At 69.0% G+C, this 226774-nt stretch carries 239 protein-coding genes and 6 tRNA genes (1 of these 245 cut by a window edge); 51 read left to right on the top strand and 194 right to left on the bottom strand.

What is annotated here, in order from left to right:
- Positions 1–229, bottom strand: the beginning of a protein-coding gene (gene ispD / locus D9V41_RS05815) for a 2-C-methyl-D-erythritol 4-phosphate cytidylyltransferase (protein ID WP_121793593.1). 470 nt of this gene lie to the left of the window's left edge; 229 of the gene's 699 nt are visible here — the first part of the coding sequence; the start codon lies at positions 227–229; its stop codon lies beyond the left edge, outside the window.
- Entirely contained in the window at positions 226–1050 is an 825-nt protein-coding gene (locus tag D9V41_RS05810) for a siderophore-interacting protein (RefSeq protein WP_121793592.1), read from the bottom strand. Before D9V41_RS05810 ends, ispD begins: the two co-directional genes overlap by 4 nt.
- A gap of 120 nt (positions 1051–1170) precedes the next feature.
- Between D9V41_RS05810 and D9V41_RS05805 the strand changes: the two genes are divergently transcribed.
- The gene (locus D9V41_RS05805; RefSeq protein WP_121793591.1) at positions 1171–3120 is read left to right on the top strand and encodes a M13 family metallopeptidase; all 1950 of its coding nucleotides are present in this window, start codon (positions 1171–1173) and stop codon (positions 3118–3120) included.
- 464 nt (positions 3121–3584) lie between these two features.
- Here D9V41_RS05805 and D9V41_RS05800 read toward each other — a convergent pair whose 3' ends face one another.
- The 12 genes from D9V41_RS05800 to D9V41_RS05745 all read right to left on the bottom strand — a co-directional run bounded on the left by D9V41_RS05800 (position 3585) and on the right by D9V41_RS05745 (position 15355).
- A complete protein-coding gene (locus D9V41_RS05800) occupies positions 3585–4073 on the bottom strand; it encodes a DUF501 domain-containing protein (protein ID WP_243697163.1) in 489 nt (162 codons plus the stop codon).
- Entirely contained in the window at positions 4070–4462 is a 393-nt protein-coding gene (locus tag D9V41_RS05795; RefSeq protein WP_424922789.1) for an FtsB family cell division protein, read from the bottom strand. The genes D9V41_RS05800 and D9V41_RS05795 overlap by 4 nt, the downstream gene beginning before the upstream one ends.
- Before the next feature lie 159 nt (positions 4463–4621).
- Positions 4622–5899, bottom strand: coding sequence for a phosphopyruvate hydratase (gene eno, locus D9V41_RS05790; RefSeq protein ID WP_121793589.1), 1278 nt, complete (start codon positions 5897–5899; stop codon positions 4622–4624).
- 86 nt (positions 5900–5985) lie between these two features.
- On the bottom strand, positions 5986–6561 hold the full coding sequence (locus D9V41_RS05785; RefSeq protein ID WP_121793588.1) for a nucleoside triphosphate pyrophosphohydrolase: 576 nt from the start codon (positions 6559–6561) through the stop codon (positions 5986–5988).
- Entirely contained in the window at positions 6558–7190 is a 633-nt protein-coding gene (locus tag D9V41_RS05780; RefSeq protein ID WP_121793587.1) for a SurA N-terminal domain-containing protein, read from the bottom strand. Before D9V41_RS05780 ends, D9V41_RS05785 begins: the two co-directional genes overlap by 4 nt.
- A gap of 57 nt (positions 7191–7247) precedes the next feature.
- On the bottom strand, positions 7248–10745 hold the full coding sequence (mfd, locus tag D9V41_RS05775) for a transcription-repair coupling factor (RefSeq protein WP_121793586.1): 3498 nt from the start codon (positions 10743–10745) through the stop codon (positions 7248–7250).
- Between the two features lie 141 nt (positions 10746–10886).
- The gene (gene pth / locus D9V41_RS05770; protein ID WP_121793585.1) at positions 10887–11453 is read right to left on the bottom strand and encodes an aminoacyl-tRNA hydrolase; all 567 of its coding nucleotides are present in this window, start codon (positions 11451–11453) and stop codon (positions 10887–10889) included.
- Entirely contained in the window at positions 11453–12097 is a 645-nt protein-coding gene (locus D9V41_RS05765) for a 50S ribosomal protein L25/general stress protein Ctc (protein WP_121793584.1), read from the bottom strand. Before D9V41_RS05765 ends, pth begins: the two co-directional genes overlap by 1 nt.
- A gap of 181 nt (positions 12098–12278) precedes the next feature.
- On the bottom strand, positions 12279–12662 hold the full coding sequence (locus tag D9V41_RS05760) for a hypothetical protein (RefSeq protein ID WP_121793583.1): 384 nt from the start codon (positions 12660–12662) through the stop codon (positions 12279–12281).
- Positions 12663–12666: 4 nt separating this feature from the next.
- Positions 12667–13650 (bottom strand): ribose-phosphate diphosphokinase, encoded by a 984-nt coding sequence (locus tag D9V41_RS05755; protein WP_121793582.1) that lies wholly within the window; start codon positions 13648–13650, stop codon positions 12667–12669.
- Complete coding sequence (gene glmU / locus D9V41_RS05750; RefSeq protein WP_121793581.1) at positions 13637–15088, bottom strand: bifunctional UDP-N-acetylglucosamine diphosphorylase/glucosamine-1-phosphate N-acetyltransferase GlmU; 1452 nt, start codon at positions 15086–15088, stop codon at positions 13637–13639. The genes D9V41_RS05755 and glmU overlap by 14 nt, the downstream gene beginning before the upstream one ends.
- A 185-nt stretch (positions 15089–15273) precedes the next feature.
- Positions 15274–15355 (bottom strand) — tRNA-Gln (locus D9V41_RS05745).
- A gap of 104 nt (positions 15356–15459) precedes the next feature.
- On the opposite strand from D9V41_RS05745, the gene D9V41_RS05740 reads away from it, so the two are divergent.
- The gene (locus D9V41_RS05740; protein ID WP_121793580.1) at positions 15460–15945 is read left to right on the top strand and encodes a MarR family winged helix-turn-helix transcriptional regulator; all 486 of its coding nucleotides are present in this window, start codon (positions 15460–15462) and stop codon (positions 15943–15945) included.
- A gap of 185 nt (positions 15946–16130) precedes the next feature.
- On the opposite strand, the gene D9V41_RS05735 is transcribed toward D9V41_RS05740, so the two are convergent.
- The 6 genes from D9V41_RS05735 to metG form a co-directional block, all read right to left on the bottom strand.
- Positions 16131–17927, bottom strand: coding sequence for an ABC-F family ATP-binding cassette domain-containing protein (locus D9V41_RS05735; protein ID WP_121793579.1), 1797 nt, complete (start codon positions 17925–17927; stop codon positions 16131–16133).
- Positions 17927–18844 (bottom strand): 4-(cytidine 5'-diphospho)-2-C-methyl-D-erythritol kinase, encoded by a 918-nt coding sequence (locus D9V41_RS05730; RefSeq protein ID WP_121793578.1) that lies wholly within the window; start codon positions 18842–18844, stop codon positions 17927–17929. The genes D9V41_RS05735 and D9V41_RS05730 overlap by 1 nt, the downstream gene beginning before the upstream one ends.
- Before the next feature lie 23 nt (positions 18845–18867).
- A complete protein-coding gene (gene rsmA, locus D9V41_RS05725) occupies positions 18868–19752 on the bottom strand; it encodes a 16S rRNA (adenine(1518)-N(6)/adenine(1519)-N(6))-dimethyltransferase RsmA (RefSeq protein ID WP_121793577.1) in 885 nt (294 codons plus the stop codon).
- Positions 19716–20840: a resuscitation-promoting factor gene (locus tag D9V41_RS18585; RefSeq protein ID WP_121793576.1), complete on the bottom strand. Its 1125-nt coding sequence runs from the start codon at positions 20838–20840 to the stop codon at positions 19716–19718. The genes rsmA and D9V41_RS18585 overlap by 37 nt, the downstream gene beginning before the upstream one ends.
- A 75-nt stretch (positions 20841–20915) precedes the next feature.
- Positions 20916–21770 carry a TatD family hydrolase gene (locus D9V41_RS05715; RefSeq protein WP_121793575.1) on the bottom strand — a complete coding sequence of 285 codons (855 nt, stop codon included), beginning with the start codon at positions 21768–21770 and terminating at the stop codon, positions 20916–20918.
- Positions 21770–23356 (bottom strand): methionine--tRNA ligase, encoded by a 1587-nt coding sequence (gene metG / locus D9V41_RS05710; protein WP_121793574.1) that lies wholly within the window; start codon positions 23354–23356, stop codon positions 21770–21772. Before metG ends, D9V41_RS05715 begins: the two co-directional genes overlap by 1 nt.
- A gap of 128 nt (positions 23357–23484) precedes the next feature.
- On the opposite strand from metG, the gene D9V41_RS05705 reads away from it, so the two are divergent.
- Both D9V41_RS05705 and D9V41_RS05700 read left to right on the top strand, forming a co-directional pair.
- The gene (locus D9V41_RS05705) at positions 23485–24117 is read left to right on the top strand and encodes a P-loop NTPase family protein (protein ID WP_121793573.1); all 633 of its coding nucleotides are present in this window, start codon (positions 23485–23487) and stop codon (positions 24115–24117) included.
- Complete coding sequence (locus D9V41_RS05700) at positions 24114–26051, top strand: YhgE/Pip family protein (protein ID WP_121793572.1); 1938 nt, start codon at positions 24114–24116, stop codon at positions 26049–26051. The genes D9V41_RS05705 and D9V41_RS05700 overlap by 4 nt, the downstream gene beginning before the upstream one ends.
- A 6-nt stretch (positions 26052–26057) precedes the next feature.
- Here the strand turns inward: D9V41_RS05700 and rsmI are convergent, their stop codons facing one another.
- The gene (rsmI, locus tag D9V41_RS05695) at positions 26058–26894 is read right to left on the bottom strand and encodes a 16S rRNA (cytidine(1402)-2'-O)-methyltransferase (protein ID WP_121793733.1); all 837 of its coding nucleotides are present in this window, start codon (positions 26892–26894) and stop codon (positions 26058–26060) included.
- A gap of 53 nt (positions 26895–26947) precedes the next feature.
- Between rsmI and D9V41_RS05690 the strand changes: the two genes are divergently transcribed.
- Positions 26948–28486 carry a dolichyl-phosphate-mannose--protein mannosyltransferase gene (locus tag D9V41_RS05690; protein ID WP_166375930.1) on the top strand — a complete coding sequence of 513 codons (1539 nt, stop codon included), beginning with the start codon at positions 26948–26950 and terminating at the stop codon, positions 28484–28486.
- A gap of 61 nt (positions 28487–28547) precedes the next feature.
- On the opposite strand, the gene D9V41_RS17550 is transcribed toward D9V41_RS05690, so the two are convergent.
- The 6 genes from D9V41_RS17550 to D9V41_RS05665 form a co-directional block, all read right to left on the bottom strand.
- Positions 28548–29219 (bottom strand): hypothetical protein, encoded by a 672-nt coding sequence (locus D9V41_RS17550; protein WP_133434120.1) that lies wholly within the window; start codon positions 29217–29219, stop codon positions 28548–28550.
- Between the two features lie 281 nt (positions 29220–29500).
- Positions 29501–29573, bottom strand: a tRNA-Ala gene (locus D9V41_RS05685).
- A 24-nt stretch (positions 29574–29597) separates the two neighbouring features.
- A complete protein-coding gene (gene sepX / locus D9V41_RS05680; protein ID WP_121793570.1) occupies positions 29598–30494 on the bottom strand; it encodes a divisome protein SepX/GlpR in 897 nt (298 codons plus the stop codon).
- A gap of 84 nt (positions 30495–30578) precedes the next feature.
- A complete protein-coding gene (locus tag D9V41_RS05675; protein WP_121793569.1) occupies positions 30579–31175 on the bottom strand; it encodes a GNAT family N-acetyltransferase in 597 nt (198 codons plus the stop codon).
- Positions 31175–32491 (bottom strand): molybdotransferase-like divisome protein Glp, encoded by a 1317-nt coding sequence (gene glp / locus D9V41_RS05670; RefSeq protein WP_121793568.1) that lies wholly within the window; start codon positions 32489–32491, stop codon positions 31175–31177. The genes D9V41_RS05675 and glp overlap by 1 nt, the downstream gene beginning before the upstream one ends.
- Before the next feature lie 10 nt (positions 32492–32501).
- Positions 32502–33848 carry a UTP--glucose-1-phosphate uridylyltransferase gene (locus D9V41_RS05665; RefSeq protein WP_121793567.1) on the bottom strand — a complete coding sequence of 449 codons (1347 nt, stop codon included), beginning with the start codon at positions 33846–33848 and terminating at the stop codon, positions 32502–32504.
- Positions 33849–33896: 48 nt separating this feature from the next.
- Between D9V41_RS05665 and D9V41_RS05660 the strand changes: the two genes are divergently transcribed.
- On the top strand, positions 33897–34478 hold the full coding sequence (locus tag D9V41_RS05660) for a 5-formyltetrahydrofolate cyclo-ligase (protein ID WP_121793566.1): 582 nt from the start codon (positions 33897–33899) through the stop codon (positions 34476–34478).
- A 3-nt stretch (positions 34479–34481) separates the two neighbouring features.
- On the opposite strand, the gene D9V41_RS05655 is transcribed toward D9V41_RS05660, so the two are convergent.
- The 10 genes from D9V41_RS05655 to D9V41_RS05610 all read right to left on the bottom strand — a co-directional run bounded on the left by D9V41_RS05655 (position 34482) and on the right by D9V41_RS05610 (position 47619).
- Positions 34482–35717 carry a C40 family peptidase gene (locus tag D9V41_RS05655; protein ID WP_121793565.1) on the bottom strand — a complete coding sequence of 412 codons (1236 nt, stop codon included), beginning with the start codon at positions 35715–35717 and terminating at the stop codon, positions 34482–34484.
- A gap of 135 nt (positions 35718–35852) precedes the next feature.
- Positions 35853–37547 carry a GMC oxidoreductase gene (locus D9V41_RS05650; protein WP_121793564.1) on the bottom strand — a complete coding sequence of 565 codons (1695 nt, stop codon included), beginning with the start codon at positions 37545–37547 and terminating at the stop codon, positions 35853–35855.
- Entirely contained in the window at positions 37544–39106 is a 1563-nt protein-coding gene (locus tag D9V41_RS05645; RefSeq protein ID WP_121793563.1) for a succinic semialdehyde dehydrogenase, read from the bottom strand. The genes D9V41_RS05650 and D9V41_RS05645 overlap by 4 nt, the downstream gene beginning before the upstream one ends.
- 127 nt (positions 39107–39233) lie before the next feature.
- On the bottom strand, positions 39234–39659 hold the full coding sequence (locus tag D9V41_RS05640; protein WP_121793562.1) for a GNAT family N-acetyltransferase: 426 nt from the start codon (positions 39657–39659) through the stop codon (positions 39234–39236).
- A gap of 210 nt (positions 39660–39869) precedes the next feature.
- Complete coding sequence (locus D9V41_RS05635) at positions 39870–40973, bottom strand: GuaB3 family IMP dehydrogenase-related protein (protein WP_121793561.1); 1104 nt, start codon at positions 40971–40973, stop codon at positions 39870–39872.
- 112 nt (positions 40974–41085) lie between these two features.
- On the bottom strand, positions 41086–42597 hold the full coding sequence (gene guaB / locus D9V41_RS05630; RefSeq protein ID WP_121793560.1) for an IMP dehydrogenase: 1512 nt from the start codon (positions 42595–42597) through the stop codon (positions 41086–41088).
- The gene (locus D9V41_RS05625; protein WP_133434119.1) at positions 42594–43784 is read right to left on the bottom strand and encodes an MFS transporter; all 1191 of its coding nucleotides are present in this window, start codon (positions 43782–43784) and stop codon (positions 42594–42596) included. Before D9V41_RS05625 ends, guaB begins: the two co-directional genes overlap by 4 nt.
- A 246-nt stretch (positions 43785–44030) precedes the next feature.
- Positions 44031–45659, bottom strand: coding sequence for a 4Fe-4S binding protein (locus D9V41_RS05620; RefSeq protein ID WP_121793558.1), 1629 nt, complete (start codon positions 45657–45659; stop codon positions 44031–44033).
- A gap of 9 nt (positions 45660–45668) precedes the next feature.
- Positions 45669–46577, bottom strand: a complete 909-nt coding sequence (locus tag D9V41_RS05615; RefSeq protein ID WP_121793557.1) for an AurF N-oxygenase family protein — start codon at positions 46575–46577, stop codon at positions 45669–45671.
- A gap of 76 nt (positions 46578–46653) precedes the next feature.
- Entirely contained in the window at positions 46654–47619 is a 966-nt protein-coding gene (locus tag D9V41_RS05610; protein WP_121793556.1) for an ArsR/SmtB family transcription factor, read from the bottom strand.
- Between the two features lie 55 nt (positions 47620–47674).
- Between D9V41_RS05610 and D9V41_RS05605 the strand changes: the two genes are divergently transcribed.
- Positions 47675–48880 carry an MFS transporter gene (locus D9V41_RS05605; RefSeq protein ID WP_166375929.1) on the top strand — a complete coding sequence of 402 codons (1206 nt, stop codon included), beginning with the start codon at positions 47675–47677 and terminating at the stop codon, positions 48878–48880.
- A gap of 80 nt (positions 48881–48960) precedes the next feature.
- Here the strand turns inward: D9V41_RS05605 and D9V41_RS18295 are convergent, their stop codons facing one another.
- The 3 genes from D9V41_RS18295 to groES form a co-directional block, all read right to left on the bottom strand.
- Positions 48961–49218, bottom strand: a complete 258-nt coding sequence (locus D9V41_RS18295) for a M23 family metallopeptidase (protein ID WP_208006756.1) — start codon at positions 49216–49218, stop codon at positions 48961–48963.
- Positions 49219–49740: 522 nt separating this feature from the next.
- Positions 49741–51342 carry a chaperonin GroEL gene (gene groL, locus D9V41_RS05595; protein WP_121793554.1) on the bottom strand — a complete coding sequence of 534 codons (1602 nt, stop codon included), beginning with the start codon at positions 51340–51342 and terminating at the stop codon, positions 49741–49743.
- Between the two features lie 81 nt (positions 51343–51423).
- Positions 51424–51720, bottom strand: a complete 297-nt coding sequence (groES, locus tag D9V41_RS05590; RefSeq protein WP_121793553.1) for a co-chaperone GroES — start codon at positions 51718–51720, stop codon at positions 51424–51426.
- A 220-nt stretch (positions 51721–51940) separates the two neighbouring features.
- Here groES and D9V41_RS05585 point away from each other — a divergent pair, with 220 nt between their 5' ends.
- Together D9V41_RS05585 and D9V41_RS05580 are read left to right on the top strand one after the other, a co-directional pair.
- A complete protein-coding gene (locus D9V41_RS05585) occupies positions 51941–53113 on the top strand; it encodes a class I SAM-dependent methyltransferase (protein ID WP_121793552.1) in 1173 nt (390 codons plus the stop codon).
- A gap of 64 nt (positions 53114–53177) precedes the next feature.
- Positions 53178–53915, top strand: coding sequence for a hypothetical protein (locus D9V41_RS05580; protein WP_133434118.1), 738 nt, complete (start codon positions 53178–53180; stop codon positions 53913–53915).
- Here D9V41_RS05580 and tsaD read toward each other — a convergent pair.
- The 12 genes from tsaD to glmS all read right to left on the bottom strand — a co-directional run bounded on the left by tsaD (position 53868) and on the right by glmS (position 64639).
- Positions 53868–54914 (bottom strand): tRNA (adenosine(37)-N6)-threonylcarbamoyltransferase complex transferase subunit TsaD, encoded by a 1047-nt coding sequence (tsaD, locus tag D9V41_RS05575; protein ID WP_121793550.1) that lies wholly within the window; start codon positions 54912–54914, stop codon positions 53868–53870. The two genes, D9V41_RS05580 and tsaD, sit on opposite strands and share 48 nt — an antisense overlap.
- A 24-nt stretch (positions 54915–54938) precedes the next feature.
- Positions 54939–55697 carry a lysophospholipid acyltransferase family protein gene (locus D9V41_RS05570; protein ID WP_121793549.1) on the bottom strand — a complete coding sequence of 253 codons (759 nt, stop codon included), beginning with the start codon at positions 55695–55697 and terminating at the stop codon, positions 54939–54941.
- Positions 55698–55701: 4 nt separating this feature from the next.
- Positions 55702–56328: an HAD family hydrolase gene (locus tag D9V41_RS05565; protein ID WP_121793548.1), complete on the bottom strand. Its 627-nt coding sequence runs from the start codon at positions 56326–56328 to the stop codon at positions 55702–55704.
- Positions 56315–56734: a DUF5709 domain-containing protein gene (locus D9V41_RS05560; RefSeq protein ID WP_121793547.1), complete on the bottom strand. Its 420-nt coding sequence runs from the start codon at positions 56732–56734 to the stop codon at positions 56315–56317. The genes D9V41_RS05565 and D9V41_RS05560 overlap by 14 nt, the downstream gene beginning before the upstream one ends.
- 30 nt (positions 56735–56764) lie before the next feature.
- Positions 56765–57232: a DedA family protein gene (locus D9V41_RS05555; protein WP_121793546.1), complete on the bottom strand. Its 468-nt coding sequence runs from the start codon at positions 57230–57232 to the stop codon at positions 56765–56767.
- Positions 57229–57657, bottom strand: a complete 429-nt coding sequence (gene rimI / locus D9V41_RS05550) for a ribosomal protein S18-alanine N-acetyltransferase (RefSeq protein ID WP_121793545.1) — start codon at positions 57655–57657, stop codon at positions 57229–57231. Before rimI ends, D9V41_RS05555 begins: the two co-directional genes overlap by 4 nt.
- Positions 57654–58274 (bottom strand): tRNA (adenosine(37)-N6)-threonylcarbamoyltransferase complex dimerization subunit type 1 TsaB, encoded by a 621-nt coding sequence (gene tsaB, locus D9V41_RS05545; protein WP_121793544.1) that lies wholly within the window; start codon positions 58272–58274, stop codon positions 57654–57656. The genes rimI and tsaB overlap by 4 nt, the downstream gene beginning before the upstream one ends.
- 64 nt (positions 58275–58338) lie before the next feature.
- Positions 58339–59298 carry a tRNA (adenosine(37)-N6)-threonylcarbamoyltransferase complex ATPase subunit type 1 TsaE gene (tsaE, locus tag D9V41_RS05540; protein WP_121793543.1) on the bottom strand — a complete coding sequence of 320 codons (960 nt, stop codon included), beginning with the start codon at positions 59296–59298 and terminating at the stop codon, positions 58339–58341.
- A complete protein-coding gene (locus D9V41_RS05535; RefSeq protein WP_121793542.1) occupies positions 59295–60269 on the bottom strand; it encodes an alpha/beta fold hydrolase in 975 nt (324 codons plus the stop codon). Before D9V41_RS05535 ends, tsaE begins: the two co-directional genes overlap by 4 nt.
- Entirely contained in the window at positions 60266–61381 is a 1116-nt protein-coding gene (alr, locus tag D9V41_RS05530; protein ID WP_121793541.1) for an alanine racemase, read from the bottom strand. Before alr ends, D9V41_RS05535 begins: the two co-directional genes overlap by 4 nt.
- A complete protein-coding gene (locus tag D9V41_RS05525) occupies positions 61378–62790 on the bottom strand; it encodes a bifunctional ADP-dependent NAD(P)H-hydrate dehydratase/NAD(P)H-hydrate epimerase (protein WP_121793540.1) in 1413 nt (470 codons plus the stop codon). The genes alr and D9V41_RS05525 overlap by 4 nt, the downstream gene beginning before the upstream one ends.
- Positions 62791–62794: 4 nt before the next feature.
- Positions 62795–64639 carry a glutamine--fructose-6-phosphate transaminase (isomerizing) gene (glmS, locus tag D9V41_RS05520; RefSeq protein WP_121793539.1) on the bottom strand — a complete coding sequence of 615 codons (1845 nt, stop codon included), beginning with the start codon at positions 64637–64639 and terminating at the stop codon, positions 62795–62797.
- Positions 64640–64685: 46 nt separating this feature from the next.
- Here glmS and coaA point away from each other — a divergent pair, with 46 nt between their 5' ends.
- Positions 64686–65636: a type I pantothenate kinase gene (coaA, locus tag D9V41_RS05515; protein WP_121793538.1), complete on the top strand. Its 951-nt coding sequence runs from the start codon at positions 64686–64688 to the stop codon at positions 65634–65636.
- Positions 65637–65837: 201 nt separating this feature from the next.
- The gene (locus D9V41_RS05510) at positions 65838–67814 is read left to right on the top strand and encodes an MFS transporter (RefSeq protein WP_208006755.1); all 1977 of its coding nucleotides are present in this window, start codon (positions 65838–65840) and stop codon (positions 67812–67814) included.
- Positions 67815–67829: 15 nt separating this feature from the next.
- Here the strand turns inward: D9V41_RS05510 and D9V41_RS05505 are convergent, their stop codons facing one another.
- The 4 genes from D9V41_RS05505 to rplM are packed head-to-tail and all read right to left on the bottom strand — an operon-like array spanning position 67830 to position 71155.
- Positions 67830–68804, bottom strand: coding sequence for a GNAT family N-acetyltransferase (locus D9V41_RS05505; RefSeq protein WP_121793537.1), 975 nt, complete (start codon positions 68802–68804; stop codon positions 67830–67832).
- A 35-nt stretch (positions 68805–68839) separates the two neighbouring features.
- Positions 68840–70186 carry a phosphoglucosamine mutase gene (gene glmM / locus D9V41_RS05500; RefSeq protein WP_121793536.1) on the bottom strand — a complete coding sequence of 449 codons (1347 nt, stop codon included), beginning with the start codon at positions 70184–70186 and terminating at the stop codon, positions 68840–68842.
- A gap of 7 nt (positions 70187–70193) precedes the next feature.
- Complete coding sequence (rpsI, locus tag D9V41_RS05495; protein ID WP_121793535.1) at positions 70194–70691, bottom strand: 30S ribosomal protein S9; 498 nt, start codon at positions 70689–70691, stop codon at positions 70194–70196.
- A 20-nt stretch (positions 70692–70711) separates the two neighbouring features.
- Positions 70712–71155 (bottom strand): 50S ribosomal protein L13, encoded by a 444-nt coding sequence (rplM, locus tag D9V41_RS05490; RefSeq protein ID WP_121793534.1) that lies wholly within the window; start codon positions 71153–71155, stop codon positions 70712–70714.
- Between the two features lie 222 nt (positions 71156–71377).
- On the opposite strand from rplM, the gene D9V41_RS05485 reads away from it, so the two are divergent.
- The 5 genes from D9V41_RS05485 (at position 71378) to D9V41_RS05465 (ending at position 76209) form a co-directional block, all read left to right on the top strand.
- Positions 71378–72673 (top strand): citrate synthase, encoded by a 1296-nt coding sequence (locus D9V41_RS05485; protein ID WP_121793533.1) that lies wholly within the window; start codon positions 71378–71380, stop codon positions 72671–72673.
- A 155-nt stretch (positions 72674–72828) separates the two neighbouring features.
- Complete coding sequence (locus tag D9V41_RS05480; RefSeq protein ID WP_121793532.1) at positions 72829–73260, top strand: TadE/TadG family type IV pilus assembly protein; 432 nt, start codon at positions 72829–72831, stop codon at positions 73258–73260.
- Positions 73260–74924 (top strand): Tad domain-containing protein, encoded by a 1665-nt coding sequence (locus D9V41_RS05475; protein ID WP_121793531.1) that lies wholly within the window; start codon positions 73260–73262, stop codon positions 74922–74924. The genes D9V41_RS05480 and D9V41_RS05475 overlap by 1 nt, the downstream gene beginning before the upstream one ends.
- A gap of 47 nt (positions 74925–74971) precedes the next feature.
- Positions 74972–75757, top strand: coding sequence for a tRNA pseudouridine(38-40) synthase TruA (truA, locus tag D9V41_RS05470; RefSeq protein ID WP_121793731.1), 786 nt, complete (start codon positions 74972–74974; stop codon positions 75755–75757).
- Complete coding sequence (locus D9V41_RS05465; protein WP_121793530.1) at positions 75754–76209, top strand: NUDIX hydrolase; 456 nt, start codon at positions 75754–75756, stop codon at positions 76207–76209. Before truA ends, D9V41_RS05465 begins: the two co-directional genes overlap by 4 nt.
- Positions 76210–76390: 181 nt before the next feature.
- On the opposite strand, the gene D9V41_RS05460 is transcribed toward D9V41_RS05465, so the two are convergent.
- Positions 76391–77293, bottom strand: coding sequence for a hypothetical protein (locus D9V41_RS05460; RefSeq protein ID WP_133434117.1), 903 nt, complete (start codon positions 77291–77293; stop codon positions 76391–76393).
- Positions 77294–77443: 150 nt separating this feature from the next.
- On the opposite strand from D9V41_RS05460, the gene D9V41_RS05455 reads away from it, so the two are divergent.
- Both D9V41_RS05455 and D9V41_RS05450 read left to right on the top strand, forming a co-directional pair.
- On the top strand, positions 77444–78031 hold the full coding sequence (locus tag D9V41_RS05455; protein WP_121793528.1) for a class I SAM-dependent methyltransferase: 588 nt from the start codon (positions 77444–77446) through the stop codon (positions 78029–78031).
- Positions 78032–78063: 32 nt separating this feature from the next.
- Positions 78064–78633, top strand: coding sequence for a GNAT family N-acetyltransferase (locus tag D9V41_RS05450; protein ID WP_121793527.1), 570 nt, complete (start codon positions 78064–78066; stop codon positions 78631–78633).
- A gap of 65 nt (positions 78634–78698) precedes the next feature.
- Here D9V41_RS05450 and rplQ read toward each other — a convergent pair whose 3' ends face one another.
- The 10 genes from rplQ to map all read right to left on the bottom strand — a co-directional run bounded on the left by rplQ (position 78699) and on the right by map (position 86192).
- A complete protein-coding gene (gene rplQ / locus D9V41_RS05445; protein WP_121793526.1) occupies positions 78699–79256 on the bottom strand; it encodes a 50S ribosomal protein L17 in 558 nt (185 codons plus the stop codon).
- A gap of 56 nt (positions 79257–79312) precedes the next feature.
- A complete protein-coding gene (locus tag D9V41_RS05440) occupies positions 79313–80323 on the bottom strand; it encodes a DNA-directed RNA polymerase subunit alpha (protein ID WP_121793525.1) in 1011 nt (336 codons plus the stop codon).
- 67 nt (positions 80324–80390) lie between these two features.
- Positions 80391–80999 (bottom strand): 30S ribosomal protein S4, encoded by a 609-nt coding sequence (rpsD, locus tag D9V41_RS05435; RefSeq protein ID WP_121793524.1) that lies wholly within the window; start codon positions 80997–80999, stop codon positions 80391–80393.
- A gap of 35 nt (positions 81000–81034) precedes the next feature.
- Positions 81035–81433 (bottom strand): 30S ribosomal protein S11, encoded by a 399-nt coding sequence (gene rpsK / locus D9V41_RS05430; RefSeq protein WP_121793523.1) that lies wholly within the window; start codon positions 81431–81433, stop codon positions 81035–81037.
- Positions 81434–81441: 8 nt separating this feature from the next.
- On the bottom strand, positions 81442–81810 hold the full coding sequence (gene rpsM / locus D9V41_RS05425) for a 30S ribosomal protein S13 (RefSeq protein ID WP_121793522.1): 369 nt from the start codon (positions 81808–81810) through the stop codon (positions 81442–81444).
- A gap of 175 nt (positions 81811–81985) precedes the next feature.
- The gene (rpmJ, locus tag D9V41_RS05420) at positions 81986–82099 is read right to left on the bottom strand and encodes a 50S ribosomal protein L36 (protein WP_038503151.1); all 114 of its coding nucleotides are present in this window, start codon (positions 82097–82099) and stop codon (positions 81986–81988) included.
- A gap of 34 nt (positions 82100–82133) precedes the next feature.
- A complete protein-coding gene (gene infA, locus D9V41_RS05415) occupies positions 82134–82355 on the bottom strand; it encodes a translation initiation factor IF-1 (RefSeq protein WP_121793521.1) in 222 nt (73 codons plus the stop codon).
- 166 nt (positions 82356–82521) lie between these two features.
- Positions 82522–83832, bottom strand: coding sequence for a M20/M25/M40 family metallo-hydrolase (locus D9V41_RS05410; protein ID WP_121793520.1), 1311 nt, complete (start codon positions 83830–83832; stop codon positions 82522–82524).
- Complete coding sequence (locus D9V41_RS05405; RefSeq protein ID WP_121793519.1) at positions 83829–85268, bottom strand: MFS transporter; 1440 nt, start codon at positions 85266–85268, stop codon at positions 83829–83831. The genes D9V41_RS05410 and D9V41_RS05405 overlap by 4 nt, the downstream gene beginning before the upstream one ends.
- A 108-nt stretch (positions 85269–85376) precedes the next feature.
- A complete protein-coding gene (gene map / locus D9V41_RS05400) occupies positions 85377–86192 on the bottom strand; it encodes a type I methionyl aminopeptidase (protein ID WP_121793518.1) in 816 nt (271 codons plus the stop codon).
- A 93-nt stretch (positions 86193–86285) separates the two neighbouring features.
- On the opposite strand from map, the gene D9V41_RS05395 reads away from it, so the two are divergent.
- Positions 86286–87491 (top strand): zinc-dependent alcohol dehydrogenase, encoded by a 1206-nt coding sequence (locus D9V41_RS05395; RefSeq protein ID WP_121793517.1) that lies wholly within the window; start codon positions 86286–86288, stop codon positions 87489–87491.
- A gap of 164 nt (positions 87492–87655) precedes the next feature.
- On the opposite strand, the gene D9V41_RS05390 is transcribed toward D9V41_RS05395, so the two are convergent.
- The 25 genes from D9V41_RS05390 to D9V41_RS05270 all read right to left on the bottom strand — a co-directional run bounded on the left by D9V41_RS05390 (position 87656) and on the right by D9V41_RS05270 (position 101769).
- Entirely contained in the window at positions 87656–88222 is a 567-nt protein-coding gene (locus D9V41_RS05390; RefSeq protein ID WP_121793516.1) for an adenylate kinase, read from the bottom strand.
- Entirely contained in the window at positions 88222–89526 is a 1305-nt protein-coding gene (gene secY / locus D9V41_RS05385; protein ID WP_121793515.1) for a preprotein translocase subunit SecY, read from the bottom strand. The genes D9V41_RS05390 and secY overlap by 1 nt, the downstream gene beginning before the upstream one ends.
- A gap of 150 nt (positions 89527–89676) precedes the next feature.
- Entirely contained in the window at positions 89677–90120 is a 444-nt protein-coding gene (gene rplO, locus D9V41_RS05380) for a 50S ribosomal protein L15 (protein ID WP_121793514.1), read from the bottom strand.
- Between the two features lies 1 nt (position 90121).
- A complete protein-coding gene (gene rpmD / locus D9V41_RS05375; RefSeq protein ID WP_121793513.1) occupies positions 90122–90304 on the bottom strand; it encodes a 50S ribosomal protein L30 in 183 nt (60 codons plus the stop codon).
- A complete protein-coding gene (gene rpsE / locus D9V41_RS05370) occupies positions 90304–90903 on the bottom strand; it encodes a 30S ribosomal protein S5 (RefSeq protein ID WP_121793512.1) in 600 nt (199 codons plus the stop codon). Before rpsE ends, rpmD begins: the two co-directional genes overlap by 1 nt.
- Before the next feature lie 31 nt (positions 90904–90934).
- A complete protein-coding gene (gene rplR, locus D9V41_RS05365) occupies positions 90935–91318 on the bottom strand; it encodes a 50S ribosomal protein L18 (RefSeq protein ID WP_121793511.1) in 384 nt (127 codons plus the stop codon).
- Between the two features lie 3 nt (positions 91319–91321).
- A complete protein-coding gene (rplF, locus tag D9V41_RS05360; RefSeq protein WP_121793510.1) occupies positions 91322–91864 on the bottom strand; it encodes a 50S ribosomal protein L6 in 543 nt (180 codons plus the stop codon).
- A 19-nt stretch (positions 91865–91883) separates the two neighbouring features.
- On the bottom strand, positions 91884–92291 hold the full coding sequence (rpsH, locus tag D9V41_RS05355) for a 30S ribosomal protein S8 (RefSeq protein WP_121793509.1): 408 nt from the start codon (positions 92289–92291) through the stop codon (positions 91884–91886).
- An 84-nt stretch (positions 92292–92375) separates the two neighbouring features.
- Entirely contained in the window at positions 92376–92561 is a 186-nt protein-coding gene (locus tag D9V41_RS05350) for a type Z 30S ribosomal protein S14 (RefSeq protein WP_121793508.1), read from the bottom strand.
- A gap of 1 nt (position 92562) precedes the next feature.
- A complete protein-coding gene (rplE, locus tag D9V41_RS05345; RefSeq protein ID WP_121793507.1) occupies positions 92563–93120 on the bottom strand; it encodes a 50S ribosomal protein L5 in 558 nt (185 codons plus the stop codon).
- A 5-nt stretch (positions 93121–93125) separates the two neighbouring features.
- Positions 93126–93479 carry a 50S ribosomal protein L24 gene (rplX, locus tag D9V41_RS05340; protein ID WP_121793506.1) on the bottom strand — a complete coding sequence of 118 codons (354 nt, stop codon included), beginning with the start codon at positions 93477–93479 and terminating at the stop codon, positions 93126–93128.
- Between the two features lies 1 nt (position 93480).
- Positions 93481–93849 (bottom strand): 50S ribosomal protein L14, encoded by a 369-nt coding sequence (gene rplN, locus D9V41_RS05335; RefSeq protein ID WP_121793505.1) that lies wholly within the window; start codon positions 93847–93849, stop codon positions 93481–93483.
- 10 nt (positions 93850–93859) lie between these two features.
- On the bottom strand, positions 93860–94141 hold the full coding sequence (gene rpsQ, locus D9V41_RS05330) for a 30S ribosomal protein S17 (protein WP_121793504.1): 282 nt from the start codon (positions 94139–94141) through the stop codon (positions 93860–93862).
- Positions 94138–94365, bottom strand: coding sequence for a 50S ribosomal protein L29 (gene rpmC / locus D9V41_RS05325; RefSeq protein ID WP_208006754.1), 228 nt, complete (start codon positions 94363–94365; stop codon positions 94138–94140). Before rpmC ends, rpsQ begins: the two co-directional genes overlap by 4 nt.
- Positions 94365–94784 carry a 50S ribosomal protein L16 gene (gene rplP, locus D9V41_RS05320; RefSeq protein ID WP_121793502.1) on the bottom strand — a complete coding sequence of 140 codons (420 nt, stop codon included), beginning with the start codon at positions 94782–94784 and terminating at the stop codon, positions 94365–94367. The genes rpmC and rplP overlap by 1 nt, the downstream gene beginning before the upstream one ends.
- The gene (gene rpsC / locus D9V41_RS05315) at positions 94784–95590 is read right to left on the bottom strand and encodes a 30S ribosomal protein S3 (RefSeq protein ID WP_121793501.1); all 807 of its coding nucleotides are present in this window, start codon (positions 95588–95590) and stop codon (positions 94784–94786) included. Before rpsC ends, rplP begins: the two co-directional genes overlap by 1 nt.
- Entirely contained in the window at positions 95590–96015 is a 426-nt protein-coding gene (gene rplV, locus D9V41_RS05310; RefSeq protein WP_121793500.1) for a 50S ribosomal protein L22, read from the bottom strand. Before rplV ends, rpsC begins: the two co-directional genes overlap by 1 nt.
- The gene (gene rpsS, locus D9V41_RS05305) at positions 96012–96293 is read right to left on the bottom strand and encodes a 30S ribosomal protein S19 (RefSeq protein WP_121793499.1); all 282 of its coding nucleotides are present in this window, start codon (positions 96291–96293) and stop codon (positions 96012–96014) included. The genes rplV and rpsS overlap by 4 nt, the downstream gene beginning before the upstream one ends.
- Before the next feature lie 15 nt (positions 96294–96308).
- Complete coding sequence (gene rplB / locus D9V41_RS05300; protein WP_121793498.1) at positions 96309–97139, bottom strand: 50S ribosomal protein L2; 831 nt, start codon at positions 97137–97139, stop codon at positions 96309–96311.
- A gap of 17 nt (positions 97140–97156) precedes the next feature.
- A complete protein-coding gene (rplW, locus tag D9V41_RS05295; protein WP_121793497.1) occupies positions 97157–97459 on the bottom strand; it encodes a 50S ribosomal protein L23 in 303 nt (100 codons plus the stop codon).
- The gene (gene rplD, locus D9V41_RS05290; RefSeq protein ID WP_424922788.1) at positions 97459–98406 is read right to left on the bottom strand and encodes a 50S ribosomal protein L4, sunset domain variant; all 948 of its coding nucleotides are present in this window, start codon (positions 98404–98406) and stop codon (positions 97459–97461) included. The genes rplW and rplD overlap by 1 nt, the downstream gene beginning before the upstream one ends.
- Entirely contained in the window at positions 98403–99053 is a 651-nt protein-coding gene (gene rplC, locus D9V41_RS05285) for a 50S ribosomal protein L3 (protein WP_121793495.1), read from the bottom strand. The genes rplD and rplC overlap by 4 nt, the downstream gene beginning before the upstream one ends.
- Positions 99054–99072: 19 nt before the next feature.
- On the bottom strand, positions 99073–99381 hold the full coding sequence (gene rpsJ, locus D9V41_RS05280; RefSeq protein ID WP_087624403.1) for a 30S ribosomal protein S10: 309 nt from the start codon (positions 99379–99381) through the stop codon (positions 99073–99075).
- A 493-nt stretch (positions 99382–99874) separates the two neighbouring features.
- Entirely contained in the window at positions 99875–100528 is a 654-nt protein-coding gene (locus tag D9V41_RS05275) for a helix-turn-helix domain-containing protein (RefSeq protein WP_121793494.1), read from the bottom strand.
- A complete protein-coding gene (locus D9V41_RS05270; RefSeq protein ID WP_208006753.1) occupies positions 100525–101769 on the bottom strand; it encodes an ATP-binding protein in 1245 nt (414 codons plus the stop codon). Before D9V41_RS05270 ends, D9V41_RS05275 begins: the two co-directional genes overlap by 4 nt.
- Positions 101770–101924: 155 nt before the next feature.
- Between D9V41_RS05270 and D9V41_RS05265 the strand changes: the two genes are divergently transcribed.
- Positions 101925–102518: a DUF4352 domain-containing protein gene (locus tag D9V41_RS05265; RefSeq protein ID WP_121793492.1), complete on the top strand. Its 594-nt coding sequence runs from the start codon at positions 101925–101927 to the stop codon at positions 102516–102518.
- A 77-nt stretch (positions 102519–102595) separates the two neighbouring features.
- On the opposite strand, the gene D9V41_RS05260 is transcribed toward D9V41_RS05265, so the two are convergent.
- The 31 genes from D9V41_RS05260 to D9V41_RS05110 form a co-directional block, all read right to left on the bottom strand.
- Positions 102596–103510, bottom strand: coding sequence for a cation diffusion facilitator family transporter (locus D9V41_RS05260; protein WP_121793491.1), 915 nt, complete (start codon positions 103508–103510; stop codon positions 102596–102598).
- 298 nt (positions 103511–103808) lie between these two features.
- Positions 103809–105857: a flagellar biosynthesis protein FlhA gene (gene flhA / locus D9V41_RS05255; protein ID WP_208006752.1), complete on the bottom strand. Its 2049-nt coding sequence runs from the start codon at positions 105855–105857 to the stop codon at positions 103809–103811.
- Between the two features lie 87 nt (positions 105858–105944).
- Entirely contained in the window at positions 105945–107075 is a 1131-nt protein-coding gene (locus D9V41_RS05250) for an EscU/YscU/HrcU family type III secretion system export apparatus switch protein (protein ID WP_121793490.1), read from the bottom strand.
- The gene (locus D9V41_RS05245) at positions 107072–107848 is read right to left on the bottom strand and encodes a flagellar biosynthetic protein FliR (RefSeq protein ID WP_243697160.1); all 777 of its coding nucleotides are present in this window, start codon (positions 107846–107848) and stop codon (positions 107072–107074) included. Before D9V41_RS05245 ends, D9V41_RS05250 begins: the two co-directional genes overlap by 4 nt.
- Positions 107845–108123, bottom strand: a complete 279-nt coding sequence (locus tag D9V41_RS05240) for a flagellar biosynthetic protein FliQ (RefSeq protein ID WP_121793489.1) — start codon at positions 108121–108123, stop codon at positions 107845–107847. The genes D9V41_RS05245 and D9V41_RS05240 overlap by 4 nt, the downstream gene beginning before the upstream one ends.
- 4 nt (positions 108124–108127) lie before the next feature.
- Positions 108128–108862, bottom strand: coding sequence for a flagellar type III secretion system pore protein FliP (fliP, locus tag D9V41_RS05235; RefSeq protein ID WP_243697159.1), 735 nt, complete (start codon positions 108860–108862; stop codon positions 108128–108130).
- Positions 108859–109260: a FliO/MopB family protein gene (locus tag D9V41_RS05230; protein ID WP_121793488.1), complete on the bottom strand. Its 402-nt coding sequence runs from the start codon at positions 109258–109260 to the stop codon at positions 108859–108861. The genes fliP and D9V41_RS05230 overlap by 4 nt, the downstream gene beginning before the upstream one ends.
- Entirely contained in the window at positions 109260–109970 is a 711-nt protein-coding gene (gene fliN / locus D9V41_RS05225; protein ID WP_121793487.1) for a flagellar motor switch protein FliN, read from the bottom strand. Before fliN ends, D9V41_RS05230 begins: the two co-directional genes overlap by 1 nt.
- Positions 109967–110917: a flagellar motor switch protein FliM gene (locus tag D9V41_RS05220; protein WP_121793486.1), complete on the bottom strand. Its 951-nt coding sequence runs from the start codon at positions 110915–110917 to the stop codon at positions 109967–109969. The genes fliN and D9V41_RS05220 overlap by 4 nt, the downstream gene beginning before the upstream one ends.
- Before the next feature lie 57 nt (positions 110918–110974).
- Positions 110975–111406 (bottom strand): flagellar basal body-associated FliL family protein, encoded by a 432-nt coding sequence (locus D9V41_RS05215; RefSeq protein ID WP_121793485.1) that lies wholly within the window; start codon positions 111404–111406, stop codon positions 110975–110977.
- Positions 111403–112296, bottom strand: coding sequence for a flagellar motor protein MotB (locus D9V41_RS05210; protein WP_121793484.1), 894 nt, complete (start codon positions 112294–112296; stop codon positions 111403–111405). The genes D9V41_RS05215 and D9V41_RS05210 overlap by 4 nt, the downstream gene beginning before the upstream one ends.
- 1 nt (position 112297) lies before the next feature.
- Positions 112298–113056: a motility protein A gene (locus D9V41_RS05205; RefSeq protein WP_121793483.1), complete on the bottom strand. Its 759-nt coding sequence runs from the start codon at positions 113054–113056 to the stop codon at positions 112298–112300.
- Position 113057: 1 nt separating this feature from the next.
- Positions 113058–113342: a flagellar FlbD family protein gene (locus D9V41_RS05200; RefSeq protein WP_121793482.1), complete on the bottom strand. Its 285-nt coding sequence runs from the start codon at positions 113340–113342 to the stop codon at positions 113058–113060.
- A gap of 419 nt (positions 113343–113761) precedes the next feature.
- On the bottom strand, positions 113762–114496 hold the full coding sequence (locus D9V41_RS05195) for a hypothetical protein (RefSeq protein WP_121793481.1): 735 nt from the start codon (positions 114494–114496) through the stop codon (positions 113762–113764).
- Between the two features lie 1265 nt (positions 114497–115761).
- The gene (locus D9V41_RS05190) at positions 115762–116616 is read right to left on the bottom strand and encodes a flagellar hook-basal body complex protein (protein WP_121793480.1); all 855 of its coding nucleotides are present in this window, start codon (positions 116614–116616) and stop codon (positions 115762–115764) included.
- 24 nt (positions 116617–116640) lie between these two features.
- The gene (locus tag D9V41_RS05185; protein WP_121793479.1) at positions 116641–117078 is read right to left on the bottom strand and encodes a flagellar hook assembly protein FlgD; all 438 of its coding nucleotides are present in this window, start codon (positions 117076–117078) and stop codon (positions 116641–116643) included.
- A 9-nt stretch (positions 117079–117087) separates the two neighbouring features.
- A complete protein-coding gene (locus D9V41_RS05180) occupies positions 117088–118260 on the bottom strand; it encodes a flagellar hook-length control protein FliK (protein ID WP_121793478.1) in 1173 nt (390 codons plus the stop codon).
- Positions 118257–119180, bottom strand: a complete 924-nt coding sequence (locus tag D9V41_RS05175) for a transglycosylase SLT domain-containing protein (RefSeq protein WP_121793477.1) — start codon at positions 119178–119180, stop codon at positions 118257–118259. Before D9V41_RS05175 ends, D9V41_RS05180 begins: the two co-directional genes overlap by 4 nt.
- Positions 119177–119605: a flagellar FliJ family protein gene (locus D9V41_RS05170; protein ID WP_166375928.1), complete on the bottom strand. Its 429-nt coding sequence runs from the start codon at positions 119603–119605 to the stop codon at positions 119177–119179. The genes D9V41_RS05175 and D9V41_RS05170 overlap by 4 nt, the downstream gene beginning before the upstream one ends.
- Positions 119602–120918, bottom strand: coding sequence for a FliI/YscN family ATPase (locus tag D9V41_RS05165; protein ID WP_121793476.1), 1317 nt, complete (start codon positions 120916–120918; stop codon positions 119602–119604). The genes D9V41_RS05170 and D9V41_RS05165 overlap by 4 nt, the downstream gene beginning before the upstream one ends.
- Positions 120915–121595: a FliH/SctL family protein gene (locus D9V41_RS05160; RefSeq protein WP_121793475.1), complete on the bottom strand. Its 681-nt coding sequence runs from the start codon at positions 121593–121595 to the stop codon at positions 120915–120917. Before D9V41_RS05160 ends, D9V41_RS05165 begins: the two co-directional genes overlap by 4 nt.
- A complete protein-coding gene (gene fliG, locus D9V41_RS05155; RefSeq protein ID WP_166375927.1) occupies positions 121579–122589 on the bottom strand; it encodes a flagellar motor switch protein FliG in 1011 nt (336 codons plus the stop codon). The genes D9V41_RS05160 and fliG overlap by 17 nt, the downstream gene beginning before the upstream one ends.
- Entirely contained in the window at positions 122586–124172 is a 1587-nt protein-coding gene (gene fliF, locus D9V41_RS05150; RefSeq protein ID WP_121793473.1) for a flagellar basal-body MS-ring/collar protein FliF, read from the bottom strand. Before fliF ends, fliG begins: the two co-directional genes overlap by 4 nt.
- A complete protein-coding gene (fliE, locus tag D9V41_RS05145; RefSeq protein ID WP_121793472.1) occupies positions 124169–124459 on the bottom strand; it encodes a flagellar hook-basal body complex protein FliE in 291 nt (96 codons plus the stop codon). The genes fliF and fliE overlap by 4 nt, the downstream gene beginning before the upstream one ends.
- Positions 124456–124851, bottom strand: coding sequence for a flagellar basal body rod protein FlgC (locus tag D9V41_RS05140; RefSeq protein WP_121793471.1), 396 nt, complete (start codon positions 124849–124851; stop codon positions 124456–124458). The genes fliE and D9V41_RS05140 overlap by 4 nt, the downstream gene beginning before the upstream one ends.
- Before the next feature lies 1 nt (position 124852).
- Complete coding sequence (gene flgB / locus D9V41_RS05135) at positions 124853–125212, bottom strand: flagellar basal body rod protein FlgB (protein ID WP_121793470.1); 360 nt, start codon at positions 125210–125212, stop codon at positions 124853–124855.
- A 120-nt stretch (positions 125213–125332) separates the two neighbouring features.
- Positions 125333–125653 carry a hypothetical protein gene (locus tag D9V41_RS05130; protein ID WP_121793469.1) on the bottom strand — a complete coding sequence of 107 codons (321 nt, stop codon included), beginning with the start codon at positions 125651–125653 and terminating at the stop codon, positions 125333–125335.
- Complete coding sequence (fliS, locus tag D9V41_RS05125) at positions 125650–126036, bottom strand: flagellar export chaperone FliS (protein WP_121793468.1); 387 nt, start codon at positions 126034–126036, stop codon at positions 125650–125652. The genes D9V41_RS05130 and fliS overlap by 4 nt, the downstream gene beginning before the upstream one ends.
- A 7-nt stretch (positions 126037–126043) precedes the next feature.
- Entirely contained in the window at positions 126044–127363 is a 1320-nt protein-coding gene (gene fliD / locus D9V41_RS05120; protein WP_121793467.1) for a flagellar filament capping protein FliD, read from the bottom strand.
- A 94-nt stretch (positions 127364–127457) separates the two neighbouring features.
- The gene (locus D9V41_RS05115; RefSeq protein ID WP_121793466.1) at positions 127458–128288 is read right to left on the bottom strand and encodes a flagellin N-terminal helical domain-containing protein; all 831 of its coding nucleotides are present in this window, start codon (positions 128286–128288) and stop codon (positions 127458–127460) included.
- Positions 128289–128478: 190 nt separating this feature from the next.
- Positions 128479–129312 carry a sigma-70 family RNA polymerase sigma factor gene (locus D9V41_RS05110; protein ID WP_166375926.1) on the bottom strand — a complete coding sequence of 278 codons (834 nt, stop codon included), beginning with the start codon at positions 129310–129312 and terminating at the stop codon, positions 128479–128481.
- A 317-nt stretch (positions 129313–129629) separates the two neighbouring features.
- Here D9V41_RS05110 and flgN point away from each other — a divergent pair, with 317 nt between their 5' ends.
- Genes flgN through csrA form a run of 5 tightly spaced genes read left to right on the top strand, consistent with a single transcriptional unit; the run spans position 129630 to position 133031 of the window.
- Positions 129630–130121: a flagellar export chaperone FlgN gene (gene flgN, locus D9V41_RS05105; protein WP_121793464.1), complete on the top strand. Its 492-nt coding sequence runs from the start codon at positions 129630–129632 to the stop codon at positions 130119–130121.
- Entirely contained in the window at positions 130121–131491 is a 1371-nt protein-coding gene (flgK, locus tag D9V41_RS05100; protein ID WP_121793463.1) for a flagellar hook-associated protein FlgK, read from the top strand. The genes flgN and flgK overlap by 1 nt, the downstream gene beginning before the upstream one ends.
- Entirely contained in the window at positions 131491–132381 is an 891-nt protein-coding gene (flgL, locus tag D9V41_RS05095; protein WP_121793462.1) for a flagellar hook-associated protein FlgL, read from the top strand. The genes flgK and flgL overlap by 1 nt, the downstream gene beginning before the upstream one ends.
- Positions 132378–132788, top strand: a complete 411-nt coding sequence (gene fliW, locus D9V41_RS05090) for a flagellar assembly protein FliW (RefSeq protein WP_121793461.1) — start codon at positions 132378–132380, stop codon at positions 132786–132788. The genes flgL and fliW overlap by 4 nt, the downstream gene beginning before the upstream one ends.
- Before the next feature lie 9 nt (positions 132789–132797).
- A complete protein-coding gene (csrA, locus tag D9V41_RS05085) occupies positions 132798–133031 on the top strand; it encodes a carbon storage regulator CsrA (RefSeq protein WP_121793460.1) in 234 nt (77 codons plus the stop codon).
- Positions 133032–133235: 204 nt separating this feature from the next.
- On the opposite strand, the gene tuf is transcribed toward csrA, so the two are convergent.
- The 7 genes from tuf to D9V41_RS05050 all read right to left on the bottom strand — a co-directional run bounded on the left by tuf (position 133236) and on the right by D9V41_RS05050 (position 142606).
- Positions 133236–134429, bottom strand: coding sequence for an elongation factor Tu (tuf, locus tag D9V41_RS05080; protein ID WP_121793459.1), 1194 nt, complete (start codon positions 134427–134429; stop codon positions 133236–133238).
- Between the two features lie 92 nt (positions 134430–134521).
- Complete coding sequence (gene fusA / locus D9V41_RS05075; RefSeq protein WP_121793458.1) at positions 134522–136633, bottom strand: elongation factor G; 2112 nt, start codon at positions 136631–136633, stop codon at positions 134522–134524.
- Between the two features lie 77 nt (positions 136634–136710).
- Positions 136711–137181, bottom strand: coding sequence for a 30S ribosomal protein S7 (rpsG, locus tag D9V41_RS05070; RefSeq protein ID WP_121793457.1), 471 nt, complete (start codon positions 137179–137181; stop codon positions 136711–136713).
- Entirely contained in the window at positions 137181–137555 is a 375-nt protein-coding gene (gene rpsL, locus D9V41_RS05065) for a 30S ribosomal protein S12 (RefSeq protein ID WP_121793456.1), read from the bottom strand. The genes rpsG and rpsL overlap by 1 nt, the downstream gene beginning before the upstream one ends.
- 203 nt (positions 137556–137758) lie before the next feature.
- On the bottom strand, positions 137759–138487 hold the full coding sequence (locus D9V41_RS05060) for a maleylpyruvate isomerase family mycothiol-dependent enzyme (protein WP_133434116.1): 729 nt from the start codon (positions 138485–138487) through the stop codon (positions 137759–137761).
- Positions 138488–138491: 4 nt separating this feature from the next.
- Entirely contained in the window at positions 138492–141323 is a 2832-nt protein-coding gene (locus tag D9V41_RS05055) for an FAD-binding and (Fe-S)-binding domain-containing protein (RefSeq protein ID WP_121793454.1), read from the bottom strand.
- Positions 141317–142606: a hydroxyacid-oxoacid transhydrogenase gene (locus D9V41_RS05050; RefSeq protein WP_121793453.1), complete on the bottom strand. Its 1290-nt coding sequence runs from the start codon at positions 142604–142606 to the stop codon at positions 141317–141319. Before D9V41_RS05050 ends, D9V41_RS05055 begins: the two co-directional genes overlap by 7 nt.
- 115 nt (positions 142607–142721) lie before the next feature.
- Between D9V41_RS05050 and D9V41_RS05045 the strand changes: the two genes are divergently transcribed.
- Entirely contained in the window at positions 142722–143879 is a 1158-nt protein-coding gene (locus D9V41_RS05045) for a hypothetical protein (protein ID WP_121793452.1), read from the top strand.
- A gap of 337 nt (positions 143880–144216) precedes the next feature.
- Here the strand turns inward: D9V41_RS05045 and D9V41_RS05040 are convergent, their stop codons facing one another.
- On the bottom strand, positions 144217–144702 hold the full coding sequence (locus tag D9V41_RS05040; RefSeq protein ID WP_166375925.1) for an NUDIX hydrolase: 486 nt from the start codon (positions 144700–144702) through the stop codon (positions 144217–144219).
- A 19-nt stretch (positions 144703–144721) separates the two neighbouring features.
- On the opposite strand from D9V41_RS05040, the gene D9V41_RS05035 reads away from it, so the two are divergent.
- Complete coding sequence (locus D9V41_RS05035) at positions 144722–145873, top strand: acyltransferase family protein (protein WP_121793450.1); 1152 nt, start codon at positions 144722–144724, stop codon at positions 145871–145873.
- A gap of 370 nt (positions 145874–146243) precedes the next feature.
- On the opposite strand, the gene D9V41_RS05030 is transcribed toward D9V41_RS05035, so the two are convergent.
- The 23 genes from D9V41_RS05030 to D9V41_RS04920 form a co-directional block, all read right to left on the bottom strand.
- Positions 146244–150065 (bottom strand): DNA-directed RNA polymerase subunit beta', encoded by a 3822-nt coding sequence (locus D9V41_RS05030; protein ID WP_121793449.1) that lies wholly within the window; start codon positions 150063–150065, stop codon positions 146244–146246.
- A gap of 56 nt (positions 150066–150121) precedes the next feature.
- On the bottom strand, positions 150122–153598 hold the full coding sequence (rpoB, locus tag D9V41_RS05025; protein WP_121793448.1) for a DNA-directed RNA polymerase subunit beta: 3477 nt from the start codon (positions 153596–153598) through the stop codon (positions 150122–150124).
- 214 nt (positions 153599–153812) lie between these two features.
- On the bottom strand, positions 153813–154355 hold the full coding sequence (locus D9V41_RS05020) for a carboxymuconolactone decarboxylase family protein (RefSeq protein ID WP_121793447.1): 543 nt from the start codon (positions 154353–154355) through the stop codon (positions 153813–153815).
- The gene (locus D9V41_RS05015; RefSeq protein ID WP_121793726.1) at positions 154352–155215 is read right to left on the bottom strand and encodes an SDR family NAD(P)-dependent oxidoreductase; all 864 of its coding nucleotides are present in this window, start codon (positions 155213–155215) and stop codon (positions 154352–154354) included. Before D9V41_RS05015 ends, D9V41_RS05020 begins: the two co-directional genes overlap by 4 nt.
- Positions 155216–155302: 87 nt before the next feature.
- Positions 155303–156040 carry a hypothetical protein gene (locus D9V41_RS05010; protein ID WP_121793446.1) on the bottom strand — a complete coding sequence of 246 codons (738 nt, stop codon included), beginning with the start codon at positions 156038–156040 and terminating at the stop codon, positions 155303–155305.
- Entirely contained in the window at positions 156037–156630 is a 594-nt protein-coding gene (locus D9V41_RS05005) for a hypothetical protein (RefSeq protein ID WP_133434115.1), read from the bottom strand. Before D9V41_RS05005 ends, D9V41_RS05010 begins: the two co-directional genes overlap by 4 nt.
- The gene (locus tag D9V41_RS05000; protein WP_166375924.1) at positions 156600–157802 is read right to left on the bottom strand and encodes an MCE family protein; all 1203 of its coding nucleotides are present in this window, start codon (positions 157800–157802) and stop codon (positions 156600–156602) included. Before D9V41_RS05000 ends, D9V41_RS05005 begins: the two co-directional genes overlap by 31 nt.
- On the bottom strand, positions 157799–159211 hold the full coding sequence (locus D9V41_RS04995) for an MCE family protein (protein WP_166375923.1): 1413 nt from the start codon (positions 159209–159211) through the stop codon (positions 157799–157801). Before D9V41_RS04995 ends, D9V41_RS05000 begins: the two co-directional genes overlap by 4 nt.
- Entirely contained in the window at positions 159208–160392 is a 1185-nt protein-coding gene (locus D9V41_RS04990) for an MCE family protein (protein ID WP_121793443.1), read from the bottom strand. Before D9V41_RS04990 ends, D9V41_RS04995 begins: the two co-directional genes overlap by 4 nt.
- Positions 160392–161387 (bottom strand): MCE family protein, encoded by a 996-nt coding sequence (locus tag D9V41_RS04985; RefSeq protein WP_121793442.1) that lies wholly within the window; start codon positions 161385–161387, stop codon positions 160392–160394. The genes D9V41_RS04990 and D9V41_RS04985 overlap by 1 nt, the downstream gene beginning before the upstream one ends.
- Complete coding sequence (locus D9V41_RS04980) at positions 161384–162457, bottom strand: MCE family protein (RefSeq protein WP_243697158.1); 1074 nt, start codon at positions 162455–162457, stop codon at positions 161384–161386. The genes D9V41_RS04985 and D9V41_RS04980 overlap by 4 nt, the downstream gene beginning before the upstream one ends.
- Positions 162444–163832, bottom strand: coding sequence for an MCE family protein (locus tag D9V41_RS04975; RefSeq protein WP_121793441.1), 1389 nt, complete (start codon positions 163830–163832; stop codon positions 162444–162446). Before D9V41_RS04975 ends, D9V41_RS04980 begins: the two co-directional genes overlap by 14 nt.
- 1 nt (position 163833) lies before the next feature.
- Positions 163834–164628 carry an MlaE family ABC transporter permease gene (locus D9V41_RS04970; protein WP_341770306.1) on the bottom strand — a complete coding sequence of 265 codons (795 nt, stop codon included), beginning with the start codon at positions 164626–164628 and terminating at the stop codon, positions 163834–163836.
- A gap of 38 nt (positions 164629–164666) precedes the next feature.
- Positions 164667–165443 (bottom strand): MlaE family ABC transporter permease, encoded by a 777-nt coding sequence (locus D9V41_RS04965; RefSeq protein WP_121793440.1) that lies wholly within the window; start codon positions 165441–165443, stop codon positions 164667–164669.
- Entirely contained in the window at positions 165440–166396 is a 957-nt protein-coding gene (locus tag D9V41_RS04960; RefSeq protein WP_121793439.1) for an ABC transporter ATP-binding protein, read from the bottom strand. Before D9V41_RS04960 ends, D9V41_RS04965 begins: the two co-directional genes overlap by 4 nt.
- 366 nt (positions 166397–166762) lie before the next feature.
- Positions 166763–167158, bottom strand: coding sequence for a 50S ribosomal protein L7/L12 (rplL, locus tag D9V41_RS04955; RefSeq protein ID WP_121793438.1), 396 nt, complete (start codon positions 167156–167158; stop codon positions 166763–166765).
- Between the two features lie 56 nt (positions 167159–167214).
- Positions 167215–167745, bottom strand: a complete 531-nt coding sequence (rplJ, locus tag D9V41_RS04950; RefSeq protein WP_121793437.1) for a 50S ribosomal protein L10 — start codon at positions 167743–167745, stop codon at positions 167215–167217.
- Positions 167746–168334: 589 nt separating this feature from the next.
- Positions 168335–169144 carry an SCO4651 family lipoprotein gene (locus D9V41_RS04945; protein ID WP_121793436.1) on the bottom strand — a complete coding sequence of 270 codons (810 nt, stop codon included), beginning with the start codon at positions 169142–169144 and terminating at the stop codon, positions 168335–168337.
- A gap of 83 nt (positions 169145–169227) precedes the next feature.
- Entirely contained in the window at positions 169228–169944 is a 717-nt protein-coding gene (gene rplA, locus D9V41_RS04940; RefSeq protein WP_121793435.1) for a 50S ribosomal protein L1, read from the bottom strand.
- 120 nt (positions 169945–170064) lie between these two features.
- Positions 170065–170493, bottom strand: coding sequence for a 50S ribosomal protein L11 (rplK, locus tag D9V41_RS04935; protein ID WP_121793434.1), 429 nt, complete (start codon positions 170491–170493; stop codon positions 170065–170067).
- An 89-nt stretch (positions 170494–170582) separates the two neighbouring features.
- Positions 170583–171335, bottom strand: a complete 753-nt coding sequence (gene nusG / locus D9V41_RS04930) for a transcription termination/antitermination protein NusG (protein WP_424922785.1) — start codon at positions 171333–171335, stop codon at positions 170583–170585.
- Positions 171336–171348: 13 nt separating this feature from the next.
- The gene (secE, locus tag D9V41_RS04925; protein WP_243697157.1) at positions 171349–171570 is read right to left on the bottom strand and encodes a preprotein translocase subunit SecE; all 222 of its coding nucleotides are present in this window, start codon (positions 171568–171570) and stop codon (positions 171349–171351) included.
- Between the two features lie 34 nt (positions 171571–171604).
- Positions 171605–171677: transfer RNA gene (locus D9V41_RS04920), tRNA-Trp, on the bottom strand.
- A 161-nt stretch (positions 171678–171838) separates the two neighbouring features.
- On the opposite strand from D9V41_RS04920, the gene D9V41_RS04915 reads away from it, so the two are divergent.
- From D9V41_RS04915 to D9V41_RS04905, 3 genes are read left to right on the top strand one after another with little or no spacing between them, the layout of a single operon-like run.
- Complete coding sequence (locus tag D9V41_RS04915; protein ID WP_121793722.1) at positions 171839–172885, top strand: adenosine deaminase; 1047 nt, start codon at positions 171839–171841, stop codon at positions 172883–172885.
- Complete coding sequence (locus D9V41_RS04910) at positions 172882–173478, top strand: DUF4190 domain-containing protein (protein WP_121793431.1); 597 nt, start codon at positions 172882–172884, stop codon at positions 173476–173478. The genes D9V41_RS04915 and D9V41_RS04910 overlap by 4 nt, the downstream gene beginning before the upstream one ends.
- A 33-nt stretch (positions 173479–173511) precedes the next feature.
- Positions 173512–173832: a DUF4190 domain-containing protein gene (locus tag D9V41_RS04905; protein ID WP_121793430.1), complete on the top strand. Its 321-nt coding sequence runs from the start codon at positions 173512–173514 to the stop codon at positions 173830–173832.
- Between the two features lie 15 nt (positions 173833–173847).
- Here the strand turns inward: D9V41_RS04905 and D9V41_RS04900 are convergent, their stop codons facing one another.
- The 6 genes from D9V41_RS04900 to D9V41_RS04875 form a co-directional block, all read right to left on the bottom strand.
- Positions 173848–174867, bottom strand: a complete 1020-nt coding sequence (locus tag D9V41_RS04900) for a UDP-N-acetylmuramate dehydrogenase (protein ID WP_121793429.1) — start codon at positions 174865–174867, stop codon at positions 173848–173850.
- A gap of 176 nt (positions 174868–175043) precedes the next feature.
- Positions 175044–175214, bottom strand: a complete 171-nt coding sequence (gene rpmG / locus D9V41_RS04895) for a 50S ribosomal protein L33 (protein ID WP_121793428.1) — start codon at positions 175212–175214, stop codon at positions 175044–175046.
- A gap of 50 nt (positions 175215–175264) precedes the next feature.
- Positions 175265–175341, bottom strand: a tRNA-Met gene (locus D9V41_RS04890).
- A gap of 50 nt (positions 175342–175391) precedes the next feature.
- Positions 175392–175464 (bottom strand) — tRNA-Thr (locus D9V41_RS04885).
- 207 nt (positions 175465–175671) lie between these two features.
- On the bottom strand, positions 175672–176697 hold the full coding sequence (locus D9V41_RS04880) for a quinone-dependent dihydroorotate dehydrogenase (RefSeq protein ID WP_121793427.1): 1026 nt from the start codon (positions 176695–176697) through the stop codon (positions 175672–175674).
- 103 nt (positions 176698–176800) lie between these two features.
- Positions 176801–177499 (bottom strand): sigma-70 family RNA polymerase sigma factor, encoded by a 699-nt coding sequence (locus tag D9V41_RS04875; protein ID WP_121793426.1) that lies wholly within the window; start codon positions 177497–177499, stop codon positions 176801–176803.
- Positions 177500–177669: 170 nt separating this feature from the next.
- Here D9V41_RS04875 and D9V41_RS18290 point away from each other — a divergent pair, with 170 nt between their 5' ends.
- Positions 177670–177993, top strand: coding sequence for a hypothetical protein (locus tag D9V41_RS18290; RefSeq protein WP_208006751.1), 324 nt, complete (start codon positions 177670–177672; stop codon positions 177991–177993).
- Here the strand turns inward: D9V41_RS18290 and D9V41_RS04865 are convergent.
- Positions 177936–178145 carry a hypothetical protein gene (locus tag D9V41_RS04865; protein WP_133434114.1) on the bottom strand — a complete coding sequence of 70 codons (210 nt, stop codon included), beginning with the start codon at positions 178143–178145 and terminating at the stop codon, positions 177936–177938. The two genes, D9V41_RS18290 and D9V41_RS04865, sit on opposite strands and share 58 nt — an antisense overlap.
- 150 nt (positions 178146–178295) lie before the next feature.
- Between D9V41_RS04865 and D9V41_RS04860 the strand changes: the two genes are divergently transcribed.
- Genes D9V41_RS04860 through D9V41_RS04840 form a run of 6 tightly spaced genes read left to right on the top strand, consistent with a single transcriptional unit; the run spans position 178296 to position 181804 of the window.
- Positions 178296–178748, top strand: coding sequence for a DUF4383 domain-containing protein (locus D9V41_RS04860; protein WP_121793424.1), 453 nt, complete (start codon positions 178296–178298; stop codon positions 178746–178748).
- A complete protein-coding gene (locus D9V41_RS04855; RefSeq protein ID WP_121793423.1) occupies positions 178745–179227 on the top strand; it encodes a hypothetical protein in 483 nt (160 codons plus the stop codon). Before D9V41_RS04860 ends, D9V41_RS04855 begins: the two co-directional genes overlap by 4 nt.
- Complete coding sequence (locus tag D9V41_RS04850) at positions 179224–180456, top strand: NRAMP family divalent metal transporter (RefSeq protein WP_121793721.1); 1233 nt, start codon at positions 179224–179226, stop codon at positions 180454–180456. Before D9V41_RS04855 ends, D9V41_RS04850 begins: the two co-directional genes overlap by 4 nt.
- The gene (locus tag D9V41_RS04845; RefSeq protein ID WP_121793422.1) at positions 180456–180827 is read left to right on the top strand and encodes a hypothetical protein; all 372 of its coding nucleotides are present in this window, start codon (positions 180456–180458) and stop codon (positions 180825–180827) included. The genes D9V41_RS04850 and D9V41_RS04845 overlap by 1 nt, the downstream gene beginning before the upstream one ends.
- Positions 180817–181164, top strand: coding sequence for a PRC-barrel domain containing protein (locus D9V41_RS17740; protein ID WP_166375922.1), 348 nt, complete (start codon positions 180817–180819; stop codon positions 181162–181164). Before D9V41_RS04845 ends, D9V41_RS17740 begins: the two co-directional genes overlap by 11 nt.
- On the top strand, positions 181151–181804 hold the full coding sequence (locus D9V41_RS04840; protein WP_166375921.1) for an HAD family hydrolase: 654 nt from the start codon (positions 181151–181153) through the stop codon (positions 181802–181804). The genes D9V41_RS17740 and D9V41_RS04840 overlap by 14 nt, the downstream gene beginning before the upstream one ends.
- A gap of 3 nt (positions 181805–181807) precedes the next feature.
- Here D9V41_RS04840 and D9V41_RS17735 read toward each other — a convergent pair whose 3' ends face one another.
- Positions 181808–181963 (bottom strand): hypothetical protein, encoded by a 156-nt coding sequence (locus D9V41_RS17735; RefSeq protein WP_166375920.1) that lies wholly within the window; start codon positions 181961–181963, stop codon positions 181808–181810.
- Between the two features lie 47 nt (positions 181964–182010).
- Positions 182011–183000, bottom strand: a complete 990-nt coding sequence (locus D9V41_RS04835) for an LLM class flavin-dependent oxidoreductase (RefSeq protein ID WP_121793420.1) — start codon at positions 182998–183000, stop codon at positions 182011–182013.
- A 98-nt stretch (positions 183001–183098) separates the two neighbouring features.
- Between D9V41_RS04835 and D9V41_RS04830 the strand changes: the two genes are divergently transcribed.
- A complete protein-coding gene (locus D9V41_RS04830; RefSeq protein WP_121793419.1) occupies positions 183099–184586 on the top strand; it encodes an FAD-dependent oxidoreductase in 1488 nt (495 codons plus the stop codon).
- Here D9V41_RS04830 and D9V41_RS04825 read toward each other — a convergent pair.
- Genes D9V41_RS04825 through D9V41_RS04815 form a run of 3 tightly spaced genes read right to left on the bottom strand, consistent with a single transcriptional unit; the run spans position 184565 to position 186253 of the window.
- A complete protein-coding gene (locus tag D9V41_RS04825) occupies positions 184565–185101 on the bottom strand; it encodes a DUF488 domain-containing protein (RefSeq protein WP_121793418.1) in 537 nt (178 codons plus the stop codon). The two genes, D9V41_RS04830 and D9V41_RS04825, sit on opposite strands and share 22 nt — an antisense overlap.
- A 10-nt stretch (positions 185102–185111) precedes the next feature.
- Positions 185112–185312: a CDGSH iron-sulfur domain-containing protein gene (locus D9V41_RS04820; RefSeq protein WP_121793720.1), complete on the bottom strand. Its 201-nt coding sequence runs from the start codon at positions 185310–185312 to the stop codon at positions 185112–185114.
- On the bottom strand, positions 185309–186253 hold the full coding sequence (locus D9V41_RS04815; protein WP_243697156.1) for an iron-containing redox enzyme family protein: 945 nt from the start codon (positions 186251–186253) through the stop codon (positions 185309–185311). The genes D9V41_RS04820 and D9V41_RS04815 overlap by 4 nt, the downstream gene beginning before the upstream one ends.
- Before the next feature lie 197 nt (positions 186254–186450).
- Between D9V41_RS04815 and D9V41_RS04810 the strand changes: the two genes are divergently transcribed.
- A complete protein-coding gene (locus D9V41_RS04810; RefSeq protein WP_133434113.1) occupies positions 186451–187383 on the top strand; it encodes an FKBP-type peptidyl-prolyl cis-trans isomerase in 933 nt (310 codons plus the stop codon).
- Positions 187384–187445: 62 nt separating this feature from the next.
- On the opposite strand, the gene D9V41_RS04805 is transcribed toward D9V41_RS04810, so the two are convergent.
- Positions 187446–187527: transfer RNA gene (locus D9V41_RS04805), tRNA-Tyr, on the bottom strand.
- A gap of 93 nt (positions 187528–187620) precedes the next feature.
- On the opposite strand from D9V41_RS04805, the gene D9V41_RS04800 reads away from it, so the two are divergent.
- A complete protein-coding gene (locus tag D9V41_RS04800; RefSeq protein ID WP_121793416.1) occupies positions 187621–188112 on the top strand; it encodes a YajQ family cyclic di-GMP-binding protein in 492 nt (163 codons plus the stop codon).
- On the opposite strand, the gene D9V41_RS04795 is transcribed toward D9V41_RS04800, so the two are convergent.
- Positions 188096–188698 (bottom strand): class I SAM-dependent methyltransferase, encoded by a 603-nt coding sequence (locus D9V41_RS04795; RefSeq protein WP_121793415.1) that lies wholly within the window; start codon positions 188696–188698, stop codon positions 188096–188098. The two genes, D9V41_RS04800 and D9V41_RS04795, sit on opposite strands and share 17 nt — an antisense overlap.
- Before the next feature lie 50 nt (positions 188699–188748).
- Between D9V41_RS04795 and rarD the strand changes: the two genes are divergently transcribed.
- On the top strand, positions 188749–189663 hold the full coding sequence (gene rarD / locus D9V41_RS04790; protein ID WP_243697155.1) for an EamA family transporter RarD: 915 nt from the start codon (positions 188749–188751) through the stop codon (positions 189661–189663).
- Positions 189664–189825: 162 nt separating this feature from the next.
- Here rarD and D9V41_RS04785 read toward each other — a convergent pair whose 3' ends face one another.
- The 17 genes from D9V41_RS04785 to D9V41_RS04710 form a co-directional block, all read right to left on the bottom strand.
- The gene (locus tag D9V41_RS04785) at positions 189826–190812 is read right to left on the bottom strand and encodes a polyprenyl synthetase family protein (RefSeq protein ID WP_121793413.1); all 987 of its coding nucleotides are present in this window, start codon (positions 190810–190812) and stop codon (positions 189826–189828) included.
- 24 nt (positions 190813–190836) lie between these two features.
- Entirely contained in the window at positions 190837–192450 is a 1614-nt protein-coding gene (nuoN, locus tag D9V41_RS04780) for an NADH-quinone oxidoreductase subunit NuoN (RefSeq protein WP_121793412.1), read from the bottom strand.
- Positions 192447–193976 carry an NADH-quinone oxidoreductase subunit M gene (locus tag D9V41_RS04775; protein ID WP_341770305.1) on the bottom strand — a complete coding sequence of 510 codons (1530 nt, stop codon included), beginning with the start codon at positions 193974–193976 and terminating at the stop codon, positions 192447–192449. Before D9V41_RS04775 ends, nuoN begins: the two co-directional genes overlap by 4 nt.
- Positions 193976–195850, bottom strand: a complete 1875-nt coding sequence (gene nuoL, locus D9V41_RS04770) for an NADH-quinone oxidoreductase subunit L (RefSeq protein WP_121793410.1) — start codon at positions 195848–195850, stop codon at positions 193976–193978. Before nuoL ends, D9V41_RS04775 begins: the two co-directional genes overlap by 1 nt.
- Before the next feature lie 13 nt (positions 195851–195863).
- A complete protein-coding gene (nuoK, locus tag D9V41_RS04765) occupies positions 195864–196157 on the bottom strand; it encodes an NADH-quinone oxidoreductase subunit NuoK (RefSeq protein WP_121793718.1) in 294 nt (97 codons plus the stop codon).
- Between the two features lie 166 nt (positions 196158–196323).
- Positions 196324–197091 (bottom strand): NADH-quinone oxidoreductase subunit J, encoded by a 768-nt coding sequence (locus D9V41_RS04760; RefSeq protein ID WP_121793409.1) that lies wholly within the window; start codon positions 197089–197091, stop codon positions 196324–196326.
- Positions 197088–197624: an NADH-quinone oxidoreductase subunit NuoI gene (nuoI, locus tag D9V41_RS04755; protein ID WP_121793408.1), complete on the bottom strand. Its 537-nt coding sequence runs from the start codon at positions 197622–197624 to the stop codon at positions 197088–197090. Before nuoI ends, D9V41_RS04760 begins: the two co-directional genes overlap by 4 nt.
- Entirely contained in the window at positions 197621–198883 is a 1263-nt protein-coding gene (nuoH, locus tag D9V41_RS04750) for an NADH-quinone oxidoreductase subunit NuoH (protein ID WP_121793407.1), read from the bottom strand. Before nuoH ends, nuoI begins: the two co-directional genes overlap by 4 nt.
- Positions 198880–201291 carry an NADH-quinone oxidoreductase subunit G gene (locus D9V41_RS04745; RefSeq protein ID WP_121793406.1) on the bottom strand — a complete coding sequence of 804 codons (2412 nt, stop codon included), beginning with the start codon at positions 201289–201291 and terminating at the stop codon, positions 198880–198882. The genes nuoH and D9V41_RS04745 overlap by 4 nt, the downstream gene beginning before the upstream one ends.
- Positions 201288–202616 carry an NADH-quinone oxidoreductase subunit NuoF gene (nuoF, locus tag D9V41_RS04740; protein ID WP_121793717.1) on the bottom strand — a complete coding sequence of 443 codons (1329 nt, stop codon included), beginning with the start codon at positions 202614–202616 and terminating at the stop codon, positions 201288–201290. The genes D9V41_RS04745 and nuoF overlap by 4 nt, the downstream gene beginning before the upstream one ends.
- Before the next feature lie 146 nt (positions 202617–202762).
- A complete protein-coding gene (gene nuoE, locus D9V41_RS04735) occupies positions 202763–203572 on the bottom strand; it encodes an NADH-quinone oxidoreductase subunit NuoE (protein WP_121793716.1) in 810 nt (269 codons plus the stop codon).
- A gap of 47 nt (positions 203573–203619) precedes the next feature.
- The gene (locus D9V41_RS04730) at positions 203620–204954 is read right to left on the bottom strand and encodes an NADH-quinone oxidoreductase subunit D (protein WP_121793405.1); all 1335 of its coding nucleotides are present in this window, start codon (positions 204952–204954) and stop codon (positions 203620–203622) included.
- Positions 204951–205082, bottom strand: coding sequence for a hypothetical protein (locus tag D9V41_RS18580; protein WP_279432331.1), 132 nt, complete (start codon positions 205080–205082; stop codon positions 204951–204953). Before D9V41_RS18580 ends, D9V41_RS04730 begins: the two co-directional genes overlap by 4 nt.
- Before the next feature lie 110 nt (positions 205083–205192).
- Positions 205193–205951 carry an NADH-quinone oxidoreductase subunit C gene (locus D9V41_RS04725; protein WP_121793404.1) on the bottom strand — a complete coding sequence of 253 codons (759 nt, stop codon included), beginning with the start codon at positions 205949–205951 and terminating at the stop codon, positions 205193–205195.
- Entirely contained in the window at positions 205948–206502 is a 555-nt protein-coding gene (locus D9V41_RS04720; protein WP_121793403.1) for a NuoB/complex I 20 kDa subunit family protein, read from the bottom strand. The genes D9V41_RS04725 and D9V41_RS04720 overlap by 4 nt, the downstream gene beginning before the upstream one ends.
- Positions 206502–206861 carry an NADH-quinone oxidoreductase subunit A gene (locus D9V41_RS04715; RefSeq protein WP_121793402.1) on the bottom strand — a complete coding sequence of 120 codons (360 nt, stop codon included), beginning with the start codon at positions 206859–206861 and terminating at the stop codon, positions 206502–206504. Before D9V41_RS04715 ends, D9V41_RS04720 begins: the two co-directional genes overlap by 1 nt.
- A 226-nt stretch (positions 206862–207087) precedes the next feature.
- Positions 207088–207783: a demethylmenaquinone methyltransferase gene (locus D9V41_RS04710; RefSeq protein WP_121793715.1), complete on the bottom strand. Its 696-nt coding sequence runs from the start codon at positions 207781–207783 to the stop codon at positions 207088–207090.
- Between the two features lie 33 nt (positions 207784–207816).
- Here D9V41_RS04710 and D9V41_RS04705 point away from each other — a divergent pair, with 33 nt between their 5' ends.
- From D9V41_RS04705 to D9V41_RS04680, 6 genes are all read left to right on the top strand, one after another.
- On the top strand, positions 207817–209085 hold the full coding sequence (locus tag D9V41_RS04705; RefSeq protein WP_121793401.1) for an isochorismate synthase: 1269 nt from the start codon (positions 207817–207819) through the stop codon (positions 209083–209085).
- Positions 209086–209115: 30 nt separating this feature from the next.
- Positions 209116–210297, top strand: coding sequence for a winged helix DNA-binding domain-containing protein (locus D9V41_RS04700; RefSeq protein WP_208006750.1), 1182 nt, complete (start codon positions 209116–209118; stop codon positions 210295–210297).
- A gap of 48 nt (positions 210298–210345) precedes the next feature.
- Complete coding sequence (locus tag D9V41_RS04695) at positions 210346–210810, top strand: Fur family transcriptional regulator (protein ID WP_121793400.1); 465 nt, start codon at positions 210346–210348, stop codon at positions 210808–210810.
- A gap of 14 nt (positions 210811–210824) precedes the next feature.
- Positions 210825–212420: a catalase gene (locus tag D9V41_RS04690; protein ID WP_121793399.1), complete on the top strand. Its 1596-nt coding sequence runs from the start codon at positions 210825–210827 to the stop codon at positions 212418–212420.
- A gap of 92 nt (positions 212421–212512) precedes the next feature.
- Positions 212513–213097 carry a dihydrofolate reductase family protein gene (locus tag D9V41_RS04685; RefSeq protein ID WP_121793398.1) on the top strand — a complete coding sequence of 195 codons (585 nt, stop codon included), beginning with the start codon at positions 212513–212515 and terminating at the stop codon, positions 213095–213097.
- A gap of 55 nt (positions 213098–213152) precedes the next feature.
- Positions 213153–214142: a malate dehydrogenase gene (locus D9V41_RS04680; protein WP_121793713.1), complete on the top strand. Its 990-nt coding sequence runs from the start codon at positions 213153–213155 to the stop codon at positions 214140–214142.
- Between the two features lie 18 nt (positions 214143–214160).
- Here D9V41_RS04680 and D9V41_RS04675 read toward each other — a convergent pair whose 3' ends face one another.
- Both D9V41_RS04675 and D9V41_RS04670 read right to left on the bottom strand, forming a co-directional pair.
- Positions 214161–214439, bottom strand: coding sequence for a DUF3017 domain-containing protein (locus tag D9V41_RS04675; RefSeq protein WP_166375918.1), 279 nt, complete (start codon positions 214437–214439; stop codon positions 214161–214163).
- Positions 214436–215299 carry a bifunctional methylenetetrahydrofolate dehydrogenase/methenyltetrahydrofolate cyclohydrolase gene (locus tag D9V41_RS04670; RefSeq protein ID WP_121793397.1) on the bottom strand — a complete coding sequence of 288 codons (864 nt, stop codon included), beginning with the start codon at positions 215297–215299 and terminating at the stop codon, positions 214436–214438. The genes D9V41_RS04675 and D9V41_RS04670 overlap by 4 nt, the downstream gene beginning before the upstream one ends.
- Before the next feature lie 105 nt (positions 215300–215404).
- Here D9V41_RS04670 and D9V41_RS04665 point away from each other — a divergent pair, with 105 nt between their 5' ends.
- Positions 215405–216049 carry a TetR/AcrR family transcriptional regulator gene (locus D9V41_RS04665; protein ID WP_208006749.1) on the top strand — a complete coding sequence of 215 codons (645 nt, stop codon included), beginning with the start codon at positions 215405–215407 and terminating at the stop codon, positions 216047–216049.
- On the opposite strand, the gene purH is transcribed toward D9V41_RS04665, so the two are convergent.
- Genes purH through D9V41_RS04650 form a run of 3 tightly spaced genes read right to left on the bottom strand, consistent with a single transcriptional unit; the run spans position 216021 to position 219347 of the window.
- On the bottom strand, positions 216021–217580 hold the full coding sequence (purH, locus tag D9V41_RS04660) for a bifunctional phosphoribosylaminoimidazolecarboxamide formyltransferase/IMP cyclohydrolase (RefSeq protein WP_121793395.1): 1560 nt from the start codon (positions 217578–217580) through the stop codon (positions 216021–216023). The two genes, D9V41_RS04665 and purH, sit on opposite strands and share 29 nt — an antisense overlap.
- The gene (gene purN, locus D9V41_RS04655; RefSeq protein WP_208006748.1) at positions 217577–218230 is read right to left on the bottom strand and encodes a phosphoribosylglycinamide formyltransferase; all 654 of its coding nucleotides are present in this window, start codon (positions 218228–218230) and stop codon (positions 217577–217579) included. The genes purH and purN overlap by 4 nt, the downstream gene beginning before the upstream one ends.
- Positions 218214–219347: a cell division protein PerM gene (locus D9V41_RS04650; protein ID WP_166375917.1), complete on the bottom strand. Its 1134-nt coding sequence runs from the start codon at positions 219345–219347 to the stop codon at positions 218214–218216. The genes purN and D9V41_RS04650 overlap by 17 nt, the downstream gene beginning before the upstream one ends.
- 70 nt (positions 219348–219417) lie before the next feature.
- On the opposite strand from D9V41_RS04650, the gene D9V41_RS04640 reads away from it, so the two are divergent.
- Positions 219418–221238: a SigE family RNA polymerase sigma factor gene (locus tag D9V41_RS04640; protein WP_121793391.1), complete on the top strand. Its 1821-nt coding sequence runs from the start codon at positions 219418–219420 to the stop codon at positions 221236–221238.
- Positions 221239–221432: 194 nt separating this feature from the next.
- On the opposite strand, the gene sucD is transcribed toward D9V41_RS04640, so the two are convergent.
- The 3 genes from sucD to D9V41_RS04625 all read right to left on the bottom strand — a co-directional run bounded on the left by sucD (position 221433) and on the right by D9V41_RS04625 (position 223903).
- Positions 221433–222329, bottom strand: a complete 897-nt coding sequence (gene sucD, locus D9V41_RS04635; protein WP_121793390.1) for a succinate--CoA ligase subunit alpha — start codon at positions 222327–222329, stop codon at positions 221433–221435.
- 15 nt (positions 222330–222344) lie between these two features.
- Entirely contained in the window at positions 222345–223508 is a 1164-nt protein-coding gene (gene sucC, locus D9V41_RS04630) for an ADP-forming succinate--CoA ligase subunit beta (protein ID WP_121793389.1), read from the bottom strand.
- A gap of 134 nt (positions 223509–223642) precedes the next feature.
- Entirely contained in the window at positions 223643–223903 is a 261-nt protein-coding gene (locus D9V41_RS04625) for an SDR family oxidoreductase (protein ID WP_121793388.1), read from the bottom strand.
- Positions 223904–224136: 233 nt separating this feature from the next.
- Between D9V41_RS04625 and D9V41_RS04620 the strand changes: the two genes are divergently transcribed.
- A complete protein-coding gene (locus D9V41_RS04620) occupies positions 224137–224823 on the top strand; it encodes a M23 family metallopeptidase (RefSeq protein ID WP_208006747.1) in 687 nt (228 codons plus the stop codon).
- 221 nt (positions 224824–225044) lie between these two features.
- On the opposite strand, the gene D9V41_RS04615 is transcribed toward D9V41_RS04620, so the two are convergent.
- Entirely contained in the window at positions 225045–225803 is a 759-nt protein-coding gene (locus D9V41_RS04615; RefSeq protein WP_121793387.1) for an SGNH/GDSL hydrolase family protein, read from the bottom strand.
- 526 nt (positions 225804–226329) lie between these two features.
- Here D9V41_RS04615 and D9V41_RS04610 point away from each other — a divergent pair.
- On the top strand, positions 226330–226774 hold a 445-nt coding region (locus tag D9V41_RS04610), incomplete at its 3' end, for a DUF222 domain-containing protein (RefSeq protein WP_121793386.1).

The raw sequence follows: 226774 nt of genomic DNA, 5'->3' as shown, positions 1-226774 counted from the left end.
TCACTTTCCCGAAGCCGTACTCGGCGACGAGCGCCTGGACCTCGGCAAGATGGGTCGGCGTCATCATCACGACGATCTCGTCGACTGCTCCGCTCCGTTGGAAGGCCTCGAGAGCGTGCGCGATGACCGGCCGGCCGGCGACCTCGAGGAGTTGCTTCGGCAGTTCATGCCCGACCCGGGTTCCGGTACCGCCGGCGAGCAGCACGGCGACGACGCGTGATGCGCTCATGCGCTGGGACGCATCACGGCATCGTCCTGCGTGGACTTCCAGACGCGGAAGCCCTCCTCGCTCTCCCCTACACGCCAGTAAGCCGAGACCGAAAGGTCCTGCCGGTCGACCCGGCCGTCGAGCAGGTAGGGGCGCACGCTCTTGAGCAGCGCGGACTCGCCGTGAACGAACGCTTGGACGCGACCCTTCGGCCACGTCCACGCGCGCACGGCATCGTCGAGCAGTGTGGTGGAACCCGCGTGAGCACCGCCGCGGTGCAGCCACCTCACCTCGAGCTGTCCGTCGGTGGGCAGCTCGATCTCATCCGCGGGCCCGTCGACCTCGAGGAAGGCCGTGGCCGGGGCCCCGGCGGGCAACGCGGCCACCGAAGCGGCGATCGCCGGCAGGGCGGACTCGTCGCCGACGAACAGGTGATGATCCGCCTCCGATGTGGGCGCGTAGGCGCCACCGGGGCCCCTCACGTGGATGACGTCGCCCGGCTGCGCCGCGGCGGCCCACGGTCCGGCGATGCCCTCGTCACCGTGGACGACGAAGTCGATCGCCAATTCCTCGGCGGCCTCGTCCACCCAACGGATCGTGTAGGTACGCAGGATCGGTTGGGCTTCGGCCGGCAAGGACGAGCGGACGACAGTGAGGTCGAGCGGCTCGGGATACTCGACGCCCTGGGCGAGGAACACGAGCTTCACGTACTTGTCGGTCGCCTCGATGTCACGATCGCGATAGGCGGCGAAGCCCGGACCGCCGAACACGAGGCGGCGCAGCTTCGGCGCGATCTGCTCGGTCCGGACGACTTCCAGGGCAACCGCGACGTTCTTCGACACGCCGCGAGCCTACCCCTCACGCGAGTGGCGGGTCACCGGCGTTGCGTCATACGTTCGGTGGCTCCCCACCCACACTTCGTATGACGCAAGGCGGCTCGACCCCGCTGTTAGCCTGGCGGCGTGACGCATGGACTCGACACCACCGCCTTCGATCCTCAGATCCGCGTGCAGGACGACCTCTTCCGCCATGTGAACGGGCCGTGGCTGCGGGAGACGCCCATTCCGGCCGACCGAGCCACCGCTGGCGCCTTCGTCCGGCTTCTCGACGAGGCCGAGAAGATCGTGCGCGGCATCGTCGAGCGGTGCGCCGAGGACCCCGCCTCTTCCGAAGAGCGCACGATCGGTGCGCTGTACCGCAGCTTCATGGACGTCGAGCGTGTCGAGGAGCTGGGGGCGGCTCCCCTTGCCGCTGACCTGGAGAGCATCGCGGCGATCGGTTCGATCCCCGATGTGGTTCGCACCCTCGGCTCGCTCGAGCGATCGGGGGTCGCGAGCATCATCGGGCTGTACATCGCCCCCGACCGCGGCAACCCGGACCGCTACATCAGTCACATCGTGCAGAGCGGCCTCGGCCTTCCCGACGAGTCGTACTACCGGGAGGATTCCTTCGCCCCGATTCGCGAGGCATACGCCGCACACATCGCGACGATGCTCGAGCTCGCCGGACTCGACGCTCCCCGCGAACGGGCCGAACGCGTGCTGGAACTCGAACGTCGCATCGCCGCTCAGCACTGGGATCGGGTCGCCACCCGCGACGCTCAGAAGACCTACAACCTGCGCACCGGCGACGAACTGGCCGCGCTGCTGCCGGCGTTCGACTGGACAGCGTGGGGCGAGGCCGCGGGCATCGCACCCGAGGTCCTCGCCGAGGTCGTCGTCTCCCAACCCTCGTACCTGGAAGGCCTCGCCGAACTGCTGACCGACGATTTCGTGCCGGCCTGGTCGGACTGGTTGCGCTGGCACGTCGTGCACGCGGCCGCCCCGTACCTGTCTGAAGCGTTCGTCGCCGAGAACTTCGCGTTCTACGGCCGCACGCTGCAGGGCACCGACGAGCTTCGTCCACGGTGGAAGCGCGGCGTCGGCTTCGTCGAGGGCTCGATGGGCGAGGCCGTCGGCAAGATCTACGTCCGCAGCGAGTTCCCGCCCGCCGCCAAGGAGCGGATGACTGAGCTGATCGGCAACCTCATCGAGGCGTACCGCCGCAGCATCAGCGAGCTGTCGTGGATGAGCGACGAGACCAAGAAGCGCGCACACGAGAAACTCGACGCCTTCACGCCCAAGATCGGTCACCCCGAGAACTTCCGCGACTACTCCGCGCTCATCGCCGACCCGCACGATCTGCTCGGCAACGCCCGGCGCGCGCTGTCATTCGGCATGGACGTCGAGCTCGCCAAGATCGGACAACCGATCGACCGCGACGAGTGGTACATGACCCCGCAGACGGTTAACGCCTACTACAACCCGACGATGAACGAGATCGTCTTCCCCGCCGCGATCCTCCAACCGCCGTTCTTCCACGCGGACGCCGACGACGCGGTCAACTACGGCGCAATCGGTGCGGTCATCGGCCACGAGATCGGACACGGCTTCGACGACCAGGGCTCGCAGTACGACGGCACGGGTGCGCTGCGCAACTGGTGGACCGACGAGGACCGTACGGCGTTCGAGAAGCTCACCGCCGCGCTCATCGCGCAGTACGACGGTCTGTCGCCAGAGGGGGCAGACGGCCAGACGGTGAACGGCGCCCTGACCATCGGCGAGAACATCGGCGACCTCGGGGGCCTCGGCATCGCCTACAAGGCATTGCGCCTCGCCATCGGAGCCGACGAGCCCGAGCCGGTCGACGGGCTCACCGCCGACCAGCGGTTCTTCCTCTCATGGGCTCAGGCGTGGCAGGGCAAGACGCGTCCGGCCGAGACGGTCCGCCGACTCACCGTCGACCCGCACTCGCCACCGGAGTTCCGCTGCAACCAGGTCGTGCGCAACATCGACGCCTTCTACACGGCCTTCGACGTCACGCCAGGCGACGCTCTCTGGCTCGACCCCGAGGAGCGCGTCACCATCTGGTGATGCCCGCGTTCTGGTCTACCCGATCATGTAGACCAGACCGTGCCCACGTCGCGACGTGTCGACGGCGAATCGCTGCGCAGCACGCAGGAAGTGCATGACGTACTCCTCCTCACCCTGACGATCCGTGGGTCGTGCTCGGCGTGCTCGACGAACTCCGGTGCCAGCGGATAGGCGTAGTAACGGATTCCCATCCTCCAGCCTGAAGCGGAGCAGGGACGTGACCGGTGCTGACGAGGCCCGCCTGTGGACGAGATGGCCATGTGAGCGGTGGGCGGGAGGTCACTCGACAGTTCTCTGATCGTCGGGGCCCTCGTGATGTGGTCTCGATACGGCCCTCGTTCCTCGGGCCTACTCGACCACCAACATGCCCGAGCGGGCCTACTCGACCACCAACATGCCCGAGCGGGCCTACTCGACCACCAACACGCCCGACCGGGCCTACTCGACCATCGTGCGCGCGCTGGTCACTCCGCGGCGCAGGAGGTGCCGGTCCACCAATCGCCGAGAAGACGGAGTGTCTCGTCGCCGAGCGGGTTGACGCCAGGTCCCTTGGCCAGGGCGTGGCCGGCGAGCACGTGCAGGCACTTGACCCGCGTGGGCATGCCGCCGGCGCTGATGCCGTCGATCTCCTCGACGTGGCCGAGCGCCTCACGCTCGGCAAGGTAGCTCTCGTGCGCGCGGCGGTACGCGGCCGCGAGCTCGTCGTCCTCGGCCAACCGCGCGGTCCACTCGGCCATCAGGCCGGACGCCTCCAGCGTGCCGATGGCTCCGGCGAGACGCGGGCAGGTCAGGTAGTACAGCGTCGGGAAGGGAGTGCCGTCGGGCAGCCGCGGTTCGGTCTTGACGACGTTGGGATGCCCCGACGGGCAACGCGACGACACCTCGACCATCGCCCGTGGCGGCCGGCCCAGCTGTTCGGTGATGGTCGCGACGTCATCGTCGGTCAAGGTCACGGGTTCTCCAACACCTCGTCGGGATTCTGCTCCTCTGGACTCGTGGGCGGCTCACCGGCCTGCTCCACGCTCCCCCATAGTTTGCCGTACCAGGCCCGGTCCGCCTGTGACGGAGGGTCGTCGAGGCGTCCGACCTCGCCCTGCAGCTGCCCGTCGACGCCGATGACGCGGTAGCCGACCTCGCCGGGCATCACCCAGCCGAAGCGATCGCGCGCCTGCTGCTTGATGAACGCCGGGTCATCCCAGCGATCGATCTCGTCATGCAGCTCGTCGATGTCCTGCTCGGCCTGCCGGTTGGCCTGCTCCAGCGCGCTGATCTCGCTGCGCTGCTGCCACCAGGCGTGCAGCGTCGCGGTGTACGAGGCGACGAGCAACACGACGACCGCCAGGAGGATGAGCGCGCGTGCCGTGAACCGCGTCCCCGTCGGCCGACCGACCGGAGCGCGGGTCGACGTGGGCCGCCGCGGCGCCTGCGACGAGGCACCACGGCTCCCACGCGACGGAGCCGAGCCGCGAGCTGGCGGTCGACGGGACGCGGCCATCGGCCGTCAGCGCGACAGGCGCGGGAAGGCGCTGGCGCCGGCGTAGACCGCTGCCGGGCCGAGCAGTTCCTCGATGCGCAGCAGTTGGTTGTACTTGGCCACGCGATCCGAACGAGCCGGCGCACCGGTCTTGATCTGACCGCAGTTCGTGGCGACGGCGAGGTCGGCGATCGTGGTGTCCTCGGTCTCGCCCGAGCGGTGGCTCATCATGCAGGCGAACCCGGCGCGGTGCGCGAGGTCGACCGAGTCGAGGGTCTCGCTGAGCGAGCCGATTTGGTTGACCTTGACCAGCAGCGCGTTGCCCGCGCCCTGCTCGATGCCGCGCGTGAGGCGCTCGACGTTGGTGACGAAGAGGTCATCGCCGACGAGCTGCACGCGATCGCCGAGCTCCTCGGTGATGGTGACCCAGCCGTCCCAGTCCTCCTCGTTGAGCGGGTCCTCGATGGAGACGATCGGGTAGGAGTCGACGAGCTCGGCGTAGTAGGCCGTCATCTGCTCCGCCGTCCGCGACTCGCCCTCGAACGTGTAGACGCCGCCGGACTCGAACTCGCTCGCCGCGACGTCGAGCGCGAAAGCGATATCGGTGCCGACGCGGTAGCCGGCCTTCTCGACGGCCTTGGCGATGAGGTCGAGGGCAGCGCGGTTGGACGGCAGGTTCGGCGCGAAGCCGCCCTCGTCCCCCAGACCCGTCGACAGGCCCTCGTCCTTGAGGACGGCCTTGAGAGCGTGATAGACCTCGGTGCCCTGGCGCAACGCCTCGGCGAAGCTCTCGGCGCCGATCGGCGCGATCATGAACTCCTGGATGTCCACGTTGGAGTCGGCGTGCGCGCCGCCGTTGAGGATGTTCATCATCGGCACCGGCAGGACGTGCGCGTTGGGCCCGCCCACGTAGCGGAACAACGGCAGCCCGGCGGACTCAGCGGCCGCCTTGGCCACGGCCAGCGAGACGCCGAGAATGGCGTTGGCACCGAAACCACCCTTGTTGGGCGTGCCGTCCAGATCCATCATGACCGCGTCGATGGCTCGCTGGTCGTCGGCATCGAGATCGGCGAGTGCGTCGGCGATCGGACCGTTGACGGACTCGACCGCCTTGAGGACGCCCTTGCCGCCGTAGCGGGAACCGCCGTCGCGCAACTCCACAGCCTCGAACTGACCCGTGGACGCGCCGGACGGAACGGCTGCGCGGCCGATCGTTCCGTCATCGAGAGCGACCTCGACCTCGACGGTCGGGTTGCCTCGGGAATCCAGAATTTCGCGTGCGCCGACGGCGTCGATGATGGCCAAGGCCTGCTCCTGTGGTCGTGGGGAGTGGGAACAACCTCAGCCTAGCGCCTCGGATCGGCGCGCCCTGGACAGCCGCGCGGTGCGGGTCAGCCGCGGTCCGCGTGGCGGCGCGCGGCACTCTTCAACGCCGCTTCGGCGTCGACCCCCTGCGCCCTCGCCTCGGCGACGATGGCCAGGAGGCGGTCGCCGATCTCGTCCGACGCAACGGGTTCTGCCGCGACTCGCCCGAGCACCTTGTCGGCGTACATGAGGGCGGGAAGCTGCTCGGGAATCCCCTCCGCCGGATGCGACCGCCGCTTCTTCTCGGCCTTGAGCCGCTGCCAGTTGGCGTCGACCTCGGCCGCCGAGTTCACGGTGACGTCGCCGAACACGTGCGGATTGCGGTGAACGAGCTTGTCGCGGATCCCGGCGGCGACCTCGTCGATGCCCCAGCCCTCGCCGTCGGTGGCGGCGATCTCGGCGTGGAAGACCACCTGCATCAGCAGGTCGCCGAGCTCCTCGCGCAGATGCTCCGAATCGGCCGCGTCCAGCGCCTCGAGGGTCTCGTACGCCTCCTCGATGAGGTAGCGCCGCAGGGTCTCGTGCGTCTGCTCACGCGTCCACGGGCATTCGGCCCGCAACCGCGCCATGACGTCGACGAGTTCGCGCAGCGGGTCGCTCATGCCCGGCAGGTCAACGCCGCGGGAAGTTCTTGGCCCTCGATCACCGGACCCGGCACCGAGAGCGAACCCGTCGGGGCCACGACCTCGCCGAGTCCGCTCATGCCGAAGCGCGGGTCGATCTCGATGTCGAGGTCGCCGGCCTGCTCCATGAGCAGCTGCTGGCCGGCCCGCGCGAGCTCCTGCTGGCTCATCTGCTCGGCGCGCGCGCCGAGTTCCCGCTCGGCGAGCTTGGTCGCGACCGCCAAGGCTCGCTCGTTGCGGGCGATCGTGGACACCACGAGGTCCGTCTGTTCACCGAACAGCTGCCGTGCCTGCTGGGTCTCCTCGTCGCTGAGCCCGGGCGACGGCACGTCGATGCCCTCGTCCTCGGCGACCTGCGTGGCGACCGACTCGATGATCAACAGGGAGAGCGCTTGGCGGCGGACATCGCCACCCGGGATCGACGAGGTGCCCTGAGCCGTGGCGGTCGCGAGCGAGAGCGCGCAGTACCCCTCGCTGACCTCGTCGGCCTCGGCCATGGAGATGCGGGTGTCCCCCACCACGGCGGCACTGCCCGGTTGCACCGGTCCGCAGGCGGTCAGCGCCGTCGCGGCGACAGCAAGGACGACGAGACGAGAGCGGGCGCTCATGGAACCTCCTCAGGGGCCGGGCGAGACCAGACTACCCATGACCCAGATCACGTCCGCTCAGCCGGCCAGGGTGTCGAGCACGCCCGAGACCCACTCGATGAGTTCGCGGTCGCGCAACGGCTTGCCGCCGACCGGCGCCGTCTTCGGGTGCGGGACCAGCGCGACCTCCGCGGCCTGCTTGTACAGGCTCTTGGGGTACACGCGGGCGAGGCGCAGCTGCGCCGACTCGGGAAGCTTGACCGGCGCGAAGCGAACGTTCGAACCGGCCGCCGTGACCTCGCTCAGACCGCTCTCGCGCACCTTGACCCGCAGTCGCGCCACGTCGAGCAGCACCTCGACGGGCGTCGGCGGCGTGCCGTAGCGGTCGTCGAGCTCGGCCCGCAACTCGTCGACGTCGGACAGCGCCCGCACGTCGGCGAGCCGCTTGTACATCTCCAGGCGAAGACGTTCGCTGGGTACGTAGTCGTGCGGCAGGTGCGCCTCGATCGGGAGCTCGATCTTGACCTCGCGCTCGGGCTCACCTTCGCCGCGGAACTCCGCGACGGCCTCCCCCACCAGGCGCACGTACAAGTCGAAACCGACGTCGGCGATGTGACCGGACTGCTCCCCGCCCAGCAGGTTGCCGGCGCCGCGGATCTCGAGGTCCTTCATGGCGACCGCCATGCCGCCGCCGAGTTCGGAGAACTGGGCGATCGTGGCGAGCCGGTCGTGCGCCGTCTCGGTGAGCGGCTTGTCGGGCGGGTACAGGAAGTAGGCGTACGCCCGCTCCCGGCTCCGGCCGACGCGGCCGCGCAGCTGGTGCAGTTGCGACAGGCCGAACATGTCCGCCCGCTCGATGATCATCGTGTTGGCGTTCGACACGTCGATGCCCGACTCGACGATCGTGGTGCAGACGAGCACGTCGAAGCGCTTCTCCCAGAAGTCGACCATGACGCTCTCGAGCTGCTGCTCGCTCATCTGCCCGTGCGCCGTGGCGATCCGCGCCTCGGGCACCAGATCCCGCAGGTGCTGAGCGACCTTGTCGATGCTCTTGACCCGGTTGTGAATGTAGAAGACCTGGCCCTCGCGCAGGAGCTCGCGGCGGATCGCCGCGACCACCTGCCGGTCCTCGTAGGGCCCGACGAAGCTCAACACCGGGTGCCGTTCCTCCGGCGGCGTCGCGATGGTGCTCATCTCGCGGATGCCGGTGATCGCCATCTCCAGCGTGCGCGGAATCGGCGTGGCGGACATGCTCAACACGTCGACGGAGGCGCGCAGGTGCTTGAGCGCCTCCTTGTGCTCGACGCCGAAGCGCTGCTCCTCGTCGACGATGATGAGCCCGAGATCCTTGATCCGGATACCCGGCTGCAGCAGCCGGTGGGTGCCGATGACGAGGTCGACCGAGCCGTCGGCCAGCCCCTCGAGGGTCGCCTGGGACTCCTTCTCGGACTGGAAACGTGAGAGCGCCCGGATGGTGACCGGGAACTGACCGAAACGCTCCGCGAAGGTCGCATAATGCTGGCGCACGAGCAGCGTCGTGGGCACGAGCAACACGACCTGCTTGCCGTCCTGGATGGCCTTGAACGCGGCGCGCACGGCGATCTCGGTCTTGCCGTACCCGACGTCACCGCACACCAGACGGTCCATCGGCACGATGCGCTCCATGTCGCGCTTGACGTCCTCGATCGTGGAGAGCTGATCGGGCGTCTCGACGAACGCGAAGGCGTCCTCCAGCTCGCGCTGCCACGGGCTGTCGGGCCCGAACGCGTGTCCCTTGGTGGACTGGCGGGCGGCATAGAGCTTGATGAGTTCGCCGGCGATCTGCCGGACGGCCTTGCGCGCCTTGTTCTTGCGCTGCGTCCAATCGCTGCCGCCGAGCCGGTCGAGGGTCGGAGCTTCGCCACCGACGTAGCGGCTGACCTGGTCGAGCTGGTCCATCGGCACGAACAGCCGATCCGCCGGTTGACCGCGCTTGCTCGGGGCGTACTCGAGGACCAGGTACTCGCGCTCGGCGCCGTGGACCACACGGTTGACGAGTTCGATGTAGCGGCCCACGCCGTGCTGCTCGTGGACGACCGGGTCGCCGGCCTTCAGCTCGAGCGGATCGATCTGCTTGCGGCGCCGCGCCGGCATGCGGCGCTCCGCCCGGTCTGCGGCCTTCTGGCCGACGAGGTCGTCATACGTGAGCACGACGAAGCCGAGATCGGCCGCGACGAAGCCCTCGTCGAGATCGGCCACAGCAACCTGGACGACCCGTGCGGAGGTTCCCGTCGCCGGTTCGAGCACCTCGACGGCGCGGGCGGCGACGTCGTGCTCGGCCAGCCACTCCACCGTGCGCTGCGCCTGGCCGGGGCCGGGGACGGTCAACAGCACCGCATGGCCGGCCTGCTGCCAGGTGCGCAGGTCCGCCAGCGCGGCCTCGGTGTCGCCGCGGTAGCGCGGGGCCGGTTCGACCGCGGCGACGAGGCTCTCGTCACCCATGGCGAACGGGCCGACGTCCGCCCACGTGTGGCGGGCCTCGGCGACCCGCTCGCGCACCTCGGCCAGGTCCTTGAACGCCGCCGATCCGAGGTCGATGGGCGACTCCGCGCCCGTGGCTGCGGCGGCCCACGACGCGGCGAGGAACTCCTCGCTCGTCGTGACGAGGTCCTGAGCACGCCCGCGGACCCGTTCGGGGTCGCAGACCAGGACGGTGGAGGACTGCGGGAGGAGGTCGACCAGCAGTTCCATCTCCCCGACGAGCACCGGAGCCAGCGATTCCATCCCCTCGACCGCGTGCCCCTCGGCGAGCTTGCCGAAGAGTTCGTGGAGCGACGGGTGTTCCTGCGCCAGTACGGCCGCCCGCTGGCGGACCTCGTCGGTCAGCAACAGCTCACGGCACGGTGGCGCCCAGAGCCGCTCGACCGGCTCGACCGTGCGCTGGTCGGCGATCGAGAAGTGCCGAAGTTCGTCGACGGTGTCGCCCCAGAACTCGACTCGGACGGGATGTTCCTCGGTGGGCGGGAAGACGTCGACGATGCCACCGCGCACCGCGAACTCGCCCCGGCGTTCGACCAGGTCGACGCGGGTGTACGCAGCGCCCGCCAGCCGGCGCACGACCTCGTCGAGTTCGATGTCCTGCCCGGCGGTCAGTCGGACCGGCTCGATGTCGGCGAGTCCCTTGACCTGCGGCTGGAGCACGGACCGCACGGGGGCGACCACCACACGTGGCCGCTGCTCGCCCCCGTGGACGAGTTGGCGCAGCACGGCGAGCCGGCGCCCCACCGTGTCCGACCGCGGCGACAGCCGCTCGTGCGGCAGCGTCTCCCACGCGGGGTAGTACGCCACGTGATCCGGGTCGTCGACGAGCGTCGTGATGTGATCGACGAGGTTCTCGGCGTCGCGGGCGGTGGCGGTGACGACGAGGACGCAGGAGTCGTCGCGCACGAGCGCTGCGGCCAGGAAGGGGTTGAGGGCCGCCGGCGCCGTGAGCCGGACGTCGAGGGCGCCGCCATTGCGGTCGGCGAGGGCCTTGGCGACGGCGGGCTCGCGCGACAACGCCTCGACGAGGGCGCGCTGGGAGGAGGGGGAGGTCATCGTATCCAGATTACGCTGTGGTTCCACACCTCACCCCGAGGGCCTCCGGCCCGAGATGTGGTCACTTTCGGGTCACTGAACGGCGGCCGGGTGACCGAGAAGCGACCGCATCTCGGGCCGGAGGGCGGCCGGGACCTCGGTTCAGCGATTGAACGAACTTTGCGTCTTCACGAGCCCGTCGACGAGGAGGCTCTCGACGGCGTCAGCCGCCTCCTCGACGTTCACGCCGAGCTCGCGGCGCTCGGCGGACGAGAAGGGCTTGAGCACGAAGTCGTGGACCGGCTGGCGTCCGGGAGGTCGCCCGATGCCGACGCGGATGCGGTAGTAGTCACCGGTACCGAGCGACTGGCGGATGGACTTGAGGCCGTTGTGACCGTTGTCGCCGCCACCGAACTTGATCCGCAGCGCCCCGAAGTCGATGTCGAGCTCGTCGTGGATGACGACGAGATGGTCGGTCGGGACGTCGTAGTACTTCGCGAGACCGGCGACCGGTCCCCCGCTCTCGTTCATGTAGGAGCGAGCTCGCCCCAGCACGACGCGCTCACCGGAGAGCCGTCCCTCGACGACCTCGGCGCGGCGGCACGTATGCAACGTGAAACGGCCGCCGACGCGCTCGGCGAGCACGTCGGCGACCAGGTACCCGACATTGTGGCGGGTCGCAGCGTACGTCGGGCCCGGGTTGCCGAGCCCGACGATGAGCCACGTCATCAGCTTTCGGAGCTCTCCCCGGAGACGCCGATCTCACCCTCAGCGGCGGCGTGCTCGATGCCGGCGTCGGCCTCCGCCTCCACCAGCTCCGCCTCGACCTCGGCGGCCGTCGGAGCGTGGGTGACGTTGATGATGAGCAGATCGGACTCGACCGCGAGCGCGGCACCCTGCGGCAGCTGCAGGTCGGCGGCGGTCACCTGGGCGCCCGCCTCCAGCCCCTCGACCGACACCTCGATCTCGGACGGGATGTGGGTGGCCTCGGCCTCGATCGTGACGGAGGCGTTCTCGGTCACGAGCAGCGCGTCCGGACCCGGCTCGCCGACGACCGTGATCGGGACGTCGACCTCAACCTTCTCACCGCGCTTGACGATGAGGAGATCGGCGTGCTCGATGAAGCCCTTGAGCGGGTCGCGCTGAACCTGCTTGGGAATCGTGAGGTGGTTCTCCGAGCCCAGCTCGATGTTCAGCAGGGCGTTCGAATTCTTCAGGGCCAGCATGAGGTCGTGGCCCGGCAGCGTCACGTGCACCGGATCGGTGCCGTGACCGTAGAGGACTGCGGGCACCTTGTCGGCGCGTCGGATACGGCGCGCAGCGCCCTTGCCGAACTCGGTACGGGTTTCAGCGGCGATCTTGATCTCGGCCACGGGGGTGAAGCTCCTCGAATACGTCGTCATTCAGGTGGTCTCGGCGCCTTGGACAAGGCTCGACTCAGCACTCGCACTCGAGCGCCGCGTCGATCACGGCCGGAAAGGGCCCTCGCCGAGGCAACCCCGAGAGTCTACCCCACCGCCGGTCGGCCACAAAAACCGCTCTCCGCGGCCGCGCTCAGAGGAGCAGGCGCGGCAGCCCACGACGCAACACGACGTGGGTCGCGAGGGTCAGAACGGCCACGGCCAGCACCGCGGGAAAGGCGCCGAGCGAACGGAGCGCGAGGAAGCCGAACACCGCGATGAAGCCGCTCCCCGCCAGCGTGGCCACCGTGATGGCGACGTCGTCGTCAGGATCCCGGTCCCGTGTCGCCCGGAGGGTCAGCACCGCGACCCCGGTCGTGAGCCAACCGCCGAGGAGCCCGATGCCGGCGACGACCGCGCTCGCAGCGCCGAGGGCAGAACTCCCCGAGCCGATCACCACGGCACCCGTCACCGCGATCAGCGCGTACAGCACTCCCACGAGCATCGCGAGACCGAACGCGCGGCCGCGGTGGAGCACGACATCACTCCGTGAACAGGCTGGTGACCGATCCGTCTTCGAAGACCGCGGACACCGCTTGCGCGAGCAGCGGCGCGATGGACAGCACCGTGAGCTTGTCGAAGTGCTTGTCATCCGACATCGGCAGCGTGTTGGTCACGATGACCTCACGAGCGCTGCAGTTCTTGAGCCGATCGACGGCCGGGCCGGAGAACACGGCGTGCGTCGCGGCGATGACGACCTCGGCCGCGCCCTCGGCCATCAACGCCTCGGCGGCCTGGACGATCGTGCCGCCGGTGTCGATGAGGTCGTCGACGAGGATGCAGGTACGACCCTTGACGTCGCCGACGACGCGGTTGGCCTTGCTCTCGTTGGGGCGGGAGATGTCGCGCGACTTGTGAATGAACGCCAGCGGCGCGCCACCCAGCGAATTGGCCCAGGACTCGGCGACCTTGATCCGGCCGGCATCGGGCGAGACGACGGCGAACGGCTTGTCGGCGTACTTCTTCTTGACGTGCCGCGTGAGGATGGGCATCGCGAGCAGGTGGTCCACCGGACCGTCGAAGAAGCCCTGGATCTGGGCCGTGTGCAGATCCACGGTCATCAGGCGGTCCGCGCCGGCGGCCAGGAAGAGGTCGGCGATCAGCCGGGCTGAGATGGGCTCACGGCCGAGGTGCTTCTTGTCCTGACGGGCGTAACCGTAGAACGGGAGAACCACCGTGATGCGCTTGGCGGAGGCGCGCTTGAGCGCGTCGATCATGATGAGCTGCTCCATGATCGCCTCGTTGATCGGCGCCGCGTGGCTCTGGATGACGAAGGCGTCGCAGCCGCGCACCGACTGGTCGAAGCGGACGTAGATCTCGCCGTTGGCGAAGTCGTACGCGGTCGTCGGCACGAGATCGACCTGCAACAGCTCGGCGACCTCCTGGGCCAGGGTGGGATGCACCCGGCCCGAGAAGAGCATGAGGTTGCGGGTCGGCGTGCGCTCACTGAGACTACTGCTGGTCACCGGTGTTCTCTTCCTGCTGTGCTGCGGAGGCGGCCTCGTGCGACGCCGAGCCGGGCCGCCGGCTCGCGACCCACCCTTCCATGATCCTCTGTGACCCAGCGCTCACGCCCAGCGCCCCCGGCGGGATGTCGTCACGGACGATCGTTCCCGCTCCGGTGAAGGCCCCGTCGCCGATCTCGACAGGAGCGACGAACACGTTGTCGCAGCCGGTCTTGACGTGCCGCCCGATGGTCGTGCGGTGCTTGTGCTGGCCGTCGTAGTTCGCGGTGATCGCGCCGGCCCCGAGGTTGCTGCCCTCGCCCACGGTGGCGTCGCCGATGTACGACAGGTGCGGCACTTTGGCACCGTCCCCGAGCGTGGAGTTCTTCGTCTCGACGAACGTGCCGACCTTGCTGGCGGTGCCGAGCTCGGTGCCCGGACGCAGGTACGCGAAAGGGCCCACCGTGGCATCCGGACCGACGACGGCGTCGCTGCCGTGGGTGCGCACGACGGTCGCGCCGCGTCCGACCTCGACGTTGCGCAGCGTGGTGTCCGGGCCGATCGTCGCGCCCTCGGCGACCGTGGTCGCGCCGAGCAGTTGCGTGCCCGGGAGCACGGTGACGTCCGGCGCGAGCGTGACGTCGGAGTCGATCCAGGTGGTGGCGGGGTCGACGATCGTGACGCCTTCGCGCATCCAGTGGTCCGTGATGCGCCGGTTGAGTTCGCGCGCCAGCCGGGCGAGCTGGACGCGGTCGTTGACGCCCTCGGTCTGCCACACGTCCTCGAGTACGTGCGCCCCGACCGGCAGACCGTCCTCGACGGCGAAGCCGACGATGTCGGTCAGGTAGAGCTCGCCTTGCGCGTTCTGCGGTGTCAGACGGTTCAGCGCGGGGACGAGAAACGCGCCGTCGACCACGAGGATCCCGCTGTTGATCTCTCGCACGGAGCGCTCGTCGTCGCTGGCGTCCTTGTGCTCGCGAATGGCCACGACGTCTCCTCCGGCATCGCGAAGGATGCGGCCGTAGCCGGCCGGGTCGTCGACGTGGGCGGACAGGATGGTGACGGCGCGACGGCCCTCGCGGTGCGCGGCGACGACCTCGGCGAGGGTCTGGGCCTGCAACAGCGGCACGTCCCCATACGTGATGAGGACCGTGCCGAGCGCAGCCGGATCGAGGTCGATGGCGTTGAGCGCGGCGCTGACCGCGTCGCCGGTGCCCTTGCGCTCGTGTTGGACCGCGACAGTCGCTTGGGCGTCGAACGAAGCCAGAGCCTCCTCGACCTGCTCGCGCTGGTGGCCGACGACCACGACGCGGCGCCGTGCTCCGAACTCCTGCACGGCGGCCAGGGCGTGAGCGAGCATCGGACGACCCGCGAGTTCGTGCAGGACCTTGGCTCGCTCGGACTTCATGCGGGTGCCGGCACCGGCAGCCAGGACGATCGCGGTGACGTTCGCGTCCACGCGCGGCTCCTTCGTGGTCGAGAGCGGGGAATGGGCGACCGACCCGCAGTGGACGGCCGGGGAGCCGTTTGCGGCCCACCCCTCAGCGTACCGGGCGATGCCGTCACCGCCCCGGCCCGCGACATGCCAGGTGTCGCGCATCACCGAGCGCTTTCTGCTGCGCGAGACATGCATGCTGGGACGACTGGCTCCCCGGGTAGGAGTCGAACCTACGTCGCTAGTCCTGATTCAAAGTCAGGCGGGCCCTGCCGACAGACCAACCGGGGAAAGCGGGTCCAGCGTACCGAACCGGTCGAGTAGGAGCCCAGCTGCCGGTGCGATCACCAGGCAAGATTCTCGACCTCAAGATTCTTGATGGGTAGACTCTCGCCATGGACGAGGTCGACCGGATCGTCGCCGCATGGCGCCGCGAGCGCCCCGAGACCGACGTGTCCCCCATGGAGGTGCTCAGCCGCGTGACGCGCCTCGCCAAGCACCTCGATCGCCTTCGCAAGCAGGCCTTCGCCGCGCAGGGACTCGAACCCTGGGAGTTCGATGTCTTGGCGGCCTTGCGACGCGCAGGCGATCCCTATGAACTGTCGGCCGGTCAACTCGTGACCGCCACCATGGTGACGAGCGGAACGATGACCAATCGGGTCGACCGGCTGCAAGGCAAGGGACTCGTCGAACGTCGCCCTGCCCCGTCGGATCGCCGCGGTGTCCTGGTGCGACTCACCACCGCCGGACGCGAGCGCGTCGACGCGGCGCTCGACGAGCTCATGCACCACGAATCGCGCCTGCTGGCCGACCTCCCGGCCGCCGACCGCGAGTCCATCGCCTCGTCACTGCGCGTGCTGACCCAGCCGTTCTCGGAATAAGCAACCCGATCCGAACGGTCGCCCCGCGCGAGGAGCCAGCGGTGGGCGGTGCACCATCAACGCATCGCCGACTGCCCGCCCGGGCAGCGGTGCACCATCAACCCATCACCGACGCTGACAGGTTGACCAGGCACCGCCCCGGCACCCGACAGGTTGACCACGCACCGCCCCAGCGCGCGAGGGGGTCAGAGGGCGTCGAGTTCACCTGCAGCGTCGAGCCAGACCGCTTCGGCCGCGTCGAGTTCGGCGGCAAGCTTGCGGCGCTCGGTATCCAGCGCGGTCAGTCGCTCGGGGTCGGTGGCCGCCTGCGCCATCTGCGTGTCGAGCTCCTCGACCTGCGCCGTCAACTTCTCGACCTGTCGTTCGGCACGCGCCAGATCCTTCTTCAGCTCACGCTCTCGCTGCGCCGACGGTCGCGACGACAAGGGTTCCGCGGGCGGTGCCGTGGCGATCTCCGCCGCATCGCGCGCTTCCACGGCCCGCTGCAGCCTCAGGTACTCGTCGACGCCCCCAGGCAGGTGCCGCAGATGACCGCCGAGCACTGCGTACTGGTGATCGGTGACCCGCTCCATCAGGTACCGGTCGTGCGAGACGACGAGCAGCGTGCCCGGCCAGGTGTCGAGCAGATCCTCGATCGCCGTCAGCATGTCGGTGTCCATGTCGTTCGTCGGCTCGTCGAGGATCAGCACGTTCGGCTCCTGCAGGATGATCAGCAGGAGCTGAAGCCGCCGACGCTGACCGCCGGAGAGGTCGCGGATGGGCGTCGCGAGTTGCTGGGTCCGAAAGCCGAGCCGTTCGAGCAGCTGACCGGGGGTCAACTCCTTGTCACCGGCGACGTAAGTGGCGCGCTGTCGCCCGATGACGTCGCTCACCCGCTCGTCGGCGATCGCGTCGAGTTCATGGAGCGATTGACTGAGCGTCGCGATGCGGACGGTCTTGCCGCGCTTGACCCGACCGGCTGACGGCTGGACGTCACCGGTCACGACGCCGAGCAACGTGCTCTTGCCCGCGCCGTTGACGCCGAGGATGCCCGCCCGCTCCCCCGGCGCGATGCGCCACTCGACGTCGCGGAGGATCGTGCGGCCGTCCGGGGTCTGCACGCTCACGTCGAGCAGATCGACGACGTCCTTGCCCAGCCGGGCCGTGGCCAGCTGCGTCAGCTCGACGGCGTCACGCACGGGCGGCTCACGTTCGACGAGCTCGTTCGCCGCGTCGATCCGGAACTTCGGCTTTGAGGTGCGAGCGGGGGCACCGCGCCGCAGCCACGCCAACTCCTTGCGCATGAGGTTCTGGCGACGGGCCTCGCTCGCGGCCGCCTGCCGGTCGCGCTCGACGCGCTGCAGGACGTATGCCGCGTACCCGCCCTCGAAGGCATCGACCGTGCGGTCGTGCACCTCCCACGTCATCGAGCACACCTCGTCGAGGAACCACCGGTCGTGGGTCACGACGGCGAATCCGCCGGTGCCCGGGGGCCAACGCTTCTTGAGGTGCTCCGCGAGCCACACCACAGCATCGATGTCGAGATGGTTGGTCGGCTCGTCGAGGATCAGCACGTCCCAGGATTCGATCAACGCGGCGGCAAGGGCGATCCGCCGACGCTGCCCGCCCGAGAGCTTCCCGATGGTGACGTCCCACGCGACGTCGCGTGGAATGAGCCCGTCGATGACCTCCCGGACCCGGGCGTCACCGGCCCACTCGTGCTCGGCCCGCTCCCCGACGACGGCGGCGCCGACGGTGAGCGCGGGGTCCATGGCGTCAGACTGATCGACGTAGCCGACCCGAAGGTCGCGCCGCCACGTCACTCGGCCACCGTCGGGATCGAGCCGCTTGGCGAGGATGCGCAACAAGGTCGACTTGCCGTCGCCGTTGCGGCCGACCACGCCGATCCGATCACCTTCGGCGATACCGAGCGTGACGTCGGACAGCACCTCCTTGGTGGGGAACGACATCGCCAGCCGCTCGCCCACGATCAGTGGTGCCATCAGCCGACCACCCGCGCACCGGCGGCGGGGCCCTCGGCGACGACCACGCCGTCGAAGATGCCCTGATCGCGCAGGTCGACCGAGAAGACCTCTGCGCTCTCGGAGTCGGGCATGAGGAACACGGTCGTCGGTCCCGAGCCGGAGAGGAGGCCCGTCAACGGCGGCCTGGCAGAGCCCACGTCGAGACCGCGCGCCAGCTCCGGGCGCAACGAGAGGGCCGCGTCGGTGAGGTCGTTGCGCATGGCCCCGGCGAGGGCTTCCGGGTCACCGCTGCCGAGCGCGGCGAGGACCCCGTGGGGCTCGTCGGGCGTGTTCTTGCCCCGCCCCTCGGACAGGCGGTCGAACTCCGCGTAGACCGCGGGTGTGGACATCCCCTCGGCGTACACCCCGAGGACCCAGTGGAAGGTCGAACGCGACAAGACCGGGGTGACCTGCTCACCCCGTCCCGTGCCGAGCGCATTGCCGCCGTGCAGCAGGAACGGCACGTCACTGCCGAGAACGGCAGCGAGGGTGTCGAGCTCGCGCCGGGTGAGGCCGCCTCGCCAAACGTCATTGCAGGCCAGGAGCGCACCGGCGGCATCGGCCGAACCGCCCGCCATTCCTCCGGCCACGGGAATCGCCTTGCGGATGCGCAGATGGACGCCGAGATCGGGTTCGGCCAAGCGGTCACGCAGCAGGAGCGCCGCTTGCGCCGCGAGGTTCGTGCGGTCGCTCGGGACGTGGGGCATGGGCTTCCCCAGGATGTCGACCACCTCGACGTTGACGGCACCGTCGTGACTCGCCGTCGCCGTGATCTCGTCGTGGATGTCGATCGCGTGAAAGACCGTGGCCAACTGGTGGTAGCCGTCGGCCCGGGCCGCTCCGACATGGAGCGCCAGGTTGATTTTCGCCGGGACGCGCACCTTCACACTTCGCACCGGACCAACGCTAGGGCATGCGCCTAGCGGCGCTCGCCGGCGAGCCGCGCGAAGTCCTCGACCGCCAGTTGCTCGCCACGCGTCCGCGGATCGATGCCGGCGGCGCGCAACGCTTGTTCGGCCGCCTCGCCGGTTCCGAAGTGCGGCGTCAGGGCCGCGCGAAGCGTCTTACGCCGCTGGGCGAACGCGGCGTCGATGAGTCGGAACGTCGCTTCCCGGTCAGCGGACGGCGGAGGGCGCCGGGACAGCCGTACCAGCGCGGAGTCGACGTTCGGCACCGGCCAGAAGACGGTCCGGCCGACGGCGCCGGCGAGTCGTACGTCGGCGTACCACGAAGCCTTCACGCTCGGTACTCCGTAGGTGCGTGAGCCGGGACCCGCCGCGAGCCGGTGCGCGACCTCGGCCTGCACCATGACCAACACCGACGCGATCGAGTCGAACGTCTGGAGCATGTGCAACAGCACCGGGACCGAGACGTTGTACGGGAGATTGGCGACGAGCGCGGTGGGGGCGGGACCGGGGAGCGAGTCGACCCGCAGCGCGTCGGCGTGGACGACCGTCAGGCGGTCTGCCAACGGGCCCGCGAACTCGGCTGCGGTGGCCGGGAGTCGCGCGGCGAGCACGTCGTCGATCTCGATGGCCGTCACGTGGGCGGCCTCCGCCATCAGCGCCAGGGTGAGAGAGCCGAGACCGGGGCCGATCTCGACGACCACGTCGTCGGGACCGACCCCGGCCTCGCGCACGATGCGCCGCACCGTGTTGCCGTCGGTGACGAAGTTCTGTCCGCGCTGCTTGGTCGGTCGCAAGCCGACCTCGTGGGCGATGCGGCGGATGTCCGCCGCCCCCAGCAACCGCGGTGCTTCGGACGTCGTCAGCGCAGGCCCAGCTTCGACGAGCAGGCCGGCCACTGACCCCAGCCGGCACGCTGCTGCAGGATCGACGCGCGGTGGATCTGCTCCTCCCGGCTGTGCTCGTGCGGCAAGCCCGTGCCACCGACCGAGCGCCACGTCTGCGCGCTGAACTGCACGCCGCCGTAGTACCCGTTGCCGGTGTTCGCCGCCCAGTTGCCACCGGACTCGCACTGCGCCAGCCGGTCCCACACGCTGCCGTCGGCGACGGCAGGGGCGGTGTCGGGCTGCTTCGTGCCGCGCTTCTCGACCTGAGCGACGGGCTCACGGACCGTGCTGCGTGACACGACGGTACGCTCACGAACCTCGCCGTCGGCCAGCACGAGCTGGACTTCCTCGGTCGCCTCGCCGGGCTCACCCGCGGTGACGACTTCCTTCTCGCCCTTGGGCAAGGAGGCGTCCTCCTGGACCTGAACCTCGAAGTCGACCGGAACGGTCTCGGTGCGGGTGACCTTCTCGATGCGCACCACGCGCAGAGCGCTGGTGTCCTTGGCGACGTAGCTCTCGAGGCCGGGTTCGACCTCGTCGTCCTCGTCGACCTTGACCCCGGCCTCGTCCAGCACGTCCTGCACCGTGGGCTTGTTGGTCTCGACCTGCTGGTCCTTGCCGTCGGCGGTGACGGTGATGGTCTTCGGAGTGCTCACGACGATTTCTTCGCCGAAGCGGTTGAGCTTGTCATCGAGCTTCGCCGAGACGTACGCGCCCTCGGCCGGGTCGACGTCCAGATCGTCGAGGAGCTCCTCGACGGAGATGGCGTGCGTGACCTCGTCCGTGGTCTCGCCGTCGACGACGACCGTGACGGGCTTGGCGTAGCGCACCGAGATCGTCTCGTCGTCCGGGAGCGGAGCGTCGAGATCGTGAGAGACCTTGTCCTCCGGACGTGGCTCGACGCCCTGGCTGGTCAACAGCTCGTCGACCGTCTCGGCCGAGGTCCGTGTCGTGGTGATCTCACCGTCGACATCGAGCGTGACCTTCTGATCGAACTCAGCCGCCGCCACGAGACCGGCCGTCGCGATCACCACCGCGGCGACCGCGGCGACGAGCTTCAGCACGCTCTTCGGATGGAGTTCGGGAACCGAAAACTGCACGAATCAAACCTCAACAAACGTCGTTGACAACCTGTCCACCTTGACCGAGGCTGCCACGGGCAGTCAAGCTTTCCCTCACCTTCTGGACGGCCAGGACCCTCCGAACGCCCGATCGGTGTTCGCGCTGATCTGCTCGCACAAGGTGGCCAGTTCGACGTCCAGCTCGTCGGCGATGAGCCGCACCGTGTGGGGCACCAGGAACGACGCGTTGGGCCGGCCGCGATGAGGTTCGGGGGTCAGGAACGGCGCGTCCGTCTCGACCAGGATCCGGTCGAGCGGAGTGACCTGGAGGGCGTCGCGCAGATACGCGGCGTTCTTGAAGGTGACCGTGCCGGCGAAGGACAGAAAAGCGCCGCGTTCCAGGCAATCTCGGGCGAACTCCGGCCCGCCGGAGAAGCAGTGCATGACGACCCGATCGGGGACGCCTTCGTCGTCGAGGATCGCCAGGACGTCCTCGTGAGCATCGCGGTCGTGGATGACCAGCGTGCGGTCGTGACGCTTGGCGATCCGGATGTGTTCGCGAAAGGAACGATGCTGCCGCGGGCGCAGTTCGGGGCCGGTGCGGAAGTAGTCCAGACCGGTCTCTCCTACCGCCCGCACCACCGGATCACCGGCCATCTCATCGATCTGAGAGAGTGCGCCATCTAACACGGAGTCGTCGAGTCGAGCGGCGTCATTGGGGTGCATCGCGACGGCCGCCACGACCGACGCGAACTGTCGCGCGGCGTCCACCGCCCAACGGCTGCTGGGCACGTCGCACCCCACCTGCACCACCCGCGTGACGCCCACCTCGGCGGCCCGGTCGAGCGCTTCGTCGGTCGGGATGAGGAGTCCACCGCGAATCCGATGGTCGAGGTGGCAGTGGTTGTCCACCACCGGCGACGGCAGCGGCTCCGGCGCGTCCGGCCACCCTTCGGTGCGGTCCGCCATCAGCCCTCCTGCTCGGGCAGCTCGATACGCGGGAACAGCGAGGGCACCTTCGTGATGGGGGTGCCGGTCGGGAGTTGACCCCACCGAGCGACCTCGTCGAGACGCTGCTCGGCGAGGGCGCCGAGTACGGGTTCGGCGCCGAGAGACTCCCACAGCGCGGCGCATGCCTTGGGCGTGACCGGATGGAGGACGACGGCCAGCACCCGCAGCCCCTCGGCCGCGGTAGCCAGGATCGTGGCGAGCCGGCCGCTCTGGGTGTCGTCCTTCGCGAGCTTCCACGGCGCCTGCTCGGTGAGGTAGCCGTTGAGCGCGTCGACGATCCGCCACACCTCGACCATCGCCTCCTGCGGGGCGATCCGCTCGATGGCGGAGTCGGCGGCGGCGACCGAGGCGCCGATCGTGTCGATGAGCGCCTTCTCCGCCGGCCCGTGCTCGCCGGCAGCAGGCAGAGCACCATCGTGGTACTTACCGATCATCGCCGCGACGCGCGACGCGAGATTGCCGAACCCGTTGGCCAACTCCGCGTGATACCGGGCGTGGATGTCCTCCCAGGAGATCGAGCCGTCGCTGCCGAACGTGAGCGCGCGACTGAAGTAGTAGCGGTACGCGTCCGAACCGAAGGTCGAGACGATCTCGTCGGGGTGGATGCCGTTGGCCTTGCTCTTGGACATCTTCTGCCCGCCGACGAGCAGCCAGCCGTGGGCGAAGACGCGATGCGGCACCGGCTGACCGGCGGCCATCAGCATGGCCGGCCAGATCACCGCGTGGAAGCGGGCGATGTCCTTGCCGACGATGTGGACGTTCGCCGGCCACAGGTCCTCGAACCGCTCCGGATCGACGCCGTATCCCGCGGCGGTGACGTAATTGAGCAGCGCCTCGATCCACACGTACATGACGTGCTCGTCGTCCCAGGGCACGGGGATGCCCCAGTCGAAGGTCGAGCGGGAGATCGAGAGATCCTTCAGGCCGCGCTTGACGAAGGAGATGATCTCGTTGCGGCTCGACTCGGGCTGGATGAACTCCGGGTGCTCCTCGTACAACGCGAGCAACCGGTCCGTGTACTCGCTGAGCCGGAAGAAGTAGTTCTCCTCCGTCATGTACTCCACGCGGCTGCCGTCGAGTGCCGAGACCTTGAAGCCCTCGTCCTCCCCCTCGCCGTCGATGACGTCGTCGTCGCCGACGAACTCCTCGCTGCTCACGCTGTACCAGCCGGAGAAGGAGCCTTTGTAGACCGCGCCGCGGTCGTAGAGGTCCTGCCAGAACGCCTGCGCGCCCTTCTCGTGCCGTTCTTCGGTGGTGCGGATGAAGTCGTCGTTGGCCACGTCGGTCGTCTTCAACATGGGCTTCCACTCGTCCTCGACGAGCCGGTCGACCCACTCTTGCGGGGAGACGCCGTTGGCGTCCGCCTTGCGCAGCACCTTCTGGCCGTGCTCGTCGACGCCGGTGAGGTACCAGACCCGCTCGCCGCGCTGGCGGTGCCACCGCGTGAGGATGTCGCCCATGACCGTCGTGTAGCCGTGGCCGATGTGCGGCGCGTCGTTGACGTAGTAGATGGGCGTGGTGACGTAGAAGGTCCGTTCGGCCATGGGCTCCAGTCTAGTGAGACGCGCCCCTCACCCCTCCGGCCTGTCTCGTCGTCGCCGATGCATGGAGGACGATGGTGCGGTCGAACCCCATCGCCACCGCGGCGGGGGTCTGTGAAGGAGCGGACAGTATGCAACTCGAGGCCATCGCGATCTCGGTCGACGGACCGCACGCCACGGTCCTGCGCCCCACGAGCGCGCAGGCGCGCAGTGGCGACGTCTGTGTCGTCGAGGGACCACCCGGCGCGGGACACACGGCCTTGTCGCTCGTCCTCGGGGGCCGCCTGCGGCCGGACCGCGGGCACGTGCTCGTGGACGGTGAGCGAGCGGCGCAGACTCTCCGCGAGTCGGTCGCCCTCGTGGACGTCCCGGACGTCTCCGAACCCGACGAGGTGCTGAAGCTCTCGACCATCGTCGCCGAGGAGCTGGCGATGGCCGGCCGGCCTGCCGGAGCGCGCGCGGTGCGCACGTGGCTGGATCACCACGACGCGGACGCGTGGCACGGTACCCGCGTGGAGGAGGTTCCCGGCGCCGTGCGGCTGATGGTGTTGGCCGAACTCGCCGCCTTGCGGCCCGGAACGGAAGCGCTGGTCATCTGCTGCCCCGATCGGTACGGCACCAGCGCCGACGACGCCTACGCCGTCGCCGAGCGACTCGCCCAGCGGCATCTCGTCGTCGTTCTGCAGCTCATGGCCACGACGGCGCGCGTGCTCGGAACCGAGCGGTTCGCGCTCGGCAACGCGGGTGAGGACGTGGTCGCATGACGTCGCTGCGGATGGCGATCAGCGAGTTCCAGCGGCTGACCGCGGGAAGATTGCCGGCGCTCGCGGTCCTCGCCGTCGCGCTCATCCCCACGCTGTACGCCTCGCTCTACCTGTGGGCCAACCACGACCCCTACGGCAAGCTCGGTTCGGTCCAGGCAGCCCTCGTCGTGGACGACGTCCCCGCGACGTCCACCCAGGCCGGCGAGGTGCACGCCGGCCGCGACATCGCTCACGACCTCGAGGAGGACGGCTCGTTCGACTGGCAGGAGGTCAGCGACGCTGAGGCGGCTCGCGGCGTCGAGGACGGCACGTACCTGTTCGCCTTGACCATCCCCCGCGACTTCTCCAGTGCGCTGGCTGCGACGTCGGACTTCGAACCGCGGCAGGCCCAGCTCATCCTCACGACCAACGAGGCCAACAACTACCTCTCCGCGACGATCGCCGACCAGGTGCTCACCCGCGTGAGCTCCTCGATCGCGGCCAACGTCAGCGAGAAGGCGGCGAGCGCCTTCCTTCTTGGCTTCTCGACGCTCCATGAGCAGCTCAGCGAGGCCGGCGAAGGCGCGCAACGCCTTGCCGGCGGGCTCGGCGACGCGCGGAACGGCGCGAGCCAGCTGCAGTCGGGCGCCGACCAGCTGGGCACCGGGCAGCAGCAGCTCCTCGCCGGTCAGCAGGAGCTCGGCACAGGCCTCGGTGAGGCAGCCGACGGCGCGCATCAGCTCCGCCACGGCAGCGCACAACTGGCGCCGGGCGCCCGGCAGGTGGCCGACGGCAATGCCGAGATCGCGCGCGTCGCGGACGCTGCAGCGGGTGTCGCACGCACGACGAACGCGAACCTCGCACGCATCCGGGCGGACATCGAGCAGAGCTTGATCGACGCCGGTGTCCCGGCGGACGAACGTGCCGCGATCCTGCAGCGGCTCGACCACCTCGCGCAGCCGCTCGCCGACCTCGACGCTCGCGTCCAGACCACCGCTGGGGAACTCGACCGGCTCGCGGAGGGATCGCGCCAGGTCGCCGACGGCGCCGATCGTCTGGCCGCCGGCAGCGTCCAACTCGCCGGCGGGCTGGACGCCGCCACCGCGGGCAACGCCCGACTCGTCGCCGGTCAGCGGGAAGCCCTCGCCGGCTCCCAGCAGCTCGCGTCCGGCGCGGGTGAACTCGCCGCCGGACTCGAGACCGCCGACACCGGGGCGCAGCGCCTCGCGGACGGGCTCCGCGACGGCATCAACTCCATTCCCGATCTGGATGATCAGCGTCGCGAGGACACCGCGTCGACGATCGCCTCGCCGATCACGACGAAGGACGTCGCGCAGGCCTCCGCCGACACCTACGGCGCCGGCCTGGCGCCGTTCTTCCTGTCGATCGGCGCATGGGTCGGTGCGTACGTCATGTTCCTGCTGGTGCGGCCGCTGTCGAACCGGGCGATCGCGGCGCGGCAGTCGCCGCTGAGCACCGCGCTCGGCGGGTGGCTCACGCCAGCAGCCATCGCCGTGGTCCAGTCCGGCGTGATGCTCCTCGTGGTGCGATTCGCGGTCGACATCGACTGGGTGCGCGCCGGCTACGTCGCCGCGCTTCTGGCATTGGTGGGCGTCACGTTCGTGGCGATCGTCCACACACTCAACGCGTGGCTGGGGCCGGTCGGGCAACTGCTCGGACTGGTGCTCCTGGTGCTGCAGCTCGCGAGTGCCGGCGGGACGTTCCCCTGGCAGACGCTCCCGCCGGTGCTCCAAGCCGTCCACCACGTCCTGCCGATGACGTACGCCGTCGACGGGCTGCGCCATCTGATGTACGGGGCCTCGCTGGAGGGACTGCCTCGCACGGTCGCGGTGCTGGCGGCCTACCTCGTCGGCTGCCTGGCGCTCACCTGCGCCGCGGCGTACCGGCGCCGGCTCTGGCGGGTCTCGCAGATCAAGCCGGAGATCGCGCTCTAGCTCCGCTCAGTCGGGCCGATGGGCGGCGGCATAGACGATCTTCTTCCGCACCCCGGTGCGGGCGACGACCTCGGCGATCGCGTCCTTGCGGCTGAGTCCGGTCGCCTCGGCCTCGGCCACGAGCGCCGCGAGCGACTCGTCGTCGTACTCGGCGACCGGAGCGTCACCGGCGCCGCTGATCACCAGGGTCACCTCGCCGCGGACGCCGTGTTCCTGCTCCTCGGTCCAAGCGGCGAGTTCGGCGAGCGGAAGCCGCACGACTTCCTCGTACGTCTTGGTCAGCTCGCGGCACAAGGCGGCCGGCCGGTCGGCGCCGAACGCCTCGGACATCGCGCGGAGCGTGACCGCCGTCCGGTGCGGCGACTCGAAGAAGACCATCGTCCGGCGGTCCCTGGCAAGCTCAGCGAAGAAACGGGCCCGCTCCCCCTGCTTACGCGGAGGGAAGCCCTCGAAGCTGAACCGATCGACCGGCAGGCCCGACACCGCGAGCGCCGTGAGCACTGCCGAGGGGCCGGGAATGGCCGAGACCGCGATGTCCTCCTCGACGGCCGCCGCCACGAGCCGGTAGCCGGGGTCGGAGACGCTCGGCATCCCGGCGTCCGTCACCAGGACGACGGTTCGCCCGGCGCGCAGCTCTTCCATCAACTCACCCGTGCGACGTTCCTCGTTGCCCTCGAAGTACGACACGACGCGGCCGGGCACCTCCACCCCGAGATCGGCAGCGAGTCGGCGCAGGCGCCGTGTGTCTTCGGCTGCAACGATGTCGGCCGCCGAGAGCGCCGGCCCGAGGCGCCCTGACGCGTCGGCGGCCTGCCCGATGGGAGTACCGGCGAGGATCAACACGTCTTCATCCTCGCAGGCGGGCCCGACGCCGCGCACACCCTAGGCTGGGGGCCGTGCTGTCGCGAGTGTCCTGGCGTGCCTGGTCGTGGATCGTTCCCGCCACCGTGGCACTGCTCGCGTTGGCGGTGCGCGCCGTCCGGCTCTCCGCCCCCTCGCGGCTCGCCTTCGACGAGACGTACTACGCCAAGGACGCGTGGTCGCTGCTCGAGCACGGCTACGTCCTCGACTACGTCGACGGCGCCGACGATCGCATCGCCGACGGCGAACTGTCCGGCTTGTTCGCCGCCGAGCCCTCGTGGATCGTGCACCCCGACGGCGGCAAATGGCTCATCGCGATTGGTGAGAGTCTGTTCGGCCTGACCCCGTTCGGTTGGCGGATCAGCGCGGCGGTCGTCGGAGCGCTCACCGTCCTCGTGCTCGCGCGACTGCTGATCCGCCTGACCGGCGCGATCTGGGTGGGCGCGCTCGGCGGGTTGCTTCTCGCCCTCGACGGCGTCCATTTCGTGATGTCGCGCCTCGCGCTGCTGGACGTCTTCCTGGCGTTCTGGCTCGTCTGTGCGATCGCGTGCCTCGTGGCCGACCGCGACTGGCTCGAGCGACGGCTCGCCGACGACGACCGGTGGCGGGTATGGCGGCCCTGGCAGTTCGTCGCCGGACTCGCGTTCGGCATGGCGACCGCGACGAAGTGGAGCGGCCTGTACGTCCTCGCCGCGTTCGGGCTCACGATCGTCCTGTGGGAGGTGGCGGCACGCCGGCGCTGCGCTCGTACGCGAGGGAGCGCTCCGCCGTCGTGGTGGCGCGGACTGCTGCGGGTGGGTGTCCCATCCTTCGGGTGGCTCGTCCTGGTCGCGTGCGCCGTCTACCTGGCCAGCTGGACCGGCTGGTTCGTGCACCACGAGGAGTACGAGCGGCGGTTCGGCAACGGGTACGGCGACTACGCCGCATGGGGGCACCTGGCCGAGCCGACGGGCGGGCCGATCGGCGGGGCCGTCGACGCCCTGCGTTCCTGGTGGCACTTCCACGTCATGACCTGGGACTTCCACACCGGCGACTACCTCGCCGACAAGACGCACCCGTACGCGTCGCATCCGATCGGATGGTTGCTGCCGTGGCGTCCGGTAGCGGTGGATACGAGTACCGACGTCCCCGCTCAGCAGTGCGGCGCGCCTGAGGACTCCAGCTGCATCAGCGAGGTGCTGATCCTCGGCAATCCTGCCGTCTGGTGGATCGGAACCCTGGCACTCCTCGCGGTGCTCGTGATGATGTTCCGCAAGCCCAGCTGGCGTCTCAGCGTCCCGCTCGTGGGTCTGGCGGCGACGTGGCTCCCGTGGTTCGCCACCGCCGACCGCCCGATCTTCTCGTTCTACTCGGTGGCGATGGCTCCGTTCCTGGTCATCGCGATCGGGCTCGCGGCGAACGGTGTCCACCGGCGTTGCGCCCAACGTGGCCGCGGCAGGTGGTCCGCCGCCGCGCTGTGTGCGTACGCGGTGGTCGTGGCCGCGCTGTTCGTGTACTTCTACCCGATTTGGACCGACGTCCTGCTCCCCTACGACTCCTGGCGTCAGCGCATGTGGCTCGGCACCTGGATCTGAGGCTTCGCGACGCCGCGGCGAAATATGAGAGCTGTCGGTGGAGACTGTCAACCAGCGTCCGCTAATTGGAACTCGGGAACACACGTTTCACGTCGCGTTGCCATTCCTCTGATTTCGGCCAGCCCACGTACAGCGCGTCGGAGGCCCAACCTTGCACATAGTCGACGATTGAGACGATCTTCTCGAGCTGTCCCGACGCCCAGTGAAGCACGAGGTCGTGACAGATTGAACTGAGTAATCCTATGTCAACCCGTATCTGATGAAGCGCAGCGAAGTCCACAGGCGTACCCTCTGTTGATTTCTCCCGATGAAGAAGCAAGGGAATCTTCGCTGGGCCTTCGCTCCCACCGGTTCTCAGCGCTTCCAGATCTGGCCCCCAGAGAGCATGTGCCAGGGAGTTCCGGTCCCCAGTGACCCGCTTCAAAGCTCTGGTGAACCTAGCCGAATCGTGCCACCAATCTGGATAAACCGTTTCGAGCATACGAATCTTGTCGATCACGAACCGACCCCTTGCAAGCGCGAGATTCGGCTTTTCAGGATTCAGCAGCACACCGATGAGGCGAGTAAGCGCAGCATCCAACTCAGATGCTGCCAGAAGAACTTCGCCAATGTGTAGAGCCAATGCTCGCTGGGGAGGCCAATCGCTAGTGTCGAACCGTTCTGGCCGAATCAAATAGGTCCCTCCGGGCGGCAGTGAAATGCCATTGGGCAGGATGATCGGCTCATCGCTCATTGTCTCAGAATACCCGCTGTTCAACGGCCGCTGCCCGCTGCTAGCGGCTCACAAATATCAACTCTCGTGGTAGCGGACCACTAGGCGGCCACATTGCGAGAGCGTGTTTCTGAGAGGAAGTGGGTGCGAGAAGATCGCCGACATCGAAGCACGTAACCAACCGTCGTGGCGAGTCGTAGCCGCAGCCGGCGCTAACCATCGCCACTGTCCAGTTGAGAGCTGAACCCCGCCCGGCCGGCGCGAACGACGAAGGGCCCGCCGGCGGCGGGCCCTTCGGGATGTGGAGCATAGGAGATTCGAACTCCTGACCTCTTCGATGCGAACGAAGCGCGCTACCAACTGCGCCAATGCCCCATCGCCGATGAGTTTACCACTGGGTCAGTGGCCGACTGCACGGCGGTTGGTGTCGGGGTTCTCGTCGACGTTCGGCGCCGGGAAGTCGACGTCCTCGCCCTCGACGTGCCCCGACGTCCAGGCCCCGGCCTGGGTGAAATCGATCGTGCGGACGGTGCGTCCGGCGCGGGGCTTGGTGACGTAGGTGGGCAGCGTGACCGGGAGCGGATCCCACAGCATCTCGCCGTTCGTGCCGACGCTCGGCACCGCGATCTCCAGCTGCTCGTCGAGTGCGTCGGACGTCAGCGGGACGTCTTCCATCACGTGCTTGCGGTCCGGATCGATGTCGTCGACCTGGACGATGATGGTCTCCTCGTCCTCCGTCCGGCGCTGCTCGGTCGAGGAGGAGCTCAGTGAGCCGGCGGCCTTCTTCACCTTCGCCCAACGCCCGCCACCGCGCTCGCCGGATGTCGCGTTCGAGCGGTCCTTGACTGCGCGCGGCGCCTTGGGCGCGCGTTCGCGAGGAGCCGCGAGACCGAGCTCCTGGCGCACCATGAGCCGGCAGGCGACGAGCCAGGCGACGATCAGTCCGGCCGGGACGGCGATCGACCACAGCGGGAGGTACCCGAATCCGGCCACTCCACTGACGATGGCGAGCACGGCGATGAGCGTCAACAGGGTGCGACGGCGGCGGCGTGCGGCGATCCGGGCGGTCTCGCGCGTCACGGTGGGCTGCGGCTTCGGCCGCGGCGCACGCTCGGCACGCGGCGGTGCGGGCTCGGCTTGGTCGGGACGAGGGGGTGTCACCACGCGTCGCATCGGGCCCTCCGTGTCGAGTGCGGAGTTCTTGTTGGCTTCGTCGTACCGCCGCAGGACGAGCGGCACGAAGTACGCCGCCCACAAGGCGACGACGAACGCGACGATCAATCCGCTGGAGGCCACGTCAAAACCGTAGGCCGTCGACGCGAGTTTCTGTGGGAGCAGCGGGCGTGTGTCGCTGGCGAGTTCACATGCGTCACATCCGCCTCAGCCGTGACGCGTCGTCCAGCGGTTCACCAGACCGTCCGGTACGTCCTCGGCCGTGACCTGGAAGAGGCGGTGGTCGCGCCAGTCGCCGGCGATGTGCAGATACCGCGGAGCGAGCCCGATCTCGAAGAAGCCGAGCTTCTCGACCACGCGCAAGCTCGCGGTGTTCTCCGGCCGGATCGCGATCTCCACTCGATGCAGCCCGACGGTCGTCAGCAGATGATCGGTCACGAGTGCGACGGCCGTCGGCACGATGTCACGGCCAGCGTGCGAGCGCGACACCCAATAGCCGATGCTCGCCGTCTGCGCCGATCCGCCCGTGATGCCGTTGACCGAGAGCTGACCGACCATCGCGCCCTGCCAGGTGATCGCGAACGGCATCGCCGTACCCTCCCGGGCCCGCCGGCGCAGCGCCCCGATCATCGACACGTACGACTGCGGCGGACGTCCGGCGCCCGGCGGCAACGTGGCCTCCCACGGCGTCAGCCATTCCAGGTTCTCCGCCCGGAGCCGTGACCAGGTGGCCGCGTCGCGGCGACTCAACGGCCGCACCCCCACCTCGCCGTGACGCAGCGTGACCGGCCAGCCGAGCGCCATCAGAACGAGCGGTCGAGAACGATCGTGCGCACGGTGTCACCGAGGTTGAGCGCGGTCTCGTCCTCTCCGACCACGATAAGCGCATTGGCCTGGGCGAGCCGCCCGACCAGGTGGGCACCGCGGCCCTCCACCGGAGAGACCTTGGCACCGCGATGCGTGACCTCGAACACCGCGCGCACGTACTCGCGGTGACCGGGCTGGGAGACGATGTCCTGGGCGAGCACGGCGTGGACCTGTGGCCGCCGATAGGGGACGCGCCCCATGAGCCGACGCAGCGCCGGGAGCACGAACACCTCGAACGACACGAAGGCGGCGACCGGGTCGCCGGGCAGCGTGATGATCGGCGTCTGCTCGTCGTACACCCGTCCGAATCCCTGGTCGGAGCCGGGCTCGAGGGCGACGTCGTGGAACTGCACCGTTCCGAGGCCGCCGAGAACCTGCCGCACGACGTCGCGGCGCGAGTGCCCCAAGCCGCCCGTGGTGATGACGAGGTCGGCGCGCACCAGCTGGTCGGACAGCACGCGCTGGAACTGGCGGGGATCGTCGCCGACGGCGCCGACCCGGAACGCGATGGCACCGGCGGATCGCACGGCGGCGGCGATCATCGAGGAGTTGCCGTCGTACACCGAATCGTGGCCGAGGTGCTCGCCGGGCTCGCGCAGCTCGCGGCCCGTCGACAAGATCACCACCCGGGGACGCGGACGGGCCTTGACCCGCGAACGGCCGACCGCGGCGAGCAGGCCGATCTCCCGCGGCCCGAGCACCGCGCCCTCGGGCAGCACGACGGACCCGGCCGTCACATCCTCACCCTGGCGCCGCACGCGCTGCCCGGGCGAGACGGGGCGTCGGAAATGGATGCGGGCGTGGTCGCCCTCGACCTCGCCCATCGGGACCACGGCGTCGGCACCGTGCGGCAGCGGCGCGCCGGTCATGATCGAGACGCACGTCCCGGAACTGATCGCGAACGGCTTGCCCGAACCGGCGACGATCTCGCCGACGACCGGGAGTTCGACCGGATCGCTCGTCGTGGCGCGCGCGAGGTCGGCGGAGCTGACGGCGTAGCCGTCGGTGTCGGCGCTGTCGTGACGGGGCAGGTCGATATCGCTGACGACTTCCTCGTGCAACGAGAGCCCGAGCGACTCGACGATGGGTTGATCGTAGGCACCGAGCGGGCCGATCCCCCGCAGGATCGCCTCCAGGTGATCTTCGACGGTCAGTCGTCCAGGGGCGATGCTGTGGGGGCGGGGTCGCTGAGGCAATCCGGAGGTGCCGGACTGCGTAGCGGACGTGCCGCTGGTCGAGTCTCCCGCTGACATGACAGTCAGCCTAACCCGCGCGCAGGACCGTACCCGACGCGACGGTCCGCGATTCGCCCTGGGATGCCGTCAGGGTCACCTCGCCGATGACCGCGACGCCCTCGCCGAAGGTCCAGTCCCCCTCCACCGTCAGGCGGCTGGCCCGCACGAGCGAGAGCGGCGACCGAAGGCGCTGCTCGAAGTCGCGAATCCGCTTGAAGTACGCAGGATCCAGCGAGACGAACGGCGCCTCGGCACGCGCTCGCAGCCGCCCATTGCTGCCCAGTTCGTAGACGTCGGAACGCAGAACGGTGAGGTCGTTCGTGGTCTTGACCGGCAGGAAGCGCGATCGGCCGACCTCGATGGCGGTGGCACCGTCGAACACCTCGACGGCGGCGCCCATGGCCGATTCGATCTGGATCACCGCCGGCGAGTCCGGGTCGGTCGGGTCGACCGTCTTCTCGTTGCGGATGAGCGGCAGGCCCAGCACTCCGCGGCGTTCGGTGAGGATGTCGCGCAGCGCATGGAGATCGAACCACAGGTTGTTGGTGTGGAAGTACCGGTGGACGGTCGGGTCGCTCGCGGCCTCTGCGTCCTCCGTGGCGGTCTGCGCGGTCTCCCGCAGAACGATGCGTCCGTCGGACTTGCGCACGACGAGGTGCCCGCCCTTGACGTCGGCTTCGGTCCGGCGACACACCTCGGCGGCGTACGGAGCGCCGGACTGCGCGAACCACGCCATCATCTGCGGGTCGGGCGCGGCGCCGAGGTTGTCGGAGTTGGAGACCGTGACGTACTGGTATCCCTCGTCGATGAGTCGGTCCAGGACACCCGACGTGAGCAGCGCGGTGTAGAGGTCGCCGTGGCCCGGCGGGCACCACTCCATGGACGGATCGTCCGGCCAGTCGACCGGCTCGAGCGAGTCGGCGAGCAGCTTCGGTTCCTTGTGCTGCAGGAAGTCGATCGGAAGATCGCCCACCCGCAGATCCGGGTAGCGGGCGAGCACCGCCTGCGTGTCCTCGCGGGTGCGGAAGCTGTTCATGAACAGCAAGGGCAGTTGCACGCCCAGTTGCTCGCGGACGTACCGGACCTGCCGCACGATGATGTCGAGGAACGTCAGCTCGTCGCGGACCTCGAGCAGCGACTTGGCCCGGTCCATCCCCATCGAGGTGCCCAAGCCGCCGTTGAGCTTGATGACCGCCGTGACCTTGGCAGCAGCGCGCTGCTCGTCCTCGCTGAACGCGAGGTCCGACACGGCATCGATTCCGGTCAGCGGTTCCACGTCGGCCTCGCGGATCGTTCCGCTGGCTCCGCGGACGAGCTGCTCGTAGAAGGAGGAGAAGACATCGATCGCGGCCGTGGGGATCCCGGCGGCTCTCATGCGATCCTGCGCTGCAGTCAGACCTGTCACCCGCCCTAGGCTAACGGCATGTCCGCTTCCGTTCTCGCGGAGAAGGCCGCGCTCCGACGTGATCTTCTCGACCGCCGCGCCCGGCGGACCGTCGAGGAGCGTCGCGCCGCGGGCGAGGCCCTCGCGCTTCACGCCCTGGCCATCGCGGCGCTGACTCAGGGGCCGCGCGTCGCGTGTTATCTCTCGTTCGAGAACGAGCCCGACACGGCCGCACTCATCGCCGGCCTCCGCGAACGGGGGCTCGACGTGATCGTGCCGCTGAGCCGGCCGGTCGAACGGGCCCTGGACTGGGCCCTCGTCGACGACGGCGGCACCGTCGCCGGCACCTACGGCATTCCCGAGCCCGTCGGAGAGCGGCTCGGGCCCGGCGCGCTGGGAACGTGTCAGGTGGCCTTCGTCCCGGCACTGGCGGTCGACCACCGCGGGCGGCGGCTCGGCCGGGGCGCCGGCTACTACGACCGTGCCCTCGCAAATTTCTCCGGGCTCGTCTGCGCGGTGGTCTTCGCCGACGAACTGCTCGAGACGCTTCCCGCCGAGCCCCACGACGTCCCCGTCGACCTCGCGCTCACCCCCACGGGAGTGTTCCGCCCCGAGCGCTGACGGCTAGAAGGGGCGCGCGGCGTAGGTGGGCTCGCCCATCCAGCTGACGGCGACGGTCTCCACCGGTCGCGAGGAGTTAGGGGCGTGGATCATGCGACCGCCGCCGAGGTAGATCGCCACGTGGTAGATGCCCGAACCGTTCGCGTAGAAGAGGAGATCCCCGCGTTGCCGCTGTGCGGGCGAGATCTTGCGCAGCGCGTTGTACTGCGCTCCCGCAGTCCGCGGCACCTGCTTACCGGCCGCTTCCAGCGCTCGCATCGTGAGCCCGGAGCAGTCGAACGCGTTCGGCCCCGCCGCTCCCCACTGGTACGGCTTACCGAGTTGCCTCTCAGCAAACGCGATCATCGTCTCCACCTGGCTCGGATTCGGCGCCGGGGGGTTCGGGGCGGGCGGAGATGGCTGCGAAGGCTGCGGCGCGGGGGGCTGTGGCGGCGGCGTACTCGGCCGCGGGCTCGAGGGCTGCGGGGTCGAGGGCTGTGGGGTCGAGGGCTGCGGCCGAGCCGGGGCGTGGCCCGAGGACGTGTCGCTCGGAGGCGCTACGCCGCTTGCGTCCAGGCGCTCGTCGATCCGGTCCTGGCGCTGCGTGACCTCTTCGACAGTGCTGTTCTGGAGCCGGGCCAGCTCGGCGAGGAGGTCACCACGTTCAGCGATCAGCGCTTCTTGGCGTTGCTCCGCCGTCTTGATGAGGTTCTCGATACGGGTTCGCGCCGCCACCTGCTGCTCGACAGCCTGCTCGCGACGCTCCGCAGCCGCCGCGGCCTGCGCACGCACGCTGCGGACGACGGCCTGCTTGGCTTCGAGCTGGGCGATCTGCCCGGCCATCGCATCCTGCGTGCTGGCATAGGCCGAGGACCGCTCCAGCAACTGCAGCGGATCCTCAGCAGTGAGGAGCGACTGGAACATCGCCACCGGCCGTTGGTCCGTGAGCTGGTCGATGGTGAGCTCCTCGACCACAGCCCGCTCGCCCTCCAGCTCGCGTTCGGCCTGGGCGATCCGCCCGTCGAGTTCGGCCAGCTCGCGTTCGGCGGCCTCGGCGGCCACGACGGCTCCGTTGAACTGCTCAGCAAGGGCGGCGGCCTCGGCGTACAGCGAATTCACGCTTTGCCGCGACTGCACGAGCTCGACCTGAATCGCGGCGACGCGGTCCTCGTCGGGCGCGGCGACGGACGGCGCGGCGGCCGTCCCGAGCAGGACGAGAGCAGCAACCAGGGGAAGAGCGAGCACACGGCGAGCGGCCATAGCCCCTCACGCTAGCCCTCTTCTGCCCCAGAGGAAACTCCTTTCACACAAGTTTCTCCAGTCACAGGCGTGTCGGTGCTGGACTACGGCCAGTTTCTGTTCGATAGTTCGCACCCCGTGTCCATCATGCGGACGTCAGCTGACCTCGACGATGGGCAGCCGCAGTGCCGCCGGGGCGGCCTCGGGTACCACCGGGTTCTTCGGACTGACCGGGGCGACCCGCCGGTATCGCCCGCCGAGCGGTGGTCGCGGATCGGCCTCGCCCTTATTCGGCCACAGGGCCATCGCGCGCTCGGCCTGGGCGGTGATCGTCAACGAGGGGTTGACGCCGAGATTGGCGCTGACCGCCGACCCGTCCACCACGTGCAGGCCTGGGTGCCCGAACAGCCGGTGGTACGGATCGATCACGCCGTCGGCCGCCGACTCGCCAATCGCGCACCCGCCCATGAAGTGCGCGGTCATGGGGATGCCGAACGGCTCGCCCACCGTGCCGCCGGCGATACCGCCCATGATGTCCGCCATCTCCTCGACCGCGCGGTGGCCCTCGGGGATATAGGTCGGATTGGGCAACCCGTGTCCCTGCTTGGTGGTCAGCCGCCGCTTGCCGAGAAATCCCCGCTTGGTGAAGGTCGTGATCGAGTTGTCGTGCGCTTGCATGACGAGGGCGATGACGGTGCGCTCGGACCAGTGCCGCCAGTCGTAGACCTTGAGGATCGACGGGATGAGCTTGAGCATGTTCTTCGCCCACACCCGCAGCCGGTGCTGACCGGTGCCCTCGGGAGCGAGAGCCGACTGCACGAGCATCATCGCGTTCGAGCCCTTGCCGTAGCGCACCGGTTCGATGTGGGTGTACTCGTCGGGATGGATCGAGGACGTGATGGCGACACCCTGTGAGTAGTCGATGTCGCGCTTGCTCGCGACCGCCCCCAGCAGTGCCTCCGAGTTCGTCCGCGTGAGCATGCCGAGCCGGCGAGACACCCGCGGAAGGTCCCCGGAGTCGCGCATCGCGTGCAGGAGCCGTTGTGTGCCCAGCGTGCTGGCCGCGAAGACGACCTGCTCGGCCGTCGTCGTGCGGCGGCCGCCGAATCGCTTGTTGGTGGGCTTGGTGGTGACCTCGTAACCGCCGCGTCGCAAGGGCCGCACCCGGGTGACGGTAGTGAGCGCCCGGACCTCCGCTCCGGCCTGTTCGGCCAGATACAGGTAGTTCTTCACCAGTGTGTTCTTGGCGTTGTGCCGGCACCCCGTCATGCACTCACCGCAGTGCGTGCACGCGCGACGACTCGGCCCGGCGCCTCCGAAATACGGGTCGCCCACGTCGGCGCCCGGCTGCTCGCCGAAGGTCACGCCGACGGGCGCGTAGTGGAAGGTGCCCTCCACGCCCATGCGCTCGGCGGCCTCGCGCATCACACGGTCGGCGGGAGTCTCGCGGTCGTACGTGACGGCGCCGAGCATGCGCTTGGCCTGGTCGTAGTACGGCTTGAGCTCGTCCTTCCAGTCGGTGATGTACCCCCACGCCGGATCCTTGAAGAACGGGTCGAGGGGTTCATACAGGGTGTTGGCGTAGACCAGCGAGCCTCCGCCGACACCGGCGCCGGACAAGATGAGCGAGTCCTTGAGCAGGTTGACCCGCTGGATGCCGTAGCAGCCCAGGGCCGGGGCCCACAGGTAGTCGCGCAGGTGCCAGGACGTCTTGGCGAACTCCTCGTCGCGGAAACGGCGGCCCGCTTCGAGCACCGCGACGCGATACCCCTTCTCCACCAGGCGCAGCGCCGCGACGCTGCCTCCGAAACCGGAACCTATGACGATCACGTCGTGGTCGAAGTCGCTCATGCGCGTCCCACCTTCTTCAGCAGCCGCAGGCCGAACGTCAGGAGCCGCATGAACCGCCTGGCGTCGACGAAGCCCGGACCGCCGACCGGCAGCAGGCTTTGGGCGCCGATGGACTGGCTCTCGGTGAAGCGCAACAGCCCTTCGGCGCCCTGGCGGCGGCCCATGCCCGACTCGCGCATGCCACCCATCGGAGCGTCGATGCTGCCGAACGTCGCAGCGAAGCCCTCATTGACGTTGACCGTGCCGGCCTTGAGCCGCGTGGCGACCCGACGAGCCGTACGCGACGGTCCCCAGACACTCGCGTTGAGCCCGTAGACGCCCGAGTTGGCTGCCGCGACCGCCTCGTCGACGGTGTCGTAGGGGTAGAGCGAGACGAGCGGGCCGAAAGTCTCCTCGGCGTAGCACTCGGCTTGCGGCGGCACGTTCTCCAACACGGTGGGCTCGTAGAACCACGGGCCGATGTCCGGGCGTGCCCGGCCGCCGGTGAGGACGGTCGCCCCGTGGGCGCGGGCATCCTCCACGTGCTTCTCCACGGTCGCCAGCTGAGCCGGCGACACGAGGGTGCCCATGTCGGCCTCCCAGTCCAACGCCGTACCGAAGCTCATCGCCTGAACGCGTCGCACGAGCGCGTCGCGGAAGGCTTCGAACTGGCGCCGGGGGACGTAGATGCGCTCGATCGAGACGCACAGCTGGCCCGCCGAGGAGAAGCATGCGGAGACGGCGCCCGCGGCAGCCTTCTCGACGTTGGCACCCGGGAGGACGATCATCGGGTTCTTACCGCCCAGCTCGAGCGAACAGCCGATGAGGCGCTCGGCGCACTGAGCCGCGACGCGCTTACCGGTCGTGGTCGAGCCGGTGAAGCAGATGTAGTCGGCGCGCTCGATGATCGCGTGGCCGACCACCGAGCCCTGACCGCTCACGACCTGCCACAGCTCGGGCGGGAAGCCGGCCCGCCGCAGGAGTTCGACCCCCGCCAGAGCCGTGAGCGGACTTTGACTGTCGGGCTTGTGCACCACGGCGTTGCCCGCAGCGATCGCGGCGAGGCCGTCGGAGATGGCCATGGTCAACGGGTAGTTCCATGGACTGATGACGCCGACCACGCCCTTGGGCTGCTGGACCTGCTGCACCCGTGTGAGGCCCGGATAGACGCCCGAGCGTCGATGCGGCCCGACGATCTTGGCCAACCGGCGCCCGTAGTAGCGGGCGGTCAACGCCAGATGGGCGATCTCGTCGAAGGCATGCGCGCGGGACTTGCCCGACTCGAGCTGGATGAGGTCGAGCAACTCCTCCTGGTGATCGAGCACGAGATCGTGGAGGCGCAACAGCATCTGCTGACGTGACATCAGAGACGTGCGCGCCCAGTCCTGCTGTGCGCGGCGCGCAGCGGCGAAGGCGTCGGCCACGTCGTCGACGCTCGACACGGGGATGGTGGCGACCTCACCGCCGGTCAACGGCGAGACCGTGCGACGCGTCTCCGCGATGGAGGTGCGCACGAGTCGCGTGAGCTCGGCGACCCGTCGTTCGGGCAGCACCGGAGTCATCTGGCTGGCTTCGAGCATGTCGGTCAGGATACCGCGAGTATCTGGAATATGACATAGCTGATGTCATATTCACTCGCGCCTTCTGGGCGGTGGCGCGCTGGCGGTAGCGGTGAGCCACCACGCACGAAATGCCGCAAGGTGCGTGCTAGCTCACCGCCCGACGCGGGCGTGCGTGGTGGCGGTGAGTTACCACGCACGAAGGGCCGCGATGTGCGTGCTCACTCACCGCCCGACGCGGGCGTGCGTGGTGGCGGTGAGCTCCGAATGCCTTCGCGCGCGCTTCCAGCTCCCTGAGCAGCTCGCTCGCTAGCCCTCGCCCCCTCGCTGCGGGTACGACGTACATTCGCTTGAGTTCGATGTCGGCGCCGAGCCGGCGCAGTGATGCGGCGGCTACCGGCCGGCCCGCGTCTTCACCGACGATGGTGACGAGAACGCTTTCCGGATCGATTCCGGCGTCCGGCTCGGGGGCGTCGCCCGGCCTTCCGTAGAGCTCGTTCATCTCAGCCGACAGCTGCGAGCGCAGCGCGACCGCGGCACCGTCATCGAACTCGACTTCTCGCCACACCGTCATGAACTCACCTCGATGACCTTTCACGCCACCACTTCTCCGCCCGGCGGCCATCAACCGATCACCCCGCGTGGCAGTGCGTCATCAACGCTTCACGGTCGGTTTCAGGTTGGCCACGCGCCGCTCGGCGTCACGGACGAGTGGGATGTTCACGCTATGCCGGCGCCACGGCCGAGAGAGGTTGACCCTGCACCGCGACGTCGCGCCACGCGATCAGCCGAGGACGACCTCGACCCGCTGGAACTCCTTGAGATCGGTGTAACCCGTGGTCGCCATCGCGCGCCGCAGTGCACCGATGAGGTTCATCGTGCCGTCGGGAACCGAGGACGGGCCGAACAGCACCTGCTCGAGCGTGCCCACCGTGCCGATGTCGACGCGCTCGCCGCGGGGAAGGTCGGGGTGCCAGGCTTCGGCGCCCCAGTGGTAACCGCGGCCCGGCGCCTCGGCGGCGCGGGCGAACGGCGAACCGATCATCACGGCGTCGGCGCCGCAGGCGATCGCCTTGGCGATGTCGCCACTGCGGCCGATCGAGCCGTCGGCGATGATGTGCACGTACCGGCCGCCGGACTCGTCGAGATAATCGCGGCGCGCGGCCGCGACATCGGCCATCGCCGACGCCATCGGGACCGCGACACCGAGCACGGAGCGGGTCGTGTGCGCCGCTCCCCCGCCGAAGCCGACGAGGACTCCGGCCGCACCGGTGCGCATGAGATGCAGCGCCGCCTGGTGCGTCGCACAACCGCCCACGATGACCGGGACGTCGAGTTCGTAGATGAACTCCTTGAGGTTGAGCGGCTCGGTCTGGCCCGAGACGTGCTCCGCGGAGACGGTGGTGCCGCGGATGACGAACAGGTCGACACCGGCCTCGACGACCGTGTCCGCGAACTGCTTGGTGCGCTGCGGCGAGAGCGCGCCCGCCACCGTCACGCCGGCCTCGCGCATCTGCTGCAGGCGCGCCGTGATGAGCTCGGGTTTGATCGGCTCGCTGTAGATCTCCTGGAGTCGACGCGTGGCACTGGTGCCGTCGATCGTGGCGATCTCCTCGAGCAGCTTCTCGGGGTTCTCATACCGCGTCCACAGGCCCTCGAGGTCAAGCACGCCGAGCCCGCCGAAGCGGCCGAGCGCGATGGCGGTCTCCGGGCTCATGACCGAGTCCATCGGTGCGGCCATGACCGGTAGATCGAAGCGGTACGCGTCGATCTGCCAGTGCGTCGAGACCTCTTCGGGGTCGCGCGTGCGGCGGCTGGGCACGATCGCGATGTCGTCGAAGTGGTACGCCTGCCGCCCTCGCTTGGCCATGCCGATGTCGATGCTCATGCCGTCTCCTGCCCCAGAAACCCGCGATACGCAGGCGACCGCATGATGCCCGGTTGTTGATTCACTCGCTCACGCTCGCTCATGCCCTCAGCCTAGTCGTGCCGACTGTTGCTCAGAGCACGGTGTAGTTGGGTGCTTCGACCGTCATCTGGATGTCGTGCGGATGCGATTCCTTGAGACCCGCCGCCGTGATGCGTACGAAACGACCACGCTCCTGCAGTTCGGCGATGCTGGGGGCACCGACGTAGAACATCGATTGGTGGAGGCCACCGACCAGCTGGTGGGCCACGCTGGCGAGCGGTCCGCGGTAGGCCACACGGCCTTCGATGCCCTCGGGCACGATCTTGTCATCGCTCGTGACGTCCGCCTGGAAGTAGCGGTCCTTGGAGTAGGACTTCTTGCCCCGCGAGGCCATCGCGCCGACCGAGCCCATCCCCCGGTAGGACTTGTACTGCTTGCCGTTGACGAAGATCAGCTCGCCGGGGCTCTCCTCGCACCCGGCGAGGAGCGAGCCGACCATCACGGTGTCGGCCCCGGCGACGAGGGCCTTGGCGATGTCGCCGGAGTACTGCAGGCCGCCGTCGGCGATGAGCGGAACGCCGGCCGGTTTGGTGGCCAGCGACGCCTCGTACACGGCCGAGACCTGCGGCACGCCGACGCCGGCCACGACACGCGTGGTGCAGATCGAGCCCGGCCCGACCCCGACCTTGACGGCATCCACGCCCGCATCGACGAGCGCTTGGGCACCCGCGCGGGTGGCCACATTGCCACCGACGATCTGCACGCGGTCGAACGCCGGATCGGCCTTGAGCTTGCGCACCATCTCCAGCAACGCCTTGGCGTGGCCATGCGCGGTATCGACGACGAGGACGTCCGCCCCCGCTTCCATCAGACGACCGGCGCGCTCGTACGCATCACCGAAGAAGCCGACGGCGGCCCCGACGAGCAGCCGGCCCTCCGCGTCCTTGCTGGCGAGCGGGAACTGCTCGGACTTGACGAAGTCCTTGACCGTGATGAGCCCGGCCAGCCGGCCGTCCTCGTCGACGATCGGAAGTCGCTCGCGCTTGTGGGCGCGCAGCAGCTCCGCGGCGTCCTCGCGGCTGATGCCGACCGGACCGGTGATCAGCGGCATCGGCGTCATGACCTCGCCGACGGTCTTGCGTGACCACTCCGCGACCGGCACGAAACGCAGGTCGCGGTTGGTGATGATGCCCAGGAGCGTGTTGTCGGCGTCGACGACGGGAAGACCCGAGACGCGGTACTCGCCGCAGATCTCGTCGAGTTCCTCGAGCGTCGCTTTGGGAGTGATGGTGACCGGGTTCGGGATCATGCCGGTCTGCGTGCGCTTGACGAGGTCGACCTGGTAGGCCTGATCCTCGATCGACAGGTTGCGGTGCAGGATGCCGATGCCACCCTCGCGCGCCATCGCGATCGCCATGCGCGACTCGGTGACGGTGTCCATGGCACTGGACAGCAACGGGATGCGCAGGCTGATCTCCCGGGTCAGCCGCGCCGAGGTGTCGACCTCGCTGGGGATGACGTCGGTCTCGCCCGGCAGGAGCAGCACGTCGTCGTAGGTGAGCCCGAGGCTCGCGAACTTGTCCGGGATACCGACCTCACTCATGGATCGATTCTACGAGCCGCCACCACAGCGACACACCCCCCGGCCAGCGCTGTGAGCACCAGCACAGTCGTGGCGGTCGCCGGCCAGCCGCCCTGCATCCACGCGATGCCCACCGCGGCGCCGAGGATGCTCGATCCCGCGTAGTACGCCGACACGTAGACACCGCTTGCGAGCGGGCCGAGACCGCGGCCGATCAGCGGCATCCATCCGCTGGCCACGGCGTGGGCGCCGAAGAAGCCGGCCGTCAGCACGACGAGCCCGGCGACCACGAGCCACAGCGTGTCCGGCAGCGTCGCGACGATGCCGAGCGCCATGAGGGCCAGGCACACGGTGATCGCACTGAGCCGGCCGAGGCGATCGGCAGCACGGCCCGCCAGCGCCGAGGTGACGCTGCCGGCCAGGTAGGCGAGGAACACGAGGCCGACGACCGCCGGGGACAGCGAGAACGGCGGGGCCACCAGCCGGTACGTCAGGTAGTTGTACAACGCCACGAAACCGCCCATCAGCAGGAACGGCACGAGCGCGAGTGCCCAGACCTCGGGTCGGAGCCACGCTCGCCGGTCCGGCCGCAGCGGAGGGGGTAGCTGCCGGTGCGTCACCTGGTCGCTGGGCGGGAGCAGCAGGACGAACGCGATCGCGGCCACGCCCGCACACAGGCCGAGCGCGGCGTCCGCCACGCGCCACGAGGCGAACTCCGACACTCCGGAGGTCACCAGACGCCCGAAGACCCCGCCGATGCTATTGCCCGCCACGTACAGGCCCATCGCCTGCCCGAGGCCGGCGGGATGCACTTCGGCGCCGACGTGCCCCATGGCCACGCCGACCAGGCCGGCGAGCGCGAGGCCCAGGATCCCGCGAGCGACGATCAGCAGTTCGAAGGTCGGCATCGCCGTACTGATCAGCTGCGCGACGACGGCGACGACCAGTCCGACCCGCATGACGCGGGCGCGCCCCACTCGTTCTCCGATCCAGGTCGCGACGACGACGGTGACCGCGAGCCCGCCGGTGCCGGCCGAAACGGTGAGCGCGGCAGCAGTGGCCGAGACCTCGAAGGCGTTGCCGATCTGCGGCAGGAGCGGCTGGGTGCTGTAGAGCATGCCGAAGGCGGCGATGCCCGCCATCAGCATGGCCCAGTTGAGCCGTCGATACGCCGCGCTGCCTGGTCGATGGCCTTGCGCAGACGTCACGATCCGAAGGTATCTCGCCTGCCCTGCCGGGCGGTGCCTGGTCAACCTCGCGCCATGGACGAGCGGTGCGTCATCAACGTGGCTGACAACGGCGGTGCCCCATCAACCGGAACGGACTCCGGAACGGTTGGTCACGCACCGCTACACGGACGAAAGGTTGACAACGCACCGCTACACGAGCCGATAGGTTGACGACGCGCCGCTACACGGACCGAAAGGTCGGTGACGCACCGCGCCGCGGCGAGATCAGCGGCGGGAGCGGGCGAGGGTGAGCATCTGGTCGGCGGAGGTGAACTTGACCCGTGGGCGGCCGGCGGCCTGCCCCCGGGATACCTCGGCGTCCTCGATCGCGAGCATCCGACGCCGCGTGACCAGCTCGGGAACGCGGCGGCGCAGCAGCTTACCCAGCGCACGCCGCGAACCTGGCGGCATCCGAAGCCGCCCCGCTGCCCCGTCCTCGAGCATCGTCGCCACCGTCTCGTGGGCGCACACCCGGTTGGTGCCGATGCCGCCGGTGGCACCGCGCTTGATCCAGCCCGTGACGTACGCGCCCGGGACCGGCTTCCCCGTGGCTGGATCGATGACTCGACCCTCCACGTTGGGAACAGTGCTCGTCACCTCGTCGAACGGCAGATCGGGGACGGGCCGCCCACGGTGGCCGGTGGAGCGCACGAGCGTGCCGGCGGGCACCTTGATCGCTTCGTCGGGGCGCCCAGTGGGAGCGATCTGGACGGCCTCGACCCGCTCGTCGCCCTCGACCGAGGTGACCTGACGCCCGAAGGCGAAGACGAGTCGGGCCCCGGGCTCGGGCGGTGCGCTGAGGTCGATGCTGCGTCGCGGCAGCTCGGCCAGCAGCGCCGCCTTACCTCCCGGTTCGGCGGCGTCGAGCGCTTCGTCCGTAGCGTCGTCGCGTGCGACGACCACCTCGATACCCGGCGGCATCATCAGCAGCTCGGGACGCGTGAACGCGGCGACGTCGGGACCGCGCCGCCCCAGCAGCACGACCTCGCGGATCGCGCTGCGACCGATCTCCTCGATCGCCGCCTCGGGCATATCGGTGCGTCGCAGCGCGGCCGGCTCGGACAGCACCAGGCGGGCGATGTCGAGGGCCACGTTCCCGTTGCCGACGATGACCAGCCGTTCGCCCACGAGCCGTACCGCGTCCGACGCCACGTCCAGCGCACCGTTGTACCAGCCCACGACCTCGGGCGCGCCATGCACGCCGCCGAGATCCTCGCCCGGTACGCCGAGTTCACGGTCCAGGCGCGCTCCCACGCCGTAGATCACCGCGTCGTGGAACTGCAGGAGCTCCTCGTGCGTGACGTGGTCGCCGACCTCGACGTTCATGTACATGGACGTGCGCGGGTGCCGATACGCCCAGGAGAACAGGGAGGCGAATCCCTTGGTGTCCGCGTGGTCGGGGGCGACGCCGCCGCGCACGAGTCCGCCGGGAACGGGCGACTTGTCGAGCATCGTGACCGACGCGTCCGTGGACAGCAGCAGATGCCGCGCGGCGTAGGACGCCGCGGGCCCGGTGCCGACCACCGCGATCCGCAGCGGGCGGCCGACCGTCGGGCCCATGTCCTCCCAGGTGTGCTTGGCCGGGGAGGTGCGCTCGGGACGGTCGGCGTAGAAGTCGGCGTTGAGCTGAGCGAAGACCTCCTCGCCGTCACGCAGGATGTCGACCGGCTTCACCGCCGAGACCGGGCAGGCATCGGCACAAGCGCCGCAATCGATGCAGACCTTCGGGTCGACGTACAGGATGTCGGTCGTGCCGAAGTCCGGTTCGTCCGGCGTCGGGTGGATGCAGTCGACCGGACACACCGACACGCACGAGGCGTCGTTGCAGCAGCTCTGCGTGATCGCGTAGGCCATCGGTGACGCTCAGAGCATGTGGACGCTGCGGTACAACCGCATGGCGTACGGCGTCAGCAGGCCGGCCTCGGACAGGAAGTCCATGAGATGGACGCAGCTCATGCGCATGAGGTTGTGATGGTGGGTGTTCGCCTTGGCTTCGGCGACCGCGCGGTCGCGGTCCAGACCGACGTTGGCGTACACCTCGTCGCTGACCATCGACTCGACCACGAACTTGGCGGCCCCGGCGATGAACGTGGCGCTGGCCTTGCGCCGCAGCGGACTGGCGTCCTTGAGGTGCTCGCGGATCTCGTGGCGGGCGAACTTCATGTGCCGCGCCTCCTCCACGACGTGGATCTTGCTCGTCGTGCGCACTTCGTGGAGGACGTTCTCACCACGCATCCAGTCGCGCTGCATGACGTCGAGGATCTCCTCGGCCACGAGGATGCCGCCGTAGGCGATCTCGCCTCCGGCGAGGGTCTTGAGCCCGCGGGCCAGCTCCTGCACGTGGCGCTTCGGCTTGTAGTGCGGGACGCCCATCTTCGTGCACGTCTTGGCGAACATCAGCGAGTGGCGGCACTCGTCGGCGATCTCGGTCAGGGCGAACTGGAACTCCGAGCCCCCGTAGACGCCGCAGTACTGGTCGCGCAGCAGCATCTGCTGGAGGATCATCTCGAACCAGATGCCGGTGCTCATGATCGAGCCGACCTCGTGACGCGTGAGCTCGATGCGCTGCTCCTCGCTCATCTCGTCCCACAGGCGGGTGCCGTACAGCGTCGACCACTCGGGGTTGAGGCCGTACTTGGTGGGGTCGAGCGGGGCCTCCCAGTCGATCTCCTGATCGGGATCGTAGGAGAGCGTCGCGGCCGACTCGAGCAGTCGCTCGAGCGTGCCGTCGGGATCGATCTGCTGGCGGAACTCCACGGCGGTTGCGGTCATCGTGCATCATCCCCTTCGATGTGACACTGCCAATGTAACATCGCTCCTGTCCGCTGTCACGCGTTCCGGGCGGGGTTCACCCGCCGGACTCGACGGCGAGCCGCTCCCCCAATTCACTGCGGAGATAGAGCACGCTGCGGCCGTGGCGCGCCTTGCTCAGCAAGCCGGCGCGGTGCAGCACGCGAAGGTGCTGGTTCACTGCGGAGGTGGTGATACCCAGCCGGATGCCCAATTCGGTGGAGGATGCGGGCTCACCGAGCATGACGAGCAGACCGGCGCGCGGCGCTCCCAGGAGTTCCACGAGTTCGCGATGGCCCCGCCGCGGCCGGGCTTCCCACAACGCCGCCTGGCCGCGGGCCGGGTAGAGAACCTGGGGAGGACCGTCGTCGTCCACCGGTGCCGAGGCGCCGGTGGAGAACAGCGTCGGGACCAGCATCAGACCTTCGGCACCTACCTCGACTCGACGAGCGCGGGGATCTCGCAACGCCACGTGGACCGCGGACCCGCCCCAGGAGATCCGGCCGGGGCTCAACTGCGCGACCATCGTCCCGAGTCCCTCGGTGACGATCACCCGGCCCCGATGCACGATGTCGGCCTCGAGTACCGCTCGCATCCGGTCCCAATACGGCACGAAACAGGCTCCCCACAGACTCCGCAGCGCGGCCAGCATCCGTTCGACCGCGGCGGCGTGGGGTCCCCGATACACGGGCGGCACCGCCCCATGCACCGACCTCAGTCCTGCGCGAAATGTTGCGGCGTCGATACGGCCGAGTGCCTCGAACTCGTCCTCGATTCGGGTCAGGGGCGACGACGGACGCGGGTTGAGGAAGTCAGGCGTCCAGAGGCGCCGGTTCACGAGGCCGGCGAGCGCCCGGCGGTCCAACGACTGGCGAGCGGCCGCGGTGCGCCGGACCCAGGGAAGCTGTAACGGGTAGCGCGACGGATCGACGAAGGTCCGCAGGCTCAGTGAGAGTTCGGTCAGTGGCGACAGCCCGAATCTCACGTCGCCGACGGAGGGCCCGGTGAGCTCGTACGTGAGCATGTAGCTGCATGCTACATCCATTCCCCTGGGCGCTCGGAGCGGGTGGGATCACTGGGTGTCTTCCTCGCTGCGTCACCATCCCGCCTTCGCTCCGCTCGTCACCGCCACTGCCGTCAACTCCCTCGGGCGTGGCATCTCGATCGTGCTTCTCGCGCTGCACCTCGCGTTCACGTTCGACGCACGGCCGGCAGCCGTCGGCGGCGTCCTCACCGTGGCCGGGGCGATCGGCGTGGCAACGAGCATCCTGGCCGGGCGGCTGGCGGACCAGCTCCCTCCGCGGCGCCTTCTTCCTGGCTGTCTCCTCGGCGAAGCGGTGGCCCTCGCGGCGTTGGCGCTCTCCCCCGGCCTTGCCACGGCGACGGTTTCCGCGTGCGTGCTGTTCGGCAGCAACCGCGCTGCCAGCACGGTCCGCAGCACGGTCGTCGGAACCGTCTTCACCGGGGCCGACCGGGTCAACGCGCGCGCCGTACTCCGTGTCACTGTCAACGCCGGTATCGCTGTCGGCAGCTTGGCTGCTGCCATACCGCTCGCCATCGGGTCGGCCGGCGCCTTTCGGACAGCGTTCGTCGTCGCAGCGGCGGCGTATGTCGGCGCTGCCGTGGCCGCCTTGGGACTGCCCGCCGCCACCCAGGAAAACCCCGACTCCGCATTGGTGGCGCGTCGAGGAGGCTCTCCCTGGCGAGACCGTCGCTACGTGACGTTTGCCGTGCTCAATGCCCTCTTCATGCTCCAGTTCGCGGTGTACGAGGTCGCCGTGCCGCTGTGGCTGGTGGACCACACCGAGGTTCCCGCCGCGCTGGTGTCGCCGCTGCTGGTGCTCAACACCGTCGTGGTGGTGACCCTGCAAGTACGGCTCTCGCGTGGCACGGACGACCCCGTCGTCGCCGGCCGTCTCATGGCACGGGCCGGCTGGCTCATGGGGATCGCGAGCCTGGCGTGGGCGGCGGTCGCTCAGGCGCCACTGCTCGTGGCAGTCGTCATCGCGGTGATCGCCGCGAGTGTCCATTCGGTCGCCGAGGTGATCGGCTCCGCGGCCGGCTGGGGGTTGGGGTACGCCTTCGCCGACCATGAGCAGATGGGGGCGTACCAAGGGGTCCTCAACGGCTGCATGTCGGTGTCCTCGATGATCGCTCCCGCCGTGGTGACCGTTCTCGCCGTCGAGGGCGGCGCTCGCGGCTGGGCCGCGCTCGCCGCACTCTTCGTCCTCGCCGGGGTGCTGACTCGCCGACTGGCGACGCGTACCGCACCGCAAGCGGCGTGAGAGCAGAGAGATGGGTCGTGCATCGCCTGGGCGCACTCGATGAGTGGACGACTCGCGCTGCCACCACGGCTACACCGGCGTTAACCGTGCAGCTCTCGCACGTCGACCACCTCGCCGTTGGCCGGTAGCGATCCGCCGAACGTCAGCGGCACGGCGCTGGCGCGCGCGACGTCGCGGTGGTCGATCGCCTGGACGTGGAGGTGGGGTTCGGTGCTGTTGCCGGAGTTCCCGCAGGCACCGAGCACGTCCCCGGCCCGCACCTGCTGACCTTCGTGAACCTGGATGCTGCCCCGGCGCAGATGACAGAGGGCGACGACGATGCCGCCGCAGTCGATCATGACGTGGTTCCGGCGAGTGCGACCCAGCCCGCTGCGGCTCGCCGCCGCTGGGTCAGCGCGTAGCCGATCGAGGGCAGGCCGCGATAGGCCGGATGATCGGGCTCGTCATCGTGCGCGGCGACGACGATGCCTCCGGTAGGCGCCAGGATCGGACGCCCGAAGCCGGGAAATCGGTCGGTGGGCTCGGGCCGCAGGAGCGAACGGACGGTGATCGGGCGGTGCGGCCATGCGCGGCGACCGGCACGAAGTCGATCGCGTAGGACGTGGCGAACGCGCGCGTCCCGTGGCTGGGAACCCGGTTCTCGGGACTGTTCTGGACGAGCCAGCGACCTGCGAACGGATAGGCCAGGTCGATGGAGGCGCTCATGCTGCCACTCCTGACGGCTCGGTGACGGATCGCGACGAGAAGGCTCGCTGCTGGCTCGTGTCCCCATCCTCCCACCGCCCCTCACCGGCACCGCCCACACGACAGCAGGGCCCGGAGCCGAGTGGCTCCGGGCCCTGCTGCGGGACGGGTGACGATCAGTGGTTGTGACCGGTGTGATCGTCGTCCTCGTCGGCCGGCTTGTCCACGACCAGGGTCTCGGTCGTGAGCAGCATGGCGGTGATCGAGGCGGCGTTGGCGAGCGCCGACCGGGTCACCTTGACCGGGTCGAGGATGCCCTGCGCGAGCAGGTCGCCGTACTCGCCGGTGGCCGCGTTGTAGCCCTCGCCGCTCTCGCGGACCTTGGACACCACCACCTCGCCGGGCTGACCGCCGTTGCGGGCGATCCATTCCAGCGGGGCGTCGGCGCCCTTGCGGACGATGCGAACACCCACGGCCTCGTCGCCGGTCAGGCCCAGGTCGTCGCCGAGCACGCTCACGGCGTGGACGAGCGAAGAGCCCCCACCGGGGACGATGCCCTCCTCGATCGCCGCGCGGGTCGCCGAGACGGCGTCCTCGATGCGGTGCTTCTTCTCCTTGAGCTCGACCTCGGTGGCCGCACCCACGCGGATGACGCAGACGCCACCGGCGAGCTTGGCGAGCCGCTCCTGGAGCTTCTCGCGGTCCCACTCGGAGTCGGTGAGCTCGATCTCGGCCTTGATCTGCTGCACGCGGCCATCGACCTCGGCCTGCTCGCCGCCACCGTCGATGATCGTCGTGGCGTCCTTGGTGACGACGACGCGACGCGCGGTGCCCAGCACCTCGAGGCCGACCTGGTCGAGCTTGAGGCCGACGTCGGGGGTGACGACCGTGGCACCGGTGAGCGTCGCGATGTCCTGCAGCATGGCCTTGCGACGGTCGCCGAACGCGGGTGCCTTGACGGCGACCGAGGTGAACGTGCCGCGGATCTTGTTGACGACGATCGTCGAGAGCGCCTCGCCCTCGATGTCCTCAGCGATGATGAACAGCGGCTTGCCGGCCTGGACGACCTTCTCCAACAGCGGCAGCAGCTCGGCGACGGCCGAGATCTTGCCCTGGTTGACGAGGATGTAGGGATCGTCGAGGACGGCCTCCATGCGCTCGGTGTCGGTCACCATGTAGGGCGACAGGTAGCCCTTGTCGAACTGCATGCCCTCGGTGAACTCGAGGTCGGTGCCCATGGTGTTGGACTCCTCGACGGTGATGACACCGTCCTTGCCGACCTTGTCGAAGGCTTCGGCGATGAGCTCACCGATGTGACCGTCGCGCGACGACACGGTGGCGACGGCGGTCATGTCGGCGATGTCGTCGACGTCGCGGGCCGTCTCCAGGAGCTGCTTCGAGACCGCCTCGACGGCTGCCTCGATGCCCTTCTTGAGCCCGACCGGGTTGGCGCCGGCGGCCACGGCGCGCAGGCCCTCGTGCACCATCGCCTGCGCCAGGACGGTGGCAGTCGTGGTGCCGTCACCGGCGACGTCGTTGGTCTTGGTGGCGACTTCCTTGGCGAGCTGAGCGCCGAGGTTCTCGAACGGATCGTCGAGCTCGACCTCACGAGCGACGGAGACGCCGTCGTTGGTGATCGTGGGTGCGCCCCACTTCTTGTCGAGTACGACATAGCGGCCCTTGGGGCCGAGCGTGACTTTGACGGTGTCGGCGAGCTTGTCGACGCCGCGCTCGAGCGCGCGGCGGGCGTCCTCGTCGAATTCCAGGATCTTGGGCATTAAGGGATCAGACCTCTTCGACAGATGGGTTCAACGAAAAATGTGGCCGCCCCGGCGCCGTCGCGGCGCCGGGGCGAGACCTCACGAGACGACCGCGAGGATGTCGCGCGCGGAGAGGATGAGGAACTCCTCGCCGTCGTACTTGACCTCGGTGCCGCCGTACTTGCTGAAGATGACCTTGTCACCGACCTTGACGTCGACCGGGATGCGGTCGTCGCCGTCCTCGTTGAAGCGGCCGGGGCCCACGGCCACGACTTCACCCTCCTGAGGCTTCTCCTTGGCGGTGTCCGGAATCACGAGACCGGATGCGGTGGTCTGCTCGGCCTCGAGCGCCTTGACGACGACCCGATCCTCGAGCGGCTTGATGGTGACCGACACTGGTCGACCTCCCCTTTCGACGGTTACTGCTACGAATTCAGGTATGGCGGTGGCCGCGCCGTCGCGGGGGTCGAGGCCACCGATGAAGCTGGCACTCGGCGAACCGGAGTGCTAATCAGCACGATAGCAAAGCTCTGGCACTCACCCCAAGGGAGTGCTAAAAGTCGGCCGCAGCGCGGCAGCCGACGCCCCCTGCGCCTTTCCTCGGCACAATGGCCAGGTGAATCGCGAGACCTTCGAACGCCTGCTGACCGCTGAAGGTCAGCACCTCCTCGCGGAGGTGCACGACCGGGCCGGTGTCGAGTCTGAGCTCGCCCTCGGCACCCGGCTGCGCGAACGTCACGCCCCGGCCCTCGTGGCGGCCGCGGTCACCCAGTGTCATCTGCGCGGGAGGGCGATCGTCAAGTTCGGGCCCGACGCCGCGGCCCTGTACTTCACGCACGACGCCCTCGAGCAGTCCACCCGCGGCGCCGTCGCCCGGCACCGCGCCGCCCGGCTCGCCGCTTCGGGGGCCGGCGCCGTGATCGATTTGGGATGCGGGATCGGCGGCGATCTCATCGCGTGCGCTCAGGCCGGCCTCCGGGTGCGCGGTGTGGAACTCGACCCCGTCCGCGCGGCGATCGCCCGCGCCAATCTCGCGGCGCTCGGACTTCCCGGTGATGTCGTCGAGGCCGACGCCCTGACGGTGGCACCGCGCTCCGACGAGGTCGTCTTCGTCGATCCGGCCCGCCGCGATGGCCGGGGTCGTGTCACGACCCTTGACGGGCTCGTCCCACCGTGGGACTGGGTGGCGTCGTTGCTCGACGGGCCCGCGGTCGCCAAGCTCATGCCCGGGATCGCGCATTCGGCCATTCCGGCCGGGGTGGAGGCCGAGTGGGTGAGCGACGGGGGCTCCCTCGTCGAAGCATCTCTGTGGGGCGCTCCCTTCGCCCGGACGAGCCGGCGCGCGACGGTGCTCCCATCGGGCGATTCGCTCACGGCACGCGACACCCCAGCGGTGATCGGCGATCCGCGGCGCTATCTCGTGGAGCCCGACGATGCCGTCATCCGGGCCGGGCTCGTGGCCGAGTTGGCCGAGGACCTCGACGGCGCGCTCCTCGACCCGCACATCGCCTACGTCACGACCGACGCGGAACCGCAGGGGTCGCTGGGACGCTGGTTCGAGATCATCGAGGAACTGCCGTTCCGCGAGAAGGCACTGCGCGCGGCCCTTCGCGAGCGCGATCTGGGAACACTCACGGTCAAGAAGCGCGGAGTCGACATCGTGCCCGAGCACCTGATCGCGCGGCTCAAGGCCCGCGGTTCCACCCCTGCCACGCTCGTGCTCACCCGCGTCGACGGTGCCGGCCGTGTCTTCTGGGTGCGCTCCAGCGAGTCCAACCCGTCGTCGTGACCCACATCCGCCGGCTCACTCATCGCGAGCCGCAGCAGGCGTCGGTTGTGCCATGCTTCGGGTCATGGAACCCCTGCGGCGGATCGTCGCCCGGCTGGTCATCGGCGCATTCTCCTTGGCGGCGGCGCTCGGCATCTACGCGCTGCTGAGTCCCGGCCCCTTCGGCTCGCTTCAGGCGGACATCCTGCTGACGACACTGGTCGTCGGTCTCGCTTCCCTGGCGGCCCTCTGCCACCTGACGTCCGCCGCCAGCCCCTGGTGGCCGGTCGGCGCGGTCGCGGCGGCGGTCACGGCGATCCCCGTTCTGATGTCCTTGGCCATGATCTGGTCGGACGTCTCGGGGTCGCAGGCATGGTGGGACGTCTACGGCGTCTCGATCACGTGGGCATTGACCCTGACCCAGCTCAGTCTCCTAGGCGGACTCAGCAGCAGCGCTCGGCGCCGCGTGGACTGGCTCCTCATTGCGACGGCCGTGGTCGCGGTCGCGCTGGCCGCGCTCATCACCGCGCTCGTCCTCAGCGACGGCGGTTTCGACGACGGGGTGATGAGGCTCCTCGGAGTCCTGGCGATCCTCGACACGCTCGGCAGCCTCACGCTGATCGCGCTGCGCGTGTTCGGTGGCCGCGAGGAGGACCAGAACCTGGTGAACGCGCCGCTCACGCTCGACCCCTCTCGCGCGGCTCGCCTGCGTGCCCTCGCGGCCGAGCAGGACGTCTCCGTCGAGGCGATGCTCGACCGGCTCATGGCCCCTGCGTCAGGCCGCGACGATCTGCGTGACCGGCATCCCGGAATCGACCGGTAGGTCCAGCGACGACGGCGCGACGCCGCGAGCGACGAGCTCGGCGCCGAGGGCGGCGACCATCGCGCCGTTGTCCGTGCAGAGCGACGGCGGCGGGATGCGCACCTCGACTCCGGCCGCCTCGGCCCGTTCCAGGATGTAGTGCCGCAGCCGCTGATTGGCCGCCACACCACCGCCGAGGACGAGACGCGGAACGTCGTGGGCCACGCACGCCGCGATGGCCTTCTTGCTCAGGACGTCGCACACGGAGTCCTGGAAGGACGCGGCGATGTCGGGCACTGAGACCTCGCGTCCCATGCGCTGCTCGTGCTGGACGTGACGGGCGACGGCGCTCTTGAGCCCGGAGAAGGAGAAGTCCCACCGGTAGCGCTCGAGGTCGCGACCGGTGGTGAGCCCGCGCGGGAAGTCGACGGCCGTGGGGTCGCCCTCGCGAGCCACACGGTCGATCTGGGGACCGCCGGGATACGGCAGCCCGAGCAGCCGCGCGACCTTGTCGAACGCCTCGCCGGCGGCATCGTCGATCGTGGCCCCGAGCAACGTGATGTCGGTGGCGATGTCGTCGACGAGCAGCAGTTCGGTGTGTCCGCCGCTGACCAGCAGCGCCACCACCCGCTCGCCGAAGCGACCGTGCTCGAGCTGGTCCACCGCCACGTGGGCGGCGAGATGGTTCACGCCGTAGAGCGGCTTGTCGTGGGCGAGGGCGAGCGCCTTCGCCGCGGCGACGCCGACGAGCAGAGCTCCAGTCAGCCCAGGGCCGCAGGTCACGGCGATCGCATCGACCTCGCTGACATCAAGGCCGGCCTGCGCGTAGGCCTGCTCGAGGGTCGGCACCATGGCCTCGAGGTGAGCGCGGCTGGCGACTTCGGGCACGACGCCACCGAATCGCACGTGCTCCTCGACGCTCGAGGCGACGGCATGCGCGAGGACGGTCGTGCCGCGGACGATACCGACACCGGTCTCGTCGCACGAGGACTCGATACCCAGGACCAGCGGTTCGCTCACCGGTCCATTCTGCCAGCCGGCGCGTCAGGCCTCGGGAGTGGAGCGTCGCGCGGCGCGGGCCGCCTTCTCCTCGGCGTCGAGCCGTGCGGCCTCCTCCGGCGTCGGCGCGAGACCCCCGTACCGTGCCGGCGCCCACCACTGACCCTCGGGCGCGATGGGGTACTCGGTGATCGCCTTGTCCAGCAGCGCGCTCATCGCGGCGTGCAACCGCTCGGTCTCGGCGACCGGGTCGGCCCCGTTGACCATGAGCGGTTCGCCCACGTGCAGCGCGATGGTCTTGCCCCTCCCCCACAGATCGCTGGGGTGGTCCTTGGTCTTCAGCAACTGCGTCCCCCAGGTGACCATGGGGATCAGCGGGACGCCGGCCTCGGCGGCGATCCGGACGGCACCGGTCTTGAGTTCCTTGATCTCCATCGAGCGGCTGATCGTGGCCTCGGGGAAGATCCCGACGATCTCGCCAGAGCGCGCATAGTCGACCGCCTGGCGGAAGGAGCCCTCGCCGTTCTCGCGGTCGACCGAGATGTGATGGAACGAGCGCATGAGCGGTCCGGAGACCGGGTGCTCGAACGACTCCTTCTTGGCCATGAAGCGCACGAGCCGGCCGCTGGGTTGCGCGGCGAGCCCGTCGAAGATGAAGTCCACGTAGCTGATGTGATTCGCCGCGAGCACCGCGCCCCCGCGTCGGGGAATGTTCTCCGTGCCGGACATCTGGAATCTCATGCCCACGAGCTTGAACAGCGTCTTGGCCGTGAGGATCACCGGCGGATACGTGAGGTCGCGCATTCGCTCACTGTACAGCTAACAGGTGTTCACTGAACCAGGCGCGGAAGCCGCCGAGACTCGTGAGCACGACGGCCGCCCCGGCCGCCTCGAGCGCCGCGCGGTCGCAGGGCCCGGTGGCCACACCGATGCCCGGGACGCCGGCGAGTCGTGCGGCATCCATGTCGTGAACGTGATCGCCCGCGTACGCCGCGGCGCCGAGCCAACGGAGTACCTCTCCCTTCTGCGCACGCCACACGTCACCCACGACGTCGTCGACGGCGAGACCGAGATGCTCGACGTGGCGACGGGCGTTCTGCTCGGCCTTGGCGGTGATGACCACGGCGCGTCCGGTCTCCGCCACAGCTGCCAGGGCATCACGGGCTCCGGGAAGCGCCGCTACTCGCTCGATCGCCAGGTCGGGGTAGATCGAGCGGTACAGCGCGGCCGCCCGCGGGACGTCGATCGGATTGAACCAGTGCGCCAGTTCGGACTCCAGCGGCGGCCCGAGTCGCGAGACCACGAGTTCGGAGTCGATCGTCACCCCGGTCCGCGCGGACAGCTCGTCGTAGACGCGCCTGATGCCGGCGCGCGAGTCGACCAGGGTCATGTCCAGGTCGAACCCGATGACGAGCGGTGCGTCACTCCTCGTCATCGACGGTGTGGACGGCCGCCTCCTCGGCGCTGGCCGCACCCGCGTCGATGCCGACGTCGTCGCCGACGAGGGCACCCTCGGTGTCTTCGCCGATACCCCGGTTGGGCTCCGCCAAACGTCCGGCGCGCTCGTCGCCGACCTCCCCGTCGTTGAGGTTCTCCTCCTCGACGGCCGCCTCCTCGTAGGGATCGGGCTCGGGGATCTCCTGGCTCAGGCGCTGCTCGAACGACTCGCCCTGCCGCTGCTCCTCGGCGGTCGTGCCGTAATCCTCACCGGCCGACCACTTCTCCGGCGCCACGAACCCTTCGTCGAGCGGATCGTCGAGGCCGCGGTCGATCAGCGTCGAGTCGGGCTCCTGGCTCGGGTACTGCGGGTCGGCGGGGATGTCGTCGCGTCCGGTGCTCATACCTTCACCCTGCCACGATCGGGAGTGTTCTCAACTCGAGTGAGCGCGACGTCGCGAACGCCACACGAGCGTCGCGACGAGGAGGATTCCGGCCGCGAGCGCGACGAGGATCGCCGGCTCGCCCCGCAGTCCGGCGAGGGCGGCGAGGAAGGCGGCCATCCCGATCGTCGACCAGATCGATGCCCAGATGGCCGCGCCGGGAAGCAGCCCGAGCAGGTAGCGCGGCCAGGGCATCGCGATGAGGCCGGCGGCGAGGTTCACCGCGGTCTGCACGCCCACGGTCAGGAAGCTCACCGTGACCGCCGGCGGCCCCCATCGGCCCACGCGGTCCATCATGGCGCGCACGCGCTCGTTCGGTCGCCGCCAATGCACGACGCCCGCGGTGATCCCCCGGCCGATGAGATAGGTGCCGCCCGCACGCAGGACGGCGACCGCGAAGAAGCCCAGCCAAGCCCAGAGCCACGGCCACGACCGCATCTGCTCGATGACGTCGCTCACAGCTCGCGCTCCATCACCAGCGCGTCGCGCCCGCGATAGTAGCCGCGGCGGCGCGCGATGGGAGCGAACCCGCTCGCCGCGTACAGTGCGATCGCCGGCCGGTTGCCGGCATCGACCTCCAGCAGCATGCGGCAGGCGCCGCGTTCGCGGGCCGCGGCGACGCCGGCCGCGAGGAGGGCGCGGCCCATGCCTTCGCGACGAAGCTCCGGCCTCACGGCGATCCGCAGCAGTTCGGCGTCGCCGGCCACGACCGAGACCGACGCATAACCCGCTGCCTGACCGGCAGCCTCGAGCACCAGGACGGCGCGATCGCCCGCCAGTTCCTCGCGCACCTGCACCTCGCTCCACGCCTCGCTCCCGAAGCACGCGGCCTCGAGCGCGACGAGTGGCGCCAGGTCGGTGTCGACGGCGGGCCGCACGGTCATGCCGTGCTCGGTTGCGGCGTCGCGTCCGGCCGGCGAAGGTAGAGCGGCTCGAGCGGTAGCGTCTCGGCGGACCCGGCGGCCACCAGCCGCGCCAGCGCGGCGGCGGACGGATCGAGCGGCCCGTGCGCGAGCGTGAGCACCTCGGAGTAGAGCTCGGCGCCACGGCCGACGACCGGTAGCCCTTGCTCCGCGACCGTCGCGGGCCGGTCGACCGCCGGTCCGAAGAGGCGGCGCCCTTCGCGGTACCGGGCCCAGTAGACCTCCTTGCGACGAGCGTCAGTCGCCACGACGAACTCGGCGGGCTCGACGACCTCGGCCGCGAGAATGTCGAGCGAGCACACCCCGTGCGTGCGAGCGCCGAGGGTCTGTCCGAGCGTCAGCGCGGTGACCACACCCACGCGCAGGCCCGTGAAGGGTCCGGGACCGACGCCGACGGCGATGTCGGTGACGTCGCGCATCGATGCTCCGGCCGACTCCAGCGCCCGCCGGATCTGCGCCGCGAGGAGCTCGCCGTGCGCCATCGCTCCGCGCGCTTCGGCTTCGCCGACGATGTCGGCGCCGTCGTGCACCGCGACGGTGATGGCGGGTGTGGCGGTGTCGAAGGCGAGCAGCAGCACGACCCCAGCCTAGCTTCGGCCCCTCGACGGCTCGCCGAGTCCCGAGCCCGGACGGGCGTCGCCGTCAGGCCAGCAACGTGGAGCGCAGCGGGACGCCGACCCAGCGAGGACCGCGGGGGCGAATCGTCACGACCCGCATGTCGGGCGACTCGACCCCCACCGCCGTGCCGAGAGGATCGGAGTCGTCGGCATCTCGCGCCTCGATCGTCACGGAGAGCCAGCTGTCGGCCAGTTGCTCGGCCCGTCCCTCGCCCCATTCGACGACCGTGATCGACTCCTCGGTCGTGGCGTCGAGGTCGAGATCGTCGATCTCGGCCGGATCGCTCAGCCGGTAGGCGTCGACGTGGACGAGGCCCGGGCCGCCGGTCAGGGACGGGTGGTTGCGGGCGATGACGAACGTCGGCGACGTGATCGGCCCGCGCACGCCCAGCGCTTCGCCGAGGCCCTGCGTGAACGTCGTCTTGCCCGCGCCGAGATCGCCGCTGAGCACGAGCAGGTCGCCGGCGCGCAGCAAGGTGACGAGCTTGCCGGCCAGCGCGTGCATGGCGTCGACGTCGGGGACCTCGCGCGAGAGCCACAGCGTCTTGGCCATGTGGATCATCGTCCCGGTGCGGGCGACGGGCTGATACAACTTGCGGGTCCAGAACCGGACCGTGTCGGGCAGTTCCTCGCGCACATCGAGCCAGATGCCGTCCTTGCCGCGTTCCTCCGCGATGTCTTCAGCGACGCCGACCATCGCCGACGCGACCCCGCGATCGCGGCCCTGCGGGTGGACGCTCACCCGCCGCAGGCCCAGAGTGCCGGGGCGAGACTCGTCAAACAAGATGGCGCCGATCGGCCGATCGCGCCGCATCGCCAGCAAGCCGCCCGACGTCCGCAAGACGGCGGCGACGGTGTCCTCGGTCTCGTCGAAGGCCGTCGTGGGCGGGTCCAGCGGCGGGCGGGCCGCGAAGGAACGGTGGATCACCTCCACCACCGCTGCAGCATGCTCCGGTCCTGCCTCGATGACGTCGAGCGCTGTCACACAGCCTCCTTGAGCACCCGTTCGATCGCTTCGGTCACCTGCTCGGGCTCCTCGAACATCATCATGTGCCCCACGTCGTTGACGATCACGAGTTCAGCGCCCTCGATGTGGTCGGCCAGCCACCGGCTGTGCGAGAACGGCGTGAGGACGTCCCGTGTGCCGCCCACCACGACCGTCGGCACCTTCGAGATCGACCCGAGCCCCTCCCCCAGGTCGAGGTCGAGGAAGTTCGGGTAGAAGTCGGCGATCACGTGCGACGGGGCGCGCAAGATCATCTCGTTGGAGAGATCCGCCGCGGTCTCGGTCGCGTGAGGTCCCAGCGCCCAGCGCTTGATGATCGAGTAGCTGTTGAACTGACGTCCCCAGTCCAGCAACGGCGTCGTGACGCGCATGAGTCGGGCGATGTAACGCAAGGCGGGGCTCTTGCGCATGAGCTTTCCGGCGCTCGTCCCGAGCAGCACGACGCCGGTGACCCGCTCTTCGAAGACCGGCCGGTGCCGCGCGGCGAACCGCATGATCGCCATGCCACCCATCGAGTGACCGACGAGGACGATCGGACCGTCCGGCACGAGGCTCTCCACCACCGTGAGCAGGTCGTCGGCGAGGTCGTCGAGCCTCGAGTTCGCCGGGCCGGTCCGCCCGGACCGTCCGTGCGAGCGCAGATCGCAGAAGACCAGGCGGGCTTCGCCGCGTAGCGCCACCCGCTGGTAGTGCCAGGTGTCCAGGTCGCACAGCCACCCGTGCAGGAACACGATCGTCGGGGCCGGCCCGTCGTCGACCTCGACGTGGAGCGGGACGTCGTCGTGCGCGGCCAGGAAGTGCGAATCCCCGTGGACACTGCCGAACGGGATCTCCTCAGCCCGCCGGAGCCGTCGCTGCTGCATGGACCGGTTCTTGAAGACGGTGGCTGCGACGCCGGCGGCGGCGAACGCCCCGGCGGTGGCGGCCGCTCGGGTGACGTACTTGCTCATCGTTCTCCTCGGTAGCTGCGGGCCCAGCGTCCGGCCAGCCGGGTGACGATCTCGTAGCCGATCGTCCCGGCAGCGACCGCCCAGTCCTCGACACCGGGCTCGCCGTCGTCGCCGGGGCCGAACAGGGTCACGACGTCACCGCGCCGCGCGGGCACGTCACCCAGCTCGACGACGAACTGATCCATGCAGATCGTTCCACGGACGGGGAGCCGGCGTCCCGCGAACCCCACCTCAGCGCGATTCGAGGCGGTGCGGTGGATGCCCTCGCCGTAGCCCACCGGGACGAGCCCGAGCCGCGTCGGATGCTCGGCTTGCCAGCGGTATCCGTAGGAGACACGGGCTCCGGCCTCGACGTCTTTGACGTGCGCGAGCCGCGCCCGCGCGGTGAGCACGGGCCGGACGCCCGGCACCGGTACCGCGGGGTCGGGAGCAATCCCGTACGACGCGATGCCGACCCGGACGAGATCGAGGTGCGCGCTCGGCTGGGTGAGGATGCCGGCCGAATTGCACAGATGACGTATCCCCGGTTCGAGGCCGGCGACGGCCATGTCGTCGAGCGCGGCGCGGAACAGCTTCTCCTGCTCGTCGGTAGCCGAGTTGTCCGGCTCGTCGGCGCAGGCGAAGTGCGACCAGACGCCGGTGACGGCGATCCGCCCGAGCGACTGTGCTCGGGCGGCCGCGTGCACCAGCGCCGTCCAGTCGCGACCGTAGCGGGCGCCGTTGCGGGACAGGCCCGTGTCGACCTTGAGCTGGACGCGGGACCGGCGGGGGGACGCCGCCAGGATCTCGTCCAGTTGCTCGACCGACGAGGCCGTGACCTCGACGCCGGCGTCGATCAGTTCCGCGAAGGGCGCGCCGGGCGCGGCGAGCCAGCACAGCAGCGCACCGGAGTCGCCGGCCGCCCTGAGCGCCAGCGCCTCCTCGGCGGTCGCCACGCCGAGCCACTCTGCGCCGGCGTCGCGGGCGGCTCGAGCCACCGGCAGCATCCCGTGCCCGTATCCGTTCGCCTTGACGACGGCCATCTGCTGCGCGCCGGGAGCCATGGCCCGAAGCGCCGCCAGGTTCTCGCGATACGCGTCGAGGTCGACGACGAGCTCGGCCTGCGGTGTCATCGTGTCCCCTCGTCGTCGAGTACTCCCTCGAGGAAGTCGTGCAGCGCACCGGACAGGTGATCGGCCACCGCGTGCGCGGGGAAGGGCCCTCCCTGCGCGGCGCGGACTCCCGCGACACCGTGGAGGAAGGCGCCGAGGGAGCCGGCCTCGACGGTGTCGAGCCCCGCCGCGAGCAGCGATCCGATGAAGCCGGCGAGCACGTCGCCCGCCCCGGCCGTACCGAGCCAGGGCGTGCCGGACAGGTTGACCCGGACCCGCCCGTCAGGCGACACGACGAGGGTGCGGGGTCCCTTCAGCAGGACGGTGGCGTTCCAGCGTTCCGCTGCGCGGCGCGCGTGGCCGAGCGGATCGCCCTCCACGTCCGCCCGTTCGACGTCGAGCAAGCGGGCGAGTTCACCGGCATGCGGAGTCAGGAGAACGTCGGGCCGCAGGCGTTCGGGCAGGTGGCCGAGCGCCGACGCGTCGACCACGACGGGCACTCCGTCGGCGAGAGCGGCGGCCAGCGGCGCGGGGCTGTCCTCACCGCCCGGGCCGACGACCCAGGCCTGGACCCGGCCCCGTCCCGCCACGACCTCGGGCGCGCGGTCGACGACGCGCGCGGCAAGATCGGCCTCCCCGACGAACCGCACCATCCCGGCGGGACCGGCTTGGGCGCCGGCCACGCACAGATGGGCGGCGCCGGCGTACTCGGGCGAGCCGGCCTCGATGCCGACCACACCGCGCTCGTACTTGTGGGTTTCCGGGCCAGGAACCAGGGACCGGTACCGATCCGCGTCGCCGGCCTCGAGAGCTTCCGCGGCAGGTGCGGGCAGGTGAGGGGTGAGGCCGATGTCGCGCACGAGCACACGCCCGCTCGCCAGCCCGCCCCGGCCGACGAGCAGTCCGACCTTCGCGGTACCGAAGGTGACCGTGAGATCGGCGGCGATGGACACGCCGGGCCGGGCACCGTCGTCGACCCCGATGCCGGACGGCACATCGACCGCCACGACGAACGGACGGCGGTCCTCAACCCATCGCGCCCACTCCGCAGCCCGACCCTCGAGCCCGGGCCGAGCGCCGATGCCGAAGATCGCATCGACGGCGTAGGCATGCTCGCCTGGTCCGTCCACGAGTCGTGCGCCCGCCGCGAGCGCGTCGGCGAGTCCCGCCTCGTGGACGTGGCCGCGGTCCAGCAGTGCGAGGTCGACGCGACGACCCCGGCGACAGAGCGCTGCCGCGGCGAAGAGCGCGTCACCGCCGTTGTTGCCCGGGCCGACCAGCACGACCGGGACTGACGTCTCGGGGACGACGCCGACCAGCACCTCGGTCAGCTCGGCGACCGCCCGCTGCATGAGGCCGTCCCATCCGGCGGACGCCGCAGCGGCCTCCTCGGCGGCGCGGATGCCGGCGACCCGGTGAGCGGTCAGCATGCCGTCACTCGACGGTGACCGACTTGGCGAGGTTGCGCGGCTGATCGACGTCGTGGCCGAGCTGGGTCGCGATCTCGCACGCGAAGATCTGCAGCGGCACCGTGGCCACGAGCGGCTGCAGCAGCGTCGGGACCTTGGGCAAGCGGATGATCTCGTCGGCGTAAGCCACCACGGAGTCGTCCCCCTCCTCGACCAGGGCGATGGTGCGCGCACCGCGGGCCCGCACCTCCTGGATGTTGGACAGGATCTTCTCCTGCAGCTGATCGCGAGCCTTGGGCGGTACGACGACGAAGACCGGGACGCCCTCCTCGATGACGGCGATCGGTCCGTGCTTGAGCTCACCGGCGGCGAAGCCTTCGGCGTGAAGGTACGCCAGCTCCTTGAGCTTCAGCGCGCCTTCCAGGGCCACCGGGTACCCCACGTGACGCCCGAGGAACATGATCGAGCGACTGCCGGCGAGGTCGCTGGCGAGCTTGCGCACCTGCTCGCCGCGATCGAGCACGGTCTGCACTGCCGCCGGGATCTTGTCGAGCTCGTCGAGGATCGCGCGGATCTCGTCGCCGTACTTGACACCCTTCGTCTGGGCGAAGTAGAGCGCGAGCAGGTAACACGCCACGACCTGCGCGAGGAAGCCCTTCGTGGAGGCGACCGCGATCTCGGGACCGGCGTGCGTGTAGATCACCGCGTCGGACTCACGCGGGATGGTGGAACCGTTGGTGTTGCAGATCGAGAGCACCCGCGCCCGCTGCTCGCGGGCGTAGCGGATCGCCATGAGCGTGTCCATGGTCTCGCCCGACTGGCTGATCGTGACCACGAGCGTCGTGTGGTCGAGGATGGGGTCGCGGTAGCGAAACTCCGAGGCGAGTTCGACCTCGCAGGGGATGCGTGTCCAGTGCTCGATGGCGTATTTGGCCACCATGCCCGCGTAGTACGAGGTGCCGCACGCGATGACGATGATCTTGTCGACCTCGCGGAGCTCGCCATCGGAGAGCCGCATCTCGTCCAGCTGCAGCCGGCCGTCCGCGCCGATGCGCCCCAAGAGGGTGTCGGCGATGGCCTGCGGCTGCTCGTGAATCTCCTTGACCATGAACCAGTCGTAACCGCCCTTCTCGGCGGCCGAGACGTCCCAGTCGACCGTGTACTCCTTGGTGGTCACGGGGGCGCCGTGAAAATCGGTGACCCGCACGTCGTCGGCGGTGATCTCCACGACCTGGTCCTGACCGAGTTCGATCGCGGACTTGGTGTAGTCGATGAAGGCGGCGACGTCGGAACCGAGGAAGTTCTCCCCCTCGCCGCGGCCCACCACGAGCGGCGAGTTGCGCCGGGCGCCGACCACCTTGTCCGGGCTGTCCGCGTCGGCGATCACCAGGGTGAACGCCCCTTCGAGCCGGCGGCACACCTCGCGCACGGCGTCGCCGAGGTCGGGGGTGCTCTGCAGTGCACGGTGCACGAGGTGCGCGACGGTCTCGGTGTCGGTCTCGGACAAGAACTCGTAACCGTCGGCCTCGAGTTCCTCGCGCAGGAGTGCGAAGTTCTCGATGATGCCGTTGTGCACCACCGCGACGCGGCTGCTCGCGTCCAGGTGCGGGTGCGCGTTGACGTCGTTCGGAGCACCGTGCGTGGCCCACCGGGTGTGCCCGACACCCGTGGTGGCATGGGGCAACGGTCGTTCCGCCAGAGCGGCGTCGAGGTTGGCGAGCTTGCCCGCCTTCTTGGCGCTGGCGATGCCGTCCGCCGTCACGAGCGCGACTCCCCCGGAGTCGTATCCGCGGTACTCGAGACGGCGTAGACCGCCCATCACGACGTCGACGGCGGGGCGCGTCCCCACGTATCCCACGATTCCGCACATAGCTTCCAGGGTACCCAGTGCGAGGTCAGGAGCTGTGATCGCAACAATGGTGCCCATGTCACGCGAGCTGACGCCGTTCGTCGAGCTGGAACGGTCCGCCTGGGCCGAGCTCGCCGACGACTCACCCGTGCCCCTCACGGAGGCGGAGATCGCCCGCGTGCGCGGCCTCGGCGAAGAACTCGATCTCGACGAGGTCGGGCAGGTCTATCTCCCCCTCACGCAGTTGATCAGCTTGCGCGTCCGGATGGCCAACACCCTCTACCGCGCCACCGAGCGCTTCCTGGGGAATCCGCAGGCCACCAAGGTCCCCTTCGTCATCGGTCTGGCCGGTTCGGTCGCCGTGGGCAAGTCCACGACCGCTCGCCTCCTGCGCGAACTCCTGGCTCAGCGCGAGGAGCATCCCGACGTCGCGCTGGTGACCACCGACGGCTTCCTGCTCCCCAACGCCGAGCTGGAGAAGCGCGGCATCCTCGACCGCAAGGGGTTCCCCGAGTCCTACGACCGCAAGGCGCTCCTGCGGTTCGTCATGAGTGTCAAGAGCGGTGCCGAGAAGGTCGAGGCGCCGGTCTACTCCCACCTGACGTACGACGTGACCGACGACGTCGTCGTCATCAACCGTCCCGACATCGTGATCGTCGAGGGACTGAACGTCCTCGCGCCTGCGCGTGCGCGAGGCGACGGGAGTCCAGGGCTGGCGATCAGCGACTTCTTCGACTTCGGAATCTACGTCGACGCGTCGAGCCGAGACATCCGCCGGTGGTACATCAACCGGTTCCTGCGGTTGCGGGAGACCGCGTTCGCCGATCCGGCCTCGTACTTCCACCGCTACAGCTCGTTCACCGACGAGCAGGCCGTGTCGCGCGCCGAGGAGCTGTGGGACAGCATCAACTGGCCCAACCTGCGCGAGAACATCGCCAGCACGCGGGGCCGTGCCGATCTCGTGCTGCGCAAGGGTTCGGACCACACCGTCAAGTGGGTGCGCCTCCGCAAGCTCTGAGCGGCGGCCGCCGCTCGGGCCCCCGCCCCTCGCCGGCGGGCTGACGCTCCGCCCGATGCACGGTCGTGCTCAGATAAGGTGGGAACCGCTGCGCCCCGTGGTGGTCAGCGCTGACGCGCACCGCGCTCCGCAGGATCCCTCCGGTTCTCGTTCGCACGCGCCGGACGGTGACGACCGACCTCGCCGACTCGAAGGAGCGATATGCCGCGCAGTGCTCCGGCCTGGCTGAAGATTCTGGTGCTCTCCCTGTGCGGCATGGTCTCGGCTCTGCAGTTCACGCTGGTCATCCCGCTGCTGCCGGCCTTCCCCGAGCTGCTCGACATCTCGGTCTCCGACTCGTCCTGGCTGGTCACCGCCACCTTGCTGACCGCGGCCGTCGGCACGCCGATCATCGCCCGGATGGCCGATATGTACGGCAAACGCCGGATGCTGCTGGTCGCGCTCGGCGCGATGATCCTCGGCTCGGTGATCTGCGCGCTCGAAGCGTCGTTCGTCGCCATGATCATCGGTCGTGCGCTGCAAGGCTTCGGCGCATCGCTCATCGCGGTCGGCATCAGCATTCTGCGCGACGAGCTCCCCCCGAAGCGGATCGGCACGGCGGTGGCGCTGATGAGCGCCACGATGGGGATCGGTTCCGCGCTCGGACTTCCGCTCGCAGGGGTACTCACCGACTGGCTCGGCTGGCACTCGATCTTCTGGTTCGGCGCCGTGGCCGGCGCGATACTCGTCATCTCCCTGCTGGTCGTGGTCGACGAGTCACCGGTCCGCACGCCGGGGCGCTTCGACGTCCTCGGCGCGGTGCTGCTCTCCGCGGCGCTCGTGTGCCTGTTGCTGCCCATCTCCAAGGGCAGCGTCTGGGGGTGGGGCGAGCCGATCGTCATCGGACTGCTCGCGTCCTCGGTCGCGCTGCTCGCGGTCTGGGTTCCGGTAGAGCTGCGGATCAATCAGCCGATGGTGGACCTGCGCACCAGTGCCCGGCGGCCGGTGCTCATCACGAACGTCGCCTCGATCTTCGCGGGCATGGCGATGTTCGTGAACATGCTGGTGACCGTCCAGATCCTTCAGCAGCCCACCGGGATCGGAGCGGGCTTCGGGCTCGACGTCACCGCGGCCGGCTTGGCGATGGTTCCCTCGGGGCTCGCGATGGTCGCGATCTCACCGCTCTCGGGATGGCTGCTGGGTCGCTGGGGCGGCCGGGTGGTGCTGCTCGTCGGCGCGAGCCTGATGACGCTCACGTACATCGGCCGGGTCTTCTACGCGGACTCGGTCGCCGCCGTGGTGGTCGGCTCGACCCTGGTCGGCATCGGCACCGCGCTGACCTTCGCCGCGATGCCGACGCTGATCATGTCGTCGGTGCCGATCACCGAGACGGCGTCGGCCAATGGACTCAATTCCCTCGTGCGGTCGATCGGTACGTCACTGGCCAGCACGCTGGTCGCGGCGATCATGGCGGCGTACACCGTCGAGGCCGCCGGTGCCGCCTTCGCCTCCGAGCAGGCCTTCCACCTCGTCCTCTGGCTCGGCGCACTCGCCGCCGGGATCTGTGCCGGGCTGGCCACCCTGATCCCCCGCGACCGGCGCACGCACCACGAACAGGAACTGGCTCGCGCCCAAGGACGAGAGAAGCAGGAAGCCGTCGTCCGCGGCCAGATCAGCATGGCCCGGGCGTGCGAAGCCCGCGGAACGATTCTCGTCTCGGTCCTCGACGTGCACGGCGAGCAGCTGGACTGGAGCAGGGCCGACAACGACGGACGGTACTCGGTCGTGCTTCCCGGTCGGGGCACCTACGTGGTCATCGCCAACGCCGTGGGTTGGGCACCCACCGCTGCGGTCTTCGACTTCACCGGCGGCGAGGTGGAACAGCATCTGATGCTCACCGAAGAGCTCACCGTCTCCGGCACCGTGACGCGCGGCGGCCAGCCCGCAGCCGGCGCCCTCGTCGCGCTCAGCGAGGCCACCGGCAAGCAGGTCGGTTCGGTGCACTGCGATGATCAAGGTCGCTACACCTTCCAGCTGCCGCCGACGGGCCGTTACGTCCTCATCGCGTACGACGCGTCCACCGGGCACGCCCACGCCCGCAAAGTGCTGTTGACCCTCGAGTCGCAGATCGTCGACATCGACATCCCCCTCGAGGAGTCTGTCGATGCCCGGACTTCGGGAGCGTCCACGACGACCTGAGCGGGCGCTGGCGAGTCAGGACCGCGGCAGATCGATCGCGTACTCGGTGGCGTACCCGATCAGCCGGTAGCCGAGTGCCTCGTTCACGGCGATCATCGGCACATTGGAGGCGGCGTTCCAGGTCGTGATGCGGCGACGTCCGTCGAGCAGATCGGCAGCCTCCCGCATCGCGGCCGCCTTGAGGCTCAGCCCCAGCCCGTGCCCCCGATGGTCGGCCAGCACGAGGGTGTCCCACTGATACACCTCGTCGCTCGCGTCGGGAACGATCAGCTGAGTGTGTCCGACGAGCGCTCCGTGCGGCGAGACCGCTGCCACGATCTGCGCCGCCCGTCCGCTCTCCTGCCACTGCCGCGCCTCGAGCTCGAGCCGGGCAGCGTCCCAGTACTCGTTCTCCCACGGCACGTCACCCAGCGGCGCTTCCTGGGTGATCAGGCTGCGCAGGTGCGCGTACTCCTCCCGCCACTGTTCGGGTGCGAGTCCACGCCAGGCGACGAGTCGATAGCCGTCGCGGGCGGGGGCCGCCGGCGGTTCGGCCGGCAGCGGCAGCTCACGGACGGCGTTGACGAGGTCGACCCGAAACCCCAGGTTCTCGGCGAAGCGCGCGCTCCCGCTCTCGGTCTCGTCGACGCGTCTGACCGCCTCGCCCGCGACGATGGTGCGTCCGCGGTCGCGCAGCGCCGGAGAGAGTTCGCGCCATAAGGCGGAGCCGATGCCGCGCCGGCGATGTTCGGGGGCGACGAAGATCGTCGCGAACGCGTTCTGGACGTTGTCCTTGAGCGGAAGCTCGGCCCATGCGCCGCCGACGGGCTCGCCCGCGTCGACCGCGACGAGTACGAGCGCCTCACCGTACTCGTCGCCGGCGAGCTTGAGCCGCAACTCGCGAAACTCCCACGGTGGGTCGAGCTGGGTGTCGATCGACCGCGCGTAGAGCGCATGGAACCCGGCGTACACGTCGTCGTCGGCGACGTCGAGCGCGGTGATGGTGACCACGGCGTGATCCTATCGCCGCCGGACCCCCGCGTACGTCAGAGCGCGAGCGTGGTGCGGACGACGTCGGCCAGGTGGCCCGCCACCTCGGTCGCCTCGGACTCCGTGGGGGCCTCGACCATCACGCGAACGACCGGTTCGGTGCCGGAGGGACGGAGCAGGACGCGTCCGGTGTCGCCGAGTTTGGCGGTCGCCGCCGCGATCTCGCCCTGCACCACGGGGTCCGTACCGGCGCGGGACTTGTCGACGTCGGCGACGTTGACCAGCACCTGCGGCAGGCGGGTCACGACCGCGGCGAGATCGCTCATCGGTCGACCCGAGTTGACCATCTCGGCCGCCAAGTGCACCGCGGTCAGCGTGCCGTCGCCCGTCGTGGCGAATTCGCTCATGATCACATGCCCGGACTGCTCGCCACCCAGGCTGAAGCCGCCCGCCCGCATCGCCTCGAGCACATAACGGTCGCCGACCGACGTCCGCACGAGATGGAGACCGGCGGCGTCGAGCGCCAAGGAGAGCCCGAGGTTGCTCATCACCGTGGCGACCACGGTGTCGTGCTCCAGCCGACCGTCGCGCTGAGCGCGCAGCGCGAGGATGGCCAGGATCTGGTCGCCGTCGACGAGGTTGCCGCGCGCGTCCACCGCCAGGCAGCGGTCCGCGTCGCCGTCGAAGGCGAATCCCACATCAGCGCCCTGTTCGACGACCGCCCGCTGGAGGTCCTCCGGGTGGGTCGAGCCACAGCGCTCGTTGATGTTCAGCCCGTCGGGCTCGGCGTGGATCGCGACGACCTCGGCGCCGAGGCTCCGAAACGCCTCCGGCGCGGCCTCGACGGCGGCGCCGTTCGCGCAGTCGAGGACGACTTTGAGTCCCTCGAGGCGCTCGTCGACGCTGCCCGCCAGGTGCTTGACGTAGGCGCCGAGACCCGCGTGGCTGTCACCGACGCGCCCGACGTGACCGCCGGTCGGCCGGTCCCACGGCTCGCCCAGGCGCCGCTCGATGGCTTCTTCGATCTCGTCGGCGAGCTTGTGTCCGCCGCGCGCGAGGAACTTGATGCCGTTGTCGGGCATCGGGTTGTGGCTCGCCGAGATCATGACGCCCATGTCCGCCGCCAGCAGGGCGGTCAGGTACGCCGTGCCCGGAGTCGGCACGACACCGAGCCGGTGGACATCCACCCCCGCGGACGCCAAACCCGCGACCACCGCGGCCTCGAGAAACTCCCCCGAGGCGCGAGGATCGCGGGCGACGACGGCCGTGGGCCGCTGGTCGGCGAAGGCGCCGGCCTCCCCCAACACGTGGGCGGCGGCGACGGAGAGATCGACCGCGAGTTCGGCGGTCAGGTCCCTGTTCGCCAGACCCCGAACTCCGTCGGTACCGAAGATTCGGCCCACGGACGGGTCAGCGCTTGCTGTACTGCGGAGCCTTACGGGCCTTCTTGAGGCCAGCCTTCTTGCGCTCCTTGATCCGCGCGTCGCGGGTGAGCAGGCCGGCCTTCTTCAACGTCGGGCGGTTGGCCTCGACGTCGACGGCGTTGAGAGCACGAGCCACACCGAGGCGCAGCGCGCCAGCCTGGCCGGTCATGCCACCGCCGTTGACGCGCGCGATGACGTCGAAGCTGCCCTCGAGACCCGTCGACGCGAGCGCCTCCTTGGCGATCTGCTGGTGCAGCTTGTTGGGCAGGTACTCCTCGAGCGGCTTGCCGTTGACCGTCCAGGTGCCGGTGCCCGGGACGATGCGCACTCGCGCAACGGCCTCCTTGCGGCGACCGGTCGCGCCGGCGGGCGCGATGATGGACGGCTTGTCGGACGAGCCGACGCTCGCCACGGTCTCCGAGGTGTAGGCGACGCCCTCGGTGTTGGTGGTGTACTCGACCTCTTCGGTGGTGGACTCAGCCACGATGTACCTGCTCTTCTCGCTTACTGGGAGATCTGCGTGATCTCGAACGGCTGGGGCTTCTGGGCGGCATGCGGGTGATCCGGGCCGGCGTAGACCTTCAGCTTCGTGATGAGCTGACGGCCCAGGCGGTTCTTGGGGAGCATGCCGCGCACCGACTTCTCGATGGCCTTGCGGGCGTCCTTGGTGAGCAGGTCGCCGTAGGCGATCTGCTTCAGACCACCGGGGTACCCGCTGTGGCGGTAGACGTTCTTGTCGCCGCGCTTGTTGCCCGACAGGGCGACCTTCTCGGCGTTGACGATGATGACGAAGTCGCCATTGTCGACGTGGGGCGCGTAGGTCGGCTTGTGCTTGCCGCGCAGCAGCGTCGCCGCCTGGACGGCGAGACGGCCGAGAACGACGTCCTCGGCATCGATGACGTGCCACCGACGGTCGATGTCAGCAGGCTTCGGGCTGTACGTGCGCACGGCGTGACCTTCTCGCTTGTCTGGTACTGGGTTCAAGGAGGGTGCACCCGGCTCGTCGGCCACGGGCACCACGACTGTCAAGAATAACCGGCGGACCCCAGCGCGGTCAAAACGGGGTGCTGGAGATGGACCCACGATCGCATCGTGTGAGCGCGACCACTAGGTTAGAGGTGCTGCTCCACCACGGGCAGCGCGACCGTCTTTCGTCACAGGAGACCCAACGTGACCCAGAAACAGACGCTGACCGTCCGCGACAACCGTACCGGCGACGAGTACGAACTCGACATCACCGACGGCACTATCCGCGCGAGTGACGTGGGCAAGATCGGCAAGTCCGATGAAGAGCCCGGCCTCGCCGTCTATGACCCCGGCTTCACCAACACGGCCTCGACCCGCAGCGCGGTGACCTACATCGACGGTGACCGCGGCATCCTGGAATACCGCGGCTACCCGATCGAGCAACTGGCGGAGTCCTCGACGTTCCTCGAGGTGGCCTACCTGCTCATCCATGGCGAGCTGCCGACCCGCGAGCAGCACGACCAGTGGGTGCACGACATCACGTTCCACACGTTCGTGCACGAGGACATCAAGACCGTCATGCGGGGCTTCCGCTACGACGCGCACCCGATGGGGATGCTGCTGTCGAGCGTCGGAGCCCTGTCGACGTTCTACCCCGAGGCGCGCAACATCAAGGACCCGCAGATCCGTCACGAGCAGATCGTGCGGCTCATCGCGAAGATGCCGACACTCGGCGCCTGGTCCTTCCGGCACGCTCAGGGCAAGCCCTACGTCTACCCCGACAACGATCTGACCTACACCGAGAACTTCCTCTCGATGCTCTTCAAGATGAGCGAGCAGAAGTACGAGCCGGACCCGCGGCTGAGCAAGGCCCTCGAGGTGTTGTTCATCCTGCACGCCGACCACGAGCAGAACTGCTCCACCAACGCGGTGCGTTCGGTCGGTTCGAGCCAGGTCGACCCGTACTCGGCGTTGAGCGCCGGTATCGCCGCCCTCTACGGCCCGCTCCACGGCGGCGCCAACGAGGCCGTCCTGCGCATGCTCAAGCGCATCAAGACCAAGGACAACGTCCCCGCCTTCATCGAGGGCGTCAAGAACGGCGACGAACGTCTCATGGGCTTCGGCCACCGGGTCTACAAGAACTACGACCCGCGAGCCAAGATCATCAAGAAGGCCACCGAGGACGTCTTCGAGGTCACCGGCGTCAACCCGCTCCTGGAGGTCGCGCAGGAGCTGGAGAAGATCGCGCTCGAGGACGAGTACTTCGTGTCGCGCAAGCTGTACCCGAACGTCGACTTCTACTCCGGCCTCATCTACGAGGCGCTGCAGTTCCCGCCGGAGATGTTCACCGTGCTGTTCGCCATTCCGCGCACCGCGGGCTGGCTGGCGCAGTGGCTGGAGCTGGTCGACGATCCGGAGCAGAAGATCGCTCGCCCCAAGCAGATCTACACCGGCGAGCGCCAGCTCGACTTCGTCCCGGCCGCCCAGCGCTGGAGCTGAGACCACCAGGAGACGAAGAGAAACCTCCCGCAGCGGGGAGGATCGCCGGCCGACGGCGATCCTCCCCGCTTCGCGTATTGCGCCGTTTTCGGGACAGGCGGCCCGCCCGAGCGGTAGCTTCTGCCCCAGGGAGTCACGCATGAGGGAGGGAACCCGTGTTCGGTCGACGCCGCGATCGCGGGGCCGCGGTCGTCGAGTTCGCCCTGCTCGTGCCGGTGTTCCTGGTCCTGCTGTTCGGCATCATCAGCTACGGGTGGATGCTGAGCTTCCGGCAGGCGGTGAGCCAGGCCGCCGCTGAGGGAGCGCGCGCTGCGGCAATCGTCGCGGACACCTCGGTGAGCGACGCGGACCGACGGTCCTACGGCTGGGAATCCATCGACAAGGCACTCACCTCATACGGCGTCACCTGCGAGGACGGCGTGCTGAAACGTGCGGGAGCCGATGCCGGCCGATGCGCGGTGACCGTGGCGTCCGGCGAGGTCACCGTCGACCTCTCCTACGACTACGGCGCCCACAACCTGCTTCCGATGCCGTTCCTGCCCTATCCGTCCGCGCTCAGCTATCAGACATCGGTGAGGACCGGCTGATGCGACGCCGAGACGAGCACGGGGCCTTCGCGGTGCTCGCGGTCCTCGTGCTCGTCGTGTGCATGACGGTGGCGGCCTTCGCCGTCGACATCGCCATGAGTCGGATCGCCGCACGGGACATGCAGGCGGTGTCCGATCTCGCCGCCCTTGACGCCGCCCGCGAGTTGCCGAGTTGCGACCGCACCCGGCTCACCGCGGCCGCGCGCTCTGCTGCGGATCGGCAGACCCAGGCGATCGGCACGCGCGCCACCCCCGTGGTGGTCGGCGGGGTGCTGGACCCGACGACGGGGACGTTCACCGAGCGTCCGTCGTCGGCGTCGGGATGCACGGCGGTCAAGGTCACTGCCGCGACGACCGTCGGCTACACGTTCACCAGCGTCGTCGGGGGGCCGTCCTCGGACACTCAGGAACGCTCGGCGGTCGCGACCAACGCCGACCCGGCCGTGTGCTTCGCGGTGGGGGCCCGCGGGCTGGCGCTCGACAGCTCCCGCAGCGCGCTCGGACCGTTGCTCGATCACCTCTTGCGGGTCGAACTCGGCGTGGCCGACGACGCGGGCCTCATCGGCGTCAAGGGGCTCGCCGTCCCCTTGCTCGATCTCGCCGCGGAGCTCGGTGTCGGTACGCCCCAGGAACTCGCGGCCCTTCCCGCACTCGCGCTCCGCGACCTGTTCCTCGCGTCCGCTGAGGTCCTGGGGCAGGACGGTCACGTGGTGGAGGCCGGCGTACTGCGGGCGGTCGGTCTTCAGCTCGGGACCCTCACCCTGAACGTGGCCGACATCCTCGCCGTCGCGACCGGCGCCGGGTCCGCCCTCGGCGCAGAGCTCGACGTCTTCGACCTGATCACCGCCGCGGTCCTCGCCGCCCACCAGGGGCACGCCGTGGACATTCCGGCGCTGGGGGTGAGCCTGCCGGCCAACCTCGTCGATGCCACCGCCCGCGTCACGATCATCGAGCCGCCGCGGATCGCCTGCGGCGGGCCGGGAACGTCGGCGCGCTCGGCCCAGATCCGCGTCGATCTGGCCGGTGACGTGAATGCCGTCGACCTCGCCGCCGTCAGACTGAACCTCGGCGTCCACGTGGCCGACGCCACCGCCACGCTGCGGGAGTTGCGCTGCGAGGCAGTGCCGGAAGTGACCCTCGACGTCCTGACGGGACTCGTCCAGGTCCAGAGGTCCGGCCTGCTTCCGGCGGATCCGACGGCCCAGGTGCTGCTGACCACCTCGCAGTTCCTCCGCGTCCTCGGTCCCCTGGGTGACGGACTCGGCCTGCTCCTCAACCTCGTGGGAATCGGACACGTCTCGCTCGATGTCAGTCTCGGTGCGACCGTGGCGCCCGGTGCGCAGAGCGCGACGTTCGCCTTTCCCGAGGGGGCGCTTCCCGGCCCGGTGGTCGTCGGGCCAGGAGGAACCCTCCGACTCAACGATCCCGGCGTGAGCCTCTCGGCGAACCAGAACAGCCTGCTGGGCGTCATCGGCGGGCTGGTCGATCCGGTCCTCGCCGCGTTGCTGACCGGACTCGTCGTCCCCCTCGTCGACTCCACGCTCGACCCGCTGCTTTCGGCCGTCCTGCTGCCCACGCTCGATGCATTGGGCATCCAGATCGGCCTCGCAGACGTGGAGATGGTCTCGGCGCCCGACTGCTCCGGAGTACGGCTGGTGCAGTGAGGCGCGGAAGCACCGGGCGGGGTGAAAGCTAGGCTGGGGCGGTGCGCATGCGGATCGACCTCGCCTACGACGGCACCGACTTCCGGGGGTGGGCGACCCAACCCGGGCTCCGCACCGTCCAAGGGGAGCTGGAGACCGCCCTGGGGACGGTCCTGCGGCTTCCGAAGCCTCCCCCGGTGACGTGTGCCGGGCGCACCGACGCGGGGGTCCACGCGCGCGGCCAGGTGGCGCACGTCGACGTGGATTCCCACCCGGGCGTGCTCGAACGCCGGCTCCGGCGCATCGTGCCCTCGGACATCCGGATCAAGTCGGTCACGGTCGCGCCTGAGCATTTCGACGCCCGGTTCGCGGCGCTGGAGCGGCGCTACATCTACCGGATGACCGACCACCCGACCGGCCCCGATCCGCTGGCCCGGCGGATGATCGTGGCGCATCCACGCCCGCTCGACATCGACCTCATGAACGCCGCCGCCCAGCACCTGCTCGGCGAGCACGACTTCGCGGCGTTCTGTAAGCAACGCGAGGGCGCGACGACCGTCCGCACGCTGCTGGATCTTCGCACGATCCGCGGCGGCGAGACGCTGGCGACCACCGTGCGCGCCGACGCGTTCTGCCATTCCATGGTGCGCTCGCTCATGGGCTGCCTCGTGGCCGTCGGCGAGCGCCGGCACCCGCCGGAGTTCGCCGCGGAGATCCTCGCCGGGCGTCAGCGCGATCCCCGCGTCAAAGTCATGGCGCCCCACGGCCTCGTGCTCGAGGAGGTCCGCTACCCCGCCGACGACCAGCTGGCCGAGCGAGTCCAGCAGTCGCGCCGTCGACGCGACGAAGCATGACCGTCCGTAGCGCCGGCATTCTGCTGTTCCGCCGGACCTCGGGTGTCGAAGTGCTGCTCGGCCACATGGGCGGGCCGTTCTGGGCACGCAAGCACGAGGGCGCGTGGTCGATCCCCAAGGGCGAGGTCGAGCCCGGCGAGGATCCCTGGGCGGCGGCCCGCCGTGAGTTCGGTGAGGAGCTCGGCGTGCCGCTTCCCTCCGGCACGCGCCTACCGCTCGGCGAGGTCCGTCAGTCCCGCAAGCTCGTCGAGGCGTGGGCGGTCGAAGGCGATCTGGACCCGGCGTCGGTCGTTCCCGGCACGTTCTCCATGGAATGGCCTCCCCGGTCGGGCACGGTGCAGCAGTTCCCGGAGGTCGACCGGGTCGAGTGGTTCGATCTCGACACCGCGGCCGACGTCATCGTCGCGGGCCAGCGCACCCTTCTCGACCGGCTGGGCGCGAAGCTCGGCTGACCCGAGTCAGGGTCCACCTCACTGTGGGCGGTGAGTTATGGCGCACGCGCGTGGCTGCGCGGTGAGCTAGCCCACACCATCAAGCGTGGAGTGTGGGATATCTCACCGCCCCCCAAGGTGCGACTCGGCGTCCGAGTCGGACGGGCGGCGACGTGCTCGGCTGCTCGGCCGGCCGGCACGCTCAGCAGAGCCGCTGCGTCAAGATGAGTCCGCTCGGCGTCCACTGATTGCTGGTACAGATCCGCGGCGGACGACCAGAGTTGCCGCCGCCGGAAGAGCTGGGTCCACCACCGGAGCCTGCCGACCGAGGTGCAGCCGCTGCCTGCCGGGCGCGTTCCTCAGCGGCGACGGCCGCACCATGACTCTCACGCACCTGCGTGGCCGCACCCACGTACCCCTCCAGAAGCCCTCGGAGCTCACCGAGGCGCTCGGTCATCTGCTCGACCGGGACCTCGTCCCACCCCTCGAAGGCGGCGCTCGAACGCAGGGCCTCAGCGGCCTCAGCGGTGGCCTTCGGATGCCCGGCGGCGGTACTCTCCGCCGCAGCGGGGACGGTCTGCGCGAGGGCCATCACCGACTGATGAGCCTCGGCCGTGGCGGCATCGAGCGCGGCTCGCGCTTCGTCGAGGGTCACCTGTGCCTCCTGCAGGCTTTCGATCGCGGTCGCACCGGCCGTCGCCAACTCCTCGCGCTCTTCGGGCTCGGCCGCGCGGTACTTCGTGACGAACGCCTGCTCCAGGTCGTCGGCGTCGAACGGCGCTTGGAGACTGAAGGTGGTCGACGCCGGCTCATTGACGCGCGCATCGAGGCCGCCGAACGCCGTCACGAGTGCTTCCCGCGCGTTCGGCTCGAAGTCGCCCTCGTGCTGAGCACTCAGGTCGGCCACGGGTGCGATGGCATCACGCAGCTCGGTCGACTGGGCGACGAGTTGCTCGTACCCCGCTGCCACGTCGGCCGTCTGCGCGCGTGCCTCCTCAACCGCGGTCGCGTGCTCGCGTCCCTCCGCAACGATCTGGGAGGTGCGATACGCAGACACTCCCCATGCGCCAGCGCTCAGCGCAGCCACTACCGCGATGGCAGTCACGACGATGATGAGTGTGCGACGCCCCGGACTGGCGCTTCCATCCTCCACGACAACAGACCTTCCCCATGACGACAGACGGACGACACAGTAGCAGTGCATCGTCCGTTTCGGGGACGCTTCGTCGCGTACGCGGACGGCTAGGCTGTCGCCGTGGCCGATCACTACTTCGACGCCGACCCGAACGTGCCGGAACGACGTCGCGACATCACCGTCTCGGCGTGGGGCACCGAGCGGACGTACACCACCGCGACCGGCGTGTTCTCGTACCAGGGCCTCGACAAAGCCACCGAGATACTCCTTCGGCACAGCACGCCCCCGCTCAGCCCGGCGACGGTGCTCGATCTCGGCTGCGGGTGGGGGCCGATCGCCTGCTCGCTCGCGGCGGAGGGCCTCACGGCATGGGCCGTCGACGTCAACGACCGCGCCCTGGAACTGACGCGGCACAACGCGGAGCGCCACGCCCTCGACGTCACCGCATGCCGGCCGGAGCAGGTTCCGGCGGACCTGACGTTCGACGCGATCTGGTCCAACCCTCCGATCCGCATCGGCAAGCGGGCCCTGCACGAACTCCTGCTGACGTGGCTCCCGCGGCTGAGTCGCAGCGGCGAGGCGCGCCTGGTCGTGGGGAAGAACCTCGGCGCGGACTCGCTGCACCGCTGGCTGGACTCCGAGGGGTACCCGACGACCCGTGCGGCCAGCGAGAAGGGCTTCCGGGTGCTGTCGGTACGGCGACCCTAGCCACTGTCAGTGCGGCACGAGACAGTTGTCGCATGGTCATCGACGTACGACCCGCCGACGTCTTCGAGGACGTCGCCACGATGGTGGGACCCAAGCGCCCGGACGCCAACGTGTGCTGGTGCCTCAGCTACCGGGTCCCCAACAAACTCAATCGCGCCCTCACCGGGCCCGCCCGTAGCGACCACGTGCTCGAGCTCATGCAGCAGGGCCCGCCGGGCGTGCTCGCCTACGACGAGGGGGAGGTGGTGGGCTGGGCGGCCGTTCATCCTCGGCGCGACACCAGCTTCGCGACGAACCGCAAGATCCCCCACGTCGACGACCTGGACGTGTGGTCGGTCTGGTGCATCCGAGTGCGGCCCGGTTTTCGTGGCCGCGGCATCTCCCATCACCTCCTCCGCGGCGCCGTCGCCTATGCCCGTGAGAGCGGGGCACCGGCGATCGAGGGCTACCCGGTCGACAACGCCGGGCAGAAGGTCGACCTCACCATGGCGTATGTAGGCACCCGGGGCCTGTTCGAGCGCGCGGGGTTCCGCAAAGCCGCCGACACGTCCTCGGTCCTCAACGGCTTTCCGCGGCTGCTCATGCGGCTCGAGTTCGGCTGACGACCGTCGCGCCGAGCGCCGAAGGCCCCCGACACCAGCGGTGTCGGGGGCCTTCGAGCGGTTGCTTACTTGGACTCGTCCTCGGCGGGAGCCTCGGTCGGCTCCTCCGTGGTCTCGTCCGTGGCGGACTCCTCGGCGTCGGCGTCCTCGGCCGGAGTCTGCTCGGCCGGGGTCTCGACCTCGGCGGTCTCCTCCGCCGGGGCCTCGGCAGCCGGCTCCTCGGCCGGAGCGGCCTTCTCGGCCTTGGGGGCCGACGGATCGAACTCCTTGGCCTCCACGATCTCGATCACGGCCATCGGGGCGTTGTCGCCCTTGCGCGGACCGATCTTCGTGATCCGCGTGTAGCCGCCCGGACGGGTGGCCATGGCCGGGCCGATCTCGGTGAACAGCGCGTGCACGACGCCCTTGTCACGGATGACCTTCAGAACCTGACGGCGGTTGGCCAGGGTGTCGACCTTGGCCTTGGTGATCAGCTGCTCGGCGTAGGGACGCAGACGCCGGGCCTTGGCCTCGGTCGTCGTGATCTTGCCGTGCTCGAACAGCGACTGAGCCAGGTTGGCCAGGATCAGGCGCTGATGCGAGGGGCTGCCGCCGAGGCGTGCTCCCTTGGTGGGGGTAGGCATGTTGTAACTCCAGTCTCAAAGAACTCCGGTTCCGCGGAATCGCTCCACGGAAAACCTCAGTATTGTTCGTCCTCGGCGTAGCTCGCGTCGTCGTCGTAGTTGTCGACGACCGCGCTGGGATCGAAACCGGCCGGGCTGTCCTTCAACGCCAGGCCCATCTCGGCCAGCTTGGCCTTGACCTCATCGATCGACTTCGAGCCGAAGTTGCGGATGTCCAGCAGATCCTGCTCGCTGCGCCCGAGGAGTTCACCCACGGTGTGGATGCCCTCACGCTTGAGGCAGTTGTACGAGCGAACCGTGAAATCGAGATCCTCGATCGGCAGCGCGAGATCGGCGGCGAGCGCCTCGTCGACCGGCGACGGGCCGATGTCGATGCCCTCGGCCTCGACGTTGAGCTCCCGGGCCAGGCCGAACAGCTCGACGAGGGTCGACCCAGCCGAGGCGATCGCGTCGCGGGGCAGGATCGAGGCCTTCGTCTCGACGTCGATGATCAACTTGTCGAAGTCGGTGCGCTGCTCGACACGCGTGGCCTCGACCTTGTACGTGACCTTCAGGACCGGGCTGTAGATCGAGTCGATCGGCATGCGGCCGATCTCTTCCTCGCCGGTCTTGTTCTGAGCGGCCGACACGTAGCCACGGCCCCGCTCGACGACGAGCTCGATCTCGAGCTTGCCCTTGTCGTTGAGGGTCGCGATGTGCAGGTCGGGGTTGTGCACCTCGACACCCGCCGGCGGCGTGATGGCCGCCGCGGTGACGTCGCCGGCGCCCTCGGAGCGCAGGTACATCACGACGGGCTCGTCGTTCTCGGAGGAGACGACGAGGTTCTTGAGGTTGAGGATGATCTCCGTGACGTCCTCGGTGACACCGGGGATCGTCGAGAACTCGTGCAGAACGCCGTCGATCTTGATCGACGTGACGGCCGCACCCGGGATCGAGCTCAGCAGCGTGCGACGCAGCGAGTTGCCGAGGGTGTAGCCGAAGCCCGGCTCGAGGGGCTCGATGACGAACCGCGAACGGTAGTCGTCGACGACCTCTTCGGACAGGACGGGACGCTGTGCAATCAGCATGGTGACTGTTCCTTTCCGAGCCGACCGCTATTTGACGGCTCGGGTCAGTGGACGGGGGTAGAAGCGATCAGATCTTCGAGTAGAACTCGACGATGAGCTGCTCCTGGATCGGGACGACGATCTGCTCGCGCACCGGTGTCTGGTGAACCAGGATCCGGCCGCGCTCAGGCGAGACGTCCAGCCACCCGGGAACGGTGTCCGGGTCGTGAGTCTCGCGCGCCACGATGAAGGGCGTCATCTCCAGGGACTTGGGGCGCACGTCGATGATGTCGTGCTTGCTGACCTGGAAGGACGGGATGTTCGTCTTGACGCCGTTGACCAGGAAGTGACCGTGGGTCACGAGCTGGCGGGCGTGACGACGCGTGCGCGCCAGACCGGCGCGGTACACGACATTGTCGAGACGGCTCTCGAGCAGCGCGAGCAGGTTGTCACCGGTCTTGCCGGGCTTGCGGTGCGCGGTCTCGTAGTACTTGCGGAACTGCTTCTCCAACACGCCGTAGGTGTACCGCGCCTTCTGCTTCTCCTGCAGCTGGGTGCGGTACTCCGACTCCTTGACGCGCGCGCGGCCGTGCTGGCCGGGGGCGTAGGGACGGCGCTCGAAGGCCTTGTCTCCACCGACGAGGTCGACGCCGAGGCGGCGCGACTTCTTGGTGAGAGGTCCGGTGTAACGGGCCATGGGTGAAAACTCCTAGGAAAGAATCGACGCGGTCGTCAGAGACGACGGTGCTTGGGCGGACGGCAGCCGTTGTGCGGCGTGGGGGTCACGTCGGAGATGGTGCCGACCTCGAGGCCGACGCCACTGAGCGACCGGATCGCCGTCTCGCGGCCCGAACCCGGACCCTTCACGAAGACGTCGACCTTCTTCATGCCGTGCTCCATCGCCTGACGGCCGGCGGCCTCGGCGGCCATGCCGGCGGCGTAGGGCGTCGACTTGCGCGAGCCCTTGAAACCGACGGTTCCGCCGGAGGCCCACGCGATCACCGCACCGGAGGGATCGGTGATCGTCACGTGCGTGTTGTTGAACGTGCTCTTGATGTGGGCCTCGCCCTGAGCGACGTTCTTCTTCTCCTTGCGGCGCACCTTCTTGGCGCCAGTGTTCTTGGGAGGCATCGTCTAACTCACTTCTTCTTTCCGGCGACGGTGCGCTTCGGGCCCTTGCGCGTACGGGCATTGGTCTTGGTGCGCTGGCCACGGACGGGCAGGTGCGCCCGGTGGCGGCGACCCTGGTAGCTGCCGATCTCCATCTTGCGGCGGATGTCGGCGGTGATCTCGCGGCGGAGGTCACCCTCGACCTGGTAGTTGCCCTCGATGTGGTCACGCAGCGCGACGAGCTGGTCGTCGCTGAGCTCGTGGACACGAGTGCTCGGGTCGATGCCGGTCGCGGCAAGGGTCTCGGCGGCGCGGGTACGGCCGACGCCGAAGATGTACGTGAGTGCGATCTCGATGCGCTTCTCGCGCGGGAGATCGACTCCAATGAGGCGTGCCATGGTGGCAGTTCCTTTCCTTCAACAGAGGTGTGGACGTCCGTGGCGTCCCGGCCGCCATCCGAGGGGATACTCCCCTCGGGCCGGGCCCCGGCCTCTGCGCCGGGGGTGGCGCCTGCTCACGCAGGCGAGCCGTCAGACGATGGGTGCTGTGTGAAGAAGCTGCTGACGCAGCTGCTCAGCCCTGGCGCTGCTTGTGGCGCGGGTTATCGCAGATCACCATGACGCGGCCGTGGCGACGGATCACCTTGCACTTGTCACAGATCTTCTTCACGCTCGGGTTGACCTTCATCGAGAAACTCTCTCTTCGGTGCGAACGTGACGATTTACTTGTAGCGGTAGACGATGCGACCGCGGGAGAGGTCGTACGGCGAGAGCTCCACCACGACGCGGTCCTCGGGGAGGATGCGGATGTAGTGCTGACGCATCTTGCCCGAGATGTGCGCGAGGACCTTGTGGCCGTTGGCCAGCTCCACGCGGAACATCGCGTTCGGCAGGGCCTCGATGACCGAGCCCTCCATCTCGATGACGCCTTCTTTTTTCGCCATGACCTCTTCTTCGGTTGCCTTCATCGACCTGACCCGCCACGCGCGCCACCCACCGCACGAAGCGGCTACCCGAGGGCAGGGGAAAACGCGCCTGACAAGGCCGACTCCCCATGATACTCAGCCGATGGTGCCAGACTCAAATCGGGATCGTCGGCTCGTGAGGCCGTCAGCGGTGCGCGGTCAGCAGCGCGCGAAAGAACACGGCTCCGCGTTCGAGCGCCTCGACCTCGACGTACTCGTTCGGAGCGTGGATGGCATCGCGCTGTTCCCGGCTCATGAGCAGCGGCGCGAATCGGTAGACCGAGTCGCTGATCCGGGTGAAGTGCCGGCTGTCGGTGCCTCCGGTCTGGGCGTACGGCACGGCCAGCACCTCCGGCATCGTCGTGGCGAGCGCCGCGACCATCGCCTGCCAGGCGTCGTTGTCGGTGCGTGAGACCGGTGGCGGGTTCTCGCCCTGAACGCGGGCGATCTCCACGTCCAGTCCGCGCAGGAGGCGGGTCAGCCGGTCGATGAGCGTGGCCTTGGTGTCGCCGACCAGCAGCCGGACGTTGAGCGTGGCGCGGGCTTCGGTGGCCAGCACATTGCGCGCCGGGCTTCCCGACAGTTGCGTGACGGCGATGGTCGTGCGCACCATCGCGGCCGTCTCCGGACCGAACCGCGCCAGCAGTTCGGCGACGGGGCGCGGGGCGCGGTCGACGTTGGCGAGGACGGCGGCCAGGGGCCCGCGCGCCCGGCTGGCGAGGGTCTTCAGCATGAGCGTCACCGGCTCGGTCAGCCGCGGGGGCGACGGGTGGCGTTCGATGCGGGTGATCGCCCGCGCGAGGCGGGCCGTCGCGCCACCCTTGGCCGGGGTCGAGGCGTGTCCCCCGCCCCCACGCGCGAGCAGTTCGACGTCGACCGTGCCCTTCTCGACGATCGCGATCATCGCGGTGCGACCGGCGACTCCCGGTAGCGCACCCTCGACGATCGCACCGCCTTCGTCCGACACGAGCCACGGCCGAACGCCGCCGGCCTCCAGATGGTCGACGATCTCGGCTGCCCCGGTGCCGAAGACCTCCTCGTCGGCACCGAACGACAGGTAGACGTCGTGTGCCGGCACGAAGCCCTCGGCGAGCAGCGACTCGACCGCCTCGGCGACCGTCACGAGCGGCCCCTTGTCGTCCAGCGCACCTCGCCCGTGCACCCGGCCGTCGCGGATCTCCCCGCCGAACGGGTCGCTCTCCCACTGCTCCGGCGGCGCCGGGACGACGTCGTAGTGCGCCATCAGCACGAGCGGCCGGTCGGATGCGGCTCCGGGCCAGCGGAACAGCAGCGATCCCCCGGGAAATCGCGTCAGTTCGAGGTCGGCGTGCAGGCGCGGGTAAAGCTCGGCGAAGGTGGCACGGAACCGCTCGAACTCGGTTTCGTCGCGTTCGTCGGGGGCGGAGACGGTGCGGCACTGGATCAGGCGCGACAAGCGCTCGGCGGCCGTGGTCACGGGGCAACCTCCTGGAAGGGCTCGGGGTCGGCGAAAGCGAGCCGGGGGACGAACATCAGCAGCACGGCGGCGACGAAGGCCGTGCCCGCGCAGACGACCCACACGGTGTAGTAGCCCGACAGCGACGCCGCGGTCCCGCTCGCACCGGCGGCCAAGGCGACGCCGAAGACGCAGGAGGCGAACGACCCGCCGATCGTCTTGGTGGTGTTCGTCAGCCCGGTCGCGACCCCCGTACGGTTCTCCGGCGCGGCCGCGGCTGCTGCTGCCGGCAGTGCCGCGACGAGTGCCCCCGACCCGAGACCCGCGATGATCATGCCGGCGAGGAGCTCGCCGACGCTGCCGTGGAAGGGCACGAGGGCGCCGTACCCGATCCCGACGAGGACGGCGGCGCCGATGAGGCAGAGCCGCGGTGTGAACCGCTGGGAGATCCGAGCGAACGCCAGAGCACCCACCAGCAAGGAGAGCACGTAGGCGCCGATGATGGGCGAGACCTGGGAGGCGCTCAGCCCGAGGCCGAAACCGTACTCCTCGGGGTCGGTCTGCGCGAAGGTGGACAGCGGGATCTGCGCGCCGAGGACCGAGACGCCGAAGAGCATGGCGGTGGCCTGCACGGGCCACATCGCGGGCTGTCGCAGGACGCGCAGGTCGATGAGCGGATCGGTGGTGCGGAGCTCGTGCCGCGCGAACGGGACCAACACGAGCACCCCGACGACGATCGCCAGCCACGGCCAGGCCGAACCGACGCCCACGATCCGCACGAGGGACAGACCACCGGTGACGAGCACGAGGCTGACGCTCACCAGAGCGAGGCCCGGTCCGTCGAGGACACCCTCCTGGCGATCATGCTCCCGTTCGACGCCCCAGTGGATCACCGCGACCACTGCCGTGCTGAGGACGGCCGGAATCGCGAGAATCATCCACAGGTCGCCGAACAGGCTCGCCGCGGCACCCGCGCCCAACGCGCCGGCGATCGCGCCGGCCTGCAGAGCGGCGACGATGACGCCGGTCGCGCGGCGGGTGGCCGACGGACGATCGAGGAGGCCGCGGCTCCTCAGGTAGATCAGCGCGACCTCGAGCGGCAGCCAGACGGTGAAGACGCCCTGCAGCGCCCAGAAGACGAGATACGTCGAGAACGACGGTGCGAAGGCGATGCCCCAGTTGGCGACGGCCACCACGACGGCCGACCACAGCAGCAGCCGCTGGTGTCCCCACAGGTCGCCCAGCTTGGACAGCGCCGGAACCACGAGCGCCGACACCAGGAGTTGTGCTGCCTCGAGCCAGTTGACGTCCGCGTCGTTGACCTGCAGGTGCCGCGCAATATCGCTGGCGAGCGGCGTGTAGAACCCTTGGAGGAACCCGCTGACGAACTCCACGAAGACGAGCACGCCGACGAGCCCCGCTCCGACCGACGCCCGACGACGCACTCCCGATGCCATAAGTCCTCCCTCAGACCAGGCTCAGCATAGGGGCGGAGCACCCAGCTGCGCGCGCACTTCGATCCCCACGAGGCGCCTCGGGTGACGATTCGGGCGCGCATCCGGGTGCTAGGCGCCGCCGAAGGGGATCCCGAGTTCGGCGAGTCTGGCCGCTCCCCCGTCCTCGGCGGTGAGCACCCACACGCCGGTCTCGGTGCGGGCCACGGTGTGCTCCCAGTGCGAAGCCCACGAGCCGTCGACGGTGACGGCCGTCCACTCATCCTCGAGGATGCGAGTCCGCGACGTACCCCGGGTGATCATCGGCTCGATCGCGAGCGTCACCCCGGGCGCGAGCCTGGGACCGCGCCCCGGGCGCCCGTAGTTGGGAACGTCGGGCGGCAGATGCATGGCGGTGCCGATGCCGTGCCCGGTGAAACCCTCGACGATGCCGAAGTCGCCCTGTTCGTCGACGTAGGACTCGATGGCGCACGAGATGTCGCCGATCGTGCTGCCGGTTCCCATGGCAGCGATGCCGCGCCACAGCGACTCCTCCGTCACGCGCGACAACTCGAGGATCTCGGGAGCCACCTCCCCAACGGGGACCGTGATGGCCGCGTCGCCGTGCCACCCGGCGATGACGGCACCGCAGTCGATGGAGATGAGGTCGCCTTCGCGGAGGATGCGGTCACCCGGGATCCCGTGCACGACCTCGTCGTTGACCGACGTGCAGATCACCCCGGTGAAACCGTGGTAGCCGAGGAAGTTGGAGGTCGCGCCCTGTTCGCGGATGCGCTCGTGCGCGAAGGCGTCGAGATCGCCGGTCGAGACGCCCGGCGCCACGGCGTCGCGCAGCGACTGCAGGGTCCGCGCCACCACGAGACCCGCTTGGCGCATCAGCGCGATCTCGTCGGCGCCCTTGGTCTCGATCCGTCCCCTACCGAACATGCCCACCTCGTCCCAACCCTTCGCCCACGCCCGTGTCGCGGCGCGAGATGTCGGGCACGAGTCTACTGACACCCGATCCAAGGAGGCTGCTCGATGAAGGCTGTGGTCTGGCAGGGAGTCGGAGACATCCGGCTCGACGACGTTCCCGATCCGACGATCCAGGAGCGTACCGACGCGATCGTCGAGATCACGGCGAGCGCGATCTGCGGCACCGACCTGCATTTCGTCCGCGGGACCATGAGTGGCATGGTCGAGGGCACGATCCTCGGCCATGAGGCCGTCGGCATCGTGCGGGAGGTCGGCGACGACGTCCGGAACCTGCGTCCGGGCGACCGTGTGGTGATCCCGTCGACCGTCGGCTGCGGTTACTGCTCGTACTGTCGCGCCGGGTACTTCGCCCAGTGCGACAACGCGAACCCCAACGGCCCGGGCGCCGGAACGTGCTTCTTCGGCGGTCCGCAGACCACCGGGCCCGTGGACGGCCTCCAAGCGGAGTTCGCCCGCATCCCCTTCGCGAACGTGGGACCGGTGTGGTTGCCCGAGAACGTGACCGACGACGAGGCGATCATGCTCTCGGACATCTACCCCACCGCGTGGTTCGGATGCCGCCTCGCCGAGATCGGTGACGGTGACACGGTTCTCGTCCTCGGGGCCGGGCCGGTGGGCCAGTTCGCCATCACCAGCGCCTTCCAACAGGGCGCCGGGCGGGTCCTGTGCATCGACGGGGTGGCGAGCCGCCTGGAACAGGCGCGAAGCCGCGGCGCGGAGATCATCAACTTCAATGCCGAGGATCCGGTCGAGGTCGTCAAGGAGCTGACGGGCGGGATCGGCGTGGACCGCGTGGTCGAAGCGGTCGGCGTCGACGCGCAGCGACCCAAGAGCGGGCCGGCCGCCGAGAAGGCCGAACAGCAGGCCTCAGCCTTCGCGCAGGAACGGGACCAGGTCGCCCCGGAGCAGAACCCGGACGGCGACACGTGGGTCGCGGGCGACGCGCCGAGCCAGGCCCTGCAGTGGGCGGTGGAGGCCGTGGCGAAGGCGGGCAGCATCGGGATCATCGGCGTCTACCCACCGCAGATGACGGCCTTCCCCACCGGGCAGGCGATGAACAAGAACCTCACCGTGAAAATGGGCAACTGCCACCACCGCAGATACCTGCCCAAGCTCGTCGACCTCGTCCGCACCGGGGCCGTCGACCCGGCCACCGTGCTGACTCAGACCGAGTCGATCCCCTCGGTCCTCGAGGCCTACGAGACGTTCGATCGTCGCGAGAGCGGCTGGACCAAGGTCGTCCTGTCCTAGTCGCTGACGCGCCGGCCCGTCCCGCGGCGCCGAGTGGGGAAAAAACGGCGACGAGTGGTGCAGATGAGCGACGAGATCGGTGATCTCGCGACGAATCTGCGCCACTCGCTGGTGCGCGCAGCCGGGTGTGCTCGTTGCGCGGGAACCTCGGGGTGGGGGTGGGGTCAGCCGCGCGGCAACGCGGCGTCGATCCGGCTCGCGACCTCGTCGACCGTTCCCATGCCGTCGATCTCGATGAGCAGGCCGCGCTCGCGGTACACGTCCAGCAACGGAGCGGTCTCGGCCGTGTACACCTCCTGGCGGTGCCGGACGACATCCTCGGTGTCGTCGGTTCGCCCGCTGCTCTCGGCACGTTTGAGCAGCCGCGCGATGAGCTCCTCGCTGTCGACGGTGAGCGCCAATACCCCGTCGAGGCTCGTGCCGAGGTCGGCCAGGATGGAGTCGAGCTCCTTCACCTGGTCGGTCGTGCGCGGATAGCCGTCGAGCAGGAACGCCTCACGTGCATCGTCCTGCGACAGGCGGTCGCGCACCATCGCATTGGTGACCTCGTCGGGCACGTACTCGCCGGCGTCCATGTAGCGCTGGGCCGTCTTGCCCAGTTCGGTCTGCTCGGAGACGTTGAAGCGGAAGATGTCGCCCGTCGAGATGTGAGCACCGCCGATGCGACGAGCCAGTCCCTCGGCCTGCGTGCCCTTGCCCGCCCCCGGCGGACCCATGATGACAAGACGCATTACTTCAAGAACCCTTCGTAGTTGCGCTGCTGGAGCTGGCTCTCGATCTGCTGCACCGTCGACAGACCGACGCCGACGATGATGAGGATCGAGGTGCCACCGAACGGGAAGTTCTGGCTGGCCCCGAGCAGCGCGATCGCGATCATCGGAATGAGAGCGACGATGCCCAGATACGTCGCACCGGGTGCGGTGATGCGGCTGAGCACGTACGACAGGTAGTCCTCCGTGGGCTTGCCGGCACGGATCCCGGGGATGAAGCCGCCGTACTTCTTCATGTTGTCGGCGATCTCGGCCGGGTTGAAGGTGATCGAGACGTAGAAGTAGGTGAAGAAGATGATGAGCGCCAAGAAGGTGATCATGTAGTACGGGTGATCACCCTGGATGAAGTGGTCCTGAATCCACCCCGACCACGACTCGCCCGGGTTGAAGTTGGCGACGAGCGCCGGGATGTACAGCAGGCTCGAGGCGAAGATGACCGGGATGATGCCGGCCTGGTTGACCTTGATCGGGATGTACGTCGACGACCCGCCGAACATGCGCCGTCCGACCATCCGCTTGGCGTACTGCACGGGAACGCGACGCTGAGCCTGCTCCACGAAGATCACCGCGGCGACGATCACCAGGCCGACGAGGGTCACGAGGGTGAACGTGGTCCAGCCGTTCTGCACCCGGATCTGCCACATCGCGCTCGGGAAGGTCGCGACGACCTGAGCGAAGATGAGGATCGACATACCGTTGCCGACGCCGCGGTCGGTGATCAGCTCGCCGAACCACATGATCACGGTGGTGCCGGCGACCATCGTGGTGACGATGAGCAAGAACGCGGGAATGCTGTCGGGACGGTAGAGCAGATCGCCGCACTGGACACCGCCGAACAGCTGACCCGAACGCGCGAGCGCCACGATGCCCGTGGCCTGCAGGATCGCCAGGCCGACGGTCAGGTACCGGGTGTACTGGGTGATCTTGGCCTGCCCGGACTGGCCCTCCTTCTTGAGGGCCTCGAGGCGGGGGATCACGACGACCAGCAGCTGCAGGATGATGCTGGCGGTGATGAAGGGCATGATGCCGAGCGCGAAGACGGTCAGCTGCAGCAAGGCACCGCCGGAGAACACGTTGATGAGCGCGAACAAGCTGCTCTGCTCGCTCTGAGCTGCCAGGTCGACGCATTGCTGCACGTTCGGAACGTTGATGCCCGGCGCGGGGAGCATCGACCCGAAGCGGAACACCACGATGATGAACAGCACGAAAAGGAGCTTGCGCCGCAGATCGGGCGTCTTGAACGCGTTGACGAAGGCGCTGAGCACCGGGGTTCCTCCTCGCGCACCGAGGTGCTGATCCGTTTCATGAGCGGGCCGAGGTGATCACCTCGGCCCAGAGGGTGACTCTAACAGGAGACGACAGCGGCGGGACATGCCCAGTGGCACATCCCGCCGCTCATCAGATGGACGTCCAGCTCACAGCTCGGTGGTGGAGCCGCCGGCCGCCTCGATCTTCGACTTGGCCGAGGCCGAGAACTTGTGGGCGCTCACCTGGACCGCCACCGAGATCTCACCTCCGCCGAGCACCTTCACGGGCTGGCCCTTGCGGACCGCGCCCTTCGCGACGAGCGAGTCGACGTCGACGGCGCCGCCCTCGGGGAACAGCTCGCCCAGCCGGTCGAGGTTGACGACCTGGTACTCCTCGCGGAAGGGGTTCTTGAAGCCCTTCAGCTTGGGCAGACGCATGTGGATCGGCGTCTGGCCGCCCTCGAACGCCGCGGACACCTGGTAGCGGGCCATGGTGCCCTTGGTGCCGCGACCGGCGGTCTTGCCCTTCGAGGCCTCACCACGACCCACACGGGTCTTGGCGGTCTTGGCCCCGGGCGCGGGACGCAGATGGTGCAGCTTCAGCGGCGCCATGTCAGTCCACCTCCTTGACGGACACGAGATGCGGGATGGTGTTGACCATGCCGCGGATCTCCGGACGATCTTCGACGATCGACGTGTCACCGATGCGCTTGAGACCCAGCGAGCGCAACGTGGCGCGCTGGTTCTGCTCGCGACCGATCGCCGAACGAACCTGAGTGACTTCGAGCTTGGCCATCACGCACCCACCTCTGCGGGCGCGGGAGCCGCGGCGGGCTCCTCCTTGTCGGCCTTCAGCAGCGCCGCCGGGGCGACATCCTCGACGTCGAGGCCACGGCGGGCCGCGACGGCCTCGGGCGACTCGAGCCGCTTGAGCGCGTCGACGGTCGCGTGCACGATGTTGATCGCGTTCGACGAACCGAGCGACTTGCTCAAGATGTCCTGGACACCCGCAGCCTCGAGGACCGCGCGCACCGGGCCACCGGCGATGACGCCGGTACCGGGCGAAGCGGGGCGCAGGAAGACGACGCCCGCCGCCTTCTCACCCTGCACCGGGTGCGGGATGGTGCCCTGGATGCGCGGGACGCGGAAGAAGCTCTTCTTCGCCTCCTCGACGCCCTTGGCGATGGCCGTGGGAACTTCCTTGGCCTTGCCGTAGCCGATGCCGACCTGACCATCACCGTCGCCGACGATCACGAGGGCGGTGAAGCTGAAGCGACGGCCGCCCTTGACCACCTTGGCGACACGGTTGATCGTGACGACCTTCTCGATGTAGTTGGACTTGTCGGCGCCGCGGTCGCCGCGACCGCGTCCGCTGCCCTGACGGCGCGTGCTCATGCCGAACTCCTCATGTTGGTGTTGATGATCATCAGAACTCCAGACCGCCTTCGCGGGCGCCTTCGGCGACCGCCGCGACACGTCCGGCGTACTTGTTGCCCGCGCGGTCGAACACCACGGTGGAGATGCCCGCGGACTTGGCACGGTCGGCCACGAGTTCGCCGACCCGACGGGCCTTGGCCGTCTTGTCGCCGTCGAGCGTGCGCAGGTCGGCCTCCATCGTCGACGCCGAAGCCAGCGTACGTCCCTCCAGGTCGTTGACGACCTGAGCGACCATGTGCTTGCTGGACCGCGTGATGACGAGGCGGGGACGCTCGGGCGTACCCTGAAGCCTCTTGCGACCGCGCAGCTGCCGACGCAGACGCGAGGCCTGACGGGCCTGCGTGTGCTTACGGTGCTTGATCGAGATTGCCATGGCTTACTTACCAGCCTTTCCGACCTTGCGGCGGACCTGCTCGCCGGCGTAACGAACGCCCTTGCCCTTGTACGGCTCGGGCTTGCGGATCTTGCGGATGTTCGCTGCGACCTCGCCGACGATCTGCTTGTCGATGCCGGTCACCGTGAGCTTGGTCGGCGACTCGACCGTGAACGTGATGCCCTCGGGCGCCGTGAACGGCACCGGGTGGCTGAAGCCGAGGTTCAACTCGATCTCCGCGGGGCCCTTGGAGAGCACGCGGTAGCCGACGCCGACGATCTCGAGCTTCTTCTCATAGCCCTGCGTCACACCGATGACCATGTTGTTGATGAGCGTGCGGCTCAGCCCGTGCAGGGCCTTGCTGCGGCGCTCCTCGTTGGGGCGCTCGACCGCGAGCGAGCCGTCCTCGGCCTTGGTGACCGTGATGGGCTCGGCGACGGTGTGCGAGAGCTCGCCCTTGGGGCCCTTGACCGTGACGGTCTGACCGTCGATGGTCACGTCCACACCGGACGGGACGGGAACAGGGAGCTTGCCAATGCGCGACATGTTGTGTCTCCTCTCCTGCTCACCAGACGTAGGCGAGGACTTCCCCACCCACACCCTTCTGGTTGGCCTGACGGTCGGTGAGCAGGCCCTGGCTGGTCGAGATGATCGCCACGCCGAGGCCGCCGAGCACCTTGGGCAGGTTGGTCGACTTGGCGTACACGCGCAGACCCGGCTTGCTGATGCGGCGGATGCCGGCGATCGAGCGCTCGCGGTGCGGACCGTACTTGAGCGTGATGGTCAGCGACTTGCCGACCTCGCCCTCGCGCGGCTCGTTGACCTCGAAGTCGGTGATGTAGCCCTCCTGCTTGAGGATCTCGGCCACGCCGACCTTCAGCTTGGAGTGCGGCATCGACACGGAGTCGTGGTACGCCTGGTTTCCGTTGCGCACACGCGTGAGCATGTCCGCGATCGGATCGGTCATCGTCATGAGTGGTGTTTCCGTTTCTCGCGCCGGTTTCGCATCTCGTCCCCGAACGGGTGGGAGAGGACCTGTCGCGTCAGTGGTGAGTGATTACCAGGAGCTCTTGGTGATACCCGGGAGCTCGCCGCGGTGTGCCATCTCGCGCACGCAGATCCGGCACAGGCCGAACTTGCGGTACACCGAGCGGGGACGACCACAGCGCTGGCAACGGGTGTAACCGCGCACCGCGAACTTGGGCTTGCGGCTCTGCTTGACCTTGAGGCCAGTCTTTGCCATGTCAGTTCTCCTTGTACGGGAAGCCGAGCAGCTTGAGCAGGGCACGGCCCTCTTCGTCGTTGGTCGCCGTGGTGACGACCGTGATGTCCATGCCCCGCTGGCGATCGACCTTGTCCTGGTTGATCTCGTGGAACATGACCTGCTCGGTCAGGCCGAACGTGTAGTTGCCGCGGCCGTCGAACTGCTTGGCCGAGAGCCCGCGGAAGTCGCGGATACGCGGCAGGGCCAGCGTCAGCAGGCGGTCGAGGAACTCCCACATGCGGTCGCCGCGCAGCGTGACGTGCGCGCCGATCGGCATGCCCTCACGCAGCTTGAACTGCGCGATGGACTTGCGAGCCCGCGTGACCTGCGGCTTCTGACCGGTGATCGCGGTGAGGTCGCGGATCGCGCCCTCGATGAGCTTGCCGTCGCGAGCTGCCTCGCCGACGCCCATGTTGACGACGATCTTGGTCAGGCCCGGGACCTGCATGCGGTTGGCGTACTGGAACTGATCCTGCAGCGCCGGAACGATCTCCTCGCGGTACTTGCCCTTGAGGCGCGGAGCCGTGGTGGTAGCCATAAGGCTCAGATCTCCTTTCCGGTCTTGGTGGCGACGCGCACGCTGCGCTCCGCCTCGTAAGTGGACCCGTCCGGACGGGACTTCTCGACCTTGTCGCGGCGGTAGCCCACGCGCGTCGTGGTCTTCTCGCCGTCGACGTCGACCACGAGCATCACGTTGGACACGTGGATCGGCGCCTCGGCGGTGATGATGCCGCCCTCGGCGCCGGCCTGCGTGGCGCGGCGGTGCTTCTTGACGCGGTTGACGCCCTCGACGATCACGCGGTCGCTGTCGGACAGGACCTCGATGACCTTGCCCTCGACGCCCTTGTCCTTGCCGGCGATGACCTTGACCTGGTCACCCTTGCGAATGCTTGCCATCTCAGAGCACCTCCGGAGCGAGCGAGATGATGCGCATGAACTTCTTCTCCCGCAGCTCACGGCCGACGGGGCCGAAGATGCGGGTGCCACGCGGGTCACCATCGTTCTTGAGGATCACGGCGGCGTTCTCGTCGAACTTGATGTAGGACCCGTCCGGACGACGGCGCTCCTTCACCGTGCGGACGATGACCGCCTTGACGACGTCGCCCTTCTTGACGTTGCCGCCGGGGATCGCGTCCTTGACCGTGGCGACGATCGTGTCGCCGATGCCGGCGTAGCGCCGACCCGAGCCGCCGAGCACACGGATGCACAAGATCTCCTTGGCACCGGTGTTGTCGGCGACCTTGAGTCGCGACTCCTGCTGAATCATCGCTTGTCTCCTACTTGGCCTTCTCGAGGATCTCCACGACCCGCCAGCGCTTGGTCGCCGACAGCGGACGCGTCTCCGCGAGGAGGACGCGGTCGCCGACGCCGGCCGTGTTGGCCTCGTCGTGAGCCTTGAGCTTGATGTTGCGGCGCATCACCTTGCCGTACAGCGGGTGCTTGATACGGTCCTCGATGCTGACCACGACGGTCTTGTCCATCTTGTCGCTCACCACGTAGCCCTCGCGGACCTTGCGGGTGGAACGCTCGCTCACGGTCGTTTCCTTCTTGTCGCTCATGCCTTCGTCTCGACTTCCTCGATGATGCCGAGCTCACGCTCACGGATCACGGTGTAGATGCGGGCGATCTCGCGACGCACGGTGCGGAGGCGGGCCGTGTTGTCGAGCTGGCCGGTGGCGTTCTGGAAGCGCAGGTTGAACAGCTCCTCCTTGGCCTCCGTCAGCTTCGCCGACAGCTCATCGGCGCTGAGACCGCGCAGCTCTGCGGCTGTCGTCTTCGACATCACAGGTCTCCTGTCTCTCGGCTGATGAAGCGAGCCTTCATCGGCAGCTTGTGGATGGCGCGGCGCATCGCCTCGCGGGCGACCTCCTCGGACACGCCCGACAGCTCGAACATGACGCGTCCGGGCTTGACGTTCGCGACCCACCACTCCGGCGAGCCCTTACCCGAACCCATGCGGGTCTCGGCGGGCTTCTTGGTCAGCGGGCGATCGGGGTAGATGTTGATCCACACCTTGCCGCCACGCTTGATGTGACGGGTCATGGCGATACGCGCCGACTCGATCTGGCGGTTCGTCACGTAGTGGCCCTCGACGGCCTGGATGCCGTACTCACCGAACGCGAGCTCCGTGCCGCCCTTGGCCATGCCACGCCGCTTGGGGTGATGCTGCTTGCGGTACTTGACCCTGCGGGGCATCAACATCAGTTCGTCCCTCCCTGGGGAGCCGCAGCCTCGGCCGGAGCCGACGCGGCAGCGTCCTGAGTGGCGGGGGCCTGCTGACCGGCGCCACGGGCCGGACGGCGGTTGCCGCCACCACGGCCCGGACGACGGCTGCCCGGAGCGGCCGCGCGCTTGGCCGCCTCGGCCTCACGCTCGGCGCGGGTGCCGGCGACCTCGCCCTTGTAGATCCAGACCTTCACGCCGATGCGGCCGAAGGTCGTCTTGGCCTCGTAGAAGCCGTAGTCGACGTCCGCGCGGAGGGTGTGCAGGGGCACGCGGCCCTCGCGGTAGAACTCCGAACGGCTCATCTCGGCGCCACCGAGGCGGCCCGAGCACTGAATACGGATGCCCTTGGCACCGGCACGCATCGTCGTCTGCATCGCCTTGCGCATGGCGCGGCGGAACTGCACACGGCCGCTGAGCTGCTCGGCGACGCCCTGGGCGACCAGCTGCGCGTCCATCTCGGGCTGCTTGACCTCGAGGATGTTCAGCTGGACCTGCTTGCCCGTGAGCTTCTCGAGATCGCCGCGGATGCGGTCGGCTTCGGCGCCGCGGCGTCCGATGACGATGCCCGGGCGCGCGGTGTGGATGTCGACGCGGACGCGGTCACGCGTGCGCTCGATCTCGACCTTGCTGATGCCGGCACGGTCCATGCCCTTGGTCAGCATCCGGCGGATCTTGACGTCCTCGCCCACATAGCTGGAGTACAGCTTGTCGGCGTACCAACGGCTCTTGTGATCCGTGGAGATGCCCAGTCGGAACCCGTGCGGGTTGATCTTCTGTCCCACTAGCGGTTCCCGCCCTTCGTGGTAGTAACGGAGTCGCTCGGCTGGACCACGACCGTGAGGTGGCTGGTGCGCTTGAGGATGCGGTTGGCCGCACCCTTGGCGCGCGGACGCCAACGCTTCATGGTCGGGCCTTCGTCGACCGTGACCGTGGTCACGACGAGGTCGGAACGATCGAGACCCTCGGTGGTCTCGGCGTTCGCGACGGCCGACTCGACGAGCTTGTAGAAGTTCTCGGCCACGGCCTGCGGCGCGAACCGCAAGGTGGCGAGCGCGTCCTCGACGTTCGCACCACGCACCAGGTTCGCCACGCGGCGAGCCTTCTGCGGGGTCACCCGCACGAAGCGAGCCACGGCGAACGCGCCGGGTGCGTCGCCCAGCAGCCGCTCACGGCGAGCGCTGACGTTGTCGCGAGTTGCTGCACTCATCGCCTCTTCGCCTTTCGGTCGTCCTTCTCATGGCCACGGAACGTGCGGGTCGGGGCGAACTCGCCCAGCTTGTGACCCACCATCGAGTCGGTGATGAACACCGGGACGTGCTTGCGGCCGTCGTGCACGGCGATCGTGTGTCCGATGAAGGACGGCAGGATCATCGAGCGGCGCGACCAGGTCTTGATCACGTTGTGGGTACCGGCCTCGTTCTGCGCGTCCACCTTCTTGGCCAGGTGGTCGTCGACGAACGGACCCTTCTTGAGACTGCGCGGCATGTGTCAGGTCCTTCCTTACCGCTTGCCGGACTTGCGTCGGCGGACGATCATCTGGTCGCTGGCCTTGCGCTTGCGCGTCCGGCCCTCCGGCTTGCCCCACGGCGAGACCGGGTGACGGCCACCGGAGGTCTTGCCCTCGCCACCGCCGTGCGGGTGGTCGATCGGGTTCATCGCGACACCGCGGACGGTCGGGCGCTTGCCCTTCCAGCGGTTGCGGCCCGCCTTGCCCCAGTTGATGTTGGACTGCTCGGAGTTGCCCACCTCGCCGATGCTGGCGCGGCAGCGGACGTCGACGTACCGCATCTCACCCGAGGGCAGACGCAGCTGCGCGCGGTTGCCCTCACGGGCGACGAGCTGCACGCGAGCGCCGGCCGAGCGGCCCAGCTTGGCTCCGCCGCCGGGGCGCAGCTCGATCGCGTGGATGACCGTGCCGACCGGGATGTTGCGCAGCGGCAGGTTGTTGCCCGGCTTGATGTCGGCCTGCGGACCGGCCTCGACGGACATGCCCTGGCGCAGACCCTCCGGCGCGATGATGTAGCGCTTCTCGCCGTCGGCGTAGTGCAGCAGCGCGATGCGCGCGGTGCGGTTGGGGTCGTACTCGATGTGCGCGACCTTGGCCGGCACGCCGTCCTTGTCGTAGCGACGGAAGTCGATGATCCGGTACGCGCGCTTGTGACCGCCGCCCTGGTGACGGGTCGTGATGCGGCCCTGGTTGTTGCGGCCGCCCTTCTTGGGCAGCGGCTCGAGCAGCGACTTCTCGGGCGTCGTGCGGGTGATCTCGGCGAAGTCGGCCACGCTCGAGCCACGACGGCCCGGGGTGGTCGGCTTGTACTTGCGAATAGCCATGAGTCTTGGTCCTCGTCTCAGCTCGGGCTCGAGAAGATGTCGATGCTCTGACCGGGCGCCACACTGACGATCGCGCGCTTGACGTCCTTGCGCTTGCCGATGCCGTTGCGGGTGCGGCGGGTCTTGCCCTTGCGGTTGATCGTGTTCACCGACGTGACCTTGACGCCGAAGATCTCCTCGACGGCGATCTTGATCTGCGTCTTGTTCGCGTCGGGGTGAACGACGAACGTGTACTTGTTGTCGTCGAGCAGGTTGTAGCTCTTCTCGCTCACAACCGGCGCGATGATGACGTCACGCGCGTGCGAGTGCAGGGTGCTCATCAGTTGCTCTCCTCCTGAGCCGGGCTGAACCCGGCGGCTTCGGCGGACTCGGCGGTGTCGAACCAGACTTCGGGCGTGACGGCGTCGTAGCCCTCGGCACCCGGCGCGACGTACGTCTTGTCGGCTGCACCCTTGATCTCGTGGCCCTTGGGAGCGTTGCCGCTCGCCAGCGGGGCCTTCGAGCCCGGGCCGTACGGCTGGGTCTTGGTGGCGCCCTTCGGAGCCTCGGCGGCCTCCTCGGCGGGAGCGGCCTTGGCCTTGGCCTTGGGGGCGGCCTTCGGCTGCGCGGCCGGAGCCGGAGCCTCGGTGGCCAGCTCACTCAGCTTGAGCGTGGCGACGCCCTCGGCCGAACGAGCGGCGACGAACGCGTCGTACGCGGCCTTGGTGAACACCACGTCGTCGGACAGCAGCACGTCGTACGTGTTGAGCTGGTCGAACTCGATGAGGGCGATCGCCTCGGCGTTCCGCAGGCTCTTGACCGTGACGGCGTCCCCGCGGTCGACGACGACCAGCACGCGCGGACGAGCGGTGAGCTCGCGGAGCGCGGCGAGCGCGGCCTTGGTGGACGGCGCGTCACCGGCGACGAGCGACTCCACGACGTGGAGACGACCGCTGCGGGCACGATCGGAGAGGGCACCGCGCAGGGCGGCGGCCTTCATCTTCTTGTTGGTGCGCTGGTCGTACTTGCGCGGCGTCGGGCCGTGGACGGTGCCACCGCCGGCGAACTGCGGAGCGCGGATCGAGCCCTGACGGGCGCGGCCGGTGCCCTTCTGGCGGTACGGCTTCTTGCCGCCGCCGGCGACCTCGCCGCGCGTCTTGGTGTCGTGCGTGCCCTGGCGGGCGGCAGCGAGCTGCGCGGTGACGACCTGGTGGATGAGAGGGACGTTCACCTGCACGTCGAAGATGTCGACGGGAAGATCGACGTCAAGCGTCTTCGCCATGTTCAGGCTCCCTTCGCGGCGTTGCGGATGACGACGAGTGCGCCCTTGGGGCCCGGGACGGCGCCCTTGACGAGGACGACTCCCTTCTCGACGTCGACCGAGTGGACGGTGAGGTTCTGGGTGGTCACCGTGTCGGTGCCCATGTGACCTGCCATGCGCAGACCCTTGAACACGCGACCGGGGGTGGCGCAGCCGCCGATCGACCCCGGCTTGCGGTGGTTGCGATGGGCGCCGTGCGAGGCCGAGACACCGGCGAAGCCGTGACGCTTCATGACGCCGGCGAAGCCCTTGCCCTTGCTGGTGGCGGTGACGTCGACCTTGTCGCCGGCGGCGAAGATCTCCGGAGTGATCTCCTGGCCGAGCGTGTAGTCGCCGATCGCCTCGGTGCGGATCTCGACCACGTGGCGGCGCGGCGTGACGCCGGCCTTCGCGAAGTGGCCGGCCTGCGGCTTGTTGACCTTACGGCCGTCGATCTCGCCGAAACCGATCTGGACGGCGCTGTAGCCGTCGGTCTCGCGCGTACGGATCTGCGTGACGACGTTGGTGTCGGCGCTGAGCACCGTGACGGGGACGATGCGGCCGTCGGCATCCCACACCTGGGTCATGCCGATCTTGCGGCCCAGGAGGCCGCGTGCGGTGGCAGTGCTGCTCATAGCGTGCGTTCTCCCTACGTCAGAGCTTGATCTCGATGTCGACGCCGGCCGGGAGATCGAGACGCATGAGCGAGTCGACGGTCTTCGGCGTCGGGTCGATGATGTCGATGAGCCGCTTGTGGGTACGCATCTCGAAGTGCTCGCGGCTGTCCTTGTACTTGTGCGGCGAACGGATCACGCAGAACACGTTCTTCTCCGTGGGCAGCGGCACAGGGCCGGCCACCTTCGCGCCGGTGCGGGTCACGGTGTCGACGATCTTCTTCGCCGACGAGTCGATGACCTCGTGGTCGTAGGCCTTGAGCCGGATACGGATTTTCTGTCCCGCCATGCTCTTGCTCGTCCTTTACGTTCGTCTTCGCTTCACTCGCCCCCGGCTGGGAGGAGTTCCGTTGCTCTCCTCCGTCCCCCGAGGTCGGGCGTGTCGCGCCGCTCCCGCGCGCAGATGTCACACACTTCTCGAGTTAGGTGGTTGGACCGGCGCCGCCCCCTGACGGGTTCGGCTCGCCGGACAAGCAGGGTCTCGGGTCCGACGCCCGCACTGGGGTCAGGCGTGAGATTCCTGAGCGCAGACGTCACCGCGACCTTGCCGAGGCAACTTCACTATCTTGACAGACGCATGGGGGCGAACACAAATCGGGCCCCTACGTGCGTTCGGTCACTCCCCCGTCGAGAACTCGCGGGTGCGCGGCGAAAGCGCCCGTTCGCCTCGCCGAGTGGTGCAGATGCGCACGCGAGCGGGGCACATTCGTCACCGGCGAGGCTTCGTCGTCGCGAATCTGCACCACTCGCGGATCGTGACGCGACCTCGTGCGGTGCGCGGGTCAGTCGACGTCGAGGTCCACGAGGTCGCCGGGGGCGAGGCCGAGGGCGCGCTCGATGTCGGCGGGCGACGTCTCCTCCAGATAGCTGCAGATCTGGGTCGTCATCTCGCGCCAGTACCCGCGCAGCGTGGACTCGGACAAGAACAGCTTGCGGCTCAGCTGGGCGTAGGTGAGACCGCGCGCCCGTCCGACGAGCACCTCGCGTTGCCGGGGCCCGATGAAGCTGAGGCTGCGGCGCCGGCTCAGGACGTCGAGGAGCCCGAGGACCCGCGGCGGCGCGACGAGCTCCCCCGCCGCGACATCGCGGAAGGCCTGCCCCGCCGCCTCGAGGGTGGACGCCTTCGACACCATCCCGCGCGCACCGGCCATGAGGCACGACGCGAGGACGAAGGGCCGCTCCTCCTGGGTGTAGAGGCACACCCGGTATCCGGCCCGCGCTATGGCGCGGACCGCCGCGACGCCCTGCCGGACCTCGGGCTGCCCGGCATTCACGAGGTGGAGGTCGAGGATCACCAGGTCGTGCTGCGGCAGCCGCGCGGCCAACAGCTCCTCGACCGCGGCGAAGCTGCCGACCGGCTCCAAGCCGGGCAACAGATCGAGCAGCGAGTTCCGGATCACGGTCGAGTCGTCGACGACCACCGCGCGGACCGTCACGTGCCGCCTCCCGACATGCTCACGCTGGTTCCGAGGCCAGGGGCGGCGTCCACCTCGACGGTGATGCCGTGGCGCGCGAGCGAGGCGACCACGACCTCTCCGAGGCCCACCCCGAAACGAGCGGGTTCGGGCTGGAAACCGCGGCCGTCGTCGGTCACGGTGATCGTCCAGCCCGCGCCGCTCTCCTCGACGTGCACCACGACGTGCTGCGCCTCGGCGTGGAGGCGCACGTTCAACAGCAGGCTCTGCAGTGCGGCGGTCAGGGCGGCGGCGGGCTCGGGACCGATACGCAGATTCGTGGCGGCGTCGGCGACGGTCTCGAGCGGTAGGTCCTCGAATCCCCGGCCGCCGCGCTCGACGACCTGCGCGAGAGTGGCGCCGTCGTGGTCCTCGACGACCGTCTTCAGCTCACCGCGAAGGTACGCCCGCATCCGGTTCGCCTCCTCGCGGGCCTGCCGCCGAAGGCCGCCGCGCCACTCGTCCGCTGCCGAATCCGTGCCGGCACGAACGGCCGAACGATGCTGCTGCTCGTCGGCCAGCAGCCCCAACAGTGCGACCCCGTTGTGCAACGAGGTACGCGCTCGTCGCAACTCGTCCTCACGCGCGACCTGCGCTGCCCACTCCCGTGCGGCCGCGGCCTCCTCCGCCATCCGCCGCGACCACAACGCGGCGGTGCGGACGAGCGCCGCCAGCACGAAGAAGGTCACGATGTTGCTCGTGATCGAGAAGCGCAGGTCGGTGATGGCGAGCGGGTGGAGATGGACCAGGAGCGATCCGACGACCGCGATGAGCGCACCGAACCACAGACGGGTGTGCGCGACGGTGCACGCGGACAGCAGGGCACCGAGCGCGTAGCCGGGAAGAAAGCCGGACCACGTCCCGAGTCGGTCGTCCGCGGGCACGATGGCGGCTCCCGTCACGACGAGCGCGACCGTCAGCGCGATGTCCGCTCGCACCCACCGCGCGCCGGGCGGTCGGCGCCTGAAGCAGGCGTGCGCTGCTGTGGCGATCGACGCGGACGCTGCGAGGCCCCAACAGACGACGTACAGCGCGGGTCGCGGGGAGACGTCGATGCCGTGCGCGAGGCTGGGGATCATCTGCGCGATCACGCCGAGCCGCAGACCCGCGATGAGCAGCGCGAGGACCATGTCGGCGTCGCGTACCGGGTCCTCACCACGACCCCGGCCGCGCAGCCAGTCATGCCAGATCCGAGCGCACTGACGCAGCTTGTCAGTCCCCATCGTCACAAGCATTGATGGTAAAGGTCTCGCTCCTGATCATCGAATCCACGGTTTCGTGGGGTACCGCGCGGTGGGGCGGACCGGCAAGGTGGACTGCGCCGTGGCACGACCCCGCCGTGGCCCGTTCACCCGTCTTTTCGAAGGATCTCGCCCTGATGCGTACGCGTAGTGCCCTCACCGCCCTGGCGGCTGCCTCCGTCCTCTTGCTTTCCGCCTGCGGTGGTGGCGACGAGGAGCCGAGCGCGGAGCCCACCCCGTCGGCCGAGGAGACCACCGCCGAGCCGACCGAAGAGCCGGCCGGTGAGCAGCAGGAGCTCGAGGTCGACGAGACGATCACCGATGACGTCATGGGCCACACCATCACGGTCATGAAGCTCATCCGCGACTTCGACGCTCCGGACAACCGCAACATTCCCGAGCGGGGTGGCGAGTGGGTCCTCGTGGAGGTCGACACTCAGGCCGGCGACAAGTTCTCCGGTGGCATCCAGGGCGGCTTCCGTCTCGTCGACGCCGACGGCAACCTCGCCGGGCCGGCCACGACGATCCTGGACAATGCGATGGCCGAGGCCGGCCTGACCCCCTGGGAGGGCGTCAGCGCCGGTGAGCAAGGCACGGGCTGGATCGCCTTCCAGGTCAACAACCGTTCCGACGCCTACCAGCTGGAGTACAAGCGCGGCGCGGCGAGCGTCATCGGCAGCGACGAGCAGATCGACGAGCAGATCTGGACGGTCGACCTGCCGACTGCCTGACGCAGACTTCCGCCCGCGGGCGGGACGCGACGACGGTGGCCGAACTCTCGGGGGGTTGGGCCACCGTCGTCGTTGTGTCAGTGGTGGACGTGCGCCTCGGTGTCGGCGTGGCCACGCGGCTCGATCTGCAAGGTCGAGTGTTCGACGTCGAAGTGCTCGGCGAGGCAGCCGTGGAGCCGTCCGAGAATCACCTGGGCGTCGGTCATGTCGACGACGGCGTCGTCGACCACGATGTGCGCACTCATCACCGGCATGCCCGAGGTGATCGTCCAGACGTGGAGGTCGTGCACGTCGACGACCCCGTCGGCCCCCATCAGGTGGTCACGCAGCTCGGCCAGGTCGACGTCGCGGGGTGCCGATTCCAGCAGCACCTCCCCCACCTCTCGCAACAAGGTGACCGCCCGCGGGACGATGAGTGCCGCGATGACGAGCGAGGCGATGGGATCTGCCTGGTTCCAGCCGGTCAGGACGATGACCGCCGCCGACACCAGCACGGCCACCGAGCCGAGCGCGTCGCCGAGCACCTCCAGATACGCTCCTCGGACGTTGAGGTTCTGGGTGGCGCCGTCTCGTAGGAGCATGAGCGCCACGACGTTGGCGGCCAGACCCACCGCGCCCGCCGCGAGCACCAAGCCGCCGTCGATCGCCACGGGCTCGGTGAGCCGGCGGACGGCGCCGATGACGATGGCGACGCACAGCCCGAGCAGGATGAGACCGTTCGCGCCGGCCGCGAGAACCTCGGCGCGGTGGAACCCGTACGAGGAACGGACGTCACGGCCTCCCCCGCGCTGGCCGACGGTGATCGCGATGAGCGCCATGGCGACGCCGACCGCATCGGTCAGCACGTGCCCTGCGTCGGCGAAGAGGGCGAGGCTGCCGGTGAGCGCGGCCACCACGAGCTGGACCACGAAGACCACCAGCGCGATGCCGAGGACGAGCGCCAGGCGGCCCCGGTGCTGCACGCCCGTGCCGTGGCGGTGTCCGTGACCCATGCGAATAAGGCTAGATGCTCGTTGCGTAATTCACGACCACGCGTCCCACCAAGAGGACGCCACTGAGAACCGTTCGCGTAGCGCCGAGCGGTGAGTGCACACGCACCCGCGGCCAGAGCGGTGAGTGAGTACGCGTGCGCGGCCGCTCAGTGCGGGATAACTCACCGCCCACGCCGAGCGGTGACTGAGCACGCACCCGCGGTCAGGGCGGTGAGTGCGTACGCACGCGCGGCCAGAGCGGTGAGTGAGTACGCACGCGCGGCCAGCCGGTGCGGGATAACTCACCGCCCACGCGAGTTCAGCCGGTGAGCTGCGACGCCGGCTGTCCGGAGACGACCCCGGCCGAACGGACGTGCTCGACGCCCTCGACCTCGCGATACGACAGGACCGGCACATGCGGCACGATCGCCCCGACGAGCCGACGGACCGCCGCCCTCACCTGCGGGGCGCAGACGAGGACCGGACGGGCGCCGCGGTTCTCCACCGCTGATACGACCTGTCCGAGTTCGGCGAACACCCGCTGCAGGAGGTCGGGGTCGAGCGCGATGACCGTTCCGCTCTCGGCTTGACGCGAGGCCTCCAGCATCCGCTGCTCCAGCAACGGATCGAAGGTGATCGCTTCCAGCACTCCCCCGACCGCGTACGGGTGCGCGATCGCCATGCCGAGTTCGGCACGGCACGCCTCGACGAGCGCATCGGTGTCCTTGGTGTCGCGCGCCCGCAGCGACATGGCCTCGAAAATCCGCACCAGGTCACGAATCGCCACCTTCTCCTGCAGCAGCCCCTGGAGCACCCGCTGCACTTCCCCGAGCGACAGCTGACCGGTCAGTTCCTCGATGACCACCGGGTGCGTGCGCTTGACCACGTCGGTCAGCACCTGCACGTCCTGGCGGTCCAGCAGGCGCGCGGCATGCCGGGTCACGATCTCGGACAGATGCGTGGTGATGACCGAGGCGCGGTCCACGACCGTCGCACCGGCGAGCTCGGCCTGCGCGGCGAGCTGGATCGGCACCCACTTGGCGTCGAGCCCGAAAACGGGCTCCCGCCCGGCCGTTCCGGGCAGGTCGTCGAGATGGTCGCCGATCGCCAGCACGGTCCCTGGCGGCGCCTGCCCGCGCGCGACCTCGACGCCGAACAACCGGATCGCGTACGTCTGCGGCGGAAGCTCCACGTTGTCGCGTGTGCGCACCGGCGGGACGACGATGCCGATCTCGCCCGCGATCTTGCGACGCAGACCCTTGACCCGCACGAGCAGGTCGCCCCCGCTGGTCGCATCGACGAGATCGACCAGATCGGCCGACAGCTCCAAGCCGAGGGGATCGACCCGGACGTCCTCGATGAGGGATTCGGGGGTGTCGGCCGCGGGTGGCAGTGCCGCCGTGCTCTCGTCGGGAAGGTCCTCGTCCTGGCCCGACGACGGGACTCGCGTGGACGCGAGCAGCATCGCACCGCCGGCGATGATGAACGGCAGTTTCGGGAGGCCGGGGATGAGACAGAGCGCGAGCGCAGCGCCTCCGGCCACCTGCAAGGGCGTCCGGTTGGCGGTGATCTGCCGCATGATGTCGGTGCCCATGTCCTCGTCGGCCGTCGACCGGGTCACGACGAGGCCGGTGGCGACCGAGAGCAGCAGCGCCGGGATCTGCGACACCAGTCCGTCGCCGACGGTCAGCAGGCTGTACGTCTCCACCGCCTCGCCGAACGACATCCCCTTCTGCGCCACACCGATGGCGAACCCGCCGATCAGGTTGACGACGGTGATGATGATGGCCGCGATCGCATCGCCCTTGACGAATTTCGAGGCACCGTCCATCGCCCCGTAGAAATCGGCCTCGGCGTGCACCTCCGCGCGCCGCCGCCGCGCCTCGTCCTCGTCGATGAGGCCGGAATTGAGATCGGCGTCGATCGCCATCTGCTTACCCGGCATCGCGTCGAGTGTGAAGCGAGCACCCACCTCGGCGACCCGCCCGGCGCCGTTGGTGATCACGACGAACTGGATGACGAGGAGGATCAGGAAGACGATGAGCCCGACGATGAGCGAACCGCCGACGACGAAGTGCCCGAACGTGTCGATGACTTTTCCGGCGTAGCCGTCGAGCAGCACCAACCGGGTCGCGCTCACGTTGAGCGCCAGCCGGAACAGCGTGAGGACGAGCAGCACCGCCGGGAACGCGGCGAAGTCCAGGGGCCGGCGCACGAACATCGCGACGAGTAGCACGAGCAGCGCCCCGGTGATGTTCAGCGCGATCAGCAAGTCGAGGATGACCGTCGGCAGCGGCACCACGAGCATCACGACGATGAGCACGATGCCCACGGGGATGCCCAGCTGCATGATGCGTTTGGAGGTCACGCGACGTCCCTACTCTTCGTCGTGTCGTGCCGTCCTGGCTGGTCGACGCACCGTCCTGGTGCCGTCATGGGCTCCATCGGCAGGTCCTCACCCGACCTGAGCGACGCGCCGGTGCCGGCCGCGCCGCACGACCGGCAGCGGGGAGTCGGCCGACCTCGGCGAGGCGACGAAGCCGCCACGCACACCGCGCGTGCGACGGCTGATGACGAAGGCGAGCACCTCGGCGACGGCCGCGAACAGCTCCGCCGGGATCTGCTGACCGGCCTCCGTCGACCGGAAGATCGCCCGCGCGAGCGGCACGTCCTCGACGATCGGTACGTCATGCTCGGACGCGATGCCGCGAATCCGGCTCGCCACCGCACCCGCCCCTCGGGCGACGACCCGCGGCGCCCCCTGCTCCGGGTCGTATCGCAAGGCCACCGCGACGTGCGTCGGGTTGGCGAGGACGACATCGGAATTCGGTACCTCGGCGATCATCCGGTTTCGTGAGACGGCGATCTGGCGGCCGCGAATCGCGCTCTTGAGGTGCGGGTCGCCCTCGGTCTGCTTCGTCTCCTGCTTGACCTCGTGCTTGGTCATCCGGGTCTGCTTGCCGACGCGGTGACGCTGCATCGCGTAGTCGGCGATGGCCAACACGAGACCGGCGAGCGCCACCGAACGCAGGAGTGCGAGGGAGTGATCGGTCGCGACGGCCACCGAGGCGTCGACCGGAACCAACCCACCGAGCAGCGGCAGCATCTCCACGACCGCGCGGTACACCAGGACACCGACGACGAGGCTCTTGAGCAGCATCTTCGCGCCCTCCCACCACGCCTGGGGCCCGAAGATCCGCTTCGCACCCTGGACCGGATTGAGCTTCTTCGCCGAGGGCTTGATGAGCTTCGTCGCGAGGTACAGCCCGCCCTGAGCGAGCGCCGCGGCGACCCCGAACACCATGATGATGAGGCTCAGTATCAGCAGCGCGACGAAGGTATGGACCGCCGCCTCCTCCCCGAACCGCAACGCATCGGCGGTGGAGGGGTCCTCGGCGAGCCGGCCGGCGGCGGTCATGAGCTCACGAAGCGCGTCGATCTCCCAGCCGATCAGCCACGGCCCGGCGAACACGAGGATCACGAGCGTCCCCCACGCACCCAGCTCGGGGGTGCGCGGAACCTGCCCCTCCTTGCGCGACTCCTTACGCCGCTTGGGAGTCGGTTTCTCGGTCTTCTCCTCCTTCACCCGGTCTCACCTCCCGTACCGCCGGCGATGGTGGCCATGGCCTCGAGTGCGAGTTCGGCCAGACGCGCCACGGCGTCGGAGAGCGCGGGGAAGGTCAGCCCCACGAGCAGCAACGTGAGACCGATCTTCGCCGGGAACATGACCGTGATGGCGTTGAGCTGCGGAGCGACCTTGGTCAGCAGCGCCAGACCGAGGTCGGCCACGAACAGCACCGCGATGAGCGGAAGGGCGATCTGCACGGCCGTGACGAAGAACAGCCGGAAGGCGGTCAGCAGCGGGTCCGGAGCCGCGTCGACCTCGAACGGCTCGCCGACCGGCAGCAACTCGAAGGTCCGCATGAGTCCCCCGAGGATGAGCAGATGGGCCCCGGTGGCGAACAGCAGGACCGTCGCGAGCATCTGATGGAACTTGCCGAACACCGTGTTCATCTGCATCATCAGCGGGTCGAAGGCCTGCGCGAGCGCGAGTCCGCCGAACTGGTCGATCATCGCGCCTGCCGTCGTGATCGCGGCGAACAGCAGCATCGTCACGAACCCGAGCAGCAGGCCGATGAGGACCTGGCTCACGATCGCCCCGATGACGGCGGCGTCGGAGGTCGGTGGCGCCTGCGTCATGACCGTGGGCGCGACGAGGAGCGACAACCCGCAGGCGAGGATGACCTTGGCCATCATCGGGAACGCCCGGGTCGAGAACGGCGGAACGATCACGAACCAGGCGACGAGTCGGACGGTGGCGAGCAGGTACATCAGCAGCGCCCCCGCGTCGAGGGTCACGGACCCCCCGCGAGGAAGGTCGGGATCGCCTCGAACAGCTCGACCGTGAAGTTGACCATGGTGTGGAGCATCCAGTTCCCGCACAGCAGCAGTGCCACACCCACCCCGAGAAGCTTCGGCACGAACGCGAGCGTGAACTCCTGGATCTGCGTCATGGACTGGACAACCGAGATGGCGAACCCGATCACCAGCGAGGTGACGAGGATCGGCGCGGAGAGCTTGAGCGCGACGATCATCGTCTGCGTGGCGATCGAGATGACGGTGGTGTCGGTCATGTGCCTACCCCGAGTAACTCGTCATGACCGAGGTGATGATGAGGCTCCAGCCGTCGACGAGCACGAACAGCAGCAGCTTGAACGGCAGCGAGACCATGACGGGAGGCATCATCATCATGCCGAGCGCCATCAGCGCGCCGCTGACCACGATGTCGATCACCAGGAACGGCACGAAGATGACGAAGCCGATGATGAACGCCTGCTTGAGTTCGCTGAGCATGAACGCCGGGATGAGGATCGTGGTGGCCACCTCGGTGCGGCTCTCGGGGATCTCCCGCCCGGACACGTCCGACAGCAACTGCAACTCGGACTCGCCGGTGTGCGCGAGCATGAACGACCGCAACGGCTCGAGCCCCGCGTCCCACGCCTCCTGCGGGGCGAGGTCCCCGGCCAGATAGGGCTGCAAGCCGGCGTCGTTGATCTGGGAGAGGACCGGCGCCATGACGAAGATGCTGAGGAACAGCGCCAGCCCGGCCAGCACCTGATTGGGCGGGATCTGCTGCAACCCCAGCGCGTTGCGCGTGAGGCCCAGCACCACGACGATCTTGGTGAATGCCGTACAGGACAGCAGGATCGCCGGCAGGAGCGAGAGCAGCGTCAGCAGCAACAGGAACGTGACCGAGGTGCTCGGCGCAGCGGTCGGATCACCAAGGTCGATCGAGATGCCCGGTCCCTGGGGCCCGTCCGGTCCGACCGGCTCGAAGGGCAGCATGGCCCACCGCGCCGCCACCGCGTTCACGACGCGCTCCGCCCCCGCGCCGCCTCGAGAGCCTGCTGCCAGGTCTGCTTGGAGAGCAGTGAACCCTGCAGCGGCGTGGCGGCGGGGGGCGCCGCATGCGCGCCGCCACGGCGCGCGGCGAGCTCGATCGGCTCGACGGGTTCGGCATCGGGCCAGTCCCCGCCGTCGAGTTCGGTGAGCAACTGCACCGAGTGCTCGGTCGCCCCTACCACCAGCATCCGCTCCCCCACGGCGACCACGGCCACGCTGGAGCCGCGGGAGAGCGACTGACGGGCCAGCACACGCACCGGGGCGTCTGTGCGCCCGGCGAAGCGCCGCGAGCCCCAGCGCGTGACGAGGAGCAGCAGCCCGATGACGATCGCCAACGAGGCGACCAGGCGCAGCGTCAGCTCAAGCATCAGTGGGCCGCCGACGGATCCAGGATCTCGGTGATCCGCAGGGCGTAGTCCTCGTCCACCACGACGACCTCACCGCGCGCGATGAGCCGGCCGTTGACGAGCAGGTCCGCCGGGCTTCCGGCGGCGCGGTCGAGTTCGACCACCGCCCCAGGGGCGAGGGAGAGCAAATCGCGCACCGGCATCCGCGTGCGTCCGATCTCGACGGTCACGTCCATGACGACGCCGTGCAGCATCTCGATGCCACGTGCGGGCGCCGACGCGGGCGCCTCCGGCGACGGTTGCGGCGTCGGCGCGGCGCCACCCAGTCCGGCCGACGGAACGACGAGCGCCGCGGTGACGGCATGGCCGCCGAGCAGGATCGTGACGGCGAGATCGGCGATCAGCCCCGGCAGCTCCTCGACGAGGACGTCGCGAGCCGCTCCGGCCGTGCCGCCGAGATGGGCGGCCACCGCGTCGAACGAGGGTTGGAGGGCAGCGGCCAGCGACAAGGTTCCGAGGGGGCTGGTGGCCAGGGCGTGCACGAGTTCGTCCCCGGCGCACAGCGCGACCACGCGCCCGTCACCGAGATCGGCGACCGCTGCTCCGGCGAAGCCGGCCAGCTGAACGCCGTCCTCGCTTCCGAGTACGCGGACGTCCTCGCTGGCGGGGATGTGCCGGGCGGCAGCCTCGCCCAGGTCGCGCACCAGCGCGGTGTCGACGGCAGTCGTCATGAGTTCGTCTCCTTCACGGGGGTGGCGACGACGAGCGCCGCGAGTCGGGGGCCGGACGCGCCCGGCGTGGCGCGGGCGAAGACCTCACCGTCCACGCACACTTCGAGCGGAGCCGCCGACGGGTGGTGCATCCGAACGAGCGTGCCGGGCCGGAAGTCGGCGATCTCGGCGGGTGTGAACGTGGTGGGTCGCAGCCGCACGGCGGCCTCCACGGGAACGCTCGCGAAGCGCTCGCGCAAGGCGGCGGCCGATCGTTCCCGGGAGCGCCGCTCGCTCTCCGACGTGGCCGAGGGAGCCGTCGCACGCGCAAGGTGCGGGTGGAGCCCGGCGTACGGCAGGCCGATGGTGGCATCGAGTTCCTCACCGGCCAGCCGCATCGCGAGGCGCACGATGACCATGACGTCGGACGCGCCCGCGACCTGCGCGAGCTGCGGACTGTGCTCGTAGCCAGTCGCCCGCGGGATGACATCGACGCTGTCGGCGAGCGAGTAGCGCATCTCGGCGAGCAGCCGGTCCATGAGCTCATTCATGACCGCGATCTCGATCTCGGTCAGCGCGCGTTGAGGTTGCTGATCGCTCCCGTGCCCGCCCAGCATGTGGTCGATCGCGGTCATGACGCCGTACATCGGCAGCTGGACGATGCCCCGTCCGGCGATCGGTTCCGCCGAGAAGATGCCGAGGTAGGTCAGCGGCTCGAGCGAGTCGACGTACTCGCCGTAGGTCTGCTGGGTGATCTGCACGAGGTGGACGTCGCACACCGTCCGCAACAGCGACGTGAAGACGGTCGAGGCCTGGCGGGCGAACCCTTCGAAGGCCAGATGGAGCTGCCGGGCGTCCTCACGCGAGAGTTGGATGGGGCGCCGGAAGTCGTACGAGATCGGCTCGCGGCCGCGGACGCGGCGACTGCCGGGGCGTGCCCCGCTCTCGGGCGCGGTCGAAGGGATCACGAACGAGGCATCGGCCGATGCGGGCGATACCTGAGCAGAACGGTTCGTCGGACTTACTCACTGCATGACGAACTCCGTGAAGTACACGCCCATGACCTGGTCGTCGTACAGCTCGGCGAGCCGGTCCACGAGACGCTCCTTGAGCGCCTCGCGCTGCGTGGCGTCGGTCAGCTCCGCGACGCTGCGGCCGCTGAACATCGTGATCGCCGCATCGAGCGCCTTGCTGCCCTCCAGGTCCGTCGCTTCCTCGGTGGTCTGCACGGCGAGTCCGAGCTTGAGGTAATGTCCGGCGGCCAGATTGACTTGGATCGGCTCGAGCGTCACGACCTCGCCGGGGACCGGGCCCTCCGGCGCGTTCGAACGGTCCAGATAGAGGTACCCGGCCACGGCCACGATCGCCAGGACGGCAGCGAGGACGACCCATCGACGCCGCGAGGAGCCGGTGTCGGCGGCGGCCTCGGGCTGCGGGGGGATCGCGGTCACGCTCATGGTTGGACGACCTCCTGATCGGGCCCGAGACGGTCGCGCGCTGCTTCCTGGAGCAGGGCGGTCACCTCGGGCGGTTGCGTGGACAGCACGACGATGTCGACGCGCTTGTTGATGTCCTGCGATCCCGGTTCGTCCACCGGTCGCAAGGGCTTGGTGTTGCCATGGCCGCCGGCCGACAGCCGGTCCGGCGCGATGCTCCACCGTTCGTCGAGGTACCGAACGACGGTCACTGCGCGCGCCGACGACAGGTCCCAGTCGGTCGCGTAGAACGCCGGTGAGACCGGGACCTGGTTGGTGTGCCCGTCGATCGTGAGCGGCTCCTCGATGCGCGCCAGGACCGGCGCGACGGCGTCGACGACCTGCCGGCCGCGATCGCTGAGCGTCGCCACATCGTTCTCGAACACGACGTGCCGCGAGACCAGGCTGACCACCAGTCCGCGATGGTCGATCGTCATCTCGATGTCCTCGGAGACCCCCGCGCGTTCGGTGGCGTGGCGGATCTCCTCGGCGATGCTGGTGAGCCGGTCCGCCTCGTTCTCGGCCTCCGCGGCGAGTCGGGAACGCCGCTGCTGCAATGCCGCTTCCACGGCCTTCTCCAGTTGGGGGTCGCTGATCTGCTCAGCCCCGTCGAGCGGGTGCGGCGCCGCGATGCTGGTGCTACCGGTGTCCTCGTGGACGGCCGAGCGCCCCTGCATCACCGCTGACGTCTGGCCGAAGCTGTCGGCAAGCCCGTCACGCAGCGCCGCATACTTCTGCTCGTCGATCTGGCTCATCGCGAACAGCACGATGAACAGCGCCATGAGCACGGTGATCATATCCGAGTAGCTGACCAGCCAGCGCTCGTTGCCCTCTTCTGCTTCGGCCTCGTCGAGGCGGCGTCGGCGGGCCATGTCACGCCGCCTCCGACTCGACTCGCAGCAAGGTGTTGAGCCGTTGCGCGATGATCCGGGGGTTCGATCCGGCCTGAATCGCGACGACCCCCTCGACGACGACCTCCATCCGTTCACCTTCCAGTTCGCTCAACCGGCGCAGCCGCGCGGCGATCGGGAGCCAGATGATGTTGGCCGAGAGCACGCCCCACAGGGTCGCGAGGAAGGCGGCCGCGATGGAGTGTCCGAGCTTCTCGGGATCGGCGAGGTTCTCCAGCACGTGGACGAGGCTCATGACCGTTCCGATGATGCCGATCGTGGGGGCGTATCCGCCGGCGTCGGCGAAGAACTTGGCCCGCTGACGGTCCTGGACGCGCTTCGCGTCGATCTCGGCTTCCATGAGCTCGCGGAGCTCTTCGGGATCGGTCCCGTCGATCGCGAGCCGTAGGCCCTTAACGAGGAACGGGTCGTCGACCGTGGCAAGGTCCTCCTCGATCGCGAGCAGTCCGTCGCGCCGCGCGCGTTCGGCCAGCTGGACGACCGTGGGGACGACGTCGTCGGTCTGCGGCGCGCGTCCGCGGAAGGCACGTTGCAGCGACCGCGGCACCTGTCGCAGATCGCCGAGGGTGCCGCCGGCGATGGTCACGGCGATCGTGACACCGAAGACCAGCAGCATCGGCGGCAGCAGGACGAGGCTGGACAGGCTCCCGCCTTCCAGCGCGTTGACGATGACGAGAATCAGTGCACCGGCGGCGATGCCGATCAACGTCGCGGGATCCACGTCAGGACCTCCGCGTCCCCTCGGGGCCCGGGAGGGCGGCGGCCAGGTCGGTGACGGTAGCCAGCGTGCTGCGGGACTGCCCTTCGTCGGCGCGCGAGGCGCTCGCGACGATGAGCCGGGTCCGGTGTTCGCGGACGGCCTCGACGACCTGCGCGACACTCTCGGCGACGACGTACTTCTTGCCGTCGACGAGGCAGATGACGGTATCGGGCGAACTCTCGACTCGTTCGATGAGATCGGAGTTCAGCACGAACTGCGAACCCGAAAGCCGCGTCAACGTGATCATCTGCACCGTCCTTGCGCATTGCTCGAGGGACCGTCCGTGGTCCCCGTCACCGATCCCATCGGCACTTTGATCCCCGACCTGAGCCCTTCAGTCCCCGATCTGGCGAACCCGCCGTAGGCGTCGAGTAGCGACCGCCCTTCGATACGCCGCTCGTTCCTCGCGGCTACTCAGGAACCGGAACGAGCCGCCATGGAGCCGTGGCAATGAGGGCGTAGCCGCCACGGAGCGAGACCACTCAGCCAACGTGGTCTCGCTATTGCCTGCGCGGAGCTCGGGCTGGCGTCGACCTACGTCAACGAGGCTCATCAGCGCTTGGCGCGGAATCGCTGATACGAATCGTTTCGCCCGCTGGCTCAATGCCTCAAAGCGAATCGGAATCTGGCCACGCGGGCGCCAGCGCAGTCGGCGGCTGCGATCCGTCAACCGTGGAGGATGCCATAGGCGATCTGACCCTGGTCGCGAATTGGGTCTGGAACTAACGCCCATGCGGGATGGGTCTCGTCAAGCAGATCTTTCGCGAGACGGACCCGCTGCCGATCCTTTTTCGTTAGCTGATCTACCACGGCGAATGGGTCTTCAACAAGCGCGCACAGCAGCGCGAGATCACGGTAGTGGCGCTCTGCCGATGGGAGCGCTGTTGCTGCGGCCTTTCCGACGATGGCGGCCAACAACGTGGGTCGAGGCAAGGTTCCGTGACGGTCCTCGTGAACGATCGTCACACGTTCGGTGCGGTTCAAGGCCTGCGTTCCGCCCGGCACCTCGACCGTGCGCCCGGGCGGGCTCGTGACTAGGACGGCGCGAGCACCAACACCTTCTGGCGCGAGGACGTCGACGACGACCGGGCGCGGCTCGGCTGGGCGGACGTAGCGGTGGGCAAGCCCCTCGGTGCTCATCGACTCAAGGTCGAACCCCGAGCCCTCCAGCATTGTGACGACCCGCGCGAGCGCATCGGGGGCGGCACGGATATCTGCTATGACGTCGCCATCTTGGCTGACCTGGGGAGGCGTCTGCCCGTGCTCAAGGACGTGAAGGAGCACCATCTGGCCGCCGACAAGCGTCCATGGCACGTCCAGAAACTCGCCCAGGTCGAGCAGCACGTGCCAGAGTTGGTCGATGGGAGAAGCAAGCGGGGGAAGCTCAATCGTCACGCTCACTGCTGTTGCCCTCGGTGGGTGCCAGCGTCCGCCCCGGATGCGTGCTGATCGGCGACTCGTGACCCGCGTCGACCAGCTTGTTGAGCGCGGCGGGTCCGTTGCCACCGACTGAGCAGCTCGTTGAGCCGTTGTGTCCCGGCGACGACTGCCCGTGGTTCAGCAGACTCCAAGAGGTCCGCGGCTAGCACCGCGTCAGACACGGCATTCATGTTTCCGAAAGGCCATACGTCTTTCGGAATCCGGATGACGAGATTCGGGTTCGGACTCTTCCGAATTGCGAGGGTTCGAGCAACCTGCGGCCACACGGAGTCTTCGACATAGAACTCCGAAAGGCCGCCCCCGAAGGTGACGAGATCGAAACCGCGTTCTACTGCTACGGAGGCGCCAGCCCGACGAGCGCTGCCGACGTCGGCAAGTCGCTTCAACGCCGCGGGGTGCGCGAGCGTGCCAACGACATGGCTACGGCTACGAAGCAAGGAAAGCCACACCTCCGGGCCTGGCTCGTCTAGACGGTCGAGGTAACTTCGAACCTGTGACCTGGCGGAGCTCGACAGCCAGGTCGCGCCGCCGCCTGAGTCGAGAAGATCGAGCGCGGCCCACGCACGGCTTGCGGCTAGCGGCCGTCCCGCGCGGCGTCGGTTGGTTTCCAGGCGGGCAACGTCATCTGCGAGAACCACCCAGGTGTTGCCCACGCGCCGCCCGCGTAAGGAGTCGACCCGCAGCAGTTGTCGAATTCGAGATTCGCTAAGCCCAAGGCGACGCGCCGCTTCCTTGACTTCGATCTCCACGCTCCGCACCTCCTTTCGCAAATACTACCGCCAGCGGAACTATTGCCTAAAGTCGCTCGGACGGTGGCCGGAGTTCGCCTGCCCGAGGTGACTCAGTTGGGCTCCCGCGCCCTCACATCGGACACTAGCGGCGACTTGCGCCGGACCGTGATGTATCGGATGGGCTTGCCGGGAAGTGAACGACGAACCTCGCTCCCGCACTGATCCGACGCCTGATGAGCGGTATGGCTTGCATATTCCAGCTGCGGTAACCACACGGTCGCAGCCTGGGACCCGCGCGCATCGGTGGCCGCGAATCGAGACCACCTCACGCCGCCTGATCTCGCTCCATCGCGGCTACGCCCCTACTGCGATGGCTCCATGTCGGTCGCTGAGCGACCTCCTACTCGACCACCTACCGCGCGAACAGAGACCACGCGGTCTCGCTCCATCGCCCTCCGCAGAGCTTCGGGCTACTCGACCACCTGGCCAGGTGCGTCAGCGTTTGATGTTGACGAGTTCTTCGAGCACCTGATCGGACGTCGTGATGACGCGCGAGCTGGCCTGGAAGCCGCGCTGAGCGATGATGAGGTTGGTGAACTCGGCCGACAGGTCGACGTTCGACATCTCCAATGCGCCGGTCATCAGCACGCCACGTCCGTCCACGCCCGCCGTCCCCAACTCCGCCTCGCCGGAGTTCGCGGTGACCCGGTATGCGGAGTCGCCGGCCTTCTCCAGCCCCTGCGGATTGGCGAAGTCGGCGATCGCGATGCGCATCATGTCGCGCTGCACGTCGTCGGAGAAGACGCCGCGCACGGTGCCGTCGCTACCGATCGAGACCGACACCAGGGTGACACCCGCCGGCAGCGGCGGGTTGAGCGTCGCGGTGCCCTGGTTGACGTCCTGCAGTCCGCCGACCGGGTTGCCGGCCGCGTCCAGGGCGTACCCCTGCACCCGCATGCCGCTCGGCCCGACGAGGAAACCGGGCTCATCGAAGTAGAACGACCCCGAGCGCGTGTAGAGCATCTCGTTGTCGTTACGCACGACGAACATGCCGTCACCGGAGATCATCATGTCGGTGGGACGGCCGGTCGGCTGCGCGGCACCCTGGGTGAAATTGGTCGACGTGCCCGCGAGCTGGACACCGAGGCCGATCTGGATGGGGTTGGTGCCGCCGCGCGCCTGGTTCGCTCCCCCGGCGGCCGTGAGCATCTGACTCAAGGTGTCGGTGAAGACGGTGGAGCTGGACTTGAAGCCGGCGGTATTCGCGTTCGCGATGTTGTTGCCGGTGACGTCGATCGTGGTCTGGTTGGTGCGCAGGCCACTGATGCCGGCGAACAGAGAGCGGAGCATGCTCGTTCCTTTCGGTGGTGGCGCTCAGGCGCCGGTGGGTGTGGTGGTGTCGTTCGAGACGCTGATGAGGTCGTTGATGGAGACCTCGACGCCGTCGACGGTCAAGCGCGGACCGGTACTGCCGAAGGTGACCTGCTCGACGGTGCCGGAGACGGTCTCGCCGTCGGAGTCGGCGTAACTGACCTTCCGTCCCACGAGTGCGCTGGCCCCGAAAGCCAGCTGCGAGGCCAGCAGTTCACCCGTGTACGACGTGAGCTGCTGAATCGACTCGAGCGTCGAGAACTGGGCGGTCTGCGCGAGGAAATCCGCAGAGTCCGTGGGATTCAGCGGGTCCTGATAGCGCAGCTGAGCGACCAGGAGCTCCAAGAACATCTGCTTGTCGGTCGCCGGTTCCGGCGCCGCGGCGGTCGACGATGTCGCCGTCGCAGCGAACGCGGTGCTCTCGGGGATGGGGATGGACATCGCTTCCTCCTACAACCTCAGGTCGACGGCGCCGGGATCGGCGGATCGTTGCGGGCGCGGATCGCCGGCGTCGAGGCCGCCGTCGGCTCCGCCGCGTGGGCCGCCGGGTGCGGGGGCCTCGTCGTCATGGTGCTGGCCGCCCTCGCCGGACCCATCGCGCACATCGACGCCGACGTTCGCGAGCCCGGCGTCTTCGAGCATCCGCCGCAACTCGGGCGTGCCCGACTGCAGCAGCGCCTGGGCGTCGTCGAGGGCCGTGAGGCTGACGTGCACGGAGCCGTCACGGACGGTGACGGTGATCTGCACCGGCCCCAGCTCCTCGGGATGGAGACGGACGGTGAGCCGGTGGACGCCGTCGCCTCCGCTCGTCGCCAATCGGGCGATCGCCGGATGCACCTGCTCGATCGGAGCGGGCGGAACCGGCGAGGAGGTGCGGTTCGGTGCCGGGGCATCGACGCCGGCGGCAGGCGTGGGTGTCAGGAGCGCTGCGAGCGACGGTGGCGCACCTGGACCGGCGTCCCGCGATCCGATCGGCCGCAGGTCGGGCGGCAGCGCTTCGGCCGCCCGGGGATCGGGAACCGCCGCCTCGACGACGGTCTTCGCGTCGCCGCTCGGCGCCTCGACCTCGATGGCGGGTGAGACGGGTGCGGTCGCCTCGTGGCTGCTGAGCGCGATCGGCCCGGGCTCACCTCCGGCGGGTGACGGCGGGCCGAGATTCGGCGGCGCGTCGGCCACGACGGCCTCGAGCGATACGGTGCCGGCCTCGGTCGGCATCGCCGGGACCGCCGGCGACGAGAGCGCGGGAACGCCCTCGGCGACCGGGCTTTTCGGCGCGCCGACGGCTGGTGCCGTTTCGCCCTCCCCGACGACCGGCGGCGCGACGAGCGTCGCAGGGCCCTCTGCCGGTGGTGCCGCGGTCGATTCCGCGGCCCCTGGCATCGCTGCGGCATCGGTGGGATCGACACCGAGGACGGGGCCCTGAGCCGGGTCGGGGGACGCCTCGTCCGCGGCGGTGGCGGGCCGGTCACCGACGGGCGGCGCCGCGACGAGCCGGACCGCCGGCGGAGGCGCCGCCGGTGCGAGGACGGCGGCGAGCAACGCCGCGAATCCGTCACCCGCGGGCTCGGCCGCTCCCGCCTCGGTTCCCGGCATGGCGACGGACGTCGTCGATACCACCTTCATCGCAGCTCCCGCATGATCGTGGCGACGTAGTTCTGGGTCTCGCGATAGGGCGGCACGCCTCCGTATCGCTGCACCGCTCCGGGACCGGCGTTGTAGGCGGCGAGGGCGAGCTCGGTGGTGCCGAACTGACGCTGCAGGTCGCGCAGGAGCCGCGCAGCACCGTCGACGGCTTGGGCCGGGTCGAAGGGATCGCTCACCCCGAGGCCGCGAGCCGTGGCGGGCATGAGTTGCATGAGCCCCTGGGCCCCCGCGTGGCTCACCGCTCGCGGATCGAAGGCGGACTCGGCCCGGGCCACGGCCGCCAGCAGCCGAGGTTCGACGCCGTAGCGGTTTCCGGCCTCCTGGAAGAGCGCCGCGTAGGGCGTGGCGCCGTCCACCGACCTCGCGGACATCGGGTTGACGGCGGGAGCGTCGATGATGCGCCCGATCGCCGTCGGCGTCTCGTAGACCGGCCCGATGCGCACCGCGAGACCCGGCCGCGGTGCCTCGATCATCTGCCCGTTGCCCAGATAGATACCCACGTGCTTCATGGGGTGGCCGCCGAAGCCGAGGAGGTCACCCGGGCGCGCGTCCGCGAGACTCGCGACCGGCGTACCCGCGAGGACCTGATCGCCGGCGAGCCGGGGCAGGTCGATCCCCAGGTCGGCGAAGACCCGCTGGACGAGTCCTGAGCAGTCCAGGCCGGTGTCGGGGTCGGTACCACCCCACACGTACGGGACACCGAGGTACTGCTTGGCGGTCGCGACGACATCCTCCCCGGTCGGTCCGGTGGGCGGCGTCGGCGCCGGTGCCGTCGCGGTCACCGAGGCGGCCGCCAGCGCGTGCGCGAACTGCGTCCCGGAGGTGGCCGACGGACCCGACAGCGCGGCGAGGTCGCCGCGGATCTCGGCGATGCGTGCGGTGACGGCGGCAAGACTCATCGGCCCTCCTCCTGACCGCGGATCCAGCGCTGTGCCGCGAGATCATCGAGTTCGCGCTGCTCCTGGCGGCGAAGCGCCTCGCGCCGCCGTTCCGCTCGCCGGACGAGCAAGGCCTCGACCGTCTGCACCTGGCGACGAGCCGCGACGAGATGGTCGCGCGCGTGATCGACGGCCGTGCTCGCCCGGCTCTCATCGGCCCGCGCCTCCGCCACGCGCTCGCCGACGAGGGCGCCGAGCTGAAGCGCGGCGGCGAATCCCGCGCCGGAGTCGTCGGCAACGAGGCTTTGCGAAGCCTCGAAGCGTTCCCGACGTCGCCGCGCCTCGACCTGCTCCGTCAGCGCGCTGCGCACGCCCAACCGGCCGTCACGCTCGCGCACGTCGCGGACCCGCAGCACGGCCCGCAGTCCCCGATCGTCCCCGGTCACGAGTCGATCACCTCCCGCAGCCGGGCCCACGCCTCGTCGAGCGGGACGGTCTCCTCCACGTCCTGGCGCAGGTAGGCCTCGATCGACGGCATCCGGGCGATGGCGGCGTCGGCATCGGGATCGCTGCCGGTGACGTACGCGCCGATCTCCACGAGCTCGCGAACCCGGCGGTGCGCGGCCAGCCAGGACCGCAGGCGCGCGGCGTCGGCTCGTTGCTCCGGCGACGTGATGGCGGGCGCGACACGCGAGATCGACTCGAGGACGTCGATGCTCGGAAAATGGCCGGCGGTGGCGAGCTCGCGCGAGAGGACGATGTGGCCGTCGAGAATCGACCGCGCCGCGTCACCGATCGGGTCCTGCAGATCGTCGCCCTCGATGAGCACGGTGTAGAGGCCGGTGATCGTCCCTCGATCCGAGGCGCCTGCGCGCTCGAGCAGCCCGGGGAGCAGGCCGAACACGCTCGGTGGGTAGCCGCGGGTCGCGGGCGGTTCGCCGGCGGCGAGACCGATCTCTCGCTGGGCCATCGCCACTCGGGTGAGACTGTCGACCATGAGCACGACGTCGCGCCCCTCGTCGCGGAACGCCTCGGCGATCCGCGTGGCGACGAACGCGGCTCGACGACGCTCGGGTGCCGAGGCGTCAGAGGTGGCCGCGACCACCACCGAGCGGGCGAGCCCGTCCGGTCCCAGATCGCGCTCGATGAACTCGCGGACCTCGCGCCCGCGCTCGCCTACGAGCGCCAGGACGCACACGTCGGCGTCGGTCCCGCGAGCCATCATCGACAGCACGGTGGACTTGCCGACGCCGGAGCCGGCCATGATGCCGAGCCGTTGTCCCCGTCCGGCCGGGACCAGCGTGTCGATGGCGCGCACACCGAGCCCCATCTGCCGGTCGATGCGCTGACGTGACAGTGGTGCCGGTGCAGGGAGGTCGACGTCGACCCAGACGCAGTCGTCGAGCGGCGCGCCGCCGTCCACCGGTCGACCGAGCCCGTCGAGCACCCGCCCGAGGAGTGCTTCGCCGGTCGGTACCTGCAGAGATCTCCCGGTCGCCGCCACGAGCTGCCCGGGGCGAAGGCCGGTCGTCGCGCCGAGCGGGACGCACGTGACACCAGCGCGGTCGACCGCGACCACCTCGAGTGGCGTGCCCGGGCCCGCGTCCGGATCGACCCTGACCACGTCGCCGACCGCCGCGGACACCCCTCGTACCCGGACCGACAGCCCGAGGACCCGCTCGACCGTTCCCCGTCGCACGGGCCGGAGCGCGGCGAATGCTCGGTCGCCGAGCGGGGGCTGATCGAGGACCGACGTCATCCTCTCCACACCTCCCCGAGCCGATGCAGCGCCGCAGTGAGGCGCCCGTCGATCACCGAGCCGTCGGCCAGCTCGACGACGACGTCGTGAACGGCCAGCGTGGCGTCCTCGCGGACCGCCACTTCGGCGTGGCGCAGCTCGCGAACCGCCTCCGAGGCGGCGGTCGCCGGGTGCAGGCGCACGGCGACCGCGCCGTCAGGTGGCAGCAGTCGCATCGCGCGCCGCACGACGTCCTGCGGCGGAGCGACCGCCAGTTCGCGATCCAGCACGTGCTCGACCAGCTCGTACGCCAGGGAGACGGCGCGCTGCTCGACGTGCGCGCAGAGCTCGGTGACGCGTTCCGTCGCCTCCGCGAGTGCGGCGGTCAGGGTGGCCATCGCGGCTTCGTGCTCGGCGGCGCGGGCGCGTTCCCGCTCGTCCCACTCCTGCTGAGCCGCAGCCGCACGCCGACGCGCTGCCTCGCCTTCCTGCTGCAGCGCCTCGCGGCGACCCGCACTCCAGCCGTGCGCGTAACCCTGCGCGCGCGCCGCGGCCCGGGTGCGTTCGGCCAGCCCGCCGAGCAGGTTCTCGGTGACCAGATCGCCGAGGACGTTGTCGTCGCCCAACCGGGTCCAGGCGCCGGTGCGGAGCTGCTGCACGACGATCGGACGCGGTTCGGCGTCACTCGACGAAGTCATCGTCGCCTCCTCGCCGCACCACGATCTCGCCGGATTCCTCCAGGCGCCGGATCGACCGGATGATGGCCTGCTGGGCCTCCTCCACCTGCGTGAGCCGCACCGGACCGAGCAGCTCGACCTCCTCGGCGAGGTTCTCCGCCGCGCGGCTCGAGAGGTTGTCGAGGATCTTGCGGCGCACCGCCTCGCCCACGCCCTTGAGCGCCATCGCGAGGTCGGGCAGTGCGACCTGGCGCAGGACGAGCTGCATCGATCGATCATCGAGCAGAACGACGTCCTCGAACAGGAACATCCGGCTGCGCAACTCGTCGGCGAGACCGGCATCGATCGCCTCGAGACCGGCGACGATCTGCCGCTCGGTCGCGCGGTCGGAACGGTTGATGATGCTGACGAGCGGGTCGAGGCCCCCGACCTGCGAGACGTCGGCGGGCTGCAGCATCGAGGAGAGCCGCCGCTCCAGAGTCGCCTCCACGGCGTGCACGAGGTCGGGGAGGGCGCGCTCCATCGTCGCGATGCGGTGCGCGATCTCGGTCTGCTGCTCCGGCGCCAGACCCGACAGCAGCATCGAGGCCCGGTCCGGCGGCATGTGAGCGAGGATCAGCGCGATCGTCTGCGGGTGTTCGTCGGCGATGAAGGACCGCAGCTGGGCGGGTTCGGCGCGCTGGAGGAAGGCGAACGGTGCCGGCGTGTTGGTGGCCGTCAGGCGTTCGATCATCGCGGTGGCACGTTCGTTGCCCAGCGACTGGCGAAGGATGTCCTCGGCCACCGACAGCCCGCCTCGCGCCAGATGCGCTTGGGCGCGGGCGATGTCCGCGAACTCGCTGAGCACCTCGTTCACCTCGTCGCGGTCGAGGCTCTCCAGCCGTGCGATCTCGGCGGAGACCACCTCGACGTCGGCTTCGGGCAGGTGAGCGAGCACTTGGGCCGCCCGGTCCCGGCCGAGCTGAACGAGGAGCACCGCGGCCTTGCGCACCCCGAGGCTCGAGACGACGTTCATCGATCCACCAGCCATCCGCGGAGCAGCGCGGCCACCTCGTCGGGTTGCTTCTCCACGAGGTCGACGATCTCGTTGCGGGTCTGCTGCTCGCGATCGCGGTCTGCCTGTTCGAGCGCGGTCATCGCGACGGTCTGCTCCACCTCGGACTCCCGGGCGAGCTGGTCCTGGCGCAGCTGTTCGACGACGACCGATGTCGCGGCGATCCGCTCCTCGTGCATGCGGCGACGGCGACGCCAGATCAGCCACGCCACCAGTGCGACCGCGAGCGCGATGATCCCGTTGCGCACCCACCCGAGGATTTCCGCCCGGCGCTCCGCCGCCTCGGCCGCCTCCAACTCGCTGGCAGCCTGCTCCTCCAGGGTGCGGTCGAAGGGCATCGCGCTGACCTGGACGGTGTCGCCGCGCGCCTCGTCGATGCCGAGAGCGGCGGTGACGAGGTCGGTGATGCGGCCCTCGGCCCCGACGGCCGACGGTGCGCGCTGATCCATCACGACGCCGACGTGCAGCGAGGTCACTCCACCCGGGGCAGCGGTCCGCGTCTCGACGCTGCGGCCGACGGCGTTGTCCGCGGTCGTCGACTCCTTCTCATAGCGCGACATCTCCCCCGGCACCTGACCGGCTTCGTCCATCTGTCCGTCGGGCCCGACCACACCGGTCGCGCCGCCCTGGGCCTGCGGGTCCCCCTCGTAGGTCTCGGTCGTCGAGCTCTCCGACAGCGGCGGGATGTTCGGCTCGTCGAAGTACCGGATGGTCTCGGTGGTGGTGTCGTCGAAGTCCAGGTCCGCGGTCACCTGAACCGAGGAGTTTCCCGGCCCCAGAACACGGTCGAGCATCGCCTGGAGCTTGCTCGACATCTGCTGCTGGAACTGCTCGACCTGTTGGTGTCGGTCGCCTCCGCCACCGGCACCCGAGCCGGCGACGGAGAGCACCTGGCCGCTCGCGTCGGCGATCGTGACCTGCTCGGGTGTGAGACCGTCCACGCTCGACGCGACGAGGTTGACGACCGCCTGCACCTGCTCGCCGGAGAGGGTGGCACCGCTACGGGTCTTGATCAGGACCGAGGCGGTCGTCGGGTCCTGCTCCTCGGCGAATACCCGCTTCGGTGGGATGGCGAGGTGGACGACCGCGTTCTCGACGCCGTTGATGGCACCGATCGTGCGCGCCAGCTCACCCTCCATCGCCCGCTTGAAGTCGGTCTGCTCCTTGAACTGCGAGGTGGAGAGATCCTGCTCGTCCAGCAGTGAGTACCCCTTCGCACTGTCACCGCTGGGCAGGCCCTGCCCGCTGAGCGCGATCCGGGTCTCATAGACCTGGTTGCGGGGCACCAGGATGGTTCCCCCGGCGTCGGTCAGTCGGTACGGCACGCCGGACGCGTCGAGCTGCTCGATGACCTGCGCCGCGTCGGCCGACCCGAGTTCGCTGTACAGCGGCGCGTAATCGGGCGTGGCGATCCATCGCACCACCAGGACGGCACCGACGAGCAGCGCGGCGGCACCGACCGCCGCCGCCACCTTCTGCCCCGTCGTCCAGGCGCGCACGATCTCGCTCGTCCGCGTCCACTGGCGCTGCAGCTGCTGCTTCATCCGATCGGCATCCGCATGATCTCGGTGAACGCCTCGACGGCTCGGTTACGGACCGCCACGGTCAGCTGCGTCGTCACGGCGGCCTCCGAGGCCGCGATCGTGTAATCGTGCAGGTTCTGCAGATCACCGGTCGCCGCGTCCACGGCCAGGTCGGCGGCCGCGTCCTGGGTCTGCTCGAGGCGCTCGATGCCCTGCAGTACCAGGTCCCCGAACGACGCGCGGGCCGGCGCCTCGGTCGGAGTGGGCCACTGCCCGGCGCCGATCCCCTCGACGGGTCCGACGGTCATGCTCCACGTCCGATCTGCAGCGCACTCGTGTACATGTCCTGCGCGTTCTTGGTCACCTGGGCGGACGCCTGGTAACCGCGCTGCGCCATGATCAGCTGCGCCATCTGGCTCGCCATGTCGACCTCGGGATGCCGCACGTAGCCCTCGGCGTCGGCGAGCGGGTGCTGAGGATCGTGCACGACGCGGCCGGTCGGGTCGCCGAGCGCGACGCCGCCGACCTCCACTCCGCCACCGGCTTGCGAGCGGGCGATGACGTACTGCGCGCGGAAGGCCTCCTGGTCGGTCGAGCGCACGGTGTTGACGTTCGCGATGTTGTGGGCGACCGCGTCCACCCACGCCTGGTGCATGCCCAGGCCCGAACCGGCGATACGCAGCAGATCGAAGGCCGACATCTCAGGCTCCCGTCGCGACGGTCCGCAGGAGCGCCTCACGGTCGCTCACCGCACGCGTCATCATCTGGTACTGAAACAGCGACTGCATCGCGGCCATGGTCTCCTTGCGCAGATCGACGTTGTTGCCGTTCGCCCCGACTGGTGTCCGCGTCGCCTCCACCGCCGGGGTGATCGGATCGCTCATGACACTGCCGTCCCGTACGGCGGTACGTAAGGAATCCTCGAAGACGACGCTGCTCGCCCGGTAATGGGGCGTGTCGACGTTGGCGATGTTGTCGGCGACGACCCGTTGGCGCAGCGCGAGCCCGTCGAGGGCGGCGTGCAGGGTCGAGGACACCGGGTCCGGAACGGCGAACGGCATGCTGTCTCCCACGCATGAGTCGAGGACATCGCCGTTCCATCGGCCAGTCGAGCGATCCGTGCTCACAGGCTCAGTCGGCAGGCGGGCGGCCGACCTGAGCGGTTCGATCGAGGTTCTCGCTCAGGCCGAGTGGTCGACGTAGAACGAGGGACGGTCGCCCTCCGCGCGTGGCGCGAGCCGCTCCACGTACTCACGTTGCTGGCGGGTGGCGGTCACGTGCTCGACCATGTCCTGGACGGCGCGCAACTGACGTGCGTGCAGCAGCCGCGCACGTTCGACCATGTCCTCGGGGATCGGGCCGGCGACGTCGCCAGGGACCCACGGGGTCAGCGGCCGCCCCGGCTCCCCCGGCGTCGCGAGGATCTGCTCCGCCTGGGCGACGTCCAGCTCGAGACGGTCGAGGGCGGCTTTCCACGCCGCGCGCCAGGCGCGTTCGCTCATGACGCCATCGACTGTCCGGCCGTGCGCCAGGTCTCCGCGAGCGCGACGCACAGGTCGAGGCAACCGGAGGTGAGTTGCCGATCCCCGGTCGTGTTGGCGCGGATGAGTTCCGCGAGCAGGAAGTCGTAGAGGCTCGCGAGCTGCGGCGCGCCCTCCCAGGCGTCGACGTCGAGCGTGACGCGCAGTTCCGCGACGATGTCCTGGGCGTGGAGCAGGTGCTCGTGCCCGCCCGCCCGATCGTCGCGTTCGTGAGCGGCGAGTGCGCGGCGGACGTCGAGAACGAGGCGGTCGAGCAGCATCAGGAGCAGTTGCTGCGGACTGGCGGTCTGGACCGTGGCGCTGAGGTACGCGGCACGCGGATCGGCTGAGGTTGAGAGGTTCATCGGGCGATCACCTGCTGCTCGAGGATGCGTTGAGCGACGAGAGTTGTCCGGCCAGCCAGTCCGCTTGCCCCTGCATGGTCGCGAGTGAGGTCTCCAAGGCCGTGAATTGGCGCGACAGCGTGTTGCGGCGCATCTCCAGGCGCAGGTCCCACGCGTCGATGCTCTCTTGGAGCCGGGTCACCGTCGAACTGCGTCCGGCGATAGCGACCGACACGAGCCCCGTCCCGGATTCACTGGCCGCGGTGGCGGTCTCCTGGATGCGACCGGCGAAGCCAGCGGCACCCGCGCCGAGAGCGCTCCGGGTCCCGGCAGGATCGGAGCCGAGTGCGGCGGAGAACTTCTCCGCATCGAAGGTCAGCGTCCCGTTGCGGGTGGTCTGGATACCGACGTCGGCAAGGGAGCCACTGCCCGGAAAGACCGCCTCGAGCAGATCATTGCGGACAGTGCGCAACTGACTGTCGCCAGCCAAGGGCCCTGGTGCTCCGGGGGTCGAGGCGGTGAGACGGTCGATCTCGGCCAGGACCTCGTTCACCGCCGCGACGAACTCCTTCGCCGCGGCCACGGGTTTCGCTTCGTCGGCCTTGACCTCCACGGACACCGACTCTCCGACGGCAGCTGCACCGATGGTGAAGCTCAGTCCGGAGACCACATCGGCGAAGGTGTTGCTCGAGGACGTGACCCGATCGCCGTCGACGACGATCACGGCATCGCGGCCCGCCGCTGCCGTCCCCCCGCCGAGGATCGGCGACCCGTCCTCGGCGGTGAGCGTGAACGCGGACTCCGCGCCGGTCGCGACGCTCGTGACCGAAAGCCGCAGAGTTCCGTCGTCGAGCTTGACCGTCGAGGCGCGCACGCCGGTTCCGGAGCCGTTGAGCGCATTGACGACGGCCGCGAGCGTTCCGTTGGCGGCGTCGATCGTGCGCGTCTCCCCGTCGACGGTGAGGCGCAGTGACGAACCGGCGGGAACGACCTGGTCGGTCGGTAACGCTGCATCGTACGTGATCCGGTGCGCCGTGGCGGTGCTCTCGACGTCGATCGTGTAGTGGCCCGGCACTCCGCCGGACAGGGTCGCCACGGATACGCCCTGGTGTGAGCTCGTGGCGGCGAGCGAGTTCCAGGTGTCGGCGCCCCCGAACTCCTTGGCCTTCGTCACCAGCGCGGCCAGGCGGGTGTTGAGTCCTTGGAGCACCTTGACGCGGTTCTCCTCGGTCGCCAGCTTCGTCTTGAGCCGATCCTGAGGGACGGCTTCCAACGCCATCAGCTGGTCGACGATGGCGCGGGAGTCGAAACCGGACAAGCCACTGATGCTCGCAGTGCCAGTTGCCATGGGAACCTCCTCGGCGACGGTCTCGGCGCCGTCGGTGCCGTCAGGGGATGCCGGTGGGGCGGCGCTCAGCCCCGCCCCACCGGCTCAGCGGTGATCAGCGCAGGAGCTGGAGCACCGACTGCGGGGCCTGGTTGGCCTGGGCGAGCATCGCGGTACCGGCCTGCGAGAGGATCTGAGCCCGCGTGAAGCTCATCATCTCCGAGGCCATGTCGGTATCGCGGATGCGGCTCTCCGAGGCCGACAGGTTCTCCACGGCCACGTTGAGGTTGTTGATGGTGTGCTCGAAGCGGTTCTGCAGCGCACCGAGGTTCGCTCGGGCCGTCGAAACCGCTCCGATCTGCGTGTCGATGAGCCCGATGGCCGTCTGCGCCGTGTCCGCATCGGTGAAGTCGACCGCCGCGAGGGCCGTCGCGACGTCGGCGATGTTGGCCGTCGTCAGATCGACCTGGATCCGGCTGGACGCATCGCCGTCGGCACCGACCTGGAAGTTCAGCGTCCCGGCCGAGCCGTCCAACAGCTGGGTGCCGTTGAAGTTGGTCGACTCCGCGATGCGGGTCAACTCGGACGTGAGCTGGGTGACCTCCTCGGTGATGTTGCTCCGCGCATCGGCGTTGTTGCTGTCGTTGCCCGCCTGCACCGCGAGATCACGCATGCGCTGCAAGATGGCGTGGACTTCGGTCAGCGCGCCCTCGGTCGTCTGCACGACCGAGATGCCGTCCTGGGCGTTGCGCACGGCGACCTTCAGACCGCCGACCTGCGAACGCAGGCCCTCGGAGATCGCCAGGCCGGCAGCGTCGTCCGCCGCCCGGTTGATCCGGAAACCGCTGGACAGCTTCTCCAGCGACTTGGACATCTGTCCCTGCGTGACAGACAGATTGCGGTACGCATTGAACGCGTCGATGTTCTGATTGATCCGCAGACTCATGGTGGATTCCCTTCCGTTCTCGAGTCCTGAGCAACCCCGTCCGTGGGGTTGCTCGGAGTTCCGATCGGCAGGGTCTCCCCACACCTGAGCTCTTCACCCAACCCGATCGACCCGGAGAACGCGCTGAGTGTGACGTTTCGCAGCCGAATCGCCCGATTTCAGCTGCGAAACGTCACACTCAGCGGGTTCGTCAGGCGGTGGCCGGGCTTCCGAGCGCGCTGGCGGCGGCGTCGCGGCGGTTCATGACCGCGCTGACGTACGCCTCCACCCGCCGGGCCGCACGGCCGGGGGCCGCTGCGGCCTTGGCCGCGTCCGCAGCCTCGGCGGCCAGCGCCCGTTGCATCGCGGCCCGGATGAGCGTCAGCGCCTCGGCACGGATCTGCGAGATGCGCGACTCGGTGACGCCCAGCTCGGCCGCGAGCTCGGCCATCGGCAGTTCCTGGAGGAAGTACCCCTCCACGACACGGCGCAACCGCTCGGGAAGTTCCGCGATCGCGTGAACGAGGTAGTCCAGTTGCTCGCGATGCTCCACCATCTGCTCGGGCGTCGGCCCGTGCGCCGGCAGGAGGTCGGCGATGACGCTTCCCGCCGGGCTCGACAGGGCGATGATCTCGGCTCGGGCGACGTCCTGGTCGTTGGCCAGGACCTCGTCGACCGGAACCCCCATGGCCGTGGCGATCTCGGCGTGCGCGGGGACGCGGCCCAGCGCGCCCGCCAGCTCGGCCCGGGTCCGCTCCACCTCACGGGCGCGGCGACGCACCGACCTGGACGCCCAGTCCACCGCCCGCAGCTCGTCGATGACGGCTCCCCGGATGCGCCGGACCGCGTACTTCGCGAACGGCACCCCGAGCGAGTCGTCGAACGACCGTGCTGCTTGGACCAGGGCGGCGAGTCCTGCCGCCGTGAGATCGTCCCGGCTGACGTGAGCCGGCACTCGGCTCATCATCTCCCGGACCACGTGCCCCACCAGGGGCATGTGATCGACGATCTCGTCGTCATCCGCTGACCGAGCGGTGTTCCCCATGCGCCGCCTCCTCAGGCTCGTCACCACGTGACATGGGGCGGGAGAGCACATCGACGATCGCGCCGGGGGCGCGCGGTCGGCGTGTTCTCTCGCCAGAGTTGAGCTTCGGCGTGTTTCCCTCCACAACCGATTGTGATGACACTTCTAGCACGAAAGGACCATCGGAGGAAACTGCTTTGGTGCAAACGTCACAAAGCGGTCATCTGCCCGTTTCCGCCACGAGTGCGTCTCGGCGGCCGCAGAAAGGTGACCGTGGCGTGGACCCGGCACCGGTACGATCGCAGAATTCCAGCTAGCATCCTCAGCACCGTGACCGAATGGCCGATGGGAGTCTCGTGGAAGAGTTGTCCCTCCTGTTGTGGCGAGAGCGCGAGCTGCTCGACACACTGCTGTTCAAGCTCGAGCTCGAACAGCTCGTCCTGTCCTCGGGGCGGACGCGGTGGCTCGCTCGTTCGGCCCGTGAGGTCGAGGCCGCGTTGGAGGCCATCCGCGAGACCGAGGTGCTCCGCGCCGGGGCCGCCGAGGCCGTCGCCGCCGAGCTCGGCCTCGACCCGGACCCGAGCCTGCGGGCACTCGCGGATGCGGCCGGCGAGCCGTGGTCGACGATTTTGCACGAGCACCGGGACGCCTTCCTCACCGTGACCGGCGAGATCCGCCAGCTCGCGGACACCAATCGAGAGCTCATCACGAACGGCCAGCGTGCGGCGAGGGAGATGCTGATGGACATCACCGACAAGGACACGTATCGAGAGGACGGCGGTGCTGACACCTCGGCCGTCCGACCCCGCTACTTCGACCAGGACCTCTGATGGCGGGGTCCTTCGCGAGTTTCGGCAGTGCGCTCTCGGCCCTGCGCCACAGTCAGGTCGTCGCGGACATCGCCGCGGGCAACATCGCCAACGCCGGGACCGAGGGTTATCACCGGCGGCGGGTCGAGGCCGCCTCCGGCACCATGCCGATCACACCCGCCCGCTGGTCGCATCCGGCCGTCGGCCAGGGGTCCGGCGTCTCGGTGCTCGACGTGTCTCGGATGACCGATCCCCTGCTGGACGCCCGCGCCCGCCGCGAGCACGGGCGGATGGAGCAACTGGCCGTGCGGACCGAGACCCTCGCCCGCCTCGAGTCGGGAATCGGTGAGCCCGGCGACCATGGCGTCTCGGCCGCGATGGCCTCGTTCCGCCAGGCATGGCACGACCTCGCCAACCAACCGAGCAGCGACGCGGCCCGCAACCAGGTCATCTCCGCCGGCGTGGAAGTGGCCGAGGCCCTCGCCACCCAGGCGCGCCGCTTCGGCGAGGAGGCCACCGACCAGCGCACGGCGCTCGGCGAGTTCGTGGCCGAGACGAACGCGCTGACCCAGGAGCTGGGGCAGCTCAATGAAGCCATCGCACGCGACCGGCTCTCCGGCGTCAGCAATCCGGACCTCATCGACCAACGCGATCGGGTGGCGATGCGGCTGAGTGAGCTCACGGGGGCCACCACCGAGGTGCGCGCCGACGGCGGCATGGATGTCACGCTCGGCGGCGCATCGCTCGTCAACGGCAAGGAGGTCCAGCCGCTGACGATCACGGCCGAGGACCCGCTCGACCTCGCGATCAGCGGGCCGACCGGCGACGTGCCCGTCACCGCCGCCGTCGGCGGGGCGATCGGCGCGACCGTCGAGATCATCACCGTGACGATTCCCACGTACCTCGCGGGCCTGGACGCGACGGCCGCCCAACTCGCGGACGACGTGAACGCCGCGCACCGCGCGGGCTACACCGCGGACGGCTCGCCGGCGGGCGACTTCTTCACGTACGGCCCCGCTGCGGCCTCCTCACTGCACGTGGCCGTCACCCAGCCCGGCGAGGTCGGCGCGTCCGGTGTCGCCGGCGGTGCCGTCGACGGGTCGAACGCGACCGCCGTCTCGGACAGCATCCGCGGCGGCGAGGCGGCGTACCGCTCCTTGGTCACCGACTTCGGTATCACCGTCGCCACCGCAGACCGTCTCGCCCGGAACCAGTCCGTCCTCACCGACCAGATCGACCTGAGCCGGCAGCAGATCGCCGGCGTCAATACCGACGAGGAGGTCATCTCCATCGCCCAAGCGCAGCGGAGCTTCGAAGCGGCTTCGCGGGTGATCACGGTGGTCGACTCGCTTCTCGACACGCTCATCAACCGCACGGGGGTGCTCCGCTGATGGCCATCTCTCGCGTGACTCACCAGATGATGACGCAGCGCGCCGGATCGAATCTGCAGAACAACTTGCAGCGACTGGCCGAGATCCAGGAACATTTGTCCACGGGACGCCGCCTGAACCGTCCCTCCGATTCGCCTACGGATGCGTCCACTGCCATGCGACTGCGCTCTTCACTCGCCGACCACCACCAGTACGTCCGCAATGCCGAGGACGGGCTCGGGTGGCTCGGGCAGATCGACAGCACCTTGCAGGGGGTGTCCACGGCGGTCCGCCGGGCCTACGATCTGGCGCTGCAGGGCAGCAACACCGGCTCCATGGGCGACCAGGCCCGCGAGGCGCTCGCCCAGGAGATCGATCAGATCCGCGAGGGCATCATCGACTCGGCGAACACCACGTATCTCGACCGTCCGGTGTTCGGCGGTCTCACTCCGGGCTCGGTCGCCTATGACGCCGACGGTCAGTTCGTCGGGACACCAGGGGCGGTGGAACGTACCGTCGCCGACGGCGTGACCATCCGGGTCGATGCCGACGCCGCGGCCACGTTCGGTCCGCCCGGCGCCTCGGTGTTCGACGTGCTCGCCGACCTCTCGACGGCGCTGCGCAACAACGACGCGGACGCGATCGCGCAGGGCGTCGACGCCTCCAAGGCGGCGCTCGACCGCATCACGTCCAGCCTGTCCGAGGTGGGCCTCCGTTACGCCCGCGTCGACCAGGCCGCCCAGTCCGCCCGCGACGCCGTTCTCGACCTCACCTCGTCGCTCAGCGGCGTGGAGTCCGCGGACCTGCCGAGCACTCTGGTGGAGCTGCAGATGCAGGAGGTTGCGTACCAGGCCGCTCTCGCGGCCACGGCTCGCGTCCTGCAGCCGAGCCTGGTGAGTTTCCTGCGATGAGCGCCCCCACCACGGACATCCCCACGATCCGCTTCGTACGGCCGATCCCCGGGTTCCCCGAACTTCGCGATTTCGCCCTCGTCCGCCTCGACGACGACGGCGTTTTGTGCGAGCTGCGGTCGCTCGACGGCGACACCCACTTTCTGGTGGCTCCGCCACAGGTGTTCGTCGAGGGCTACGCACCGCAGGTCGCCGAAGACGCCATCGCCGCGCTGGAGCTCGATGCGGCCGACGACGCGGTCGTGCTCGGCGTCGTGACGGTCGGGAAGAGCCTTGCGGCCAGCACCATCAACCTCGCGGCGCCGATCGTCGTCAACGTCCGCAGCCGGCTCGCGGCCCAGGTGCTCGCCGACGACGCCGACAGCGACGCGGTGCGCACCCCGCTGGCACCGCTGGCCACGGTATAGCGTGGTCGCATGCTCGTTCTCAGTCGTCGCGTCGGTGAGCAGCTCATCATCGGCGACGAGGTCACCGTCACGGTCCTCGAAGTCAAGGGCGACGTCGTGCGCATCGGCATCGAGGCTCCCCGCTCGGTCCCGGTGAACCGCGCAGAGCTGCTCGTCGAACTGCAGGACAGCAACCGCGACGCGGCCTCCCCCGCGCCGGATCAGGTCGATTCCCTGCGCGCTGCGCTGCGGCGCGAGCCCTGACCCCTCACGCGAGAGCGGTGCGTCCTCAACCTGACGCCTCGTTGAGCGGTGCGTCCTCAACCCGATGAGGGCGTCGATACGTTCACCACGCACCGCCGCCCACCGCGATACGTTCACCACGCACCGCTCAGGCAGGGAGCGGGTGCAGATACGACAGAACCCCCGGGCCGAAGCCCGGGGGTTCTGTCGTAGAGAGTCAGTGACTCACTTGAGGATCTTCGTGACGCGACCGGCGCCGACGGTGCGGCCACCCTCGCGGATCGCGAAGCGCAGACCCTCTTCCATGGCGATCGGCTGGATCAGCTGAACGCTCATCTCGGTGTTGTCGCCGGGCATGACCATCTCGGTGCCCTCGGGCAGCGTGACGACGCCGGTGACGTCCGTGGTGCGGAAGTAGAACTGCGGACGGTAGTTGTTGAAGAACGGCGTGTGACGGCCACCCTCGTCCTTGGACAGGATGTAGACCTGGCCCTCGAACTCCGTGTGGGGAGTCGTCGAACCGGGCTGGATCACGACCATGCCGCGCTCCACGTCCTCGCGCTTGGTACCACGCAGGAGCAGACCGACGTTCTCGCCCGCCTGACCCTCGTCGAGGAGCTTGCGGAACATCTCGATGCCGGTGACGGTGGTGGTCTGCTTGTCGTCGCGGATGCCGACGATGTCGACCGTGTCGTTCACCTTGACGATGCCGCGCTCGATACGACCGGTGATGACGGTGCCACGACCGGTGATCGTGAAGACGTCCTCGACCGGCATGAGGAACGGCTTGTCCGTCTCACGCGGGGGCAGCGGGATGTACTCGTCGACCGCGTTCATCAGCTCGAGGATCGACTCGCCCCACTTGGCGTCGCCCTGGAGCGCCGGGTGAGCGGCGACCTTGACGACCGGGACGTTGTCGCCGTCGAACTCCTGCTCGTTGAGGAGCTCACGGACCTCCAGCTCGACGAGCTCGAGGATCTCCTCGTCGTCGACCATGTCGCACTTGTTGAGCGCGACGACCATGGCCGGAACGCCGACCTGGCGAGCCAGGAGGACGTGCTCACGCGTCTGCGGCATGGGACCGTCGGTCGCCGCGACCACGAGGATCGCGCCGTCCATCTGCGCCGCACCCGTAATCATGTTCTTGACGTAGTCGGCGTGGCCGGGGCAGTCGACGTGCGCGTAGTGACGGTTCTCGGTCTGGTACTCGACGTGCGCGATCGAGATCGTGATGCCACGCTGCTTCTCTTCGGGCGCCTTGTCGATGGCGTCGAACGCGTAGTCGTCGTTCAGGTCCGGGTACTTGTCGTGCAGCACCTTCGTGATCGCCGCGGTCAAGGTGGTCTTGCCGTGGTCGATGTGACCGATGGTGCCGATGTTCATGTGCGGCTTGGTCCGCTCGAACTTCGCCTTAGCCACTTGGGGCTCCTCCTGGATTGATTGTTGCTGTTGAACGCCGTGTGGTCACCCGATGACGAGTACCTCAGGCCACCTTATTCGATGGTCCGCTGTTACTCGCCGCGGGCCTTCTTGATGATCTCTTCGGCCACGGCCTTCGGAACCTCGGCGTAAGAGTCAAACTGCATCGAGTACGAAGCGCGGCCCGAAGTCTTGGACCGCAGGTCACCGACGTACCCGAACATCTCGGACAGCGGCACCAGAGCCTTGACCAGCTTGGCTCCGCCGTATCCCTCCTCCATGGACTGAACCTGTCCACGACGGGAGTTGAGGTCGCCGATCACGTCGCCCATGTAGTCCTCGGGCGTCGTGACCTCGACGGCGAACATCGGCTCGAGCAGGACCGGGTTGGCCTTGCGCGCCGCCTCCTTGAACGCCATCGAGCCGGCGAGCTTGAACGCGAGCTCGGAGGAGTCGACGTCGTGGTACGCGCCGTCCTCGAGCGTCACCTTGACGTCGACCATCGGGTAGCCGGCGAGGACACCGAACTGCATGGCGTCCTGCGCACCGGCGTCGACCGAGGGGATGTACTCCTTCGGCACGCGGCCACCGGTGACCTCGTTGACGAACTCGTAACCGCCTTCGCCACCGACGATCGAACCGTTCGGCTCGATGCCCATGATGACCTTGGCGAACTGGCCCGAGCCACCGGTCTGCTTCTTGTGCGTGTAGCTGACGCCGTCGACCTTCTTCTTGATGGTCTCGCGGTAGGCGACCTGGGGCTTGCCGACGTTGGCCTCGACCCGGAACTCACGCTTCATGCGGTCGACCAGGATGTCGAGGTGGAGCTCGCCCATGCCCTTGATGATGGTCTGGCCGGTCTCCTCGTCGGTGTGGACCTGGAACGTCGGGTCCTCCTCAGCGAGGCGCTGAATCGCGACACCGAGCTTCTCCTGGTCACCCTTGGTCTTGGGCTCGATGGCGACCTCGATCACCGGATCGGGGAAGGTCATCGACTCCAGCACGATCGGCTTGCTGGAGTCGGCCAGGGTCTCGCCGGTCGTGGTGTCCTTCAGGCCCATGACGGCGACGATCTGCCCGGCACCCACCGACGCGATCTCCTCGCGCTTGTTGGCGTGCATCTGGTAGATCTTGCCGATCCGCTCCTTGCGCCCCTTGGTGACGTTGAGCACCTGGGTACCAGCCTCGAGTCGACCCGAGTAGACGCGCACGAAGGTCAGCTTGCCCAGGTGCGGGTCGGCCGCGATCTTGAAGGCGAGGGCCGAGAACGGCGACTCCTCCGACGGATCGCGGGTGTCCTCGACGTCCTCGTTGTCGGGCTTGTGGCCCTGGACCGAACCGATGTCGAGCGGCGAGGGCAGAAAGTCGACGACTGCGTCGAGCAGCGGCTGAACGCCCTTGTTCTTGAACGCGGTGCCGCACAGGACGGGGTTGAGCGCCGTGGACAGCGTGGCGCGACGGATCGCAGCCTTGAGCTGGTCGACGCCGATGTCCTCGCCCTCGAGGTACAGCTCGGCGATCTCGTCGTCGACGTCGGCGAGCGTCTCGAGCAGCGCCTCACGCGCCTCGGCGGCAGCGTCGGCGAGCTCGGCCGGGATCTCCTCGACCTCGTAGTCCTCGCCGATCGAGGTCTCACCGCGCCACGTCAGGGCGCGCATGCCGACGAGGTCGACGACACCGAGGAAGTCGGACTCGGCACCGATCGGCAGCTGCAGGACCAGCGGGGTAGCACCGAGGCGCTCGCGGATGGTCTTGACGCAGAAGTCGAAGGACGCGCCGGTGCGGTCGAGCTTATTGACGAAGCACATGCGCGGGACGCCGTACTTGTCGGCCTGACGCCACACGGTCTCCGACTGCGGCTCCACGCCGGCGACGCCGTCGAACACGGCGACCGCGCCGTCGAGGACGCGCAGCGAACGCTCCACCTCGACGGTGAAGTCGACGTGGCCGGGGGTGTCGATGATGTTGATCTGGTTGTTCTTCCACCAGCAGGTCGTCGCAGCGGACGTGATGGTGATGCCGCGCTCCTGCTCCTGCTCCATCCAGTCCATCGTGGCGCCACCCTCGTGGACCTCACCGATCTTGTAGTTGATGCCGGTGTAGAAGAGGATGCGCTCGGTGGTGGTGGTCTTACCGGCATCAATGTGCGCCATGATGCCGATGTTGCGAACGCGCTTGAGGTCGGTCGTGATGTCAGTAGCCATGGGAGCTTTCTGCGGTGATCGCGGCTAGTGGTCGGACTCGCTGTGGAAGGAGGCCCGCCACATCGCGAGGTGAGTGATTACCAGCGGTAATGGGCGAACGCCTTGTTGGCTTCGGCCATCTTGTGGGTGTCCTCGCGCTTCTTGACGCTCGCGCCCAGTCCGTTGCTGGCGTCGAGCAGCTCGTTCATGAGTCGCTCGGACATGGTCTTCTCACGGCGCTCCTGGGCGTACTTGACGATCCAGCGCAGCGCGAGGGTGGTCTGGCGGCCCGGACGGACGTCGACCGGAACCTGGTAGGTGGCGCCACCGACACGGCGGCTCTTGACCTCGAGGCTCGGCTTGACGTTGTCGAGCGCGCGCTTGAGCGTGATGACCGGATCGGTGCCGGTCTTCTCGCGGGTGCCCTCGAGGGCGTTGTAGACGATGCGCTGCGCGACCTGCTTCTTGCCGTCGAGGAGCACCTTGTTGATCAGCTGGGTGACCAGCTGGCTACCGAAGACCGGGTCGGTCTCGATGGCACGCTTGGGAGCGGGACCCTTGCGAGGCATCAGCTCTTCTCCTTCTTCGCGCCGTAGCGGCTGCGAGCCTGCTTGCGACCCTTCACGCCCTGCGTGTCGAGCGAGCCGCGGATGATCTTGTAACGAACACCCGGCAGGTCCTTCACACGACCACCACGAACGAGCACGATCGAGTGCTCCTGGAGGTTGTGACCCTCGCCGGGGATATAGGCGGTGACCTCGGTGCCGCTCGAGAGCTTCACACGAGCAACCTTCCGCAGCGCGGAGTTCGGCTTCTTCGGCGTCGTGGTGTACACGCGCGTGCACACGCCACGGCGCTGCGGCGAACCCTTGAGCGCGGGCGTGTTCGTCTTGACCACCTTGGACTGGCGGCCCTTGCGAACCAACTGGTTGATCGTGGGCACTACATGCTTCTTTCTGCTGACCGATGTTGTTGCCTGAAAGGTGACGCGGCCCCTGCGAATCGTCGCCGATTCGGTGGGCACGCACGCCGGCCTGACAGATGTCAGGCACAGCGCATAAGCCTACCGGAGCCGGTGAGACGGGTCAAAATCGAGGTACCCTTCACCGAGTTCCAGCGTATCGAGCGGCCCCAAGCGGCAGGGGTTCAGGGCACGCGAGGCCCGGCGAAGAAGTCGACGGCAGCACCGGTCAGGTCCAGCCGATCGCTCGGGAGCCGGTTCCACAGCGCCAGGTACAGCTCGGAAACGGTGCCGCGCGCCACGCCGACCGCGTCGGCCTCGCTGCTCACGATCATCGGGGGTTGCAGGGGATTCTCGCCCGGCACCAGCGTCCAGACGCGGTCGATGTCGGTGGCGACGAGATCGATGGGGCCACGGACCACAGGGGGACGGCCCCGCGCGACCATCCGCCGTAGAAAGACGCGCAGCAGTTCGCTGACGCCGTCGGCGGCCACGTCGTCGGTGATCCCCCACCCGTACTCGGGGCGGCCCAGCGCCTGCGCAAGGTCGACGGCATGAATGGTCGTCTCGTGCAGTTGCCGGCGCGACCAGAACGCGGCGACCTCGTCGATCTGCGCGAAATTGGGCGTCGGCTCGTCGCCGTCGACGGCTTGGAGCGCGGCGAGCAGCGCGGTCGCGATGCCGGCGTACCACTCCTCCAGCGGCTCGGTGGGCCGGGAGGCCGGCTCGTCCGCGATACGTTGACCGCTCAGCACGGTCGCCGCCGCCCAACGGTGGACGTTGCCGAGATGAGCGACGAGGTCCGCGACCCTCCAGTCCGCGCATGCGGGGACTGGTTCGTCGCCCTCCGCTCCCATCGTCAACTCGGTGAACCGGGCCATCGCATGACCGAGGGCGATGAGCGGGTCTTCCATCACCTCACCTCGACTCTCGCGCCAGCAGCTCGGCCAAATGCAGGCTGTCGACGTCGGTGAGGTCGTCGATCTGGATACGGCAGCTGAAGCCGTCGGCGAGCACGATCGTGCCCGGCTCGGCGTCCCTTAGCGCGGGCAGGAGCTGCTGTTCTGCCACGCCGAGGGAGACCTCGTAGTGCCCCTTCTCGACGCCGAAGTTGCCGGCCAACCCACAGCAGCCGCCGAGCCGCTGGATCTGCGCACCCATCGATTCCAGCAGCGCCAGGTCCGGTTCGAACCCGAGCACCGAGGAGTGGTGGCAATGCGGCTGCACGATGATGCGCCGACCGCTGAGGTCGGGTGCCTCCCACTCTTCGTCGCGCCGCAGGAGCTCGGCGAGGGTGAGCACTCCCCCGGCGACCTCGGCCGCTCGGGGGTCGTCGATCAGTTCGACGGCGTCCGAGCGCAGCACCGCGAGACAGGAGGGCTCGAGCCCGACGACCGGGACGCCGGCTGACACGAACGGATGGAGCTGCTCCACCGTGCGCTCGATCAGCTCCCGGGCCGTCTCGAGCTGACCCGTCGTGATCCAGGTGAGTCCACAGCACTGCGGCCGCTCCAGCAGTTCCACCGCGTATCCGGCCGCCTCGAGAACCTCGACGGCCGCGCGGCCGGAGGTCGTGCCGAAGTACTCCGTGAACGAGTCGGCCCACAGCAGGACGCGCTTGTCGCCTCGAGGAGTGTGGCCGCGCAGCTGCCGACTGAGGGTGCGCGTCGCGAACCGGGGCAGGCTGCGGCGCTGATCCACACCTGCCACCCACCGGGCGATGTGCACGATGCCGGGGATGCGCAGCGCCAGGTTGGCCAGACCCGCAACCGGTGCGGTCAGCCGTGCCCAGAAGGGCAGCCGCCCGAGGATGTAGTGGCTGCGGGGACGGCGCTTGCCGCGATACGTCTGGTAGAGCACCTCGGACTTGTACGTCGCCATGTCCACGCCGGTCGGGCAGTCACTCAGGCAGCCCTTGCAGGACAGGCACAGGTCGAGCGCCTCGTGCACCTCAGGGCTCGACCAGCCCTCGTCGACGAGACGACCGTCGACCATTTCCTGCAGCACGCGAGCTCGGCCGCGCGTGGAGTCCTTCTCCTGACGGGTCGCCTGGAAGGACGGGCACATGACACCGCCGGTGGCCTGGTTGGCCGCGAGGCACTTACCGACGCCGGTGCAACGATGCACGGCGGCACCGAAGCTCCCCTCGTCATGTAGGAGCCGTAGACCCTGACGCGCGCCTTGACGTCCGGGTCCCCAGTCACGGTGCTGACCGCGCAGGTCCGCCTCGACCGGACGCGGTTCCACAAGGACGCCGGGATTCAACAACTGGTGCGGGTCGAAGACCTGCTTGATCTGCGCGAAGAGGTCTGTCGCCCGGTCCGAGTACATGAGCGGAAGCAGCTCGGAGCGGGCCCGGCCGTCGCCGTGCTCACCGGAGAATGACCCCCCGTGGGAGGCGGCGAGGCGCGCTGCGTCGAACAGGAACTCGCGAAACACCCGGTGTCCGTCGGGCGCGTCGAGCTCGAAGTCGATCCGTACGTGGACGCAGCCGTCGCCGAAGTGGCCGAACGGGACGCCGTGGACGCCGTACTCGTTCATCAGGGTGTCGAACTCGCGCAGATAGGCCCCGAGGCGTTCGGGCGGGACCGCGGCGTCCTCCCAGCCCGACAATGCGGGCCGCTCGAGCGCCCGGCCCGCGAGGCCGGCGCCCTCCTCGCGGATCCGCCACAGGACGGCCTGCTCGATCGACGACGTGACGTGCCGGTGGCCCAGGGCCCCCGCCGCCCGCACGACCTTGGCGGCGCGGTCAGCGAGCTCCGCGGCGTCGTCGCCGGACAGCTCGACGTAGAGGTAGCCGCCGCCGTCAGGAAGATCGGGGACGGCGGTCGTGCCCTTGGCGGCGCGGTACACCTCGACGATCCGGGCGCCGAGACCCTCGCACGCGGTCGGCGAGAACGGCAGGACCGCGGGCGTGTGGTCGGCGGCCTCGGCCATCGAGGGGTAGGCGAGCACGACCAGGTGCCGGTGCGCCGGGTCCTTCACGAGGTCGACGGTGGCCCCGAGCAGGAGGGCGAGAGTGCCCTCGGTGCCGGCCATGAACGAGCCGACGTCGAACCCGCGCTCGGGCAGCAGATGCTCCAGGCTGTAACCGGAGACCTGGCGGCCGAACCGTCCGAACTCGGTGCGGACGGTGGCGAGGTCGGAGCCCACCACCCCGCGCAGCTTCTCCAGCGTCGGCGAGGCGACAGCGACGTCGCGCCCCACCTGGATGCGCTCTCCGCCGATCGTCAGCAGGTCGAGCGCGGCCACGTTGTCGGCGCTGCGACCGTAACCCAGAGCGCGGTTGCCGCACGCGTTGTTGCCGATCATCCCGCCCACCGTGCAGCGGGTGTGGGTCGACGGGTCCGGGCCGTAGCGCAGTCCCAGCGGCGCGGCGGCGCGCTGGAGGGCCGCATGCACCAAGCCTGGCTGCACCTCGGCGGTGCGGGTGGCCTCGTCGATCGCGAGCACGCGGTTCATGTGCTGCGCGAAGTCGACGACGATGCCGGTGCCGACGGCATTACCGGCGATCGAGGTGCCCGCTCCCCGGGCGGTGATCGGCGTCTCCGTCTCTACCGCGACGGCCGCGATGGCCATGACCTCGTCGATGTCGCGCGGCCGCGCGACGACGCGGGGCACGACGCGGTACAGCGACGCGTCGGTGCTGTAGAGCGCCCGCGTCAGCGACGAGTCGTCGACATCGCGCACGCCGCGACGGCGCAACGCGGCTGCGACGTCCGTCGTGGTGGCCGCGACCTCGGCTACCACAGCTCCACCGAGGCATCGAGGATGGCCGCGATGTCGTCCTCGCCGACGGCCTTCGGGGCCGTCGCGAGCAGGCGCTGCTGCTTGAGCGCACCCTCGACGAGCGCGTCGTGGTGACTCTCGTCGAAGCCGACCGCCGCCAGCCCGTTCGGGATGCCGACGTCGCGCATGATCGAACGCAGCACCTGCGGGAGCAGATCCTGCGGACGGTCGGCGCGCGCATCCGGATCGAGCAACCGGGCAGCGCGAACGTGCCGGTCCGGATCGGCGTCGAAGGTGAACGCGAACGCGGCCGGCGCGGTGAGTGACACCGCCATGCCGTGCGGGACCATCGCGTGGTCGGCGTCGTAGCCCTGGGGCCGGAAGCCCTCCGGAACCTGACCGGCGATCGGGTACGCGTTCGCGTGCGGAATGTGCACGCCGGCGTTGCCGAAGCCGAGACCGGCGAAGGTCGCCGCCATCGCCATCTGCTCACGCGCCTGGACGTCGTCACCCTGCCGCACGGCCGTGCGGAACGCGCCCGCCATCAGGCTCAGCGCCTTCTCGGCCCACAGGTCGGCGATGGGATTGGCGCCGCAGTACGGCACGCGCTCATCGGCCCGCTTGTGCTCATAGGAGGTGTAGGGCCGCGCCGTGTAGCTCTCCAGGGCGTGGCACAAGATGTCCAGGCCGGACGCCGCTGTGACGCCGGCCGGCTGGCTCACGGTGAGTTCGGGATCGACCACGGCGTAGACCGGCCGGAGCCGGGCGTGCGAGATACCCGTCTTGACGTGCTGGCTCACCACGTCCAGGACGCAGATCGTCGTGCTCTCACTGCCTGTTCCCGTCGTGGTGGGGACGGCGATCAGCGGCAGCAGCGGGCGGCGCGGGGCGCGTCCGCCGCCCACGGGCGCGTTCACGTAGTCCATGAGTTCGCCCTCGTTGGTCAGCATGAGGTCGACCGCCTTGGCGGTGTCGATGCTGCTGCCGCCGCCGAAGGCGATGACCGCGTCGAACGGCGCGGCCGCACGGGCGAACTCGACGGCCTCGATGAGGCTCGCGTCGGTCGGCTCGACTCGGGTTCGGTCGAAGACGACCACTTCTCGCCCGCTCGCGCGGATCTCCTCGGCGAGCGCGGCGGGGGCGCCCGTCGCCGCGACGCCCGGATCGGTGACCACGAGCACCCGATCGACGTCCCAGTCGCCCAGGTCGGCAGCGATCTCGTGCCGGGCTCCGGCCCCGAACTTGAGCCGGGGTGCCCCGTAGGTGAAGACGGTCTCGGGTTGGTCGGGGTGGAAGGCCGCCACGTCATCTCCTTCGCCGCGCGTGACTGTGGTCAGAAGGATACGCGCCACGCCGGACGGCACGGTTGGTGCGTGGCCTTAGGCTGGTCCGGAACGGATCGGTACGAACGAGGTGGAGATGAAGCGCAGACTGATGGTGACGGCCGGCGTGAGCGCAGCCCTCTTGGCTCTCACGGCCTGCGACTCGGGCAGCACCACGCCCGCCCCGTCGGCGTCGCCCACCGCGCTCGCCACCCCCGAGGACGCTCCCGTGGACAGCCACGAGTCCGGCCTGGAGAGCCCCATCGTCTACGGGCTCACGGTGCCGCGCGGCGCGGTCCAGCTCGGTCCGCTCGTGCAGGTTCGCAGCCAGGAGTTGCTCGACACCTACCGTCCCGAACTCGAAGCCATCCTCGCGGAGCGCGCAGCCGAAGAGGCCGCGGAGCAAGCTGCCGAGGAGGCCGAGAACGAGGGCGAACCCTCCGACGACGCTTCCCCCTCCCCCACGCCGACACCGACCCCGACCGACATCCGACCCGAGCGCGACACCTTCTCCCCGCTCGAGGAGCCTCCGCTGCCGGACACGGTGACCTCCGTCATGCGCATCGACGAGGATCCCACGGAGGTGACCCGGTCGATGCTCGCGCAGATCGACGTCCTGCTGCCCGACGAGGAGATCGTCACCGACGACCTCGGCCGCCACTGCGCCTCGGAGAACAACCGCATCACGCATTGCGCACTCGACGTCACCGGCACCACGCCCGGTGATCGCGAAATCCGTGTGCAGCTCGACATCGATCCCGGAGATCTGGCGACCCGCACGGCGAACGCCTACGCGCAGGAGCGGCCGGTCATGGTCCTCACCGTGACCTACATCGGAGACCCGCGCGAGGGCCAGGAGAACCGCGAGCCCGAGCAGCTCGACGACGTCGACCCGATCGACACCCCGGAGAAGTCGGGTCTCATCTGGCCCAAGATGGATCTCGACGCGCCGGGCGAGGGCCCGTTCCTCGGTGACTGGACCCCGCCGGAGGAGGGCCGCGTCCTGCTGACCGGGCACGACCCGGCGTTCGTCCTCGTCTACACCCAGCGCTCGACGGAGGGCGCTCAGATCGCCCGAGAGTACGTCGCCTCGAAGACGGGCGTCGAAGAACCCGTGCGGGACGTCGTCGCCTACCTCAATGAGGTCAACGCGGTGTACTCCGCGCAGGCGCCCGACGGCACCACGGCGCGGGCCGTCCACGTCGTCACCGCGCGCGGCAGCTACACCTTCCTGTTCTCGATCCCCCCGGCGTAATAGTCCCCGGTCGCCGAGGAGACCGGAGCTCTGCGAAGGCCCATGGAGCCATCGCAGGAGGGGCGTAGCCGCGATGGAGCGAGCGGCGTACCGAAGGGCGCCGCTACTCGACCACCGGCAATCGGTGGTCGAGTAGGAGGTCGCTCAGCGACCGACGTATCGAGACCACGTCGCGGTTCCTGAGTAGCCGCGAGGAACGAGCGGCGTATCGAAGGGCGCCGCTACTCGACCACCTAGTTTTACCCGGCCAGGAGGTGGTCGAGTAGGAGGTCGCTCAGCGACCGACGCATCGAGACCACGTCGCGTCAGATGGTCTCGATACGCTGCTCGGCTCGCGTTACGGCGTGTAGTCGGCGAGGCGTTCCATGACGTAGTCGACGACCGGAAGGGTGGACAGCGCGGCCACGTCCGTGAGCGGCACCCAGGCGGCCTCGTCGGTGGTGCCGTCGACCTCGACGACCCGCGGCTCGACGCCGGGCTCGACCGTCACTGCGTACAGCACGTGGACGCCGTGATAGTCCTCGTACGCATCGTGCCGGCCATGGTCGATGACCCGGAGCGAATGGATGTCGACGAGCCGGACGGCACTCGCCGTGAGCCCGGTCTCCTCATAGAGCTCGCGCCGGACGGCGTCGTGCGGTGCCTCGCCGTGGTCGACACCGCCTCCGGGCAGCGCCCAGTACCCCACGGGATAACCACTGGGCGAGATCTTGGTGAGCAACAGGGCGCCGTCGCGGACCACGACCGCGTACGCGCCCAAGCGTTGCGTACGTCGCGGGCCGGTGAGTGAGGGCGTCTGCTCAGGGCTGCCGAACTCCGTCATCTCGGTAGAGTCAATCACAATGACATCGCTCGCCCCGCTCGCCCACGAGTCGAAGAAGCCGAGGGAACGCGTCGCGTATCTCGACAACGCGCGCTTCTGGGTCATGCTGCTCGTCGTCATCGGTCACTCGCTGACCGAACTCGTCGTCATGAACTCGGCACGTGGCGTCTACACGTGGATCTACCTGTTCCACATGCCGTTCTTCATCCTCATCTCCGGGTACACGGCTCGCCACTACGTGGGTGACTTCCGGCAGGTGCGGCGGATCGTCGCGACGCTCATCGTGCCGTATCTGCTGGTCGAGACGTCACTGCAGCTCATGACCCGCCACTACGACGGTGAGCCCGAGCATCTGATGATCCTGTCGCCGCAATGGGTCGGTTGGTTCCTCGCCGCGCTGTTCGTGTGGCGGCTCACGACGCCCATCTGGCGAGCGCTCAAGTACCCGGTCACGACGTCCGTCACCATCTCGCTCGCCTCGGGGCTCATCGAGATCCCGAACGTGCTGGCGCTGCCGAAGGTGCTCGGCTTCCTGCCGTTCTACGTCATCGGCCTGCACTTCAATCGCGAGCTGTTCCTGCGGCTGACTCAGCTGCCGTATCGCGTGGCGGGTGCCGTGCTGCTCCTGGGTTCGCTCGCGGTGTCGCTGCTCTTCGCCGACCATCGGTTCCCGACGCAATGGCTGCTGTATCGCGGCCGTTACGACGAACTCGACGTGTCGATGTTCGAGGGCGTCGCCGTGCGCGGATTGCTCATCGCCCTCGGTCTGCTGCTCACGCTCGCGGCGCTCTCGCTGGTGCCGCGCGGCCGTTCCATCACGACGGTGCTCGGCTCGCGCACGCTGTACGCGTACCTCCTGCACGGCTTCATCATCATCTACCTGGATCGCCAGTTCGGCCTGTGGGCCGCGATCGAGCCGTACGGGGCCACAGCCGTCCTCGGCTGCATGATCGTCGGCGCGGTCGTCGCAGTCCTGCTCATGACCAAGCCGGTCGCCACGGCGTTCCGGCCCGTCTTCGAGCCGAAGCTCGCCTGGATGTTCCGTGACCCGTCCCAGGACGTGCACCATCCACCGCGCGAGGTTCCGGTGTGGAAGCAGCAGAGCCGCCGCGCACCCGCGACGCGTGGCGACGATCCGGGGTCGGCCCCCTTCACACGCCTCATCCGCTGAGGCTCAGCCCACCGGACGCGCGCGGCCGGTGGGCGGTGCGTGGTCAACACATCGCCCCCTTGAGCGGTGCGTGGTCAACACATCTCCCACTCGAGCGGTGCCTCGTCAACCTGTCGAGAGGCCGGAAACGTTGACCACGCACCGCTCCTGGCTCGGATACGTTGACCAGGCACCGCGCCGCGCGCGAACAGGTTGACCACACACCGCGCCTCACGCGAATACGTTGACCACACACCGCGCCTCGCGGAAACGTTGACCACGCACCGCGCCTCACGCGAACACGTTGACTACGCACCGCGCTTCGCGGCGCGCGGCCGGAGACACGACGAAGCCCCCGCCGGAGAACCGGCGGGGGCTTCGTCGTGGAGCGTCAGTTGTCGAACGACGTGAAGTCGAAGTCGTCCAACGCGACCGGAGCAGAATCCGACGGCCCGAACTGGTAGTCGAAGCTGTCGTACCCAGCCACGGCGTACGCGTTCTGGCGCGCCTCCTCGGTCGGCTCGACCCGGATGTTGCGGTACCGGTCCAGACCCGTACCGGCCGGGATGAGCTTACCGATGATGATGTTCTCCTTGAGGCCACGCAGGGAGTCCGACTTGCCCTGGATCGCGGCCTCGGTGAGCACCCGGGTCGTCTCCTGGAAGGACGCGGCCGACAGCCACGACTCCACGGCGAGCGACGCCTTGGTGATGCCCATGAGCACCGGACGGCCCGAGGCCGGCGTGCCACCCTCGGCCACCACGCGGCGGTTCTCCTCTTCGAAGAGTGCCCGGTCCGCGAGGTCACCGGGGATCAGGTGCGAGTCGCCCTGCTCGATGACCGTGACGCGACGCAGCATCTGGCGCACGATGATCTCGATGTGCTTGTCGTGGATCGCCACACCCTGCGAGCGGTAGACCTCCTGCACCTCGTCGACCAGGTGCTCCTGCGCCCGACGGACACCGAGGATGCGCAGAACCTCCTGCGGATCGGGCGTACCGTGCGTGAGCTGCTGACCGACCTCGACCGAGTCGCCGTCGCGGACCAGCAACCGGGCGCGCTTGGTGACCGGGTACTCGATCGGCTCCGAACCGTCATCGGGGGTGATGACGATCTTGCGGGTCTTGTCGGTGTCGTCGATCTGCACGCGGCCAGCGGCCTCGGTGATCGGGGCACGGCCCTTGGGCTGACGCGCCTCGAACAGCTCGACCACGCGCGGCAGACCGTGGGTGATGTCGTCACCGGCCACACCGCCGGTGTGGAAGGTCCGCATGGTCAGCTGCGTGCCGGGCTCACCGATCGACTGGGCCGCGATGGTACCGACGGCCTCGCCGATGTCGACGAGCTTGCCGGTCGCCAGCGAACGTCCGTAGCACTTGGCGCACGTACCGGTCTTGGCTTCGCAGGTCAGGACCGTACGGACCTTGATCTGCTCGATGCCGGCCTCGACCAGCTGGCCGATCTCGACATCGCCGAGGTCGCCGCCGGCGACCACGAGCACCTCGCCCGTCTCCGGGTGGGTGATGTCCGTGGCTGCGTTGCGGGCGTACGCCGAGGTCTCGACGTTCTCGGCCTTGACCAGGGTGCCGTCCTCGAGGCGCTCACCGATGATCTTCGGCAGACCGCGTTCGGTACCGCAGTCCTCCTCGCGGATGATGACGTCCTGGCTGACGTCGACCAGGCGACGGGTCAGGTAACCCGAGTCGGCCGTACGCAGCGCCGTGTCGGCCAGACCCTTTCGGGCACCGTGCGTGGCGATGAAGTACTCGACCACGCTCAGGCCCTCGCGGTAGTTCGCCTTGATCGGACGCGGGATGATCTCGCCCTTCGGGTTGGCCACCAGGCCACGCATCGCGGCGATCTGACGCAGCTGCATCATGTTGCCGCGGGCACCGGAGTTCACCATCATGTAGATGGGGTTGTCCTCGTGGAAGGTCTCGCTCATCTTGTCCGCGACCTCACCGGTGGCCTGCGTCCAGATCTCGATGAGCTCCTGGCGACGCTCGTCCTCGGTGATGAGACCGCGGTCGAACTGCTGCTGGACCTTCGCCGCCAGATCCTCGTACTTGGCGAGGATCTCGGGCTTCTCCGGCGGGCTGACGACGTCGGCCATCGAGATGGTGACGCCCGAACGGGTGGCCCAGTGGAAGCCGGTGTCCTTGAGGTTGTCCAACGCCACCGCCACGTCGACCTTGCTGTAGCGCTCGGCGAGATCGTTGACGATCGTGCCGAGCTCCTTCTTGCCGACCTGGAAGTTGACGTACGGGTAGTCCTCGGGCAGCGCGTCATTGAAGATCGTGCGGCCCAGCGTCGTCTCGCGGCTCTCGTCGCCGATGCGGATGCGGATCTTGCTCTGCAGCGTGATCTCCCCGCGGTCGAACGCCATCTGCGCCTCGGCCGGCGAGCTGAACGAACGCCCCTCGCCGGGGTGGCCGTCGCGCTCGAGCGTCAGGAAGTACAGCCCGATGATCATGTCCTGGGTGGGCATGGTGACCGGTCGGCCGTCCGACGGCTTGAGGATGTTGTTCGTGCTGAGCATGAGGATGCGGGCCTCGGCCTGCGCCTCGGCACTCAGCGGCAGGTGCACGGCCATCTGGTCACCGTCGAAGTCGGCGTTGAACGCCGAGCAGACGAGCGGGTGGATCTGGATGGCCTTGCCCTCGATCAGCTGCGGCTCGAACGCCTGGATACCCAGACGGTGCAGCGTGGGCGCACGGTTCAGCAGCACCGGGTGCTCGGTGATGACCTCTTCGAGCACGTCCCACACGACCGGGCGAGCACGCTCGACCATGCGCTTGGCGCTCTTGATGTTCTGCGCGTGGTTGAGATCGACCAGGCGCTTCATCACGAAGGGCTTGAACAGCTCCAGCGCCATCTGCTTGGGCAGACCGCACTGGTGCAGCTTGAGCTGCGGGCCGACCACGATGACCGAACGGCCGGAGTAGTCGACGCGCTTACCGAGCAGGTTCTGACGGAACCGGCCCTGCTTGCCCTTGAGCATGTCCGAGATCGACTTGAGCGGGCGGTTGCCCGGACCCGTCACCGGACGCCCGCGACGACCGTTGTCGAACAGTGAGTCGACGGCCTCCTGCAGCATCCGCTTCTCGTTGTTGACGATGATCTCGGGCGCGCCGAGATCCAGCAGCCGCTTGAGGCGGTTGTTGCGGTTGATGACGCGGCGGTACAGATCGTTGAGGTCCGACGTGGCGAACCGACCACCGTCGAGCTGGACCATCGGACGCAGCTCCGGCGGGATCACCGGGACGGCGTCGAGGACCATGCCCTCGGGGCGGTTGTTGCTGCCCATGAAGGCCGAGACGACCTTGAGGCGCTTGAGCGCACGGGTCTTGCGCTGACCCTTGCCGGTGGCGATGACCTCGCGCAGCTTCTCGGCCTCGGCCTGGAGGTCGAAGTCCTGCAGGCGCTTCTGGATCGCCTGGGCGCCCATGTAGCCCTCGAAGTACTGCCCGAAGCGGTACTGCATCTCGCGGTAGAGCATCTCGTCGCCCTCGAGGTCCTGGACCTTGAGGTTCTTGAAGCGGTCCCAGACCGCTTCGAGACGATCGATCTCGCGCTGAAGGCGGTCACGACGCTGCTTGGCCTCGCGCTCCGCGGCGTCCTTGACCTTGCGCTTGGCATCGGCCTTGGCGCCCTCGTCCTCGAGCTGCTTGAGGTCCTCTTCGAGCTTGGCCATCCGCTCGTTGACCTCGTTGTCGCGCTTGTTCTCGAGCTGCTGGCGTTCCATATCGATCTTGGCCTCGAGCGAGGACAGATCGCGGTGGCGCGCCTCCTCGTCGACCCGCGTGATCATGTAGGCCGCGAAGTAGATGACCTTTTCGAGGTCCTTCGGCGCCAAGTCGAGCAGGTAGCCCAGACGGCTCGGCACACCCTTGAAGTACCAGATGTGCGTGACCGGGGCGGCCAGCTCGATGTGTCCCATGCGCTCACGGCGGACCTTCGAGCGGGTGACCTCGACGCCGCAGCGCTCGCAGATGATGCCCTTGAAGCGCACGCGCTTGTACTTGCCGCAGTAGCACTCCCAGTCCCGGGTGGGACCGAAGATCTTCTCGCAGAAGAGGCCGTCACGCTCGGGCTTGAGCGTGCGGTAGTTGATCGTCTCAGGCTTCTTGACCTCACCGAACGACCAGTTGCGGATGTCGTCGGCGGTCGCGAGACCGATCTTGAGCTGATCGAAGAAGTTCACGTCGAGCACGTTGTCTTCTTTCCCTTTCGAAATTCTGTGGTGCGAAGAGGGGTCCGAGCCGTGGCTCAGACCTCCTCCACGGAGGAGGGCTCACGGCGGGAGAGGTCGATGCCGAGCTCCTCGGCAGCGCGGAAGACGTCCTCCTCCGCGTCGCGCATCTCCACGGCAGTGCCGTCGGCGGAGAGCACCTCGACGTTGAGACACAGCGACTGCATCTCCTTGACGAGCACCTTGAAGGACTCCGGGATACCCGGCTCCGGCACGTTCTCGCCCTTGACGATGGCCTCGTAGACCTTGACGCGTCCGAGAATGTCGTCGGACTTGATGGTCAACAGCTCCTGCAGCGCGTAGGCCGCACCGTACGCCTCGAGCGCCCAGACCTCCATCTCACCGAAGCGCTGGCCACCGAACTGGGCCTTACCGCCGAGCGGCTGCTGGGTGATCATCGAGTACGGGCCGGTCGACCGCGCGTGGATCTTGTCGTCGACCAGGTGGTGCAGCTTGAGCATGTACATGTAGCCGACGCTGATCGGGTCCGGGAACGGCTCGCCGCTGCGGCCGTCGAACAACCGCGCCTTGCCGTCGGGACCGACCATGCGCTCACCGTCGCGGTTCGGCAACGTCGAGTTCAGCAGACCCTGCAGCTCGTCCTCACGGGCGCCGTCGAAGACCGGCGTCGCGACCCGGCTGTCGGCCGGCGCCTCGGCGGCGTCGATCTTGCGCAGTCGCTCTGCCCACTCGTCCTTGACCTCGTCGGCGACCTTCCAGCCGGCCTTGGCCAGCCAGCCCAAGTGGGTCTCCAGCACCTGACCGACGTTCATGCGGCCGGGCACACCCAGCGGGTTGAGCACGATGTCGACCGGCGTGCCGTCCTCGAGGAACGGCATGTCCTCGACGGGCAGGATCTTGGCGATGACGCCCTTGTTGCCGTGACGGCCGGCGAGCTTGTCACCGTGGCTGATCTTGCGCTTCTGCGCCACGTAGACCCGCACGAGCTGGTTGACGCCCGGGCTGAGCTCATCGCCCTCGGCCGCGTCGAACACGCGGACGCCGATGACCGTGCCGGACTCGCCGTGCGGCACCTTGAGCGAGGTGTCACGGACCTCACGGGCCTTCTCGCCGAAGATCGCGCGCAGGAGGCGCTCCTCGGGGGTCAGCTCCGTCTCGCCCTTCGGCGTGACCTTGCCGACGAGGATGTCACCGTTGCCGACCTCGGCGCCGATGCGGATGATGCCGCGCTCGTCGAGGTTGGCGATCATCTCCTCGCTGACGTTCGGGATGTCGCGGGTGATCTCCTCCGGGCCCAGCTTGGTGTCACGCGCGTCGACCTCGTGCTCCTCGATGTGGATCGAGGTCAGCAGGTCGTCCTGGACCACACGCTGGCTGAGGATGATGGCGTCCTCGTAGTTGTGGCCCTGCCAGGGCATGAAGGCGACCAGCAGGTTGGTGCCGAGCGCCATCTCGCCCTCGTCGGTGCAGGGGCCGTCGGCCAGCGGCGTGCCGACCTCGACGCGCTGCCCCTCGCGGACCAGCGGGCGCTGGTTGGTGCACGTGCCCTGGTTGGAGCGGCGGAACTTGGCGAGGCGGTACGTGGTGTACGTTCCCTCGTCCTCCATGATCTCGACCGCGTCGGCCGAGACCTCCTTGACCACACCGGCCTTCTTGGCCACGGTGACGTCGCCGGCGTCGACGGCGGCACGGAACTCCATACCGGTGCCGACGAGCGGGGCGTCGTTGCGGATCAGCGGCACGGCCTGACGCTGCATGTTCGCGCCCATCAAGGCGCGGTTGGCGTCGTCGTGCTCGAGGAACGGGATGAGCGCCGTCGCGACCGACACCATCTGGCGCGGCGAGACGTCCATGTAGTCGACCTCGACCGCGGGACGCAGCTCGGCCTCGCCGCCGCGCTGGCGGACGAGCACCATGTCCTCGGCGAAGGCGCCGTCATCGGTGAGCGGCGAGTTCGCCTGCGCGATGATGTAGCGGTCCTCGTCGGTGGCGACCAGGTAGTCGATCTGGTCGGTGACGACACCGTTCTCGACCTTGCGGTACGGCGACTCGATGAATCCGAACGCGTTGATGCGGCCGAACGACGCGAGCGAGCCGATCAGGCCGATGTTCGGGCCTTCCGGCGTCTCGATGGGGCACATGCGGCCGTAGTGCGACGGGTGGACGTCACGGACCTCGTAACCGGCGCGCTCACGGGACAGACCACCGGGGCCGAGGGCGTTCAGACGCCGCTTGTGCGTCAGGCCCGCGAGCGGGTTGTTCTGGTCCATGAACTGCGACAGCTGGCTGGTGCCGAAGAACTCCTTCAGCGCCGCCACGACCGGCCGGATGTTGATCAGCGTCTGCGGCGTGATCGCCTCGACGTCCTGCGTCGTCATGCGCTCGCGCACGACACGCTCCATGCGGGCCAGACCCGTGCGGAGCTGGTTCTGGATCAGCTCGCCCACGGTGCGGATGCGCCGGTTGCCGAAGTGGTCGATGTCATCGGCCTCGACGATCGTGGTGCCCGCGGGCGCCTCGATCTCGGTGCGCCCGTCGTGCAGCGCCACGATGTACTTGATCGTCGCGACGATGTCGTCGATCGTCAGCGTCTGCTGATCGAACGCCTCGGCGGTACCGATCTTCTTGTTGATCTTGTGGCGACCGACCTTGGCGGTGTCGTAGCGCTTGGGGTTGAAGTAGTAGTTCTCCAACAGCGTCTGCGCGGCCTCCTTGCTCGGCGGCTCGCCCGGACGCAGCTTGCGGTAGATGTCGAGCAGGGCGTCGTCCTGACCGGCGACGTTGTCCTTCTCCAGGGTGAGCCGGATCGACTCGTACTCGCCGAACTCCTCGAGGATCTGCGCCTCGCTCATGCCGAGGGCCTTGAGCAGGACCGTGACGCTCTGCTTGCGCTTGCGGTCCAGGCGCACGCCGACGGTGTCGCGCTTGTCGATCTCGAACTCCAGCCAGGCGCCACGGCTCGGGATGACCTTGGCCGTGAAGATGTCCTTGTCGGACGTCTTGTCGGCGGTGCGCTCGAAGTACACGCCCGGCGAACGCACGAGCTGGCTGACGACGACACGCTCGGTGCCGTTGATGATGAAGGTGCCCTTGTCGGTCATGAGCGGGAACTCGCCCATGAAGACCGTCTGGCTCTTGATCTCGCCGGTGTCGTTGTTCATGAACTCGGCGGTGACGAACAGCGGGGCGGCGTACGTGACGTCGCGGTCCTTGCAGTCCTCGACCGAGTACTTGGGCGGCTCGAAGCGGTGGTCGCGGAACGAGAGGCTCATCGTCTCGGAGAAGTCCTCGATCGGGGAGATCTCCTCGAAGATCTCCTCCAGACCCGACTTGGTGGAGACGTCGTCGCGGCCGGCGGCGAGCGCGGCCTCGACGCTCTCCTTCCAGCGATCGCTGCCGATCAGCCAGTCGAAGCTGTCGGTTTGGAGAGCGAGCAGTTCGGGAACCTCGAGTGGCGAGGAGATTTTGGCGAAGGAGATGCGGCGGGGAGCCGAGACGTGCTGGGTGGTGCGGGCGTTACGCGAGGCGGCCAAGAGAAGTCCTTCCGAAAGACTCGCAGGCGAATGACTCATTCAGTTCGGTATGGTTGGCGCACAGAGCCGTGCCGAAGGGATCCACCGGAGGGCATGACAAAGGGCGCGCGAAGAATCAGTCTAACCCGAACGCCACGCCCATGACAAGCCGCGTCTTGACAACCGATGAGATTTCGGCAACTATCGGTCTTTTTCCTCGTCGCCGCCGGGCGTGTCAGCGCTTGCGGGGGCGGTCCCGCTCGATGCGTAGCGCCCGTAGCGTCGTCGCAAGCGCGTCGTAGTGACCCACGAGCATGACGAACTCGATGAGTTCGCGTTCGGTGTAGTAGGACGCCAGCTCGGCCCAGGTGGCGTCGCTCAGGTCCTTGGTGGTGACGAGTTCCTCGGTGCCCGCGAGCAGCGCACGATGCCGTGGCGCCCACTGCGACGAGCGCGGATCGCTGCCGATCAGCTCGAGCTGCCGGTCGGTGATCCCGGCGCGCCGGCCCAGCCGGCGGTGGTGGTCGAGCTCGTAGGCGGACTCGCGCAGCGCCGCAACGCGAAGGATGACCAGCTCGGTCTCGAACCGCTCGAGCCGGCCGAACGGCATCATGGTTGCCGACTGATGCAGCCATCCGCGAAAGAGGCCTCGCGCGCGGCCGAGGGTGCTGAACACGTGGGCATCCTGGACTCCCGCGACGCGCGAGAGCAGGCGCGCGATCCCCCAGTTCAGGAGACCGAGCTGCCGGCGGCGGCCCGGTGCGATGCGCGGCGTCATCGGCTCGTCGAGGTCGGTTGGTCCGTGGTCAGCCCCGCGTTCTCCTCGCGGGCGATACGCAGCGCCTCGGGCAAGGTGCGCCGGGCATAGGTCTCCATCACCGGTTGGACGAGCGCGCGCAGCGGGAGCACCGCTCCCACCCAGGCCGGAGCCACGATCCGGCGCGAGCGGCGTGCAATGCCCCGCTCCACCCGGTCGATCGCCGGCTCCAGCGGCGATGCACCCGACAACGAGCCCTGCGCGCCGAGTGCTGCCGCCGCTCGCGTCGAGAACCCCCGCGAGGTCATGTCGGTGTCCAGCTCGGCGAAGTAGGCGACCCCGACCCGCGCCCCCGTGTGTCGCAGTTCGCTGCGCAGCGTGTTCCCCAGCGCCTCGACGCCGGCCTTCGATGCCGAATACGCGCCGAGCAGCGGCAGATGGACCGCCGCCGCGGCTGAGGAGATCGCCAGCGCGTAGCCACGTTCGTGAGCGATGTGGGGGCCGGCGGCGCGCAGGGTGTAATACGTGCCGAGCAGATTCACCTGAATCGTGCGCTCCATGATGCGCGGGTCGCCGCCGACGAGCGGCAGCTGACCGGCCACGCCCGCGTTCGCGACGACGATGTCCAGCCCGCCCAGCGCCCGGGCCGCGTCGTCGACGGAGGCCGACACCTCGTCAGCGTGCGCGATCTCGCATCGTTGCCACATGGCCGCGCCGACCGTGTCCGCCACCTGCTCCAGGAGTTCGGGCTCCAGCCCGGTCAACGCCAGCTCCGCGCCGCGGCGAGCGAGTCGGGTCGCGAGAGCGGCGCCGATGCCGCGCGCGGCGCCGGTGATGAGGACGCGCCGACCCGCGAGGTCCTCAGCAGGTCTCCTCGGCATCGTGCCTCCCACGCGGTTGCAGCGGTGATCTCGTCACGCTAACAGCACCGATGCGCGCTGGCAGCCGAATGCGGTGAACCGCTCCCCTTACAGCGCGCGAATCTCGTCGACGAGCCACGTGCCCTGCGAACGCTCCATCGTCATGACGACGCGATTGCCGAGTACGGCGGGTTCCTCCTCGGCGCCGGCGATGAGCCGCACCTGGTCGACGAACACCAGCACCTGGACGCGATCGAGCGAACAGTCGTCACCGCACGGCACCGCGCCGGCGTCCTGCACCTGGGCCTGTACCTCGAACTCGCGTTGCGGGGCGATGTCGCGCAGCCCCGGCGCCACCTTGTCGAACTCGGACTGGAAGTCCGGCGTCATGAGCGCCTTCGCGTTCTCCTCGTGCTCGTCGAGCGCGTCGTGGCTGAAGGTGAAGATCGTCTCGGCGGCCTCGCCGGCGGCGCGAGAGGCCTGCCGGTTCGCCGCCTCGAGCCCCTGCTCTCCCCCACCGCGCAGTTCCCACAGTCCCCAACCGCTCAGCGCCACGCCCGCGGCCAGCGCGAGCACTGCCACCAGGACGCGCCACGACGGCAGGTTCGCCGGGCGCCGGAGCCGCGTGCTCTCGTCCGCGGCGGCGGGGGCGGCCGCGGACGAGTCCGGCGCGGCAGCTTGCGTCTTCGGGTCCACGACGGGCCGGCGCAGGGGTCGCGCGGGGCGGGCCACCGGACGAGGTCGTGGCGGAGCGGGGCGCTGCTCGGCGCTGCTCTCCTGCACGCGCGGTACCGACTCCCCCGCGATCCGGCGGCGGCGCGGCTTGCGCTGATCCTTCTGGCTCACTCCGGACCTCCCTCGTCGGTGGCGCCGGCGCCACCCTGCGGCACGGCGCTGGCCTCCACCGAGGCCACGCTCTCGAAGTTCTCGACCTTCCAGTCGTCGCCGTCCTTGACCAGATTCAGCTTCCAGCGGAAGTGACGCTGGACCCCGGCATCCTCGGTGTCGGTGTTGCGGATCGTCGCGTCGACGGCGACCAGCGTCTGGGCCGAGTCCTCGTCCAGGGTGGCGACGGCCGTGGAGAGGACCTCGGCGTCCCCACTGCTCTGCTGCTTCTCCTCGAGCGCACCGAAGATGGCGTCGATGACGCTGAACGCCTGCTCGCGGTACTCGTCGGTCAGCAGACCCTCGAGCCGGCTCTTGTAGTCCTCGACGTCGGCGACGTCGTAGGTGTTGTAAGCGACGGCGAAGTCGTTACTCACGCGGACGACCTGCTGCGCCTCCGCGGGTTCACTCGCACCGGCGATGCGGTCGCCGGATGCGATGAGCACGGCTCCGACCACGGCCAGCACGACGCCCACGACCGTCGCCCAGAGGGTCCATCGCTGTCGATGCTCCGCCTCCGTCACTGTGCCGCCACGTCGAGCAGCATCCATCCCCAGTCCTTCCCTTCCTCCGTCGCCGCAGGCACCTCCGTGCGGGGAGCGTACTCCGTCTTGGCCGCCTGCCGGGCGATGTCGTTCTCGGGCAATCGGCAGTCGATCGTCGTGTCGAACTCGCGACGCTCGACGTCAGCCGGGTTGCGCCGATCACGATAGCCAGAGCCGGGGCCGTGCTCGTAGTAGCTGCAGGTGTGCGGTGTCGGCGTGAGCACGAGCCCGAAGTTGGCGTCGTACTCGCCCTCCTCGTCGCTCGGCGAGACGACGGAGAAGGTGCCTTGGAGCAGATAGGGATACAGGATGAGGATCGACTGCAGGCCGATCTTGCCCTCGAGCAGCGGCTCGCCGGCCACCGCGAGGTTGTCGAGCAGTGCCGTGAGGTCCTCGGCGTTCTCGTTCACGACCTCGTCGAGGGTCTGCGCCGTGGGAGCACCGTTGTCGACGACGGCGCGCAGGTCCGGGTCGGCTTCGCGCAGCGTGTCGCTGAACAGGGCGAGATTCTCCGCGAAGGTCGCGATCTCGCTGCGCTTGTCGACCTGCGTCTGCAGCACCGTTCCGGACTTGCGGATCAGGTCCCGTGTGACGTCGATGTTGACGTGCGCCTCCTCGATGAACGACGTCGATGTGTCGAGGATCGTCTCGAGGTCGCGACCCGTGCCCTCGAAGGCCTGCCCCATCTCGGACACGACCGTGCTGAGACTCCCGGTGTCGATCGACGCGACGAGTTCGTTGGTGTTGATGAGGAGCGTCGTCGTCTCGATCGGGACTTCGGTGTGCCGCCGGGTGATGACGTCACCGGCCCGCAGATACGGCTCGCCGTCGCTTTGCGGCCGCAGGTCCACGTACTGCTCGCCGATCGCGGACTTGTTCGCCACGACGGCCTGGGCGTCACGCGGGATGTCGGGCGCGTCGTTCTCGATCGCCAGCACGATGTCGACCCCGTCGTCAGTGAAGTCGACCTCGTCCACGCGTCCGATCTTGATGCCGCGGTACGTCACCTCGGCGCCCTCGAAGATGCCTCCCGACGCGCTCAGCTGCGCACGCACCTCGTAGGTCCGGTCGAAGACGAGCCGGTCGATCTGGGCATATCGACCACCGACGATGGTGCCGCCGACGAGGGTCACGATGGCGAAGATCAACAGCTGGATCTTGGTCAGGCGAGTGATCACGGCGCGGTCACCACCTCGGTGAAGAGGGAGTCGAGGTCGCTGTCGGCTGCGGCCGCCGACGCTGGCGCCGTCCGGCACGAACCGAACCAGCAGAACGGGTTGAGCCACTCACGCAGCCCGCCCGACTTCTCCTCGGCCTGCTGCGTGGGGGTGGGCGAGGGCCTCGGCAGCCGCGGCTGCTCGCCCGGCCCGGGTTCCCCGCCCGGCTCGGGCACCAGCTCGTCGCCAGGCAACGCGTTCTCTCCGCCGGGAGGCAGGAGCCCCTCGACGAGGCCGAGCAGCTTCTCGGACGTCTCGTTGCCGGTCAGCGGCGTCTCCGGGGCGAGGTTGGCCAGCTCAGGGAGCGTGTCGAGACCGAAGCCCTCGAACAGCTGCTGCAGCTGCGCGGCGCTGATCTCCAACTTCATCGAGAGGTTGCCGTAGTCGCCCGTGCACACGCCGGTGTTGGCAGCGCGGTTCTGATTGCTGCACCGTCCGGCGGCACCCTCGACCGTGCCACCCACGAACTGATCGCTGAACGGGAACGTCAACAGCAGCTCCGAGGCCTGAGCGACGCTGTCGCCCGCCTCGACGAGGTTGGCGAGGATCGGTTCGAGGTGCTGCAACGACGCCACCGTGTCGGCCTTGGAGTCGCGGATCACGTGGGTCGCGGTGTCCCCGAGCCGATCGAGCGCCTGCAGCAGACCCACGATGTCCGCGCGCTGGCTCTCCAGCACCTCGAGCGCCTCGGGAAGCTCGTCGAGCGCCCCGGTGATGGCGTCGCGCTGCGCGTTCGTCTCGCGCGCGAGCCGGTCGACCTTCTCGAGCGCGGTCAGGATCTGGTCGGAGTTCGCATCGAGTTGTCCGATGAAATCGGTGGTGACGGCGATGAGATCGCGGACCTCGGCGTCCTTGTCACCCAGCGCGAGGTTGAGCTCCTTCACGATCGTGTTGGTCTTCTCCAGCGCGCCGCCGTTGAACAACAGCGAGGCGGCCGAGAGGACTTCCTCGACCTCGGGATTGCGGCCGGACCGGTCGAGGCCGATCACGTCGCCGTCGCCCAGCTGACCGCTCCCGCCCTCTGCCGGTGCGGCCAGCGACACGAACTTCTCGCCGAGCAGGTTCGTCTGGCGAATCGTGGCCTCGGCGTTGTCGGGGAGTTCCACGTCGTCGTGGATCAGCAGAGTGACCCGAGCGTTCCAGCCGTCGAGCTCGACATCGGTGACTCGGCCGACGGCGACGTCGTTGACGCGGACGGCGCTGTGCGGCACGAGATCGAGCACGTCGCGGAACTCGACCGTGACCTCGTACGGGTCAGAGCCCACGTCGGCTCCCCCGGGGAGCGGGAGGTCGTAGGGCGAGAAGCTGCACCCCGCGAGCAGCGCCGCGCCGGCGGCGGCCACCGTGGTCGTGGTGACGAGGCGGTTCACTGGGGCACCTCCATCAACTCGGCCAGCGAGCCGGCCCGCCGGTCGGTGGTCGGAGCCGGGCTCGTCACGGCTCCCGGAGCGGTGCGCGGGGCGGCGTCCGGCGAGCCGGCAGCGAGCAGGTCGGTCAGCGTCTTGCACAGACCGTTGTCGGACTCGCTCTCGTCGAGCAGGTTGCACAGCAGGCCGGCCGGGTCCTTGAATCCGCCGAGCAACAGCTCCTCGAAGCCGGCCCGGTTGTCGAGCGTGCCGTACTGGCCGTTGTAGGTCAGCGCGACGTTCGACAACACGGTGGGCGCATTGATCAACAGCTCCTCGAACTCGCCTTGACGCTTGCGCAGCACCTCCGACAGCGAGGTGATCTTGTCGACGTTGGTCCGCAGGACGTCGCGGTTCTCGGTGACCAGCGTGTTCACATCGGTGAGCGCGACGCTCAGCGCCTCGAGCGTGGCGGCGAGGTCGTCGCGCTCGGCCTCCAATACGCGCGACACCTCGGCGGTGCTGTCGTTGAACGCGCGGACGGTGGCGTCGTTGCGATTGAGCACCTCCACGAACTCCTCCACCTCGCGCACGCTGCCGAAGAGTTCCTCGGAGTTGGCGTCGAGGGTCGTCGACAGCTTGCTGAAGTTGCGGATCGTCTCGTTGACCTGCGCTCCCTGACCGTCCAGCTGACCGGCGAGGCTGTCGACGAGGCTGCTCAACGAGCCGTCCTCGTTCGCGCCCTCGGGACCGAGCGCGACCGCGAGGTCGTTGATAGACGAGTACACCTCGTCCAGCTCGACCGGCACCGCCGTGCGCTCGACGCCGATCGTGGCGCCGTCCTCGAGCGCCGGGCCGCCCGTGTACGCGGGGGCGAACTGCACGTACCGGTCCCCGACGATCGCCGGGGAGATCACCGCGGCCTGGACATCGCGCGGCAGGTCGTAGTCGCCGTCGTAGGAGATCGTGGCGGTGACCGTCTCGCCCTTCGGCTCGAGCTTCTCGATCCTGCCGATCGCGACGCCGAGGACCTTGACGTCCGATCCTTCGTACACCGCGGTCGTGCGGGTGAACTCGACCGTCACGGTCTTGTCCGTGTCGCGCGCGATCCAGGCGATCGCCGCCGCGGCGACGAGGGCGAGGACCACGACCACCACGACGAGCTTGGAGACGCCGGCCAGGCGCATGGCGAGTGCTTCACGCATCAGTTGGCACCTCCCAGGGCGTTGCGCAGTTGATGGGCGATGCCGAGATTCGGCGGCATGTTGCCGAGGTACACGTCGAACCAGGGGCCCGTGCCGAGAGCGTTCGCGTACACGTTGTAGAACCCGGGCAGGACGCGCAGCGCCTCATCCAGGCTCGCCTCGTGCTGGTGCAGCATCTCGGTGACCGCGTCGAGCTGATCGAGAGCCGGGCGCAGATCGGCGCGGGTCTCGTCCACGAGCGCGGACAGCTCGGTCGAGAGGTCGGTCGCGGCCACGAGCAACTGGTGGATCGAATCGCGCCGCGCCGCCACCGCCGAGAACAGGGTGTTGGCGTCCTCGAACAACGTCACGAGCTCCTCGTCGCGGGCGTTCAACACTCCCGTGACCTTCTTGATGTTCTGCAGCAGCGTGTTGATCTGCTCGTCGCGCGCTGCGAGATTGCGGGAAAGGTCCGAGACGCCCTGCAGTGCCGCCTGGAACTCCTCGGGCACGGCCGTGGCCACGTCGTTGAGCGTTCCGAGCGCCATGGAGATCTGCTCCACGTCGAGCTCATCGGTGGTGGTGCTGAGGTCGGAGAACGCCTCGACCACGTCGTACGGCGGTACGGTGCGCTCCACCGGGATCGTGGCACCCTTCTCCAGCTCCTGTTCCCCGTCGGGCACGAGGGCGAGGTACTGCGCGCCGAGCAGCGTGCGGATGCGGATCTCGGCCTTCGTCTGGTCGCCGAGTTCCGTGCCCTTGTCGAGCGTGAACGAGACCTTGACCTTGTCACCGTCGAGTTCGATGCCGTCGACATTGCCGACCGAGACCCCGGCCACCCGGACCTCCGCGTCGTCGGACAGCGACCCGACCTCGGCGAACTCGGCGACATACGTGTCGCCGCCGCCGATGATCGGCAGCCGGTCGGCGCGGAACGCCGCAAGGAGCAGCAGGGCGATCACGGCGAAGCTGAAGATCCCGATGACCGTGTGGTTGCGTTCGCGGAACGGCTTCATGATTCACACCTCGCTCCCCCGGCACCGAGGCCCTCGTCGCCGCCGAGCTTGAGCGGGATCTCCTCGGTGATCCCCAGCAACGGAATGGCCGGCAGGATCAGCTGACCCTTGAGCTCGCACAGGTAGAAGTTGAAGTAGCTGCCCGACGACGCGGCGTTGCCGAGCGCCTCGGCCTTGTGCGGCAGGATCTGGATGGACGTCGACAGCTTGGTGAGGTTCTCGTCCTTGCTGAGGTTGGCAGTGAGCGCGTTGAGCTGGCGGATGTCCTCGGCCAGGGCGGGCCGGCCTTGTTCGAGCAGATCGGCGGTCTCGACCGAGAGTGCCGAGATGGAGTCGATCGAGTCGAGGATCGCGTCGCGGTCCTCGGCCAGCCCGGAGACGAACTGCTGCAGCGTGTCGATCGTGCGGGTGAGCTCCTGATCACGGCTGCCGATCATGTCGAGCGTCGTGCTGAGGTTGACGATGACGTCGCCGATCAGCTCGTCGCGGTCGGCGAGCGTGGAGGTCAGCGAGGCGGTCCGCGCGAGCAGGGTCTCCACGTTGCCGCTCTCGCCCTGGAACGTGCGGACGATCTCGTACGCGAGCTGATTCGTGTCCTCGGGAGAGAGCGCCTGGAAGACCGGTTTGAAGCCGTTCAGCAGGACGTTGAGGTCGAGCGCCTCGTTGGTACGGTCCGTGTCGATCGTGGCGCCGGGCTCCAGCGGCGCGCCGGCACCGTCGGCGCCTTGCGTCAGCGCGATGTAGCGCTGGCCCACGAGGTTGCGGAACTTGATCGTCACATGCGTGTTCTCGGTCAGCGGGACGTCCTCGTCCACCGCGAAGGTGATCTGCGCCTTGTCGGTGTCGACGACCTCGACGCTCTTGACGCTCCCCACATGCACGCCGGCGATCCGCACCTCGTCGCCCTTCGCGACGCCCGTCGCATCCTCGAACAGCGCCGTGTACTCGTCGCGCTGGTCGAAGAAGGTGGCGCCGAGGGTGAGCATGAGCACCCAGGTCGTCGCCGCGGTGAACGCGAGGAAGACGGCGAGCTTGGAAGCCGCCCACCACGAGGCCCTATCGAGCTTCACTGACCGTCACCTCCGATCCGCGCAGGAGCGGGCTCACGAGCAGCGGCGCCAGATCCGGCATGGCCGCAGCCTCCTGGCCGGTGCTCGCCGCCAGCAGATTCTTGATCGCCGAGCGCTGCTGGGGCGTGTCCGTCGTGACGCTGGGACGCACGGCGTCCTGCAGCGCCGACGCTCCCGGCGCGACGCGCTCGAAGTCCTCGTCCGCGCCGAACTTGTTGTGCGAGCGCATGATGCCGACCAGTTCGTACACCTCCGGCGCGACGGAGAACGGGTTCTCGTGCGGGTAGGGATTATTGCCGGCGACGACCTCGTCCAGCGCGAGGCAGGTCGGCTGCGCGGCCGGCTCGCTGTCGAGGACCTGCTGTGACACGCGGGCGTTCTCGTCCGGCCCGTACGCGGTCGGTTGGTTGGCCAGCGGGAGGAGCTTGAGGTTGATGTGCACCGTGTTGTCGCGGAAGACCGAGTCCAACAGCGGGTCCGCCGCTGCCATCGCGTCGAGGAAGCAGGGGAACGTGCCCGAGTAACGATCCACGACCTCCAGGACGGGTCGCGACTGTGCCGGGACCTTGCGCAGGTTCTCGCCGTTCACGTCGACGAAGTCGGACAGCGTTCCGGACAGGGCCGTGCCCTCCTGATAGAAGGCCAGCAGCTGCGACTCCTTGGCCACGACCGTGTTTCCGGTGAAGACGGCGTTCTCCAGCAGTCGGCCCACCTCGGGCATCGCGTCGGCGTACACGTCGGAGACCTCGCCCAGCGCGGTGAGGTCGTCGATGAGCTGCGGGACCTCCGGTGACAACTCCCGCAAGTAGTCGCGCGCCGTCACCAGCGTCTCCCCGAGCTTCTCGCCACGGCCCTCGAGGGCCTGTGAGACCGCCGACAACGTGTAGGCGACATCTTGCGGTTCGACGGCGGTGAGCAAGGGGTAGAGGTCGTTGAGCACCTCCTCGACCTCGATCGGCACCTCGGCGCGGGTGATGACCGAGCCGGCTCGCAAGGTCTCCCCGGACGGCTGCTCCGGCGGTACGAGCGACACGAACTTCTCGCCGAACAGCGTCTTGGGCACGATCTGGCCCGTGACGCCCTCGGGAATCCGATCGACGTAGTCGGGATCGAGCGCCAAGGACAGCTTGACGCCGTCGCCCTCGGTCTGGATGTCGCGGACCTCACCGACGATCATGCCGCGCAGTTTGACGTCGGCGTTGCTCGGCAGGCTCGCTCCCGCGGTACTCGCGTACAGCGTCACGGGCACCGAGGAGGTGAACTGCTTGGTGAAGAACGCGTAGGTCACCCAGACCGCGAAGACGACCAGGCCGATGAACCCGATGCCGAGCAAGCGGATGACCGGGGTGCGTTCGAGAACAGGAATGCGTGCCATGTCAACCAGCCAGCCTTACCGTGACGTTCGTGCCCCAGATCGCCATCGAGGCCAGCAGGTCGACGGCGGTGATGGCGACGATCGAGGTGCGCACCGCACGGCCGACGGCCACACCGACGCCGGCGGGTCCGCCGGAGGCGTAGTAGCCGTAATAGCAGTGGATGAGAATCACCACGACCGCGAAGATCAGCACCTTGGCGAAGGACCACAGGACGTCGCCCGGCGGCAGGAACGTCATGAAGTAGTGGTCGTACGTGCCCTGGCTCTGACCGAAGATCTGGGTGAGCGTGAGCCGGGTCGCGAAGTACGAGGACAGCAACCCGACGATGTACAGCGGCACCACCGCGATGAGTCCGGCCACCACGCGGGTGGTGACGAGGTACGGCAGCGAGGCGATGGCCATGACCTCCAGCGCGTCGACCTCCTCGCTGATCCGCATGGCGCCGAGCTGAGCGGTGAAACCACATCCGACGGTGGCCGCCAGGGCGATCCCGGCGACGATCGGCGCGATCTCGCGGGTGTTGAAGTAGGCCGAGACGAAGCCGGTCAACGGAGCGGTACCGAGCTGATCGAGGGCGGCGAACGATTGGATGCCGACCTCGGTGCCGGTGAAGAACGTCATGGCGGTGATGACACCGACGGTGCCGCCGATGACGGCCAGCGAGCCGGACCCGAGCGTCACCTCGGCGAGCAACCGGATGATCTCCTTGCCGTAGTTGGCGATGGCCCGCGGGATCGAGATGATGACCCGCAGGTAGAAGAGCATCTGCCGACCGAGCAGGTCGAGCATGCTCATCGGCTGCTCGTAGAGGGAGGAGAGGCGCGCCATCGCGATCACATCCCCTTGGGCGGCACGAGCTGCATGTACACCGCCGAGACGACGAAGTTGACGACGAACAGCAGGGTGAACGTGATGACCACGGACTCGTTCACCGCGTCACCGACGCCCTTGGGCCCACCCTTGGCGTTCATGCCCTTGTAGGCGGCGACCACGGCGGCGAGGAAGCCGAAGATCATCGACTTGACCATCGCCTGGATGAGGTCGGGCACTTGGGCGAGCGCGGAGAACGACGCGATATAGGCCCCTGGCGTGCCGTCCTGGAGCACGACGTTGAAGAAGTAGCCGCCGGCGACGCCGACGATGGTGACGAGCCCGTTGAGCGCGACCGCCACGAGCACACACGCCCAGACTCGCGGGACGACCAGGCGGTGGATCGGGTCGATTCCGAGCACCATCATCGCGTCGAGTTCCTCGCGGATCCGGCGCGCGCCGAAGTCGGCGGCGATGGCGGACCCGGCGGCGCCGGCGATCAGCAGGGCGGTGGCGATCGGTCCGGCCTCGCGGACGACCGCGAGCACGGCCGCGGAGCCGGTGAACGACTGCGCGCCGAACTGTCGAATCAGTCCGCCGACCTGCAACGCGATGACCGCACCGAACGGAATGGCCACGAAGATCGTCGGGATGATCGTCACGGTGACGATGAACCAGGCCTGCTGAAGGAACTCGCGGATCTGGAACGGGAACCGGAACGTCGCGACGAGAACGTCGAGCATGAAGGCGAACAGCCCGCCCGCCACACGCGCCGGCGCCGCGACGACCCCCAGGCTCATGTCGATGCTCCCGGAGCGGTCACGGCGTCTTCGAAGGAGCCGGGCGGGGGCACGACGCCGTTCTCGCGGCACCACTGCCCGGCGGGACGCTGCGCCCGGCGCTGCATGCCGTTGCTGGGCTCCAGCTGACGGGTGATGGGCGGCAGCGGCGGCATGGAGAAGCCGGCCTCGGCGGCGAGCTGGTCCGCGTCCTTCTCCTCGCTCATCCCGATCGGACCGACACGCTGGGCGTTGAGGAACTGGGCGACCACCGGCTCGGTGCTCGACAGCAGCATCTCGCGCGGACCGAACATGGCCAGATGCTTGTGATACAGCAGTCCGATGTTGTCCGGAACGGTCCGGGCGGTGTTGATGTCGTGGGTGACGATGAGGAACGTCGCGTCGATGGCGGCGTTGAGGTCGATGAACAGCTGGTTGATGTATGCCGTGCGGACCGGGTCGAGTCCGGAGTCGGGCTCGTCGATGAGCAGGATCTGCGGGTCCAGCACGAGCGCGCGGGCCAGGCCGGCGCGCTTGCGCATCCCGCCGGAGATCTCGCCCGGGAGCTTGTCCTCGGCTCCGATGAGGCCGGTCAGCTCCATCTTCTCCATGACGATCTGACGGATCTGCGACTCGCTCTTCTTGGTGTGCTCGCGCAACGGGAAGGCCACGTTGTCATAGAGCGTCATCGAGCCGAACATCGCGCCGTCCTGGAACAGCACCCCGAACAGCTTGCGGACCTCGTACAACTGACGCTCCGAGCACGACGCGATGTCGACGCCCTCGATGATGACGCTGCCCTCGTCGGGCTTGATGAGGCCGATCAGGGTCTTGAGGAAGACCGACTTGCCGGTGCCCGAGGGCCCGAGCATGACCGAGATCTCCCCGGCCGGCAGCGTGAGCGACACGTCGCCCCAGATGAGCTGCTTGCCGAACTTCTTCGTCAGATGCGAGACCTGCACTTCGGCACCCACGAGACCCCCTCCTTCTGGCCTGGCCCGAACTCCCTGTCGGGGCTCGACGAACGTACTCCCTTGTGACCCCCGACACAGCTTTCAACGAGAAACCGCCCGAAAGGTCACGGGCAGTTACCCGCAGATGACTCGCGAGTAACACGTCGGCCGTCGGTCAGGCTAACGCAAGGTAACTCACAGTGACAGCCGTGGGCCCCGTCACAGTCCGGGCGCGAACGACCCCCGTACCCGCTGAGTGTGACGTTTAGCAGGCCAAATCGGGGCTTTCACCTGCCGAACGTCACACTCAACGAGTTCCGGACATAGCACGAGGCGCCCGCCCCCACGTGGGGACGGGCGCCTCGCGGAGACGTCAGTGACGTGAGGTCACTTGAGCGTGATGGTGGCGCCGGCGGCCTCGAGGGCCTCCTTCGCCTTGTCAGCGGTCTCCTTGTTGACCTTCTCCAGGACCGGCTTGGGCGCACCCTCGACGAGGTCCTTGGCCTCCTTGAGGCCGAGGCTCGTGAGGCCACGCACCTCCTTGATGACCTGGATCTTCTTGTCGCCGGCCGACTCCAGGACGACGTCGAACTCGTCCTGCTCGGCGGCGGCGTCACCGGCGTCGCCGCCGGCAGCGGCGGGGGCACCCGCGGCGGCCACGGCCACCGGAGCGGCGGCGGTGACGTCGAAGGTCTCCTCGAACTGCTTCACGAACTCGCTGAGCTCGATGAGCGTCATTTCCTTGAAGGCATCCAACAGTTCGTCGGTGCTGAGCTTCGCCATGATGGCGTCCTTTCTGCTGTGAGACCCCGAGGGGGTCCCGATGGGGATCGGGCGGTTCAGCCCTCGGTGGTGTCGGCCGGAGTCTTGTCCTGAAGAGCCGCGACCGTGCGCGCGGTCTTCGACAGCGGCGCCTGGAAGAGCGCTGCCGCCTTGCTGAGGTTGGCCTTCATGCCGCCCGCGAGCTTCGCGAGGAGGACCTCACGCGACTCGAGGTCGGCCAGCTTGTTGATCTCGTCGGCGCTGAGCGTCTTCCCGTCGAGGAAGCCACCCTTGATGACGAGGGGGGTGTTCGCCTTCGCGAAGTCACGCAGACCCTTGGCGGCCTCCACCGGGTCGCCCTTGATGAAGGCGATGGCGGTCGGGCCGGTGAGCAGCGAGTCCTCGAACTCGATACCGGCGTCCTTGGCAGCGATCTTGGTCAGCGTGTTCTTGGCGACGGCATAGCTCGCGGCCTCGCCAAGCGAACGCCGCAGATCCTGCAGCTGCTTGACCGAGAGGCCGCGGTACTCGGTGAGAACGGCGCCATTGGAGTCGCGGAAGCTCTCCGCGAGCTCGGCAACGGCTGCCGCCTTGTCCGGGCGTGCCATGGGTCTCCTTCCAGCACTGGTGTCAGTGCCAAAGACCGGTCCCGACATGAAAAAAGCGCCCCGGCGCATGCACGGGACGCGGACCGAGACCTCGCGAACGAGTGTCCCGGCGGGACGTACGTGCCTGCGCGGGCCGCCCTGACGGGCGCTTGGGGCGACTCGGGTGAGTCACCACCGGCGGTCTACGGCAGATCCCATCCTAGGGGGCGGGCGGTGAAGTTCCAAATCGGGTGAACGGCGGTCGAGTAGGAGATCGCTCAGCGACCGACATGGAGCCATCGCAGGAGGGGCATAGCCGCGATGCAGCGAGACCACACCCCAACTGGACAGCTCGCCTCGGTGGTCGAGTAGGCCGGAGTTCTGCGGAGGCCGTATCGAGACCACATGGCGCACGGTGTGGTCTCGATACGCGGCTCGCAGGGCTCGCCACTACTCGACCACCTATTGAGGGTGCTCGACCATTGAAGGGAAGGGCATCGCCACGCGAGCACCTCACCGATTTGGTCGATCGTGAACGCCGTAGACGACGGCAGCCGTGCCGTCCACGGCGGGACGGCACGGCTGCGGCCGATGCGGTGGGTGCGGAGGGTCAGCCGCCCATGCCCGCGAACGGGTTCTGGTCGGTGATCTCGTCGTCGGACGGGGCGGAGATGTCGACGTCCTCGCCCCACTTGGTCCACTCGTTGACGGCCGTGGCGCCCATGACTTCGGCCTCGAGGCGGCGCGGAAGGTTATCGTCACCGACGTACATGACGTACTCGATGGTCTCGGGGAGGCCCGCCATCGCGCTCGGGTCGGTGCCCTGCGCCTCGTACATCTTGGCCGCGTTGAGGGTGATGCGGTACTTGGTGGTCGACACGCCGTCGATCTCGCCGCCGTCGCCTCCGTCCTCGAAGGACTCGATGGACTCGCCCATCGCCTCGACCTGCGTGGCCGGGTTGGACTGCTCCATCATCTCGCTGAACTGCGCGCCCATCGGGTTGCTCTCATCGGTCAGATCGATCCGGGCGAACTTGTCGCCGGTGGCCTGGCCCATCTTCATGTACATGACCTGGTCCACCAGGCGCATCTCGAGATCGGTATCGCCCGCGCCGAGCGCCTCGCCGTCCATCGTGAGCGACATCGCGGTGTCAGCGGGCTTCTCTGCCACGGACATGTCGCCGTCCATGGTGATCTCCTGACCACCCATGGTCATCGTCATCACCAGGTGAGCCGTACCGGCATCCAGCTGCGCCTTCATGATCTCGTCGGCGAAGTTGTCCTTCGTGAGCTCCGTGCCCTTGTCCTCGCCGACCTTCTCCGTCGAGCCGGACTGGCCTTCGGACGAATCGGAACCGCCACACGCGGACACGAACAGCAAGGCGAAGGCCGCCATCAAGGACACCAGGAACTTCTTCATGCTCTGCACCTTACCGACACCTCCGCAATGGCGAAGGCCCCCACCGCTGATCGGTGGGGGCCTTCGGATGTTCATCCAACGCGTCAGGCGTCGTCGCTCGCAGCGAAGTTGCGCAGGTGAGTCGGATCGACCGGGACGCCCGGGCCGTTCGTCGTCGACATCGTCACCTTCTTGAGGTAGCGACCCTTCGAGCTCGACGGCTTGAGGCGCATGATCTCCTCGATCGCCGCACCGTAGTTCTCCGCGAGCTGCTCCGCGGTGAACGACGCCTTGCCGATGACGAAGTGCAGGTTGGCGTGGCGATCGACGCGGAAGTCGATCTTGCCGCCCTTGATGTCGCCGACGGCCTTGGCGACGTCAGGCGTCACCGTGCCGGTCTTCGGGTTGGGCATGAGGTTGCGGGGACCGAGGACGCGGCCGAGCCGGCCGACCTTGCCCATCATGTCCGGGGTCGCGACGACGGCGTCGAAGTCGAGCCAGCCCTCGCTGACCTTCTCGACCAGGTCGTCCGAGCCGACGAAGTCGGCTCCGGCCTCACGGGCGGCGTCGGCGTTGGCGCCGGTGGCGAAGACCAGGACCCTGGCGGTCTTGCCGGTGCCGTGCGGGAGGTTGACGGTGCCGCGGACCATCTGATCGGCCTTGCGCGGGTCGACGCCGAGGCGGACCGAGACGTCCACCGTGGAGTCGTAGTTCTTGCTTCCCGACTCCTTGACGAGCTCGGTCGCCTGGAGCGGGGTGTAGAGCTTGTCGCGGTCGATCTTCTCCGCGACGGCGCGGTACGCCTTGCTGTGCTGTGGCATGACTGGTGTCTCTTTCTGACCAGGTGTGGTGCGGGTCCAGCTGACCCTTCCACAGGGATGGAGTGGTCTCGATCGCCTCGGCCGCGGACGGCCTCCGGCTACTCGACCACCGGGGAACTGCTACTCGGTGGTGACGCCCATGGAGCGTGCGGTGCCCTCGACGATCTTCATGGCGCCGTCGATGTCGTTGGCGTTGAGATCGGGGAGCTTGGTCTGGGCGATCTCACGGATCTGGTCGCGCGAGATCGTGCCGACCTTGTCGCGGTGCGGCACCGACGAGCCCTTGCTCAGGCCGGCGGCCTTCTTGATGAGCTCGGCGGCGGGCGGCGTCTTGGTGATGAAGTCGAACGAACGATCCTCATAGATCGTGATCTCGACGGGGATGACGTTGCCGCGCATGGACTCCGTGGCGGCGTTGTACGCCTTGCAGAATTCCATGATGTTGACGCCGTGCGGGCCGAGCGCGGTGCCGACCGGGGGCGCCGGGTTGGCCTGGCCGGCCTGCAGCTGCACCTTGACGACAGCTGCGACTTTCTTCTTGGGAGGCATTGATGGGGTCCTTGTTCTGGGTGTTTCTTGTGGTGAGGTCTCGCTGCGCCGCCTGAACCGCGGCTACTCGACCTTTGACCGGTGCGCGGTCAAACCTTCTGGATCTGCGTGAAGCTCAACTCGACCGGCGTCTCGCGGCCGAAGATCTCGACGAGGGCCTTGACCCGCTGAGCGTCGACGTTGATCTCCGTGATGGTGGCGTGCAGCGTCGCGAAGGGGCCGTCGACCACCATGACGGAGTCGCCGACCGAGAAGTCGCTGAACTCGACCTTGGGGGCCTTCGCCTGCTGCGTGTCGGAGGCTTCGGTCGCCGACGGGGCGGCGGCTTCGGCCTCCACGGCCGGGGCGAGCATCTGCTCGACTTCGGCCAAGCTCAAAGGGACCGGCTGGTGGGCGTTGCCGACGAAGCCGGTGACCGACGGGGTGTGACGGACGACGCCCCACGATTCGTCGGTGAGGTCCATGCGGACCAGGACGTACCCGGGCAGCACGGTGCGCTTGACGAGCTTGCGCTGGCCGTTCTTGATCTCGGCGACCTCCTCGGTCGGCACGACGATCTCGTGGATGTAGTCCTCGGCGTTGAGCGACGTGATCCGGTTCTCGAGGTTCTGCTTGACCCGGTTCTCCATGCCCGAGTACGTGTGGATGACGTACCAGTCGCCGATCTGGTTGCGCAGCCGCTCACGGAACTCCTCCAGCGGATCGCCAGCGGGCTCGGCGTCGGCGTCGGCGTCCTCGACCTCCACCGCGTCGGGCTGAGCCTCGTCCGCGGTGGTGTCCGAAGCCACGTCGGCGACCTGTTCGTCGACAGACGTGTTCTCGTCGGGGTGTCCCTGAGTCACAGTGATGCAGTCCTTAACCGAAGATCCAGAACATCAACTGGCCGAATCCGTAATCGAGTCCGGAGATGATGGCCATCATGATGAGCACGAAAGTCAGCACGACGAAGAAGTAGTTGACGACCTGCGGGCGGGTGGGCCAGACCACCTTGCGCAGTTCGGCGACGACCTGGCGGTAGAACGTGAGCGGCGACGTGCGCTTGCCGCGCGCGCCCACCAGTTCGTGACGATCGCTCACGATGCTCCTTCTCTCGTCGTGCGTTGACTCCTTGCAGGGCAGGAGGGACTTGAACCCCCAACCTTCGGTTTTGGAGACCGATGCTCTGCCAGTTGAGCTACTGCCCTCAGTCGATCCGCGGTGCCGTGTCCGCCCTGGGTGCAGGCATGACGAAACCGTGAGGATCCACCGGTTTACGCCAGTGTAGGGGGTCGGACCCCACCGAGTCGAACCGGCTCGCTTTCCACCCCAGGATGTCAGGCCCGGGAACCGTGCGAGGATGGTCCCGATGCGTCCCCTCATCAGCGCATTGCCCAAGGCGCACCTTCATCTGCACTTCACCGGTTCCATGCGGCACAGCACGCTGCTGGAATTGGCCGAACGCGACGGCATCCGCCTGCCCGCGGCCCTCGTCGAGGAGTGGCCGCCTCAGCTCACCGCCGCCGACGAGAAGGGCTGGTTCCGCTTCCAGCGGCTCTACGACACCGCCCGGTCCGTCCTGCGGACCGAGGACGACGTCCGTCGGCTGGTGCGCGAGGCCGCCGAGGATGACGCCGCCGACGGCTCGATCTGGACCGAGATCCAGGTGGACCCCTCGGGTTACGCCGCGACGTTCGGCGGCATCACCGCATTCACCGATCTCGTGCTCGATGCGGTGCGCGACGCCTCCCGCGCCACGGGGCTGGGCATGAGCGTGGTCATCGCCGCCAATCGCACCCGCCACCCGCTCGACGCACGCACGCTCGCCCGGCTCGCCGCGCAGTACGCCGGGCGAGGCGTGCACGGGTTCGGGCTGTCCAACGACGAGCGTCGAGGCGATACGGCGAGTTTCGGCCCGGCGTTCGCGATCGCCGAGCGCGCCGGGCTGCAACTCGTGCCCCACGGCGGCGAGTTGCGCGGGCCCGATCACGTGCGTCAGTGCCTGACGCATCTCCACCCCGACCGCCTCGGCCATGGCGTGCGCGCCGCCGAGGACCGGCGACTGCTCGACGAGCTCGCGCAGCAGGGCGTCGCGCTGGAAGTCTGCCCGGCCTCCAACATCGCGCTCGGCGTCTACCAGACGTTCGAGGAGGTGCCCGTGCGCGAGCTGATGGCGGCGGGGCTCGACGTGGCGCTCGGCGCGGACGATCCGCTGCTGTTCGGGACTCGCCTCGCCGGCCAGTACGCGCTGTTGCGGGCCGCACAGGACTTCAGTGACGCGGAGCTGGCCGACCTCGCCCGGCGTTCGCTGCGGGCCGCGCACGCGCCCGACGACGTCAAAGCCACGGGATTGCGCGGCATCGACGCGTGGCTGTCGACCGCGACGGAGCCGACGCATGACAGGATGAAGGCATGAGCGACCAGAACTCACCGTCGCAGGACCCGTCGCAGGAGCCGCAGCAGCCCGGTCAGGACCCGAACCACGGCAGCGGGAGCTACCCGCCTCCCCCGCCGGGCGGACAGCCGCCGTACGGGCAGTACGGCCAGCAGCAGCCCGGGCCCGGCCAGTACGGCCAGCAGCCCGGCTACGGCGCACCGGGACAGCCGGGTTACGGACAGCCGTACCCGCAGCAGCCGGGTTACGGACAGCCGTACGCCCCCGGCGGATGGCAGCCCGCTCCCAAGCATCCGCAGGCGACGCTCGCGATGGTGCTGGGCATCGTCGGCCTCGTCGGCGGCTTCGTCTGCGGCCTGCCACTGCTCGCCGCGCCGTTCGCGTGGTACATCGGCGGCAAGGCGGTCAAGGAGATCGACGCTGATCCGCAGCAGTACTCAGGACGGTCCGAGGCGTCGACCGGCAAGATCCTCGGCATCGTGGGCACCGTCCTGCTCGCGCTGGTGCTCTTGGCCATCGTGTTCATCGTCGTCCTCGGCCTGTCCGGCGCCTTCGACTCGGACTACAGCAGCTACGACGACATCCGTTCGGTCACCGCAGCCCTGCTGCGCTGATCGCGCCAGGCCACGCCTTCGGAAAGGGCTTCGATGAGCTCGTATCCCAGCGCGCCCGTGGGCGGCGGCTGGCAGCCGCCGCCCAAGCATCCTCAAGCCACCCTGGTCCTGATCCTGGGCATCCTCGGTCTCGCCGTGTGCGGCGTCCTGGCACCGGTCGCCTGGGTCATGGGAAATCGGGCACTGCGCGAGATCGACGCCAACCCGCAGCAGTTCGGGGGCCGTTCGGAAGCCAACGCCGGACGCATCCTCGGCATCGTCGGGACGGCGTTCCTCGCGATCGGCTTGCTGCTCCTCGTCGCGCTGCTCGCCTTCGGCGTGCTCGGGTTGCTCGTCAGCGCGTCCAGTTACTGATCGCGCTCGCCAGGGTCAGAGTTCGGCGCCGACGAGCACCGGCTCGTTGACGAGCCGCACCCCGAAACGCCGCTCGACGCCGTCGCGCACTTCGCGGGCGAGCGCGAGCAACTGCTCGGTGCTGCCGCCGCCGCGGTGGGTGAGCGCGAGCGGATGCTTCGTCGAGAGCCGGACCGGGCCGGGGCCGTAACCCTTGCCGTAACCGGCGTGATCGATCAGCCACGCGGCGCTCGTCTTGATCCGCCCGTCGGGCTGTTCGAAGCGCGGAGCCTCGGCGGGGAGCCCGTCAGCTTGCTCGGGTCGGAGGATCGGGTTGGTGAAGAACGAACCGGCACTCCAGGTGTCGTGGTCGCCGGGGTCGAGCACCATGCCCTTACCGCGACGAAGCGCCAGGACCGCCTCACGGACCCTCGCCAGGGGTGCACGTTCGCCCAGCTCCACGCCGAGCGTCCGGGCCAGTTCGGCGTAGGCGACGGGGGCACTGAGATCGCCCAGTCGGAACTGGAACGTGACCGACAGGACGACATAGCGCTGGAGCTCGGCCTTGAAGGCACTCGAGCGGTAACCGAAGCGGCAGTCATCGTGCATGACGGTGCGGATGCGCCGGTCGTAGCGGTCGAACACCCGCACCGAGACGATCGTCTGGGAGACGTCCTGGCCGTACGCTCCCACGTTCTGGATCGGTGTGGCTCCGGTGGACCCCGGGATGCCGGCGAGCGCCTCGACGCCCACCCACTCCTCGTCGACGGCTCGCGCGACGAACGCGTCCCAGTCCTCGCCGGCGGCGACGGTGACCGTCGCGCCGCTGCACGCATCCGCGTTCACGCTGATGCCGCCGGTGCGGACGAGGACGACGGTGCCGTCGAACCCCTCGTCGGCGACGACGAGATTGCTGCCGCCTCCCACGATCAGCACCGGATCGCCTGCTTCGTCGGCGATCCGCACCGCGTCGATCAGGGTGCGCTCATCGGTCGCCTCGATCACAGTGCGCGCCGGACCCCCGAGTCGCAGGGTCGTCACTTCCGCCAGCTCCACACCGCGACGCTAGCAGGGGGCGGTGCACCAGTGGCCGTGGGGAATCCGCCGATGGCCAAGCGCGAGCTGCAGGATGTCCGGCTCGCCGATGACGCGCTGACGCTCCTCTGACGCGGGTAAACCAACGACCCCCGGCCTAGGCCGGGGGTCGGGTGAGAGACGTGGGCGAGAAGCCGTCAGCGGGTCTCGCGGTGCTCGCGGTGCGTTCCGCAGCGCGGGCAGAACTTCTTGACCTCGAGGCGATCGGGGTCGTTGCGACGGTTCTTCTTCGTGATGTAGTTGCGTTCCTTGCACTCGGTGCACGCCAGAGTGATCTTGGGACGAACGTCGGAGCTCTTGCTGGCCACGGGGTGCCTCTTCTTGTGGGATCGGGGGTGGTACCGGGTATGGAATTCTGTGGTAGCGGGGGCGGGACTCGAACCCGCGACACCACGATTATGAGCCGTGTGCTCTAACCACCTGAGCTACCCCGCCACGGGGCGGGGTTGGTCCGCCACCGTTCGGCACGGATCACCGCGCCTCAGAGCCCCTTTACGGAATCGAACCGTAGACCTTTTCCTTACCATGGAAACGCTCTGCCGACTGAGCTAAAGGGGCAAGCCGAGGACTTACAATACAGGGTGCCCGCACGCGCTCCAAACCGGGGTCCCCTCGACCGCGCTCACCCGTTCGCGGACGGCGCGGTGCCTCATCAACGCATCCCGACGCGCAGCGGTGCGTGAGCAACGTTTCGAGGGCACTGAAGGGTTGACCCGGCACCGCCCACGACGAGGACAGGTTGACGACGCACCGCCCGGGGGGTGGTTACCGGGCCGCTGCGGCAAGGCGCGAGGGCCACGCCGGGCCCTCGTAGGCGAAGGCCGTGTAAGCCTGCACGAGGTCGGCGCCGGCGTCCAGCCGCGCCGAGACGTCCTCGGGTCCGGTCACTCCCCCGACCGCGATGAGGGCGAGCCGATCGCCCACCCGCGCCCGCAAGCGGCCTACGATCTCGGTGGCCCGCTCGGCCAGGATCGGACCGGACAGGCCACCGGCCCCGGCCGCCTCGATCTGCGCGCGCGGCGTCCGCAACGCGTCGGGCCTGGCGACGGTGGTGTTGGCCGCGGTGATGCCGTCCAGTCCGAGATCGAGAGCAAGGTCGGCGACGGCGTCGATGTCGTCGTCCGCGAGATCGGGGGCGATCTTCACCACGAGCGGCACCCGCCCCCGGGGCACGCGGTCGGCGATCCCCTGCACGGTCTCGAGGATGGGCCGCAGCGCGTCGACCGACTGCAAGTCGCGCAGCCCGGGTGTGTTCGGCGACGACACGTTGACCACGAGGTAGTCGGCATAGGGCGACAGCAGGCGGGCGCTCTCGGCGTAGTCGTCGACCGCGCGCTCGGGCGGCACGACCTTGCTCTTGCCGATGTTGACCCCGACCACCGCGCGGCTCCCGGCCGGGGTCCGACGGAGCCGGTGCAGGCGCGCGGCCACCTGGGCGGCCCCGTCGTTGTTGAATCCCATCCGGTTGATGATGGCGCGGTCGTCGACGAGCCGCAGCAGCCTCGGACGCGGATTGCCGGGCTGTGGGCGGGCGGTGACGGTGCCGATCTCGACGTGGCCGAACCCGAGGTTGAGGAGTGGCACCACGCCGCGCGCGTCTTTGTCGAACCCGGCCGCGAGCCCGAAGCGGTGCGGGAAGGTGACGCCCATGACGGTGACCGGCGACGCCGCGACGCGAAACAGCAGCGGAGTGACGGGGCGGGCCAGCCGGATGGCGCGGAAGGCGCGTTCGTGCGCGGCCTCCGGATCCATCCGAGCGAACACCGTGTCGAAGAAGGCGCCGTAGACCACGCCCCCACCCTAGCGCCGTGGCCGGCCGGCCCCGACACCACGACGCCGGGAGAGGCGGCGCTCATCCCTCTCCCGGCGTCCCGTGGGCGGGCTCGGCTCGACGTCAGGCGGCCATGTCCCCGCGGAGCTGGCTCAGGACTCGTCGAAGGCGGCGACACACTTGCATCTGGCTGGTGCCGAGGATGCGAGCGATCTGCCGCTGACTCAACTCGTCGACGAACCGCAGCCGCAGGAGTTCGCGATCGTCAGGATCCAGCTTGCTCACCAGCGGGGCAAGGGACACCACGTTCTCGACCCGGGTGAAGTTGGCGTCCTCTTCGCCGTGGAGGTCCGTGACGGTGTCACGGCCGTTGGCGTCGGTCGACTCGATGCTGAAGCAGTGGTGGACCGAGGCGGCGGACCGCACCTCCTCGATGTCCTCGCCCAGATGCTCGGCGATCTGGGCCAGATCGACTTCACCGCCGGCCTCTGCCTCGAGGTCAGCGCGGGCCGCGTTGATCCTGGCTTGGAGTTCCTGGAGCCTCCGCGGCGGGCGGATGGCCCACTCGGCGTCGCGGAAGTGGTGCTTGATCTCGCCCAGGATGGTGGGTGCGGCGAAGGCCGCGAAGGGGCCCCTGCTGGGGTCATAGCGGTGCGCCGCGCGCACCAGGCCCACGAGGGCCACCTGCTTGAGGTCCTCGTACTCGACACCGCGACTGGTGTAGCGATTGGCCAAGGATTTGGCCAACGCGACGTGCCGCGTGACGAGATCGTCTCGCCACGCCGCTTCGCTCGTCGGGTTCATGATCGTGGCAGCGCTCATCAGACATCCCCCCTTGGATGAAGTAAGGCCGCGCTCTGACCTGTTCCCAGCGTGTCCCTGCCTCAGCACCGCCGCAACCGGAGCAGAAGCCCCCGATTTTCCGAAGCCTCGTGTCAGCCCCGACCGCTGGGGGCACACCCGTCCTGACCACCGAAAGGAGATGAGTACGTATGGCAACAGGAGAGACCGGTTTCGACGACGTGACGTTCGACCTGATCTCGGTGCAGTACCACGCGCTCAAGGCGGGGCACGACTACGGACAGTACGTTCGTGATGCGCGCAACGCGGGTCGCGACGACATCGCGGAGTTCTTCGAGGGCGTCATGAAGACCGATGCCGAACGGGCCCACCGGTGCCATCAGTTCCTCGCCGAACTCGGCGACAGCGCCGCCGACGGTCCGCGGATCGTCGGCGGCGCTGTCGTTGGTACTCAGGCTCAGGTGTGCTCCTCGCGCTCGGGCCCGCCGGGGTTGCCGAGCGGATCGGGCTGGTAGGCGTTGCCCTCGTCGGAGGTCGGCAGGTCCTGCGTGTCCTTCTCGCCCCCCGCTCCCCCGCTGCCCTGGTCGTGGCCCTGCTGCTCCTCGTTGGCCTTCTTCGGGTCCTGCGCGGCTGGGTCGAGGGCGTCGTCGTGGTTCTGCTCCGTCATCGTGTCCTCCCACTGATGGGTCACGCGCCGGACGAGCTCTTCGCCCGGCCTTCGTGCTGTCTGACTGCCCGCACGCGGTCTTCGCGAATCACGCGGCGGTTCGATTCCGGTTTGAGTGGGCACGAAGTCAGCAACGAAAGGAGCACCCCCATGAACGCCACCAAACCTCCTCGCTCTTTGGCCAGCACGTTGGCGGTCGTCGCCGGCGCCGTCTTCCTCCTCGTGGGCATCCTCGGGTTCGTCCCGGGCGTGACGCAGGAATTCGACGCGCTGTCCGGCGCAGGCCATCACAGTGAGGCGATGTTGCTGGGCATCTTCCAGGTGTCGGTGCTGCACAACATCGTCCACCTGGCCTTCGGCATCGTCGGCCTGGCGGTCGCAACCCGCACCGACTGGTCGATCATGTACCTGATCGGTTCCGGCATCATCTACGGAGTCCTGTCCATCTACGGGTTCGTGATCGACTTGCAGTCCGAGGCCAACTTCGTTCCCGTCAACATGGCCGACAACTGGCTGCACGTGTTCTTGACCATCGCCCTGCTCGGCGGCGGGCTCGTCGCCGCTCGACAGCGTCGAGACCGGGACCACACCGCTCGTCCGTGAGCCGCCACGCGGCCCACGCGAGAGCACGAGGCCGGCCCGCCAGACCGTGGCGGGCCGGCATCCTCGTTCTCGTTCTCGGCGCCGCACTGACCGGATGCGCCGGATCGCCGAGTTCCCCGTCCGGCTATCGCGAAGCGACGGCGCTGATGCTGACGTACGCGACGTCGGAGGTGGGCACGAGCGAACTGGCGTGGCAGCAGCACCAGGAGGGACAGGCCCCGAAGCCGTACCTCGATGTCGTGCTTCGTGATGCGCACGCGGGGCTGCTGTCGCGATTCGACGCGTGGCAGTCGACAACGCCCGCCGCGGGTGACGTCGACGCCGCGGTCCGCATCCGCGACCTGGGCGAGCGGTCCGCGGTACTCGTCGCCCGGACGCAGACCTGCATCGCGAATGCCCAACCGTGCGACGGGCTCGCCGACGACCTGCGAGAACTCCGTGAGGACCTCGACGCGGCCGCCACGAGGTGGCGGCCGTGAAGAAGCTGCTGGCGGTTGCGCTCGGCGTGCTGACCGCCATCGGCGGGTTCGTCGACATCGGCGATCTCGTCACCAGCGCGCAGGTCGGTTCGCGATTCGGTCTCTCGCTGGCCCTCGTCACCGTCGTCGGCGTAATCGGGATCAGCGTGTTCTCCGAGATGTCGGGCCGCGTGGTCGCGGTCAGCGGACGCCCGGCGTTCGACGTCATCCGCGAACGCCTCGGGGCACGGCTCGGCCTGCTCAATCTCGCCGGCTCCGTGGCGGTGACGCTCCTGACGTTCATCGCCGAGATCGGCGGTATGGCGTTGGCGCTCGAGCTGGCCACCAGCGTCCACTACCTGCTGTGGGTCCCCGTCTTCGCCGTCATGGTGTGGATCGTCCTGTGGCGGGCCAAGTTCCAGCTGCTGGAGAACGCCTTCGGACTGCTCGGCCTCGCTCTCCTGGTCTTCACCGTCGCGCTGTGGCAACTCGGCCCCGACTGGTCGGACCTCGGAGCGCAGGTCGTGAGTTTCACCGTGCCCGAGAACGAGACCTGGGTGACGACGGCCTACTACACCGTCGCCCTCTTCGGTGCCGCCATGACGCCTTACGCCGTGTTGTTTTTCTCCTCCGGCGGCGTCGAGGATGCGTGGACGGCCAAGGACTTGCGGACGATGCGGCTGAACGTGCTCATCGGGTTCCCGCTCGGCGGCGTGCTCTCGTTGTCGATCGCGGCGTGCGCCGCCGTGGTGCTCGGACCGCTTGGCGTCCGCGTCGAGCATCTCGGTCAGGTCGGGATGCCGGTCGCGACGGCGCTGGGGACGCTCGGCGTGGTCATCGCCCTGATCGGCTTCTTCGCAGCGACATTCGGGGCGGCTTGCGAGACCGGGCTCTCGGTCGGCTACAGCGTCGCTCAGTACTTCGGCTGGACCTGGGGCAAGCGTCCGCGCCCCCGCGAGGCGGCCCGGTTCCACACGGTGATCCTCCTGGCTTCCCTCCTCGCGCCGCTCGTGCTGGTGACGACGATCGATCCCATCACGGTGACCGAGTTCTCCGTCGTGTTCTCCGCCGTCGCGATCCCGCTGACGTACTTTCCGATTCTCGTGGTGGCGAACGACCGGGGATACATGGGGGAGCACACCAACGGCCGCCTCGCCAACACCCTCGGAAGCGTGTACCTCGTGCTCGTCACCATCGCGGCCGTCGCCGGGCTTCCCTTGTTGTTCATCACGCAGATGGGAGTTCAGTGATGCCTCAATCCTTCGATGTCGTCCTGACCCTCGCGAATCGTCAGATCGTCGACGCTGACGGCACGAACCACGGCAAGGTCGACGACCTCCTACTCCGAGAGGACGGCGACGGGCTCGTGGTGGACGCGATCCTCGCCGGGTTCCCGGCCTGGTCCGCGCGACTGGGCGGGCCCCTGGGCTCATGGATGCTGCGCACCTGGAACCTCTTGACCGATACCCGCCCGCCCGACGTCGTGCCGTTCAGCGAGGTCGAACGCATCGACAGCGCCGTGCATCTCCAGCGTGGGGCGAAGGTCCCGGAGAACCTGCTCGAACGCTGGCTGCGTGAGCATCTCGTCGCCAAGATCCCCGGAGCCGGCCATGAAGGGTGACACGCATCGACTGAGCGATCTCGTCGGGATGGACGTTCGCGACGACGACGGCGCGTCTCGGGGCGTCGTCGTCGACCTGCGAGCCGTGCGCGTCGACGGGTCGCGCGACCGCGCTCGAGTCCAGGGATTCGTCGTCGCGCCGCACCACACCGGCTCGATGCTGGGTTACGACCGTGGCGCGAACCGCGGTCCCGCGATCCTTCGCTGGGCCATCCGTCGCCTCCACCGCGGCGCGGTGTTCGCCCCGTGGGAGAGCGTGGTCGAGCTCGACTGGTCCGCGAACGTCCTGCGGGTCGACGCGTCACGACTGGAGAGGCTGCGCAGTGTCGACTCGTGAGCTCGTCGTGGTCGCCGACCTGGACGGCACTCTCGTCGAGGGCGACGGTCTCGATCTGTTGCTGCGCGCTTTGGGACGGCGCTCGCGAACCCGGCGGATCGCGCTGACGCTGATCACGCCGATCGCGTGGGCGCTGATGATCGTCCCGTCATGGCGAGCCACTGCGGCCTCGCTGCGGCTCTGGGCCGTGACGGTGGGTGTCGCCCCGGCAACCCTCGATGACGCGGTCGACGAGATCGTGCAGCGGACGGTGCCGCTCGCCAGGGCGCGCCCGCGCAGCGCCTTGGCGGAGATCCGCGACCACGTCGACGACGGTGCGCGACTCGTCGTGGTGACGGCAGGGACGCGGCCGCTGGCCGAGGCGACCTGTCGTGCGCTCGGCCTCGACGCCGACATCGTGGCGGCCTCGTGGCGACCTTGGTGCGGCGGGATCGGCATCGACGCGTGGGTGAGCGGCCGACGCAAGGCGGAGGCGACCACCCGGCTCGGCACGATCACGATGGCCTACGGTGACAGCATCACCGATCTCCCAATGCTGCGTCGCGCCCAAGCTGCGTGCCTCGTGGCACCCGGACGGTGGACCCGGCTCGCCGCGAAGCTGCTCGTTCCGGGCGTCCGGGTCCTGTCCCGGGTGGCCTGACGCTCACACCGGCTGATCGGGCTCGCCGTGGACGTCCCGGTCTCCCGTGGGGTCATCGGCGTCCTCGCTCGTCTCGCTCGGGTCCGGCGCGTGGTTCGGGTCCGGGCTATCGGGGGTGTCGGGTCCTTCGGCGGGTTGTTCGGGATGCGGTGTGCTCATGCCCATCACGTGCCCCCGCCGCGCGGGCTGAATCGGTGCGGCCCGGTTCAGCCCGCCACGATCGATGACAACCGGTCTCGCGAACCGCGCCACTGCGTGAGCGCGTCGAGCAGCAGCCCCTGATCGCTGGCGACGTTGTGGACGACGACGAGGTCGGGGCGGCAGGCTTCGGCCAAGGCGCCCACCCACTCGATCAGCCCCTCAGGCGAGTCGAGGCAGTGGATGCGCTCTTCTACGCGCCGCAGGGACACTTGCGCCCCTGCCTCGTCGAACTCCTCGGGCGTGCGCAGCTCGCTCAGGAGTTCGGGACTCAACAACGGATTGCGCCACTGTTCGGCGGCCTCCGACAGGGCGTCGTCACGGGTCCGGCCGTAGGAGATCTGCGCTTTGAGCACGACCGGGCGCTCCGCCCCGGCGCCCTCGCGGTAGGCCTCCACCCGTTCCCTCGTGTCGTCGAGCGTGTCAGCCACGGTCACCAGTCCGGGCGCCCACGTCCCCAACCAACGCGCCGTGGCGGTCGTGAGGGCGCAGCCGCCGACCGACGGCAGCTCCGGAGGAGCCTCGTAGATGCGGGCGAGACCACCGGCACGAGCCACAGCATCGCCGCGCAGCAGCGTCATAATCGATTCCAGATCGCGTTGCAGCGACCGCTGACGGTCCGACTTGGCCGGCCAGCTCCCGTGGACCGCTGCCTCATTGAGGGCCTCGCCCGTGCCGAACCCGACGCTCAGCCGTCCGGGATACATCGTGGTGAGAGTGCCGATGGCTTGGGCCAGGATCGATGGCGGATAGCGGTACCCGGGTGTGGTCACCACGCCGTAACTCACCGACGTGGTGGCGAGCGCGGCACCGAGCCACGACCACACGAACCCGCTGTGTCCCTGTGCTCCGGACCAGGGCGCGAGATGGTCCGACGCCCACACCTCGTCGAATCCCGCCCGTTCGGCCTGAGCGGCCCATCGCAGCAGCTCGGCCGGGCCGAACTGCTCGTGCGAAGCATGCCATCCGAGCCTGACGTGTCCAGGGCCTTGGCGCATCGGTCTCCTCGGTTCGTGGGGAACGGGAACAGTTCAGGTATACCCGTTGCGGGGCCGCTGACGCGATTCGCTCTCGACCGCTGGGGAACACCGATTCCATGAGCGATCGACCGAGTTGGTGGGGTTCACCAGCCCCCGCGAGCAGTCCCGACGAGTGGATGGACGACGCCGATTTCGACGACATCGTCGTCGGTGCCGGCATCACCGGGACGGTCACCGCGTTGCTGCTGGCTCAGGCCGGGCGGCGGGTCGCCATCCTCGAGGCGCGTTCCGCCGGAGCGGGAACCACCGGCCGCTCGACCGCCAAGGTCACCGCGTTGCAGGGTGTCCGCACCTCCCGCATCGAGCGCCATCACGGGCGCCAGGTCTCCAGCGCCTACGCCGCCGCCCAGCTCGACGGCCTCGACTGGCTGGTGCGCTTCGCCGAGGACAACCCGGGCTGGCTGGAACAACAGGACGCTTACACCGTCGCGCAGTCTGCTCCCCAACGGTCCACGACCGTCCGCGAGCTGCAGGCGGCGCGGCGGGCCGGGCTTCCGGTGGAGTGGACCGAGGAGACCGAGCTGCCGTTCCGGACCTTCGGAGCGGTGGTGCTGCGCGACCAGGCCCAGGTCGATCCCATGCTCTTCATCGGCGACGTCGTGGGGCGGTTCCGCGCCGGCGGAGGGCGGCTCGTCGAGGGCGTACGCGTCACCGAGGTCCTTCCCGACCGGAACGGATATCGGGTCCGGACCGACCACGGGGAGGTCCGGTCCCAGACGGTGACGGTGGCGACCGGGACACCCATCCTCGACCGCGGTGGCCACTTCGCGCGACTCCACCCGGAGCGCTCCTACGCCCTCGTCACCGAGACGGACGACGAACCGCCGCACGGCATGTATCTGACCGCCGGATCGTCACCGTGGTCCGTCCGCTCGACGATGCGCGACGACCGCCGGGTGTTGCTGACCGGCGGGGCGGGACACGTCACCGGCCGCGGCCCGTCGGAGAGTTCCTGCCTGCGTGAACTCAAGGCCTGGACGCGCATCCACTTCGACGCCACGACCGAGCTCTCCTCGTGGTCCGCCCAGGATTACTCCACCCCGGACGGCCTACCGATCGTCGGCCAGATCGCCGGGGAGGACGGCCTCTACACCGCCACGGGATACGCCAAGTGGGGGTTCACGAACGGTGTGGCGGCAGCCCTCGACGTCAGCGGGAGGATCCTCGGCGACCGCCCGCCCTGGGCGTCCAGTCTCTACCGGAACCGGGCGACGCTGCGCAAGGCGGTCGGCCTCGTCAACTACAACCTCGGCGTCGCGGCACAAGGCGCCCTGCGCTGGACGAAGGGACTCACGCAGACGGGGCCGAGTGCGCACGAGCCGACCGTGGTGCGTCAGGGAGCAACCCCCACGACGACCGGCCCGCGTGAACTGTCGGCCGTCTGCACCCACTTGCAGGGCGTCGTCCGCTGGAACTCGTTCGAGGAGTCCTGGGACTGCCCCCTGCACGGTTCGCGGTTCGACGAGGACGGCGGCGTGATCGAAGGGCCGGCCGTGTGTCCGCTGCGCGCCAAGCACGAGCACTACGACCGATCGCCGTCGTAGACGATGCCCTCGGCCGTGACCCGCGCGCCGGCGGAGGGGACGTGGTCGGTCAGCCGCCCGTCATGACCCAAGTGCCGCACCTCGACGCCGTGCAGGAGGACGGCGGCGTCGCTGATCAGCCGGCGATGACAGCGCCACCACAGACTCTCGCTGCACATGACGGCCACCGGCGGCTCGGTCGCGAGCTGCGCGAGCAGTCGGTCCATGCCGTCGCCGAACTCCGCGGTGCGCATATGCGCCGCGTATGCCCGGAACTGCTCCACGCGCCACCATCGGTCGGTCGCCGGGTCCACGCCGGGGTCGAGCCGTCGCCGACCGCCCAGCCGGGCGTCCCAGCGATAGTCGATACCGGCCGCGGGCAGCCAGCCGGCCAGGGCATCGGAACCGACGTCCGGGTTCCGGCGGCTGCCGGGGTATCGGCGCACGTCCACCACGCTGCGGACTCGGGCGGCGATGAGCAGCGCGGCCAGTTCGGCACGATCCGCCGTGCCGTGCCCGAAGGTCAGCAGCGACATCCGGCCGTCGTCAGGTCGTCTTCGTGCGGCGCAGCAACTTGTGCGAACCGTCGCACCATGGTCGGGTGGCGGACTTGCCGCAGCGGCACACGGCACTGAACGGGCGCTCGGTCTCGAAGACCTCCCCGGACTCGTCGGCGACCCGGTGATGACCGCGCAACAGCATCGGGCCGTCCGGGCACATGATGACGTCGGGCTCGTCGACGCTCATGCGGCGTCCCACTGTCGGAGGATCTTGCGCGCGTAGCGCGCTTCGAGCTCCAGACAGGTCGCTGCTCCGAAGAGCACGCTGTCGCGCTGGTCGGGCTCCTCCTCGACGAGGACGTCGCAGATGAGCCGGAGGGCGAGCTGCTCGTGAACCGCGTCGGCTTCGACGTGCTCGTCGTAGTAGTGCGCCACCGGTTCGGGGAAGCCGAGGCGGCGCAGGCCCTGCGCCATCTGCCGGGAGGGGAGGGAGCTCGTGGCCTCGAAGACCGCGAGGTGTCCCAGCCCGGCACCACGCCAGCGCCGGTGAAGACCGAACAACGACATCGCGTTGTTGAGCTCGAGGATCTCCACGGGTGCCTCGTCGATGTAGCGGCCGTACGTGTCGTCGAGTTCGGCAGCCCGGAGGCCGTCGGCGAAGAGCCGGTGGTGCAGCCGCGACGGCTGCCCTGAGCCGTACTCGTCGAACTGGAGGCCGGCGAGCGCGGCCTTCGGTCCGGCCTCGAGCCGCGGCACGATCCAGGACACCGGATCGGACTCCTTGAGGTGATAGATCGACCGGTGTTGCAGCACGGTGCGCACCTGGTCGCCCGTGGCGCGGCGCTGGACGAAGCGCGCGATGGAGGGCGCGTCGTCAACGGCGATGAGCTTCTCGATCACCTCGGACACGGGGCCGGCCGCCTCGGGGATGCTGACCCACGTGCGAAGCCGCTCCTCGAAGGAACGCTCCAGGTCCCGGCGCAGCCGAAGGAGGTCGGGGTCCCACTCGCGGTCGGCGTCCACCTCGTCGAAACCGCGATAGTGCAGCTCATACAGCGCCCACAGGGCGATCTGCTCGTCATCGGGCGAATCGGGCCGTGGAATCGACCGCTCGGACACAGCGTCGTTCGCGGCGAGCGCAGCGAAGAGCTCCTCGCTCAGGCGGCCTCGCGCAGCCGGTAGCACCACATTCGCTCCTCGATGACGGACGGAACTTCGTCCTCATATCAACACCTCCTCGCCCGGTCCGCCACTCGACGAAGGTGTCCGCCGGTCGCGGAGCCGCCGCTTCCTCAGGTCCGACGAGGGTTGGTCACAGGATTTTGTCAGGAAGACCGTGGAAGGTGGAGTGCGTCAACGTCACCGCCCGAACGGAGTCTCTCCTGATGCACCGATCTCACCGGTTCCTGGTCCCTGTCCTCCTCCCGGCGTTCCTGTTGAGCGCCTGCTCCTCGGACTCGTCGTCGGACGACGAGGAATCGGCGGACCAGTGCCGCGAGTACACGTCCGGGGACTCCAGCGACGCGGTCGACGTGTCGGGGACTTTCGGCGAAACGGAGCCGGAGGCCACGTTCGAGGCACCCCTCGATGTCGACGGGCTCCAGCGAACCGTCGTGGACGAAGGCGACGGCGAATCAACGCAGCCCGGTGACGCTCTCTCGACCATCGTCACGGTCTACAACGGCACGTCCGGTGAGTACGCCTTCTCCGAGAACGCCGAACTCGCGGTGGGTGACGAGCAGATCTTCGAGGCCTTCGCCGCCGGGATCGAGTGCGTCCCGATCGGCTCACGCGTCGTGACGGTCGCGTCGGTCGCCGATGTCTACGGAGACCAGGGAAATCCCGACCTCGGGCTGAACGCCACTGATTCGATGGTGATCGTGACCGACGTCGTCGAGCGCGATGTGCCGCCCGAGCCGGCGGAGTGGACCGAGAACGTGCCCGAGGTCGAGTTCGGCGACGACGGCACGCCGTCCGTCACCCTGCCGGACACCGATCCGCCCGGGGACCTGCTGCTCACGGTGCTGGAGGAGGGCGACGGGCAGGAGGTCGAGGACGGCGATGCGGTGACCGTCGACTACCAGGGCACCAGCTGGGACACCGGCGAGGTCTTCGACCAGAGCTATGGCAAGGAGCCGGCCACCTTCACGACGAGCGGAGTCGTGGAGGGATTCGAGGCGGCGCTCGTCGGTCAACGAGTCGGGACGCGTCTGCTGGTCAGCATCCCGCCGGAGTTCGGCTATGGCGAGGACCCCGCTGCCGCCGAACTCGGTGGGCAGACGCTCGTGTTCCTCATCGAGATCAAGAGCGTCGAGTAGCCCGGACGCCACGACACGACGAAGCCCCCGCCGGAAGGATCCGGCGGGGGCTTCGTGGTGCGTGGCAGGTAGAGGATTCGAACCTCTGAAGGCAATGCCGGCTGATTTACAGTCAGCTCCCTTTGGCCGCTCGGGCAACCTGCCAGGACACGTCACCGTGGGGTGACAGCATGCAACACTACCGCAGCCCCCTAGGGTGGGAGAAACCAGCCCCACCCGTCAGGAAGTGAAGCACTCATGGCCGATTCGTCCTTCGACATCGTCAGCAAGATCGACCGTCAGGAGGCCGACAACGCCCTCAACCAGGCCGCTCGCGAGATCGCTACCCGGTACGACTTCAAGAACACCGGCGCCGGCATCGAGTGGAAGGGCGAGTTCGGGATCGAGATCACCGCCAACGCCGAGGAGCGTGCGCTGGCCGTGCTCGACGTCTTCCAGGAGAAGCTGGTCAAGCGCGGCATCTCGCTCAAGGCGCTGGAGACCGGAGAGCCCCGTCAGTCCGGCAAGGACGTCAAGATCGACGGTTCGTTCGGTCAGGGCATCAGCACCGAGCAGGCCAAGAAACTCAGCAAGCTCATCCGCGACGAGGGTCCCAAGGGCGTGAAGGTCCAGATTCAGGGCGACGAGTTGCGCGTGTCGGGCAAGAAGCGCGACGACCTGCAAGCAGTCATCGCGCTCGTCAAGGGTGCCGATCTCGACTTCGCGGTGCAGTTCACCAACTACCGTTGAGCCGTCCGGTGACGAAGAGGCTCACAGCGAAGTCGGCGCCGGCCTGGAAGGGCTCGAGATCCCACGTCGCGAACCGCTGGGTGAGGCGTAGTCCGGCGGCCTGCGCGTCTCGGTCCAGCGCCTCCACCCCGTAGTCGCGGTCCAGTCGGAAGCCGATCAGGAGTTTGCCGGCGGGTCGCAGATGTGCCGCGAGGCGTTCCAGCACGTTGGCCTCGGTGCCTTCGGCGAGGAACACCATGACGTTGCCCGCCATCACCGCGGCGTCGAACCGCGTCCCGCCGAGATCGAGCGTCGCGAGGTCGGCGACCTCGTAGCGGGGACCGGGGTGGTCGACCCGCGCCGCCTCGATGAGCACGGGGTCGACGTCGACGCCCACGACATCGTGACCGCGCTCGTGGAGAGCACCGGCGATCCGGCCCGGGCCGCAGCCGGCGTCGAGGATCCGAGAGCCCGGCGGGACGATCGCGTCCACCAGCCGTGCCTCACCGGCGAGGTCCGCCCCTTCGGCGGCGAGCGAGCGGAACCGCTCCACGTACCACTGCGAGTGACCGTCGGGGGTGTCGGTGAACCAGCGCGGGGTCGTCATGCTCCCATCCTGCCGCACGGCATGACAGTGGCCGGGCGTACATTGCGACCGTGGCAGAGCAGTCTCGCGGCGGTTTGTTCTACGGGGTCGCGGCCTACGTGTGCTGGGGCCTGTTTCCGCTCTACTGGCCGCTGCTGGAACCGGCCGGCGCCTTCGAGGTGCTCGCGCACCGCGTGGTGTGGTCGCTCGTGCTCTGCATCGGCCTGCTCACCGTGGCCCACCGGTGGTCGGCGTTCGGCACGATCGTCCGCAACCCTCGCCAGCTGCTGTGGCTCGCCCTCGCCTCCGTCGTCATCGCGGTCAACTGGGGCGGCTTCATCTGGGGCGTCAACAACGGGCACGTCATCGAGGTGTCGCTCGGCTACTTCATCAATCCGCTCGTCACGGTGCTGCTCGGAGTCGTCGTGCTCAAGGAGATTCTTCGGCGCGCGCAGTGGCTGGCCTTGGCTCTCGGGACGATCGCCGTCGTCGTGCTGACGATCGACTACGGACGCCCCCCGTGGCTCGCGCTGACGGTATCGGGGTCGTTTGCGGTCTACGGCTTTCTCAAAAAGCGCGCCAACCTCGGCGCCCTCGAGGCGCTCGGCGTCGAGACGGCGATCCTGTTCCCGTTCGCTCTCACGTTCCTGCTCGCACTGCAGCTTCGCGGGGACCTGGCGTTCGGTCATGCCGGGGCGGGCAACCTGGCCCTCTTGATGGGCACCGGCGTGGTCACCGCGATCCCGCTGCTGCTGTTCGGTGCGGCGGCGACGCGGCTCAACCTGTCGACGATCGGCCTGTTGCAGTATCTCGGCCCGATCCTGCAGTTCATCCTGGGACTCACCGTCTTCGGTGAGCAGATGGGCTCGGCCCGGTGGTTCGGGTTCGTCCTCGTGTGGCTCGCGCTGGTGGTCTTCACGGTCGACGCGTGGCGCTCACGCCGCCGCTCCCTGCGACAGGCCGCGGAGGGCTCGACCGTCCTCTGATTTCACCGCCCAGCCAGCACACCCTCGCGCACCCCCGAGCGGTGACCTACCACGCACTTCACCCCCGCGGGTGCGTGAAAACTCACCGCCCAGTCGGCACATGCGGGAAGACTCACCGCCCAATCGGCACGTGCGGGAAGGCTCACCGCTCGCAAGCGAGGGTCAGCCGAGTCGGGTGACGACGGTGTCGCACAGCTCGGCGAGCGCGGCTCGAGCCGAACTCTCCGGGAGCCTGTCGAGCAGGGCCCGCGAAGCGTCCGCCTCGCCGTGCACGTACGCGCGGGCTTCGTCCATGGCCCGGTGGGTCCGCAGTTCGGCGAGCGTCGCCTCGACGGTCTCCTCGTCGGTGATCGGTCCGGCGAGCAACTCGCGCAGCCGCGCGTCGGCGGGATCGGTCGACCGGCGCACCAGCAGCGTCGGCAATGTCGGCACACCCTCGCGCAGATCGGTTCCGGGTGTCTTGCCCGAGTCACCGCTCTCGCTGGCGATGTCGATGATGTCGTCGGCCAGCTGGAAGGCGATGCCGATGCGCTCACCGAACTCCAGCAGGGTCTCCTGCACCTGGGTGCTCGCGCCAGACATCTTGGCGCCGAACAGGGCGGCGGTCGCGATGAGGGAACCGGTCTTGTCCGCCACCACGTCCAGGTAGTGCTGAAGCGGGTCCTCCCCGTCGGCCGGACCGATCGTCTCGCGGATCTGTCCCTGAACGAGCCGAGCGAAAGTCTGCGCCTGGATGCGGACGGCTTCGGTGCCGAGTTCGGCGACGAGGTGGGACGCCTGCGCGAACAGGTAGTCGCCGACGAGGATGGCGATGGAATTGTCCCAGCGCGCGTTGGCGCTCGGCGCTCCCCGCCGCACGGCGGCTTCGTCCATGACGTCGTCGTGGTACAGCGTGGCGAGGTGGGTCAGCTCCACCACCACGGCGGCCGGCACCACATCGGCGGAGTCGGGGTTGCCGAACTCCGCACACAACACCGTGAGCAGCGGGCGGAATCGCTTGCCGCCCGCACGCTGCAAGTGCGCTGCCGCCTCGGCGAGGAAGGGCTCGGGACTGTCGACCGAACGTGCGAGGAGCTCCTCGACCCGATCGACCCCGTTCTGGACGCGCGTCGTCAGACCCGGGTCGTCGAACGACACTCCTACAGCCACGCGGTTCTCCTCAGCAGTGACGACTCAGCGCACGAACGCACCGGCGTGCTGCACGACATCGAGCATCGGCCCGGGCACGATACCGAGCACGACCGTGGCGATCGCGGCCAGCGCAATGACCACGGTAGTCAATACACCCGGGGCCGCGACCGCCGGGCCGTCCCCGACCGGCTCGGTGAAGAACATCAGGACGACGACGCGCACGTAGAAGTACGCCGCGAGCGCGCTTGCCAAGACGCCGATGACGACGAGCGGCCAGGTGCCGCCGGCCCACGCCGCGGCGAAGACACCCCACTTGCCGATGAAACCGGCCGTCAGCGGAATGCCCGCGAACGAGAGCATGAACAGCGTAAACGCACCGGCGAGCCACGGCGACTGCCGGCCCAGCCCCGCCCACCTGGCCAGATGGGTCGTCTCCCCGGCCGAGTCGCGCACGACGGTGACGATTGCGAAGGCGCCGATGGTCGCGACACCGTAGACGAAGAGGTAGAACAGCACGCTCGAGACCGACGTCACCGAGAGCCCGTCGGCGACGCCGAGGTACGCCGCGGAGAAGCCGACGAGCAGGAAGCCGGCGTGGGCGATCGAGGAGTAGGCGAGCATGCGCTTCACGTCGGTCTGGGCGATCGCCACGATCGATCCGAAGACCATGGTCAGCACGGCGACGACCCAGATGGTCGGCCGCCAGTCCCAGGACGCGCCACCGAAGGCGACGAAGAACACCCGCATCAGCGCGACGAACGCGGCGGCCTTCGTGGCTGCGGCCATGAAGGCCGTGACCGGCGTCGGCGCCCCCTGATAGACGTCCGGGGTCCACGCGTGGAACGGCACGGCCCCGATCTTGAACAGCAGCCCGACCGCGATCATCGCCATCGCGACGAGCAGCAGCCCGCCGCTGTCGCTGCGGGCGGTCACCGCTTCGTCGATCAGCGTGAGGTTGAGGCTCCCGGCGTATCCGTAGGCCAGCGCCGCGCCGTAGAGGAAGAACACCGAGGAGAAGGCGCCGAGCAGGAAGTACTTGAGCGCGGCCTCCTGGCTGATCAGTCGCCGGCGGCGCGCGACGGCGCACAGAACGTACAGCGGCAGCGACAGCACCTCGAGCGCCACGAACATCGTGATGAGGTCGTTGGCGGTGGCGAAGAGCATCATGCCCGACAACGCGAACAGCACCAGCGGGAAGACCTCGGTGTGCTCGAGCCGGTGGGTGACGGCCTCGCTCTCCTCGCGCGATCCGGGCACGTCGGCCGCCCGGCCGGTGAACGGGCTCAGGCCGGCTTCGAAGCGGCGCTCGGCGAACAGCCCCAGACTCAGCAGCGCGAAGACGACGAGCACGATCCAGGTCAGGACCCCAGGGCCGTCGACCGTGACGGCGCCTTCGGCCTCAACCGCTCCGCGGGCCACGCGTTCGGCCTCGGCGACGTCGGGCAGGTCGAGGTAGACCATGACGCTGGCGACGAGCGCGATGACGAGCCCGACCGCGGTCACGACCGCCTGGACGAGAAAACGACGTCGGCGCGGCAGCGCGGCCTCCAACACGAGCCCGAGCACGGCGAAGCCCGCGACGACGAGCAGCGGCGAGAGCGCGACGTAGTCGATCTGCGCTGCGGGGATCGGGGTGTCGGCGGTGGGCGCGATCATTCGTGTGCTCCTTCGCTCGCCCCGGCTTCGACCGGATGAGTGGGGACTGGATCACCGTCGGAGACCGCCGCGACCACCGGGCCGAGCGCCGGTTCGATGACCGACAGCAACGGCTGCGGCACGAAGCCCAGCGCCACGATCAACACGACGGCCGGTGCGAGCGCCGCGACCTCGCGACGGTCGAGCTCGCGCACCCCCTCCGAGCCGGGAGCGAGTGGACCGGTCATGGTGCGGCGGTACATCAGCAGGATGTACAGGGCGGCCAGGATGATGCCGAGCGTCGCCGCGACCGCCAGCGGCCGCGAGACCGTGAACGTCCCGGCCAGCACCATGAACTCCGAGACGAACGGCGCGAGGCCGGGCAAGGACAGGCTAGACAGGCCACCGATCAGCAACACCCCGGCGAGCAGCGGCGCGACCTTCTGTACCCCGCCGAAGTCGGAAATCCGGGCCGAGCCGCGGCGCGCGATCATCATGCCGGTCACGAGGAACAGCACGGCGGTCGAGAGCCCGTGGTTGAACATGTACAGGGTCGCCCCCGCCGTGGACAGCGTCGTGAACGCGAAGATCCCGAGGATGATGAAGCCGAAGTGCGACACCGAGGTGAACGCGATGAGCCGGCGAAGATCGTCCTGCCCGATCGCCAGCAGGGCCCCGTAGAGGATGCTGACGACGGCGAGAATGAGCACGACCGGGCTGGCCCACTGCGAGGCGCCCGGGAAGATCTCCAGGCACCACCGGATCATCGCGAACGTGCCGATCTTGTCGACGATGCTGACCATCAGGACGGAGGTCGACGCCGAGGCGGAGGCCGCTGCGTCGGGCAACCACGTGTGCAGCGGCCACAGCGGCGCCTTGATCGCGAAGGCGATGAAGAAGCCCAGGAACAGCAGACGCTCCGTCCCTTCGCCGATCTCGAGGCCGAGGAGATCGCTGTGCAGGAAACTCGGCTCGCCGGCCTCGGCGGTCAGCGCGTAGAGGCCGACGATGGCCGCGAGCATGAGCAACCCACCGACGAGGTTGTAGATGAGGAACTTCACCGCCGCGTACGACCGCCCGGCGCCGCCGTAGGCGCCGATGAGGAAGTACAGCGGCACGAGGGTGGCCTCGAACAGGACGTAGAACAAGAAGACGTCGGTCGCGGCGAACACGCCGATCGCGAGTCCCTCCAGCGCGAGCATCCAGGCCAGATAGCTGTTGGTCCGGCTGGGGTCGGGAAGGCGGTCGCCCCATGCGGCCAGGATCACCAGCGGGGTCAGGATCGTGGTGAGCAGCACCAGGGTCAGGCCGATGCCGTTGAGGCCGAGCGCGTAGTGCGCGCCGATGGCCGGGATCCACTCGCGTTCCTCCACGAACTGGTAGCCCGCACCCGGGTCGTACTGCAGCGCGATGACGATCGCGAGCACCAGGGCGACGACCGACACCAGGAGCGCGACGGCCTTCGCACTGCGCGGGTCGGCCGACCGCGGCCAGAACGCGAGAACGAGCGCCCCCACGAGGGGCGTCAGGGCCAGGACAGTCAGCATCATCCGAGGGTCACCGCCAAGAGTCCGAGGACGACGACGAGAGCGCCGCCGAAGATTCCGAGGGCATACGAGCGGACGTAGCCGGTCTGCGTGGCCCGCAGCCCCTGCGAGGCCTCACCGATGCGGTCCGCCGTGCCGGTCACCAGGCCGTCGATGCCCCGGGCGTCCAGCCAGACGAGGAACCGGGTGAGGTAGCGCACCGGGAAGACGGCCAGCACCCCGTTGACCTCGTTCGTGTAGATCTCGTGCCGCCCGGCCCGGGTGAGGATCGAGACGTCCGTGTCCGCCGGTGCCGTGTCGGGCACGTCGCTGCGGAACAACCACACCGCGAGCGCCACCCCGGCCGCGACGAGCGCGACGACCGCCAGCTGGATGACGATGACCGGAGCGGGGAGTTCGTGGTGCTCGGCGTGGCCGGCGACCGGTTCGAGCCAGTCGCCGATCCAGTTGCCGAGATAGAGCGCGCCGCCGAGCACCGAGAGCGCTGCCAGCACGATGAGCGGCACGGTCATGACGCTCGGGGACTCGTGCGGGTGCACGCGGTCGCGCCACCGCCGCTCGCCGAAGAAGGTCATCATCATCAAGCGCGTCATGTAGAACGCGGTGATGGCCGCGCCGATCATCGCGCCGAGGCCGATCCAGAGGTTGTGCGCGAGGGCGGCCTCGATGATCTTGTCCTTGCTGAAGAAGCCGGACATGCCGGGGAAGCCGATGATCGCGAGGTAACCGAGCCCGAAGGTGGCGAAGGTGATCGGCATGGCCCGCCGCAGCGCGCCGTAGTGCCGCATGTCGACGTCGTCGTCCATCGCGTGCATGACCGAACCGGCCCCGAGGAACATGTTGGCCTTGAAGAAGCCGTGGGTCAGCAGGTGGAAGATCGCGAACGCGTAACCGGCCGGACCGAGGCCCGCGGCCAGCATCATGTAGCCGATCTGGCTCATCGTGGAGCCGGCCAGCACCTTCTTGATGTCGTCCTTCGCGCAGCCGATCCAGGCACCGACGAGGAGCGTGACGAGTCCGACGACGATGACGAACGTGCGGGCGACCTCCGAAGCGTCGTAGATGCCGGCCGAGCGGACGACCAGGTAGACGCCGGCGGTCACCATGGTGGCCGCGTGGATGAGCGCCGACACCGGGGTGGGACCTTCCATGGCGTCGAGCAGCCAGGCCTGCAGCGGCACTTGGGCGGACTTGCCGCAGGCACCGAGCAGGAGGAGCAGGCCGAGCGCGGTGGCGGTGGTGGCGCTGACGTCGCCGACGGCGCCGTTGACGGCCGCGATCGACGTGGTGCCGAAGGTGGCGAACATCGTCATGATCGCGATGACCATGCCGACATCGCCGATGCGGTTCATGATGAACGCCTTGTTCGCCGCGGCGGCCGCCGAGGGCTTGTGCTGCCAGAAGCCGATGAGCAGGTAGGACGCGAGGCCCACCCCCTCCCAGCCGAGGAACAGCACGAGGTAGTCCGCGGCGAGCACGAGCGTGAGCATCGCGGCGACGAACAGGTTCAGGTAGGCGAAGAATCGACGGCGTCGCTCGTCGTGCGCCATGTAACCGATCGAGTAGACGTGGATGAGCGTGCCGACGCCGGTGATCAGCAGGACGAACAGGCTCGACAGCTGGTCGACGGTGAAGGCGAACTCGACGTGGAAGCGCGCGGTCTCGATCCAGGTGCCGAGCGTCGACGTGACCGAGCGGTCGTCGGCCTCGCGCCCGAGGAGCTCGACGAACATGACGAGTCCGAGCACGAAGGCGGCGGCCGAAGCCGCCGTCGCGATCAGGTGGCCGAACGCGTCCGATCTTTGGCCCCACAGCAACAGGAGGGCCGCTCCGGCGAGCGGGATGGCGATGAGCAGCCAGGACAACTCGAGCATCGTGCTCCCTCCCCTAGGCCTTCAGCAGGTTCGCCTCGTCGACCGAGGCCGAACGACGCGTGCGGTAGATGGACACGATGATGGCCAGGCCGATGACGACCTCGGCCGCGGCGACGACCATGACGAAGAAGGCGGCGGTCTGCCCGTCGAGGTTGCCGTGCTGGCGCGCGAAGCTGACGAACGCGAGGTTGGTGGCGTTGAGCATGAGCTCGACGCACATGAAGACGACGATCGCGTTGCGGCGCACGAGGACGCCGACCGCGCCGATCGTGAACAGCAGGAACGACAGGGTGATGTACTCGGTCACGCCGCCCTCCACGCCTCGGTGGTCGAGGAGGGCTCCCCCGCCTCGGTGGTCGAGGAGGGCTCCCCCGCCTCGGTGGTCGAGTAGGGCCGAGGAACGAGGCCCGTATCGAGACCACGCACCGTCACCTGGTCTCGCCTCCGCCGGGTGCCGTCCCCGCGCATGGTCCTCACGATGGATCCTCCTCGTCGCCGCGTTCGATCTCTTTCGCACGGCGCTGGGCGGCGCTGATGTCGACATCGGTGCGCTCTTGACCGCGCTTGCGCAGGCTGTCGGGGACGGACTCCTCCGCCGGCGAACCGTCCGGCAGCAGGGCCGGGACGTCGACCCCGTTGTGGCGCGCGAACACGCCCGGTGTCGGTGGGTTGCCCGGATGCCGTCCGGTCTCGGCGTACTCGCGCATGCGTTGGCGCTGCACGTCGATCTGCGTGCGCCGTGGCGAGAGCCGCTCGCGGTGGGCGAGCACCATCGCGCCGAGCACCGCGGTGATCATCAGCGCCGCAGTGAACTCGAACGCCACGACGTACCGCGTGAACAGCAGGGCGGCGAGCCCCTCGACGTTGCCGTCGGCGTTGGCCTCCTCGAGGCCGACGGTGGAACTCACGACGACCTGTCCGACGGCCACCGACATCGTGACGGCGAACAGCACCCCGACGACGGCCGCGGCCAGCCGCTGCCCCTTGATGGTCTCCACCAACGAGTCGGTGCGGTCGACGCCGATGAGCATCAGGACGAAGAGGAACAGCATCATGATCGCGCCGGTGTAGACGATGATCTGCACCGCGAACAGGAACGGAGCGTCCTGGAGCGCGTACATCACCGCGAGGCCGATCATGACCACCGCGAGGCACAGCGCCGCGTGCACCGCCTTCTTGGCGAACAGCAGCCCGAGCGCGGCGAGGACCATGAGCGGTGCGAGCACCCAGAACGTGGTCATGACTCCTTCTCCACGATCGGCAGGGTCTTGCCCCGGTAGTAGTCGTGATGGTCGTCGCTGATGAGCATCTCGTGCGGCGGCTCGACCATGCCGGGCAGCAGCGGCGCCAGCAGATCCGACTTCTCGTAGATGAGGTTGGCGCGATCGTCGTCGGCCAGCTCGTACTCGTTCGTCATCGTGAGCGCGCGGGTGGGGCACGCCTCGATGCACAACCCGCACAGGATGCAGCGCAGGTAGTTGATCTGGTAGACGCGCCCGTACCGCTCACCGGGGCTGTACCGCTCGTCCTCGGTATTGCTCGCACCCTCGACGTAGATGGCGTCGGCCGGGCACGCCCAGGCGCACAGCTCGCAACCGACGCATTTCTCGAGTCCGTCGGGCCAGCGGTTGAGCTGATGACGTCCGTGGAAACGCGGCGCCGTCGGGACCTTCTCCTTCGGGTACTGCTCGGTGACGGGCTTTTTGAACATCGTCCGGAACGTCACGCCGAATCCGGCAATCGGATCCCACAGGGTCTCGCGCAGAGTGCTCACAGTCGGCCCTCCTTCGAGGCATCGCGGTCAGTGGTGGCACGGTCCGGCATCGGGGGAACCGGATAGCCGCCGGCGAAGGCGTCGAACTCCGCCGGAGCCTCGTCCTCGGGAGCAGCCGGCTCCTGCGGCTTCTTCTCCGGGATGAGGAAGGTGGCGAGCAGCAGGACCGCTACGACGCCGGCCGCCCAGAGGACGGTCTGCTGCGTGAACAGCTCCTCCTGCATCGCCTTGCGCATGAACGCCACCGCGATCGTCCAGCCGAGCGCGATCGGGATGAGCCACTTCCAGCCGAAGTGCATGAACTGGTCGTAGCGCATCCGCGGCAGCGTCCCCCGCAGCCAGATGAACAGGAAGATGAACAGCAGCGTCTTGCCGAGGAACCAGATGACGGGCCAGTAGCCCTCGTTGGCGCCGGGCCAGATCTGCGCGATGCCGAACGGCGCGCGCCACCCGCCGAGGAACAGCGTCGTCGCCAGCGCGGAGACGGTGACCATGTTGATGTACTCGGCGAGGAAGAACATCGCGAACTTGAACGACGAGTATTCGGTGTGGAATCCGCCGACCAGTTCGCCCTCGGCCTCGGGGAGGTCGAACGGTGCGCGGTTGGTCTCGCCGACCATCGCGATGACGTAGATGATGAACGAGGGCAGCAGCGGCAGGAAGAACCACCACTGCTCCTGCGCGGCGACGATCTCCGAGGTGGACATCGACCCGGCGAAGATGAAGACGCTCACGAACGAGAGGCCCATCGCCACTTCGTAGGAGATCATCTGGGCGCTGGAGCGCAGACCGCCGAGCAGGGCGTAGGTGGAGCCCGACGACCAGCCGGCGAGCACGATGCCGTAGATGCCGACGGACGTCACGGCGAGGATGTACAGCACCGCCACCGGAAGGTCGGTCAGCTGCAGCGCGGTGCGCACATCGGTGAACGGGATCGTCACCTCGGGTCCGAACGGGATGACCGCCCAGGCGAGGAAGGCCGGCACCACCGCGAGGATGGGCGCCAGGAAGTAGACGATCCGGTCGGCGGCCTTGGGGAAGACCTCTTCCTTGAGGCCGAGCTTGACGCCGTCGGCGAGGCTCTGCAGGAGCCCGAACGGACCGTGCATGTTGGGCCCGACCCGGTGCTGCATCCGGGCGACGACCCGCCGCTCGAACCAGATGTTGAACAGCGTGTAGAGGACCAGGATCGCGAAGATCAGCAGTGCCTTGAGCAGCACGACCCACATCGGGTCGTTACCCCAGAGGTTCTCGCTCATGCTTCGTCGCCTCCGTTCGCGGCCGGTGTCTCGGGGCTCAGCGTGACGCGGTCACCGAAGCCGGCGGCGAGCAACGCGCGCACGTGCACACCCTCCGAGCGGGCCGGGACCCAGACGACGCCGTCGGGCAGGTGGGCGACGTCGGCGATGAAGACGGCGTGCCCCGCCGGCGTGGAGAGCCTCGCGGCAGCCCCCGGCTCGACACCGGCAGAGGCGAGCGTCGCGGCGCTGGCCTTGAGACGCGCCGCCCGCGCGGTGGCGCGGTACTCACCGGCACCGTCCTGGAGGCGGCTGTCGTCGATCGATTGCGACCACGTGTCGAGGGTGACGGTGCCCACCGGCCCGGCACCGCGAGCGGGGGGCGCCTTCGCGGCGGCAGGTCGCGCACCGTCCCACGTCCCGAGCTCCTCGAGTTCGGCGCGGGCCTGACCGACCGTGCGGACGCCGAGCGGAGCGCCGAGTTCTTCGGCGATACCGGCGAGCACCCGCACGTCGGGCAGCGCACCGGTGTCGAGGACCGTCTCGAACTGGCGCGGTCGACCCTCCCAGGTGAGGAAGGTGCCGGGCTTCTCGACCGGCGGGGCGACGGGCAGGACGACGTCGGCGAACGGGGTGACGTCGCTGAGCCGCACCTCGAGACTGACGACGAACTCGGCTGCGGCGAGCGCCGCGGTCGCCGCCGCGGGGTCGGGGAGGTCGGCGAGTTCGAGCCCGCCGAGCACGGCCGCCTGCAGGTCGCCGGCGGCGAGCGCGGCGACGATGCCGGCGGTGTCCCGTCCCGGCGCGGCCGGAAGGCTCTCGACTCCCCAGGCGGCCGCGAGGTCGGCCCGGGCCTCGCCGTCGCCGACGGGACGGCCGAGCGGGAGGAGGGTGGGCAGACAGCCGGCCTCGACGGCACCGCGGTCGCCCGCGCGTCGGGGAACCCACCCGATCCGGGCGCCGGTGCGCTCGGCGAGTGCCGTGAGCGCCGTCAGCCCGCCGGGCACCTGCCCGAGCCGTTCGCCGGCGAGGACGATGTCGGTCTCGTCGAGCCGCAGGTCGGCGAGCGCCTGGGGCTCACCGCCGGGCACGACCTGCACGAGCTCGGCATCGAGCTTGGCGAAGCCACGCGTGCGGTGGCTGGCGACGGCGACCACCTTGACACCGCGTTTGATCGCTTTGCGGAGCCGCAGGAAGATCGTGCCGGCCTCGTCCTCGGGCTCCAGGCCCACGAGGACCACGGTGCCGGCGGTCTCCAGCGCCGAGTAGGTGACCTCAGGCCCGCGGCCCGCCACCTGACTGGCGAGGAAGTCGGTCTCCTCGGCGCTCAGCGGCCGCGAGCGGAAGTCCACGTCGTTGGTGTTCAGGGCCACCCGGGCGAACTTCGCGTAAGCGTAGGCGTCCTCGAGCGTCAGCCGGCCGCCGGTGAGGACGCCGGTGGCCTTCCCCGCGAGCCCGCGCGCGGCGACGGCGAGGGCGCCGGGCCACGACGTGGGCACGAGTTCGCCGCTCCCCGGGTCGCGAACGAGGGGCGTGCGAAGCCGGTCCTCCTGGAACGACCAGGTGAAGGCGAAGCGGTCCTTGTCGGTGATCCACTCCTCGTTGACCTCCGGGTCGTCCCCCGCGAGCCGGCGCATGACCTTGCCGCGCCGGTGGTCGACGCGGATGGCCGCCCCGCACGAGTCGTGCTCGGCGATCGACGGCACCGAGACGAGGTCGAACGGGCGGGACCGGAAGCGGTAGTCCGCACTCGTCAGCGCCCCGACCGGGCAGATCTGGATCGTGTTGCCCGAGAAGTAGGAGTGGAACGGCTCGCCGTCGGCGATGCCGATCTGCTGCTGCGCGCCACGCTCGAGCAAGGCGATGAACGGGTCTCCGGCGATCTCCTCGGAGAATCGGGTGCAGCGCTGGCAGAGCACGCACCGCTCGCGGTCGAGCAGCACCTGTTCCGAGACGTGCACCGGCTTGGGGAACAGCCGCTTCTGGTCGATGAACCGCGACTCGCCGTTGCCGTGGCTCATCGCCTGGTTCTGCAGCGGGCACTCGCCGCCCTTGTCGCAGACCGGGCAGTCGAGCGGGTGGTTGGCGAGGAGGAACTCGAGGTTGCCGCGCTGCGCCTTGTCGGCGACCGGCGAACTGACCTGGGTCTTGACCACCATGCCCGGGGCGACCTCGAGGGTGCACGACGCCTGCGGCTTGGGCATGCCGCGCCCGTTGCCGGCGTCCGGCACCTCGACGAGGCACTGCCGGCAGGCACCGACGGGTTCGAGCAACGGATGGTCGCAGAACCGCGGGATCTCCACGCCCATGAGTTCGGCGGCGCGGATCACCAGCGTGCCCTTGGGGACGCTGACCTCGACGTCGTCGATCGTCAGCGTGACGAGCTCGATCGGTGCCGCGTCGGTCGATCCGGATTCGGTCACGGTCACGATGCCGCCCCCTTTCCAGCGAGCGCGGTCGCGGCGAACAACGTGGACGCCGACGGCGGGAAGAGCTCGGCCGACGGGGTCGTCAGTCCGGCCTCGAACTCGTCCCGGAAGTACTGGATGGCCGAGGTGATCGGGCTCGTGGCGCCGTCGCCCAGCGCGCAGAAGGACCGCCCGAGGATGTTGTCGCACAGGTCGAGCAGCGTCTCAATGTCGCCCGGCTGACCCTCGCCGCGGTCGAGCCGGCGCAGGATCTGCACCATCCACCAGGTGCCTTCCCGGCACGGGGTGCACTTGCCACAGGACTCGTGCTTGTAGAACTCGGTCCAGCGCAGCACGCAGCGAACGACCGACGTCGTCTGGTCGAAGATCTGCAGCGCCTTGGTGCCGAGCATCGACCCGGCGGCGCTCACGCCCTCGTAGTCGAGCGGCACGTCGAGGTGCTCGGCCGTGAGGATCGGGGTCGAGGAGCCGCCGGGGGTCCAGAACTTGAGCTCCGCGCCGTCGCGCATCCCGCCGCTGAGGTCGAGCAGTTCGCGCAGGGTGATGCCGAGCGGGGCCTCGTACTGTCCCGGGCGCTTGACGTGCCCGGACAGCGAGTAGATGGTGTGGCCCTTGCTCTTCTCGGTGCCCATCGAGCCGAACCAGGAGACGCCGCCGCGCACGATGGCCGGCACCGACGCGATCGACTCCACGTTGTTGATGACCGTAGGCGAGGCGTACAGGCCCGCGACCGCGGGGAACGGCGGACGCAGCCGCGGCTGACCGCGCCGGCCCTCCAGGGAATCGAGCAACGCCGTCTCCTCGCCGCAGATGTAGGCGCCGGCGCCGGCGTGCACGACGATGTCGAGGTCCATGCCGCTGCCGTGGATGTCGGTGCCCACGTGACCCGCCTCGTACGCCTCCCGGACGGCGGCGCGCAGGCGGCGGACGACGTGCAGCACCTCGCCGCGCACGTAGATGAACGCCTGGCGGGCCTCGATCGCGCGGGAGGCGATGATGACGCCCTCCACCAGGGTGTGCGGGGAGGCCATCATGAGCGGGATGTCCTTGCAGGTTCCCGGCTCGGACTCGTCGGCGTTGACCACGAGATACGTGGGGTTGGGGTTGTCCTTGGGGATGAAGCTCCACTTCATCCCGGTCGGGAATCCGGCGCCACCGCGTCCGCGGAGCCCGGAGTCCTTCACCAGCTCGACGAGCTCCTCGGGCGACAGCTGCAGCGCCTTGTCGAGCGCCTGGTACCCGCCGTGCGCCTCGTACGCGGCGAGCGTCCAGGCACGGTCGTCGGCCCAGTTCGCGGTGAGCACCGGGGTGAGGACGTCAGTCATCATCAGCTCCTCGTGCCTCGTGCATGGTGATGGTCGAGTAGCCCGCGAGCTCGCTACCGCCCGGTCGCACTCGACCACCCGTCCTCATAGCTGGTCGAGTAGCGGCGCGCTCTGCGAGCGGCGTATCGAGACCACGGAGCAGGGTGTCAGTCATCGTCGGCTCCTCCCTCGACGTCGGCCGGCGACTGCTCGGCGACGGTCTCGGCTTCGGCACGTTGCGTGTCGGCCTCGGCCGCGGCTTCCTGCTTGGTCTCGCCGCCGCGACCGGTGCCGGAGTCCTCCTCGAGCGGCGGCGCCTCCCACCCGCGTTCCTGTGCGATGCGCAGGCCGGCGAGCGACGCCTCCCCCGCCGCGGGGCCCTCGTCCACCCGCCCGTCCTCGAATCCGGCGAGCACCCGCTCGGCCTCGCGCCAGGACGTGATCTGCGCGCCTCGCGGCGACGCCACGCGCTCGCCCGCGCGCAGGCGCTCCACGAGGTCGATGGCCGACTCCGGCGTCTGCTGATCGAAGAACTCCCAGTTGACCATCACGACCGGGGCGAAGTCGCAGGCGGCATTGCATTCGACCCGTTCCAGCGTGATGGCGCCGTCGGCCGTCGTCTCGTCGTTGCCGACGTCCAGATGACCGCACAATCGCTCGAAGATCTCGTCGCCGCCCATCACGGCGCACAGCGTGTTCGTGCAGACGCCGACGTGGTGCGTGCCCATCGGACGGCGCTTGTACATCGTGTAGAAGGTGGCGACCGCGGACACCTCGGCCTCGGAGAGGTCGAGGATGCGCGCGCAGGTCTCGATGCCCTCGGTGGTCACGCGGCCCTGCACGGACTGGACGAGGTGCAGCATCGGCAACAAGGCCGACCGCGACTGCGGGTAGCGGCCCGCGAGTTCCTTGAGTTCGGCCAGCGTCGTGGGCCCGATCGGCGTCTCCGCGTGCTCGGTCGGCGTCTGGGTGACCATGCCGTCGACAGAGTCGGGCAGCGGCGACTGCGCCGGATCGTTCGTGGTCATCGATCCACTCCTCCCATCACCGGGTCGACCGAGGCGACGGCCACGATGACGTCCGAGAGCATCCCGCCCTCGCACATCGCCGACACCGATTGCAGGTTGACGAACGACGGGTCGCGGAAGTGTGCCCGGTAGGGACGGGTGCCCCCGTCGGAGACCGCGTGGCAGCCGATGACGCCCTTGGGCGACTCGATCTCGACGTAGGCCTGGCCGGCCGGCACCCGGAACCCCTCGGTCACGAGCTTGAAGTGGTGGATCAGCGCCTCCATGGACTCCCCCATGATGTGGCGGATGTGTTCGGGCGAGTTGCCCTGTCCGTCCGCCCCCACCGACAGCTGAGAGGGCCAGGCGATCTTGCGGTCTGCCACCATCACGGGCTGCCCCTCGGTGGCGGCGAGCCGATCGATGCACTGCTCGACGATCTTGAGCGACTCGGCCATCTCGTCCAGGCGGATGCGGAAACGACCGTAGGCGTCGGGCTCCTCGCGCGTGATGACCTCGAAGTCATACGTCTCGTAGCCGAAGTACGGACGCTTCTTCCGCAGGTCCCAGTCGTAGCCGGTCGCCCGCAGCGGCGGACCGGTGACGCCGAGCGCGAGGCAGCCGGCGAGATCGAGGTGACCAACGTTCTTGAGCCGGCCCATGAAGATCGGGTTGGCGTTGCAGAGCGCGGCGTACTCGGGAAGCCGCTTGCGCAGCAGCGCGACGCTGTCGCGCAACTGGTCGAGCGCCCCCTCGGGAAGATCGAGTGCCACACCGCCGGGACGGATGTAGGCGTGGTTCATCCGCAGGCCGGTGATCGTCTCGAACAGGTTGAGGATGATCTCGCGGTCGCGGAAACCGCACGTCATGACCGTCAGCGCGCCCAGCTCCATGCCGCCCGTGGCGATGGCGACGAGATGCGAGGAGACGCGATTGAGTTCGAGCATCATCACGCGGATGATCTGAGCGCGCTCGGGGATGTCGTCGGTGATACCGAGGAGCTTCTCGACGGCGGCGCAGTACACGGCCTCGTTGAAGAACGGCGCGACGTAGTCCATCCGGGTGCAGAACGTCACACCCTGCGTCCAGGTGCGGTACTCCATGTTCTTCTCGATGCCGGTATGCAGGTACCCGATGCCGGCGCGAGCGCCGAGGATCTGCTCGCCGTCGATCTCGAGGATGAGCCGGAGCACACCGTGCGTCGACGGATGCTGGGGACCCATGTTGACGACGAGGTGGTCACCTTCGATCCCCTCGACGTCGATCGTGTCCCAGTCCTGTCCGGTGACGTTGAAGACCGGGCCCTCGGGAGTCTCGGTGGTGCCCGCATACGGGTCGTCGTGGATCGTCATGAGTAACTCCTCCGCTCATCCGGCGGATCGATCATGCCGCCCTCGAACTCCACCGGGATGCCGCCGAGCCCCCGCGAGCGAAGCGAGCACAACGGCAGAGCGTCCCGAACTATCCGCTCGGCGGTCATGAGTAACTCCTCCGCTCATCCGGCACTCCTCCGCTCATCCGGCGGAGCCCCGCGAGCGGAGCGAGCACGACGACAGAGCGTCCCGCCCTTGAACCTCATCGCCACGATCGTCATGAGTAACTCCTCCGCTCATCCGGCGGATCGATCGTCCCGCCCTTGAACTCCACCGGGATGCCGCCGAGCGGATAGTCCTTGCGCTGGGGGTGACCGGGCCAGTCGTCCGGCATGAGGATGCGGGTCAGCGCCGGATGACCGTCGAAGACCACGCCGAACATGTCCCACACTTCACGCTCGTGCCAGTCGGCCGTGGGATACGTGGGCACGACGCTCGGGATGTGCGGATCGGCGTCGGGGGCGACGACCTCGAGGCGGATGTGCCGGTTGTGGGTCATCGACGTCAGCTCGTACAGGACATGCAGCTCGCGCCCGGTCTCGTTCGGGAAGTGCACGCCGCTCACGCTCGCGCAGAACTCGAATCGCAGCTGCGGATCGTCACGCAGGTGCCGGGCGGTGGCTGCCAGCTGCTCGCGGCGGATGAAGAACGTGATCTCGCCGCGATCGATGACGACCTTCTCGATCGCGTCGGTCAGTCCGTCGCCGGCCGCGAGGCGCTGAGCGACGTCGTCGTACCAGCCGCCGAACGGGGGCGTCGCCGCGCCCGGCATGATGACCGGTCGGCGCAGGCCGCCGAAGCCGGTGGTGTCGCCGGTTCCGTGGACGCCGAAGGAGCCCTCGCGGACCTCGACGATCTCCAGGTCGTGCGCCTCGGAACGCTCCAGTTCGTTCTGCGTCTCGTGCGACGGGTCCTGCGTGCGATCAGCGTCGGTCGGCTTGGGGTCCGCACCCGTGGGCGTGGCGTCGTCGCTCACCGCATGAGTCCCTTCATCGCGGAGGTGGGCGCGGCCGCCAGAGCCTCGCGCTCGGTGTCGGCGATCTCGCGCATCCGGTCCGAGCCGAGGTTGCCGTGCTGCACCTTGTCGTGGATCTTGAAGATCGCGTCGATGAGCATCTCGGGCCGCGGCGGGCACCCCGGCAGGTACATATCCACCGGGACGACGTGGTCGACGCCCTGCACGATCGCGTAGTTGTTGAACATGCCGCCCGAGCTGGCGCACACGCCCATCGCGAGCACCCACTTGGGTTCGGCCATCTGGTCGTAGATCTGCCGAAGGACCGGCGCCATCTTCTGGCTCACGCGGCCGGCGACGATCATCAGATCGGCCTGACGCGGCGACGGCCGGAAGACCTCCATGCCGAAGCGGGAGGAGTCGAACCGCGGCGCACCGAACGTCATCATCTCGATGGCACAGCACGCCAGGCCGAACGTGGCGGGCCACATCGAGGCCTTGCGGAAGTAGCCGGCGAGCCCCTCGACCGTCGAGAGGAGGACGCCGCTGGGCAGTTTCTCTTCGAGTCCCATCAGGTCCAGTCCATTCCGCCCCGACGCCATTCGTAGACGTAGGCGATCGTGATGTTGACGAGGAACAGCATCACCGCGAGGAAGGCGAACCAGCTGAGCTGGTCGAAGGCGACCGCGAACGGGTAGAGGAACACGATCTCGATGTCGAAGATGATGAACATCATCGCGGTGAAGAAGTACTTGATCGAGACGCGGCCGCCGCCCTCGGGAAGCGGGCTGGGCGCGATGCCCGACTCATAACGATCGAGCTTGGCGCGGTTGTAGCGCGCCGGACCCGTGAACGGCGCGATCCCCACGCTGAACAGCGCAAAGGCCAGGGCGATGGCTCCCAGCACGACGATCGGTACGTAATCGTTCACGACACCTCCCAGCAGACGGTGGGCGACTTTGTGAAGTGCTTCACATCATGTCGATGACCACTGTATGACGGACGCCGTCGGCGGTGTAACTGAGGTCACACTTACTTGGCCGCCCCGACGCTTTCTGCAGCACCCTACGAGCGCGAGGTCACGCCGAGGTTTCGACACGCGCGGCATCCGGTGACGAGGAGATGACCGGCAGCTGGGGTTCGCCGCGTGGTGCACGTCAGCGCGGGGCGACGGCGTGGTGGAGGGCGACCACCCCGCCGGTGAGGTTGCGCCAGGAGATCCCGCGCCACCCGGCCTCGCCCATGCGCACGGCGAGGCCGCGCTGGTCCGGCCACGCGCGGATCGACTCCGCGAGGTAGACGTACGACTCGGGATTCGACGAGACCGCGCGGGCGATCGGCGGCAGCGCTCGCATGAGGTAGTTGACGTAGACGAGCTCGAACGGCTTCCACGTCGGAGTGCTGAATTCGCACACGACGACGCGGCCCCCGGGTTTGGTCACCCGCAGCAGCTCGCGCAAGCCGGTGAGCGGGTCGTGGATGTTCCGCAGCCCGAACGAGATCGTGACGGCATCGAACGAGTCGTCGGCGAACGGCAGGCGCATCCCGTCACCCGCGGTGAACGGCAGCTCCGGGCGCTGGGCTTTGCCGACCTGGAGCATCCCGATCGAGAAGTCGCACGGGACCACCATCGCGCCGGCGCGAGCGAACGGAGCGCTCGAGGTGCCCGTCCCCGCCGCGAGGTCGAGAATGCGCTCGCCGGGCTTGGGGTCGACCATCGCGACGACCTGGTTCCGCCACCGGCGATCCTGCCCCAGCGACAGGACGTCGTTGGTGCGGTCGTACTTGGCGGCGACGTCGTCGAACATGCGCGCGACGTCGCGGGGATCCTTGTCCAGACCGGCTCGGCTCACCCGTTCACTGTCCCACGAGTAGGCTCGATCCACGTGAGCAACCCCATCGCCGATCCGTCTTCGGTGGACGACAACGCACCTCTCGTGGTCCGCACCCGACGCATCGACGATCCCGGCGATCTGCTCGACCTCCTGCCGCCCGAGCACGCCCTCGCCTGGGTGCATAACGGGGACGGTCTCGTGGGGTGGGGCCGCGCCGCCACGTTCTCCACCGGCGGCCCCGGACGCTTCGCCGACGCGGACGCCTGGTGGCGCGCGCAGGTGGCGCGCAGCGTCAGTCGCGACGACGTCGCCCGCCCCGGCAGCGGACTCGTCGCCTTCGGGTCGTTCGCCTTCGCCGATCACGGCGACGGCACCACGCTGGTGGTGCCCGAGGTCGTCGTCGGCCGCCGTGACGGCGTCAGCTGGATCACCACGATCAGCACGGCGCTGACCGCTCCGCCCTCACTCACGCCGCACGGCGAGCTCGGCTCCGGCCCCGCGGTGGACTTCGAGGACGATGACGAGCGTCGAGCCCACTGGCGCGACACCGTGGCAGCCGCGGTCGAACGCATCGCCGCGGGTGAACTCGACAAGGTCGTGCTCGCCCGCTCCGTCGACGCGGTGAGCGACGAGGCCGTCGACGTCCGACGCCCACTTCGCCGCCTCGCCGCGAACTATCCGAGCTGCTGGACTTTCCACGTCGACGGCTTCTTCGGTTCCACGCCCGAGATGCTGGTCCGCCTCGAGGGCGGACTCGTGACGTCCCGGGTCCTGGCCGGCACGATCCGGCGCAGCGGCGACGATCACCGCGACCTCGCCCTCGCGGCGTCGCTCGCGCACTCCAGCAAGGACCTCGAGGAGCACGAGTACGCCGTCGCGTCGGTCGCCGAGGCCCTCGCTCCGCACTGCACGGGGATGAACGTGCCGGAGGCGCCGTTCGTGCTGCACCTGCCCAACGTCATGCACCTGGCCACGGACGTCACGGGCGTGCTCCGCGCCGACGCGAGCGCGCTCTCGCTCGCGGCCGCGCTGCACCCGTCGGCGGCCGTCGGCGGCACTCCGCGGCCTGCGGCCGTCGAGCTCATCGAGGAGATCGAGGGACTCGACCGCGCACGGTACGCGGGCCCGGTCGGTTGGATCGGCGCCGACGGCGACGGCGAGTGGGGCATCGGGCTGCGCTCGGCGCAACTGCTCGACGACGGTCGGCGGGTCCGACTCTTCGCCGGCTGCGGCATCGTCGCCGACTCCGTGCCGGGTGACGAACTCGCCGAGTCCGACGCCAAGCTCGTTCCGGTCCGCACCAGCCTCACCGCCGGCTGACTGTCGGCGCTGGGCCGTAGGGTCCGGTCCATGGCACTCCCCCGCATCGACGACGCCGAGCGACGCCGCCGCGTGGGTGCGCGGCACGCCCTTGCCGCTCCCGTCGCGTCCACGGAGGATGCGGCGCGGGCGCTGGTCGCGGTCCACAGCACCGATCCAGCGTCGATGACCCTCGCCGTGGCGGCACGTCTTCAGCGACCCGATGTCGGGGACGTCGAGCGAGCGCTCTACACCGATCGCACCGTCGTCCGCGTGCTGGCGATGCGCCGCACGGTCTTCGCCGTACCGGCCGACCTCGCGCTCTCCTGCCTCGCGGCGACGGCCCAGAGCGTCGCCGGCCCGGAGCGCCGCAAGCTCGTCGGCCTGCTTCGGGACGCGCGCGTGGCCGAGGATCCCGAGGCGTGGCTCGACGCCGCCCACCGTGCCGCTCTCGCGCTGATCGAGCAGCTCGGCACGTTCAGCGCGGGCGAGCTGGCCGCCGCCGATCCCCTGCTCGCCACGCAGATCGAGATCTCACCGGGCACGAAGTATGCGACGCGCCAGTCGGTTGCGAGCCGGCTCATGACCCTCATGTCCGCCGAAGGCCACGTCGTTCGCGCTCGGCCGGACGGCGCGTGGGGCTCCACCCGGTTCCGCTGGGCCGCCATGGCCGGCTGGAGCGATCATCTCGTCGAACCCCAGGACGCGCAAAGCGCCGCCGCCGAGGTCGCCCGGCGATGGCTGTTCGCCTACGGGCCGGCCCGCCCGGAGGATCTGCAGTGGTGGACGGGGTGGACCAAACGCACCACGACCGCCGCCCTCGCGGCGCTTCCCACGGTGGAGATCCAGGGCGACGAGGGGCCGCTCATCGCGCTCGCCGACGACCTCGGTCCCACGCCGGGGTCGGCACCCTGGGTCGCCTTGTTGCCGGCCCTCGATTCCACGACGATGGGCTGGAAGCACCGGGACTGGTATCTCGGTCCCCACCGCGCCTCCCTGTACGACGTCAACGGCAACGCCGGGCCCACCGTGTGGGCCGACGGTCGGGTGGTCGGAGGCTGGGCGATCCGCGACGACGGCACCGTCGCCGTCCGTCTCTTGCAGGACCCCGGCAGCGCCGCTCGCGACGCGATCGACGACGCGGCTCACCGGCTCGAGACGTTCCTCGACGGCACCGTCGTCAAGGCACGCGCGCGCGGCTGGTCCCCCGTCGAGCGCGAGCTGCGCTCCTGAGGGGACCCTTTCTTTAATCATTCAAAACAAGCCGCTACAGTGGAGGTGATGACGACGATCTCCGCGCCCACCCCGGCGCACGAGGAACCCACCCCGCGCCAGCAGCTGCAGGCCGCGGGGTTGCGCGTCACGACCCCGCGACTCGCGGTGCTCGACGCCGTCGCCCGTCACCCGCACTCGCCTGCCGACACCGTCTTCCAGGTCGTGCGCGCCACACTCGGCGGCACCTCGGTCCAGGCGGTCTACAACGTCCTCGGCGACCTCACGGAGGCCGGCCTGCTGCGCCGGATCGAGCCCGCCGGCTCTCCCGCGCTGTACGAGCGGCGCGTCGCGGACAACCATCACCACCTCGTCTGCCGCCACTGCGGCGCGGTCGAGGACATCGACTGCGCCGTGGGGCCGGCACCGTGTCTCACGCCTTCGCAGACCCACGGATTCGCTATCGATGAAGCCGAGATCACGTTCTGGGGCCGCTGTCCCGCGTGCTCGGAATCTGCAGCACCCACCCACTGAAGGAGAAGAACTGCATGGCACAGATCCCCCAGCCGAACGACGGAACCTCGTTTGCCGCCAAACCCACGGCAGAGGCCGATCTCGGCTCGACCCGAGGCAACGGCGCCCCGGCGGAATCGGATCGCAACAGCCTGACCGTCGGCGCCGACGGGCCGATCCTGCTGCACGATGTGCACTTCATCGAGCAGATGGCGCACTTCAACCGCGAGCGGGTGCCCGAGCGCAACGTGCACGCCAAGGGCTCGGGGGCGTTCGGCGTCTTCGAGACGACCGAGGACGTCAGCGCCTACACCAAGGCCGCGCTCTTCCAGCCCGGCGCGACGACGGAGATGCTCGCCCGCTTCTCCACCGTGGCCGGCGAACAGGGCAGCCCCGACACGTGGCGCGATCCGCGTGGCTTCGCACTGAAGTTCTACACGACCGAGGGCAACTACGACCTCGTCGGCAACAACACGCCGATCTTCTTCATCCGCGACACGATGAAGTTCCCGCACTTCATCCGCTCGCAGAAGCGCCGGGGCGGCAGCGGCCTGCGCGACAACAACATGCAGTGGGACTTCTGGACCCTCAACCCCGAGTCGGCCCACCAGGTCACGTACCTCATGGGCGATCGCGGCATCCCGAAGACGTACCGCCACATGAACGGCTACGGCTCGCACACCTACCTGTGGATCAACGAGGCCGGCGACAAGCACTGGGTGAAGTACCATTTCCACAGCAACCAGGGAGTCGAGGGCTTGACCGGCGAGGAAGCCGACCGCATCGCCGGGCAGGACGCCGACTTCCACCGCCGCGACCTCTATGACGCCATCGAGCGCGGCGAGTTCCCGAGCTGGACCCTCTCGGTGCAGCTCATGCCGTACGAGGACGCCAAGACGTACCGGATCAACCCGTTCGACCTGACGAAGATCTGGCCGCACAGCGACTACCCGCTGGTCAAGGTCGGCACGATGACCCTGAACCGCAATCCGGACAACTTCTTCGCCGAGATCGAGCAGGCCGCGTTCGCCCCGTCCTCGGTCGTCCCGGGTATCGGATTCAGTCCGGACAAGATGCTGCTGGGCCGGACGTTCGCCTACGCCGACACGCAGCGGTACCGCATCGGCACGAACCACCACCAGCTGCCGGTCAACCGTCCGCGGGCCGTCGCGCAGCACAACACCTACCTGCTCGACGGCTCCATGGCCTATGAGCACAGCGGTGACGCCCCGGTCTACGCGCCCAACTCGTTCGGTCGCGGCTACTCCGACGAGACCGGCACGGTCACCGACGGCTGGGAGACCGACGGCGAGATGGTGCGCCAGGCGTACACCCTGCGGGCCGAGGACGACGACTGGTCGCAGGCCGGCACCCTCGTGCGCGAGGTCTGGAACGACGCCCAGCGCGAGGAGTTCGTCAACAACGTGGCCGGTCACCTCCTCGGTGGCGTGAAGGGCGATGTCCTCGAGCGCGCCTTCGAGTACTGGAAGAACGTCGACGCCGAGTGCGGCAAGCGGATCGAGGAGCTCGTGCGCGCCGGACTGGGCCAGCCCAACCCGGGCACCGAGACGGAGGCCGCGCAGGCCAACGCCTCGGCGCCGATCGTCGAGTCCGACACCCACGCGGGCTGACGTTCTCACCCACGAAGGAGCCGTTCACCGCGAGGTGGGCGGCTCCTTCGCCGTTCTCGCGCGATGTCGGTGGACCGGCGTAAGTTCGGCGTATGACGCGTTTCGTGTTCAACACCGCTGCGACGCTGGACGGCTACCTCGCCGACCCGGACCACTCCCTCGGCTGGCTGTTCGCGGTCGAGGGCGGCAGCTCCACCGACGCGCCCGAGCACGCCGACGCCTGGCAGGCGTTCATGGACCGTGTCGGCGTCGCGGTGTACGGTTCCTCGACCTACGAATGGGTGCTGCGCGAGTCCGACGCGCTCGCCCAGCCCGAGCAGTGGGCGCAGGCCTCCGGCGGCAAGCCGGTGGTCGTGTTCAGCACCCGTGATCTGCCGATTCCCCCAGGGGCCGACGTCCGCATCGTGCAGGGCAACGTCGCCGACCACCGCGCCGACATCGAGGCGACGGCCGCCGGAGGTGACGTGTGGATCGTCGGCGGCGGCGATCTCGTCGGGCAGTTCGATGACGCCGGGGCTCTGGACGAGATCCAGGTCAGCATCGCACCGGTCACCCTCGGCGCGGGGGCGCCGCTGCTGCCGCGACGCATCGAGTCGCACCGGATGCGTCTGGTCGATGTCGAACGCCGCGGACAGTTCGCCCACCTCACCTACGCGGTCACTCGAGGCAGGACGTAAGCGATGAGCATGCGCTAGTTTCGTCGTGTACCCACCAGACGAGGAGCACAACGTCGTGAGCCAGTCCCCAGTCAAGGTCGCCGTCACGGGTGCGGCCGGTCAAATCGGTTACAGCCTCCTGTTCCGCATCGCCAGTGGCGCGATCTTCGGACCCGACATCCCCGTCCAATTGAGACTCCTCGAGATCACCCCGGCACTGGGCGCGCTCGAGGGCGTCGTCATGGAACTCGACGACTGCGCCTTCACGACGCTGGACTCCGTCGAGATCGGCGACGATCCGCGCCATATCTTCGACGGCGTCAACCTCGCCCTCCTCGTCGGTGCGCGACCGCGCGCCAAGGGCATGGAGCGCGGCGACCTCCTGGAAGCCAACGGTGCGATCTTCACCGAGCAGGGACGCGCGCTCAACGAGGTGGCGGCCGACGACGTGCGCATCGGTGTCACGGGCAACCCCGCCAACACCAACGCGCTCATCGCGCTACGCAACGCGCCCGACATCCCGGCCGAACGGTTCAGCGCGCTCACCCGGTTGGACCATAACCGGGCCATCAGTCAGCTGGCCGCCAAGACCGGCGCGAGGGTCGGCGACATCCGCCGCATGACCATCTGGGGCAACCACTCCTCCACCCAGTACCCCGACCTCTTCCACGCCGAAGTAGGGGGCAAGAACGCCGCCGATCTCATCGACGACCAGGCGTGGATCGAGAACGACTTCATCCCCACCGTCGCGAAGCGCGGCGCCGCCATCATCGAGGCACGCGGGGCGTCGTCGGCCGCCAGCGCCGCGTCGGCCACGATCGACGCCGCTCGCGACTGGCTTACCCGCAGCGCCGAGGGCGACTGGGTCTCGATGGCCGTCGCCTCGGACGGCTCGTACGGAGTGCCCGAGGGCATCGTCTACTCGTTCCCCGTCACGTGTTCGGGCGGGGACTGGCAGATCGTCCAGGGCTTGGAGATCGACGACTTCAGCCGTGCGCGGATGGACGCCACAGCGGCCGAACTCATCGAGGAACGCGACGCGGTCGACCAGCTCGGCCTGATCTGAGCGAGGGGTCTCGCCGGTTCACAACGGCGGCTGTGGCGGCACGACGATCGCGAGTGTCACCAGCGCGACGCCGAGCAGGAGCATCCAGGCGATGTCGAAGGCCTTGCCCCGGACCCGCAGCATGCCGTGCTCATCGGGAGTCACGACGGCTCGCAGTCCCGCCGCCACGATGAACGAGGCGCCGACGACGCCTACCCCGAGACGCCAGGCGTCGACGGCGATCAGCAGCAGGCCGACGGCGACGACGACCAGCTGCGCGAGGTAGATGCGCGAACCGCGGCTGCGGGGGAGCTTCACCGCTGAGCCTGCGCCTGCGCCTCGGAGAAGTCGACCACGTTGCTCAGCAGCATGGCGCGGGTCATCGGGCCCACACCCCCGGGGTTGGGCGTGACCCAACCGGCGACGTCCCAGACGTCGGGGGCGAGGTCGCCGACGATCTTGTTGTTCTCGTCGCGGCTGACACCGACGTCGAGCAGCGCGGCGCCGGGCTTGACCATGTCGGCGGTGATGATGCCGGGCACGCCCGCCGCGGCGATGACGATGTCGGCGCGGCGCACCTCGGCCGCGAGATCCCTGGTGCCGGTGTGGCAGAGCGTCACGGTGGCGTTCTCACTGCGCCGGGTCAGCAGCAAGCCCATGGGCCGGCCCACGGTGACCCCGCGACCGATGACGACGGCGTGCTTGCCCGCGATCTCGACGTCGTGACGGCGCAGTAGCTCGATGATGCCGCGCGGCGTGCACGGCAACGGAGCCTCCTTGCCGAGCACGAGCCATCCGAGGTTGGTGGGATGGAGACCGTCGGCGTCCTTGGCAGGGTCGATCCGTCCGATCACCGCGTTCTCGTCCAGGCCGCGCGGCAGCGGCAACTGAACGATGTAGAGCGTGCATGCGGGGTCGGCGTTGAGCTGGTCGACCGCGGCCTCGACCTCGGCCTGGGTCGCGGTCGCCGGCAGATCGATGCGAATCGACTCGATACCGACTTCCGCGCAGTCGCGGTGCTTGGCTCCGACGTACCACTGGCTGGCCGGGTCGTCACCGACGAGGATCGTGCCGAGCCCCGGGACGATGCCCTGGGCGCGAAGCGCGGCGACCCGCTCGGTGAGTTCGGACTTGATCGTGGCGGCGACGGCCTTGCCGTCGAGGGTCTGCGCAGTCACCCCCACAGTTTCTCACGTGCCCGGTCGGCCTTTCCTGGGCCTAGGATGTTCCCCGACCCTCATCCCCACTCCCTCATGGAAGAGGTTATTTTGCCACGCGCACGTTTGTCCCAAGAACGCAGCCGTCAACGACGCCAAGCCCTGCTCGAGGCCGCGATCCGCGTGTTCGGCGAGGGCGGTATCCGCGCCGTCACGCACCGGGCGGTCGCGGCCGAAGCCGGCCTTCCCCTCGCCGCGACCACCTACTACTTCGCCTCGATCGATGAATTGGTTCGTGAGTCGTTGCGATATCACGTTGCGAGCTTCATCCAGTCGTTCGAGCAACTGCCCGACGTGTCGATGGACGGAGCGGGGTTGCTGGACCTCGACGTCGGCACACAGATCGTCGAGGCCGTCTTCGCGATCCGTGACCTCGACTCCTCGGCGCTGGAGCTGTCGGTCTACTTGCACGCCGCCCGAGACCCGGAACTGCGCGACGTGGCGTTCGCGGGACTTCACGCCCTCAGTTCCTTCATCACCGAAACGCTGAAGAGCGCGGGGGTCCGCGGCGACACCGAGGAGCTCGTCTCCCTCGTGACCGCGCAGGTCGTCGGGGCGGCCATGCGCCGACAGTCTCGGCCGGACGACCAGGCCGAGGCACGTCGCCTCGCACGGGCCATCCGCAATCTCGTCGCCGCTCATGTGCTCGGCGACGAGGCCGTGACGCGCGTCTTCTCCGACATCAGTGGAAGAAGTGCCGAGTCCCCGTGACATACATCGTGACCCCGGCGGCTTCGGCCGCTTCGATCGTCTGATCGTCGCGGACGGAGCCGCCGGGCTGAACGATCGCCCGCACGCCGGCGTCGAGCAGGATCTGCGGGCCGTCGGCGAACGGGAAGAACGCGTCCGACGCCGCCACCGATCCTCGGACCCGCTCCTCGCCGGCACGCTCCACGGCGAGGCGGCACGAGTCGACGCGGTTGACCTGTCCCATGCCCACGCCGACCGAGGCGCCGTCCTTGGCCAGCAGGATCGCGTTCGACTTCACCGCACGCACCGCCGTCCAGGCGAAGGCGAGGTCGGCGAGCGTGGCCTCGTCGGCCGGTTCGCCGGCCACGAGCGTCCAGTTCCGCGGGTCGTCGCCCGGGGCGTCGACGCGGTCACGCAGCTGCACGAGTAGCCCGCCGCTGATCTGCCGGAACTCCGCTGCGGGGTACTGCCCGAGCTCCGGGGCCCGCAAGATGCGGATGTTCTTCTTGCCCTGGAGCACCTCGACGGCTCCGGGCTCGTAGTCGGGCGCGACGATGACTTCGGTGAACACCTCCGCGACCTGCTCGGCCATGGCCACCGAGACCGGGCGGTTGGCGGCGATCACGCCCCCGAACGCCGAGACCGGGTCGCAGGCGTGGGCCCGCGCATGAGCCTGCGCGATGTCCTCGCCCACGGCGATCCCGCAGGGGTTGGCGTGCTTGATGATCGCGACGGCGGGACGAGCGTGATCGAAGGCCGCGCGGATGGCGGCGTCGGTGTCGACGTAGTTGTTGTAGCTCATCTCCTTGCCGTGCAGCTGCTCGGCGCCGGCGAGGCCGCCGAAGCCGTCGGCGTACAGCGCGGCCTCCTGGTGCGGGTTCTCGCCGTAGCGCAAGACGTCCTGCTTGTCCCAGGTCTCGGCGACGAAAGCCGGCCAGCCGTCCTCAGCTGCGTCGTAGGACGACGCGAACCACGAGGCGACCGCGGCGTCGTACGCCGCGGTGTGCGCGAACGCCTGCGCCGCGAGGTGGCGCCGCTGCGCGAAGGTGAAGCCACCCTCGGACAGCGCCGAGCGTACGTCGCCGTAGGCGTCCGGCGATACGGCGACCGCGACGCTCGGGTGATTCTTGGCCGCGGCGCGGACCATCGACGGGCCCCCGATGTCGATCTGCTCGACGACCTCGTCGGGCGCCGCGCCGGACGCGACGGTCTCGCGGAAGGGATACAGGTTCACGACCACCAGGTCGAAGGGCTCGATGCCGAGCTCGGACAGCTGCTCGCGGTGCCGCTCCAGCCGGCGGTCGGCGAGGATGCCGGCGTGCACGCGCGGATGCAGCGTCTTCACCCGCCCGTCGAGGCACTCGGGGAAGTTCGTGAGCTCCTCGACCGGTGTCACGGCGACGCCGGCCGCCTCGATCGCCTTCGCGGTCGACCCGGTCGACACGATCTGCACCCCGGCGGCCTGCAGGTCGCGGGCGAGGTCCTCGAGCCCGGTCTTGTCATATACCGAGACGAGCGCCCGGCGGAGCGGTTGACGATCGGAGGAGGTCATTCGGTGGAGTCCTTTGTCTGCTGGCGGATGATGCGACGCCCGTCGACGGCGAACGGCTCGCGGGCGAGCCGCCCCACCCAGTCGACGAGCATCTGACGTTCACTGACCTTGATGCGTTCGTGCAGGGACGCGACATCGTCGTCGTCGAGGACCGGGACGGCGACCTGAGCGACGATCGGCCCGGTGTCGACACCCTCGTCGACGACGAACAACGTGGCACCGGTGATCTTGACGCCGTACTCGAGGGCGTCCCGGGGCCCGTGCATGCCTGGGAAGGACGGCGACAGCGCGGGATGGGTGTTGAGGGTGCGCCCGCCGAACCTCCGGAGAAAGGCCGGGCCGGTCAGCTTCATGAAGCCCGCGAGAACCACGAGATCGGGCTCGTACTGGGCAACCTGCTCGGCGAGTGCGGCGTCCCACGCCTCCCGGTCGGGAAAGTCGCCGAGCCGCACGACGAAGGTCGGTACGCCCGCGCGCTCGGCCCGTCGCAGCCCTTCGATGTCGGCGCGATCGGCGCCGACGGCGGTGACCTGCGCCCCGTAGCCGGGGTCGGCGGTGGCGTCGAGGAGAGCCTGGAGGTTGGTTCCGCTGCCGGACACCAGCACGACGAGTCGCGCCGGCGCGGCGGCGCGGTCATTCGCTGTCGGCACGGGCTCCACGATAGTGGGACGCGAGGGCACCGAGCGCGCCACCCACGGACATGGACGCGATCGCCACCAGCAGCGTGCTCAGCACCGGCGGCCCGGCCTCGGCGAGCAACCCCGGACCGATGGCTCCGCGACCACTGATCGCGATCAGCGCGAGCAGCAGGCCGGCCACCGCTCCCGCCAGCGCGGCGTGGCCGAGCCGCTCGATCAACCGCTCGGTCGCGAGACGCTCGATGAGACGCGATCCCGCCCACCCGGCCGCGAGAACCGGGATCGCCATGATCACGACGACGGCGTCGGCGAACGGGCCCGGCTCGGGGAGGATCGCCAGCGGCGGGAAGGCCGGGAGCGTCCCGACATCGATACCGGCGATGTCCACTCGTGTGTCGACGCCGAGCGCGATGCCCGGGCCGAGAATGACCGCGAGGGCCCACGCCACGATCGTCGGCAGGGCCAGCAGACACACCAGGCCGAGGACGAGTCCGCCCGTGTAGCCCGGATCGAGGGCCGCCCAGAGGTCGGCCGCCGCGTTGACCCGGCTCGCCGCGATGACCATCACGAGAACGAACGCGGCCAGGACGACGACCCCAGCCGCGCGCAGCCCTTCCGCCAGCGCCGGAACGAAGGGGCGGACGCGGACCGGCAGCCGGCGCGAACGCGGATGGCGGACCGCGACCGAGACCGCCGCGCCGATGCCCACGACGAGGAAGGCGCCGAACGCTGCGCGCGCGAACGACGTGGTGACCGTCGAGGTCGAGGTGACGGCGGAGAGCACGGCGGCGAGCGCACCGGCGACCCCGCCGCTGATCGCACCGAATCCGATCGCGTCATCAGCTCCGCCGCGGCCCGCGATGGCGGCCACCACGGCGGCGACGAACGCGGCGAGGAGTGCTCCACCGAGCGGCAGGAGCGCGATCGTCGCGCCCCCGACCTCGATGGACGAACCGACTGCCAGCAACCAGGCGCGCGCGCCGACACGAAGGGTGTCGAAACCGAGATGGCGGGTCGCGGCCGCTGCCGCCACGACGCAGACCACGACCGGGATCAGCACGGCGAGCACGCCGGTCAGCAGTGCCGGCCGCCACGGATCGGTGCGGTGGAACGTGGAGGAAGCAGGCACTCGACAATCCAACCTGTAAAGTTGCGACGTTGCACCCAGCCACGCCGAGACCCCCGAGGAGGCGAGTGCGATGACCCGTGTCGACGAGTTCGACAACTTCTACCGCGCCACCCGCCGCCGGGTGCTGGCGACGACGTACGCCCTCTGCGGCGACCGCCAGGTGGCTCGGGACGCGACGCTGGACGCCTACCAGCGCGCGTGGCGCTCGTGGGGCAGTTTGCGCGGCCGGGACCCGGTGGCCTACGTCCGCGACCAGGCCTCGAAGCTCACAGTGTTCAACCGGAGCACGCATCCGCTGCGCCGTCGACACGAGGAGGACGGTGACCAGGCGTTGCTCGAGGCGCTGCACCGCCTCGACTACGACGAACGCCGCATCGTCACGCTGCTGACCGTGGCCGGAGTCGACCTCGACGACGCCACCGTCGAGATGCAGGTCGACGACGCCGTGGGCATGGAGCTGGCCACCAACGCGCTGACGGCGCTGGAGAAGGCGCTCGAGCAGCCGCTGGAGAGCCTCGAGGGGCGGCTCACCCAGCTTCGCGAAACCGTCGAGGGCCTCGAGCTCCCTGACCCCGAGCGCGTCCGGCGCGCGGCCAAGCGCAGTGGCCGACGCAATTCGGCGCTGCTCGTCGCCGCGACGGTGCTCGCGTTGTTCGCAGGCGGATTCGCGGCCACGAACGGTGACGCGTTCGGGACGCTCGAAGCGGTGCCCTACCGCGAGAAGATCGGCGCCGAGCGGCCGGACGTCATTCTCGACTCGCACAACATCGACACCGACGACCTCCTCTCACGCGAGCAGGTCCAGCGGCTCAACCCCGAACGTGAATGGACGGTCGACGCGACCGAGACCGACACGGTCAACGAGACCCCGTACTCGACGTGTCCGCCCACCCGATTCGCCGACCCGGACCCGCTCAAGGTCTTCGTGCGGGCGTACAGCACGGAGCCTTCGGCCGAGCGGGTCGCGCAGTCGATCGAGGTCTCCCGCAGCCGCGAGGCGTCCGAGGCGGCCTACGGCACGTTGTTGGGCTGGTACGCCAACTGCGCCCACCCGCGCACCCGTCTGATCGACTCGTACACCGTCAAGCGCCCGTTCGGCGACTTCAAGATCCTGCGCCTGCAGTCGTACCGCGAGCCCGCCCGCTTCATCAGCGTCGGGCTTGCGCAATCGGGCACGGTCACGAGCACCCTCATCCACGAGGTCAACGGCACGGAGCCGACCGACGTCGAGACCTTCGCCCGCAGCCTCAACGACTCGATCGCGAAGGTGTGTGCCGATTCCGGTGGCGAGTGCACCGACGAGATCACCGTCGAGCCGAGCCTTCCCCCGCAGACCGAACAGTTCCCGCGGTTCCTGAGCGTCGTCGACATGCCGCCATTGGGCCAGGTCGACCGGGTCTGGGCCGCCGGCCCCGCGCAGGCGCCGAACGGCGGCCTCAACCCGGCCGCCTCGCTGTGTGACAAGACCGACTTCAGCGGCGAGGGCTTCAGCGACGTCGCGACCCGGCTCATCGCCATCCCCGACGCCACCGAGCTGCCGCAGGAGTTCGCCGTCGCCCAGACGGTGGCCCGCACTGCTTCTCCCGAGGCCGCCGAGGCGCTCGTCGGCGAGATCGCCGCCAAGGTCGACGGCTGCGGCGACACCGAGCTGTCCGCGCAGATCGACGAACGACAGGAGATCGCCGGTCCCGGCTATGCCGGCGTCGGCTGGCGGTTGAGCTTCGAGACCGGCCGCGACCAGCGCGTGAACTACCGCATGGGCGTCGTCCGCCGCGGACCCCATGTCACGCAGGTCTTGGCCCCGCCGTCGGGCGAGAACGTCTTCTCGGCCGAGGAGTTCGCCGCCCTCATGGACCGCGCCGGCCAACGCCTCGTCTACGCCGACCAGTAACCGCCCAGCACCCGGACTGACCGCTCTAGGTGTTCGAGTAGCCGCGAGGAACGAGCGGCGTATCGAGACCACACCTTACGCAACCTGGTCTCGCTCCATGTCGGTCGCTGAGCGACCTCCTACTCGACCACCTATGACCCAGGAACGACGAGAGCCCCGGCCGGGGGGCCGGGGCTCTCGTCGTCGTGCGTGGCTCAGAGGCTCTGCAGGATCTCCCGCATGAGCGCGGCGGTCTCGCTCGGCGTCCTGCCGACCTTGACGCCCGCGGCCTCGAGGGCCTCCTTCTTGGCCGCGGCCGTACCCGAGGAACCGGAGACGATGGCGCCGGCGTGACCCATCGTCTTGCCCTCCGGAGCGGTGAAGCCGGCGACGTAGCCGACGACGGGCTTGGTCACGTTGGCCTTGATGAACTCGGCCGCCCGCTCCTCGGCGTCGCCCCCGATCTCGCCGATCATGACGATCGCCTTGGTGTCGGGGTCCGCCTCGAACGCCTCGAGGGCGTCGATGTGCGTCGTACCGATGATCGGGTCGCCGCCGATGCCGATGGCGGTCGTGAAGCCGAAGTCACGCAGCTCGTACATCATCTGGTACGTCAGCGTGCCCGACTTGGAGACCAGACCGATCGGGCCCTTGCCGGCGATGGTGGCCGGCGTGATGCCCGCGAGGGCCTCGCCCGGCGTGATGATGCCCGGGCAGTTGGGGCCGATGATGCGCGTCGTGGTGCCCTGCGAGTGCGCGAAGAACTCGGCGGTGTCCTGCACCGGGATGCCCTCGGTGATGACGACGAGCAGCTCGATGCCGGCGTCGATGGCCTCCATAGCGGCGTCCTTGGCGAACGCCGGCGGCACGAAGACGACCGACACGTTGGCACCGGTCTCCTGCATGGCCTCGGAGACCGAGCCGAACACGGGAAGCTCGACGTCCTTGCCCTCGGCGTCGACGTGGCTCACGGTCGTGCCGGCCTTGCGGGCGTTGACGCCGCCCACGATGTTCGTACCGGCCTTGAGCATGAGGGCCGTGTGCTTCGTGCCCTCGCCACCGGTGATGCCCTGGACGATGACCTTGGAGTCGGAGTTCAGATAGATCGACATGCTGTTCCTCAGTCCTTACGCGTTCGCGAGCTCGGCGGCCTTGTCGGCGGCACCGTCCATGGTGTCGACCTGGGTCACCAGCGGGTGGTTCAGTTCGTCGAGGATGGCGCGGCCTTCCTCGACCTTGTTGCCGTCGAGGCGGACCACGAGCGGCTTGGTGGCGTTGTCGCCGAGCAGCTCCAGCGCGCCCTTGATGCCGTTGGCCACGGCGTCGCACGCCGTGATGCCACCGAACACGTTGACGAAGACGCTCTTGACTTGCGGGTCGCCGAGGATCACGTCGAGGCCGTTGGCCATGACCTCGGCCGAGGCGCCGCCGCCGATGTCGAGGAAGTTGGCGGGCTTGACGTTGCCGCGCGCCTCACCGGCGTACGCGACGACGTCGAGCGTGCTCATGACGAGGCCCGCGCCGTTGCCGATGATGCCGACCTCACCGTCGAGCTTGACGTAGTTGAGGCCCTTCTCCTTGGCCTTGGCCTCGAGCGGGTCGGCCGCGGCCTTGTCCTCGAACTGAGCGTGATCGGGGTGGCGGAAGTCAGCGTTCTCGTCGAGCGAGACCTTGCCGTCGAGCGCCTCGAGCTTGTCGCCGGCGAGACGGGCGAGCGGGTTGACCTCGACGAGGGTGGCGTCCTCCTCGACGAAGACCTTCCACAGCGCGAGGATGGTGCCGACGGCCTGGTCGGCGAGCTCGAGCGGGAAGCGGGCGTCGGCGACGATCTCACGCGCCTTCTGCTCGTCGACGCCCGTGGTCGCGTCGACCGGGATCTGGCGGACAGCGTCGGGGTTGGTCTTGGCGACCTCCTCGATCTCCACGCCGCCCTCGACGCTCGCGATGGTGAGGTAGCTGCGGTTGCCGCGGTCGAGCAGGAAGGAGAAGTAGTACTCCTCGACGATCTCGGCCGCCGGAACGATGAGGACGCGGTTGACCGTGAGGCCCTTGATCTCCATCCCGAGGATGTTCGACGCGTGCTCGTAAGCCTCGTCGGGGGTCTTGGCCAACTTGACGCCGCCGGCCTTGCCGCGGCCACCAGCCTTGACCTGCGCCTTGACGACCACGGTGCCGCCGATCTGCTCAGCAGCGGCCTTGGCCTCGTCGGCGGTGGTGACCACGCTGCCGAGCGTGACCGGCACATCGTGCTTGGCGAAGAGCTCCTTCGCCTGGTACTCCATCAAATCCACGGTGACAACCGTCCTTCGTCGAGTTAGCGGCGCTCCCCCAGGGCAGTGAGCACCCTTCGAGCCGTGCCGACTTTAACGCTCCCTACCCCTCCTCGGCACGGCGGGGCGGGATTCGGCCCTGCAACGACGGGGGCCTAACACCCGACGACGCGGACGGCGATATCAGTCGCGTCGGTCTGGGCGAGGGCGGTCACGACCGCGTCGCAGGCATCGGCATCCGCCACGACGACTTCGGCGACGTCCTCACTGACGGCCGTCGCGGCGAGCTGTTGAGCCCCGACGCCGGCGCCGACGAAGATCACCCCGGCCCCCGCGTCGCGCAGCCGTCGCGCCTCCGTGATGAGCGCAGCCTCCTCGCCGCGGGGCGAGCCGACGACGATGCGTGGTCCGGTCATGACCCCCACTGTGGCACGTGTCCAGGGACACGCGGACGGATGCGTTTCACTTCGCCGAGATGGTTGAAAACGGTCACCACCCATGCGCTAGGCTCGACCGAGTTGTCCACCATCGATACGGAGTGTGTGTGAAGTCGACAGGGCCTCGTCGCCGACTCGACAGTCCGCAGACCCCGCGCACCCCGCGTAAGGGGAAGCGCGTTGCCAGCAAACAGCGATCCCTCAATCTTCGTGTGACGCCCGCCATCGTCGGCCTCGTGGCCGTCGCCTCGGCGGGCGTCGGCACGGTTGCTGTCGGCGGGGTCGCCGACAGCGGCGCCCTCTCGTCGAACTCGTACCAGACGCTCAGCCAGAACTACGTGGGCGGCATGGAGCTCGGCGGCACCAACGCCGTCGACATCAGCCGCGACTTCGACCGCCAGCTCATCCAGGAGCAGAGCGACCGCCAGGCCGAGCAGATCGAGCTGGCCCGCCAGCAGGTCGAGCAGGCCGTCGAGTCCTACACCGAGGAAGTCGCCAACCAGTGGGTCGTGCCGGTCGCCGGCTACCGCCTCACCGCGCGCTTCGGTCAGTCAAGCGGCCTGTGGTCCAGCGGCCGTCACACCGGTCTCGACTTCGCCGGCCCGTCCGGCTCCACCATCGTCTCGGTCGCCGCCGGCACCGTGAAGTCCGCCGGCTACGAGGGCGCGTACGGCAACAAGACCGTCATCGTGCTCGAGGACGGCACCGAGATCTGGTACGCGCACCAGAGCCGGATCTCGGTCTCCGAGGGCGACATGGTCCGCCCCGGTGACGTCATCGGTTACACCGGCTCCACCGGCAACGTCACCGGTCCGCACCTCCACCTCGAGGTCCGCCCCGGCGGCGGAGATCCGGTCGACCCGGTCGCCGCCTTCAGCAACCACAACGTCTCCCTCTGACCCGCATAGCCGCGGCGGAGCAGCGCGCGCGAGCGACCGACGTCACTCGGTCTCGATACGTCGGTCGCTGAGCGACCTCCTACTCGACCACCCGCACCCGGGTGAGTCGGCACTCGGCGTCAAGGCACGTTGTCGGTGGTCGAGTAGCCCGCGAGGAACGAGCGGGCATTGGAGCCGTGGCAACGAGGGCGTAGCCGCCACGGAGGGAGACCACACCCCGCTCAGAGGCGGATGTAGGCGGGGTACTTGGCGGTGAGGCCGTCGCCGCTGGAAGTGCCGGTCAGCCGGCGTTTGACCCAGGGGCCGGCGTACTCGCGGACCCACTCCACGTTGGCAGCGCGTCGCTCGGCACCCGACATCGGCGGGATCTCCATCAACGGCAGGGTCTCCAGCTCGTGGCGCACGCCGAGGGCTTCGAGGACCGCCATGGCCATGCGCTGGTGTCCCGCGCTCGACATGTGCATACGGTCGATATCCCACATCCGGTCGTCGCGATAGTCGCGCAACCGCCAGAAGTCCACCAGGGTCGCCCCATGAGTTTCCGCGATCTCGCGCACGAGCTCGTTGTAGATCGCGAACCGCCCGCGCAGCGAGCCGAAGATGGGGTATCCAGCGGGATCGAACGCCGTGAACACCACGAGTCGAGCACCGGTCGCGGCCAGCTTGCCGAGGGCGTCGTCGTAGAGCCCCATCAAGTCGTCGATGTCGACCTTCGGACGCAGGATGTCGTTGGCGCCCGCGTAGATGGTGATGAGGTCAGGCTGCAGAGCGATCGCCGGCTCGAGCTGCTCCGCGACGATCGGGCGCAGCTTGCGGCCGCGGATCGCCAGGTTCGCGTAGCCGAAATCGGGCTCGTCCCGGCCGAGCACCTCCGCCACGCGATCGGCCCAACCGCGCACGCCGTTCGGGCGGCTCGGGTCCGGGTCACCAACGCCTTCGGTGAACGAATCTCCCAAGGCCACGAAGCGTCGAAAAGTCACGCACCCACGGTACTCGGCGGTAACTAACCCGGCCGCTTCCGGTAGGGATGTGGCCGCAGGTGTAGGTGGTCGAGTAGCGGCGCCCTTCGATACGCCGCTCGTTCCTCGCGGCTACTCAGGAACCGGAACGAGCCGTGTATCGAGACCACGCGGCGTGACGTGGTCTCGATACGGCCCTCGTTCCTCGGGCCTACTCGACCTAGGTGGTCGAGTAGCGGCGAGCTCTGCGAGCCGCAATGGAGCCGTGGCAGTGAGGGCGTAGCCGCCACGGAGCGAGACCACATACGTGGCGTGGTCTCGATACGTCGGTCGCTGAGCGACCTCCTACTCGACCACCTAAGGGAGATGTAGGTGCGAGCCGCAATGGAGCCGTGGCAGTGAGGGCGTAGCCGCCACGGAGCGAGACCACATCTCACGTGACGTGGTCTCGATACCTCGGTCGCTGAGCGACCTCCTACTCGACCACCGATGTTGGGGTTGTGAACAAGGTCGTGGGAGTGTCGGTGGCCTTCTCTAGGTTGGGAACATGATCGAGAGCAGCTCTGACGTCCGGGTCGGCCTGGTGGCCGAGTTGCGGCGCGAGAATGCTCTCGCGGAGTACCGCCGCTGGTCGGGCATGCTGGAATACCTCGACGCCGAGACGGCTCGGATTGAGCGGGAGCTCGAACCGCGGGCGCGGGAGCTTGAGGTCGCGGCGGTGCGGTCGGTGATCGCCCAGGCGAACGGGTGGAGTGAGCATCAGCTGGCCGCGCGTCTGCATGAGGCCGAGACCGCGCGCGATGACCTGCCGGCCGTGTGGGCGGCGTTCGGTGATGGGGAGTTGGATGCGGCGCGGGTGTCGATCATCGCGGCCGGCGCCTGGAAGCTGACCGAGGAACGGTCGGTCGAGAAGCTCGACCGCCAAGTCGTCTCCTACGCTGCCACGCACACCACCGGCGAACTACGCCAGTGGATGCGGCGGTTCATCGCCC

Source organism: Aeromicrobium phragmitis (genome assembly GCF_003674095.1).
GTDB lineage: Bacteria > Actinomycetota > Actinomycetes > Propionibacteriales > Nocardioidaceae > Aeromicrobium > Aeromicrobium phragmitis.
Note: the sequence above shows the minus strand (reverse complement) of the source record. Positions and strands in the feature narration are given on the sequence as shown.

Bases quoted from the DNA above. Each gene is read 5' to 3' on its own strand.
- D9V41_RS05785 (WP_121793588.1), bottom strand. From the start codon at position 6,561: ATGAGCGACCCGCTGCGCGAACTCGTCGACGTCATGGCGCGGTTGCGG.
- D9V41_RS05780 (WP_121793587.1), bottom strand. From the start codon at position 7,190: ATGAGCGCCCGCTCTCGTCTCGTCGTCCTTGCTGTCGCCGCGACGGCG.
- mfd (WP_121793586.1), bottom strand. From the start codon at position 10,745: ATGACCTCCCCCTCCTCCCAGCGCGCCCTCGTCGAGGCGTTGTCGCGC.
- pth (WP_121793585.1), bottom strand. From the start codon at position 11,453: ATGACGTGGCTCATCGTCGGGCTCGGCAACCCGGGCCCGACGTACGCT.
- D9V41_RS05740 (WP_121793580.1), top strand. From the start codon at position 15,460: ATGGACGAGGTCGACCGGATCGTCGCCGCATGGCGCCGCGAGCGCCCC.
- D9V41_RS05735 (WP_121793579.1), bottom strand. From the start codon at position 17,927: ATGGCACCACTGATCGTGGGCGAGCGGCTGGCGATGTCGTTCCCCACC.
- D9V41_RS05715 (WP_121793575.1), bottom strand. From the start codon at position 21,770: ATGGCGGACCGCACCGAAGGGTGGCCGGACGCGCCGGAGCCGCTGCCG.
- metG (WP_121793574.1), bottom strand. From the start codon at position 23,356: ATGGCCGAACGGACCTTCTACGTCACCACGCCCATCTACTACGTCAAC.
- D9V41_RS05705 (WP_121793573.1), top strand. From the start codon at position 23,485: ATGCAACTCGAGGCCATCGCGATCTCGGTCGACGGACCGCACGCCACG.
- D9V41_RS05700 (WP_121793572.1), top strand. From the start codon at position 24,114: ATGACGTCGCTGCGGATGGCGATCAGCGAGTTCCAGCGGCTGACCGCG.
- D9V41_RS17550 (WP_133434120.1), bottom strand. From the start codon at position 29,219: ATGAGCGATGAGCCGATCATCCTGCCCAATGGCATTTCACTGCCGCCC.
- D9V41_RS05675 (WP_121793569.1), bottom strand. From the start codon at position 31,175: ATGGCGCTCGGCTGGCCGGTCACGCTGCGTCACGGCGAGGTGGGGGTG.
- glp (WP_121793568.1), bottom strand. From the start codon at position 32,491: ATGTCAGCGGGAGACTCGACCAGCGGCACGTCCGCTACGCAGTCCGGC.
- D9V41_RS05665 (WP_121793567.1), bottom strand. From the start codon at position 33,848: ATGAGAGCCGCCGGGATCCCCACGGCCGCGATCGATGTCTTCTCCTCC.
- D9V41_RS05660 (WP_121793566.1), top strand. From the start codon at position 33,897: ATGTCCGCTTCCGTTCTCGCGGAGAAGGCCGCGCTCCGACGTGATCTT.
- D9V41_RS05655 (WP_121793565.1), bottom strand. From the start codon at position 35,717: ATGGCCGCTCGCCGTGTGCTCGCTCTTCCCCTGGTTGCTGCTCTCGTC.
- D9V41_RS05650 (WP_121793564.1), bottom strand. From the start codon at position 37,547: ATGAGCGACTTCGACCACGACGTGATCGTCATAGGTTCCGGTTTCGGA.
- D9V41_RS05645 (WP_121793563.1), bottom strand. From the start codon at position 39,106: ATGCTCGAAGCCAGCCAGATGACTCCGGTGCTGCCCGAACGACGGGTC.
- D9V41_RS05640 (WP_121793562.1), bottom strand. From the start codon at position 39,659: ATGACGGTGTGGCGAGAAGTCGAGTTCGATGACGGTGCCGCGGTCGCG.
- D9V41_RS05635 (WP_121793561.1), bottom strand. From the start codon at position 40,973: ATGAGCATCGACATCGGCATGGCCAAGCGAGGGCGGCAGGCGTACCAC.
- guaB (WP_121793560.1), bottom strand. From the start codon at position 42,597: ATGAGTGAGGTCGGTATCCCGGACAAGTTCGCGAGCCTCGGGCTCACC.
- D9V41_RS05620 (WP_121793558.1), bottom strand. From the start codon at position 45,659: ATGGCCTACGCGATCACGCAGAGCTGCTGCAACGACGCCTCGTGCGTG.
- D9V41_RS05615 (WP_121793557.1), bottom strand. From the start codon at position 46,577: ATGACCGCAACCGCCGTGGAGTTCCGCCAGCAGATCGATCCCGACGGC.
- D9V41_RS05610 (WP_121793556.1), bottom strand. From the start codon at position 47,619: ATGCTCACGTACGAGCTCACCGGGCCCTCCGTCGGCGACGTGAGATTC.
- D9V41_RS18295 (WP_208006756.1), bottom strand. From the start codon at position 49,218: ATGATCGACTGCGGCGGCATCGTCGTCGCCCTCTGTCATCTGCGCCGG.
- groL (WP_121793554.1), bottom strand. From the start codon at position 51,342: ATGCCCAAGATCCTGGAATTCGACGAGGACGCCCGCCGCGCGCTCGAG.
- D9V41_RS05580 (WP_133434118.1), top strand. From the start codon at position 53,178: ATGGAACCCCTGCGGCGGATCGTCGCCCGGCTGGTCATCGGCGCATTC.
- D9V41_RS05570 (WP_121793549.1), bottom strand. From the start codon at position 55,697: ATGCGCGACCTCACGTATCCGCCGGTGATCCTCACGGCCAAGACGCTG.
- D9V41_RS05565 (WP_121793548.1), bottom strand. From the start codon at position 56,328: ATGACGAGGAGTGACGCACCGCTCGTCATCGGGTTCGACCTGGACATG.
- D9V41_RS05560 (WP_121793547.1), bottom strand. From the start codon at position 56,734: ATGAGCACCGGACGCGACGACATCCCCGCCGACCCGCAGTACCCGAGC.
- rimI (WP_121793545.1), bottom strand. From the start codon at position 57,657: ATGACCGTGCGGCCCGCCGTCGACACCGACCTGGCGCCACTCGTCGCG.
- D9V41_RS05535 (WP_121793542.1), bottom strand. From the start codon at position 60,269: ATGAGCAAGTACGTCACCCGAGCGGCCGCCACCGCCGGGGCGTTCGCC.
- alr (WP_121793541.1), bottom strand. From the start codon at position 61,381: ATGACACCGCAGGCCGAGCTCGTCGTCGACCTCGACGCGTATCGCGAG.
- D9V41_RS05525 (WP_121793540.1), bottom strand. From the start codon at position 62,790: ATGCTGACCGCTCACCGGGTCGCCGGCATCCGCGCCGCCGAGGAGGCC.
- glmS (WP_121793539.1), bottom strand. From the start codon at position 64,639: ATGTGCGGAATCGTGGGATACGTGGGGACGCGCCCCGCCGTCGACGTC.
- coaA (WP_121793538.1), top strand. From the start codon at position 64,686: ATGGTGCCCATGTCACGCGAGCTGACGCCGTTCGTCGAGCTGGAACGG.
- D9V41_RS05510 (WP_208006755.1), top strand. From the start codon at position 65,838: ATGCCGCGCAGTGCTCCGGCCTGGCTGAAGATTCTGGTGCTCTCCCTG.
- D9V41_RS05475 (WP_121793531.1), top strand. From the start codon at position 73,260: ATGCGACGCCGAGACGAGCACGGGGCCTTCGCGGTGCTCGCGGTCCTC.
- truA (WP_121793731.1), top strand. From the start codon at position 74,972: ATGCGGATCGACCTCGCCTACGACGGCACCGACTTCCGGGGGTGGGCG.
- D9V41_RS05465 (WP_121793530.1), top strand. From the start codon at position 75,754: ATGACCGTCCGTAGCGCCGGCATTCTGCTGTTCCGCCGGACCTCGGGT.
- D9V41_RS05450 (WP_121793527.1), top strand. From the start codon at position 78,064: ATGGTCATCGACGTACGACCCGCCGACGTCTTCGAGGACGTCGCCACG.
- rplQ (WP_121793526.1), bottom strand. From the start codon at position 79,256: ATGCCTACCCCCACCAAGGGAGCACGCCTCGGCGGCAGCCCCTCGCAT.
- D9V41_RS05440 (WP_121793525.1), bottom strand. From the start codon at position 80,323: ATGCTGATTGCACAGCGTCCCGTCCTGTCCGAAGAGGTCGTCGACGAC.
- rpsD (WP_121793524.1), bottom strand. From the start codon at position 80,999: ATGGCCCGTTACACCGGACCTCTCACCAAGAAGTCGCGCCGCCTCGGC.
- rpsK (WP_121793523.1), bottom strand. From the start codon at position 81,433: ATGCCTCCCAAGAACACTGGCGCCAAGAAGGTGCGCCGCAAGGAGAAG.
- rpsM (WP_121793522.1), bottom strand. From the start codon at position 81,810: ATGGCACGCCTCATTGGAGTCGATCTCCCGCGCGAGAAGCGCATCGAG.
- rpmJ (WP_038503151.1), bottom strand. From the start codon at position 82,099: ATGAAGGTCAACCCGAGCGTGAAGAAGATCTGTGACAAGTGCAAGGTG.
- infA (WP_121793521.1), bottom strand. From the start codon at position 82,355: ATGGCGAAAAAAGAAGGCGTCATCGAGATGGAGGGCTCGGTCATCGAG.
- D9V41_RS05405 (WP_121793519.1), bottom strand. From the start codon at position 85,268: ATGGCATCGGGAGTGCGTCGTCGGGCGTCGGTCGGAGCGGGGCTCGTC.
- map (WP_121793518.1), bottom strand. From the start codon at position 86,192: ATGTTCGGTAGGGGACGGATCGAGACCAAGGGCGCCGACGAGATCGCG.
- D9V41_RS05395 (WP_121793517.1), top strand. From the start codon at position 86,286: ATGAAGGCTGTGGTCTGGCAGGGAGTCGGAGACATCCGGCTCGACGAC.
- D9V41_RS05390 (WP_121793516.1), bottom strand. From the start codon at position 88,222: ATGCGTCTTGTCATCATGGGTCCGCCGGGGGCGGGCAAGGGCACGCAG.
- rplO (WP_121793514.1), bottom strand. From the start codon at position 90,120: ATGGCGCCGCTGAAGCTGCACCATCTGCGTCCCGCGCCCGGGGCCAAG.
- rpmD (WP_121793513.1), bottom strand. From the start codon at position 90,304: ATGGCCAAGCTCGAAGTCACTCAGGTTCGTTCGGCGATCGGTCGCGAG.
- rpsE (WP_121793512.1), bottom strand. From the start codon at position 90,903: ATGAGCACGCGCCGTCAGGGCAGCGGACGCGGTCGCGGCGACCGCGGC.
- rplR (WP_121793511.1), bottom strand. From the start codon at position 91,318: ATGGCAATCTCGATCAAGCACCGTAAGCACACGCAGGCCCGTCAGGCC.
- rplF (WP_121793510.1), bottom strand. From the start codon at position 91,864: ATGTCGCGCATTGGCAAGCTCCCTGTTCCCGTCCCGTCCGGTGTGGAC.
- rpsH (WP_121793509.1), bottom strand. From the start codon at position 92,291: ATGACGATGACCGATCCGATCGCGGACATGCTCACGCGTGTGCGCAAC.
- D9V41_RS05350 (WP_121793508.1), bottom strand. From the start codon at position 92,561: ATGGCAAAGACTGGCCTCAAGGTCAAGCAGAGCCGCAAGCCCAAGTTC.
- rplE (WP_121793507.1), bottom strand. From the start codon at position 93,120: ATGGCTACCACCACGGCTCCGCGCCTCAAGGGCAAGTACCGCGAGGAG.
- rplX (WP_121793506.1), bottom strand. From the start codon at position 93,479: ATGGCAAGCATTCGCAAGGGTGACCAGGTCAAGGTCATCGCCGGCAAG.
- rplN (WP_121793505.1), bottom strand. From the start codon at position 93,849: ATGATTCAGCAGGAGTCGCGACTCAAGGTCGCCGACAACACCGGTGCC.
- rpsQ (WP_121793504.1), bottom strand. From the start codon at position 94,141: ATGAGCGACAAGAAGGAAACGACCGTGAGCGAGCGTTCCACCCGCAAG.
- rpmC (WP_208006754.1), bottom strand. From the start codon at position 94,365: ATGTCGAAGACGACAGCCGCAGAGCTGCGCGGTCTCAGCGCCGATGAG.
- rplP (WP_121793502.1), bottom strand. From the start codon at position 94,784: ATGTTGATGCCCCGCAGGGTCAAGTACCGCAAGCAGCATCACCCCAAG.
- rplV (WP_121793500.1), bottom strand. From the start codon at position 96,015: ATGAGTGCAGCAACTCGCGACAACGTCAGCGCTCGCCGTGAGCGGCTG.
- rpsS (WP_121793499.1), bottom strand. From the start codon at position 96,293: ATGCCGCGCAGTCTCAAGAAGGGTCCGTTCGTCGACGACCACCTGGCC.
- rplB (WP_121793498.1), bottom strand. From the start codon at position 97,139: ATGGCTATTCGCAAGTACAAGCCGACCACCCCGGGCCGTCGTGGCTCG.
- rplW (WP_121793497.1), bottom strand. From the start codon at position 97,459: ATGAGCACCCTGCACTCGCACGCGCGTGACGTCATCATCGCGCCGGTT.
- rplC (WP_121793495.1), bottom strand. From the start codon at position 99,053: ATGAGCAGCACTGCCACCGCACGCGGCCTCCTGGGCCGCAAGATCGGC.
- rpsJ (WP_087624403.1), bottom strand. From the start codon at position 99,381: ATGGCGGGACAGAAAATCCGTATCCGGCTCAAGGCCTACGACCACGAG.
- D9V41_RS05270 (WP_208006753.1), bottom strand. From the start codon at position 101,769: ATGGGGACTGACAAGCTGCGTCAGTGCGCTCGGATCTGGCATGACTGG.
- D9V41_RS05265 (WP_121793492.1), top strand. From the start codon at position 101,925: ATGCGTACGCGTAGTGCCCTCACCGCCCTGGCGGCTGCCTCCGTCCTC.
- D9V41_RS05260 (WP_121793491.1), bottom strand. From the start codon at position 103,510: ATGGGTCACGGACACCGCCACGGCACGGGCGTGCAGCACCGGGGCCGC.
- D9V41_RS05240 (WP_121793489.1), bottom strand. From the start codon at position 108,123: ATGACCGACACCACCGTCATCTCGATCGCCACGCAGACGATGATCGTC.
- D9V41_RS05230 (WP_121793488.1), bottom strand. From the start codon at position 109,260: ATGCTTGAGCTGACGCTGCGCCTGGTCGCCTCGTTGGCGATCGTCATC.
- fliN (WP_121793487.1), bottom strand. From the start codon at position 109,970: ATGACGACTGCCGTCGACACCGCGCTGGTGCGCGACCTGGGCGAGGCT.
- D9V41_RS05215 (WP_121793485.1), bottom strand. From the start codon at position 111,406: ATGAGCGTGACCGCGATCCCCCCGCAGCCCGAGGCCGCCGCCGACACC.
- D9V41_RS05210 (WP_121793484.1), bottom strand. From the start codon at position 112,296: ATGGCCCGCCGACGCCGCCTCGACGAGGCCGAAGCAGAAGAGGGCAAC.
- D9V41_RS05200 (WP_121793482.1), bottom strand. From the start codon at position 113,342: ATGATCACGTTGACGCGGCTTTCGGGTTCGCAGTTCGTGCTGAACTCC.
- D9V41_RS05190 (WP_121793480.1), bottom strand. From the start codon at position 116,616: ATGCTCCGCTCTCTGTTCGCCGGCATCAGTGGCCTGCGCACCAACCAG.
- D9V41_RS05185 (WP_121793479.1), bottom strand. From the start codon at position 117,078: ATGTCCATCCCCATCCCCGAGAGCACCGCGTTCGCTGCGACGGCGACA.
- D9V41_RS05180 (WP_121793478.1), bottom strand. From the start codon at position 118,260: ATGAAGGTGGTATCGACGACGTCCGTCGCCATGCCGGGAACCGAGGCG.
- D9V41_RS05175 (WP_121793477.1), bottom strand. From the start codon at position 119,180: ATGAGTCTTGCCGCCGTCACCGCACGCATCGCCGAGATCCGCGGCGAC.
- D9V41_RS05165 (WP_121793476.1), bottom strand. From the start codon at position 120,918: ATGACGTCGGTCCTCGATCAGCCCCCGCTCGGCGACCGAGCATTCGCC.
- D9V41_RS05160 (WP_121793475.1), bottom strand. From the start codon at position 121,595: ATGACTTCGTCGAGTGACGCCGAACCGCGTCCGATCGTCGTGCAGCAG.
- fliG (WP_166375927.1), bottom strand. From the start codon at position 122,589: ATGAACGTCGTCTCGAGCCTCGGGGTGCGCAAGGCCGCGGTGCTCCTC.
- fliF (WP_121793473.1), bottom strand. From the start codon at position 124,172: ATGAAGCAGCAGCTGCAGCGCCAGTGGACGCGGACGAGCGAGATCGTG.
- fliE (WP_121793472.1), bottom strand. From the start codon at position 124,459: ATGACCGTCGGACCCGTCGAGGGGATCGGCGCCGGGCAGTGGCCCACT.
- D9V41_RS05140 (WP_121793471.1), bottom strand. From the start codon at position 124,851: ATGTCGGCCTTCGATCTGCTGCGTATCGCCGGTTCGGGCCTGGGCATG.
- flgB (WP_121793470.1), bottom strand. From the start codon at position 125,212: ATGCCGTTCGCCGTTCCGGACCCGGTGTCCTCGACCCTGCACGCCGCC.
- D9V41_RS05130 (WP_121793469.1), bottom strand. From the start codon at position 125,653: ATGAGCGAACGCGCCTGGCGCGCGGCGTGGAAAGCCGCCCTCGACCGT.
- fliS (WP_121793468.1), bottom strand. From the start codon at position 126,036: ATGAACCTCTCAACCTCAGCCGATCCGCGTGCCGCGTACCTCAGCGCC.
- fliD (WP_121793467.1), bottom strand. From the start codon at position 127,363: ATGGCAACTGGCACTGCGAGCATCAGTGGCTTGTCCGGTTTCGACTCC.
- D9V41_RS05115 (WP_121793466.1), bottom strand. From the start codon at position 128,288: ATGAGTCTGCGGATCAATCAGAACATCGACGCGTTCAATGCGTACCGC.
- D9V41_RS05110 (WP_166375926.1), bottom strand. From the start codon at position 129,312: ATGGGGAACACCGCTCGGTCAGCGGATGACGACGAGATCGTCGATCAC.
- flgN (WP_121793464.1), top strand. From the start codon at position 129,630: ATGGCCGATGGGAGTCTCGTGGAAGAGTTGTCCCTCCTGTTGTGGCGA.
- flgK (WP_121793463.1), top strand. From the start codon at position 130,121: ATGGCGGGGTCCTTCGCGAGTTTCGGCAGTGCGCTCTCGGCCCTGCGC.
- flgL (WP_121793462.1), top strand. From the start codon at position 131,491: ATGGCCATCTCTCGCGTGACTCACCAGATGATGACGCAGCGCGCCGGA.
- fliW (WP_121793461.1), top strand. From the start codon at position 132,378: ATGAGCGCCCCCACCACGGACATCCCCACGATCCGCTTCGTACGGCCG.
- csrA (WP_121793460.1), top strand. From the start codon at position 132,798: ATGCTCGTTCTCAGTCGTCGCGTCGGTGAGCAGCTCATCATCGGCGAC.
- fusA (WP_121793458.1), bottom strand. From the start codon at position 136,633: ATGGCTACTGACATCACGACCGACCTCAAGCGCGTTCGCAACATCGGC.
- rpsG (WP_121793457.1), bottom strand. From the start codon at position 137,181: ATGCCTCGCAAGGGTCCCGCTCCCAAGCGTGCCATCGAGACCGACCCG.
- D9V41_RS05060 (WP_133434116.1), bottom strand. From the start codon at position 138,487: ATGGAAGACCCGCTCATCGCCCTCGGTCATGCGATGGCCCGGTTCACC.
- D9V41_RS05045 (WP_121793452.1), top strand. From the start codon at position 142,722: ATGAAGCGCAGACTGATGGTGACGGCCGGCGTGAGCGCAGCCCTCTTG.
- D9V41_RS05040 (WP_166375925.1), bottom strand. From the start codon at position 144,702: ATGACGGAGTTCGGCAGCCCTGAGCAGACGCCCTCACTCACCGGCCCG.
- D9V41_RS05035 (WP_121793450.1), top strand. From the start codon at position 144,722: ATGACATCGCTCGCCCCGCTCGCCCACGAGTCGAAGAAGCCGAGGGAA.
- D9V41_RS05020 (WP_121793447.1), bottom strand. From the start codon at position 154,355: ATGACGCCGCGCATCGCACCGGGCCGCCGCCGGCAGCTCGGTCTCCTG.
- D9V41_RS05015 (WP_121793726.1), bottom strand. From the start codon at position 155,215: ATGCCGAGGAGACCTGCTGAGGACCTCGCGGGTCGGCGCGTCCTCATC.
- D9V41_RS05005 (WP_133434115.1), bottom strand. From the start codon at position 156,630: ATGGATGCTGCTCGACGTGGCGGCACAGTGACGGAGGCGGAGCATCGA.
- D9V41_RS04990 (WP_121793443.1), bottom strand. From the start codon at position 160,392: ATGCGTGAAGCACTCGCCATGCGCCTGGCCGGCGTCTCCAAGCTCGTC.
- D9V41_RS04985 (WP_121793442.1), bottom strand. From the start codon at position 161,387: ATGAAGCCGTTCCGCGAACGCAACCACACGGTCATCGGGATCTTCAGC.
- D9V41_RS04975 (WP_121793441.1), bottom strand. From the start codon at position 163,832: ATGGCACGCATTCCTGTTCTCGAACGCACCCCGGTCATCCGCTTGCTC.
- D9V41_RS04970 (WP_341770306.1), bottom strand. From the start codon at position 164,628: ATGAGCATGCTCGACCTGCTCGGTCGGCAGATGCTCTTCTACCTGCGG.
- D9V41_RS04965 (WP_121793440.1), bottom strand. From the start codon at position 165,443: ATGAGCCTGGGGGTCGTCGCGGCGCCGGCGCGTGTGGCGGGCGGGCTG.
- rplL (WP_121793438.1), bottom strand. From the start codon at position 167,158: ATGGCGAAGCTCAGCACCGACGAACTGTTGGATGCCTTCAAGGAAATG.
- rplJ (WP_121793437.1), bottom strand. From the start codon at position 167,745: ATGGCACGCCCGGACAAGGCGGCAGCCGTTGCCGAGCTCGCGGAGAGC.
- D9V41_RS04945 (WP_121793436.1), bottom strand. From the start codon at position 169,144: ATGAAGAAGTTCCTGGTGTCCTTGATGGCGGCCTTCGCCTTGCTGTTC.
- rplA (WP_121793435.1), bottom strand. From the start codon at position 169,944: ATGCCACAGCACAGCAAGGCGTACCGCGCCGTCGCGGAGAAGATCGAC.
- rplK (WP_121793434.1), bottom strand. From the start codon at position 170,493: ATGCCTCCCAAGAAGAAAGTCGCAGCTGTCGTCAAGGTGCAGCTGCAG.
- D9V41_RS04915 (WP_121793722.1), top strand. From the start codon at position 171,839: ATGCGTCCCCTCATCAGCGCATTGCCCAAGGCGCACCTTCATCTGCAC.
- D9V41_RS04910 (WP_121793431.1), top strand. From the start codon at position 172,882: ATGAGCGACCAGAACTCACCGTCGCAGGACCCGTCGCAGGAGCCGCAG.
- D9V41_RS04905 (WP_121793430.1), top strand. From the start codon at position 173,512: ATGAGCTCGTATCCCAGCGCGCCCGTGGGCGGCGGCTGGCAGCCGCCG.
- D9V41_RS04875 (WP_121793426.1), bottom strand. From the start codon at position 177,499: ATGAGCGCTGCCACGATCATGAACCCGACGAGCGAAGCGGCGTGGCGA.
- D9V41_RS18290 (WP_208006751.1), top strand. From the start codon at position 177,670: ATGGCAACAGGAGAGACCGGTTTCGACGACGTGACGTTCGACCTGATC.
- D9V41_RS04865 (WP_133434114.1), bottom strand. From the start codon at position 178,145: ATGACGGAGCAGAACCACGACGACGCCCTCGACCCAGCCGCGCAGGAC.
- D9V41_RS04860 (WP_121793424.1), top strand. From the start codon at position 178,296: ATGAACGCCACCAAACCTCCTCGCTCTTTGGCCAGCACGTTGGCGGTC.
- D9V41_RS04845 (WP_121793422.1), top strand. From the start codon at position 180,456: ATGCCTCAATCCTTCGATGTCGTCCTGACCCTCGCGAATCGTCAGATC.
- D9V41_RS17740 (WP_166375922.1), top strand. From the start codon at position 180,817: ATGAAGGGTGACACGCATCGACTGAGCGATCTCGTCGGGATGGACGTT.
- D9V41_RS17735 (WP_166375920.1), bottom strand. From the start codon at position 181,963: ATGAGCACACCGCATCCCGAACAACCCGCCGAAGGACCCGACACCCCC.
- D9V41_RS04835 (WP_121793420.1), bottom strand. From the start codon at position 183,000: ATGCGCCAAGGCCCTGGACACGTCAGGCTCGGATGGCATGCTTCGCAC.
- D9V41_RS04830 (WP_121793419.1), top strand. From the start codon at position 183,099: ATGAGCGATCGACCGAGTTGGTGGGGTTCACCAGCCCCCGCGAGCAGT.
- D9V41_RS04825 (WP_121793418.1), bottom strand. From the start codon at position 185,101: ATGTCGCTGCTGACCTTCGGGCACGGCACGGCGGATCGTGCCGAACTG.
- D9V41_RS04820 (WP_121793720.1), bottom strand. From the start codon at position 185,312: ATGAGCGTCGACGAGCCCGACGTCATCATGTGCCCGGACGGCCCGATG.
- D9V41_RS04810 (WP_133434113.1), top strand. From the start codon at position 186,451: ATGCACCGATCTCACCGGTTCCTGGTCCCTGTCCTCCTCCCGGCGTTC.
- D9V41_RS04800 (WP_121793416.1), top strand. From the start codon at position 187,621: ATGGCCGATTCGTCCTTCGACATCGTCAGCAAGATCGACCGTCAGGAG.
- D9V41_RS04795 (WP_121793415.1), bottom strand. From the start codon at position 188,698: ATGACGACCCCGCGCTGGTTCACCGACACCCCCGACGGTCACTCGCAG.
- nuoN (WP_121793412.1), bottom strand. From the start codon at position 192,450: ATGATCGCGCCCACCGCCGACACCCCGATCCCCGCAGCGCAGATCGAC.
- D9V41_RS04775 (WP_341770305.1), bottom strand. From the start codon at position 193,976: ATGCTGACTGTCCTGGCCCTGACGCCCCTCGTGGGGGCGCTCGTTCTC.
- nuoL (WP_121793410.1), bottom strand. From the start codon at position 195,850: ATGCTCGAGTTGTCCTGGCTGCTCATCGCCATCCCGCTCGCCGGAGCG.
- D9V41_RS04760 (WP_121793409.1), bottom strand. From the start codon at position 197,091: ATGACCACGTTCTGGGTGCTCGCACCGCTCATGGTCCTCGCCGCGCTC.
- nuoH (WP_121793407.1), bottom strand. From the start codon at position 198,883: ATGAGCGAGAACCTCTGGGGTAACGACCCGATGTGGGTCGTGCTGCTC.
- nuoF (WP_121793717.1), bottom strand. From the start codon at position 202,616: ATGACTGACGTCCTCACCCCGGTGCTCACCGCGAACTGGGCCGACGAC.
- nuoE (WP_121793716.1), bottom strand. From the start codon at position 203,572: ATGGTCACCCAGACGCCGACCGAGCACGCGGAGACGCCGATCGGGCCC.
- D9V41_RS04730 (WP_121793405.1), bottom strand. From the start codon at position 204,954: ATGACGATCCACGACGACCCGTATGCGGGCACCACCGAGACTCCCGAG.
- D9V41_RS18580 (WP_279432331.1), bottom strand. From the start codon at position 205,082: ATGACCGCCGAGCGGATAGTTCGGGACGCTCTGCCGTTGTGCTCGCTT.
- D9V41_RS04720 (WP_121793403.1), bottom strand. From the start codon at position 206,502: ATGGGACTCGAAGAGAAACTGCCCAGCGGCGTCCTCCTCTCGACGGTC.
- D9V41_RS04700 (WP_208006750.1), top strand. From the start codon at position 209,116: ATGGCACTCCCCCGCATCGACGACGCCGAGCGACGCCGCCGCGTGGGT.
- D9V41_RS04695 (WP_121793400.1), top strand. From the start codon at position 210,346: ATGACGACGATCTCCGCGCCCACCCCGGCGCACGAGGAACCCACCCCG.
- D9V41_RS04690 (WP_121793399.1), top strand. From the start codon at position 210,825: ATGGCACAGATCCCCCAGCCGAACGACGGAACCTCGTTTGCCGCCAAA.
- D9V41_RS04685 (WP_121793398.1), top strand. From the start codon at position 212,513: ATGACGCGTTTCGTGTTCAACACCGCTGCGACGCTGGACGGCTACCTC.
- purH (WP_121793395.1), bottom strand. From the start codon at position 217,580: ATGACCTCCTCCGATCGTCAACCGCTCCGCCGGGCGCTCGTCTCGGTA.
- D9V41_RS04640 (WP_121793391.1), top strand. From the start codon at position 219,418: ATGACCCGTGTCGACGAGTTCGACAACTTCTACCGCGCCACCCGCCGC.
- sucD (WP_121793390.1), bottom strand. From the start codon at position 222,329: ATGTCGATCTATCTGAACTCCGACTCCAAGGTCATCGTCCAGGGCATC.
- D9V41_RS04625 (WP_121793388.1), bottom strand. From the start codon at position 223,903: ATGACCGGACCACGCATCGTCGTCGGCTCGCCCCGCGGCGAGGAGGCT.